We start from the raw sequence: 200,761 nt of genomic DNA on the forward strand, positions 1-200,761 counted from the left end.
ATCGAAGGCTTGCTCGGCGACGATCCGCAACACAACCTTGAATTGATCCGCGACCGCCTGCGTAAGGCGTTGGCGCGGCAGACCGCAGGCACTCAACTGCAATCCCAAAGGCTGACCCTGCAACGACTGGCCTGCGATGCAGACATGGTGCTGGACCTGCATTGCGATTTCGAAGCCGTGGCGCACCTTTACACCACGCCCGAGGCCTGGCCGCAGGTCGAGCCGCTGGCGCGCTACATCGGTTCCGAAGCCAGCCTGCTGGCCACCGACTCTGGCGGCCAGTCGTTCGATGAATGTTTCACCCTGCTCTGGTGGCAGCTGAAAGAGCGCTTCGGCGAGCAGTTCGAGATTCCGCTGGGCAGTTTTTCAGTCACCGTCGAATTGCGCGGCCAGGGTGACGTCAATCACCCGCTGGCCAGCCTCGATTGCCAGGCGCTGATCGATTATCTGATTCATTTCGGCGCGATTGCCGGTGAGCCGGCGTCATTACCGGAACTGCCCTACCCGGCCACACCGCTGGCCGGCGTCGAACCGGTGGCGACGCCGGTGGGCGGGCTGCTGGTGTTCACGGCCCTGCCTGGGGAATACCTGGAGGCCGGGCAACTGATCGCCGAAATCATCGACCCGATCAATGATCGCGTCACCCCTGTTCATTGCACCGCCGCCGGGCTGATGTACGCCCGTTCGCTGCGGCGCATGGCCACTGCCGGCATGGTGATCGCCCACGTCGCGGGCACCGAAGCCTATCGCAGCGGCTACCTACTTTCGCCTTGAGGATGCATGCCCCATGTACAAATTGACCATTGAAGGCCTGCATAAAAGCTATGGCGATCATCAGGTGCTCAAAGGCGTTTCGCTCAAGGCCAAAACCGGCGACGTCATCAGCCTGATTGGCGCCAGCGGCTCAGGCAAAAGCACCTTTTTGCGCTGCATCAACTTTCTCGAACAACCCAACGACGGCGCCATGAGCCTGGACGGCCAGTCGATCCGCATGATCAAGGATCGCCATGGCATGCACGTGGCCGATGCAGATGAACTGCAGCGGATCCGCACCCGCCTGGCCATGGTGTTCCAGCACTTCAACCTGTGGAGCCACATGACGGTGCTGGAAAACATCACCATGGCCCCGCGCCGGGTACTGGGTTGCAGCAAGCAAGAGGCCGAAGACCGCGCCCGGCGTTACCTCGACAAGGTTGGCCTGGCGGCCCGCGTCGCGGATCAGTACCCAGCATTCCTTTCGGGCGGCCAGCAACAACGGGTAGCCATTGCCCGCGCACTGGCCATGGAACCGGAAGTCATGCTGTTCGACGAACCGACCTCGGCGCTCGACCCGGAATTGGTCGGCGAAGTGCTCAAGGTGATCCAGGGCCTGGCCGAAGAAGGCCGGACCATGATCATGGTCACCCACGAAATGAGCTTCGCCCGCAAGGTATCGAGCCAGGTGCTGTTCCTGCACCAGGGTCTGGTAGAAGAAGAAGGTGCGCCAGAGGATGTGCTGGGTAATCCGAAGAGTGAGCGACTGAAGCAATTCCTCAGCGGCAACCTGAAATAAGCACAGGTTTCGCCCACTGCTACGGATCACCGTAGGAGCTGGCGAAGCCTGCGATCTTTTGATGTTGATTTTTTAAGATCAAAAGATCGCAGCCTTCGGCAGCTCCTACAGAATCTTAGGCAACAGGCGCAGGAGGCGGCTCATCCGGCAGCGTGGGCTCTCCGGGCTCTGTCGGCTGTTCGTTGGGGGTGTCGGGATCAGGCTGACCGGGGATGCCCCCTGCCATGCTGACTGGCGGATGTGCCAATAAGGACCAGGCCAGCACGCCAACCTGATTGGGCTCAAGCCTTGCCAGTTCGGCACTTATTCGCGGATCGATCTTCATGAAGCACTCCTGAGCGATGGCCCGATCCGCCTTGCGCGAATCGGAGCAGTACATTCCATAGAGTGTACGCCCGCCCAGGAATTCCAACGGTTTGTCAGACGGCTGACTCAGGTACGCGGCAGGGTCACGCCACGCTGGCCCTGATACTTGCCGCCACGGTCCTTGTAGGAGACTTCGCACTCTTCGTCCGACTCAAGGAACAACATCTGCGCCACGCCTTCGTTCGCGTAGATTTTCGCCGGCAGGTTGGTGGTGTTGGAGAACTCCAGTGTCACGTGACCTTCCCACTCAGGCTCGAGCGGCGTGACGTTGACGATGATGCCGCAACGCGCGTAGGTGCTTTTACCCAGGCAAATGGTCAATACGTTACGCGGGATGCGGAAGTATTCGACGGTGCTGGCCAGAGCGAAGGAGTTCGGCGGAATGATGCACACGTCGCTGTGGATGTCGACGAAGCTGCCAGCATCGAAGTTTTTCGGGTCGACGATCGCCGAATTGATGTTGGTAAACACCTTGAAATGATTGGTGCAACGCACATCGTAGCCGTAGCTGGACACGCCGTAGGAGATCACACGGCTATCGTCGCTGCCGCGCACCTGGCGCTCGACGAAAGGCTCGATCATGCCGTGTTCCTGCGCCATGCGGCGAATCCACTTGTCCGATTTGATGCTCATGGCGGGTGTCCTGAATAGCGAGGTGGAAAAATTCTGTCCGGCATCTTACCGGGCAGGCGCTCCGGGTTCAAAGTCCGGGAGACAATTCTCGACGATCCCCCGTGAATTCCGGGCCTTCACCGCTATTCGATGCACCGTCAGTCATGAAAACAGAGAAACCTTCGCAAGAACCATTGGCACGTTCCGGAAAAAGGGTTAAGGTGGCGCCACTGTGCTGCTTGTGTCACTGAGAATCTCTACACGATATGTTGAATTTCGATCCAACCATCTACAAGAATTTTTCCTGCTCTTTGCACTCAGTCTCGGCCAGGGTTCTTCCTGCGTCGCAGTTATCTTTGTTCAAGGAGTTACACCATGTCTAATCGCCAAACCGGTACCGTTAAGTGGTTCAACGATGAAAAAGGCTTCGGCTTCATCACTCCACAATCCGGTGACGACCTGTTCGTTCACTTCAAAGCTATCCAATCCGACGGCTTCAAAAGCCTGAAAGAAGGCCAACAGGTTTCTTTCATCGCTACCCGCGGTCAGAAAGGCATGCAAGCTGAAGAAGTTCAAGTTATCTAACTTGTAACTGCTTTAGTAAAAAGCCCCGCCCTTAAAAGCGGGGCTTTTTTGTGCCTGTGTGTTTTGCATGGCCAAAAAAGATCGCAGCCTTCGACAGCTCCTACAGGGTGTACCTCAATCCTGTGTAAGAGCTGCCGAAGGCTGCGATCTTTTGATCTTTCAGTGTTACCAGGTCACGCCAAACCCTGCGGTATATCGAGTCTTGCTCAGGTCAGCCTCATCGCTACCGCTGATGATGTCTTTCTCGGCTTTCAGGTTCAGCGACGCCCAATCGGTGACTTTGTAGCGCAGGCCGACCTCGGCATCGAGGGCGTAATCCGCCACGCCCGACAGCGGCTTGCCGACCTCGCCATTGGTGAAGAACTCAACCTTCTTGCCGACCAGATAGCGGTTGTAGTCCCACTTCATCGCCAGGGAGTAGAAGTTTTCCTTCTTGCCGTTGGAATACTCATAGTCCGTGTTGTTCAGGAGCGAGCCCAAGGAGAAGGCGCCCAGTTCGTTATCCCAGAACTGATAACCGGGGCCGGTACCGATGGTGCGCTGGCGGGCGAGCTCTTCGATCTGGTCACGCTTGTAATTCAAACGGCCTTGCCAGAACCACTTCTCGGTGATGAATCGGTCGAGAGAATATTCGGCACGCCAGTTATCAGTGGTTACGACGTCATCCTGGAACTCTCGGTTGTACTCACCTTCCGCCGTATGACGCCACCGACCATGACGCGCGGTGGTTTTGAAACCAACGTCATAATCATCAGTATCTTTTTCGGCACGCTGATAATCCAGCGCCATGTCGACATTACCTTTCCACACCAAATCCTCAACCACCGGTTTGGGCTTGAGCATCTGCTGGATACTGGCCAGTTCCACGGTCTTGGGGCCATCGCCGTTGGCCAGGGTGACTTTGCCGTCCTCTGCCGCGTGCAGCGACTTGGCCTTCTCGCCGGTGTAGGCATCCTGTTTGACCAGCAGTTGCTGATCGCTTTCCAGGGTTTTGACCTGTTTCCAGTCGATCGGGACCGCGCCCGCGTACTCGGTCTGAATCAGCAGTTTGCCACCATCAAAGACGGTGATTTTGCCGCTCAACTTGTCACCGTTCTTCAACCAGACGGTATCGGCAAGCAAGGGAGTGGAAGCACTGACGACAGCGAGGCACAGCAAGGTTCTGGACAACATAAGCGAATCGAAGGCTCAACTTTGCGAAAAAAAGTCGGCATTATCCTTACGAATAAGGCCATGACAAGGACTGACCCGACTATTTCTATTGAGTTCATTTCTCAATAGGCAATTCAGGATTTACTCTACAGACGGTCAATTGCGCATTTTTCAGGAAACCCGGGACGTGACCGACTCAACCGCTGAAACCGAAAGCGCGGCGCAAATCCGACGCACGGCGCTCTACCTGACCCTGGCACAAGTGCCCGAGGGAAAGGTCGTGAGTTATGGTCAGCTCGCCGAGCTGGCGGGATTGGGTCGTGCTGCCCGTTGGGTCGGGCGCACACTGAGCCAATTGCCCGGCGACACCAAATTGCCCTGGCACCGTGTGCTGGGTGCCGGCGGTCGGATCAGCCTGCCCGTGGGCAGCCCTTCGGGGGATGAACAACGGGCCCGATTGCGCATGGAAGGCATCAGTATCCTGAACAATCGTGTTGATATTCAGCGCCATGGGTGGCGCCCGGTAGAGCACAGCGGTTAGAGTGCGCGCTTTGTTTCCGTAATCCTTGAGGCAGACTCCAGCCCATGCCCCGTAAAACCTGGCGCGCCGCGCTCGCCGCCTATGCCAGCCCCTCGACACTCGTGCTGTTGCTGCTTGGTTTCGCCGCCGGCCTGCCCTACATGCTGGTCTTTTCGACGCTTTCAGTCTGGCTGCGCGAGGCCGGTGTTGCCCGCGAAACCATCGGCTATGCAAGCCTGATCGGCTTGGCCTATGCCTTTAAGTGGGTCTGGTCCCCGCTGCTCGACCAATGGCGCCTGCCATTGCTCGGCAAGCTCGGCCGACGACGCTCCTGGCTGGTACTGGCCCAGGCACTGGTGATTCTCGGCCTGATCGGCATGGGCTTCTGCGACCCGCAAAAACACCTGTCCTGGCTGATCGCCATCGCCGTGGTCGTCGCCTTCGCCTCGGCGACGCAAGACATCGCCGTCGACGCTTATCGCCTGGAAATCGCCGACGAAACTCGCCAAGCCGCGTTGGCAGCCAGCTACATGGCCGGTTATCGGGTCGCGGCCCTGCTGGCGACGGCCGGCGCACTGTTCTTCGCCGAAGGCTTCGGTTCCACCGGCTTCAACTATAAGCATGCGGCGTGGACCGGCACCTACGTGCTGTTCGGCGTCTTGATGATCCCGGCACTGCTGACCACCCTGTTCATGCGCGAACCGCCGGTGCCTCTGCGTACTCAATTGCAGGCCGGACGCTATAGCTTTGTGCACCAATTGGCATCGGTGTTCGTGCTGATCGTGCTGCTGGTGTCCGTACCGGCCATGTTCACTCAGCTCTACAACACTGACTTCGCCAGCGTACTGTTCGAAGGCGCCAGCGTGCTCGACCTGCTGCTCGAAGACCGCGCGTTCCTGCGGGCGATCCTCTATATCACGCTTACCGGCCTGTGCTTGTCGGCCATGGGTCGCCGTGGCCTGGCTCCGGTGCTGACTCCGGTCAACGACTTTATCCTGCGTTACCGCTGGCAAGCCCTGCTACTGCTCGGGCTCATCGCCACCTATCGGATGTCCGATACGGTCATGGGCGTGATGGCCAACGTGTTCTACATCGACCAGGGGTTCACCAAGGATCAGATTGCCAGTGTCAGCAAGATTTTCGGCCTGATCATGACGCTGGTCGGCGCCGGCATGGGTGGCCTGCTGATCGTGCGCTTCGGCATCCTGCCTATCCTGTTCATTGGCGGCGTTGCATCGGCCGGTACCAACCTGCTGTTCCTGATGCTCACGGATATGGGTGCCGATCTGCAGATGCTGATCGCCACCATCTCACTGGATAACTTCAGCTCGGGCCTGGCGACTTCGGCATTTGTCGCTTACCTGTCAAGCCTGACCAATCTCAAGTTCTCCGCTACCCAGTACGCCCTGCTCAGCTCGATCATGCTTCTGCTGCCTCGCCTGATCGGCGGCTATTCAGGGGTCATGGTGGAGAAATTCGGTTATCACAACTTCTTCCTGATCACTGCCCTGCTGGGCGTTCCGACCCTGCTGTTGATCGCCTTGCACTGGTTCCAGGAAAACCGCCGCGCAGGTCCTACACCTTCGCAGGAACCGGCTCAGACCCAGGTCGCGGAAGAGTCGTAGGCTCTTTACGCAGGAAGCATCGCAGAGGGCGAGCAGATTCGCCCTCTGCGACACAGCCGGCCGCACTCCTGTACGCCAGCAGATCTCGCCCGTACAATGTTCCGTCATTTCTCGTCATCAGCAACCGACAACGGCCAACCATGCGCACCAGTCAATTTTTGCTCGCCACACAGAAAGAAACGCCTTCCGACGCGGTCGTCATCAGCCATCAGCTGATGCTGCGCGCCGGCATGATCCGCAAACTCGCCTCGGGCCTGTACACCTGGCTGCCCATGGGCTTGCGAGTGATGCGCAAGGTCGAAGCCATCGTGCGTGAAGAAATGAACGCCGCCGGCTCTCTCGAAGTGTTGATGCCGAGCACGCAACCGGCTGAGCTGTGGCAGGAATCCGGTCGCTGGGAAGAATACGGCCCGGAATTGCTGCGCTTCAAGGATCGCCATGGTCGCGACTTCTGTGCCGGCCCGACTCACGAAGAAGTCATCACCGACCTGATGCGCAACGAGCTGAGCAGCTACAAACAGCTGCCGATCAACCTGTATCAGATCCAGACCAAATTCCGTGACGAAATCCGCCCACGCTTCGGTTTGATGCGCGGCCGCGAATTCATCATGAAGGACGCCTATTCGTTCCACGCTGATCAGCCTTCGCTGCAGATCACCTACGACCGTATGCACCAGGCGTACTGCAACGTGTTCACTCGCTTGGGCCTGAAATTCCGTCCGGTTGAAGCCGACAACGGTTCGATCGGTGGTGCCGGCTCCCACGAGTTCCACGTACTGGCCGAATCCGGCGAAGACGATATCGTCTTCAGCAACGGTTCCGACTACGCCGCGAACATCGAAAAGGCCGAAGCCGTACCGCGCGAAACCTCTCGTGCCGCGCCTACCGAAGAGCTGCGCCTGGTCGACACGCCGAACGCCAAGACCATTGCGCAACTGGTCGAAGGCTTCAATCTGCCGATCGAAAAGACCATCAAGACCCTGGTGGTGCACGCTGAAGAGCAAGGCAAACTGATTGCCCTGATCATCCGTGGCGACCACGAGCTGAACGAAATCAAGGCCGCCAACCAGCCTGGCGTTGCCAGCCCGCTGGTCATGGCTTCCGAAGCTGAACTGCGCGACGCCATTGGCGCCGGCGCCGGTTCTCTTGGCCCGTTGAACCTGCCACTGCCGATCATCATCGACCGTTCCGTCGAGCTGATGAGCGACTTCGGCATTGGTGCCAACATCGATGACAAGCACTACTTCGGCGTGAACTGGGAGCGTGATCTGCCGGTTCCGACCGCTGCCGACCTGCGCAATGTCGTGGCCGGTGATCCGAGCCCTGACGGCAAAGGCACCCTGGAAATCAAGCGCGGCATCGAAGTCGGGCACATCTTCCAGCTGGGCAACAAGTACAGCAAAGCGATGAAGTGCGAAGTGCTGGGCGAGAACGGCAAGCCAGTCACCCTGGAAATGGGCTGCTATGGCATTGGCGTGTCCCGCGTGGTGGCTGCTGCCATCGAACAGAACAACGACGAGAACGGGATTATCTGGAGCGACGCTCTGGCTCCGTTCCAGGTTGCTCTGGTACCGCTGCGCTACGAAACCGAACAGGTTCGCGAAGCCACCGACAAGCTCTACGCAGAACTGACTGCCGCCGGCTTCGAAGTGCTGCTGGACGACCGCGACAAGAAAACCAGCCCGGGCATCAAGTTCGCGGACATGGAGCTGATCGGCATTCCACACCGGATCGTGGTCAGTGACCGCGGCCTCGCCGACGGCAACCTGGAATACAAGAGCCGCACAGAGGCCGAGGCGCAAGCGCTGCCGGTCGCTGACGTGTTGTCTTTCCTCCAGGCCCGTATCCGCCGCTGACACCAAATAGAGACGTCATGTTCAAGCGAAACACCTTAGGCCTCGGTAGCGCCGCCTTGTGCGGCGCGCTGCTGGTCAGCGGCTGTGCCAATCAGATGTCACAACGTAGCGAGCACGAGGAACGGGTCGAGCGCAAATTGCTCGATCACAGCCTGCAGATCGATGTCGGCGAGCCCAAGGTGCTTGAGCTGCCGCAACGTCGGGTGAAAATCCACGAGCAGAAGACCTTCGAAGTCACCGAGTTCGAAGTCACGCGTCGCTACGATCGCTATACGCCTTACCAACCCTGGAGGGAGGTCTACGAGATCCCGCTGGGCGCGGTGGCCGTGGTGGCTGGTGTCGGTGCGAACGTGGTCAACGTGTTCGCCCTCGGCAATCTGCCAGACAGCGTGACGAAAGACTGGCTCGGCTATGGCTTCGCCGGGCTCAACCCGTTCATGAACGCGCAGTCTCATGGTCGGGCGCAACAGAACCTGGCGGGCATCGACGAAGTCCAGCGTGACAAGCGCACGGAATACTCGAGCCTGCCGTGGAGCGAGCGCCCGGTGCAGGTCAAGGCTGGCAAGAACACCTTCGAGCTGAGCACTGACCGTAACGGCGTGTTGCGCCTGAACCTGCTGGACAGCCCGTTCGCCGAACATGACCTCAATCATCTGGGCAAGCTGCAGATCAGTGTCGAGGACAACAAGGACGATGTGCACACCGACTCATCTTTGGCGATCAGCAACAACTTGCGCGGTAAGCTGCTCGAAGCGCATGGGCTGATTTACGACGACCTCGAAGACGACGAAGTGAGCCAGTGGGTACACCGGGTCAAACGTCTGTCGGAACTGGGTCTGGAAGAAGAAGCCAGCGAGCTGGAACAGAGCCTGATCGAACTGACGCGCAACGATCCCGAGTTGCAGACCGAATTCCTCAAGTCGCTGACCAAGGATGCCGGGCGACTGGTGGCGGATCCGGGACCCAATTAAACGCTTAAAAGCATCGCGGGCAAGCCCGCTCCCACAAGGACGATGCAGTACCTGTGGGAGCGGGCTTGCCCGCGATGACGCCATTACATTCACTGCAAAACTACCGCTCAAACAACTCCATCTGCTCAAACCCGCCCCGCAAATCCTCCAGCCTCACCCCAATCCCCAACAACCGCACCGGTTTCCCGCCACGGTTAAAGGCCTGGGTCAGCAGCAACTGATAACTCCCCAGATCCCGCCCTGCCCCGGCCTGCTCCAAAGTCGTCTGGGTAAAATCATGAAATTTCACTTTGACGAACGGCTTGCCCGGACGATAGCTGCTGTCGATCCGCGCCATGCGGCCATTCAGGGATTCCAGCAACTCAGGCAATTTATCCAGACAACTCACCAAATCCGGCAAGTCCACGTCGTAAGTGTTTTCGACGCTGATCGACTGCCGTCGACTGTCGTTGTGCACCAACCGCTCATCGATCCCACGGGCCAGGCTCCAGAGTCGCTCGCCGAAACTGCCGAATTCGCGCACCAGTGCCAACTTGTCCCACTCACGTAAATGCGAGCAATCGACGATGCCCAGCCTGCCGAGTTTGTCGGCGGTCACTTTGCCAACCCCGTGCAGCTTGCTCACCGGCAAACCACTGACGAAGTCTTCCACCTGATCCGGCGTGATCACGAACAGGCCGTTAGGCTTCTTCCAGTCGCTGGCGATTTTGGCGAGAAACTTGTTCGGCGCCACGCCGGCCGACACGGTGATGTGCAACTGATTGGAGACCCTGCGGCGAATGTCCTGGGCGATTCGCGTGGCGCTGCCGCCGAAATGCGCGCTGTCTGACACGTCGAGGTAGGCCTCATCCAGGGAAAGCGGCTCGATCAGGTCAGTGTAATCGCGAAAGATCGTATGAATTTCCTTCGATGCTTCTCGATAGGCATCCATGCGCGGCTTGACGATGGTCAGGTCCGGACAGAGTTTCAAGGCATGTCCGGAAGACATGGCCGAGCGTACGCCATAAGCCCGCGCTTCATAGTTACAGGTGGCAATCACCCCACGCCGATCCGCCGAGCCGCCCACCGCCAATGGCTTACCGGCCAGGCGCGGGTCGTCACGCATCTCGATGGCGGCGTAAAAGCAGTCACAATCGACGTGGATGATTTTTCGCTGCGTCATATAAAAGCAGTGTTCATGGCGAAGAAATGAGGTGTTGTTGAGTCATACCGGCAGTATCTCACTGACACCTGTATATAGCACCAGTACTCTGAATGTTCTTTTTCCCTTGTAGGAAAAGCACCGGAGGAATTTATTTTCTCAATCGAAAGAGCCCTCTCGATAGAGCCACAAGCCTTGCCCTGCCTGCGTTTCAGACCGGTCAGCCGTTGCTTTTTTCACCTAAGCGCTTGAACAGGAACAGGTTTTACCGAGATTGAAGGTTGACAGCCCTGCGATCCTCTGTAGAATGCCGACACACAGACGCGGGATGGAGCAGTCTGGTAGCTCGTCGGGCTCATAACCCGAAGGTCGTCGGTTCAAATCCGGCTCCCGCAACCAAACATCAAAAAAGGCTACTCGAAAGAGTGGCCTTTTTTGTGCGCGCCTGTTTTATAAAAATCAGCGGTCCATGCCTTTCGGCACAGAAACAAGAAATCGTTCTGATTCCGAAACTTAGGTCTCCCCTGCGATCGTTCACCGTCGTTTTACACTTATTTGAGCCATACTGGGATTAACGGTTGACACTCCGGCGTTCGCCTGTAGAATGCCGCCACACAGACGCGGGATGGAGCAGTCTGGTAGCTCGTCGGGCTCATAACCCGAAGGTCGTCGGTTCAAATCCGGCTCCCGCAACCAAACATCAAAAAAGGCTACTCGAAAGAGTGGCCTTTTTTGTATCTGTTGAAAAAGTCCTTTCGCAACAAAGACCTGTCACTGTGCAGTGAGCCGTTCGGGGTCGTCAGACTGTGCGTTCAGAGCAGACTGAACCGCAGACGAAACCCTCTACGACTGATGACGCGCCATCGCCCACATCCGGTGAGAGGCGTTAATATTTGTGATTATTTTTTTCTACAGGGATTGGTAACTTGGCTGGATACCTCCATCCTGTCGCGCACAATCCAAGAGGTGATTGATGCGCGCCAACTCGTCTGATCCACAAGACACTGTCACAGCGACACAACCGATCAAAGCCGAGCGTCTGCGCTTGCTGGATCGAATCAGCAAATATCGCCAACCCATCGGTCTGGCGGTCACTTTGCTGTTGTTCGCCGTTGCGCTGATTGCCTGTCGTCACCTGCTGAGCGAACTCGATCTGTATGCGCTGCACGACTCGATTCTGGAAGTGCCGAAACCGGCCTTGCTGGGTGCGCTCGGCGCGACCGTCATCGGCTTCATCATTCTGCTGGGTTACGAATGGTCGGCCAGCCGTTATGCCGGCGTGACGCTGGCGCCGCGGATATTGGCATTGGGCGGCTTCACCGCATTTGCCATTGGCAATGCCATCGGCCTTTCGCTGCTGTCAGGCGGCTCGGTTCGCTACCGTTTATATGCACGTCATGGTGTGGGGGCTTCGGAAGTCGCGCACATGACCTTGTTTGCCAGCCTCTCGCTCGGCTGCGCCCTTCCGCCCCTGGCCGCCCTCGCCACCCTCAGCAACCTGCCCGCCGCCTCCGCAGCCCTGGGTTTCTCCGAGACGTTGCTGGGCGCGATTGCAGTGGCCGTGCTGGTGCTCTCCACCGTACTGGCCATCGGCATCTACCGCCGTCGCTTGCCGGAACAGCCTTACCCGGACAACCTGCTGGTCAAGGTCGGTCGCCGCACCTTGCGCCTGCCGGGTCGCCGCCTGACGTTCCTGCAACTGGTCATCACCGCTCTGGACGTGGCCGCCGCCGCGACCGTGCTTTATCTGTTGCTGCCGGAAGCACCGCCCTTTGGTGCGTTCCTGCTGGTCTATCTATTGGCCCTGGCCGCTGGCGTACTCAGCCATGTGCCGGGCGGTGTCGGGGTATTCGAAGCGATTTTGCTCGCGGCCTTCGCCGACAAGCTCGGTGCTGCGCCACTGGCCGCCGCGCTGCTGCTTTACCGCCTGATCTACGTGGTGTTGCCGCTGCTGGTGGCTTGCGTACTGCTGCTGATCAATGAAGGCCAGCGCCTGTTTCAATCGCGCCAGTCCTTGCGTGCTGCATCTGGCATGGCCGCGCCGATTCTGGCGGTGCTGGTGTTCCTGTCCGGCGTGGTGTTGCTGTTTTCCGGCGTGACGCCGGAGATCGATACACGCCTTGAACACATCGGTTTTCTGATCCCGCATCGATTGGTCGACGCCTCGCACTTCGGCGCCAGCCTGGTGGGCGTGCTCTGCCTGCTGCTGGCTCAAGGGCTGCGTCGCCGCCTGTCAGCCGCGTGGATGCTGACCACCATTTTGTTGTTGGTCGGCGCCCTGCTCTCGCTGCTTAAAGGGTTTGACTGGGAAGAGGCTTGCCTGATGACGCTGACGGCGAGTTTGCTGGGGGTTTTCCGGCGCTCGTTCTATCGCCCCAGTCGCCTGACCGAAGTACCGTTTTCGCCGCTGTACCTGGTGGCCAGCCTCTGCGTACTCGGCGCATCGATCTGGTTGCTGCTGTTCGCCTATCAGGACGTTCCCTACAGTCATCAACTCTGGTGGCAGTTCACCCTCGATGCCGATGCCCCGCGTGGCCTGCGCTCGCTGCTCGGCGCCGCGGTCCTGCTGGTGGTGGTGTCCCTGACCTGGCTGCTGCGCACCGCGCGCCCGGTGATCCACCTGCCAACGCCCGATGAGCTGGAGCGCGCGGTAAAGATTCTCATGGCCTCGTCCCAACCGGATGGCGGCCTGGCCCTGACCGGTGACAAGGCGCTGCTGTTTCACCCCAACGACGAGGCGTTTCTGATGTACGCCCGCCGTGGTCGCAGCCTGGTGGCGTTGTATGACCCGATCGGCCCGACCCAGCAACGGGCAGAAATGATCTGGCAGTTCCGCGACCTCTGCGATATCCATCACGCCCGCCCCGTGTTCTATCAAGTACGCGCCGAGAATCTGCCGTACTACATGGACATCGGCCTGACCGCGATCAAGCTCGGCGAAGAAGCCCGGGTCGATCTGCACCGCTTTGATCTCGAAGCCAAGGGCAAAGAGATGAAGGACCTGCGCTACACCTGGAACCGCGGCACTCGTGACGGTCTGTCGCTGGAAATCCATGAGCCAGGGAAAGCGCCGATGGACGAGCTCAAGGCTATTTCGGACGCCTGGCTGACCGGCAAGAATGTGCGCGAGAAAGGCTTCTCGCTCGGGCGTTTCAGTGATGACTACCTCAAGCACTTCCGTGTCGCGGTGATTCGTTTCGAAGGGCGCCCGGTGGCGTTCGCCAACCTGCTCGAGACCTACGGCCATGAACTGGCCAGCCTCGACCTGATGCGCGCGCACCCCGACGCCCCCAAGCTGACCATGGAGTTCATGATGGTCGGCCTGATTCAACATTATAAAAATCATGGATACGCGCGCTTCAGCCTGGGCATGGTGCCGTTGTCGGGGTTGCAACCCCGGCGCGGCGCACCACTGACCCAGCGCCTGGGCTCGATGGTATTCCGCCGTGGTGAGCAGCTGTACAACTTCCAAGGTTTGCGCCGCTTCAAAGACAAGTTCCAGCCCGACTGGGAACCCCGTTATATGGCCGTGCCCGCCGGACTCGATCCGCTGGTTGCCCTGGCCGACACTGCCGCCCTGATTGCGGGCGGCTTGACTGGATTGGTGAAACGCTGATGATTCAACGCTCCCTGCGGTACGTACTGGCCACACTGGTAGTGCTGGCCCTGATTGTCGGTGGCGGTTACTGGTACCTGAAACGCCCGGCACCGGAACCGACCCTCGAACTGCTGACGCCGGCCGATGGTGCCGCGATGACCCGCGTCATCCCCGGCAACACGCCGCGCGCCCAGGTGCTGGTGGCGGTCAATGAAGAGCAGAAGCTCAGCGACAAACAATTGCTGACCCTGAGCCGCAGCGGCTCGGCACAGATCGTCCAGGTGATCCTGCCCAAGGACTGCATCCTGCAAGGTCGCGCCCTGCAAGCAGGTCTCAGGCAACTCAAAGGCCCGGCAACCCTTGTCAGCGGCATCGGCCCTGGCGCCGTGCTGGCGTGGCGCTGGCTGGCCGAACAGAAGGACCAAAAGGCCCAGGCGATTTCGGTCGACCTGGCCCTGGAAAAACCCGGCTGCACTCATCTGCTGCCGAAAAGCGCTGCCCATGGTCACTGGCTGGTGGCCTGGAACGACAACCCGGACGACACCAGCGCCGGTTTCGTGCGTGACCAGGCCAATGCCGAAACCAGCATCAGCGACTACGACATCAACCTGCCGCAAGTGCTGAACAACGAACTGCGCAAGATCCTCGTCGGTGGCGATAAAGCCGCTGGCGGCCTGCAGATCCCGGTGGTCGAAGTGCCGGCCGGTCAGGCCAAGGACACCGTCACCCTGTTCCTCTCCGGCGACGGCGGCTGGCGCGACCTGGACCGCGACGTAGCGGGCGAGATGGCGAAGATCGGCTACCCGGTGGTCGGCATCGACACCCTGCGCTACTACTGGCAGCACAAGAGCCCGGAACAAAGCGCTCTGGACCTGACCGAACTGATGCAGCACTACCGGCAAAAATGGGGCACCAAGCGCTTTATCCTGACCGGTTATTCGTTTGGCGCGGATGTATTGCCCGCCATCTACAACCGCCTGCCGGAAGCGGAGCAGCAGCGCGTAGACGCAATCATCCTGCTGGCCTTCGCCCGCACCGGCAGCTTCGAAATCGAAGTCGAAGGCTGGCTCGGCAACGCCGGCAAAGAAGCCGCCACCGGCCCCGAAATGGCCAAGCTGCCGCCGGAAAAAGTGGTGTGCATCTACGGCGAAGAAGAAGTCGACGAGAGCGGCTGCACCGACAAGACTGCCGTGGGCGAAGCGATGAAACTGCCTGGCGGCCATCACTTCGACGAGAACTATCCTGCATTGGCACAGCGTTTGGTGGATGTGATCGAGAAGCGTCAAGGGAAGGAGACGGCGGCTCAGGAGTGATCTGATCCGCGCTCACAAAAAAGCCCCCGACACCTCACGGTGCGGGGGCTTTTTCATTTGTACAAAGATCATCTAGACGCCGCAAATTCCTGTGGGAGCGGGCTTGCCCGCGATGGCGGTATGCCTGCCACATCAATGTCGGATCTGCCGCCGTCATCGCGGGCAAGCCCGCTCCCACAGGATCTGCGTGTCGCCTGTGCGAATGCGTCTACCGCCCGCAAGACTGGCTCTTAGTCTTTCCTGGAGTACCGTGCCCGCATATCGTCGTGACTAACTGCGTTGGCCTGATCAAACCCTATCAATCGCTCCCCGGCTGCTGCTTCAACGCGAAGATCCTTAAGCTCGTCGAGCATTTCCTGATACCCATCGACATTGATAATGACCGCTGCTGGCCGATTATCTTTGAAAATGACCAGGCGCTCGGTGGCACGGCTGGAGATCTCCTCGAGTCTCGCACTGAAGCCCCTGACCATTGCAGGCATCGATGTCGCTTGGTCAGCACGCTCTAATGATGCCGTCATACCTATCTCTCCTCACAATCATGCAAATTTGAACACACAGCTTCACGCAGAGCATTGCGTCGAACTCGACATACAGAAAGCTGCAAAAAACGCGAATTTACCAAGCTGCGTTTTTCAAGCTCACTGGGCATGTTTAGTTTCGTTTACTAAAAGATCTCGCAATATCGGATGACGCCCGCAGACCTTGTAGGCAAACTCCTAATCTTGCCAATTGGGTACGTTTGGGCACTTTGCTGCCTTGTTGGGCTTTTCTTCGACGGGATACTCTCCGGACGTCGCTGACCATTCAGCGATCGGGCTTGGAAACCCGTCGAGCGAATAGTAACAACGTGCCCAACATGACCGCAGACCTTTACGGCTGCAATCTTGTGTCATGGCGGTTGTGCGCGGGACGTCTTCGGACGTGCCGGTTTCCTAGGCTCCCGGTTTTCCAACCTGCGCACAGCTGCCACCCATTCGCTTGGAAACGAACGTGGCAGTTCCTCAAGCTTAGGGAATAGACATGTCCAAAATAGATCCGTCCGCGATTTCAGAACTAAAAACCATCGGCCTCACCCCCCTCATCTACTGCTCGGATCAGGCGTTGTTCAACGTCCGCGCCGGCGTTCCCATTGTTGATGCCTTGTCACAAGCCTCCGACCTACTGTTCCTCGCCAAATCCTTTACCGAGGATGCAGCCTACATAAAAGACACCGACCGCCACGCCTGGGCCGCGCATTATTTGACGGCTATGTCCAAGGCAGTGATTGATGATGTGGTGAAGGTGCTTACACCTCGACCTGCTCGGACAAAGACCGAATCTGAAGAAGAGCTGCCTGAAAGCAAGTAAAGGCTTTTCCATTCCAGCAGACACTCAAATACCTGTGGGAGCGGGCTTGCCCGCGATGACGGCCGCAGATCCAACATTGATGTGGCAGACATACCGCTATCGCGGGCAAGCCCGCTCCCACAGGGTTCTTCGTTGGAGGGGGATCAAATGCCAGTCAATAAAAAGCCCCCGCTACCTTCATGGCAACGGGGGCTTTTTCATATGGCTTACATTTCGACTTGCGTACCCAGCTCAATCACCCGATTCAACGGCAGATTAAAGAAACGCAAATTACCGTTGGCATTCTTCAACATGAAGGCGAACAACGCCTCGCGCCAGCGGGCCATGCCTTCGAGTTTGGAGGCGATGACCGTTTCACGACTGAGGAAGTAGGTTGTGCGCATCGGGCTGAAATTCAGGTCATCCAGATGGCACAGTTTCAAGGCCTCAGGCACATCCGGCTCGTCGGTGAAGCCGAAGTGCAGGATCACCCGGAAGAAGCCTTCGCCGTAGGAATCGACATCGAAACGCCGTTGTGGCGGGACGCGCGGGATGTCTTCGTACACCACTGTCAGCAGCACTACTTGCTCGTGCAGCACCTGGTTATGCAGCAGGTTGTGCAACAGCGCGTGAGGCACGGCATCCGGGCGGGCGGTAAGGAACACAGCGGTGCCCTGGACCCGATGCGGCGGTTGCACGCGGATACTGCTGATGAAGATCGGCAGCGGTAATCCGCCTTCGTCGAGACGCTCCACCAGCAGTTGCTTGCCGCGTTTCCAGGTGGTCATCAATACGAACAACGCGATACCGGCGATCACCGGGAACGCACCGCCCTGAATGATTTTCGGCACGTTGGCGGCGAAGTAAAGACCGTCCACCAACAGGAAACCCAGCAGCACTGGAACTGCGAGGATCGGTGGCCACTTCCATAACAGCAACATCACCGCCGACACCAGGATGGTAGTCATCAGCATCGTGCCAGTCACCGCCACGCCGTAGGCCGAAGCCAACGCGCCGGAGGACTCGAAGCCCAGTACCAACAGGATCACACCAACCATCAATGACCAGTTCACCGCGCCGATGTAGATCTGGCCTTGCTCGGCACTGGACGTGTGCTGAATGTGCATGCGCGGAATGTAGCCGAGCTGGATAGCCTGACGAGTCAGGGAGAACGCACCGGAGATGACCGCTTGCGAGGCAATCACCGTGGCCATCGTCGACAATCCCACCAACGGAATCAGCGCCCAGCTTGGCGCCAGCAGATAGAACGGGTTACGGGCGGCTTCCGGATCACCGAGCAGCAACGCGCCCTGCCCGAAGTAATTCAATACCAGGGCCGGCAGAACCAGAATGAACCAGGCCCGGGCGATCGGCTTGCGACCGAAGTGGCCCATGTCGGCGTACAACGCCTCGGCACCGGTCAATGCCAGCACCACAGCGCCAAGAATCGCGATCCCCATGCCCGGATGGACAATGAAGAAGCGCACGCCCCACACCGGATTCATCGCCTGCAACACTTCCGGGTGCTGACTGATGCCATAGACGCCCAGCGCGCCCAGCACCAGAAACCAGGTGACCATGATCGGCCCGAACAGAATGCCGATCCGCGCCGTACCGTGACGCTGAATCAGGAACAACGCCACCAGCACGATCAACGACAGCGGCACCACCCAATGGTCGATACCCTCGAATGCCAAGCCCAGGCCTTCAATCGCCGACAGCACGGAAATCGCCGGGGTGATCATGCTGTCGCCGTAAAACAGCGCCGCGCCGATCAGCCCGCAGACCACCAGCAAGGTACGCAACTTCGCATGCCCTGCCGCTGCCCGCCGAGCCAGTGCGGTCAAGGCCATGATCCCACCTTCGCCCTGGTTGTCGGCACGCAGTACGAACAGCATGTATTTGATTGAGACGACCCAGATCAGCGACCAGAAGATCAGCGCCAGAATGCCCAGCACGCCGTCATGGTTGACGGGCACGCCATAGCCACCGGAGAACACTTCTTTGAGGGTGTACAGCGGGCTCGTGCCGATATCGCCATAAACCACCCCGACCGCCGCGACCAGCATGCTGATCGGCTTCGCCGCCGAATGCCCGTTGGCGACCGCCTGACTACTTGCCTGCCCCATCCAAAACTCCTACTACTCAGACTCGGACTTCTTATAAGAAGCACTATGCTTTGCCGTGCAGCATGCGCTGTTTTACATCACGTTACAGACGTTTTGTTGACTGTAAAAATTCGGTAAAGCGCAACGGCGCGAAGCATAGCGCAGCACTCGTCGTATTTCCCTGCATAAAGCTGGTCAAGTGCGCCTCTCACCGCTAGAATTGCGCACTTTTTGACCAGAGGCGCAACATAGCGCCCGTCTGTCGCCTTGCCGTCTTCGGCTGGAGGCGTCACAAATACCGAGGTTAGACATGTCCACCACTCCTGCGCCGGCCAATCCAAAGGTTGGCTTCGTATCCCTGGGTTGCCCGAAAGCACTGGTCGACTCCGAGCGCATCCTTACCCAGCTGCGCATGGAAGGCTATGACGTTGTGTCCACTTATCAGGACGCCGACGTCGTGGTGGTCAACACCTGCGGCTTCATCGACTCGGCCAAGGCTGAGTCCCTGGAAGTGATCGGCGAAGCTATCAAGGAAAACGGCAAGGTCATCGTGACCGGCTGCATGGGCGTCGAAGAAGGCAACATCCGCAACGTGCACCCAAGCGTATTGGCCGTGACCGGTCCGCAGCAGTACGAGCAAGTGGTCAACGCCGTGCACGACGCCGTGCCGCCGCGCCAGGATCACAACCCGCTGATCGACCTGGTGCCGCCGCAAGGGATCAAACTGACCCCGCGCCACTACGCCTACCTGAAGATTTCCGAAGGCTGCAACCACAGCTGCAGCTTCTGCATCATCCCGTCGATGCGCGGCAAACTGGTCAGCCGCCCGGTCGGTGACGTGCTCGACGAGGCCCAGCGCCTGGTCAAGGCCGGCGTCAAAGAGCTGTTGGTGATTTCCCAGGACACCAGCGCCTACGGCGTCGACGTGAAATACCGCACCGGCTTCTGGAACGGCGCGCCGGTGAAAACCCGCATGACCGAACTCTGCGAAGCCCTCAGCACTCTCGGTGTCTGGGTGCGTCTGCACTACGTTTACCCATACCCACACGTCGACGAGCTGATCCCGCTGATGGCCGCCGGGAAAATCCTGCCGTACCTGGACATCCCGTTCCAGCACGCCAGCCCGAAAGTCCTGAAAGCGATGAAACGCCCGGCCTTCGAAGACAAGACCCTGGCACGGATCAAGAACTGGCGCGAGATCTGCCCGGACCTGATCATCCGTTCGACCTTCATCGTCGGCTTCCCTGGCGAAACCGAAGAAGACTTCCAGTACCTGCTGAACTGGCTGACCGAAGCGCAGCTGGACCGCGTTGGCTGCTTCCAGTACTCGCCGGTCGAAGGCGCACCGGCCAACCTGCTGGACGCGGCCATCGTTCCGGACGACGTCAAGCAAGACCGTTGGGACCGCTTCATGGCGCACCAACAGGCCATCAGCTCGGCGCGCCTGCAAATGCGCGTTGGCCGTGAAATCGAAGTGCTGGTCGATGAAGTCGACGAGCAAGGCGCGGTTGGCCGTTGCTTCTTCGATGCCCCGGAAATCGACGGCAACGTGTTCATCGACAACGGCAGCAACTTGAAGCCAGGCGACAAAGTCTGGTGCAAAGTGACCGACGCCGACGAATACGACCTGTGGGCTGAACAGATCTAAACGCAAAAAATACAAAAAGCCCTGCTCTCTTGACGAGATGCGGGGCTTTTTTACGTCTATCGTTTTGTGAGAGAAAGAACTCGCGTCATCCACGCAAGAGAGGCCAGCGGGCATGCGCCAACACTCGGTCATTCACACACCGAAACAGAGCGACTACGAAGAACTCACCCAAGTGTGGGAAGCCTCGGTGCGCGCCACCCATGACTTTCTGCCCGACAGCTACATCGACCTGCTAAAGAATCTGGTGCTGACCCGCTACCTCGACGCGGTGATGCTGATCTGCACCAAAGACTCGCGCCAGCGCATCACCGGGTTCGCCGGCGTCGCGGCGGGCAAAATCGAAATGCTTTTCATCGACCCGGCGCATCGCGGCAAGGGCCTGGGCAAGCAATTGCTGCGCTACGCCCTGGAACACCTGAACGCCGATGAACTGGACGTCAACGAACAGAACCCGCAGGCCTTGGGGTTTTACTTCAAACAGGGCTTCGAGGTGATCGGCCGCTCGGAAGTCGATGGCATGGGGCAGCCCTATCCGTTGCTGCACATGCGTTTGCGCCAGTCTCAACAACTGACGCGTAATGGTTAATGGCTGACCCAACATAGAACAATGTGGGAGCTGGCTTGCCTGCGATGCAGACGACGCGGTCTGTCTGTCAGGTCGCAGCGATGCTATCTCAGGCAAGCCAGCTCCCACAAAAAAGCCACACGGCGCAAATGGAGCCGGGATTAACCGGCGCCAGGCAGGTACAATGCCCACCCCTTTTTTGTTACGGCCCTGTCATGACTGACCCGATTCGTCTCTCCAAACGCCTCATCGAACTCGTCGGCTGTTCCCGTCGGGAGGCTGAGCTGTTCATCGAGGGCGGCTGGGTCACCGTGGACGGCGAAGTCATCGACGAGCCGCAGTTCAAGGTCGACACCCAAAAAGTCGAGCTCGATCCCGAAGCCAAGGCCACCGCGCCGGAGCCGGTGACCATCCTGTTCAACGTTCCAGCAGGCATGGACGCGGACACAGCCATGGCGACCATCAGCGCCGAGACCCTGAGCGAGGAACACCGCTACGGCAAACGCCCGCTCAAGGGCCACTTCCTGCGCCTGACCGCCAGCACCGATCTGCAGGCCAATGCCAGCGGTCTGCTGGTGTTCACCCAGGACTGGAAGATCCTGCGCAAACTCACCGCAGACTCCGCCAAGATCGAGCAAGAGTATGTGGTCGAAGTTGAAGGCGACATGGTGGCTCACGGCCTCAACCGCCTGAATCACGGCCTGACTTACAAGGGTAAGGAACTGCCGCCGGTCAAAGCCAGCTGGCAGAACGAAAACCGCCTGCGTTTTGCGATGAAGAACCCACAACCGGGCGTGATCGCCCTGTTTTGCCAGGCTGTAGGCCTGAAGGTCCTCGCCATCCGCCGCATCCGCATCGGCGGCGTGTCCATCGGCAAAGTGCCGCTGGGACAATGGCGCTACCTGTCCGGCAAAGAGAAGTTCTAAGACTTTTCACGCCGCCATACATTTCGGCGCCGCTGTTTATGCGGCGCCCACTGCTGAATATCAGGACTGCACACCATGATTCATAACGACGTACTGCGCAGCGTGCGCTACATGCTCGACATCAGCGACAAGAAAGTCATCGAAATCATCAAGATCGGCGGCATGGACGTGTCCCTGGAAGACCTGCTGACGTACCTCGACAAGAAAGAGGAAGACGAGGAAGGCTTCGTACGCTGCCCGGACGAGGTCATGGCGCATTTCCTCGATGGCCTGGTGATCTTCAAGCGTGGCAAGGACGAAAGCCGTCCGCCGCAGCCAATCGAAGTGCCGGTGACCAACAACATCATCCTGAAGAAGCTGCGTGTGGCCTTCGAACTGAAAGAGGACGACATGCACGCGATCCTCAAGGCTGCCGAGTTCCCGGTGTCCAAGCCTGAGCTGAGCGCGCTGTTCCGCAAGTTCGGTCACACCAACTACCGCACCTGCGGCGACCAGTTGCTGCGCAATTTCCTCAAGGGCCTGACCCTGCGCGTTCGCCCGCAGTAACGTGCGAAGCTGATCTTCTGTAGGAGCTGTCGAGTGCAACGAGGCTGCGATCTTTTGATCTTTCGCTTGGAACTCAAGTGGACAAGAAAAGATCGCAGCCTCGTTTCACTCGACAGCTCCTACACAGCTCCTACACAGCTCCTACAAGGCCGTATAAGCCCTCATTCCTCGCAAAAATAGTGGCTCCGCTTCTGGCGGCTGACGACTAGGGTGTATTGACCCTCAGCTCTCAGGATTCGCCATGCATCCCTACTTTTCCCTGCAAGGCCGCACCGCTCTGGTGACCGGCGGCACCCGTGGTATCGGCAAAATGATCGCCAAGGCTTATGTCGAGGCTGGCGCCACTGTGTACGTGTGTGCCCGCGATGCCGACGCCTGTCAGCAAACTGCCAAGGAACTGAGTGCCTTCGGGGTTTGTCACGCGGTAGCTGCCAACCTGGCCCATGAAGAAGGCGTCGAGCAATTGGCTGCGCACCTGACTGAACAGATCGGTCAGCTGGATATTCTGGTGAACAACGCTGGCACCACGTGGGGCGCGCCGCTGGAGAGTTACCCGGTCAAGGGCTGGGAAAAGGTCATGCAGCTCAACGTGACCTCGGTGTTCAACTGCATTCAGCAATTTCTGCCGCTGCTGCGCAAGGCTGGTTCGGCGGCGAACCCGGCGCGGATCATCAACATTGGTTCGGTGGCCGGGATTTCGTCCTTTGGCGAACAGGCGTATGCCTACGGCCCGAGTAAAGCCGCCCTACATCAACTGTCGCGGATTCTGGCGCGGGAGCTGGTGAGCCAGCACATCAACGTCAACGTGATTGCACCGGGGCGTTTTCCGAGCAAGATGACTCAGCATATTGGCAATGATGAGCAGGCGCTGGCCGAGGACACGGCGTTGATTCCGATAAAGCGCTGGGGGCGGGAGGAGGAAATGGCTGCCTTGGCGATCAGTCTGGCGAGTACGGCCGGGGCGTATATGACTGGGAATATTATTCCTTTGGATGGTGGGTTCAGTCTCTGAGATTGGTGGTGCGGCTATCGCGGGCAAGCCACGCTCCCACAGGTTTTATGCCGTACACAACATCTGTGTTCGCTCGAGAACCCTGTGGGAGCGCGGCTTGCCCGCGATGAGGCCGGCTCTGCCACCACCAGACTTGAGGCCCGTCGGGTTATCATGCCCGCCTCAACTCCGCCTCGACCCCAAACCATGACCTACAGCGTTTCCCCCATCGGCTTCGTGCGCTCCTGTTTCAAGGAGAAATTCGCCATTCCGCGCCAGCCGCAACTGGCCCCGGCCGCTCGAGGCGTGCTGGAGTTGGTGGCGCCGTTCGATCAGGGTGATGCGGTGCAGGGACTGGAGCAGGTCAGCCATGTCTGGCTGTTGTTCCTGTTCCATCAGGCCCTGGAAGAAAAGCCACGCCTGAAAGTCCGCCCTCCACGTCTGGGCGGCAACAAATCCATGGGCGTATTCGCCACTCGGGCGACGCATCGACCCAATGGCATCGGTCAATCAGTGGTCAAACTGGACAAGGTCGAAGCCAATCGACTGTGGATCTCCGGCATCGACCTACTCGACGGCACGCCGATTCTCGACATCAAACCTTACGTGCCCTACGCCGACATTATCGACACGGCGTCCAACAGCATCGCCAGCGCCCCGCCACAGTTGATTCCCGTGCAGTGGACAGACTCAGCGCTGCAACAGGCTCATGGCCACGCTCAGCGGCTTGATGAGCCCTTGGTCGAGCTGATCGAGCAATGCCTGGCACAAGACCCACGCCCGGCGTATCAGATTCCTGCACCGGAAAGGGAATACGGCGCGCAGTTCTGGGATGTGGATGTGCGCTGGCATTACCCCACGCCCGACCTGATCCGCGTCCTCGAAGTCATTCCCGCAAACGTCTGAACGCCAGAAACGAAAAAGCCCGCGCTACCTCTGAAGGCAACGCGGGCTTTTTTATGGTCACCACCAAACCAATGTGGGAGCGAGCCTGCTCGCGATGGCGGCGTAACATTCAACGATGACGTTGACTGACAGTCCGCTATCGCGAGCAGGCTCGCTCCCACAGGTAGAGCAGTGCAGCGGTTTCTTACTTCTCGACGAACGCACGCTCGATCAGGTAATCACCCGGCTCGCGCATCCGCGGCGAAACTTTCAGGCCGAAGCTGTTCAACACTTCGCTGGTCTCGTCGAGCATGCTCGGGCTGCCGCACAGCATGGCGCGGTCGTCCTGCGGGTTGATCGGTGGCAGACCGATATCGCTGAACAGCTTGCCGCTGCGCATCAGGTCGGTCAGGCGGCCTTCGTTCTCGAACGGCTCGCGGGTCACGGTCGGGTAGTAGATCAACTTGTCACGCAACGCCTCGCCGAAGAACTCGTTCTGCGGCAAGTGCTCGGTGATGAACTCGCGGTAAGCGACTTCATTGACGTAACGCACGCCGTGGCACAGGATCACTTTTTCGAAACGCTCGTAGGTTTCCGGGTCCTGGATGACGCTCATGAATGGCGCCAGACCGGTACCGGTGCTGAGCAGGTACAAATGTTTGCCAGGCTTCAAGTCATCCAGCACCAGGGTGCCGGTAGGCTTTTTGCTGATGATGATCTCGTCGCCTTCCTTCAGATGCTGCAGCTGGGAAGTCAACGGGCCATCAGGCACCTTGATGCTGAAGAACTCGAGATGCTCTTCCCAGTTCGGGCTGGCAATCGAGTAAGCACGCATAAGCGGGCGGCCGTTGGGCTGTTGCAGGCCGATCATCACGAACTGACCGTTCTCGAAGCGCAGGCCCGGATCGCGGGTGCACTTGAAGCTGAACAGAGTGTCGTTCCAGTGGTGAACACTGAGGACACGCTCGTGGTTCATGTTGCTCATGTACGTGGGACTCCTGGAGATTTGCCTGCGCCGATGATGTGCGCAATTGCAGCGCATTCTAATGGCAGCGACAATATCTGTTAACTGGATTATTAAGATAAGGGTTATCGGTTATATCGATATGCGATTTACTCTCCGTCAACTTCAAGTATTCGTCGCCGTCGCCCAGCAGGAAAGCGTATCCCGTGCTGCATTGACGCTCAACCTCTCACAATCGGCGGCGAGCACCTCAATCACCGAGCTAGAGCGTCAGTGCAGCTGTCAGCTGTTCGATCGCGCCGGCAAACGGCTGAGCCTCAACGCCCTCGGCAAACAGCTGTTGCCGCAGGCGGTGGCCCTTCTCGATCAGGCCAAGGAGATCGAAGACTTGCTCAACGGCAAGTCCGGTTTCGGCTCCCTGGCGGTCGGCGCGACCCTGACCATCGGCAATTACCTCGCCACCCTGCTGATCGGCAGCTTCATGCAGCGTCATCCGGAAAGCCAGGTGAAGCTGCATGTGCAGAACACCGCCAACATCGTGCAACAGGTCGCGCACTATGAAATTGATCTGGGTCTAATCGAAGGCGACTGCAGCCATCCGGACATCGAAGTGCAGAGTTGGGTCGAGGATGAGCTGGTGGTGTTCTGTGCGCCCCAACATCCGCTGGCCAAACGCGGTATAGCTACCGTGGAGGAGCTGAGTCATGAGGCGTGGATTCTCCGCGAGCAAGGCTCGGGCACACGGCTGACGTTCGACCAGGCCATGCGACACCATCGCAGCGCGCTGAACATTCGCCTGGAGCTGGAACACACCGAAGCGATCAAGCGCGCGGTGGAATCAGGTTTGGGGATAGGCTGCATTTCGCGCCTGGCGCTGCGCGATGCGTTCCGCCGCGGCAGCCTGGTGCCAGTGGAAACACCGGATCTGGACCTGGCGCGGCAGTTCTATTTCATCTGGCACAAGCAGAAATATCAGACATCGGCGATGCGCGAATTCCTCGAACTGTGCCGCGCGTTCACCGCCGGGGTTCAGCGCAGCGACGAGATCGTCCTGCCCACCATCGCTTAAAGCAGAATCACCGCCCACACCAGCGCAATCATGCTCAATGCCACCAATTGAGCGGCGCTGCCCATGTCCTTGGCGTTCTTGGACAGGGGATGCAACTCAAGGGAAATGCGGTCGATGGCCGCTTCCACCGCCGAATTGAGCAACTCGACGATCAAGGCCAACAGGCAGACCGCAATCAGCAGCGCCTGCTCGACGCGGCTGACGTTCAGGAAGAACGACAGCGGAATCAGGATGGCGTTGAGCAATACCAATTGCCGGAAGGCCGCTTCGCCGGTGAAGGCCGCGCGCAGGCCGTCCAGGGAGTAACCAGAGGCGTTGAGGATGCGTTTGAGGCCGGTCTGGCCTTTGAAAGGTGACATAAAGTAGGCAACTGACCAAAAAGGAGTGGGAAAGCTAGATTAAGCAAAGTCAAAAAAGCGTGAACACGCAGCACCTTAGTGGCTCGAAATTGACTCAAGTTGTTGCAAGAGCAGCGCTGCCTGAGTCCGGGTTCGCACATTCAGCTTACGGAAAATTGCCGTAACGTGGGCCTTGATCGTCGCCTCGGAAACGCTCAACTCGTAAGCAATCTGCTTGTTCAGCAAACCTTCACAGACCATGGTCAACACACGGAACTGCTGAGGTGTCAGGCTGGCAAGGCCTTCGCTGGCAGCCTTGGCTTCGGCGGAAACGCTGACCGCTTCGAAGGCCTGGGGTGGCCAGAAAACGTCGCCATCGAGCACCGCGCGTACGGCTTTCTGAATGACGCTCAAATCACTGGACTTGGGAATGAAACCACTGGCGCCGAATTCACGGGATTTCACCATGATCGACGCTTCTTCCTGAGCCGACACCATCACCACCGGAATCTGCGGGTACTGCCCACGCAACAGCACCAACCCGGAAAAACCGTAAGCCCCCGGCATGTTCAGGTCCAGCAATACCAGATCCCAGTCGGCCTTTTCGTCCAGACGGGTTTCCAGCTCGGCAATGCTCGCCACTTCCACCAGACGGACATCCGGGCCCAGGCCCAGGGTCAACGCTTGATGCAGGGCGCTACGAAAAAGAGGGTGGTCATCGGCAATCAGGATTTCGTATGTGGCCATTTTTCAAATGATCCTGTTTTTTTATGGGACGCCTGATGCATTTCAGGCCTCGCCAAAACAACTCGAGGTGCAGCCACGCAGCAGCACCAACAGGGCACGTTCAACGCCAATTACGTAAAAAAAAGCAGCGTTTCAAACCTTGGCCGCGCCCTAATCGGCGCCAAGCATGCCCAGCGAAGCCGGGGTGGTCAAGTTGCGTGGCCCCCGCTAGCGAGCCTGGTACTTTGCAGTATGGGCGATGCTCAGCAGATGACGGGCGCCGCGTGCTGCACAAAGGGCATCAGCTCGGCGTGGGCCGGTGTTGCAACATTCATATCCAGCTGATGTTTAGCGTCCAGGTAATGCTGGCTGAACACATCAAAATAAGCGTCCAGTGCCGAGGCAGCGTCTGTATCACCGGCAAGATCGAGGCACAGCGCCGCTACTTCGGCCGTGCACAGGTGCTCGCTGCGACTGGACCTGCGCAATCGGTACCGTGAAAGCTTCTCAGGAAGCAGGCTCAGAATCGGGAACCCATCAAAATAGGGGCTTTTACGGAAAATCTTCCGGGCTTCGGTCCAGGTGGCGTCCAGCAGAATGAACAGTGGGCGCTTGGTGCCATCGACCTCGACACTGTGGGTAACTCGCTCGGGCTCGACGTATTCGCCCGGAAACACCAGGTAGGGTTGCCATTGTGGGTCGGCCAACAGCGCCAGCAGTTGTTCATCGACTTCCGTGCGCGACCAGATGAATGCATGGTTGTCGCGCACCACATCGGCAATCAGCCAACCGGTGTTGCTTGGTTTGAACACTTCTTTATTGGTCATGATCAGGCACACGCCGCTACGGGTGTCGACCTGCGGGCGCCAGGCGCATAAGCAGTGGCTCTCGATCACACGGCAGGCACGGCAACGGGTTGCTCGCCAGCCACGGGCCTGAATCGGCTTGATACCCTCTTCCTCTCGCTGATCACGCAAGCGGGCTACGGCGTTGGGAGCGTGGTTCATCGTGGGCAACACCCGCAGACAGGAAAACTCGACACAAACGGCACTCGGCAGGGCAATAAAGGCCAGCAGTTTACCAGAGCGGGCGGCGCAAGCCTGTACCGACCAAGCCACCTCCCCTATAATTCGCCGCCACTGAACGCACAGTCACGTGACTGGTCGAACCACCAGTCACTGAACCAGGAGAGTTTCATGCTGCGCCTTATCGTTCCCACCGCTGCCGTTTTGCTGGCGTCGTGCTTCAACGCTCAGGCTGCGTCCTTGAGTGAGCAGAATCTGAACAGAGAGCTGCGAAACGTCGCCGTACAAAGCAGTGTCGGCACGCCACGGGCGATCAACGAAGACATTCAGGATCAGGGTTACACCGTCGAAGGCAATCAGCTGATCAACCACCTGAGTGTTCAGAGCAGCCACGCCGACAAGATGCGCGCCGATCCGAAAGCCGTGTACTTCCAGCTTGGCGCCTCCGTCTGCAGAAACGAGGGGTTCCGCAAGCTGATGGCCAAGGGCGCGATCATGCGTTACGACTTCACCGAAGTGAAATCCAACCGCCCGGTCGGCTCCGCAAGCTTCCAGGAATCGGATTGCCCGAAAGCCACACCGGCCAAGAAAAAGTAATCAACGGGAATTGGCGCGCCGCTGTTCATCCTCGGCGCGCAGTTCTGCCAACAGCGCCTGCAAGTAGCGCGAACGTCGCTCCCCGCCCTCCAGACGTCGGCAGCACTCCTCTTCGAGACTCAAATGATTAGTCTCGGCTGATAATTTCAGCAATCGATACAGTTGCGCATCGATTTCCAGAGTGACTCTGGGCATGGTTTACCGCCTCCCTGCACGCAGTGATCGTCGTTGATCACGCAATAAATCCCTGAATTGCTAAAACGTTGCGTCCTGCCATTGACGCAAAGTTGTCGTGTCACGCCTGTAACTTAGTAAATCAGAGCGCAGGACATACGGCTTGCGTTCAGACGAGCGGTGAAAGCACCTTGCAAATCGTCAATAAGCGGTTGCCAGGAAAGACTTTGCGGCGCAATGATCAAGCAGCAAAAATCGTTGCGAGGGTCTAAATTCAAAGTGTTCACGTTGATTTTTTTCAGGGCAGAAAAGGGGCTGCCCATTGCGTGCCTTATTGTGCGAACGTTTCTTTCATTCAAGGGATAAGCAGAGCCCGTATGGATGGCTCGATTGCAACCGAGTCAGGTGGAGCGCCCAGGCAAGGGCTTGGGCAGACAGCGACACAAGGGGTGTCGCGGCGCCGACGATTGTTTTGTCGGGCCAAGGGTTCTGTGCAGAAGGAGAAGTTGAATGCCTTACCAACCGAATGACCTCCTGAGCCGTCATTTTCAAGAAAGCGGCCACGACCTCACCAGCAAGGTCGAAGAACAACTCAACCTGGTTTCACCCAACAGCCCCAACATCCCGATTTACCGCGACATGATCCTGACTGTGCTGCGCATGGCCCAGGAAGATCACAACCGCTGGAATGCCAAGATCACCCTGCAAGCCTTGCGCGAACTCGAGCATGCCTTCCGTGTGATGGAGCAGTTCAAGGGACGACGCAAAGTCACTGTTTTCGGCTCGGCCCGCACGCCGATAGAACACCCACTGTATGGTTTGGCCCGAGAACTTGGCGCCGCTCTGGCGCGCTCGGACATGATGGTCATCACCGGTGCCGGTGGCGGCATCATGGCGGCGGCCCATGAAGGTGCCGGCCTGGAACACAGCTTGGGATTCAACATCACCCTGCCCTTCGAGCAGCATGCCAATCCCACGGTCAATGGCACCGGGAATCTACTGCCCTTCCACTTTTTCTTTACCCGCAAGCTGTTCTTCGTCAAGGAAGCCGATGCGCTGGTCCTGTGCCCAGGCGGTTTCGGTACGCTGGATGAAGCGCTGGAAGTGCTGACCCTGATCCAGACCGGCAAAAGCCCATTGGTGCCCGTGGTGCTACTGGATGCGCCGGGCGGCAAGTTCTGGCAAGGCGCGCTGGACTTCATTCATCATCAACTGGAGGAGAATCGCTACATCCTGCCGACCGACATGAAGCTGTTGAGTCTGGTCTACAGCGCCGAAGAGGCAGTGGAGCAGATCAACCAGTTCTACAGCAACTTCCACTCCAGCCGCTGGCTCAAGCATCAGTTCGTGATTCGCATGAACCACAAACTCAGCGATCGGGCACTCGAACACATGCAGGAGGCATTCGCCGACCTGTGCCTGAGCGACCATTTCCATCAGCACGCCTACAGCGGTGAGGAGCACGACGAAGCACAGTTCAGCCATCTGGCGCGACTGGCCTTCACCTTCAACGCCCGTGATCATGGCCGTCTGCGGGAGCTAGTGGATTACATCAACCTGCCGGAAAACTGGGCCCAGTCCAAACCCCAGGCGCAACAACGCACACGGGAACCGTCCAAGGTAACGTGAGGCAAAAAAAACGGCCCGCTATCGAAATAGCGAGCCGTTCATTCAATCGTCCATCCCTCGGCCGCTGAACAAGCGGCTGATCATTTCCATGGAATATCCCCGATAACTCAGGAACCTGCCCTGTTTGGCACGTTCCCGGGTGTCTATCGGTAAATGCCCAGCAAACTTGCGCCGCCAGGTGTCTTCCAGTTGTTCCTGCCAGTTGATACCGCTCTCGCGCAAGGCGAGTTCGATGTCAGTACGTTGCAGGCCGCGCTGGCTCAACTCTTCGCGAATTCGCAAAGGGCCATAACCGGAACGGGCACGGTAGGAAACAAAGCTCTCGAGGTAACGGGACTCGGACAACAGGCCCTCTTCCGTCAAGCGGTCGAGTGCTGTGTCGATCATTTCAGGGAGGGCGCCGCGCTGACGCAGTTTACGCGTCAGCTCGACTCGACCGTGCTCGCGTCGCGCGAGCAGGTCCATTGCGGTTCGCCGCACCGCGACGAGTGTATCGAGTACGGCGGTCATCGGATCAATCAGATATCAGCGTCAGCCAGGTCATCAGCCGTCTCTTTGACTGGCGATGCTTTGACGTCCGGCGCTGGAGTCAACAGCTTGTCGCGCAGTTGCTTCTCAAGTTTCGCGGCGATCTCCGGGTTGTCCGCCAGGAACTTGGCCGAGTTGGCCTTGCCCTGACCGATCTTGGTGCCTTCGTAGGCATACCAGGCACCGGACTTCTCGACGAAACCGTGCAGAACACCCAGGTCGATCATCTCACCGTTGAGGTAGATGCCCTTGCCGTAAAGAATCTGGAACTCGGCCTGACGGAACGGCGAAGCCACCTTGTTCTTCACGACTTTGACGCGGGTTTCGCTACCGACGACTTCATCACCTTCTTTCACCGCGCCAGTACGACGGATGTCCAGACGAACCGATGCGTAGAACTTCAGCGCGTTACCACCAGTAGTGGTTTCCGGGCTGCCGAACATCACGCCGATTTTCATACGGATCTGGTTGATGAAGATCACCAGGCAGTTGGCGTTCTTGATGTTACCGGTGATTTTACGCAGCGCCTGGGACATCAGACGGGCTTGCAGGCCCACGTGCATGTCGCCCATTTCGCCTTCGATTTCAGCCTTTGGCACCAGAGCGGCCACGGAGTCGACGATGATCACGTCAACCGCGTTGGAACGCACCAGCATGTCGGTGATTTCCAGGGCCTGCTCACCAGTGTCCGGCTGGGAGACCAGCAGGTCGTCGACGTTGACGCCCAGTTTGCCGGCGTACTCAGGGTCGAGGGCGTGTTCGGCGTCGACGAATGCGCAGGTCGCGCCGGCTTTTTGAGCCTGGGCGATCACCGACAGCGTCAGGGTGGTTTTACCGGAGGATTCAGGACCGTAGATCTCAACGATACGGCCTTTTGGCAGACCGCCAATGCCGAGCGCGATGTCCAGACCCAGAGAGCCAGTGGAAATAGCCGGGATCGCCTGACGGTCCTGATCGCCCATACGCATTACGGCACCCTTGCCGAATTGACGTTCGATCTGACCCAGGGCCGCAGCCAAGGCTTTCTTCTTGTTGTCGTCCATTAAAGTCCTCACGTAATCAATAAGGCCTGACGGCCAACACCTGTATAAGTAGCCAGTATTATTCCACAGCGTTTCAGGATCGCCTACCCCTGATTTGAGATTTCTCCAGAGGTATACCGCAACAGCCCCTCTAGCGCGGCCTTCACCGTTTGTCGGCGGACCTCGTCACGGTTACCGGGAAAGTACTGCACCTCGCTGAACACCTGCTCACCGACGCCCCAGGCCAGCCACACCGTGCCCACAGGCTTGCTCGGCGAACCGCCATCCGGCCCTGCCACACCGCTGACCGCCACGGCAAAACGCGCCCGGCTTTTTTCCTGCGCGCCGCGGACCATGGCCTCGACCACCTCGCGACTGACCGCCCCGACGGTTGGAAACAACTCGGCCGGGACATCCAGTTGCTGGGTTTTCTGGCGGTTGGAGTACGTGACATAACCGGCCTCGAACCACGCCGAACTCCCCGGAATACGGGTGATCGCCTCGGCAATCCCGCCACCGGTACAGGATTCGGCGGTGGTGACGTGGGCATTGAGAACCTGCAAGCGTCTGCCAAGTTCAGCGGCCAGCTGGGTGATATCTTTCACGGCTCTCTCCTGATCGAGCGGAATGAGGCCTACCGTACACGAGCCGATCACGCTTGCAAGGTTCAGGATCGATCAAAATGTTAGCGAACGAGGGCTCTGACATAGGCCTGACACGCCTGCAGGGCAATCAGTCCGCTATCGCCTGCGTTGGTGATGGCGATAATTCGTTGAGCATGCGCCGGGTCAAGTCGGGCTCGCGGGGCGCCATGATCCACCCCGCCGGTGCCGGAGGCGGCTGGCACTGCACCGGTTGAGGCAGCGTCATTGGTATCGAGGAGGACTGACAAGCGCACATCAGCAGTGGCAAGACGATCGCGCAGGCGACCTTGATCACGTTCGGCATCGCTAAGCGCTCGATAATGGGTTTGTTCACTGGCCGACAGCCGTTGCCCCAGGGCCTGGCGTTTGTCCTGCTCGGCCTGCTGCTGGGTGGCGGCGGCCAGAGTCAGTTGATTAAGGATCTCGGCGTGCAGCCTGGCCTGCTCCGCCAGTTGCCGGCCGTAGCGCCAATCCTGAAACTGCCAGGCCAATGCCGCCGAACAACCGGCCAGCACCAGCAGACCGATCAGTCGCCAGCCGATCAGACCGAAGGCTGGCATAGCACCGCCCTCGCCCGCGCCCAGAGTTCCAGACGATCCTGCAAGCCGTTCAACCCACCGTTGATACGGCGGGTGATGCTGTTGAACTGGTCGCGGTCGGCCAATTCATTCAAGCCGTTCTGTTCCCAGAACCATGCCGCTGATTCAGCCGCCCATTGGGGCTGCTCCAGCAGTTCAGGCAGGGTCAGCAGACGCTCATCGCCAAACAAGCCGAGGCTGCATTGACGGTAGTTGTTGCGGCCGGTGATCTGGATCAGGCCACGTCCACGGTATTTTTGACCGTCGCCGTCGAGTTCTGGAGTGTTGCCCAAACGGGTGGCCAGGGTGCCGGTGTCGTATTGGCTCAGATATTGAGTACTGCCCAGTTCACGTACGTACTGCAACTGCCCCGATTCGTGACCGACTTGCGCGAGGAAGGCGGCGATGCGTTTGGGGGTGTTGATGTTGCGGTGAGACATGGCAGTGTTCAGGGCGGAAATGAAAACGCCCGCTTGGGAGCGGGCGTTGGGCATGATTTCTTTGAGCTGAAAATCTGAGATGCGCATCCTTTGATCTCTAATGAACTATCATGGACCCTAATGAAGCGCCTCAATGGACTTGCGACACAAGCCAGGCAGGAACTACCGGACGATGCTGTGAAATCGGAAATAATTCCGACTGAGGCCAATCCCGTAGAGACTGTATGTAAGTAAGCAGTTCAATAAAGTCACTGGAGTCCAGCGTGTGCACCCTCCCCATTCCACTCTCATCACGATGGCGTTCAAGTAACCACTGAACACGTCTAACCTCAGCATTACGCCATGCCCTCTCAGCCTTGCAAAGCCCAGCTAACTCGAAAGCATCGTTTTTAACCCATTCCTTACCACTCCAGATATGAAACTCTGTCGGTCGAGGCTCAAGGGTAAACTCGGAAGGCAACTCACCCAGCAGATCAAGCTCGACAGCTTCTCCATCTTCAGTTCGATACGCAATGCAGTGATGCTCAGGAACAATTTTCCATTGACCATTCTCTCGCATAGCGCATTCACCTACTCTGACAGCAGGCGGAGGGTCAAGATAGGCATCTGCAGGAATCAGCCAGACACCCTCTTCCATGGGAGAGGGGTCAGCCTGACTTGAGAATAAGAACTTCCCTGTGACCGGATCGCAATTATAAATAATTCTCATAAATACTCCTTAATACTTAATACAAGCGAGCAGAGCTATGTTACGCGGACGGGTTTCCGTACCTCCCACACTGGATGTCGAAAAAGTATAGGGCCCACTATAAAAATCATCCGTTGACGTAATTCCGCCTCCCGCATTGAAATCGTTTGCCTGGTAACCCACAACAGTGTGCGCATGGCTTTGAATGGCATAACTTTGAGAACTCCCAAATAGCCGACCACTGTCTACAGCACGACCATCGTCCCAGCAGCGTAGAAATTCACCACGTAAATCCGGAAGTTTGAAGGTACTTGTTCCGTCCCCCGCCCCATGAGTTGTACCAATAGCAGCAAACAAGGAGGGGTAGGCGACTCGACTGACCAGTGCACCATTCGCTTTTAACCAGCCACTAGGTGGCCCAGGCATTGCAAAATAGGCAACCATGCCCGGCGGAGCCAGTATGGTTGCCTGACTGGACTCAAGCGCGTCAGTTATTCCATAACCATTTAATGTGGTTGGCCTGTTTTTCATTTTGGTGAAATCAACAAGTACACCAACAGCCGAAACCAATTGATCTTCTTTCGTCTCGTCAGGTGTTAATCCTGCCGCTTTGACTACGTTCAAAATCTCCTGCGTAACCGCATTCCCCCAACTGGCCGGGATCAATGATCCCGGGGTGCCGACTTCCGGGTTTTCATCCACAAACCGACCATTAACCAATCCGAGACTGGGCACATTTCTTGGGTAATCCATACTTTCCCCTACAGGTCGCTAACTAACTTTCGAACAGCCGCAATGGCCTCATCCGTAAACTCTTTAGCCAAGTCCATCTTGCCCTTGCCTATATGAGCCTTGATTTTCTCTTTTGACTTCAATCGAATAATACGAAGCGTCAATAAACTTTCGTTGAACTGCGCGGCCTTTTCGAGAATCTCGTCGGCAGCTTGTTTAGCGGTTCGGCCTTTGATAACCCAGGCGGACACGGCCAGCGGTACGTCTTTTTTCGGGTAGCCCGCGTCCTTATAGGCTTGGGCGTCGACGGCGGCCTGGGCGTACTCCATGGCTTTGAGTGGATCACCGGCCAGAGCAGTGCGTGCTTTGTCTGCCGCGGCATCGACTTTGGCGCACAGGCGTTCGGTTTCCTGTTGTTCCAGCTGGGCGACTTTCGCGGCGTCCAGCACCCATTTTTCACCGTCCCAATAATGGGCGGCAGAAGGCTGTGCGGGACGTAGACCGTCCTCGAACTGATGAAGCTCTTGAATAACGTTCATCGAATCAACTCCCAAGAAAGACTGACATTGACTGCCGCCGAGAAGTTGACTGCGATTCCAGTGGCGTAATCAGACACGGGGTGGTTTTTGATCCCCATACTGAACAGCAATTCATCGCTGACGGCGCTGGTCGAACCGAGCATGTGTTCGGCCTGGTAGGACTGCCACAACGAGCGCAATTGCGAATGGTCGAAACTGGCGGTCAGAGTCGTGACCGTGGCGTCGTTGACAAAGTTATTGGTAAAGATCACGCACGGCATCGGGTTCGCCCAACCACCATCGTGATTGGAGCTGGTGGTCAGCGCCGGAGAGAGAAAGCAATAGTTACCGCCAACCCAACCTGTTGGCGCAAACGACACGCCGGAGATCTCAGTCGCCGAAGGCGTCGGGTTCCCCACCACCAGACGTGCCGCCCGGGCATGAGGATCCAGAGGCAGGTAAACCACACCGTTGCCGTTGACGGTTTGCGTCCACGCCAACCGGTTACGGTTGTAGATCGGCCTGATGACCGGCACGGAACCCGGCGCAGCCGTCATCACCCAGGCAATGCAGATGTCCAGCGGCGTGGACTGAAAACCACCTCCCGCCCCGCCATTGACAGTGCCCTTCAAACCTTCGGGCGCGACGTCATAGATTGTTCCTCGTTGCATGTAGAACGTCAGCGCACCACCAATCACCTGCGCCCGCAGAAAGTAACTGGAGGTCGACAACAAATCACTGCTCCACGCTTGGGTGGTAAACGTCCGCGCCCTGCCCAACTGCCCCGCGACGACTTCCTGGCCAATACTGACCAATACCCCCGCCGGAATCGACACCCGGCCGCCGCTGGTCGAAACTGCCGCCGGGGTCACCGACAAACGCCCGTCCGCCGTTGCCACCGTAGCCGTCGGCAGCGAGCCGATTGGCAATGCCGAATCCAGATTCCAGCCCTTGGCGGACACGCTCTGAATTGCTTGCAGCAACTGATCGTACTTCGTCTCATCCGGGGTCAGATCCCCAGCCTTGATGACGTTCACAATCTCCTGAGTCACCCCATTCCCCCAATCCGCCGGAATCAGCGATCCCGGCGTCCCGGTCAGCGGGTTCTCATCCACAAACTTCCCATTCACCAACCCGGCGCTGGGCACACTTTTCGGATAATCCATCCCTCTACTCCCTAGTCATAATTGATGTGCACCTTGGTATGCGCCGGTGCGCTGCGGTGGATCAGGCATTCCAGTGCGGAGCCCGGGTTCACGCCAAACCGCTCGCCCCAGTAACTGGCGCCAAAACGTCGTCCCAGCAGCAATCGCCCGCCTGTATTGAGCGTCCACATGAACTGCGCTTCCCACGTGCCCCAGTGCGTAGCACCGAAACGCGAGCGCCCCATGCGCGGGGCTTCCAGTTCGGTGATGGTGGCGTTCGGGTAGCCCTGGCTTTTGGCGATTTCGAGGTAGTAGCCGACGGCCTGGCTGCCGACCGCGAGCAAGCGACGACGTACCGCGAGGCGGCGGTCATCGAACAGTGGCGTAGCTCCGAGGCACGGGTCGGGCAGGTTCATCACCCGCTCCCAGTCCGGCACCAGTTCACTGACGCCGGCAGGGTCCATTTCGTTGAGCAGGTCGGCGGCGCGGGCGTCGAGGCGGGCCAGTTCCTGGGCGACGCCTTCGAGGACTTCTTCGAGTTCCGGCACCCGTTCAGGGTCCCAGGCCGGGCCGGTGGGCAGCAGGCTGCGCAGTTGGGCATGGTATTGCGCGGCGGTTCTTATGCCCCCCATACGCAACCTCCGAAGGTCAACAGCTCATTGCGCTCGGTTTCGACATCAGCGACAGGCGAGGTAAGTACATGGTCGTTTTCGCCGCTGGTGCTGCTGATCGCTTCACGGATGTGACTGATCAACAACTTCTGGCCGAGGTCGGCTTCACGGTTATGCAGGTCTCGCAGCTGCGCTTCAACGGCGGCGCGTATGGCGGTGGTGTCGGGGGTCAGCGTCAGGTGATAGACCACCGGCACCTGAACCGGCCGCTGCACATGCACCTCGGCGGTGACTGGGCGCAGGGGCTCGATGTAGGCCTGGACTTCGGCCAGTTGTTCGTCGTTCGGCACCGGTTGCGGGTCGTCGTCACGCATGATGAACAGGCTGACCGTGCCCGGCCCCAACAAACCGCCACGACACCAGGCGCGGGTCACGCCGGGGCACTCCAGGGCCCAGGTTTCATAGTCTTGCGCCGAACCGCCGTGGGGGATGATGCGGTAGGAGCGGATCACCCGCGCACGCAGCGACTCCAGGCTTTCCCGCGCTACACCGCCGCTGAGCCCTGGCGTCAACACGGTAAAGCTATTGCCGACGATACCCGCAATCGGTTGCACTGGAATCAGCGCCAGACCGGCCTCGGCATTGCCCAGGCTGCCGGCCTCGAGCGCGGCGATGGTGGTGGTGTTGAGGCCATTGCTGGTGGTGCGTGCGGCGGTCACTTTGTAGGCGCGACCGTCGCTCGATTGCAGCAAAGTGTCGAGGTCCAGCACGGCACCGGCGCTGGCGGTAAAGCTGACGCTGCCGCTGGCCGCCTGTGCGGGTTTGCGCGGCTGGTTCAGACGCAGTGCGGCGATCCGTTCCAGGGTCGACTCATCGGCCTTGTCCGGGAGGATCTGCTCGGCGATCCAGTCCAGGTAGCCATACAAGCCATAGGCGGCGCCACCGAGGGTGCGGGCGAGCACTTGCGCATCGGACTGGCGCAGCGAATCGCTGGCCAGGTCGCTTTGGGTGCGCTTGATCAGCACCGGCAGCGAAGGGGTTTCAAACGGCATAGATCACCTGCCAACTGTTATCAGGGTTGATGTCCAGGCGCTCGCCATCGGCCAGGGTCAGGACCGTGCGCAGGTTCAGGCGCTGGGCGTCGAGGCGTTCGCTGATGATGTCGATGGCGCTGCAATGGCCGTCGTCGATCAGCCATTGCAGGGCTTCGCGGGCATAGAATTCGGCGTCCATCTGGGTTTGTCGGGTCAACTTGACCCGACGCAGCAGCCACAGTCGCGAACCGATGCGGTCGTCAGCGACGGTGGGAAACGTGTCGCCCCACCAGCCGAAACGTTCTTCGTCATCGAGGGCATCGTCATCGGCGGCGCGGCGCCAGGTGAACAGGCTGATCAGCACTGAGCGGGTCAGTGCGGCATGCAGGTTTTGGCTGATCAACATCATTGCCCTCCTGCCGGTACGCCGGTCTGGCCATTGCCTGCTTGAACGCCGACATGCACGTGTTTGATCTGGCTGATGCCGCCGGCAATCTGATCGCCTTGGGAGACGATCTTGCCGGTCTGGGTCAGGGTCGGTGTGTCGATGTTCACGGCGCTGCTGGCGCGGATGTTCAGGGTGGCGGTTTCGATGTCGATGATCCGCCCGCGCTTGAAGTGAATTTTGTCGCCTTCGTCGGTGTAGATCGCCACTTCGCCAGCGGCCAGGGACTGGAGGCGATAGCGACGGTCGGCGACCACCAGCACGATGGCGTGGGAGCGATCACCGCCCAGAAAGGTGGCGATACCTTCGGCGCCGGCCAGCGGATTGCTGGTGAAACCGTAGGGTTCGAAGTGCTCCATGTCGTCGTTCACTTCGCCAGCGGTGAGGCGCATTTGCAGCGATTGAAGCTTGGTGGCCGAGTTGGCGAGCACGACAGTGCCGCGCGCCAGGAGGCGTGTCAGTAGGCTCATGGGTTGTTCTCAAGAGTCGGCGAAACACAGACAAACCTGTGGGAGCGGGCTTGCCCGCGATGGCGGTATGTCAGGCAAAGGAGCGTTGCAGCGAACACCGCTTTCGCGGGCAAGCCCGCTCCCACAGGGTTCGGCGTTGTTCACAGCATTGGCATTCCAGATGCCATTTAGGGTAAGTGTCGAGCTCAGGTTTTCTTCGGGGGCTCGGGATTGGCGTCAAAGGTATGCGGCGGTGCAACTTGCAGGGTGGTGACCGAACCTTGCGCCGACAGCGAGTAGGTCACCTTCGAGATCAGCATGTCGTCATCAAACCCCAGCACCGGATCCTTGACCCGCACCAGCGTGTTATGACGCCACAGATCGCCGTTGGATTGTCGCCAGCCCTGCACCTGATAGGTGGTGGCTTTGGCCTTGCCCACTCGGGTGGCGCTTTCCCAGTTGGCCCGTTGCAAGGCGAGATCGGGATTGATCTGCATGCCTTCGTTGATCACCGTGACCCGTCGACGTTTGTAGCTCAGGTCGGCGGACACCGATTCAACCTCGCTGACCGCTGCCCCGCTCTTCTTGTCCGTGCCCTTGTGCTGACCGATTACCCGGTATTCGGAGAACACCTGGCTGTAATCCATTGGCGCGTTGGCCGACAGAATGTTCTTGCCCAACTCCAGCGCATCGCTGGCCCGACCACCACTTCCGGGCCGGGCCAACACCAGCCGACCCTGGGCATCATCGGTAGAAAACACCCGGAACAAGGTCAGCAAGCGGTCGATGGATTGAAACACCGTTTCCCCCGGCACGATGGTGTGACTGCTGAGCCGGGCGGTCTCGGGAATTTCGCTGACCACAAAAACCTTGTAGGTGATCGCCAACGCTTCGACGATGCTCAACAGCGATTGCTCATGCCATTGGTTCGGGCGGTTGGTCGCGGCGCAATCCACCAGATCCTGGGTGCAGGAACTGCCTTCGATGTTCAGGCTGATCTGCCGCCCGTCATAACTGATCGGGGCTTTGAACACATACCCGGTCAGCACCAGATCCTGGCCGATGCGCACTTCACAGGCGTCACCGGGCTGGATCCGTTTATCCACGGTCTGCCCCGGCCATTGCCAGGTGATGTTGAGTTTAAAGGTGCGGAACTGACGCTCCAGATCCGCAGTGATTTCCACGCTTTTCCAGCCACCGTATTCCAGGCCGCCGACGGTCAGGGTGACCCGGTTATCCATGTCGTTCATGGTTCACTTCCCGGAAACTTTCACATCGTTCGGCGGCAGGAACAACGGATGGGCAACGCCGTTGCGTTGAGTCACTTCCGTGACCCGCGTGGCATCGGCAAATTGCCGATAGGCCACGACGACGGCAGGCAAGCTCTCTTGAAAAGATTTGCTGACCAGCCGCACGCCGGACGACGCCACCGCTTTGAGGTGCGCATTCAAGTTCTGCTTCAGGTCGTTGATGGCCTGATAATGCGCGGGGCTGGCCTTGTTCAGTGCCAGTTGGATTGCGTCGTTCAACTCCTTTTGCAACAACTGCAAATCGTCGGTGACCGGCACTTCCTGACGGGTGATCGGCTGCAGCGTCTGATGATCCAGCGACGGCTGCGAGGTCAGTTTCACCGGCGTCGACGCCACAGGCATCGAAGCGACCCATTGCGCCACCTTCACCAGCAGCGTGTCCTGCACCAGATCGGCCATGGCTTGCGCCGCCGCCGTGGTGTCCTTGCCGGTGGTGAGCTTCGGTGCATCGGCCTTGCGGATGGCTTCGATCTGCTGGGAAACGTTGGCAATCACGCCACGATAGCCCTCCTTCGCGAAGTCCTTGAGTTCCTTGATGTCGCCGAGCAAGCCTTTGAATTCCGCCACCACTTCCTTGGGCAATTCCTTGATCGCCTTGACCAGCTCGCTGATTTGCCGGTACTCCTCGATCAACGGTTTGAGCTGTTCCTGGATCACTTCATAAACCCCAGTCAGGCTGTTGCGCAGATTGGCGATGCCGATCCGCGCCGCCTTAATTAGGGTCATGGCCTGTTCGAAACGCGCCACCGCAGAGCCCAACAGCGTGTCCGCCGATGACAGCAGCACCTTTTGCGTGCTGACCGTGGCCGTCGGAAATTGCAGCGGCTGATCGGGGTAGAACTTCAGGGCAAAGGTCACCAGCCCGCCGTCCTGGCGGGTCTGGGTCATGTCGCATTCACCGACCTTGACTTGCATCCGCCCCAACCACGGGTGGACCAGTTCACCACTGCCCTGCTCCAACGCCTTGAGCAATTTGTCGCGCTGCTCCAGGCAATCGGCGCCGACAATGAATGCCGTCAGATCATGGATCTTCGCCTGCTGGCCAAGGCCCTCGAAAAACGGCTGGTCGCGTTGTGGATACTCGTGCAACTGGCCCTTATGGCCGACCGGGGTTTTCGCCTGATCGACCCAGAAACCGACACCGCGAAAGGATGCCGGCAACAAACGGTCACGCCAGTTCATTGGAACCTCCCAGAGACAGCGAGCGATAGCCGATGCGCGAATTGAGCGACAGCCCCGGTTGATTGGTTTGCGGTTGATCGGTGCGCAGCCCGGCCGGCGCGTTTTCGAAGCGCACGGTCAGGCCGCCTTCGAGTTGCGTGCGGTTATTGGCGGCAGTTTGCTGGATCAAGGTGTTCGAGCCTTGGACCAGGTTGTTCGGCAGCAGCGCCGCGTCATTGCTGGCACCAAAGAACGCCGGTGCGATTTCACTCTTGCCTTCGGCGTTGGTTTTTTGTTGTGCCGCGGTCAGGCCTTCGACCTTGCCGGTAACACTGGCAATGAAACCGCCAAAGCCACCGTTGAACATTTCCTTGATCGGCGCGAGCAGGTCTTGCAACTTGGCCCACCAAGTGGAAAACCACTCGGTGACCGGCTCCCAACCTGCCTTAAACATGTCCAGGGGTGACCAATCAAATAGTCCCTTGAAGTAATCCACTGTCGGTTGCGCCTGCACTTGCAGGTTCTGCCACATCCCCGAGAAGTAATTGCTCACCGGGTCCCAGGCTGCACGAAACACCTCAGACGGCGACCAGTCGAACAGGCCTTTGAAGAAACTCACCATCGGTTGCGCCTGCAATTGCAGGTTCTGCCACATCCCCGAGAAGTAATTGCTCACCGGGTCCCAGGCTGCATGAAACATCTCCGTCGGCGACCAGTCGAACAGGCCTTTGAGAGAATCGATCGCCAACGCGGCCAGCGCACGAAGCACATCCCAGGTCGCCGAAAAGAACGCAACCACCGGTTGCCAGGCACGGGCGGCCTTGTCCAGCACGTTCCAGTCAAAGAGCTTCTTGAAAAAGCTCATCACCGGCACTGCCAAGGCCCTGAGCAAATCCCAGAGCGCGGAAAACAACCCCACCAGCGGCTGCCAATTGCTGGCAACGATGACGAACGGATGCCAGGAAAACAGCGTCTTGAAAAAGTCGCCGATCGGTGCGGACAGGTTTTTTATTTCCTGCCAGAGCGAACCGAAAAAACCACTGATGGGTGCCCAACCCGCCTTCAGCGCCTCGAGCGGCTTCCAGTTGAACAGGCTCTGGAACGCTGCAAACGTCGACTCCGCCGCCCCTTGCATCGCTTGCCAGATACCCTTGAAAAATCCCGATATCGGCTTCCAGTAAGCCACAATCAAACCCGCTGTCAGGGCAATCACTGCCGCGACGATGCCAATGGGGGAAGTCAGCAGTCCCATAACAGCAACGAGCCCCATGGCCCCTGCGGTGACCACCGTGAAGGCCACGGCGGCGGCCGCCAAGCCTTCGACCAGTGAAGGGTTATTGGCGACAAATTCGCCAACGGCAGTGATCAACGGCATCAGGCCGGTGACCACACTGTTGACGGCCGGCAGCAGCGCCTGCCCCATTTTCAAGGAAATACCGTCTACCGCATCGTTGAACTGCTTGAGGTTGGTCGCTGTATTACCGAGCGACACCTCAGGCGCTTTCAGCGTCGTGGTTTTATTGGATTTGTCCTCGAGTTCATCTTCTGCCTTGATTGCCTTTTTGATGCCGCTGATGAAGGGTTCCAGCAGCCCGCCCCCACTAATGAAAGCGCCCGCATCGAGAGTGCCAAGACTGTCCTCGATGCTTTTCTTGAACTCGCCGATCCTGGCCTTGATGCCCTTGAGCTGGGTGTCCAGCTTCTGGGCATTAATCACGACCACGGACATGTTCACCGTGGTCTGAATATTCGTCAGACTCATGCTTTGTTGTATGTTCGCCATCACTGCACCTGCTGCATCGCATTGATCCGTTGCGCGTGCTCCAGCGATTCGCGGAGCACATCCAGTGGCCTGGCCATCATCTGTTCGGGGTCAACCTTCCAGAACCAGGCCAGGTCATAGGCGACTGCGATCAGGTCGGTGATGGCTCCGACGCCGCACTCATGAAAAAACTCGCGACGGCCCAACTCAGCGCGTTGAGGTCAGCCAGATCCAGCTGGTTGACCGACGACGGCGGGATGCCGGCGCACACGGCGATGTATTTGGCCGCGACGTCCATGTCGAGGCTGACCTCTTCGCTCTTGTCGATCTTGTACGGCAGCGCCTTGATCGCCCGCACTTCCTGTACCGTCGGACGGCGCAGGTTGAGTTCGGTCAAGGGCTCGCCGTGGGCTTCGATCGCAACTTGAAGCTTCACGGCGTTGCTCATTGCCAGGTCCCCTTGATGCCTTCGAATTTCAGTTCGATGGTGGCGTCATCGCCTTTCGATACCGGCTCTTCCACCAGGTAGGCGCCGGCCAGTACGTAGACTTTGCCGTTACTGAATTCGCAGGTGACGGTCATGTCAGTGCCTGCGATCAGTTGCTTGAGCGGGAAGTCCGCAGTGTGCAGCGCCGTCACTTTGAACGACGGCGCAATGTCGGTTTCCTTGTAGAAGCCCGGTACGACGGTTTCCCGTTTAACGGCCATCAATGGCGCTTCGCAGCCGCCGTTGATGGTCAATTGAGCGCCGTCCACTTTGACGTAGCAGGTGCCCGCAATCAGTTGACCCATGGTGTTTCTCCCTTCAAATAAAAAGCCCACGCGAGGTGGGCTGAAATCACACAGTCAAAGGCAGCGATCAGGCTGCGTCGTCGTACTGCAGACGGAATTGGTTGAGCAGCGCGAACACACGCAGACCGTTGATGTAATCCGGCGGGAACAGCACGTTGACCCGGCTCGGGTCCTGAACATCGCGCTCGACAATCAGGTGCTCGGCGAACAGCTCGGCGTTTTCCACGTGGCCTTCCAGTTCGAGCTTGGCGTACTGGGCGATCAGCTCACCGCGAATGGTGCTTGGGGTGACGATGGGCTGGCCGGCGCCGAAACGGGTGCCATCGGAGGCCAGTTTGTGGCGACCGTATTTGCTGGTAATCACATTTTGCAGACGACGCACGATGAACGCCGACTGGTGCATGGTTTCGCTGTCCAGGTAGGAGTTATCTGCCTGGCCGTAGGCGTTCTTCTGATAGGTGGTGATCGAACGCTGAATGCGCACGTAGCCGCCTTCGTAGTACGCGGTAGCGATGCCGTAGTTGAGCAACGACTGACGCTCGGTCAGAGTGAAACGCCCGCTTGCCGGTGCCGGGTCGAGACCTGGCAGGCTGCCGCTTTGGGTCGGACGGCTGGCGTCGGCAGAGATAAACACCGAGGTGCGCGCAGCCAGTGCAGCGGCCTGCACCCAGAACGGTTGCGGTACGCCCGGTTCCAGCGCCTGGATAGTCATATGCTGGTCGTTACGCGCCTGACCGGCCGCCACCAGAGTACCGATGGTGCCGCGCTTGGCGCTGTAGACGTGACCGAACAATTGCTTGGCCCAGGACCAACGACCGGTGCTGTCATCCATGACGGCTTGCCAGGTGTTGAGGGTCGACAGATCCGACCACGGCATGCAGATGAACTCGAACGGTTCATCGCCCAGCGCCGCCACGGCGGCCACTTGATCCGGCACACCGGCGCCGCCGGTCATGGCAGTGATTGCCAAGGTCAGGCCTGCCGGCGTTTCTTCGCCGTTGCTCTTGCCCAGGCGATTGAATTGCAGGCTGATGTCGTTGCCGCTGTCGCCAGTCCATTTGGCGCTCAGGGTGACCACTCCTTCGACCGCTGCAGCGCTGACCGGCAGATCGGCGGAGGCATTGATTTTCAGCGCCAGGGCCGTGGCCGCTTGCGCCGCAGTGGCACCGTTGACGATGGCCGCCTGAACACGAACGCCGCCGACGTACAGGTTGAGCACACCGCTCTGAGTCGCCGCACCGGTCAGGGTCAGCACACCTTTGGCAATGCTGCCTTCAGTGTTGTGCAGCGGCAGGCACCAGATCTCGCCGATCGGGTCGGTCTTGCGCCAGGTTTCGTACATCGAGGCGAGCATCGAGCCTTGGCCGCCAATGCTTTTGGCCAGCGCCACGCTGGACACCAGCACCAGTTTGCCGACGTCGGCCGGCGCGATGTTGTCGTTGACCTGAGCAACGATCAGGCGGCGCATGGCCGACGACGCGCTATTGGCGGCCGAGTTGTCCATTTCGGCATAGAACAGCGGAACACGAATGTCCGCGGGGATGTTGCTGAATCCGATCGCCATTATTTGGCTCCCTGTGGTTTCGCCGCTTTCACGGCTTTGGTAGTGATATCGCCATCGGCCAGACGTCGACGCCACCAGGCGTTGTCCGGCACTTCACGGCCCTCGAGGGGCAACAGATCGCCCGCTTCCGGGTCCGGCACGACACGGCCCGGGGCCGGCAGCACGGTGATGCGTTTGCTCATGGGGTTACGTCTCCAGAGAAAGTCAGTTCCAGGCGCCCGTCGGGGCCTGGGCGTTTCAGATTGGGGTCCGCCGGATCGATCGCATCGACCCGCACGGTGACCCCGGTAAAGGACGACAAGCCGTCCAGTTCACGCTCGTGCCAGCTCTCCGCCGGCTGACCCGGCAGATTGCGGCCGAGCTGGAATTCGGCAAAAAAACGCAGGCGATACAGCACACGGCTGCTGTTGATGGAAACCAGTTCGCCGCCGTCGTACTCGATGGCGTCGTAGTCGCTGCCGGGCTTGAAACCCACCAGTGCGCGCCAGAGTTCGGCGCGTAGGTCATGCAACAGATCCAGCGCTTTTGTAGCGTCCGTGGTGTCGAGTACCAGCGTCACTTCGAAGCGGTCGCGGATCGGTTGCAGCATCAGGTTTTGCGCGAGGCTCTTGCTTGCCAGATCGGCGATCGGCACCACATAAGCGCAGGGGGTTTGCAGCGGAGTGTTGGCTTGCAGCGTGGCGAGGTCGATGCCGGCGGCCACTCGATTGGCCAAGGTTGGGCATTGATCGCGCAGCTGTGTGATCAGGGTTGTGATCTTCATAGTTCTTAACCGGGCAATAAAAAAACCCGCCGCGGCGGGTTTGAGTGAACGGTACTGGCCGTGGGAAACCCGCGTCCTTGCGGGTCAGTGCGCTATGCACTGTGGATGACGCTCCTTCAGGTTGGGGTCTCAATGATCCTGAGGCGAATCACGCGGCGGCACTTCGCAAACGCCAATCCGCTTGGCCGCCCAGCGTTCATAAAGCCCGATGGCCACGTCCGCACCGGCCATCGCCGTCAGGCAGCCAAACGCACCTGCGGCCCAGATCGACACGCCGGCGGCGTACAGCAGCATGATTGCCGAGACCCCGCAGATCATGCAGGCCCCGGACCGCAGCGCCAGACGCCGCAGCAGCGACCAGCCACGAGCGCCCTCCTTGTCGGCGCGCCACATTTCGCCAGACACCCCGCCCACCAGGGCGAGAACGATGACCAGCCAGATCGGCATGTCCAGCAACGCTTGTTGCTCGTTTGTCATGTCACGCCTCCTGGGGGTGATTGATGAGTGATGTGTGTTGAGTTCAAACGATGTCTCTTGAGGTAGGCATTCCAAAAAGCCCGGCATTGGCCGGGCTTTTCAGTAATGCGGTCCTGCTGACTTTTCGGCGCTACTGGCGCGGTACGAGTCCATTCAAATTGTTTTTCCGACCGCGGTCCCTGCCCGTCGGATAACTGCTTCTGGTGCTTTACGCTGCACACCCGGGTCAGTTGCCAACCCTCTGAACCGTTGAGGCCGGTTCATCGCTGCCTTTGTGGTGGAACTAAAGAGCTTCGTTTCGAGCCGCTTTGTTGAGTGGCTTGAGACAAAGAATATGCATGGATGCATATACAGTCAATGCATAAATGCATTTATTTATGCATTGCAAATGCGCTGATGCATGAGAGCCCCGCAGACAAAGGCGTTGGCGGTTTTTGGCAGGCGAAAAAAACCCGCCGGGCAGCGGGTTTTATCTGACAGCGGTGAGGTTAACGGGCGTACATGCCCCACCAGAAGACGTGACCGAGGATGACAATTTGCTCTTCCTGGATTTCCTGGAAGGTGTAGTCCTCGTCAGGATGCTCATCGCGATTGAAGCTGCGCAGGCGAATCCCTGTTGGCAGGCGATAAAGCTGTTTCACCCGTAACTGGCCGTTGTGGTTGATGGCGTAAAGGTCGCCATCGACGATGTCGCCAATCCCGCATTTGCCAGCATTCACGCCAACGGTGGCGCCATCGCGCAGCACCGGCAACATGCTATTGCCGCGCACAGTCACGCATTTGGCCTGGTCGAACTGCACGCCGTTGTGGCGCAGACTGCGCTTGCCGAAGCGCAGGCTAGAGCGCTCGCTTTCTTCGATGACGAATCTTCCTGATCCAGCAGCCAATTCAACCTCGCGAAGAAAGGGAACCGACACCTCGTCATCATCGACTGGCGTATCGTCGTCCCACAGGCTTATGTCCTTGAGTTCCGAATGCGACTCATCGCGCCCAGCGCTGGCGGCGTGCGCGACATCTGCGCGGCCACGCAACTGATCGGTGCTCACGGCGAAGTATTCGGCAATCTTCGAAATATGTTTATCCGAAGGATCGACGATCTTCCCGCTGAGGATCCGCGAGAGAGTGGATTGAGGCACGCCGGTGCGACGGTGAAGCTCCGTGGGGGAGATCCCGTGCTGATCGAGCAGCGCTCTTAAGACGGTAGAAACATTGCGTTTTTGCATAACGTGCATAGTGCTTGATCTTTTTTCGGAAGACAAATGCTGATTTGCATAGACCGTGCATAGCCAGCAGAAATGTGCCTTGGAGCTTTCATGCCTGCGTAGGTCGGACCGCCCATGTTAACCTTGCGCCCATCGCGGAAAAGCCGGGCCGATGCCCCTCCTTTGCCCTACACCTTTCAACGAGTTTTCCTGAATTTCCGATGAATAAAGCCCTCTCCGATCTGTCCTCCCACACGCCAATGATGCAGCAGTACTGGCGCCTGAAGAACCAGCACCCTGATCAGCTGATGTTCTACCGCATGGGCGACTTCTACGAGATCTTCTATGAAGACGCGAAGAAGGCCGCCAAGTTGCTGGACATCACCCTGACGGCTCGTGGGCAATCGGCGGGTCAGGCGATTCCGATGTGTGGGATTCCTTACCACGCCGCGGAAGGTTACCTGGCGAAACTGGTTAAGCTCGGCGAATCTGTGGTGATTTGTGAGCAGGTCGGCGACCCGGCCACCAGCAAAGGGCCGGTGGATCGTCAGGTGGTGCGGATCATCACCCCCGGCACAGTCAGCGATGAAGCGCTGCTGGATGAGCGTCGGGACAACCTGATTGCGGCGGTGCTGGGTGACGAACGTCTGTTCGGTCTGGCGGTGCTGGACATCACCAGCGGCAACTTCACTGTGCTGGAGATCAAAGGCTGGGAAAACCTGCTGGCGGAACTGGAGCGGGTCAATCCGGTAGAACTGATGATCCCGGACGACTGGCCGAAAGACCTGCCGGCGGAGAAACGTCGTGGGGTTCGTCGCCGTGCGCCGTGGGATTTCGAGCGCGACTCGGCGCTGAAAAGTCTTTGCCAGCAGTTTTCCACCCAGGACCTGAAAGGTTTCGGCTGCGAGAACTTGACCCTCGCGATCGGCGCTGCTGGCTGCCTGCTCAGCTACGCCAAAGAAACCCAGCGCACCGCCCTGCCCCACTTGCGCAGCCTGCGTCATGAACGCCTGGACGACACCGTGGTGCTGGACGGCGCGAGCCGTCGCAACCTGGAACTGGACACCAACCTGGCCGGCGGTCGCGACAACACCTTGCAATCGGTGGTCGATCGCTGCCAGACCGCCATGGGCAGCCGACTGCTGACCCGCTGGCTGAACCGTCCGCTGCGGGATTTGACCGTATTGCTCGCGCGTCAGAGCTCGATCACTTGCCTGCTCGACGGTTACCGCTTCGAAAAACTGCAACCGCAGCTCAAGGAAATCGGTGACATCGAACGGATTCTGGCGCGCATCGGCCTGCGCAATGCCCGTCCTCGTGACTTGGCGCGTCTGCGCGATGCCCTCGGTGCCCTGCCGGAATTGCAGATAGCGATGGCCGAGCTTGAAGCCCCGCACATCATTCAATTGGCGACGACTACCAGCACCTATCCGGAACTGGCGGCGCTGCTGGAAAAAGCCATTATCGACAACCCGCCCGCCGTCATCCGTGACGGCGGTGTGTTGAAAACCGGTTACGACAGCGAACTCGACGAACTGCAATCGCTCAGCGAAAACGCCGGACAGTTCCTGATCGATCTCGAAGCGCGTGAGAAGGCCCGCACCGGCCTGTCGCACTTGAAGGTCGGCTACAACCGGATTCACGGTTACTTCATCGAGTTGCCGAGCAAGCAGGCCGAATCGGCGCCTGCGGACTATATTCGCCGTCAGACCCTCAAAGGTGCCGAGCGCTTCATCACGCCGGAACTGAAGGCGTTCGAAGACAAAGCGCTGTCAGCCAAAAGCCGCGCCCTGGCTCGCGAGAAGATGCTCTACGAAGCGCTGCTCGAAGACCTGATCGCGCAGTTGCCGCCCTTGCAAGACACCGCCGCGGCACTGGCCGAGCTGGACGTGCTGAGCAACCTCGCCGAGCGCGCACTGAATCTGGACCTGAACTGCCCGCGCTTCGTCAGCGAGCCGTGCATGCGCATCACCCAGGGTCGTCACCCGGTGGTCGAGCAAGTACTCACCACGCCGTTTGTGGCCAACGACCTGAGCCTTGACGACAACACCCGCATGCTGGTGATCACCGGTCCGAACATGGGCGGTAAATCCACCTACATGCGTCAGACCGCATTGATCGTACTGCTGGCGCATATCGGCAGTTTCGTGCCGGCGGCCAGTTGTGAATTGTCCTTGGTAGACCGGATCTTCACCCGGATCGGTTCCAGCGATGACTTGGCGGGCGGTCGTTCGACCTTCATGGTTGAAATGAGCGAAACCGCGAACATCCTGCACAACGCCACCGAACGCAGCCTGGTGCTGATGGACGAAGTCGGTCGCGGCACCAGCACATTCGACGGCCTGTCCCTGGCCTGGGCCGCGGCTGAGCGTTTGGCGCACCTGCGGGCCTACACCCTGTTCGCTACCCACTATTTCGAGCTGACAGTGCTGCCGGAAGCCCAGCCACTGGTGGCCAACGTGCACCTCAACGCCACTGAGCACAACGAACGCATCGTGTTCCTGCACCACGTGTTGCCTGGGCCTGCAAGCCAGAGCTATGGCTTGGCGGTTGCGCAGTTGGCCGGTGTGCCGAGCGAAGTGATCGTGCGTGCTCGCGAACATCTGAGCCGACTGGAATCCACAGCGCTGCCTCATGAAGTTCCGAAGCCGGCGAAAGGCAAACCGGCTACGCCGCAGCAGAGCGACATGTTCGCCAGCCTGCCGCATCCGGTACTGGATGAGCTGGCCAAACTTGATCTGGACGACATGACACCGCGTCGTGCGCTCGAAATGCTCTATACATTAAAGACACGGATCTAACGCACTTGCCTGCAAGCTGTTAGAATCTCGCGCGGTTTGGGATGCTGCAGGCTAATAGCCTGGCCTGCAGACTATCGCTCCCGAACCTGGCGACCCCGTCCTGAAGGGGCTCCGCTGCCGCCGCCTGAGGAGAGAATTAGAAATGACCTTCGTCGTCACCGACAACTGCATCAAGTGCAAGTACACCGACTGCGTAGAAGTCTGTCCGGTGGACTGCTTTTACGAAGGCCCGAACTTCCTGGTGATTCACCCGGATGAGTGCATCGACTGCGCACTGTGCGAACCAGAATGCCCTGCCGTGGCCATCTTCTCCGAAGATGAAGTTCCGGAAGATATGCAGGAGTTCATTCAGCTGAACGTTGAGCTGGCGGAAATCTGGCCCAACATTACCGAGAAGAAAGAATCGTTGCCCGATGCCGAAGAGTGGGATGGCGTCAAAGGCAAGATCAAAGACCTCGAACGCTGATTACCCCGTGTTCTCGAAAAGGCCCCTTGTGGGCCTTTTTGCTTTTCTGCAGGCAAAAAAAAGGGGCGGTATGACCCGCCCACATTTTTTCCCTATTCCTTGTGTTCCTTTTCATCGTCCTGATGAACCGCTTCCTGCGATGTCCGTTCCCCTCTTCCTTGAAGGGCGTGTCTATCCGTCGACACAGTTCAGATACTAGAGAATTCCCCACTAAGAGCAATCGGCCTCAGTCGCTAAAATCGCCTGTCACACGTTGTTAATCTAAAAAAATAACCATATACATCAATAAGATAAACGAGCACTGCAAGTTAGATAGACAACTGCCAGGGTGTAAAAATAACGAACACTTACGAAAGAGTAAGCAAAGACTTACAACACGAGACTACAAATTTGAGGTGATGTCGGCGACAACTCACTTCCCATATTCCAGGCAACAAAAAGCCCCATACCAGTTGGGGCTATTTGTTACCGGTTGAGCGAATTGCTTATTGGAACAGCGACTCACTCGACAGGCCGTTTTTCTCGAGAATCTCCCGAAGACGCTTGAGACCTTCAACCTGGATTTGCCTGACCCGCTCCCGGGTCAGGCCGATTTCCAGACCTACATCTTCAAGCGTGCTGCTCTCGTGACCTCGCAAGCCGAAGCGGCGAATGACCACCTCGCGTTGCTTGTCGGTCAGTTCCGAGAGCCACTGATCGATGCTCTGTGACAGGTCGTCGTCCTGCAACAGTTCGCATGGATCGGTCGGGCGGTCGTCGGTAAGGGTGTCCAGCAGGGTTTTATCCGAATCCGGACCCAGCGAGACGTCGACCGAAGAAACCCGCTCGTTCAGGCCGAGCATGCGCTTGACCTCGCCTACCGGTTTCTCCAGCAGGTTGGCGATTTCTTCGGGTGAGGGTTCGTGATCGAGTTTTTGAGTCAGCTCCCGTGCGGCTCGCAAGTACACGTTGAGCTCTTTGACCACATGGATCGGCAACCGGATGGTCCGGGTCTGATTCATGATCGCACGCTCGATGGTCTGACGAATCCACCAGGTGGCGTAGGTCGAAAAGCGGAATCCACGTTCGGGATCGAACTTTTCTACTGCCCGGATCAGGCCGAGGTTGCCCTCTTCGATCAGGTCCAGCAGCGACAGCCCACGATTGACGTAACGTCGGGCGATTTTCACCACCAGCCGCAGGTTGCTTTCAATCATGCGCTTGCGCCCGGCCGGATCGCCACTTTGCGACAAGCGCGCAAAATGAACTTCTTCTTCCGGGGAGAGCAATGGGGAAAAGCCGATTTCGTTGAGGTACAGCTGCGTGGCATCGAGTGCCCGTGTGTAGTCGATGTACTTGTGTTGCTTAAGCGAAGCGGAGTGTTTGGATTTGGCACGAACGGAAGGTGGTGTATCCCCTTCATCATTCGACATCGAATCCGTGGCGATGCCGGTCTCCATCAGGAGAACCTCATCGTCGATGTCAAACTCCGGCACTTCTTTACTGAGAGCCATTGTTATAGTCCTTTGGTGAGTTCGACCTCAAGCTCAAGCGGCGCCTTTATCCTTGGCAACGCTGGAGCCTGTTCCCTCTACGTGACGGAACAGGCTGGCTAACAAATCAACGACGTGGCAGGAATTGCAGCGGATCTACAGGTTTACCTTGTCGGCGAATCTCAAAATGCAGTTTCACCCGGTCTGTACCCGTTGACCCCATTTCGGCAATTGTCTGTCCGACTTTGACCTGCTGCCCCTCCCGAACCAACAGCCTGCGGTTATGTCCGTAGGCACTGACGTAGGTATCGCTGTGTTTGATGATGACTAATTCGCCGTAGCCCCTTAAGCCACTCCCGGCGTATACCACCGTCCCATCAGACGCAGCTAAAACAGGCTGTCCCAAATCTCCGGCGATATCAATTCCTTTATTCAAACTACCGTTTGAAGAGAATTTACCAATCAGAATGCCACTAGAAGGCCACCCCCAGCCTGCCGGGGCCGGACCGACAGGAGGCAATGGAGCGGGTGTCGGCTTATTGGCGACGGACGGTACAGGCACTGTTGTACTGGTTGTCGCGCCATTTGCCTGGCGCCGAATGACTGTGGTTTTACTCGACGACGAAGGCGAGGAACTGGACGAACTCACTACCGCCGTCGGTGTTGAACCGTTGCGACCATCGAAGCGAATCGTCTGACCCGGATGGATCGTGTAAGGCGTAGGAATGTTGTTCCGTGCCGCGAGGGCTTTGTAGTCCCAACCGTAGCGAAAAGCGATGGAGAACAAAGTGTCCTTGGGGCGGACAACGTACTGCCCGGTGGTCACGGCCGGACGCTGAGCGGCCGCGTTGTTGCGATCGACGACGCTCGCACTACCTGATTTGGTGCTGGAACATCCGACCAGCAAGGTACTCAAGACAAGGCCAGTCACCAGACGCTGAAAGCTCGTTATACCCATTCGCTGCGCAATGACTGTGAGACTCACCCGCCGCTCCCTTTGTGGTGGCTGAAAATATGGATTGCCGTGCTCCGGCACAAAATGTCGCAAGTATAACGGGCCGAACAGGCTTTAACTTTAATGAAGCGGATTCGCTTCGCGCACACGTTTGCTGTCTGACGATGAATTCCGTTTAACCAATCGATGCCGCTGTAAGACCCGGGCAATCGAAGAGAATTCAGCGTGCTTAAACAAATGCTCAGGCCAACGGCCCGTTGAGCAATGGCACAAAGCGCACAGCCCCCAGAACACGCCTGGAAAAGCCCTGTTCTTCACGGATGATCAACATCAATTGTTGAACTTCACCAGAGCCGACCGGAATCACCAGTCGCCCGCCCGGTGCCAACTGATCGAGCAGTGCCTGAGGCACGTCGGTGGCCACGGCGGTGACGATGATGCCGTTGTAAGGCGCCAGTGCCGGCCAGCCTTCCCAGCCATCGCCCCAGCGAAATACCACGTTGCGCAGGTTCAGCTCCACCAGGCGCTCCTTGGCCCGGTCTTGCAGCACCTTGATGCGCTCCACGGAAAAAACCCGCTCGACCAATTGCGACAGCACCGCCGTCTGGTAACCCGAACCGGTGCCGATTTCCATCACCTTGTCCAACGGACCGGCTTCCAGCAGCAGCTCGCTCATGCGAGCCACCATATAAGGCTGGGAAATGGTCTGGTTATGCCCGATCGGCAGCGCCGTATCTTCATAGGCGCGATGAGACAGCGCCTCATCGACGAACAGATGACGCGGGGTGCGGCGGATGACTTCCAGCACCTTGGCGTTGGATATTCCCTCTTCATAGAGCCGCTGAATCAGACGCTCACGGGTCCGTTGAGAGGTCATCCCGATACCGCGATGCAGAATATGGTCTTGTTCACGAGCCATTAACGCAGACCCTCCAGCCAGCCATCGAGACTTCTGAAGGCATCATTAAAGGTGCGATCCAGTTGCAGTGGCGTGATTGAAACATAGCCTTGCATCACCGCATGGAAATCGGTACCCGGGCCGCCATCTTCAGCGTCCCCCGCCGCGGCGATCCAGTAACCGGATTTACCGCGCGGGTCGACCACTTTCATCGGCGCCGCGGCGCGGGCGCGATGGCCGAGGCGGGTCAGCTGAATACCGCGGATGTGCTCCAGCGGCAAGTTGGGAATGTTCACGTTCAATACCGTGCGCGGCGGCAGATCGAGGTCCGCGTGAGCCTCTACCAGTTTGCGCGCAAAATAAGCGGCTGTGGGAAGGTTCTCTACTTGCCGTGAGACGAACGAAAAGGCAAACGAAGGACGCCCAAGGAAACGTCCTTCAAGGGCCGCCGCCACAGTGCCGGAATACAGCACGTCATCCCCCAGGTTGGCCCCCAGGTTGATGCCGGAAACCACCATGTCCGGCTCGAGCTCCAGCAAGCCGTTAAGGCCCAGGTGCACGCAGTCGGTGGGTGTGCCGTTGAGGCTGATAAAGCCGTTGGCCAAGGTTTGCGGGTGCAACGGACGGTCGAGCGTCAGCGAGCTGCTGGCGCCGCTTTTGTCCTGGTCCGGGGCGATAACCACGCATTCGGTGTAATCCGCCAGCGCAGCATAAAGCGCGGCAAGACCGGGTGCGGTTACCCCATCGTCGTTAGAAATCAGAATACGCATGGGCTGTCCGTCTGCCCCACCGGCACCAGATCGACGAGTTCACGCACCAATACGGTGGCGAAGCATCCGGCCGGCAGGACGAATTCCAGTTGCAGAATGTCAGGCTCGGGATAATGCCACGTCAACCCACCAATGGGCAGCCGCAGGATGCGACGTTCGTGGCTCATTCCGGCGTTAATCAACCAATCGCGCAGATCCGCTTCGCGCGCGGCGATTGCCTGCTCCAATTCATGGACAGCGCCTGACGTCGGCGAGTCACCTTCGCCCCACTGCGGGCCGGTCGGGTGCAGGTCGAGAATCGCCAAGCGCGGGTCGTTGCATTCGGCTTCACCGGCCGGGAAAAAACTGCGGCTGTCGGTGAACGCCAGCAGATCGCCCACTTGAGCGCGCTGCCAGGTGCCATCGGCGACACGCGCCGCCAACACTTGATTGAACAGAAAACTGCGCGCAGTGGAAAGCAGCCGCGAACGCACGTTGCGTTGTTCTGGCAGGGCCTTGCGCGCCGCCCAGGCACGAGCGTCGACGACGTTGCCGCCATCAAAGCCGAAACGCTGGGCGCCGAAATAATTGGGAATACCTTGCTTGGCGATCAGTTGCAGACGCTCTTCGATCGCAGCCTTGTCACCGGCGAACTGGGTCAAGCGCAAGGTGAAGCCGTTGGCCGAGTGGGCACCGCGTTGCAGTTTGCGTTTATGCCGACCGGTCTTGAGGATTTTCAGCGTGTCGTTTTCCGCCGCCGACAGATCAGGATCGGCCTTGCCCGGCAGTTGCACGCTGAACCACTGGCGAGTCAACGCCTGACGGTCCTTGAGGCCGGCATAGCTGACGGTGCGCAATGGCACACCCGCCGCCTTGGCGATGCGCCGTGCCGCTTCTTCGGTATTCAGACCGCGCTTTTCCACCCAGATCCACAGGTGTTCGCCGTCGCCGCTCAGGGGAATATCAAGGACTTCGTCGACCTGGAAATCTTCCGCCGTGGCTTTCAGTACAGCGGTACCGAGAGACTCACCATAGGCCCGAGGGCCGAGCAATTGCAGTTCGTTCATGCGCGCAGCAACAGAGCAACGGAGTGCACGGCAATGCCTTCTTCGCGACCGACAAAGCCGAGCTTTTCGGTGGTGGTAGCTTTCACGTTCACTTGATCCAACTCAACTTGAAGATCCGCGGCAATCAGCGCGCGCATCGATTCGATATGCGGGGCCATTTTCGGGGCCTGGGCAACAATGGTGTTATCGACGTTGCCGACTTTCCAGCCTTTGGCATGGATCAGTGCGACGACGTGACGCAACAGCACACGGCTGTCGGCGCCCTTGAATTGCGGGTCGGTGTCTGGAAAATGCTTGCCGATATCACCCAGCGCGGCAGCGCCGAGCAAGGCATCGCTCAAGGCGTGCAGCAGGACATCACCGTCGGAATGGGCGAGCAGCCCGAAGCTGTGTGCAATCCGCACGCCGCCCAGTGTGATGAAATCGCCTTCAGCGAAACGGTGCACATCGTAGCCGTGGCCAATACGCATAAAAAAACGCCCCGATTTTTGTCAGGGCGTGATTCTACCTGCATTAAGCGCCTAGAGCGCGCGCGTGATGCTGCAAGTGGTCGTCGATGAAGCTGGCGATGAAGAAATAGCTGTGGTCGTAGCCGGGTTGCAAGCGCAACGTCAACGGATGACCTGCCAGTTTGGCGGCCTGCTGCAAGGTTTCAGGCTTGAGCTGGGTGGCCAGGAAATCATCGCGATCACCCTGGTCGACCAGCAGCGGCAGCTTCTCGTCAGCCTCGGCGATCAACGCACAGGCATCCCATTCCCGCCACTTCGAACGGTCCTCTCCCAAGTAACGGGAAAAGGCTTTCTGGCCCCAAGGGCAATCCATCGGATTGTTGATCGGCGAGAACGCCGACACCGACAGATAACGCCCCGGATTGCGCAACGCACAGACCAACGCGCCGTGGCCACCCATGGAGTGACCGCTGATGCCACGCTTGTCCGATGTCGGGAAATGCGCTTCGACCAATGCCGGCAATTCGTGCACGACATAGTCATGCATCCGATAGTGCCGGGACCAGGGTTCCTGCGTGGCATTCAGATAAAACCCGGCACCGAGACCGAAGTCCCAGGCGCCGTCCGGATCACCCGGCACATCAAGACCGCGAGGGCTGGTGTCCGGTGCGACGATGATTAGCCCAAGCTCGGCGGCCATGCGCATGGCGCCGGCCTTTTGCATGAAGTTCTCGTCGGTGCAGGTCAGGCCGGACAACCAGTACATCACCGGCAGTTTACCGCCCTGCTCCGCTTGCGGTGGCAGGTATACGGCAAAGACCATGTCGCAACCGAGCACGTCGGAGCGGTGTCGGTAGCGCTTGTGCCAGCCGCCGAAGCTTTTCTGACAGGAGATATTTTCCAGGCTCATGACCGACCTCAGAAATGGATGACGCTACGGATGCTTTTGCCTTCATGCATCAGGTCAAACGCCTTGTTGATATCTTCCAGGCCCATCGTGTGGGTGATGAAGGTATCCAGCGGGATCTCGCCGGTCTGGGCCATTTCGACATAGCTCGGCAACTCGGTACGCCCGCGCACACCACCGAACGCCGAACCGCGCCAGACGCGACCGGTCACCAACTGGAACGGACGAGTGGAGATTTCCTGACCGGCGCCGGCCACGCCGATGATCACCGACTCACCCCAACCTTTGTGGCAGCACTCAAGTGCAGCACGCATCAACTGGACGTTGCCGATGCATTCGAAGGAAAAGTCGACGCCGCCATCGGTCATGTCAACGATCACTTCCTGAATCGGACGATCGAAGTCTTTCGGGTTTACACAATCGGTCGCGCCCAATTGCTTGGCGATCTCGAACTTGGCCGGGTTGATGTCGATGGCGATGATCCGCCCTGCCTTGGCTTTGACCGCGCCAATCACCGCCGACAGACCGATACCGCCCAGACCGAAGATAGCGACGGTGTCACCTGGTTTGACCTTGGCAGTGTTGATGACCGCGCCGATGCCAGTGGTGACGCCACAACCTAGCAGGCAGACTTTTTCCAACGGTGCTTCTTTAGGAATTTTGGCGACGGAGATTTCCGGCAGCACGGTGTACTCGGAGAAGGTCGAGGTGCCCATGTAGTGGAAAATCGTTTCGCCCTTGTAGGAAAAACGCGAAGTGCCATCCGGCATCAGGCCTTTACCCTGAGTCGCACGAATCGCCTGACAGAGGTTGGTTTTGCCCGACAGACAGAATTTGCACTTGCCGCATTCCGGGGTGTACAGCGGGATCACATGGTCGCCGACCGCGACCGAAGTCACGCCCTCGCCGATCGCTTCGACCACCGCGCCACCTTCGTGACCCAGGATCGACGGGAAAATACCTTCCGGGTCCGCGCCCGAGAGGGTGTAGGCATCGGTATGGCAAACACCGGAGGCAACTACACGCAGCAGGACTTCACCAGCCTTGGGCATGGCGACATCGACTTCAACGATCTCGAGGGGTTTCTTGGCCTCGAAGGCAACGGCGGCGCGCGACTTGATCATGCTGGCTCTCCAGTGAATAAAAACAAGACAAGGAGTGTAATACAGCGGCTTACGATGAATAATCAGGACAAAAGCAAAACATTATTGCCATACAGGGATAATCCTGATGTCCGAAAATCGCTGGGAAGGCATCGATGAGTTCGTTGCCGTGGCCGAGTGCAGCCAATTCACCGCTGCGGCTGAACGCCTCGGGGTGTCTTCCTCTCACATCAGTCGCCAAATCGTACGACTGGAAGAGCGCCTGCAAACCCGTTTGCTCTATCGCAGCACCCGCCGTGTCACGCTGACCGAGGCCGGGCAAACCTTCCTGCAACATTGCCAGCGTTTGCAGGACGGTCGCGAAGAAGCACTGCGCGCGGTCGGCGACCTGACCAGCGAACCCAAGGGCATGCTGCGCATGACCTGTGCCGTGGCCTACGGCGAACGATTCATCGTGCCACTGGTGACTCGCTTCATAGGGTTGTATCCGCAACTGCGCGTCGACATCGAACTGAGCAACCGCCCGCTCGACCTTGTGCATGAAGGGTTGGACCTGGCCATCCGCCTCGGCCGTCTGCAGGATTCAAGATTGGTCGCCACACGTCTGGCACCACGGCGCATGTACCTGTGCGCCTCACCGTCCTACCTGGAAAGGTATGGTCGCCCACACAGCTTGTCGGAATTGAGTCGCCATAACTGCCTCATCGGTAGCTCGGACATCTGGCAACTGGAACAGAACGGGCGGGAATTTTCCCAGCGAGTGCAGGGAAACTGGCGCTGCAACAGTGGGCAGGCAGTGCTGGATGCTGCGCTACAAGGGGTTGGGTTGTGTCAGTTACCGGATTACTACGTGCTGGAATACCTGAAAAACGGCGAATTGATCTCGCTGCTGGAAGCCCATCAACCGCCAAACACAGCGGTTTGGGCGCTTTACCCACAGCAACGGCATCTGTCACCGAAGGTGCGCAAGTTAGTGGATTACTTGAAGGAAGGGTTGGCCGAACGGTTGGAGTATCGAACTTAAGATCAAAAGATCGCAGCCTTCGGCAGCTCCTACAAGGTTATGTGTACACCCGTAGGAGCTGCCGAAGGCTGCGATCTTTTAGCGGCGGTTAGCCCAACGCTGCCGCAACCACTCCAGGTCTTCGGGGCGAGTGACTTTGATGTTATCGGATCGCCCTTCAATCAGACGCGGCGCCTGGCCCGACCATTCCATGGCCGAGGCTTCATCGGTGACGACAACGTCCGCCACCAGACTGTCCGCCAACGCCCGATGCAACGCGCCAAGGCGAAACATTTGCGGCGTATAGGCCTGCCAGATCACACTGCGATCCACCGTTTCCAGCACACGCCCATGCTGGTCGACCCGCTTGAGAGTATCGCGTGCAGGCACGGCCAACAGACCGCCCACCGGATCGTCGGCCAGCTCACTGAGCAATTTATCGAGATCATCACGTGCCAGATTCGGTCGTGCGGCATCGTGAACCAACACCCAATCCTCATCGTCAGCGCCTTGGGCATGCAGATGCAGCAAGGCATTGAGCACTGACCCGGAACGCTCGGCGCCACCTTCGACCCGTTGAATACGCGGATCGGCAGCACATGCCAGGTTCGGCCAGTAAGGATCGTCGATTGCAAGACTGACCACCAACCCCTTCAGGGCAGGATGATCGAGGAAACAGCCGAGGCTGTGTTCGAGAATAGTGCGCCCGCCCAGTTGCAAGTATTGCTTGGGACGGTCTGCGGCCATACGGGCACCGACGCCCGCGGCAGGAATCACGGCCCAGAAGGCCGGTAACGAATTAATCATTGGGCCAACTGGTAAAGGGTTTCACCGTCCTTGACCATGCCCAACTCATGACGAGCCCGTTCTTCAACGGTCTCCATGCCCTTTTTCAATTCGCTGACTTCGGCGTCCATCACCCGATTGCGCTCCAGCAACGCCTCGTTCTCGGCGTGTTGATCCGCAATCTGCTGCTTCAGCTCGGCCACTTGCGCCAGACTGCCATTACCCACCCACAGGCGGTACTGCAGGCCAGCCAGCAGCAAGAGCAAGACGAGGAACAACCAATTGGGACTGCGCATCGAATATCAGGTATCCAGTGAAAAAAGACAGCCATGCCAAAACTTGAAGCTTCTGATAGCACGAAGCCTGGAAGAACCAGGCTTGTGCTCTTAAGGCATCAGATTAGTGGCAAATCCATCGCTGCTGCGATTTTTTCGACACAATCCGGTGTCTTTTTACCAGTTAACGATTAACCGCGAAATTCGCTGCGACCGTTGTACTTGGCTTTGCCATTCAACTGCTCTTCGATACGCAGCAGTTGGTTGTACTTGGAAACACGGTCGGAACGGCACAGGGAGCCGGTCTTGATCTGGCCAGCCGCAGTGCCCACAGCCAGGTCGGCAATGGTCGAATCTTCGGTTTCGCCGGAGCGGTGCGAGATTACGGCGGTGTAACCAGCAGCCTTGGCCATCTGGATCGCTTCCAGAGTTTCGGTCAGGGTGCCGATCTGGTTGAACTTGATCAGGATCGAGTTGGCGATCTTTTTATCGATGCCTTCTTTCAGGATCTTGGTGTTGGTCACGAACAGGTCGTCGCCCACCAGCTGAGTCTTCTCGCCGATTTTGTCGGTGAGGATTTTCCAGCCAGCCCAGTCGGACTCGTCCAGACCGTCTTCGATGGAGATGATCGGGTAACGCTCGGTCAGACCTTTCAGGTAATCGGCGAAACCTTCAGCGGTGAACACCTGGCCTTCGCCGGACAGGTTGTACTTGCCGTCTTCGTAGAATTCGCTGGCTGCGCAGTCCAGAGCCAGGGTCACGTCGGTGCCCAGCTTGTAACCGGCGTTGGCCACGGCTTCGGAGATCACTTTCAAAGCGTCTTCGTTGGAGGCCAGGTTCGGCGCGAAACCACCCTCATCACCAACCGCAGTGCTCAGGCCACGAGCCTTCAGAACGGCTTTGAGGTGATGGAAAATCTCGGTGCCCATGCGCAGACCTTCCGAGAAAGACTTGGCGCCTACTGGCTGAACCATGAATTCCTGGATGTCGACGTTGTTATCGGCGTGCTCGCCACCGTTGATGATGTTCATCATCGGAACCGGCATCGAGTAAACACCCGGGGTGCCGTTCAGGTTAGCGATGTGTGCGTACAGCGGCAGGTCCTGGTCCTGTGCTGCTGCCTTGGCCGCGGCCAGGGAAACGGCGAGGATCGCGTTGGCGCCCAGGGTCGCTTTGTTTTCGGTGCCATCCAGCTTGATCATCGCGTGATCCAGCGCTTTCTGGTCGCTTGGGTCTGCACCCAGCAACAGGTCGCGGATTGGACCGTTGATGTTGGCGACGGCTTTCAGAACGCCTTTGCCCAGGTAACGGCTCTTGTCGCCATCACGCAGCTCGAGTGCTTCACGCGAGCCAGTGGAAGCACCGGATGGCGCGCAAGCGCTGCCGATGATGCCGTTATCGAGAAGCACGTCTGCTTCCACAGTGGGATTGCCACGGGAGTCGAGAACTTCACGACCTTTGATGTCGACGATTTTTGCCATTGTTGTAAACACTCCAAAGTTGACGAAAACGACGCAGCTGAAGGAAATCTTTTATCGTCGGCAAGTGACAGACAGCGGGCAGGCTTGCGGACGATAAGGCTCAAGCCCGAGGGCTTGAGCATTAAATCGTGCGGTACTTTACCGGAGAATTGAGGTTTACGCGGTTTCTACCGTCGGAAAACTCTTCACCAGTTCGTCCAGTGCTTTGAGCTGGGCCAGGAAGGGTTCCAGTTTGTCCAGACGCAAGGCGCAAGGGCCGTCGCATTTGGCGTTATCAGGGTCCGGGTGCGCTTCAAGGAACAAACCGGCCAGCGACTGGCTCATGCCGGCCTTGGCCAGGTCGGTAACCTGGGCGCGACGACCGCCAGCGGAATCGGAGCGACCGCCGGGCATTTGCAGCGCGTGGGTCACGTCGAAGAACACCGGGTATTCGAACTGCTTCATGATGCCGAAGCCAAGCATGTCGACGACCAGGTTGTTGTAGCCGAAGCTCGAACCACGTTCGCAGAGGATCAACTGATCGTTACCGGCTTCTACGCATTTGTTCAGGATGTGTTTCATTTCCTGAGGCGCAAGGAACTGGGCTTTCTTGATGTTGATCACCGCGCCAGTCTTGGCCATCGCGACCACGAGGTCGGTCTGGCGCGACAGGAAGGCCGGCAACTGGATGATGTCGCAGACTTCAGCGACAACCGCGGCCTGATCAGGCTCGTGGACGTCGGTGATGACTGGCACGCCGAAGGCTTGCTTGATGTCCTGGAAAATCCGCATGCCCTCTTCCAGGCCGGGGCCACGGTAAGAGGTCACAGAAGAACGGTTCGCCTTGTCGAAACTGGCCTTGAACACGTAAGGGATACCGAGTTTTTCGGTGACCTTTACGTACTCTTCGCAGACCTGCATCGCCATGTCGCGGCTTTCCAGCACGTTCATGCCACCGAACAGCACCATTGGCTTGTCGTTGGCAATCTCGATGTTGCCTACGCGGATGATCTTCTGCGCCATCAGGTTTATGCCTTCTTCTGGTGTTGGGTCAAAGCGGCTTTAACGAAGCCGCTGAACAATGGGTGACCGTCACGTGGCGTCGAGGTGAACTCAGGGTGGAACTGGCAAGCGACGAACCATGGATGGTCCGGCACTTCGACCACTTCAACCAGTGCGCCATCACCGGAACGACCGGAGATTTTCAGACCGGCCTCGATGATTTGCGGCAGCAGGTTGTTGTTCACTTCGTAGCGATGACGGTGACGCTCGACGATCACGTCCTTGGCGTAGCAATCGTGCACCAGGGAACCTGGCTCAAGCAGGCAATCCTGAGCGCCAAGGCGCATGGTGCCGCCCAGATCAGAGGTTTCGGTGCGGGTTTCGACTGCGCCGGTGGCATCTTCCCACTCGGTGATCAGACCCACGACCGGATGACCGCTGGTGCGATCGAACTCGGTGGAGTTGGCGTCTTTCCAGCCCATGACGTTACGAGCGAACTCGATAACGGCCACTTGCATGCCCAGGCAGATACCCAGGTATGGAACCTTGTTTTCGCGAGCGTATTGAACGGCAGTGATCTTGCCTTCAACGCCACGCAGACCAAAGCCGCCCGGTACCAGAATCGCGTCGACGCCTTCCAGCAGCGCGGTGCCCTGGTTTTCGATGTCTTCGGAATCGATGTAGCGCAGGTTGACCTTGGTGCGGTTGCTGATGCCGGCGTGACTCATCGCTTCGATCAGCGACTTGTAGGCGTCCAGCAGTTCCATGTACTTGCCGACCATCGCGATGGTGACTTCGTGTTCCGGGTTCAGCTTGGCATCAACCACCGCTTCCCACTCGGACAGATCGGCGCTGTCGCATTGCAGGCCGAAACGCTCGACAACGAAATCATCCAGGCCCTGGGAGTGCAGAATGCCCGGGATCTTGTAGATGGTGTCGGCGTCTTCCAGCGCGATCACCGCACGTTCTTCAACGTTGGTGAACTGGGCGATCTTGCGACGCGAAGAGATGTCGATCGGGTGATCGGAACGGCACACCAGCACGTCTGGCTGCAGGCCAATGGAACGCAGTTCCTTGACCGAGTGCTGAGTCGGCTTGGTTTTGGTTTCGCCTGCAGTGGCGATGTACGGCACCAGCGTCAGGTGCATCAGCATCGCGCGCTTGGCGCCGACTTCGAAACGCAATTGACGGATCGCTTCGAGGAACGGTTGCGACTCGATGTCACCCACGGTGCCACCGATCTCGACCATGGCCACGTCGGCATCGCCGGCGCCCTTGATGATCCGGCGCTTGATTTCGTCGGTGATGTGCGGGATCACCTGAATGGTTGCGCCCAGGTAATCACCACGGCGCTCTTTGCGCAGGACGTGTTCATAGACACGGCCGGTGGTGAAGTTGTTGTTCTGGGTCATGGTCGTGCGGATGAACCGCTCGTAGTGGCCCAGGTCCAGGTCGGTCTCGGCGCCGTCGTGGGTGACGAACACTTCACCGTGCTGGAACGGGCTCATCGTGCCCGGGTCAACGTTGATGTACGGGTCCAGCTTCAGCATGGTGACCTTAAGTCCCCGCGCCTCCAGGATGGCCGCCAATGAAGCCGAGGCAATGCCTTTCCCCAATGAAGAAACAACACCGCCCGTGACGAATATGTAGCGCGTCATGAAAAACCCTAGAAGTCTGCGTTAAAGCGGTCCGAGCCGCCGGGGAAAGCGAAGGAAGGCCGAAGCCCCCGATCACCTGCATTAATCACAGTGCACCTTTCAAAAAAACCGCCGCGTTGGGACAGACCGGTAGATGAAACACCGGTAGGTTGCTCGCTACACATTTTTTGGAATCGCCCAGCAAAGACTGCTTGGTAATCGGCAACTCCTGCGATTCAGGCGAATCCACAGAAGTTGTATCAAGAAGGGAGCGTAGTCTACCGGAAAGCCCCTTTCAGCTCAAACCTTGATCTTCGATCAGCGGCTGCCAATGCAAATACCAGCCACCTTGCTCACCGCCATTTAGCCCCCGCAGGTTCGCCACCGCCAGCAATTGCTGGCCTCTGTAGACCAGCGGCAATCTGCCACGGGCAAAGCCCGGCACACCGCTTTCGTTGAGCAAACGCTTCAAGTCACGGTGGCCGCGATCGGGCAGATTCATGACCTCGCCACCTTCACGATAGCGGATCTGCAGCGGGCCAACGGGGATCTGACCGGTGAACTTAAGGACACCGTTATCCGGCAACGCCAGTGATACCGTGGGATCAGCCCAAGACACTGGGGGTGGCGGAATGTGCAGCCAGCCACCAGACAACCACCAGAGACGCCCGCCTGCGCGATGCAATTCACCCGCCGCGAGTCGCCAGACCGGATGCGCATCGCCGGTCGCATCACGCAAACTTTCCCAACCCGACCAATGGTCACTGTCAGGCAAAGTCGTCAACGGTTTGAGCCAGTGACTTAGCGCGTTGCGCTGGCGCGCATCAGACAGTTTTTCCAGTGGTGCCAGCGCCAGCGACGGCAAGCCCAGCCAATCGAAATCGCTGACCGTGGTGGCATGGGCCAGATCGATTTGCGCCAATTCGTCGAGCAGTCCCTGAGCTTCGCTCAGATGCGCTGCGCTGCGGGCCATGGTCGCCACCGCTTGCGGCCAGCGCGCGGTCAACACCGGGAACACCTGATGTCGCAGATAATTGCGCGAGAACTGGCGGTCCTGGTTCGACGGATCCTCGATCCAGCTCAACCGATATTCCGTCGCGTAGGCCTCAAGCTCGGCGCGAGTGACGTCGAGCAACGGTCGCAGCAGATGCCCCCCGCCCAAAGGACGCTCGTTCGGCATCCCCGACAAGCCTCTCACCCCTGCCCCACGCATCAGCCGAAACAACAGGGTTTCCGCCTGATCGTCACGGTGTTGGCCTGTGAGCAGCACTTCACCAGCATGAGTCGCCGCATTGAAGGCGCCATAACGCGCATCCCGCGCCGCACGCTCAAGGCTGGCGCGGGGTTCAACCTGAACACGCACGACCTCTAGCGGCACTCCCAGCGCATCACAGACCGACTGACAATGTTCCGGCCACGCATCAGCCGCGGCCTGGAGGCCGTGGTGGACATGGATGGCGCTCAGCGCCGGCAGGGGTTGGGTTTTCGCAAGGTGCGCGAGAAGGTGCAGCAGGACGGTGGAGTCGAGACCACCGGAGAACGCGATGCGCCAGGTTGTGGCGGTGCGCCAAGGTGCAAGATTCAGCAGGAGCCTGGTAGGCAAATCAATCTTCGAAGGATTCATAGACGTCGGCACTTCACATAGACCCAATGTGGGAGCGAGCCTGCTCGCGAAGGCTGCTTAACATTCAACAAATTCGCTGTCTGTTATACCGCTATCGCGAGCAGGCTCGCTCCCACATTGGTTTTGCGTCGCTTGCCGAAGCAGCGTCAGATCAGAGACCGTAGCTCATCAGACGCTCATAACGACGGGCCAACAGCGCCTCGTTGTCGAACTTCTTCAGCATCGCCAGTTGCGAGCTCAGCTCGGCGCGGATCGAGGCAGCCGCAGCGGCCGGATCACGATGAGCGCCGCCCAATGGCTCGCCGATCACTTTATCGACAATGCCCAGGCCCTTCAGACGCTCGGCAGTAATACCCATGGCTTCAGCAGCATCCGGGGCTTTCTCGGAAGTTTTCCACAGAATCGAAGCGCAACCTTCCGGCGAAATCACCGCGTAGGTCGAGTACTGCAGCATGTTCAGCTGATCGCAGACACCGATCGCCAGTGCACCACCGGAACCACCCTCACCGATCACGGTGGCGATGATTGGGGTTTTCAGGCGAGCCATGACGCGCAGGTTCCAGGCAATTGCTTCGCTCTGGTTGCGCTCTTCGGCGTCGATGCCTGGGTAAGCACCCGGGGTGTCGATGAAGGTCAGGATCGGCATTTTGAAACGCTCGGCCATTTCCATCAGACGGCACGCCTTGCGGTAGCCTTCCGGACGCGGCATGCCGAAGTTGCGGCGAACCTTCTCGCGCACTTCGCGGCCTTTCTGGTGACCGATGATCATCACCGGCTGGTCGTCCAGACGGGCAATGCCGCCAACGATCGCAGCGTCGTCGGAGAAGTGACGGTCGCCGTGCAGTTCGTCGAACTCGGTGAAGATGTGTTCGATGTAGTCCAGGGTATACGGACGTTTCGGGTGACGCGCCAGACGAGCGATCTGCCAGCTGGTCAGCTTGCCGAAGATGTCTTCGGTCAGCGTGCTGCTCTTGTCCTGCAGGCGGGAGATCTCATCGCCGATATTCAGCGAATTGTCATTACCGACCAAGCGCAACTCTTCGATCTTGGCTTGCAGGTCGGCGATCGGCTGTTCGAAATCTAGAAAATTCGGGTTCATAGGCGTCCGTCTTGGGTCGACCTTCCAAGAGAGCTTGGGCCGGCCGGTTGTCTATTCGCGCCCTACCTTAAGGGACAGGCGCGTTCAGGTCGAGATTAAAAATTTGGGTCGGGATCAGGCGCGCTCTAATGGTAAAGAATGGCACCTGACCGTCAACGGTATTGGAGGAAGACGTTGTCTCGCCCGAACTGGTCACGCAAGGCTTGAATCAAGGCATCCGCCGGGTCGATCCGCCAAGTCTCGCCGAACTGCAACAAGGCCTTCGCATCGGGACTGGTGTACTCCATGGTGATCGGGCACGCGCCGCGGTGGCGCTTGAACAGCTCACCCAGCCAGCGTAGCTGATCGCCCTTCAAATCCTTGGTGTGCAATTTCAGGCGCAGGCTTTCGGCCAGGTTGGTGCGCGCGTCTTCCATGCTCATCACACGCTTGACCCGCAACCGCAGGCCACCAGAGAAGTCGTCGTTGCTGACTTCGCCTTCGACCACCACCATCGCGTCGGTCTGCAACAGCGACTGCGCGGAGTGGAAGGCGTCGGCGAACAGCGAGGCTTCGATCCGCCCGGAGCGGTCGTCGAGGGTGATGAAACCCATCTTGTCGCCCTTTTTGTTCTTCATCACTCGCAGGGCGATGATCATGCCCGCGACCGTCTGCGTATCGCGAGCCGGCTTCAGATCGATGATGCGCTGACGGGCGAAACGACGGATTTCGCCTTCGTATTCGTCGATCGGGTGACCGGTCAGGTACAGGCCGAGGGTGTCTTTCTCCCCTTTCAGGCGTTCCTTGAGGGTCAGTTCCTTGGCCTTGCGATGATTGGCGTAGACGTCGGCGTCTTCCTCGACGAACAGGCCGCCAAACAGGTCGGCGTGACCACTGTCATGGGTGCGAGCAGTTTGTTCGGCAGCCTTGATCGCCCCTTCCATCGCGTTCAACAAGACCGCGCGGTTCTGGTCGATGCTGGCTTGATAGGCTTTTGGTTCGTCATGGAAATACGGACCCAGGCGATCCAGCGCGCCGCTGCGGATCAAACCGTCCAGGGTGCGCTTGTTGATCCGTTTGAGATCGACACGAGCGCAGAAATCGAACAGATCCTTGAACGGTCCGTCCTGACGCGCCTCGGTGATCGCTTCCACCGGCCCTTCGCCCACACCCTTGATTGCGCCGAGGCCATAAATAATGCGGCCTTCGTCATTCACCGTGAACTTGAATTCCGAAGTATTCACATCCGGCGCGTCGAGACGCAGCTTCATGGTGCGAATTTCTTCGATCAAGGTCACGACCTTGTCGGTGTTGTGCATATCCGCCGACAGTACCGCGGCCATGAACGGCGCCGGGTAGTGGGTTTTCAGCCATGCGGTCTGGTACGACACCAGGCCGTAAGCGGCGGAGTGGGATTTGTTGAAGCCGTAACCGGCGAACTTTTCTACCAGGTCAAAGATGTTACCGGCCAGGTCGGCGTCGATATTGTTGGTGGCGCAACCCTCAATGAAACCGCCGCGTTGTTTGGCCATTTCTTCGGGTTTTTTCTTACCCATGGCTCGACGCAGCATGTCTGCACCGCCAAGGGTGTAACCGGCCATGACCTGGGCAATCTGCATCACCTGTTCCTGATACAGGATGATGCCGTAAGTCGGCGCCAGGACTGGCTTGAGGCCTTCGTACTGGTAATCCGAGTGCGGGTACGCGAGCTCCGCGCGACCGTGCTTACGGTTGATAAAGTCGTCAACCATGCCTGATTGCAACGGGCCCGGACGGAACAGGGCCACCAGTGCGATCAAGTCTTCCAGGCAGTCGGGCTTGAGCTTTTTGATCAGCTCTTTCATGCCGCGCGACTCGAGCTGGAACACCGCAGTGGTTTCAGCTTTTTGCAGCAGCGTGTAAGTCGGTTTGTCGTCCAGCGGAATGAACGCGATGTCCAGCGGCGGTTCGTTGACCTTGGCGCGATCGCGGTTGATGGTTTTCAGCGCCCAGTCGATGACCGTCAGGGTCCGCAGTCCCAGGAAGTCGAACTTCACCAGACCGGCAGCCTCGACGTCATCCTTGTCGAACTGGGTAACCAGGCCATCGCCCGCTTCGTCGCAATAAATCGGCGAGAAGTCGGTCAGCTTGGTCGGCGCGATTACCACACCACCGGCGTGCTTGCCGACGTTACGCACAACGCCTTCAAGCTTGCGCGCCATCTCCCAGATTTCCGCAGCCTCTTCATCGACCTTGATGAAGTCGCGCAGGATTTCTTCCTGCTCGTAGGCCTTTTCCAGGGTCATGCCGACTTCGAACGGAATCATCTTCGACAGACGATCCGCCAAGCCGTAGGACTTGCCCTGCACCCGCGCCACGTCACGGACCACCGCTTTCGCCGCCATGGAACCGAAGGTGATGATCTGGCTAACCGCGTTACGGCCATATTTCTCGGCCACGTAATCGATCACCCGGTCACGGCCGTCCATGCAGAAGTCGACGTCGAAGTCGGGCATGGAAACCCGTTCCGGGTTAAGGAAACGTTCGAACAGCAGGTCATATTCCAGCGGGTCGAGGTCGGTGATCTTCTGCACATAGGCCACCAGCGACCCGGCACCCGACCCACGACCCGGACCTACCGGCACGCCGTTGCTCTTGGCCCACTGGATAAAGTCCATAACGATCAGGAAGTAACCGGGGAAGCCCATCTGGATGATGATATCCAGCTCGAAATTCAGCCGGTCGACATAGACCTGGCGCTTGGCTTCGTAGTCTTCAGTGGTGTCCTTGGGCAGCAGAACGCTGAGGCGCTCTTCCAGACCGTCGAAGGAAACCTTGCGGAAGTACTCGTCGATGGTCATGCCGTCGGGAATCGGGAAGTTGGGCAGGAAGTGTTTGCCCAGTTTCACGTCAATGTTGCAGCGCTTGGCGATCTCGACGGTATTTTCCAGCGCCTCGGGCAAGTCGCTGAACAGCTCGGCCATTTCCTCGGCGCTTTTGAGGTATTGCTGATCGCTGTAATTCTTCGAACGCCGCGGATCGTCGAGGGCGCGGCCCTCACCGATGCACACGCGGGTTTCGTGGGCTTCGAAATCTTCCTGCTTGATGAAGCGCACATCGTTGGTCGCCACCAGCGGCGCGCCGATTTTCGCCGCCAGGGCCACGGCGCCGTGCAGTTGCTCTTCGTCATTGGGGCGGCTGGTGCGCTGGACTTCCAGATAGAAACGATCCGGGAACACCGCCATCCATTCGCGAGCCAGGGTTTCGGCTTCGTCCGGGTTGCCGCTGAGCATGGCCAGACCGATCTCGCCCTCTTTCGCCGCCGACAGCATGATCAAGCCTTCGCTGGCTTCGGCCACCCACTCGCGCTCGATGATGACCGAGCCATTGCGCTGGCCGTCGATGAAACCGCGGGAGATCAGTTCGGTGAGGTTGCGATAACCCACGGCGTTCATCGCCAGCAGGCTGATCCGGCTCAAGGAGTTGTCCGGATCCTTGTTCGACAGCCACAGGTCGGCGCCGCAGATCGGCTTGATCCCCGCACCCATGGCAGCTTTATAGAATTTGACCAGGGAACACATGTTGTTCTGGTCGGTGACCGCCACGGCAGGCATGTTCATGCCGACCAGGGTCTTGACCAGCGGTTTGATCCGCACCAGACCGTCGACCAGGGAATATTCAGTGTGCAGGCGTAGATGAACGAATGAAGCCGGCATAGTGATCCTGTCTAGAAACTAGAAACGTAAAGACAACAAGGCCCGGATTGTACCGGGCCTTGAGTAAAACATCAGCCTGCGACTAACTACCGATCAGGTTTTCCCGCGCTTCATACGCCAAGCGGACCGGGGCAAACGAGCGGCGATGAATCGGGGTCGGCCCCAAGCGAGCCAGCGCTTCCAGATGAACGGGCGTCGGGTAGCCTTTATGGCCTCCGATCCCGTAACCCGGATAAATCAATTCGAACGCCGCCATTTCTCGATCACGGCTGACCTTGGCCAGAATCGATGCCGCGGCAATGGCGGGCACCTTGCCGTCGCCCTGAATTACCGCTTCGGCGCGCATAGAGAGTTTCGGGCAACGGTTGCCGTCGATCATCGCCAGTTTCGGCTGAATGTGCAGCCCCTCGACGGCACGCTGCATGGCCAGCATGGTGGCGTGAAGAATGTTCAGTTCGTCGATTTCTTCTACTTCAGCCCGAGCGACATACCAGCTCAGGGCCTTTTCGCAGATTTCGTCGTAAAGCGCATCACGGCGAGCTTCGGTGAGCTTCTTCGAGTCGTTGAGGCCCTGGATGGGGCGGCTCGGATCGAGGATCACTGCCGCCGTCACCACTGCGCCACACAGCGGGCCGCGACCGACTTCATCGACACCCGCCACCAGATCTTCAAGTTCATCGACTAGCATAAAATCCAGGCCCAGCTGCTTACTTGCTTTGCTCATTATGCTCTGCCAATCAGGTTCAGTACCGCGTCCGCTGCCTGATTGGAGGCGTCCAAGCGCAGGGTTCGGTGGATTTCGTCAAAGCCTCGGGTCTGCTCCTGGCCACCTTCGATCAGTGGCGACAGGGTTTGGGCCAAGGCCTCTACCGTCGCATCGTCCTGCAACAACTCCGGCACCAGCAGGCGCTGGGCCAGCAAATTCGGCAAGGAGACGTAGGGACTTTTCACCATCCGTTTGAGAATCCAGAACGTCAGCGGCGCCAAGCGATAAGCGACCACCATCGGCCGCTTGTACAACAATGCTTCCAGCGTAGCCGTGCCCGAAGCGATCAACACCGCGTCGCAAGCAGCCAGGGCCAGATGGGATTTGCCGTCGAGCAAGGTCAGCGGCAGATCACGACCGGCCAGCAGCTCTTCAAGCTGGGCCCGGCGCTGCGGGCTCGCGCATGGCATGACGAACCGCACGCCCGGGCGCATGGCGCGCAAGCGCTGGGCGGTGTCGAGGAACAGCGCACCAAGGCGCCCAACCTCACCACCGCGGCTACCCGGCATCAGGGCGACCAGCGGCCCATCCGGCAAGCCAAGTTCCGCCCGCGCTGCGGCGCGATCAGCCTCAAGCGGAATCGCATCGGCCAAGGAATGGCCGACAAACCGCACCGGCACGCCCTTCTCTTCATAAAATTTAGCTTCGAACGGGAACAGCGTCAGCATCAGGTCGCAACCTTCGCGAATCTTCAGCACCCGCTTCTGCCGCCAGGCCCAGACCGACGGACTGACGTAATGCACGGTCTTGATCCCGGCCTGACGCAGCTTGAGTTCGATATTGAGGTTGAAGTCCGGGGCATCGATACCGATGAACACGTCCGGCTTCTCGGCGATCAGGTCCGCGACCAGTTTCTTGCGACGCGCCAACAGCTCGCGCAAACGGCCCAGCACTTCCACCAAGCCCATGACAGAAAGGCGCTCCATGGGGAAATACGACGTCAGGCCTTCGGCCTGCATCAGCGGACCGCCGACACCGATGAACTCGACTGCCGGATGCCGAGCCTTGAGCGCGCGCATGAGGCCCGCACCCAGAATGTCACCGGAAGCCTCTCCCGCCACCAGCGCAATACGCAAATTGGCCATGGTTAACGGGTGATGCCGCGAGTCGAAGACTGGATGGAGTCACGGAATACCGCGACTTCCGGGAACTGAAGCGAGGGTTCGGCCAGCTCGGCAAGCGCCTGTTCGACCGTCAGGCCCTGGCGGTAAACCACCTTGTAGGCACGACGTAGCGCGTGGATCGCATCTTCGCTGAAACCACGACGGCGCAGGCCTTCGAAGTTCATGCTGCGGGCTTCGGCAGGGTTGCCAAATACCGTGACGTAGGCTGGAACGTCCTTGCCAATGGCAGTGCCCATGCCCGAAAAGCTGTGGGCGCCAATGTGGCAATACTGGTGAACCAGGGTAAAACCGGACAGGATCGCCCAGTCTTCAACGTGCACATGGCCCGCCAACGCGGTGTTGTTGACCAGAATGCAGTGGTTGCCGATAACGCTGTCGTGACCGATATGGGCATAGGCCATGATCAGGTTGTGATCGCCCAGGGTCGTTTCCGAACGATCCTGAATGGTCCCGCGGTGAATCGTCACGCCTTCGCGAATGACGTTATGGTCACCGATGACCAGACGCGTTTCTTCGCCCTTGTATTTCAAATCGGGCGTGTCCTCGCCTACCGAAGAAAACTGGTAGATGCGGTTGTGCTTACCGATTCGGGTCGGGCCCTTGAGAATCACATGCGGCCCGATCACTGTCCCCTCGCCGATTTCCACACCTGCGCCGATGATCGACCAAGGGCCGACTTCGACGTCGTCGGCCAGAATGGCCGTCGGATCGATGATTGCGCGAGGGTCAATCAAACTCATAGTTTGCGTTCCGCGCAGATGATTTCAGCGGAGCAGACTGGTTTGCCATCGACCGACGCCTGGCATTCGAACTTCCAGATCTGACGCTTGCAGCTCAGGAACTTGGCTTCCAGGATCAGCTGATCGCCTGGCAGCACGGGCTGACGGAAGCGCAGCTTGTCGGAGCCGACGAAGTAATAAAGCGTGCCGTCGGCAGGCTTCACGTCGAGCATTTTGAAACCAAGGATCCCGGCAGCCTGAGCCATCGCTTCGATGATCAATACGCCCGGCATGATTGGATGCGCAGGGAAGTGACCATTGAAGAACGGTTCGTTGATGCTGACATTCTTGTAGGCGCGAATGCGCTTGCCTTCCACATCCAGATCCACGACCCGATCCACCAGCAGGAACGGGTAACGGTGAGGCAGGTATTCGCGAATCTCGTTGATGTCCATCATTTCGGGGGGAAGCCTATGTAAAGATTGGGAGCGCGCGACTGACGCGCACTCCTCTAGCAAATCAAGGAGGCAGTCTAGCGGCTGTGCACACTTGATATGGAAATGGTATCAGCCATCTGATGAAGCATTACCGTCAGGGGTCACGTCCCCTACACGCTTTTCCAGCTGTCGCAGTCGTCGCGCGATGTCATCGAGCTGACGGATACGTGCCGCGCTTTTGCGCCATTCGGCTGCCGGTTGCATCGCCGTACCGGAAGAATAGGAACCCGGCTCGGTAATCGAGTGGGTCACCATGGTCATCCCGGTCAGGAAAACGTTGTCGCAAATCTCGATATGCCCCACCAGCCCTACACCACCGGCGAGCATGCAATGCTTGCCGATTTTGGTGCTGCCGGAGATCCCCACACACGCGGCCATGGCGGTGTGGTCACCGACCTGGACGTTGTGAGCAATCTGAATCTGGTTGTCGAGCTTCACACCATTGCCGATAACCGTATCGGCCAGTGCGCCGCGATCGATAGCGGTATTTACGCCTATTTCCACGTCATCGCCGATCGAGACACCACCGATCTGCGCGATTTTCTGCCAGACACCTTTCTCGTTGGCAAAACCGAAGCCTTCACCGCCGAGCACGGCACCGGATTGAATCACCACCCGTTTGCCGATGCGCACGTCGTGATATAGCGTGACCCGCGGGGCCAACCAGCCGCCCTCGCCGATTTCGCAGCGCGCACCGATGAAGCAATGAGCCCCTACGGTCACACCTGCGCCAATACGCGCTGCACTTTCGATCACCGCAAAAGCACCGATGCTCGCCGCCGGGTCGACCACTGCATCCGCTGCCACCACCGCTGTCGGATGAATACCGGCAGGCGCTTTGGGCTTGGGATCGAACAGATGGGAAACGCGCGCGTAGGCCAGATACGGATCCGGCACCACCAATGCATCACCGGCAAAACCTTCAGCGTCAGCGGCCTTCAGCAATACAGCTGCGGCCTGACTGTCAGCCAGGTATTTACGGTATTGAGGATTTGCCAGAAAGCTCAACTGAGCTGGGCCAGCCTCTTGCAAAGTGGCTAGCCCAGTAATTTCTTTCTTCGGGTCGCCACGTAAAGTGGCGCCGAGGAACTCGGCCAACTGGCCGAGCTTTATAGTCGCTGTCATGGGTTACTTCAGCTGATTCATGCGCTCGATAACCTGGCGAGTGATGTCGTACTGAGGCTTGACATCAATCACTGCGCCACGCTCGAAGACCAGGTCAAAAGCACCTTTCTTGATAACTTCTTCCACAGCGCTGTCCAGTTTCGGCTTGAGCTGTTTCAGCATTTCACGGTCGGCAACGGCCTTGGCTTCGTTCAGTTCCTTGGACTGGAACTGGAAATCACGGGCCTTTTGCTTGAACTCGAGTTCCAGACGCTCACGCTCGCCTTGTTGCATTTTATCGCCGCCAGCCATCAGACGGTCCTGGATACCTTTGGCGCTGCTTTCCAGGCTTTTGAGCTTGGTCAGTTGCGGGCCGAACTTCTTCTCGGCATCCACGGCGTATTTTTTCGCCGCGTCGGATTCCAGCAATGCCATTTGATAATTCAGCACGGCGATTTTCATGTCGGCAAAAGCCGGACCTGCTACCAGTACGGTCGCCAGGAGAACCAATTGAGTCAACTTACGCACGATGCACTCCTACAAAATCCATTGTCGTTATCTTGGGTCAGACGCTTAGAACGTCTGGCCGAGGGAGAATTGGAACACTTGAGTCTCAGCGTCATCCGGTTTCTTGACCGGCATCGCCAGCGCAAAGCTCAAAGGACCGAGCGCGGTAACCCATGTCACGCCGATACCAACGGAACTGGCCATGTTGCTCAGGCTAATGTCGTTGCACTGCGTATTGGACTTCGAACCGTCAGCGTTCCTGGTTTCTTTGCACGTCGAGTCGAACACGTTACCCACGTCCCAGAATACCGAAGTACGCAGGGAGCGCTGATCCTTGACGAACGGCAGAGGGAACAGAACCTCAACACCACCCTGGATCAGGACATTACCACCGAATGGCAGTGGATCCTGATCAGGATCTCGAGACGTACCCGGGTTAGTGCCCTGGCTTGGTGTACTGCGAGGACCAAGGGTACTGTCCTTGAAGCCACGAACCGAGTTGAAACCACCAGCATAGTAGTTCTCATAGAACGGCAGGCCGTCGGTAGAACCGTAACCATCGCCGTAACCCAGTTCAGTGTGCAGGCGCATGGTGTAGTTTTCAGACAACGGCTGGAACAACTGGCCACGGTAATCGAGTTTGAAGAACGACAAGTCACTGCCAGGGGTGGTGGCTTCCAGGGTCAGGCTCTGGGAACGACCACGGGTCGCCAATACACCTTTGTTCAGCGTGGACTCGGACCAACCGGCCGAGGCCTTGAAGTTCAGATAGTTATCGCCTTCCTGGTTAACGAAGTCGAAAATCTCATCAACGGTGTAGCGACCCGTCTTGATCTTGTCCTGTTGCGCGGTCAGGCCGAAGGTCAGACGCGAAGTCTCGCTGATAGGGTAGCCGACGCTCACGCCCGCACCCAGGCTGTCTACGGCATAGCTGGCCACGTCGACGTCGAGGTCGTCGTAGTCGGTGGTGCGATAGAACGCGTTGTAACCCAGGCTCACACCGTCAGCAGTCCAGTAGGGGTCGACATAACCGAAGTTATAGCGGCTCTGGTATTCACTGCGGGTCAAGCCGACGCTGACTCGGTTACCGGTACCGAGGAAGTTGTTCTGGGTGATCGAACCACCGAGGATCAGACCGGCGCTCTGGGCGAAACCGACGCTGGCGGTAATCGAGCCGGACGCCTGTTCTTCAACGCTGTAGTTCACATCAACCTGGTCATCGACACCGGGAACGGCCGGCGTTTCAACGTTGACTTCCTTGAAGAAGCCCAGACGTTCCAGGCGCGTCTTGGATTGATCGATCAGGTAGGTCGAAGCCCAGCCGCCTTCCATCTGACGCATTTCACGGCGCAGCACTTCGTCTTCGGACTTGGTGTTGCCACGGAAGTTGATGCGGTTCACGTAAGCACGCTTGCCCGGATCGACAGCGAACGTGATGTCGACCGTGTGGTCTTCATCGTGAGGCTGAGGCACGCCGTTGACGTTGGCGAAGGTGTAACCCTCGTTACCCAGGCGACGGGTGATCAGTTCGGACGTGGTGGTCATCAGCTTGCGCGAGAACACCTGGCCTTTCTGAACCAGCAGCAGGGACTTGACCTGGTCTTCAGGCACTTTCAGGTCGCCGCTGAGCTTGACGTCACGAACGGTGTACTTCTCGCCTTCGTTGACGTTGACGGTGATGTAGACGTGTTTCTTGTCCGGGGTGATGGACACCTGGGTCGAAGCGATATCCATATTGATATAGCCGCGATCCAGATAGTAGGAACGCAGACGCTCCAGGTCACCGGAGAGTTTTTCACGAGCGTACTTGTCATCGTTCTTGAAGAACGACAGCCAGTTGCTGGTTTTGAGTTCGAACAGGTCGATCAGGTCTTCATCAGGAAAAACCGTGTTACCCACCACGTTGATGTGCTGGATAGCTGCAACGGTGCCTTCGTTGATGTTGACCTTCAGGCCCACGCGGTTACGCGGTTGCGGCACCACTTCGGTATCGACGGTGGCCGAGTAACGGCCCTGAGCGACATATTGACGCTGCAGTTCGTTACGCACACCTTCAAGGGTGGCGCGCTGGAAGATCTCGCCTTCGGCCAGACCGGATTGTTTGAGGCCCTTCATCAGGTCTTCAGTGGAGATCGCCTTGTTGCCCTCGATCTCGATACTGGCGACCGACGGACGCTCGACTACAGTGATGACGAGGACGTTGCCATCGCGACCCAGCTGGATATCTTGAAAGAACCCGGTTTTGAACAGCGCACGAGTGGATTCCACCAGGCGACGATCATCCGCCTGTTCGCCGACGTTCAACGGCAAGGCACCAAAGACGCTACCCGCGGAGACCCGCTGGAGGCCATTGACGCGAATATCAGAGATAGTGAAGGACTCGGCGTGAACTTCGGCGATCATCAATACGGTGAGAACCGCAGTTAGCAGCAGACGTTTCATGAAGTCCTTTCTTATTCCAACTGGCAATAAAAACTGCCGCAAAATGCGGCAGATTCGCAATTCAGCGAAGCGTTACAGTCGACCCAGATCATTGACCAGAGCAAGTAACATCACCCCGACCACCAAACTGATACCGATCTGTATCCCCCAACCTTGCACCCGATCCGACAAGGGACGACCACGCGCCCACTCGATCAGATAAAACAACAAATGTCCCCCATCCAGTACAGGAATGGGCAACAAATTCAGAACCCCCAAGCTAATACTCAGATAAGCAAGGAAATTCAGGAAATCAGCGACGCCCGACTGGGCAGAAGCGCCCGCCACTTTAGCAATGGTTATCGGTCCACTCAAGTTTTTTACCGAGAGCTCACCGAACAACATTTTCTTGAGCGAATCGAGGGTCAGTACACTCATGGTCCAGGTACGTCGGGCACCCTCGCCAATCGCAGCGACCGGACCGTAACTGACTTCGCGAATCATCTCTGGTGGCCAATCGACCGCTTTCACCCCGGCGCCCAGATAACCACTGGGTGACTTGCTCTCGCCGCGAGCGGCCAACGTCACAGGGACGTCAATTTGAGCACTATCGCGCTCGACACGCAGCATGATTTTGGTATCCGGATGCATACGGACGATGTCGACTACCTGCTGCCAGTCGTCCAGCGCCTTACCATCAAGGGCCAACAAGCGGTCACCCGGCTTCAGGCCCGCAGCCTTCGCCGGCCCTTTCGGATCAAATTCGGCCAGGACTGGAGGCAACGCCGGACGCCAAGGACGAATACCCAGCGAGCGAATCGGATCTGGCTCCTCAGCACCCTTGAGCCACTTGTCCAGCACCAGCTCACGGGGTGAGTCCACCGTGGAGCCCTGTTCGCGGACCAGCAATTGAAGGGAGCCGCTCTCACCCAGACGACGGATCAGCTGCAGGTTCACCGCGGCCCAACCGGAGGTTGGCTCGCCATCGATGGCCATAATTTCCTGGCCCGGGCTCAAACCTGCCTTGGAGGCAATACTGCCGGACTCGACCGCACCGATAACCGGCCGCACCTGCTCGCTGCCCAGCATTGCCAATGCCCAGAAAAACACCATTGCCAATAGAAAGTTGGCGATCGGGCCGGCGGCGACGATGGCGATGCGCTGACGGACAGATTTGCGATTGAAGGATTGATCGACCTGATCGGCCGGGACCTCGCCTTCGCGCTCGTCGAGCATTTTCACGTAGCCACCCAACGGGATGGCGGCGATCACGAATTCAGTGCCTTTGCTGTCGTGCCAGCGCAGCAGCGGCATGCCGAAGCCCACGGAGAAACGCAGCACTTTGACCCCACAGCGACGCGCGACCCAGAAATGGCCGAACTCGTGGAAGGTAACCAGCACACCCAGCGCTACCAGGGTGCCGACAATCATATAGAGCGCGCTCATGTATTTTCTCCGCAACTATCGGTGCTGCATGGGGCAACGTATTGCAGCACTTATCGCCCGTGACGGCTCAGCCATTGCCCGGCCAGTACCCGTGCTTTCGCATCAGCCGTAAACACTGCCTCGAGATCATCTACCGCAACCACAGGCTCGAGGTTCAACACTTCCTCGATAATACTCGCGATTTCCAGGTAGCGAACCCGTCCGTCGAGAAAGGCCGCCACAGCCACTTCATTCGCGGCATTGAGCATGGCCGGCGCGCTGTTGCCAGCCTCGGCGGCTTGACGCGCAAGGCGCAGGCAAGGGAAACGCTCTTCATCCGGCGCCTGGAAATCCAGGCGAGCGATGGCAAACAGGTCCAGCGGCGCAACACCCGAGTCGATTCGCTCTGGCCAGGCCAGGGCATTGGCAATCGGTGTGCGCATGTCCGGATTGCCCAACTGCGCCAATACCGAGCCATCGACGTAGTCGACCAGCGAATGAATCACGCTCTGCGGGTGAATCACCACTTCGACCTGGGAAGGCGTGGCGTCGAACAGCCAGCAGGCCTCGATCAGCTCGAGCCCTTTGTTCATCATGCTGGCCGAATCCACCGAAATCTTGCGCCCCATGGACCAATTCGGGTGCGCACACGCTTGTTCGGGGGAAACATGCGCCAACTCGGCCATGGGTGTCTGCCGGAACGGGCCACCAGAGGCTGTCAGTAAAATCCGACGCACACCGACCGCGCCAAGCCCACGAGCGAAATCCTGTGGCATGCACTGGAAAATCGCGTTGTGCTCGCTGTCGATCGGCAGCAGCACCGAACCGCTTTTACGCACGGCCTGCATGAACAGCGCACCGGACATCACCAGTGCTTCTTTATTGGCCAGAAGAATCTTCTTGCCGGCCTCGACCGCCGCCAGGGTCGGACGCAAGCCCGCCGCACCGACAATAGCCGCCATCACCGCATCGACTTCCGGATCGGAGGCGACCTGACACAGGCCCTCTTCCCCCACCAGAACGCGGGTCGACAGACCGGCCGCGCGCAAATCGTCCTGCAAGCCCCGGGCAGCGCCAGATTCCGGCACGACCGCGAAGCGCGGCGAATGACGCACACACAGCGCCAGCAACTCACTCAAACGAGTGAAACCGCTCAAGGCGAAAACCTGATAACGCTCGGGATGACGGGCAATGACGTCGAGAGTACTCAGACCAATCGAACCGGTCGCTCCCAGCACGGTAATCTGTTGTGGGCGGTTCATACTGCCATCCACAGCAGCACGGCAAATACCGGAATCGCCGCCGTCAGGCTATCGATGCGGTCCAGCACGCCGCCGTGACCGGGCAGCAGATTACTGCTGTCCTTGATCCCCGACTGGCGCTTGAACATGCTTTCGGTGAGGTCGCCCACCACTGAAATGAATACGATAATTGCGGCACCGAACAGGCCCATCAGCATCTGAGCGAAACTCCAGTCCCGCACAAAACCGACGATTGCTGTAATCACCAGGCTCAGCAGCAAGCCACCGTAAACGCCTTCCCAACTCTTGCCAGGGCTGACCTGCGGCGCCAGCTTGCGCTTGCCGAAAGCCCGACCGGAAAAGTACGCACCGATATCGGCCCCCCAGACCAGCACCATCACCGCCATGATCAGCCAATTGCCCAAGGGCTCCTGCTTGATCAACACCAGACCTTGCCAGGCCGGTAACAGAATCAACAAACCAATCACCAGTTTGCAGGCTGCGCTAGCCCAGTGTTCGCTGGACTGTGGATAGGTCAATACCAGATAGGTAGCCGCGCCCCACCAGAGCACTGAAGCGCCCAACACCCAAGGCGCGAGCCCCGGCACGATATGCATGACAAACAGCACCAACGCGACCACAGCCGCATAGGCCACGCGAATCGACTGAGCAGCGAAACCTGCCAGGCGCGCCCACTCCCACGCCCCGAGCGTCACCACCAGCCCGATGAACAGCGCAAAACCGGACCCTTCGAGCAGGAAAAACCCGCACAGGGCAATCGGCAGCAAGATCAGCGCCGTGATGATTCGTTGTTTAAGCATTAAACCCGGGCTCCAGCCTCGACCTGCTCGCTCGTTTTACCGAAGCGACGCTGGCGAGAAGCGAAATCAGCTAGCGCATTGCGCATGGCGTCGTGTTTGAAGTCCGGCCAGAACAGGTCGGAGAAGTACAACTCGGCGTAAGCCAGTTGCCACAGCAGGAAGTTGCTGATGCGATGCTCGCCACCGGTACGGATGCACAAGTCCGGTAACGGCAGGTCACCGGTCGCCAGACAGGTTTGCAACAGCTCAGGGGTAATGTCTTCCGGACGCAGATGCCCGGCCTGAACCTCTCGGGCCAGACGCTGCGCGGCTTGCGCGATATCCCACTGACCGCCGTAGTTGGCGGCGATCTGCAGGACAAAGCGGTTGGCACCGACAGTCATCGCCTCGGCTTCGCGCATGGCGGCCTGAAGCTCCGGGTGAAAACGCGAACGATCGCCAATGATGCGCAAACTGATGTTGTTGTCGTTGAGGCGCTTGGCCTCGCGACGCAACGCCTTGAAGAACAAATCCATCAAGGCGCTGACCTCATCGGCCGGGCGCTGCCAGTTCTCGCTGGAGAAGGCGAACAAGGTCAGTACTTCGACCTTGGCCTCGGCACACACCTCGATTACCGCACGCACTGCATCCACACCCGCTTTATGCCCGGCGACACCCGGCATAAAGCGTTTTTTCGCCCAGCGATTATTACCATCCATGATGATCGCGACATGGCGCGGCACCGCGGACGGCGCAGTCTGCTTTGTCTTATCCATTAAAACGTGACCCTTATACGGCCATCAGGTCTTTTTCTTTCTGCGCCAAATTCGCGTCGATTTCAGCCACGTACTTTTTGGTCAGATCATCAATTTCGCCAGTAGCGCGACGTTCTTCGTCTTCGCTGATTTCCTTTTCCTTGACCAGATCCTTGAGCTGGCTGTTCGCGTCACGACGGATGTTGCGCACCGCAACACGGGCATCTTCAGCGACATCGCGAGCCTGCTTGGTGAAGCCCTTGCGGGTTTCTTCGGTCAGGGCCGGCATGGAGATCAGCAGCAACTCACCCAGGTTGGTCGGGTTGAGGTTCAGACCCGCGCTACCGATGGCTTTGTCGACGGCACCCAGCATGTTGCGCTCAAAGGCAACTACTTGCAGGGTACGGGCGTCTTTAACGGTGATATTCGCCACTTGCTTGATCGGAGTGTCGGAGCCGTAGTACGGAACCATCACACCTTCCAGAATGCTTGGGTGCGCCTGGCCCGTACGAATACGACCGAAGTTATGCGCCAGCGATTCCACGGATTTTTTCATGCGCTCTTGAGCGTCTTTCTTGATTTCGTTGATCATTGTTGGCCTTCCTCGATCAGGGTCCCTTCAGCGCCGCCATGTACGATGTTCAGCAGGGCGCCGGGCTTGTTCATGTTAAATACGCGCAACGGCATCTTGTGGTCGCGGCACAAGCAAATAGCCGTCAGATCCATTACACCCAGCTTGCGATCCAGCACTTCATCATAAGTCAGATGATCGAACTTCTCGGCATGCGGGTCTTTGAATGGATCAGCCGTGTAAACGCCATCGACCTTGGTTGCCTTGAGCACGACGTCAGCGTCGATTTCGATTGCACGCAAGCAGGCTGCCGAATCCGTGGTGAAGAACGGATTACCAGTACCGGCCGCAAAAATCACGACTTCCTTGGCGTTCAGGTGGCGCATGGCTTTGCGGCGATCGTAGTGATCGGTCACACCAACCATGGAAATGGCCGACATCACGATGGCCGAGATATTGGCACGTTCCAGCGCATCGCGCATCGCCAAGGCGTTCATCACAGTGGCCAGCATGCCCATGTGGTCGCCAGTAACCCGATCCATGCCCGCCGCGCTGAGCGCCGCGCCGCGGAACAGGTTGCCACCACCGATCACCAGACCGACCTGAACACCGATGCCGACCAGTTGGCCAACTTCCAGTGCCATGCGATCCAGAACTTTGGGGTCGATCCCGAACTCTTCCGAGCCCATCAGGGCCTCGCCGCTAAGCTTGAGTAGAATGCGTTTATAGCGAGCCTGATAACCACTGCCCTGCTGAGCCATTGCGAATCTCTCCTGCGGCGTATTTTAAAAATTCTTTGCGAGCTGTTTACAGCTGGCGTTCACTCTAGCTTGGCACTGCTTCAGCGCCATCGGAACATGGCTTTGTAAGCCAGTTCCAAAAGGAAACCAATTAAAATTGGCAACCCCATCTGAAAAGAGGCTGCGCGCGTGAGCGGGCAGCCTCTTCAGGGCGACAGTTAAAAAACCGTCTTATTGCTTGGCGGCAGCCAGCTGGGCAGCAACTTCTTCAGCGAAGTTGTCGACCGGCTTCTCGATGCCTTCGCCTACTTTGAAGTAGGTGAAAGAAACGATTTCTGCACCGGCTTTCTTGGCCAGTTCGCCAACCTTGATTTCAGGGTTCTTGACGAACGCCTGCTCAACCAGGCTCGCTTCAGCCAGGAACTTGCTGATACGACCTTTGACCATGTTTTCAACGATGTTTTCTGGCTTGCCAGCGATCTTGTCAGCGTTGAGGGTCAGGAACACGCCTTTCTCGCGCTCGACCGCTTCAGCGGAAACTTCCGATGGCAGCAGGAATTCAGGGTTGGTGGCCGCTACGTGCATAGCGATGTCCTTGGCCAGCTCAACGTTGCCGCCTTTAAGAACAACCGCGACACCGATCTTGTTGCCGTGCAGGTAACCACCAACAACATCACCTTCAACGCGAGCCAGGCGACGGATGTTGACGTTTTCGCCAACCTTGCCGACCAGAACCAGACGATCGGCTTCTTGGGATTCGATCAGCGGAGCGACGTCAGTCAGCTTGTCAGCGAACGCTTTTTCTACGCTGGAAGCAACAAATGCCTTGAAGTCGTCTTGCAGGGCCAGGAAGTCGGTCTGCGAGTTCACTTCCAGCAGAACGGCGGATTTACCGTCTTCTTTAAGAGCGATCGCGCCTTCAGCGGCAACGTTGCCAGCTTTTTTGGCAGCCTTGATGGCGCCCGAAGCACGCATGTCATCAATGGCTTTTTCGATGTCGCCGCCAGCCTTGGTCAAGGCCTTTTTGCAGTCCATCATGCCTTCGCCGGTACGCTCGCGCAGTTCTTTGACCAACGCTGCAGTAATCTCTGCCATTTTAAAATTCCTCTTGGATAGGTTTTCAACCATTCCACCCGATCGAACGGGCGTTCAATTCTTCCCGAACCACCCTTGTTAGCCGCTGCACGTTACAAATGCTGTAGCTGCGCTGCTCACAAATGGTTTTCGAGGTGGCAAAAAGGGGGCCAAGCCCCCTTTTTGCTTACTGAGTCAACGCCAGGGCGTCAATTACTCAGCTGCAGCTGCCGGAGCTTCTTCAACGAACTGCTCGGTGCCGCCAGCAACGTGGTTGCGACCGCGGATTACAGCGTCAGCCATCGAACCCATGTACAGCTGGATAGCGCGGATTGCGTCATCGTTGCCTGGGATGATGTAGTCAACGCCTTCCGGGCTGCTGTTGGTATCGACTACGCCGATAACCGGGATGCCCAGCTTGTTGGCTTCGGTGATCGCGATGCGCTCGTGATCAACGTCGATAACGAACAGAGCGTCTGGCAGACCGCCCATGTCCTTGATACCACCCAGGGAACGATCCAGCTTCTCAAGATCGCGAGTGCGCATCAGCGCTTCTTTCTTGGTCAGCTTGGCGAAAGTACCGTCTTCGGCTTGCACTTCAAGGTCACGCAGACGCTTGATGGAAGCACGGATGGTTTTGAAGTTGGTCAGCATGCCGCCCAACCAGCGGTGATCGACGTACGGCGAACCGCAACGTGCTGCTTCTTCAGCAACGATCTTGCCAGCGGAACGCTTGGTGCCGACGAACAGAATCTTGTTTTTGCCCTGGGCCAGACGCTCTACGAAAGTCAGAGCTTCGTTGAACATTGGCAGGGTTTTTTCAAGGTTGATAATGTGGATCTTGTTACGCGCGCCGAAAATGTATTTACCCATTTTCGGGTTCCAGTAACGGGTCTGGTGACCGAAGTGCACACCGGCCTTCAGCATATCGCGCATGTTGACTTGGGACATGATAGTTCCTTAATAAGTCGGGTTTGGCCTCCACGTATCCCAATGACCAACCAGCAGCATCAGCTGAAGGCACCCAGGTCATCGTGTCGACACGTGTGTGGATTTAAGCGTTCTAGGGTATCCCCGGAAAGCGGCGCATTTTATATCACAAGGCAGAAAAAAACGGAACCCGGATTCTGAAAACCAGGGGAATGCTTTTGGCCCCCACCTTGGAATCCCCCCAGAATGCGCCATCCTATAGAGAGAAGCGATGCACAGAGGCTCAGATTTGCGCTGATCGTCTGATAGAATCGTGTTTTTCAGGGCCGCGACAATTATTCGCACAATGCCCATTTCGTTTTAGAAAGCGCCATTGAGCGCAGAGAGAGCCTGTATGACCGTCACCCTCAAAACCCCAGAGGACATCGCAAAAATGCGGATCGCCGGCAAATTGGCCGCCGATGTGCTGGAAATGATTGCCGATTATGTCAAACCGGGTGTCACCACCGAAGAGCTGGACCGGATCTGCCACGACTACATCGTCAATGAGCAGAAAGCCATCCCGGCCCCGCTCAACTACAAGGGCTTTCCTAAGTCGATCTGCACCTCGATCAACCACGTGGTCTGCCACGGCATCCCGAACGAGAAACCGTTGAAGGATGGCGACACGCTGAACATCGACGTCACCGTGATCAAAGACGGCTACCACGGCGACACCAGCCGCATGTTCCACGTCGGTTCCGTGCCGGTCTGGGCCGAGCGCCTGTCCCAGGTGACTCAGGAATGCATGTACAAGGCCATCGAGCTGGTCAAACCCGGCTGCCGCCTGGGCGATATCGGTGAAGTGATCCAGAAGCACGCGGAAAAGAACGGCTTCTCGGTGGTTCGCGAGTTCTGCGGTCACGGCATCGGCAAGGTGTTCCACGAAGAACCACAGATCCTGCATTACGGCCGCGCCGGCACCGGCATGGAACTGAAAGCCGGCATGACCTTCACCATCGAGCCGATGATCAACCAGGGCAAGGCCGACACCAAGGTGTTGGGCGACGGCTGGACCGCCATTACCAAGGACCGCAAGCTGTCGGCTCAATGGGAACACACCCTGCTGGTGACCGATACCGGTTACGAGATCTTCACTTTGCGCAGCGACGATACCATCCCGCGCGTTTCGGCCTGATCCCGCCCGCTCCGTTCCCAGCCTTATAGAAAGGAAAGCCAATCGATGCCGCAGGTGGATCCCGAACTCTTCGACCGCGGCCAGTTCCAGGCTGAACTGGCCCTGAAGGCAAGCCCTATCGCTGCTTTCAAGAAGGCGATCCGTCAGGCCCGCGAGGTGCTCGACGAGCGGTTCCGCAGTGGCCGGGACATTCGCCGGCTGATCGAGGATCGCGCCTGGTTTATCGACAACATCCTGCAACAAGCCTGGGAACAGTTTAACTGGAGCGAAGATGCCGATATCGCCCTGGTGGCGGTCGGCGGCTACGGTCGCGGCGAGTTGCACCCCTACTCCGACATCGATCTGCTGATTTTGCTGGACAGCGCCGATCACGAAATTTTTCGGGATTCCATCGAACGCTTTCTGACGTTGCTGTGGGACATCGGCCTGGAAGTCGGCCAGAGCGTTCGTTCGGTGGACGAATGCGCCGTCGAGGCCCGTGCCGACCTGACGGTCGTTACCAATCTGATGGAAAGCCGCACCATTTGCGGCCCCGAGCGGCTGCGCCAGCGCATGCTGGATGTCACCAGCACCGCGCACATGTGGCCGAGCAAGGACTTCTTCCTGGCCAAGCGCGCCGAGCAAAAGGCCCGTCACCACAAATACAACGACACTGAATACAACCTGGAACCCAACGTCAAAGGCTCGCCCGGTGGCCTTCGGGATATTCAGACGATTCTGTGGGTGGCCCGTCGCGAATACGGCACTCTGAACCTGCGGGCCCTGGCGGGTGAAGGTTTCCTGGTGGAGAGCGAAAACGCCCTGCTGGCCTCGTCCCAGGAGTTTCTGTGGAAGGTACGTTACGCCCTGCATATGCTCGCCGGCCGCTCCGAAGACCGCCTGCTGTTCGATCACCAGCGCTCGATTGCGGGGCTGCTGGGTTTCGAAGGCAATGACGCCAAGCAAGCCATCGAAAACTTCATGCAGCAGTACTACCGGGTGGTCATGAGCATTGCCCAGCTCAGCGACCTGATCATCCAGCACTTCGAAGAAGTGATCCTGGCCCCCGAAGACGAAGCACCACCACAACCGATCAATTCGCGGTTCCAGCTGCATGACGGCTACATCGAAGCGCGTAACGACAACGTGTTCCGCCGTACGCCATTCGCCATGCTCGAGATCTTTGTGCTGATGGCCCAGCAACCGGAGATCAAAGGCGTACGCGCCGATACCATCCGCCTGCTGCGCGAGAATCGTCATTTGATCGATGACGATTTCCGCAACGATATTCGTAATACCAGCCTGTTCATCGAACTGTTCAAGTGCAAGATCGGCATCCACCGCAATCTGCGGCGGATGAACCGTTACGGCATCCTTGGGCGCTATCTGCCGGAGTTCGGTTTCATTGTCGGGCAGATGCAGCATGACCTGTTTCACATCTATACGGTCGACGCGCATACCCTGAACCTGATCAAGCACCTGCGTAAGTTGCAGTACACCCAGGTGTCGGAAAAATTCCCGCTGGCCAGCAAGCTCATGGCCAAACTGCCCAAACCCGAACTGATTTACCTGGCCGGTCTGTACCACGACATCGGCAAGGGCCGGCACGGCGATCACTCGGAAATCGGCGCCGTGGATGCCGAAGCCTTTTGCCAGCGCCACCAGTTGCCGATCTGGGACAGCCGCCTGATCGTCTGGCTGGTGCAGAATCACCTGATGATGTCGACCACGGCCCAGCGCAAGGACCTGTCCGACCCGCACGTGATCCACGATTTCGCGCAGACGGTCGGCGATGAAACCCGTCTCGATTATCTGTATGTGCTGACCGTTGCGGACATCAACGCAACCAACCCGACGCTGTGGAACTCCTGGCGCGCGAGCCTGTTGCGCCAGCTCTACACCGAGACCAAGCGCGCCTTGCGTCGTGGCCTGGAAAACCCTGTGGATCGCGAAGAGCAGATCCGCCAGACCCAGAGCGCTGCGCTGGACATCCTGGTACGCGGCGGCAACGATCCGGACGATGTCGAGCAGTTGTGGGCGCAATTGGGCGATGACTACTTCCTGCGCCACACCGCCGGCGACGTGGCCTGGCACACTGATGCGATCCTGCAGCAGCCGGCCGATGGCGGCCCGCTGGTACTGATCAAGGAAACCACCCAGCGCGAGTTCGAGGGCGGTACGCAGATTTTCATCTATGCACCGGACCAGCACGACTTCTTCGCCGTGACCGTGGCGGCGATGGACCAGCTCAATCTGAACATTCACGACGCCCGGGTCATCACCTCCAGCAGCCAGTTCACCCTCGATACTTACATCGTGCTCGACACCGATGGCGACTCGATCGGTGACAACCCGGCACGGGTCAAGCAGATCCGCGAAGGCCTGACCGAAGCCCTGCGCAACCCGGACAACTACCCGACCATCATCCAGCGTCGGGTGCCGCGCCAGCTCAAGCATTTCGCGTTTGCGCCCCAGGTGACGATCCACAATGACGCCCAGCGTCCGGTGACGGTGCTGGAGCTTAGCGCCCCGGATCGCCCCGGCCTGTTGGCGCGGATCGGCACGATCTTCCTTGAGTTCGACCTGTCGCTGCAGAACGCCAAGATCGCCACTCTGGGCGAGCGCGTGGAAGACGTGTTCTTCATCACCGACGCCAACAATCAGCCGCTGTCCGACCCGTTGCTGTGCAGCCGTTTGCAGGATGCAATCGTCGAGCAGCTGAGCGTCAGCCAGGAACCCGATATCAAACTGTCACGCATCAGCATCTGAATTAATAACTTTCCCTGTGGGAGCGCCTGTGGCGAGGGGGCTTGCCCCCGTTTGAGTGCGTAGCACTCACAAGATCTTTGGTGCATCAGAGAATTTGGGGCTGCTTTGCAGCCCAACGGGGGCAAGCCCCCTCACCACAAGCTCGCCCCCACATTGAACGAGGCCTCCATGAACAACGCTCTGAACCAGTTGCAGCCCTACCCGTTCGAAAAGCTCCGCGCCCTGCTCGGCAGCGTCACGCCAAACCCGGACAAACGCGCCATTGCGCTGTCCATCGGCGAGCCGAAACACCGTTCGCCGAGCTTCGTCGCCGAAGCATTGGCGAGCAATCTGGATCAGATGGCCGTATACCCGACCACCCTCGGCATCCCGGCCCTGCGTGAAGCCATTGCCGCCTGGTGCGAACGTCGCTTTAGCGTCCCGAACGGCTGGCTCGACCCTGCGCGCAACGTGTTGCCAGTCAACGGCACCCGTGAAGCGCTGTTCGCCTTCACCCAGACCGTGGTCAATCGTGGCGACGACGCGCTGGTGGTCAGCCCGAACCCGTTCTATCAGATCTACGAAGGCGCCGCGTTCCTGGCCGGGGCCAAGCCGCATTACCTGCCATGCCTGGACGAAAACGGCTTCAACCCGGACTTTGACGCCGTTTCACCAGACATCTGGAAACGCTGCCAGATCCTGTTCCTGTGCTCGCCGGGTAACCCGACCGGTGCACTGATTCCGGTCGAAACGCTGAAGAAGCTGATCGCTCTGGCCGACGAATACGACTTCGTGATCGCCGCCGACGAGTGCTACAGCGAGCTGTATTTCGACGAACAAACCCCACCGCCAGGCCTGCTCAGCGCGTGCGTGGAACTGGGCCGCAAGGACTTCAAGCGTTGTGTGGTGTTCCACAGCCTGTCCAAGCGCTCCAACCTGCCGGGACTGCGTTCCGGTTTTGTCGCCGGTGACGCAGACATTCTCAAAGGCTTTCTGCTGTATCGCACCTACCACGGCTGCGCGATGCCGGTTCAGACCCAACTGGCCAGCGTTGCCGCATGGAATGATGAAGTGCATGTGCGCGCCAACCGTGCGCTGTATCGCGAGAAATACGATGCGGTGCTGGAGATTCTCAGCCCGGTGATGGATGTGCAGCGTCCGGACGGTGGTTTCTACCTGTGGCCTAATGTGAATGGCGATGATGCGGCGTTCTGCCGGGATCTGTTCGAGCAAGAACACGTGACTGTCGTGCCGGGCTCCTATCTGTCCCGCGACGTGGATGGCGTCAATCCGGGTGCCGGGCGTGTGCGTTTGGCGCTGGTGGCACCGCTGGCCGAGTGCGTGGAAGCCGCCGAACGCATTCGTGCGTTTATTACCCGCCAGCGTTAATAACGTTCAAACCCCGCATAGCGCAATGCCGTGCGGGGCATTCAAACATCAAGCAATATAATCAACTTAATTTAATATTCACCCCGCCTCTCGTTTGGGCTTACCCTGCTCGCTCGCAACATATCAACTTCCAACTTATGCCACCCGCAAAGAATGTTGCGATCGCAGACTGAAAACAACCTTAAATCAGACTCAACTTAATTAATAAACAAGGATGCTTATTCATGGATGACACATTCCCATGCTTCGTTAAAATCCCGGAAGACATTAATGCTTCTTACGAGGCGGCCATTACCGAAAATCCGGCAAATCGCGGTACATCTTCTTCTGGTCGTCAAAAGAGAGCGGTAGCCAGTCACACCAAGTTCTGGTCACCGGGCCGAACCTTGCGGATCGCCTTTCTGGATGGCGAGCAAGACTTCAAGGACGCCGTGAAGGCCGCAGCACAGGCCTGGCTCCCCCACATCAATCTGAAGTTCGACTTCGTCGAGGGCACGGAAGGCGATATCCGCATCACCACTAAGCGCGGTAATTGGTCTTACATCGGTACCAACGCATTGTTGGAGAAAGAAAATCCAACCATGAGCCTCGAGCCCTATCTGTGGTGGCCACGTTTCACCGCCAATGTGATTCACGAGTTCGGGCATTTACTGGGTGCTGAACATGAACATCTGCACCCTACTGGAAACATCCCCTGGGACAAGGAAGCGGTATACGCACACCATCATGCGGCGGATGAGGAAGATGAAAGTTATTATTATAAAAGGGGCATTGTCGATGAACGCTACTTTAATCTTCTTGATGCCAGCGAAGTCAACTACTCACCATACGACCCGCTATCCATCATGCACTATGAAATTCGTCCGGAATGGACCGTAGGTGATTTCAAAGTTGACTTCAACTTAACCCTCAGCGAAGCGGATAAAGCTTTCATGGCCAAGGCTTATCCTTATCCCGATCCCGATCCCGAAACAGAAACAGAAACAGAAACAGAAACCGAGTGACTCAAGAGGGCGGTCGCTTGACCTGCCCCGGGTTGGCTTCACCCAAGTCCAGTTCCCGACACTTCTCCCAGCACGTCATCACCCATCTGGTGATGACGGCTCAGGCCGTACAAACTCCAGGCACTACGCTCGTAGCGCTTTCACGTAGCTGCTTAGACAGCGGATAACCACAACAAAAAGACAAACCCGACCACAGCCGACGCGAAACCGTCCGGTCATGGCATAATCCGTCACCTTTTATTTTCAGCACCTGCAAAGGGGGCAATTCCTTGACCGCTTCAAGCAAAACGTTGCACCTTTTCGGCATCAAAGCCTGCGACACCATGAAAAAGGCGCGCACCTGGCTCGATGAACACGCTGTCAGCTATGACTTCCATGATTACAAAACGGTCGGTATCGACCGTGAACACCTGAGCCAATGGTGCGACGAGCACGGCTGGCAAGTGGTTTTGAACCGTGCAGGCACGACCTTTCGCAAGCTCGACGACGAACGCAAAGCCGATCTCGACCAGCCGAAAGCCATCGAACTGATGCTCGCGCAACCCTCGATGATCAAGCGCCCGGTGCTCGATCTCGGTGACCGAACCCTGATTGGCTTCAAGCCAGATATCTACGCGGCAGCGCTCAAGTAAGGCAGCCCGTTCCATTTTGTTAGAGGTATCAACATGTCCACTACCCTGTTCAGCCTGGCCTTTGGTGTCGGCACTCAAAACCGTCAAGGCGCATGGCTGGAAGTGTTTTACGCGCAGCCACTGCTCAACCCGTCGGCCGAACTGGTCGCTGCCATTGCGCCGGTTCTGGGCTACACCGAAGGCAATCAGGCCATCGCCTTCAGCACCGCTCAGGCGTCGCAACTGGCCGAAGCGCTGAAAAGCGTCGACGCTGCACAAGCTGCACTGCTGACCCGTCTGGCCGAGAGCCACAAGCCGCTGGTCGCCACGCTGCTGGCCGAAGACGCGCAGTTGAGCTCCACGCCTGAGGCTTACCTCAAGCTGCACTTGCTGTCCCATCGTCTGGTCAAGCCACATGGCTTGAACCTGGCCGGGATCTTCCCGTTGCTACCGAACGTGGCCTGGACCAGCCAGGGCGCGATCGACCTGGCCGAACTGGCCGAGCATCAACTGGAAGCCCGCCTGCGCGGCGAGCTGCTGGAAGTGTTCTCGGTGGACAAGTTCCCGAAAATGACCGACTACGTGGTACCGGCCGGCGTGCGTATCGCTGACGCGGCGCGTATTCGTCTGGGCGCTTACGTGGGCGAAGGCACCACCGTGATGCACGAAGGTTTCGTCAACTTCAACGCCGGCACCGAAGGCCCGGGCATGATCGAAGGTCGTGTGTCGGCGGGCGTATTCGTTGGCAAGGGCTCGGACCTGGGCGGCGGTTGCTCGACCATGGGCACCCTGTCGGGTGGCGGCAACATCGTGATCAAGGTCGGCGAAGGCTGCCTGATCGGCGCCAACGCTGGTATCGGCATCCCGTTGGGCGATCGCAACACTGTTGAGTCGGGCCTGTATGTGACGGCCGGCACCAAGGTTGCGCTGCTGGACGAGCACAACAAACTGGTCAAAGTCGTTAAAGCCCGTGAACTGGCCGGTCAGCCTGACCTGCTGTTCCGCCGCAATTCGGAGACCGGTGCCGTGGAGTGCAAAACCCACAAATCGGCCATCGAACTGAACGAAGCGCTGCACGCTCACAACTAAGCAGAGCGTTACACGATCACCTGATCTTGTAGGAGCGAGGCTTGCCCGCGAAGCTTTTGGCGACCTCAAGGGCCCCTTCGCGAGCAAGCTCTGCTCCTACACAGGTCAGGCGTTCCACCCGCCCATGTTCAGCAGGGCCCGATAGCATGATGATTCCCTCTCCCTGGCGCGCCGATTTTCCGGCCATCGCCGCATTGCAACGGCAAGACCAGACTTATCTGGACAACGCCGCCACCACGCAAAAACCTCAAGCCCTGCTGGATGCCCTGGCGCATTACTACGCCAACGGCGCGGCCAACGTGCATCGGGCGCAACACTTGCCCGGCGCCCATGCCACCCAGGCGTTCGAGGACAGCCGCAGCAAAGTTGCGCAATGGCTCAATACCGGCGATTGCGGACAGATCATCTTTACCCACGGCGCGACGTCCGCGCTGAACCTCCTGGCCTATGGCCTGGAACACGTATTCAATCCGGGCGATGAAATTGTCATCAGCGCTCTGGAACACCACGCCAACCTGTTGCCGTGGCAGCAACTGGCCCACCGTCGCGACTTGAAGCTGGTGATCCTGCCGCTGGATGCCGACGGTTTGATTGACCTTGAAGCCGCCGCTCGCCTGATCGGCCCGCGTACTCGTTTGCTGGCGGTCAGCCAGCTGTCCAACGTGCTCGGCGCCTGGCAACCGCTGCCCGCGTTACTGGCGATGGCCAAAGTGCACAACGCGCTGACCGTAGTCGACGGCGCTCAAGGCGTGGTCCATGGTCGGCATGACGTACAGGCACTGGGCTGCGACTTCTATGTGTTTTCCAGCCACAAGCTCTATGGCCCGGATGGCCTGGGTGCGCTGTTCGGTCGTCATGAAGCGCTCGAGCAGCTGCGTCCGTGGCAGTTCGGCGGCGAAATGGTGCTGGATGCCAACTACCACGACGCACGCTTTCGTCCTGCGCCACTGGGGTTCGAGGCGGGTACGCCACCGATTTCCAGCGTGATTGGCCTGGGGGCGACCCTGGATTATCTGGCCGGGCTGGATCAGGACGCCGTGTCCGCCCACGAAGCCGCGCTGCATGACTATTTGCTCAAAGGCCTTGAGGCGCGCAACGGCATTCGTCTGCTGGGCAAGCCGCAACTGGCGCTGGCCAGTTTTGTCGTCGAAGGTGTGCATAACTCTGATCTGGCGCATTTGCTGACCGAACAGGGAATCGCCGTACGCGCCGGTCATCATTGCGCCATGCCGTTGCTCAAAAGCTTTGAGCTGGCCGGGGCGATTCGGGTGTCGTTGGCGTTGTACAACGATTCAGAAGACCTTGAGCGCTTTTTTGAAGCGCTGGATCAGGCCCTGGAGTTGTTGCGATGACCTTGCCCGCCGATGCCATCATGGCGCTGGATACTTTTCAGAATACTGCGAGTTGGGAACAGCGGGCGCGGTTGCTGATGCAATGGGGCGACCGCCTGCCTGCGTTGAGCGATGTGGATAAAGTCGAGGCCAACCGCGTGCATGGCTGTGAAAGCCAGGTGTGGCTGGTCGGTGCGCTGCAGGACGGTCATTGGCAGTTCAACGCCAGCAGCGATGCGCGCTTGATTCGCGGGTTGGTGGCGCTGCTGCTGGCACGGGTCAATGGGTTGTCCGTTGCCGAGTTGCAGCAGGTGGATTTGCCGGACTGGTTTAATCAGTTGGGCCTGTCGCGGCAGTTGTCGTCGTCGCGCAGCAATGGCCTCAATGCCGTGCTACAGCGGATGCGAGAACTCGCCGCCTGAATGATCGTTCCCACGCTCTGCGTGGGAATGATCCGGTTAGGCCGGTTTGACCCGATCCGCCGGGCGCCGAACCCCGGCCACAATCTTATCCACAGCCTTGGTCGCCGCGACCATGCCGAACGTCGCCGTCACCATCATCACCGCGCCAAAGCCCCCGGCGCAGTCGAGCTTCACGCCGTCACCGACAAAACTCTTCTGCAAGCAAATGCTGCCATCCGGTTTCGGGTAGCGCAGTTGCTCGGTGGAAAACACGCAGGGCACGCTGTAGTGACGGGTCACGGTGCGGGAGAAGCCGTAGTCGCGGCGTAGCGTGGAGCGCACTTTCGACGCCAGCGGATCGTTGAACGTGCGGTTCAGGTCGCAGACCTGGATCAGTGTCGGGTCGATCTGCCCGCCCGCGCCGCCGGTGGTGATGATCTGGATTTTGCGTCGCTTGCACCAGGCGATCAGCGCCGCTTTGGCGTTGACGCTGTCGATGCAGTCAATCACGCAGTCGATGTTCGGCGTGATGTACTCGGCCATGGTTTCGCGGGTGACGAAGTCCGCCACCGCATGCACCGTGCAGTCCGGGTTGATCCCGCGCAGGCGCTCGGCCATCACCTCGACCTTGGGCTTGCCGACGGTGCTGTCCAGCGCATGCAGTTGACGGTTGACGTTGCTGACGCAGACGTCGTCCAGGTCGAACAGCGAAATCTCGCCCACGCCACACCGGGCAACGGCTTCCGCCGCCCAGGAACCGACGCCACCGACGCCGACGATCGCCACATGGGCCGCGCGCAGGCGCTCAAGGCCTTCGATGCCATACAAGCGGGCGATGCCAGCAAACCGCGGATCTTCTGTACTCATGACCATTACCCCAAAAACCGGCGCGCATTATAGGGCCGTCGGCGGTCAAGAGCACCTTTGGGCTATGGATGGCAGTCTTGACGGCTTCAAATGACTACAAATTATTGGAATTGAGCTACAGCGTCCCCGGTCAAAGAACTTAAGTCGACCTGGATTGCCCAATGTCGGGCGTTTCCCTGTTCGCTGTACGGTCAGAGAACCTCCAGTGTAGGATGCGCGCCCCTGCCACCTGGCAGCCGGCCGCCAACCGTTCCTTCGTTCCACAGCCTTTGGAACCCGAAAAAGCTATGTCATCGCGTAAATTTGGACTCAACCTGGTCGTGGTGCTCGCCATCGCAGCCTTGTTTACCGGCTTCTGGGCGCTGGTCAATCGCCCGGTCACCGCCCCCAACTGGCCTGAACAGATCTCCGGCTTTTCGTACTCGCCGTTTCAACAAGGCCAGTATCCGCAAAAAGCCCAGTACCCGACCGACGATGAAATGCGTCGCGATCTGGAGATCATGAGCAAGCTGACGGACAACATCCGGACCTACTCGGTCGACGGCACCCTGGAGAACATTCCCAAACTGGCGGAAGAATTCGGCCTGCGGGTGACCCTGGGGATCTGGATCAGCCCTGACGAAGAGCGCAACGAGCGCGAGATCACCCGCGCCATCGAAATCGCCAACTCCTCGCGCAGCGTGGTTCGCGTGATTGTCGGTAACGAGGCAATCTTCCGTAAGGAAATTACCGCGGCAGAGCTGAGCCTGATCCTGGATCGCGTCCGCGCGGCCGTAAAGGTTCCGGTCACTACCTCTGAGCAATGGCACGTCTGGGAAGAAAACCCGAGCCTGGCCAAGCACGTTGACCTGATCGCGGCTCACGTTCTGCCCTACTGGGAGTTCGTTCCGGTGGACAAGGCTGGTCAGTTCGTTCTCGACCGCGCCCGTGACCTGAAAAAGATGTTCCCGAAAAAACCGCTGCTGCTCTCCGAAGTCGGCTGGCCGAGCAACGGCCGCATGCGTGGTGGCGCCGATGCGTCGCCGGCGGACCAGGCGATTTACCTGCGCACGTTGGTCAACAAGCTCAACCGCCAGGGCTTCAACTACTTCGTGATCGAAGCGTTCGACCAACCATGGAAAGCCAGTGACGAAGGTTCGGTGGGCGCGTATTGGGGTGTGTTCAACGCCGCGCGTCAGCAGAAATTCAACTTCGAAGGCCCGGTCGTCGCGATCCCGCAATGGCGCGTGCTGGCTATCGGCTCGGTAGTGCTGGCATTGCTGTCGCTGACCCTGCTGATGATCGACGGCTCAGCCCTGCGTCAACGTGGCCGCACCTTCCTGACCTTTATCGCGTTCCTGTGCGGTTCGGTGCTGGTGTGGATCGGTTATGACTACAGCCAGCAATACAGCACCTGGTTCAGCCTGACGGTGGGCTTCCTGCTCGCCCTCGGTGCACTCGGGGTGTTTATCGTTCTGCTGACCGAGGCCCATGAACTCGCCGAAGCGGTCTGGACCCACAAACGCCGGCGTGAATTCCTGCCGGTCGTGGGCGAATCGGACTACCGACCGAAGGTGTCGATTCACGTACCTTGCTACAACGAGCCACCGGAGATGGTCAAACAGACCCTCAACGCCTTGGCCAATCTCGACTATCCGGACTTCGAAGTCCTGATCATCGACAACAACACCAAAGACCCGGCGGTCTGGGAACCGGTGCGCGATTATTGCGAAACCCTCGGCCCACGCTTCAAGTTCTTCCACGTGGCACCGCTGGCTGGCTTCAAGGGCGGCGCGCTGAACTATCTGATTCCGCACACCGCCAAAGATGCCGAAGTGATTGCGGTGATCGACTCGGATTACTGTGTCGACCCGAACTGGCTCAAGCACATGGTGCCGCACTTCGCCGATCCGAAAATCGCCGTGGTGCAGTCGCCACAGGATTACCGCGACCAGAACGAAAGCACTTTCAAGAAGCTCTGCTACGCGGAATACAAAGGCTTCTTCCACATCGGCATGGTCACCCGTAACGACCGTGACGCGATCATCCAGCACGGCACCATGACCATGACCCGACGCTCGGTGCTCGAGGAACTGGGCTGGGCCGACTGGTGCATCTGTGAAGACGCCGAGTTGGGTCTGCGCGTGTTCGAAAAAGGTCTGTCGGCGGCGTATTACCACACCAGCTACGGCAAAGGCCTGATGCCCGATACCTTTATCGACTTCAAGAAACAGCGTTTCCGCTGGGCCTACGGGGCGATTCAGATCATCAAGCGTCACACCGCCAGCCTGCTGCGCGGCAAGGACACAGAACTGACCCGTGGCCAGCGTTACCACTTCCTCGCGGGCTGGTTGCCGTGGGTGGCGGACGGCATGAACATCTTCTTCACCGTCGGCGCGTTGTTGTGGTCGGCGGCGATGATCATCGTGCCGCAACGGGTCGATCCACCGCTGCTGATTTTCGCAATCCCGCCGTTGGCACTGTTCGTGTTCAAGGTCGGCAAGATCATCTTCCTGTACCGCCGTGCGGTCGGGGTCAACCTCAAGGATGCGTTCTGCGCAGCATTGGCAGGGCTGGCGTTGTCCCACACCATCGCCAAAGCGGTGCTGTACGGTTTCTTCACCAGCAGCATTCCGTTCTTCCGCACCCCGAAAAACGCCGATAACCACGGCTTCTGGGTAGCCATTTCGGAAGCACGCGAAGAGGTGTTCATCATGCTGCTGTTGTGGGGTGCGGCGCTGGGGATCTTCCTGGTACAGGGCCTGCCGAGCAACGACATGCGCTTCTGGGTGGCCATGTTGCTGGTGCAATCGCTGCCGTACCTGGCGGCGCTGATCATGGCGTTCCTGTCGTCGCTGCCAAAACCGGTGGCCGAAGCCACGACCGCACCGGCTGTCTAAATCAGTACAGATGCACTAAACGGCGGCCAATGGTCGCCGTTTTGCTTTAAGATAACCGCCATTTTGCAGGCCTTGGCCTTTATGGCCTGACCCAATACCTGTGGGAGCGAGCCTGCTCGCGATTGCGGTCTGTCAATCAACATCAATGTTGAATGTACCGACCTCATCGCGAGCAGGCTCGCTCCCACATTTACAGTTTTCGGAGCTTTCCATGACGGCCCACGCCGACCTTTCGCCGACCCTTCAACTCGCCATCGACCTGATCCGCCGTCCGTCCGTGACGCCGGTTGACGCCGATTGCCAGAAGCAGATGATGCAGCGCCTGGGCGATGCCGGTTTCAAACTGGAACCGATGCGCATCGAAGATGTGGATAACTTCTGGGCGACCCACGGTAAACACGAAGGCCCGGTGCTGTGTTTCGCTGGTCACACCGACGTGGTCCCGACCGGTCCGGTAGCCGCCTGGCAGATCGATCCGTTCAACGCCGTGATCGATGAGCATGGCATGCTCTGCGGCCGTGGCGCGGCGGACATGAAAGGCAGCCTCGCGGCCATGACCGTAGCCGCTGAGCGCTTCGTCGCCGACTACCCGGACCACAAGGGCAAGGTCGCTTTCCTGATCACCAGCGACGAAGAAGGCCCGGCACATCACGGCACCAAGGCTGTGATCGAACGCCTCGCCGCCCGTAAGGAACGTCTGGACTGGTGCATCGTCGGCGAACCGTCGAGCACTACCCTGGTGGGTGACGTGGTCAAGAATGGTCGTCGCGGTTCCCTCGGCGCCAAATTGACCGTACACGGTGTGCAAGGTCACGTGGCGTATCCGCACCTGGCTAAGAACCCGATCCACCTCGCTGCCCCGGCGCTGGCCGAACTGGCCGCCGAGCACTGGGACCATGGCAACGACTTCTTCCCGCCGACCAGTTTCCAAATCTCCAATGTCAATTCCGGCACCGGCGCGACCAACGTGATCCCGGGTGATCTGGTGGCGGTGTTCAACTTCCGCTTCTCCACCGAGTCCACTGTCGAAGGCCTGCAAAAGCGTGTCGCCGATATTCTCGACAAGCATGGTCTGGACTGGCACATCGACTGGGCGCTGTCCGGCCTGCCGTTCCTCACCGAACCGGGCGCCCTGCTCGACGCGGTATCGGCGAGTATCAAGGACATCACCGGTCGCGAGACCAAGGCGTCCACCAGCGGCGGCACCTCCGACGGGCGTTTCATCGCGACCATGGGTACTCAGGTTGTCGAACTGGGCCCGGTCAACGCGACGATCCACCAGGTCAACGAGCGCGTGCTGGCGGCCGATCTCGACGTGCTGACCGAAATCTACTACCAGACCCTGATCAAGTTGCTCGCCTGATGCTTGCGTGTCCGATCTGCAGCGAACCGCTGAACGCGGTGGACAACGGCGTGGCTTGCCCCGCCGGGCATCGTTTCGACCGTGCGCGGCAGGGTTACTTGAACCTGTTGCCGGTGCAGCATAAAAACAGCCGCGACCCTGGGGATAACTTGGCGATGGTCGAAGCCCGTCGCGACTTTTTGAACGCCGGCCATTACGCGCCGGTGGCCAAGCGTCTGGCGGAACTGGCGGCGCAGTACGCGCCCCAGCGCTGGCTGGACATCGGTTGTGGCGAGGGTTACTACACCGCGCAAATCGCCGAAGCCTTGCCCAACGCCGACGGCTATGCGCTGGACATTTCCCGGGAAGCGGTCAAACGCGCCTGCAAACGCAACCCTGCGCTGACCTGGTTGATCGCCAGCATGGCGCGGGTGCCGTTGGCCTCCGGCAGTTGCCAGTTTCTCGCCAGTGTTTTCAGCCCGCTGGACTGGGAAGAAGCCAAACGCCTGCTCAGCCCCGGCGGCGGTTTGATGAAAGTCGGGCCGACCAGCGGCCATCTGATGGAATTGCGCGAGCGGCTGTACGATGAAGTGCGTGAGTACACCGACGACAAGCACCTGGCTCTGGTGCCGGAAGGCATGGCGCTGCAACACAGCGAAACCCTGGAGTTCAAACTGACGCTGGTTAACGATCAGGATCGCGCGAACCTGTTGGCCATGACACCCCACGGCTGGCGCGCCAGTGCCGAACGCCGGGCAGCGGTCATCGAACAGGTTGAGCCGTTCGAGGTCACCGTGTCGATGCGCTACGATTATTTTGTTCTTCAATAAACTCTTAAATTTTGGTCTTGAGCAAACGGCTTGAGGCCGGCTAAATCCGCGAATGGATTTTTCAGACCCGCAGTGAGGACATCCATGCGCCAACCCGATATCGAGATTTACCTGAAAGACGCCGACGTCGACTACAAGGCCATCGCTGCCTGGCTCGGCGCGGCTTTAGGCCCATGCACCGATTGGGTTCAGAAAGGCCAGACTTACAAGTGCAAGGCCGGCAATGTGCCGGTTACCTGGCTGCCGAAAGCTGTCGGCAAATGGAACAGCCTGTACCTGGAAAGCGACCAGACCCCATGGGAAGACGACATTGCCTGCGCCCGCGCAGCCTTTGCCGCGCTGAACGTCGAAGTGCGTTGCGCGCCGGGCAGTTGGGTCGAGGAAGAAGGTGAAGAGACGGCGGATCGCTGGATGCGGATCAGCGTTGATGGTGAAGAAGAAATCACCTGGAAAACCGCGTAAAAATCCGTACGACGAACCTGTGGGAGCGGGCTTGCCCGCGATTGCGATTTGTCAGTCACATCATTGTTGGATGTGCCGCCGTCATCGCGGGCAAGCCTCGCTCCCACAGGGGTTTTGTGTGATCTGAGGAGTGGGGTTACAAGCCCACCACATCCTCAGCCTGCAAGCCCTTCTCCCCGGTCACCACTGCATACTCAACCTGCTGACCTTCAGTCAGCGAGCGATGCCCTTCGCCGCGGATCGCGCGGTAGTGCACGAACACGTCCACCCCGTCCTCGCGCTGAATGAAGCCATAGCCCTTGGCGTCGTTGAACCACTTCACATTGCCGGTTTCGCGCGTAGCCATATCTAATACCCCTTGTTTTTATTTTGAACGGCCGAGTATATGACAGCCGCGAAAACTCTCAACTCAAGTTTACTTAGGCGCTTTTTTGCCGATTTTCGGCGAATACGGCACACTATCGACCGCCCAAGCGATTGCTTGGTTTTATCCACTCACGCAGAAGCCGTATGACCCGTTCCCCGTTCCGCCGTCTTGTGTTTGGCACCTTGCGCCGACTGCTGTACCTCTGGGTTCGCTCGGAGACGATCAATCAGTCGTCGTTCACCCTTAACCTCGACCGCAGCCGACCGGTGTTCTACGTCCTGCAAAATCCTTCATTGACCGACCTCGCCGTGGTCGATACCGAATGCAGCAAGGCCGGCCTGCCCCGCCCGGTGTTGCCGGTATCGGTGGGTGCGTTGGTGGAGCCCGCCGCGTTCTTTTACCTGACGCCAGAGCCCGACTGGCTCGGCCGTCAGGACAAGCGCGGTGCGCCACCGACCCTGACCCGTCTGGTCAACGCCCTGAGCCAGAACGCCGCCGAAGACGCGCAGATCATTCCGGTCAGCGTGTTCTGGGGACAGTCGCCGGACAGCGAGTCGAGCCCGTGGAAACTGTTGTTCGCCGACAGTTGGGCGGTCACCGGGCGTTTGCGTCGGCTGCTAAGCATCATGATTCTGGGGCGCAAGACCCGGGTGCAGTTCTCGGCGCCGATTCATTTGCGTGAACTGATCGATCACAACAAAGGCCACGAGCGCACCGTGCGCATGGCCCAGCGGATTCTGCGGGTGCACTTTCGCAACCTGAAAGCCGCGGTGATCGGCCCGGACATTTCCCACCGCCGCAACCTGGTCAAAGGCCTGCTCAATCAGCCCTCGGTCAAACAGGCGATCCTCGACGAAGCCGAGCGCGAGAACATCTCGCCGGAAAAAGCCAAGGCCCAAGCCTTGCGCTATGGCAACGAGATCGCCTCGGACTACACCTACACCGCGATCCGCTTTCTGGAAGTGGTGCTGAGCTGGTTCTGGAACAAGATCTACGACGGGATCAAGGTCAACCACATCGAAGGTGTGCAGAAAGTCGCCCAGGGTCACGAAGTGATCTACGTGCCGTGCCACCGCAGCCACATCGACTATTTGCTGCTCTCTTATCTGCTGTTCCGCAACGGCCTGACCCCGCCGCACATCGCCGCCGGGATCAACCTCAACATGCCGGTGATCGGTAGCTTGCTGCGTCGCGGCGGCGCGTTTTTCATGCGCCGCACCTTCAAGGGCAACCCGCTCTACACCTCGGTGTTCAACGAATACCTGCACACCCTGTTCACCAAAGGCTTCCCGGTCGAATACTTCGTCGAGGGCGGCCGTTCGCGCACCGGGCGCATGTTGCAACCGAAAACCGGGATGCTCGCGATCACCCTGCGCAGCTTCCTGCGTTCGTCGCGCATGCCGATCGTCTTCGTGCCGGTGTACATCGGCTACGAGCGCGTGCTGGAAGGCCGCACCTATCTCGGCGAATTGCGTGGCGCGAGCAAGAAGAAAGAATCGATCTTCGACATTTTCAAAGTCATCGGCGCGCTCAAACAGCGCTTCGGTCAGGTTGCGGTCAACTTCGGAGAGCCGATCAAACTGGCGGAATTCCTCGACAGCGAGCAGCCAGACTGGCGCCAACAGGAGCTCGGCCCGCAGTTCAAACCGGCCTGGCTCAACGAAACCACCAACCGCCTCGGCGAGAAAGTCGCACAACATTTGAATGAAGCGGCGGCGATCAACCCGGTGAATCTGGTGGCCCTGGCGTTGCTGTCCACCAGCCGCCTGGCCCTGGACGATCGCGCCATGGCACGGGTGCTTGATCTGTATCTGGCGCTGTTGCGCAAGGTTCCCTACTCCTCGCACACCACCCTGCCGGAGGGCGACGGTCGGGCGCTGATCGAGCACGTGAAGGATATGGACCTGCTGTCCGAGCAAAGCGATGCGCTGGGCAAGATTCTGTACCTGGACGAACAAAACGCCGTCCTGATGACCTACTACCGCAACAACGTGCTGCACATCTTCGCGTTGCCGTCGTTGCTGGCGAGTTTCTTCCAGAGCACCTCGCGCATGAGCCGCGAGCAGATCCTGCGCTACACCCGCGCACTGTATCCGTACTTGCAATCGGAGCTGTTCATTCGCTGGTCGCTGGACGAACTCGATGGCGTGGTCGATCAATGGCTCGAAGCCTTCGTCGAGCAAGGCCTGCTGCGTTTCGAGAAAGACGTGTACCTGCGTCCGGCGCCGAGCTCGCGGCATTTCGTGCTGCTGACACTGCTGTCGAAAAGCATCGCCCAGACCTTGCAGCGCTTCTACATGACCGTTTCCTTGCTGCTCAACAGCGGCCAGAACAGCATCAGCGCCGAAGAACTCGAAGACCTGTGCACGGTCATGGCCCAGCGCCTGTCGATCCTCCACGGCCTGAACGCCCCGGAGTTCTTCGACAAGAGCCTGTTCCGTCACTTCATCCAGACAATGCTGGACCTCGACGTGCTGCGCCGCGACGAGGCCGGGAAGTTGAGCTACCACGAATTGTTAGGCGAACTGGCCGAAGGCGCCGCCAAACGGGTGTTACCGGCGGAGATTCGTTTGTCGATCCGTCAGGTGGCGCTGCATCGCAGTGAAGATGCGGCAGAAACCGGTGCACTTACCGAAGTCTGAAACTTGCAGATAACTAACCGGAAGGCACGGATGTTTTCCGGTTACTTGATTCATGAATTAATAGGCTTTTTTAACCGATCACGATAAGGACATCGCGATGAGCCTCTTAAATGATACGAACCCTCACGTCACTGTAACTTTCAGCCTGCCTCCAGACTTTGTCGCTGCCGATGATGGCGAGCGCGAAACCGTTATCAGCGTCCAGACTGCCAATTCAACGCCGCCGATAAAAGTGCTGGACTGGCACCATCCTTCAATTGCCGATGGCCAATGGAATTTTTCATTCCCGCACCTCTACAGCAACATCGGCGTCAAGTATCAGATCAACATCCAGATGTTCCACGATCGACGGGCGTTACTGCTGGAACAGGATTACTTCGTTATCGTGAATCGCACGCCCCATCGCCAGACCTTGCACTTGAGCCCGATCGGGCTGTTGTATATCGAAGCTCAAGAGCCTGCGGCCTTCGCGACAGAACAGGCAGTGACTATCAGTCTGCATGAAAGCGAGCAACCTGAAGTTCAACTGGTTTGCGTCAGCCACAACGAACAAACCGCCACTTCGTTTTACCTGAAGTACGATCCGGATAGCGTATTACCCGGCAAACGTTACGCACTGACCGGCATCGAAAACCGTTATCACCAACGTATTAACGTGTCTCCAAGTCAGGTCGAACTTGCACCGGCATCGCACTTGTCACGCTCAAGTCGGTTACAGACATTTAACCAGTGGCTGACCCGGTCATTACGTTTGTTCACGGACGCTCCTGGCAAAATCCGCTAAATTCCTTTGAGCGCCGGGCTTCTTCCGGCGCTTATGTCATAGAGGCTCTCAATGAAAAAACTCTCACTCGTCCTGCTGACTACCCTGCTCGGTGCCTGCCAGTCGACACAACCGACCGCCAACGCCAGCCTCGACGGCGAAGTGTTCTACCTGCAACGCATTGCTCTGCCACCGAGCGCGACTTTGAGCGTCAGCTTGCAAGATGTGTCTCTGGCCGACGCTCCGGCGGTAGTGCTCGACGAACAGAAAGGCCCGGTCAAAGGCCAGGTGCCGTTGCCGTTCCATTTGAGCTACGATCCGGCGCAGGTCAAACCCGGCCATCGCTATTCGGTTAGCGCTCGCATCGAAGTGGACGGCAAGCTGATGTTCATCACCACTGAAAATCACGCCGTGCAACTGGACGGCAAAGACCCGCAGCCACTGAAAATCCGCGTCGACGCCGCCCGCTAATTCTATTTTTTGAACAAGGAAGCCGCCATGCTCCGCCCTACCCTTCGCTTCGCCGGCCTGTGCGCAGGCTTGATGATCTGCGCCAACGCCCTGGCAGGGGCTCTCAGCGACCTGTCGCAACAAGACGCCACCGGCGGTCTCAAGGACGCTCTGACCCAAGGCGCGCAACTGGCCGTTAAACAACTCGGCACACCCGGCGGCTTCAGCAACAACCCGGACGTGAAGATCGAACTGCCGGGCAAGCTGGGTAAAGTCGCCAAGAAAATGAAACAGTTCGGCATGGGTGATCAGGTCGATCAACTGGAAACCAGTATGAACAAAGCGGCTGAAACGGCCGTGACGCAAGCCCAGCCGATCCTGGTGGATGCGGTGAAGAAAATGACCGTGGAAGATGCCAAGGGGATCCTCAGCGGCGGCAAGGACTCGGCGACTCAGTACCTGAGCAAAACCAGCCGCGAACAGATCCGCACCAAGTTCCTGCCGATCGTCAAACAAGCCACCGACCAGGTCGGCTTGGCCCAGCAGTACAACGCATTCGCCGGACAAGCCGCAACCCTGGGCGCGCTGGATGCGAAAAATGCCAACATCGAAAGCTACGTGACCGAGCAGGCGCTGAACGGTTTGTTCGAGATGATCGGCAAGCAGGAAGAAACCATTCGCCAGAACCCTGCTGCGGCGGCGACCAGTTTGGCGAAGAAGGTGTTTGGTACGTTGTAATTTTCCAAGTGCAACTCATCACGAAAAGCCCGCTGACCTTTAAAGGTTCAGCGGGCTTTTTCTTTTTCGCTACTGTTGCGGATCCAGATTATCCAGCACGCGATTCACTGACAACTCCGCCAGTGAAATCATCTGTTGAATCCCCAGCACCAAGTTGCACGTGGGGCCGGTCAGGTCGAAGGCTAACTCACTGGCCATGACATTGGCCGTGGCAAGGGTTTCACAGGCATGAGCCAGGAGAGTTTCGGAATCGACGTTTGGACCGATGACGAAAATCGTACTGGGACGACGATCGGCTTTGGCCCTTTTTTCGGCCGCAGGGGTGAGGTAGTGATCGAGCGCGCGGATTGCCGCGTCGTGGAGTTTCCTGGAATTGAGGAAAGCGTAGGGAGAAACGGGATCAGTTTCTGTTTCTGGTTCTGGTTCTGCTTCGGGGGGATTTGGACTGTCTTTGATCATTGTGTAGCTCCTGAAGTAATGGAGCTGCCACCGATCGCTGCGAAACGAATTTAAGGTGGCAGCTGTACGCAGGTTCGCAGACCGGGACTTCAGGAACCCGGCATACCCGAAGGTATCCCGCGCACAACCGCCATAACACAGGCATAAAAAGCGCCCGCTTTCGGATGGTGGACGCTGTGCGTCTGAAGTTTAACCGGGCTGCGAAACCCGGTCGCTGCTTTTTGCAGCGACGGTCCAAGGCTAGAGGTCGCGCTTCCGACAGACAACCTGAAAAACTTGTCGGATGTTTCCTTTATCTTTGATTGTTTATAAACAATGCCTGGAGCGATGAACTATCAGGTGCATCCGCAAGAAACTGGTTGGCTGTCAGGCCGCCATCGCGAGCAAGCCCGCTCCCACAGTGGAGCGGCGTACACCCGCCCCTCACCACTCAACAGGCCGAGCGTTAGCTCGCCTGCCGCTTTTGATCTGGCTTTTGATTTTGATCCACCCGCCCCTTCGGGAGGCTGAGCGGAGGTGTTCATCTGGGGATTGGCGCGCAGCGCCGTTCGACGCAGTCGAACCCATCGCATGTAGGTCGTAGCGAAGCAGACCGTAGGGCGATGCCCCCAGATGGATACCGGAGCGAAGGAACGCCGAGCCTTAGCGAGGGGCCGTACGCTTGGGGCGAGACCTTTTGGTTCCTTTTGGGGCGTTTGCCAAAAGGGACTCGCCGTAAGGGCGAAACCATAAGCCGCCATCACCGCAGCAACGGATATGTACCCCACCAACCAAGAGCATGGTCGGCCCGAAGGCCGCCAAGATTAAACAATCACACAACCTCTCGCTTGACCCTGAACCAAGCCGCATACAACGCCGGCAAAAACAGCAACGTCAACGCCGTCGCCACAATCAGCCCGCCCATGATCGCCACCGCCATCGGCCCGAAAAACACACTGCGCGACAATGGAATCATCGCCAATACCGCCGCCAACGCCGTCAGCACAATCGGTCGGAACCGCCGCACCGTCGCCTCGATAATCGCCTGCCAAGGCTTAAGCCCGGCCGCGATATCCTGCTCAATCTGATCCACCAGAATCACCGAGTTGCGCATGATCATCCCGGACAAGGCGATCGTCCCGAGCATCGCCACAAAACCGAACGGCTGGCGGAACACCATCAGAAACAGCGTCACACCAATCAGCCCCAGTGGCGCCGTCAGAAACACCATCACCGTGCGTGAGAAACTGCGCAGTTGCAGCATCAGCAACGTCAGCACCACCACGATAAACAGCGGCACACCGGCCTTCACCGAATTCTGCCCACGGGTCGAGTCTTCCACCGTACCGCCGACGTCCAGCAGATAGCCGTCTGGCAGCTCGGCGCGAATCGGATCGAGGGTCGGCATGATTTGCTGCACCAGCGTTGCCGGTTGTTCTTTGCCATAGATGTCGGCGCGAACCGTCACGTTGGGCAGGCGGTTACGGTGCCAGATGATGCCCTCTTCGAAACCGTATTCCAGCGTTGCAATCTGCGACAGCGCCACGCTGCGACCATTGTCGGTCGGCACGGCCAGGCTTGGCAGCAACGCCAGTTCGGTGCGCTCATGCACCGTGCCGCGCAGCAGGATCTCGATCAACTCGTTGTCTTCGCGGTACTGGCTGACGCTGGCACCGGTCAGCGAGCTTCGCAGGAAACCCGAGAGGTTTGCCGTGCTCACACCCAGCGCCCGCGCGCGGTCCTGATCGACGTTCAGGTAAACGACTTTGCTCGGCTCTTCCCAATCCAGATGCACGTTGGCAACGTGTGGGTTCTCGCGAACCTTGGCCGCTACTTTACGGGCCAATGTGCGGACTTCCTCGATGTGCTCACCGGTCACCCGGAACTGCACCGGGTAGCCAACCGGCGGGCCGTTCTCCAGCCGCGTGACCCGCGAGCGCAAGGCCGGGAATTGTTCGTTGAGGGTTTCGATCAGCCAGGTACGCAGGGTTTCGCGATCCTCGATGGTTTTGGCCAGCACGACAAACTGCGCAAAGCTCGCTGCCGACAGTTGCTGATCCAGCGGCAGGTAGAAGCGCGGCGAGCCGGTACCGACGTAAGCCACGTAATTGTCGATCCCGGCGTGATCCTTGAGCAGGCCCTCGAGGCGTTTGACCTCCTCGGCAGTATTGCTCAGAGACGCACCTTCGGTCAGTTTCAAATCGACCAACAATTCCAGTCGCCCCGAAGCCGGGAAGAACTGCTGTGGCACGAAACGGAACAGCACCACTGACGCGACGAACATCACGATGGTCAGGACGATCACCGTTTTGCGCCGACGCACGCACCATTCCACCAACCGTCTGACGCGCTGATAGAACGGCGTGCCATAAGGGTCGGGTTGGCCGTCGCCGATGCCATGCTTGGTGGCGTGAATTTTCGCCAGATCCGGTAGGAGTTTTTCCCCCAGATAAGGCACAAAGACTACGGCGGCAATCCACGATGCCAGCAGCGCGATGGTCACCACCTGGAAGATCGAACGGGTGTATTCGCCGGTGCCCGATTGCGCGGTGGCAATCGGCAGGAAACCGGCAGCAGTGATCAACGTACCGGTGAGCATCGGGAACGCGGTGCTGGTCCAGGCATAACTGGCGGCTTTGACCCGGTCGAAGCCCTGCTCCATTTTGATCGCCATCATTTCCACAGCGATGATCGCGTCGTCCACCAGCAACCCCAGAGCCAGTACCAGCGCGCCGAGGGAAATCTTGTGCAGGCCGATGCCGAGGTAATACATGCAGGCGAAGGTCATCGCCAACACCAGCGGAATCGCCAGCGCCACGACCATGCCGGTGCGCACACCGAGGGAGAAGAAGCTCACCAACAGAACGATTGCCAGAGCCTCCACCAGCACCTGAACAAACTCGCCGACACCGGTTTTCACCGCAGCGGGTTGATCGGACACCTTGCGCAGTTGCATGCCGGCCGGGAGGTTTTTCTGGATCCGGGCGAATTCGGTTTCCAGTGCCTTGCCCAGAATCAGAATGTCGCCACCGCCCTTCATGGCCACGGCCAGACCGATGGCGTCTTCACCCATGAAGCGCATGCGCGGTGCCGGTGGATCATTGAAACCGCGACGAACGTTCGCCACATCGGCGATGCGGAACGTGCGATCACCGACGCGGATAGGGAAGTTCTTGATCTCATCGACCGTCTGAAAATTCCCCGAAACCCGTAGCTGCAGTCGCTCACTGGTGGTTTCAAAGAAGCCGGCGGTAGACATCGCGTTCTGTTCTTCAAGGGCCTGCTGCACCGCCGCTAAAGGCAAACCAAGGGTGGCGAGTTTGACATTGGAGAGTTCGATCCAGATCTTCTCGTCCTGTAAGCCGATCAGGTCGACCTTGCCCACATCCTTGACTCGTTGCAGCTGAATCTGGACGCGGTCGGCGTAGTCCTTGAGCACCGCGTAATCAAAACCTTCGCCGGTCAGGGCGTAGATGTTGCCGAAGGTGGTGCCAAACTCATCGTTGAAGAATGGCCCCTGGATGCCCGGTGGCAGGGTGTGGCGAATGTCGCTGATCTTCTTGCGGACTTGATACCAGAGCTCCGGGATTTCCACCGAATGCATCGAATCCCGAGCGATGAACGTGACCTGAGACTCACCCGGGCGGGAGAATGAAGCGATCCGGTCGTACTCGCCGGTTTCCATCAGTTTCTTTTCAATACGCTCGGTAACCTGGCGCGACACTTCCTCGGCCGTGGCCCCCGGCCAGGTGGTGCGAATCACCATGGCCTTGAAGGTGAACGGCGGGTCTTCGCTTTGGCCGAGCTTGGTGTAGGACAACGCGCCTACGACGGCCAGCAAAAGCATCAGGAACAGGACGATCTGACGGTTACGCAGCGCCCATTCGGAAAGATTGAAACCCATCGGGGATTACTCCTTGTGCGCCAGATTGACCACGCGGTTGGAGCGATCCACCGGGCGCACTTGCTGCCCGTCGTGAAGCACATGAACACCGGCCGCCACCACCCAATCGCTGGCGTTCAGGCCTTCGAGCACCGGCACGGTTTTCTCACCGAATGCACCGACCCGCACCGGGGCTTTTTTCAAGGTATTGTTGGCGCCGACCACCCACACATAAGTGGCACCGTTTTCCGCGGTGACCGCCGACAGCGGCACCGACAACGACACCACATCGGCGGTCTGGATGAACACCCGGGCGCTCTGGCCGAGTTCGGCGGGAACCTTGCCGGCGGTAAAGGCGATACGGGCGGCGAAGGTGCGGGATTTCGGATCGGCCGCAGGCGACAGTTCACGGATGCGTCCGGGGAAACGTTGATCGGGCTGGGTCCAGAGTTCCACCGAGACCGGTTGGCCGACCTTGAAACGACCGAAGCTCTGCTCCGGCAGGCTGATCAACACTTCACGCTCGCCATCGGTGGCGAGGGTAAACACGGTTTGCCCGGCCGCGACCACTTGCCCGACTTCTACCGCACGTTTGGCCACCACGCCATCCTGGGGCGCGCGCAGCACCGCGTAACTGGCCTGATTGGTCGATACGTTGAATTCGGCTTTGATTTGCTTGAGGCGTGCTTCACCGGAGCGGTAGAGGTTTTCCGCGTTGTCGTACTGCGAACGGCTGACCATTTGCCGCTCCATCAGGGTCTTATAACGATCGCGCTCGGCGCGCACCAGGCTCAGGTTGGCCTCGGCGGCGGCGACCTGGGCACGGGTGGCTTCCAGTTGCAGGCGCACGTCCTGAGGATCGAGTTCCGCCAGAGGCTGGTCAGCCTTGACCCGCTGACCTTCCTCGACCAGTCGTCGGCTGACTTTGCCGCCAATGCGGAAGGCCAGATCTGGCTCATAGCGCGCACGGACTTCACCGGGATAACTTTCCATGGCCTGAGCCGAGGGCTCTGGCTGTACGACCATGGCCGGGCGGACGGTGACTTGAGGCGCCTCTTCATGGCCACACGCAGACAATAAAAAAGCCAGACTGACCGGCAATGCGAGGGGCAAGGCATAGCGGAACATGGAGAAGGACCTTTCGCTAATGGTGCTTGGAATAATTATACTGACCAGTATGTTATTAATAGCAAACTCACCAGTCCAGTATTAAAGCGAAGAATGTCGAACAATCTTTCAACACCCAGCGGTCCGGGCCGTCCCAAGGATCTGGCCAAGCGCCAGGCAATCCTCGACTCGGCGAAAATCCTGTTTCTGAGTAAGGGATACGCCAACACCAGCATGGATGCCGTGGCGGCCGAGGCCGGCGTGTCGAAGCTGACGGTCTACAGCCATTTCAATGACAAAGAGACGCTGTTTGCCGCCGCGGTGATGGCCAAGTGCGAGGAGCAACTGCCAACGCTGTTTTTTGAGTTGCCGGACGGCATTGCGGTGGAAACCGTGCTGCTGAACATCGCGCGCGGTTTTCATCAGCTGATCAACAGCGACGAATCGGTGAACCTGCACCGGTTGATGGCGACGCTGGGCAGCCAGGACCCGAAACTTTCGCTGATTTTCTTCGAGGCCGGGCCAGAACGCATGCTGCACGGCATGGAGCGGTTGTTGACCAAGGTCAATCAGAGCAGCGCGTTGAGCATCGATAAACCGCGCAATGCGGCAGAGCATTTCTTCTGCCTGCTCAAGGGCGCGGGGAATTTCCGCTTGCTGTATGGCTGCGGCGAGCCGGTGACCGGGGATGCGGCTGAAGCCCATGTGCGGGAAGTGGTGGGGTTGTTTATGCGGGCTTATCGGCCGGAGTCGGTCTGATGATCGTTCCCACGCTCTGCGTGGGAATGCAGCCCGGGACGCTCCGCGCCCCTTTCGAAGCGGACGCAGAGCGTCCATTGAGGCATTCCCACGCAGAGCGTGGGAACGATCAGTATCGAATCAGGGCTTGAGCGCTTTCTTCGGATAAATGTCGTATCGACTGGACTTGCCATCCAGCGCATGACTCGGCTTCGGCCCGTCGATGCACGGCGCCTTGCGTGGGCGTTTGACCACTACCCGGTGACTGGCCAGGGCCAACGCCGCTTCGAGCAATGCCGGCGCATCCGGGTCATCGCCTACCAGCGGCCGGAACAGGCGCATTTCCTTCTTCACCAACGCGGTTTTCTCACGATGGGGAAACATCGGGTCGAGGTAGATCACCTGCGGCGGCTCGCCTTCCCAGTTGCGCATCACCTCGATCGAATTGCCCTTGAGCAAACGCATCCGCGCCACGATCGGCGCCACGTCGAAATCTTCCGCGCCGCGCGCCAGGCCATCTTCCAGCAACGCGCCGATCAGCGGCTGGCGCTCGATCAGGCTCATCTCGCAGCCCAGGCTGGCCAGCACGAACGCGTCCTTGCCCAACCCCGCCGTGGCGTCCAGCACGCGCGGGCGCACGCCTTGGGCGACGCCGACCGCTTTGGCGATCATCTGACCGCTACCGCCGCCGTACAACCGACGATGGGCCGCGCCACCTTCAACGAAATCCACCCGCACCGGTCCCGGTGCGTCCGGCCCGAGTTGCTGCAGCTGCAACCCCTGCTCGCCCACCTGCAAGGCAAACTCGCCGTCATCCACCTGCAACGGCAACCCCAGGCGCTCGGCCCATTGCTCGGCCTGTGGCTGAAAGGTCGTGCCCAAGGCCTCGACATGGATGCGGCAGGCCGCAGGTTGCTCAATCATGGGAAAACACGCTCAAAAAATTAATGATCGGCAAAAACGGCCGATAACCAAACTATCGAGCATTTTGCCAGAGCTGAGCGTCGACCGAGAGAAATGTCAGACATTCAACGCACATCGATAGGTTACATCTCGCCCCACGGCGATTTTGGCCTGCGAAATTCCCAAGCACTGAGCGGCGTCAGTCACCTGTGGCAGGATTTTTTTGCCCAGGCCCTGGCCGATCAGTCGGGCGATGTCGTGCCCGTGTCTGGCACCTTCCCGCCGGTTGATCTCGACAGCCCGGTCGAACCGACCGTTGGCAGCGAGCTGCTGGCGCACATCATTTCCCAGCGCGAATGTGATGTGATGGAAACACCAGTCCGCCCACCCGAACCACTGTTCCTGCCGATTGCCGAGTTCGAAATGGACCTGGCCGATAAACCTTTCCCGCCGTTCCCGCCGGAAGAAATCGTCGCGCAACAGAAACAACAGGACTTCGACAGCGGCTGGGTACGCCCGATTGTGCTCACCGCCGGTCAACCACTGCCGGAGCCTGGCACCGCACCGCAACCACGACCGCTGCACTTGCCGATCGCCGAGTTCGAGCTCGACCTGCTGGACAAACCATTCCCGCCGTTCTCGCCCGAAGAGCTGGTGGAGCAACAAAAACAATTCGATTTCGATAACGGCTGGGCACGCCCGATCGTTCTGCAGAACCTGCGCATCGCCGCGTAACCCTCAGCGACACCGCCACCACGGCCCGACATCCACATGAAAGTGATTGCGATGGGCGGCGTTGTAGTCCGGGCTCAATACCACACTGAACATGTCGCAGGCGCCGTCGCGAACCTGATGGAGAAATCTCGCGTCCTGGTTATCCTTCGGCCAATCCTTGAGCACACTGATGAATCGACCGTCCGCCAGCCGGAATCCGCTGATATCCAGCGCATCGGCCGTGGCATGCTGGCTGCGTCTGCCGTTTTCGCGGTTGTAAACGTTGCGACAGGCGAAGCTGCCGAGATGGTCGACCCGTTTCACAGCCTGCCCGTAGACAGCCTGAGCCGCCGGTTGCAGGGCGTGGCGCTCGAACAAGGCAAACGCTACCGCCAGACTGCAACTGGCGAGGAAACTGCTGCTCAGCGCCGCCTCGCCGCCTTGCACACGCAAGGTGTTGGTCAACGGGCAGGCCGCGTCCGGGCTGTCGGCCTGATGGCTTACACGTAACCCGGAGCTGCTCAGGGCGTGGTCGCATAACTGCGGATCATCGCGCAGACGCATCAGTTTGTAGCGGGTCAGCAGGTTCGGTTCGGCCTTTACGTCCAGCGGCGCCCATGGGTTCCATTGCGGGGGAATGGAAACCCAGCCGCGCCAGACGCTCAACCCGGCAGCGCCGATGATCAACAGCACCAGCAACAGCCCCCACCGAAACCGCATCGTCAGCCCTTGAACAATTGATTAGCCTTCTGGAACGGCATCGACCGAGAGGTAAAGCCGAAGGTCCCGTGTTGCTGGATTTCCTCGGCGGCGCGGAAGAACTCGCCATACGCCGCCAGGGCCAGGGCCGAACCGACGCTGATGCGTTTGACGCCCATTTCACTCAACTGCTCTACCGTCAGTTTGAGCCCGCCGGACATCAGCACATTGACCGGTTTCGGCGCCACGGCGCGGACCACCGCCAAGACCTCTTCAGCGCTGCGCAGACCCGGCGCGTAAAGCACGTCGGCCCCCGCCTCGGCGAATGCCTGCAAGCGGCGAATGGTATCGTCGAGGTCAGGATTGCCGTGCAGAAAGTTCTCGGCACGCGCCGTCAGTACGAAGGGAAAAGGCAAGTTGCGAGCTGCCGCGACGGCCGCTTCGATACGCGCCACGGCATGCTCGAAGCAGTAGATCGGACCGTCCTCACGCCCGGTGGCATCTTCGATCGAACCGCCGACCGCACCGACCTTTGCCGCACGCACAATACTTTGAGCGCAGTCGGCGGGGGCGTCGGCAAAACCGTTTTCGAGATCCACCGCTACCGGCAGATTGGTGGCCGCGACAATCGCCTCAACGTTCGCCAGGGTCTCGTCGAGCGTCAACCCACCATCGGGACGGCCCCGGGAAAAGGCGTAACCGGCACTGGTGGTCGCCAGCGCCTCGAAGCCAAGGCTGGCGAGCATTTTCGCCGAGCCGGCGTCCCAAGGGTTGGGAATGACAAAAGCGCCCTCGCGTTCGTGCAGTGCTTTGAACGCCTGGGCTCGAAGGGTTTGCGCATCCATTGGCAGGCTCCTGAAAAGAGGAAAACCCGCTTCAGAGCAAGCCAAGTTGCTCGGCGGCGGGCTCTCTGTATAGCTCAGGCAGCGGCGGCAAGCCAGGCAAACGCAGCATCAGTTGTGCGTGAAAACGTTGTGCGAGTTTTGCCGCCAGCAGGTTATCGGCGGTGTGCAGGAAGATATAGGGCGTGCGGCCCTCTTCGATCCAGACTGCGATTTTTTCGACCCACGGCACCAGGAATGGATCGTTGGCTTCCAACTGCGGATGGCCGATGAAACGCACCTGTGGAAACTGAGTAAACGCAGCAGGACGAGGCGGCACCCGGGGCTTTTTCGATTGGGCGTGAAGCACTGAAGGATCGGTCGATGTGCAGCTGAACAGCGCTCGCGGATCGAGACAGATGCGCTCGACACCGCGGTCCAGCAACAGGCGATTGAGCATTCGCTCGGCATCGCCCTTGGCAAAGAACTCATCGTGCCGCACTTCGACCGCCAAGGGCCGGTCCACCGCATCGATAAAACCGGCCAGCTCGGACAAGCGTTGAGGGGTGAAGCTTTTGGACAATTGCAGCCAGAGGGGAGAAACCCGCTCACCCAGAGGGCTGAGCAATTGCAGGAAGGTTTCGGCGGCGGTCAGTTGTTCGCGCAGGTCACCGCTATGGCTGATGTCGCCGGGGAACTTGGCGGTGAAGCGAAAGTGTTCAGGCATGGTTTCGGCCCAACGCTGCACTGTGGCGGCAGAGGGGCTCGCGTAGAAGGTCGTATTGCCTTCCACGGCGTTGAACACTTGAGAATAAAGATTGAGAAACTCGGCGGGCCTGGCGTCTTGTGGATACAAGTAATCGCGCCAGGCGTTTTCACTCCAGGACGGGCAGCCGAGGTAGTAAGGCTGCAACATCAGATGTACAGGTCGAGACCCAGTACATCCGCATCCCAATCGACAAAAGTGGCGGTGCTCAGGTAACTGGCCAGTGCCATCGCCACGCTTTTGCTCATGGCGCGGTGATAAATCATGTCTTGTTGACGAGCGGGGAGATTGCTCAGACGTTGCGCGGAAGCTTTGGCGGCGCGGGCGGCCAATTGCTCTTCGGTAGGGAATTCCAGCTCGCCGTCGATATCGACGTAGTCGTCATCCGCCACAGGGCCTTTGCGGGGCTTGCGCTTGATGGGGTAGGACTGGGAGGAAACGCCGTCTATACGCATGAGTACATGTCCGGTATCAGTGATGGCAGCTTAGTGGCACATAGCCCACTTCGCAAACTGCCGAGTGATAACTAGAACACAGAAAAGCGAAAAGGTTTAAAAGTGGCGGATAGAAAACTGACGATTGGCTAAATCCGACAACATTCATTGTGGCGAGGGGGCTTGCCCCCGTTCGGCTGCGAAGCAGTCGCAAGTCAGCCGATGCGGTGTGTCAGGGGAATGTGGTTGTCATGTCTGGGGCCGCTTCGCGACCCAACGGGGGCAAGCCCCCTCGCCACAGAAAGCCCTGTAGCCACAAGGACGGCGTGGATTAACGCGCTTTCGGGGTCGCAACTTTATCGCGCAAATACACCGGCTGCGCCTCATCGGCCACGATTGCTTCGCCGCGTTCCCAGGCAAAACGCGCCAGGGTCAGCAGGTCTTCGGCGTGGGGCAGCATGCCCGCGTCCTGCCCGCTCAGGTTGACGGCAATGCGCTCGGCATACCCCCAACCGGTGCCCGCGCCGAACCACTCGCCGCTGGCATCGGCCGGCAATGCGGCGACTTCGGGTGGCAATACCGCTTCGTTGCCCACCAACCGCATCTCCCCCGCCGTTTCGCGGTAGCACCCCCAATACACCTCATCCATGCGCGCATCGATGGCCGCCGCGACCTGGCTGACGCCATGTTCGCGATAGGCCCGTTGGGCAAGTACGGCGAGGTTGGAGACCGGCAACACCGGGCGATCCAGCGCAAATGCCAGACCTTGCACCACGCCGATAGCGATCCGCACACCGGTGAACGCGCCCGGTCCACGGCCGAACGCAATGGCATCGACCGCTTGCAGCGTGGTGCCGGCATCGGCCAGCAGTTGCTGGATCATCGGCAGTAGCTTCTGCGCATGCAGGCGCGGGATCACCTCGTAATGACTCGTGACTTTGCCGTCATGCAGCAAAGCAACGGAGCAAGCTTCAGTCGCGGTGTCCAGGGCCAGCAAGGTGCTCATCGATGTTTCCGTAAGAGAGGTCAGAAAAAGTGCGCCAGTATAAACAACTACGGCCCGCAAGCGGGCCGTAGAAGATGAAGCCGATCAGACTTTTCAGCTCAGTGCTTCAAGCACCTTGCCGGTGATCGCTTCTACCGAGCCAACACCTGGGATATGGCTGTACTTCGGCTTGCCCTTATCAGCGGCCAGCCCTTGGTAGAACTCCACCAGTGGTTTGGTCTGGGAGTGGTAGACCGACAGGCGATGGCGCACGGTTTCTTCGGTGTCGTCCTTGCGCTGCACCAGCTCTTCACCGGTGATGTCGTCTTTGCCGGCGATTTTCGGCGGGTTGTAGACGGTGTGATACACGCGGCCGCTGGCCTCGTGAACGCGACGACCAGCGATACGCTGAACGATTTCTTCGTCATCGACGGCGATTTCGACCACGTTGTCCAGCTCCACGCCAGCTTCTACCAGCGCTTCAGCTTGCGGAATGGTGCGCGGGAAACCGTCGAACAGGAAACCGTTGGCACAGTCAGGCTGCGCGATACGGTCCTTGACCAGTGCGATGATCAGATCGTCAGAGACCAGACCACCGGCATCCATGATGCCTTTGGCTTTAACACCCAGCTCGGTACCGGCTTTTACAGCAGCACGCAGCATGTCGCCGGTGGAGATTTGCGGAATGCCGAATTTCTCGGTGATGAACTTAGCCTGAGTACCTTTACCGGCCCCGGGAGCTCCCAGCAGAATGACGCGCATCGATGTGCTCCTCAATTTTTTATATAGATAACGTCAGATTCGCCTCTTGGGGCCAATCTCAAAAATAGGATCGCGACCGCCCAAACGGCCAAAGGCTGATCAAGATACACAGCAGGCCCTGCCCACACAAGCCGCCGAAAGTCGGAGAAACCCGCGCCTGATGAGACCCCGCGAAGGGGTAACCCAAGTCGCAACCCCATCATTAACTGTCGCGTGACAGACCTTTTCGACCGCTCGCCAGCAGGCACTCGACGCTCGCGCCGGGTGCCTGTCCCCCACGATGAAAACCTTAGCCGGTATTTCGCAAACCGGCGGCAATCCCCGCCACAGACACCAGTAACGCCTGTTCTACCGGGCTGCCTTGGGCCATATCCTGTTGCCGCGAACGTGCCAACAGTTCGGCCTGCAATAGATGCAGCGGGTCGAGGTAAGTGTTGCGCAGGCGGATGAATTCAAGGGTGGCTGGGCTATGTGCCAGTAGCTGCGACTGACCGGTCAACCCCAGGACCACCGCACAGGCCTGCGACAATAGGTCGCGTAAATGCGCCCCCAAAGGGAGCAGATCCGGCTCGACCAGGCGCTCATCGTAAGATTGGGCGATATCGGCGTCGGCCTTGGCCAGCACCATTTCCAGCATATCGATGCGGGTACGGAAGAACGGCCACTGCTCGCGCATCTGCCCCAGCAACTCACCTTCGCCACGCTCCAGCGCCTTGCTCAATGCCGCTTCCCAGCCAAGCCAGGCCGGCAACATCAGGCGCGTCTGGGTCCAGCCGAAGATCCACGGAATGGCGCGCAGGCTTTCAATCCCGCCAGCGCGGCGCTTGGCCGGGCGGCTGCCCAAAGGCAAACGCCCCAACTCCTGTTCCGGGGTCGACTGGCGGAAATACTCGACGAACTGCGGATTTTCCCGCACCACGGCGCGGTAAGCCTTGACGCCATCGGCGGCCAATTCGTCCATCAAATGGCGCCAGGCAGGCTCAGGGGGTGGCGGTGGCAACAAGGTCGCCTCCAGCACCGCCGCCAAGTACAGATTGAGGTTTTGCTCGGCGATGTCCGGCAGGCCAAATTTGAAACGAATCATTTCCCCCTGCTCGGTGGTGCGGAAACGCCCCGCCACCGACCCCGGCGGCTGCGACAGAATCGCCGCGTGCGCCGGGCCACCACCACGGCCCACGGTGCCACCGCGACCGTGAAACAACAGCAGCTCCACTTGCTGCTCGCGACAGATGTCGACCAAACGCTCCTGCGCCCGATACTGGGCCCAGGCCGCCGCTGTAGTGCCAGCGTCCTTGGCCGAGTCGGAATAACCGATCATCACTTCCTGCGGCCCTTGCAGGCGCGAGCGATAACCCGGCAGCAGCAAAAGTTTTTCGATCACAGGGCCGGCGTTATCGAGGTCGGCGAGGGTTTCGAACAGCGGCACCACGCGCATCGGCCGCAATACGCCGGACTCTTTGAGCAGCAATTGCACGGCCAGCACGTCGGAAGCGGCACCCGCCATGGAAATCACATACGAACCGAGGGAAGCCCCCGGTGCCGCGGCGATTTCCCGGCACGTCGCCAGCACTTCGGCGGTGTCGGCAGACGCCTTGAAGTACGCCGGCAGCAACGGCCGGCGATTGTTCAGTTCGCGCATCAGGAAGGCGATGCGCTCTTCTTCGCTCCAGTCCTCATAACGGCCCAGGCCGAGGTAATCGGTGATTTCGGTCATGGCCGCCGTGTGGCGAGACGAGTCCTGGCGCACATCGAGGCGCACCAGAAACAGCCCGAAGGTCACCGCACGGCGCAGGCAATCGAGCAACGGGCCATCGGCGATGACGCCCATGCCGCATTCATGCAGCGAGTGGTAGCACAGCTCCAGCGGGTCCAGCAGGTCGCGGTTGTTTTGCAGCACATCGGCCGACGCTGGCGTGGTTGCCGCCAGGGATGCGTGGGCCCAATTACGGGTCGCGCGCAGGCGTTCACGCAATTGTTTGAGCACTGCGCGGTAAGGCTCGGCACTGTCGCCGGCCTTGGCTTTCAACTCGTCACTGGCCTGCTGCATCGACAACTCGGCGGCGAGGTGATCCACATCGCGCAGATACAAATCGGCGGCCATCCAGCGCGCCAGCAGCAACACTTCGCGGGTCACGGCGGCGGTAACGTTGGGGTTGCCGTCGCGGTCGCCGCCCATCCACGAGGCAAAGCGAATCGGCGCGGCCTCCAGTGGCAGGTGCAGGCCGGTGGCGGCATGCAGAGCCCGATCGGCCTTGCGTAAATAATTGGGAATCGCCTGCCATAGCGAATGCTCGATCACCGCAAAGCCCCACTTGGCTTCGTCCACCGGGGTCGGGCGGGTACGGCGGATTTCTTCGGTGTGCCAGGCTTCGGCGATCAGGCGCTGCAACTTCGTCTTGATCTGCTCGCGTTCGGCGGTGGTCAGGTCACGGTGGTCTTGCGCGGCCAGTTGCGCGGCGATCGCGTCGTACTTCTGGATCAGCGTGCGACGCGTCACTTCGGTAGGGTGCGCGGTCAATACCAGCTCGATTTCCAGCCGCCCCAATTGCCGCGCCAGAGACTCGGCGTCATGGCCCGCAGTCAGCAGGCGAGCGAGCAGTTCCGGCAACACCCGGGCCTCGAACGGCTCGGGCTGCGATTCTTCGCGGCGGTGAATCAGTTGATATTGCTCGGCGATATTGGCCAGGTTGAGGAACTGGTTGAACGCCCGCGCTACCGGCAGCAACTCGTCTTCGCTCAACTGGTTGAGGCTGGCGCTGAGTTCAGCGTCCATCGAACCGCGACGGTCGGCTTTGGCGCCTTTGCGGATCTGCTCGATCTTGTCGAGAAAGTCGTCCCCGTACTGTTCACGAATGGTGTTGCCCAACAGCTCACCCAACAGGTGAACGTCCTCGCGCAAGCGTGCATCAATATCGGTCATCAGCAGTTCTCCAGCGAAAATCCGGGCGGCTATGCTTGGTTATTAGAGGCTCTGATAGAGAGTGCCGTCGTAAAGCGCTTCTTACAAGCGGACGACTAAGGGACTTCAACTGACGCTAGTCTCAATAATAAGCCGTACAACGGCTTGCCGCCGGCCACCGCCGGAGACTCACCCGGCCTGCCACGAGCAGGTGCGCAATGAGGTTATTATGAAAATCCGCGAGCTCGCAAAGCATTGGGAAGAAAACGCCAAGGGTCGCCTGACCGACTCGGGCTACACGATTCGTCTGGACGTGGAAGCCGCCGCACGGCTGGCGGCGATTATCGAGATGTACCCCAAACGGCATCCTGAAGAACTGCTCGGCGAGTTGATCGGCGCCGCCCTGGAAGAGCTCGAAGCGAGTTTTCCGTACGTGCAAGGGTCAACGGTGGTGGCCACTGACGAAGAAGGGGATCCGCTGTACGAAGACGTTGGAGCGACGCCGCGCTTTCTAGCCTTGTCCCGTCGTCATTTACACGATTTGTCGGACGATAACGACAAGCAAAAACACTAGAACCTGTGGGAGCGAGCCTGCTCGCGAAAGCGGTGGATCAGCCATCCTCAATGCTGGATTTACTGACGCTTTCGCGAGCAGGCTCGCTCCCACAGTTTGATCGCATTCATCCTTCAATATGAGTGTTCCCGGGCCATGAAATGCTCGGGCATACCGCTACACATCGCTAAAATTACCGGTTTAGAGCCTTGTCTGCTCGATCAGGTTTTTTCGGGCGATAGGCCATCTTCTGTGAACTTTTGAAAAACACTTTGGGTCAACCCAATAACCACGCCTGGGACGGCCGTTTAAGAATGCTCTGGAAATTGAAGGTTGCGGCTCCTTGCCCAGGATGGATTCAGATGTTTTTCAGGAGTTATCCAATGGAGTTGAAGACCATGAAGACCAGCACTGCCCCATCCTCGTTCACCCACCTGCGCGGTCTCAAACTGGCGGCCCTGGCCATCGGCAGCAGCTTCGTTCTGGCCGGTTGCGCCGGTAACCCGCCGAGCGAGCAATACGCCGTGACCCAATCCGCCGTGAACAGTGCCGTCAGCGCCGGCGGTACCGAATTCGCCGCCGTGGAAATGAAGGCCGCTCAGGACAAGCTCAAACAAGCCGAAATCGCCATGCACGACAAGAAGTATGACGAAGCCAGAATCCTGGCCGAGCAAGCCGAGTGGGATGCCCGTGTCGCCGAGCGCAAGGCCCAGGCGATGAAAGCCGAACAAGCTGTGAAGGACTCCCAGAAAGGTGTTCAGGAACTGCGTCAGGAAAGTCAGCGCCCCGTGCAGTAAGCGCGCATCCCGATTTCCAGACCTGAAACTCTTATCGATAGAAAGGACGAACCATTATGCGCAAACAATTGATGATCCCCGCTCTCCTGGCCGCAAGCGTCGCACTGGCTGCCTGCTCCACACCGCCCAACGCGAACCTGGAACAAGCCCGTACCAACTACACCGGCCTGCAAGCCGACCCGCAAGCGAGCAAAGTTGCGGCACTGGAAACCAAAGACGCCAGCGAATACCTGGACAAGGCCGACAAGGCTTACCTGGACAAGGAAGACCAGGCCAAGGTCGACCAACTGGCTTACCTGACCAATCAGCGTGTTGAAGTGGCCAAGCAGACCATCGCCCTGCGCACCGCTGAGAACAACCTGAAAAATGCCGCGGCACAAAGGGCCCAGGCTCGTCTGGATGCCCGCGACCAGCAGATCAAACAGCTGCAAGACAGCCTGAACGCCAAACAGACCGATCGCGGCACGCTGGTGACGTTTGGTGATGTGCTGTTCGCCACCAACAAGGCGGACCTGAAGTCCAACGGTTTGGTGAATATCAACAAACTGGCGCAGTTCCTTCAGGAAAACCCGGACCGCAAAGTGATTGTCGAAGGCTACACCGACAGCACCGGCTCAGCGCCGTACAACCAGTCGCTGTCCGAGCGTCGTGCGACCTCGGTGCAAGTGGCCCTGATCAAGATGGGTGTCGACCCGGCGCGTATCGTGGCCCAGGGTTATGGCAAGGAATACCCGGTTGCGGAGAACTCCAGTGTTTCGGGCCGCGCAATGAACCGTCGGGTGGAAGTGACCATTTCCAACGACAACCAGCCGGTCGTCCCGCGCTCGGCGATCAGCGCCAAGTAAGCTGACCACGCTGATACTTAAAAGCCCCGCCTGAATTGATCAGACGGGGCTTTCGTTTTTAAGATCAAAAGATCGCAGCCTTCGGCAACTCCTACAAAGTTGCATATGCCGCGATGTCGCGGGTGTACTCGGTCAATGTAGGAGCTGCCGAAGGCTGCGATCTTTTCGGGCGGGTTACGGTTGCAGTTTTTGCGGGGTTTCCTGGCCCATGCAGCGCACGGCTTTTTTCTTGCTGTTGATCAGCACGCCGGTCAGGCCTTTCTGGTCGGTGTCGAACAGCACCAGCACGCCATCGATGCACTGGGCCACTTGCGGGGCCGGTTCCAGGGAGACTTTATAGTCTTCGCCTGGCACGGTCTTGAGCATGGTGAAGTCGCTGAGCAGCAGCGCATCTTCGGGTTTGGCGAAGTGCAGGTAGCCGTACCACCACAGGGCGCCAACGGTGCCGAGGATGCTGCAAATACCGGTGATGATCAGCGGGATAGCGTTACGTTCTTCACTCATTGCGGACTCTCTGGTGGTTCATCTTCAGAATTCGGGGGTGCCGGGTAATTCGGGACTTCACCCAGGCGGCGCAGGCCGTTGAAATGCTGCGGGTCTTCGAGGTAGCGCAGCATGACTTTTCGCCAGACCGGGTCGGCGAAGGTTTGCACATGACCGCCCCGGGTCAGTTGCAGCACTCGCGGCGGCGGCGCAGCTTGATACAGTCGGATGCCATTGGAAAGGGGCACCAGTTGATCATCGATACTGTGATAGATCAGCTTCGGTACGCCGTTGAGCTGCATCATGGAATGGATCGCGCTGTCGCCATCCGGCACCAACCAGGACAACGGCACCTGGAACGGCCATGTCATCCATGACGTGCTCAGGGCGAAACGCCCGACATCGCGGTAGCTGGCAGGCACGCCATCGAGCACAAAAGCCTTGAGTTGCCGCTGGCGCTCGGGATGCTGGGCCAGGAAATGCACGGCCATCGAACCGCCAAGGCTCTGACCGAGAAGGATCAGCGGCTTGCCCTTGACCTCCGGGGCCTGGTCAAGCCATTTGAACGCGGCATCGATGTCCTGATAGATCGCTGGCAACGCCGGTTTACCTTCGGACCAGCCGTACCCGCGATAGTCCACCAACAACACTTGATAGCCCTGCTCCGGCAACCACCAGCTCCCACCCAAATGCCACGCCAGGTTGCCGCCGTTGCCGTGCAAATGCAGCACCGTGCCTTTGACCTCGACACCTTTTTTCGCCGGCAACCACCAGCCATGCAGCTTGAGGCCGTCAGCGGTGGTCAGGGTGACGTCGCGAAATTCGAGCTTGGCTTTTGCCGGGGTGAACGGCTGGCCGGGCTCGGGATAGAACAGCAGAGAGTCGCAACCGCCGAGGGCCAGGAGCAGACAAAAGATGCCGAGGATTCTCATCCGGTGAAGCCTCGCGAAAATAGGGTTGAAACACGATCCTGTGATAAATGACTTACCTGTGGGAGCGGGCTTGCCCGCGATGGCGGCTTAGCATTCAACATTAATGTTGACTGTGACATCGCTATCGCGGGCAAGCCCGCTCCCACAGGGGGATTTATTGCTCACAAGATATTGGAATAATCCGCTTCGATCCGGTCCAGGCTCAGGTGGTTGAGGAAGTTGGAGAAACACATCCAGGCCGACAGCGCGTTCATGTCGCGGAATTGGTCGGGCAGGTACTTGGGCGGTACCACCAGGCCTTCGTCCACCAATTGGCGCAAGGTCCGCATGTCTTCCAGCGTGGTCTTGCCGCAAAACAATAGCGGTATCTGCTCCAATTTGCCTTTACGCACGGCCAACTGAATGTAGTTGTAAACCATGATAAAGCCCTTGAGGTAGGACAAGTCTTTGGTAAATGGCAGACCGGTCGGCACCGAGCCGCGGAAAACCCGGCTGGCGTTGCCGTAGCTTTCGGCCATTTCGAAGCCTTGCTCACAGAAGAAATCGTAGATCTGCAAGAAGTCCGCGCCCTCCTCCACCATATGAATGGCACGGGTGCGGTTGGTCAGTTTGCGCAGGCGGCTCGGATAAGAGGCAAAGGTGATGATTTCCATCAGGATCGCCAGGCCTTCCTGGGTCACGGTGGACGACGGCGGGCCTTTGGACAGGAAGGTGCAGATCGGCTGATTCAGGCCGTTGAGCGTGGTGCCCACATGCACGAGCCCTTCGTGGACTTCCAGCGCACGCACGTCACGGTCGTTGAACATCGCGTCGGCGCGGATCTTGATGTAGTCGGCGCCGGCCGCCGCATCGGCGACGATCCCGTCGGACTCGAATACCCGAATGGTTTCCTCGGCCTCGCCAAATACCTTGTTCAACCGATGCTGCAGCAGGTCGACGGCTTCCTTGGCGGTGAGAAGTTTCGGTTCGTCCTTGAGGTCGCCACGGCCATCGATGTTGTTCAGGTAATCGGAGAGCATCAGGCCCAGGTCGGCCAGGGTCGGGTCGCCGGCGTGAAACGCATCGGACGCCGCGCCATACAATTCCTGGGAAATCAGCCCGAAATCCTCGGTGCCGCGCGCTTCGAGCATGCGCACCACCATCCGGTATTCCTTGCACATGCGGCGCATGATCTGGCCGACCGGGTTGAACTGGCCGAGCTGGCGGGTGATGTCGCGCTCGATGTTCTGGAATTCCAGCTTCACTTTGCTGGAATCAAATGCCAGCGGTCGATTGAGGTAATAGTCGCGGTCCACGGCCGGCATTTCCTTGCCCTTGCCTTTGAAGAACCCCTTGCGAATGCTGTCGTCCCACTTGACCGCATCCAGAACGCGAATCGGCGTCTGCGCCAGCACTATGCGATCGGACAAAATGCGTATCGTCTGCTGGTATTCGTCCACCCGAAACTCCTGTAGTAAAACCGTTACGTGCTGGGTTTATTTGGTTTTGGCCAGGCGCTGGTAACGCACCGCTTCGACGAAAACATCGGAATTGGCCGGATCATCGAGGTAGGCGAACACCTGATCCAGGCTGTTGTTGATCAACACCCCGTCGCCGTCATCGGTCCGGAAGCCTTGGCCACTGAGGGCTTCTTGGCCCATGGCCTGTTTGATCTGCTCGAGGTCGAGGTTGTAGACCACCAGTTCGTGCTTATCGTTGAGCTCGAAACCGGTGATGGTGAAATTCCCGCCGAACTGCGCCGGCACCTTCGCCGACAGGTACCAGCGATTGCCATGGCGCGACACGGTGAAGGGATAGGCTTCACGCTCATGGGGCTTGGCCTTGAAGTAGCTGACCGCCTGATAGCGATTGTCGCCGATGCGCGTCAGTTCCAGGTTCATCGGCTCGCCCCAGGCGTTGGTGCTGGTCCATTTGCCGAGCAGCCCTTTGGGCGCGGGCTCGCTGGCGGGCAGCGGCTCCTTGAAAGTCACCAGACAGCCACTGAGCAGCAGGATCGACAAGGCGATCACAACGACGCGCCAGGCTTTCATTCAACACTCCCTATGAACACAACACCAACCTCAAGTGAACGCCGGCCCCTGTGGGAGCGAGCCTGCTCGCGATGGCGGTGTGTCAGGCAACAGAGATGTTGAATGTCAGACCGTCATCGCGAGCAGGCTCGCTCCCACAGGGGTTAGCTTCCACTCAGGGGTTACACCGACGCCAACACCAAATGCATGTAGCGGTTGAGGATGCCGAGCATTTCCTCTTCGGCAACAGGCTCGGCGTCGTTGAGCAGGCCCTGATATTCCATCCGTCCGATAATCGCAGTCAACACTTTGGCATCCTGTTGTGGTTCACGGGAACCCAATACTTCGAAAAGTTGGCAGGTGCCCTGCAGGAGAATTTGCTGATGGGAGCGCACCAACAACGCCAGGCGCGGGTTGAGCAACGCTTCCTGGCGGAAGGCTTGCTCGGCCATCAAGTGCTCGCGGCGATTGATCAATTGCCGATGAACATAATCAGCCATCAGCCGTGCGATATCGTCCGCCAGCTGTGAACGGGACTCGGGGGTGCCATCGCCGCTGACAACCATCTCGCGCAACAGGCCTTCGTTGCTGGCCCACAACCGGGCCATGAATGCCGCGCTACGTTCCACGTATTGGGCGAAGGTATCGGTGAGCAGGTCATCGATGTCCTTGAAATAGTACGTAGTGGCCGACAGCGGCACACCCGCTTCAGCGGCCACTGCACGGTGTCGCACGGCCCGCACGCCATCGCGCACGACAATGCGCATCGCCGCGTCAAGAATGTCCTGTCGACGCTGTTCACTGCCCTGTCGGCTGGCTTTGCGGCCTTGGTACTGAACACTTTCAGCGACCGCAGTGGCGATACCCGCTGCACCTTCTTGAGCAATTGCACGATTCACGACAGGTATTCCTCTCTAAACGTCAAAAGTAACCAATTGATACGTTTGTACCAGACAGGCAATAAAAAGCCGCCTGTTATAGGCGGCTTTTTAATTGAAACACTTACGCTTGTGGCCGCATGTGCGGGAACAGGATCACGTCGCGGATCGACGGTGAGTTGGTCAGCAACATCACCAGACGGTCGATGCCGATCCCTTCACCGGCAGTCGGCGGCATGCCGTACTCCAACGCGCGAACGAAGTCGGCGTCGTAGTGCATGGCTTCGTCGTCGCCGGCGTCCTTGTCGGCCACCTGCGCCATGAAACGCTCAGCCTGGTCTTCCGCGTCGTTCAACTCGGAGTAGGCGTTGGCGATTTCACGGCCGCCGATAAACAGTTCGAAACGGTCGGTGACGTTCGGGTTTTCGTCGTTACGACGAGCCAGCGGCGACACTTCGAACGGGTACTGGGTGATGAAGTGCGGCTGTTCCAGCTTGTGCTCGACCAGCTCTTCGAAAATCATCACCTGCAGCTTGCCCAGACCTTCAAAGCCGAGCACCTTGGCGCCGGCCTTCTTGGCGATGGTGCGGGCCTTGTCGATGTCAGTCAGGTCGTCAGCGGTCAGCTCAGGGTTGTACTTGAGGATCGAGTCAAACACCGACAGACGCACGAACGGCTCGCCGAAGTGGAACACCTTGTCGCCGTAAGGCACGTCGGTGCTGCCCAGAACCAGCTGAGCCAGTTCGCGGAACAGCTCTTCGGTCAGGTCCATGTTGTCTTCGTAGTCGGCGTAAGCCTGGTAGAACTCCAGCATGGTGAATTCAGGGTTGTGACGAGTCGAAACGCCTTCGTTACGGAAGTTGCGGTTGATCTCGAAGACTTTCTCGAAACCGCCGACTACCAAGCGCTTGAGGTACAGCTCAGGCGCGATACGCAGGAACATTTCCATGTCCAGCGCGTTGTGGTGAGTCTCGAACGGCTTGGCCGCCGCGCCGCCTGGAATGGTTTGCAGCATCGGCGTTTCCACTTCCAGGAAGTCACGCTTCATCAGGAAGCTGCGGATGTGTGCAATCACTTGCGAGCGAACGCGGAAGGTCTGGCGCACATCTTCGTTGACGATCAGGTCAACGTAACGCTGACGGTAGCGCTGTTCGGTGTCGGTCAGGCCGTGGTGCTTGTCCGGCAGCGGGCGCAGGGATTTGGTCAGCAGACGCACGCTGGTCATTTCGACGTACAGGTCGCCTTTGCCGGAACGCGCCAGGGTGCCTTCGGCGGCAATGATGTCGCCCATGTCCCAGGTTTTCACCGCGGCCAGGGTGTCTTCGGACAGGGTTTTACGGTTGACGTAAACCTGAATCCGCCCGGTCATGTCCTGAATCACCATGAACGAGCCACGGTTGAGCATGATGCGACCCGCCACCTTGACCGGGATCGCAGCCTCTGCCAGCTCTTCCTTGGTCTTGTCCGCGTACTGTTTCTGCAAATCTTCGCAGTAATTGTCGCGGCGGAAGTCGTTGGGGAAGGCATTGCCCTTGGCGCGCTCGGCAGCAAGCTTTTCCTTGCGCAGGGCGATCAGGGAGTTTTCTTCCTGTTGCAGGGCTTGCGGGTCGAGTTGTAGGTCGCTCATGTCTTTAAATATTCCATCAGGTTCGTTGCCCCCGGCATTCGCCGGGGTTCGCGGGCAAGCCTCGCTCCTACAGGGTCGTATTGACCCCCGCAGGGCGTGCGTTAAAGCCCTTGTTTCAAGCTGGCCACCAGGTATTCGTCGATATCGCCGTCGAGCACCTTGTCGCAGTCGCTGCGTTCGATGTTGGTGCGCAGATCCTTGATCCGCGAGGCATCGAGCACATACGAACGGATCTGGTGACCCCAGCCGATATCCGACTTGGTGTCTTCCAGGGCCTGGGAAGCGGCGTTGCGCTTCTGCACTTCCTGCTCATACAAACGCGCCCGCAACATTTTCATCGCGGTGTCTTTGTTCGCATGCTGGGAACGTTCGTTCTGGCAGCTGACCACGGTGTTGGTCGGTACGTGAGTAATCCGTACGGCCGAGTCGGTGGTGTTAACGTGCTGACCACCGGCACCGGAGGAGCGGTAGGTGTCGATGCGCAGGTCCGACGGGTTGATGTCGATTTCGATGTTGTCATCGATTTCCGGCGACACGAACACGGCCGAGAACGAGGTGTGACGACGGTTGCCGGAGTCGAACGGGCTCTTGCGCACCAGACGGTGCACGCCGATTTCGGTACGCAGCCAGCCAAAGGCGTATTCGCCCTTGATGTGAACGGTAGCGCCTTTGATACCGGCGACTTCACCGGCCGACAGCTCCATGATGGTCGCGTCGAAACCGCGTTTATCAGCCCAACGCAGGTACATGCGCAGCAGGATGTTGGCCCAGTCCTGAGCCTCGGTACCGCCGGAGCCGGCCTGGATGTCCAGGTAGGCGTTGTTGGCGTCCATCTCACCGCTGAACATGCGACGGAATTCAAGTTTTTCCAGGGACTCGCGCAGGCGCTCGACTTCGGCAGCGACGTCATCGACGGCGGCCTGATCTTCTTCTTCGGCGGACATCAGCAGCAGGTCTTTGGCATCGGCCAGACCACTGTGCATTTCGTCGAGGGTTTCGACGATCTGAGCCAGCAGCGACCGCTCGCGGCCCAGCTCCTGAGCGTACGACGGGTTGTTCCAGACACTCGGATCTTCAAGCTCGCGATTGACTTCAGTCAGACGCTCATGCTTTTGATCGTAGTCAAAGATACCCCCGAATAGTTTCGGAGCGCTCGGACAGGTCCTTGATACTGTTAAGGATCGGGTTGATTTCCATGGCGGGCAGCACTCGTTGGCGAACTTTTGAAAGCCGGCGAGTATAACGTAATCAAGCTGTCAAGGCAGCCCGCCTGGCGGCTTTAGCGGCGAATGGTTTTGGGCTGATTGCAGGATTAACGCGGGTGCCTGTAGCAGCTGCCGAGCTCGCGAGGCTGCGTTCGGCGGCGCAGCCGTCGTGAAATCAGGCGGCGCGGTCATTCAGGTAAACCGCGTGCGCAGAATTGGCGAGGACTTCGTCCTCGAACGCAGCCTCGCGGGCTCGGCAGCTGCTACAGCACTACGGGGCGCGCTTTACTCAATCCCCACCTGATTGCGCCCATTGTTCTTCGCCAGGTACAGCCCCTTGTCCGCCGCCGAGATCAATTGCCGGCAATCGCTGCCCGGCTGGGGGATCAAGGTCGACAGGCCGATGCTGATGGTCAGGCTCGAACCTTCGGTCGGGAAAATGTGCGGGATCTTCAACCCGGCCACGGTCTGGCGCAGTTTTTCCGCCACCAGCCGCGCACCGCCCGGCGAGGTGTTGGGCAGGACCAGCACGAACTCTTCGCCGCCGTAACGGGCCGGCAAGTCCGAAGGTCTGGAGCTGGCGTCGCGAATCGCCGTGGCGACTTTGCGCAGCGCCTCATCGCCTTCGAGGTGGCCAAAGCTGTCGTTGTAGGACTTGAAGTAATCGACGTCGATCATCAGCAACGACAGTTGGGTCTGATCCCGCAGCGAGCGCCGCCACTCCAGCTCCAGGTACTCGTCGAAATGCCGGCGATTCGACAGCCCGGTCAGGCCGTCGGAGTTCATCAAGCGTTGCAGCACCAGGTTGGTGTCGAGCAACTGCTGCTGGCTGACCCGCAGCGCGCGATACGCCGCGTCACGCTGTAGCAGGGTCATGTAGGAGCGCGAGTGATAGCGGATGCGCGCCACCAGTTCGATATTGTCCGGCAGTTTGACCAGGTAATCATTGGCGCCGGCGGCAAACGCCGCACTCTTGATCAGCGGGTCTTCCTTGGTCGACAGGACAATGATCGGAATGTCCTTGGTCGCCGGATGGTTACGGTATTCGCGCACCAGGCTCAGGCCGTCGAGGCCGGGCATGACCAGATCCTGAAGGATTACCGTCGGCTTGATGCGGATCGCCTGGGCGATGGCCTGGTGCGGGTCGGCACAGAAATGGAAGTCGATGTTTTCTTCGTTCGACAAACCACGCCGCACTGCCTCGCCGATCATCGCCTGATCGTCCACCAACAACACCATGGCGGCGTTTTCGTCGGTTTTGAAGTCGTCGAGCTGTAAATCATTCATGTGCGGTCACCTGAGTACTGCCTTGGCCACGATTGCTGCTAATAATAGTCATTTTGAGAAGATCTCCAGCAATCGTGGCGCTATCTTGTCCAGTGGGCGAACTTCCACAGCCGCGTTAATGGCCGCGGCCGCCTTCGGCATGCCATACACCGCACTGCTTTGTTGGTCCTGAGCGATGGTCAGGTAGCCCTGTTGGCGCATGAGTTTAAGCCCCTGCGCGCCGTCGCGCCCCATACCGGTCAGCAGAACGCCCACGGCATCACCACTCCAGTAACTGGCCACACTCTCGAAAAACACATCGATCGAAGGCCGATAGATCTCATTGACCGGTTCGGCGGTGTAGGCCAGCGTGCCGTTTTTCAGCAAGCGAATATGATGGTTGGTCCCGGCCAGCAGGACCGTGCCACTTTGCGGCGGTTCGCCTTCCTGGGCCAGGCGAACGTTCAGGCCACTGGCGCTGGCAAGCCATTCGGCCATACCGGTGGCGAACACCTGATCCACATGCTGGACCAGCACGATGGCCGCCGAAAAATCTCGTGGCAGGCCCTTGAGCAGCACTTCCAGCGCCGCCGGCCCACCAGCGGATGAACCGATCGCCACCAAATGCTGGCGCGAGGACGAGTGGCGGTGCGAGCTCGGTGCCGATCGCACCCGATTGCTATGGTCGCCGATCAGCCAGCCAATGTTCATGATCTTGCGCAACAGCGGTGCGGCGGCTTCCTGAGGATTGCCGCCCCCGATAGCCGGGGTATCGACCACGTCCAGCGCGCCGTAACCCATGGCTTCGAACACCCGGTGCACGTTCTGCTCGCGGTCGACCGTGACAATGACAATCGCGCACGGAGTCTCGGCCATGATTCGCCGGGTCGCTTCCACACCGTCCATCAACGGCATGATCAAATCCATCAGGATCAGATCCGGGGTGTATTCGGCGCAACGTTGCACCGCCTCGGCCCCATTGCCGGCGACCCAGACCACTTCGTGCGCCGGTTCGAACGCCAAAGCGCGGCGCAAAGCCTCTACCGCCATGGGCATATCATTGACGATAGCGATTTTCATGCCCGCGCGCCTCCAATGAGCTCAACTACTGCATCCAGCAAAGCGTCATCATGAAAACTCGCTTTGGCTAGATAATAGTCGGCTCCGGCGTCCAGTCCACGGCGGCGGTCTTCTTCGCGGTCCTTGTAGGACACCACCATCACCGGCAGGGATTGCAGGCGATTATCGCGACGCAATAAAGACACCAGCTCGATGCCATCCATGCGCGGCATGTCGATGTCGGTGATCAGCAGATCGAAATCCTCCGAACGCAGGGCGTTCCAGCCATCCATACCGTCCACCGCCACGGCGACGTCATAGCCGCGATTGAGCAGCAATTTGCGCTGCAACTCACGAACGGTCAGCGAGTCGTCCACCACCAGAATCCGTTTGCGCGCCGCTTCGACGGCCTGATTGGCATGCCGGGCAATGCGCTCCAGACGCCCGGTATTGAGCAGTTTGTCCACCGAACGCAGCATGTCTTCGACGTCGACGATCAACACTACCGAGCCGTCGTCGAGCAAGGCTCCGGCAGAAATGTCCTGCACCTTGCCCAGGCGCTCGTCCAGCGGCAGCACCACCAGCGTCCGCTCGCCGATAAACCGCTCGACCGCCACCCCGTAAATCGCCTCGCGCTCGCGGATGACCACGACTTTGAGGGTCTGCGCGTTGTTCTGGCTCGTCGGTCGCTGCAACAGCTGACTGGCGGCGACCAGCCCGACATGCCGGCCTTCGTGCCAGAAGTGCTGCCGGCCTTCGACCTGCACGATATCCTCCGGCGCCAGGTCGCACATGCGCTCGATGTGCGCCAGCGGGAAGGCATACGCCTCGTCACCGACTTCCACCACCAGGCTGCGCACCACCGACAGCGTCAGCGGCACTTGCAGATGAAAACGACTGCCCTCACCCGCCGTCTGCTCCAGCACCACGGCACCGCGCAATTGGCGAACCATGTGCTGAACCGCATCCAGCCCGACGCCGCGCCCGGAGACTTCGGTGACCGTGTCGCGCAAGCTGAAACCCGGCAGAAACAGGAACGTCAGCAGCTCTTCTTCGCTCAACTGGGCGGCGGTCTCGGCTGGGGATAACTGCCGCTCGACGATGTTGCGACGGAGTTTTTCCAGATCGACGCCATTGCCGTCATCGCTGAGTTCCAACACCAGCAGACCGGCTTGATGGGATGCGCGCAGACGAATCAGGCCCTCCTCCGGTTTACCGGCCAATAGCCGTTGTTCCCGGGTTTCGATGCCGTGATCCACCGCATTGCGCAGCAAGTGCGTCAGCGGCGCTTCGAGTTTCTCCAGTACGTCGCGGTCGACCTGAGTCTTATCGCCCTCGATCTCCAGTCGCACCTGTTTCCCAAGGTCACGGCCGAGATCGCGGACCATGCGCACTTGCCCGCTCAGCACGTCGGCGAATGGCCGCATGCGACAGGCCAGCGCCGTGTCATACAACACCTGTGCGCGCTGGCTGGCGTGCCAGGCGAACTCATCCAGTTCGGCGTTCTTTTCCACCAGCAATTGCTGGGACTCGGCCAATAGTCGTCGGGCATCGCCCAAGGCCTCTTGGGCTTCGAGACTCAAGGCATGGTCCTTGAGATGGACGTTGAGGTTTTCCAGTGCCCGCAGGCCGTTGCTCTGCATGCGTTTGAGGCGCTGCATAGTGGCCAGGTGCGGCTTGAGCCGCTGGGTTTCCACCAGGGATTTACTCGACAGATCGAGCAGGCTGTTCAAGCGCTCGGCCGTGACGCGCAATACGCGTTCGCCACTTTCGGTGGTGCGTTTAGTCGTGGGCCCTGGCTCGACGGGCGCTGCCGGGGGGGCTTCGGTGGCGGCCGGCATGGGCGGCTCAACCTTGGGCGTCGGCGGCTCCAGCTGAAGTTCTGCCATCGGCGGCGCGATAGGGGCAGTGGCCGCCATGTGATCAAGCAGCCGTCCCATCAAGACCACGTAAGCGTCGATATCCGCAGGCGCCGGAGCGTTGCTCGGCGTCGCAATCCGCATCAGCAGATCGGTGCCTTGCAACAGTGCATCAATGTGTTCGGGCCGCAGGTACAGCCGCCCTTCCTGGGCGCTGACCAGGTAATCTTCCATCACATGGGCAACGCTGACCCCGGCATCGACACCGACAATCCGCGCCGCGCCCTTGAGCGAATGGGCCGCGCGCATGCACGACTCAAGGTAATCGGCCTGGGTCGGATCGCGCTCAAGCGCCAAAAGGCCTGCGCTCAGCACCAGGGTCTGGGCCTCGGCTTCGAGGCTGAACAGTTCCAGCAAAGAGGCGTCACGCATTTGCTCGGGGGTCATGTGAGGCTCCGGGTCACGGCGGACAGCAGCTGTTCTTCATCCAGCCAACGCAGGCTGCGACCTTTGAATTGCAAAACGCCACGGGTGTATTTGGCGCTGGCCTGGGTACCGGACTGAGACGCCGCATCGAGAATGCGCTCGTCGATGGCATGAATCCCGTCGACCTCGTCCACCGGCACCACCACTGGCCCACCGTGAGCGGCAATGATCAGCATCCGCGGCATCACCCGTGCGCCGGATGCCACGCTACTGGTGGCGTCGAGCCCCAACAGCTCCACCAGCGACAGGCACGCCACCAAGGCACCGCGCACATTCACCACGCCGAGCAACGCCCGGGAGCGCTGATGCGGCAAGGAGTGAATCGCCTGCAGCGGCGCCACTTCGACCAGGCTGCGAGTGGCCAGGCCCAGCCATTCTTCGCCGAGGCGAAACATCAGCAGCGAGCGGGTTTTTACATCGCTCCCGGCCACTGTGGAAACTTGCTCGCGGTCGTCCTGCTGCAACGCATAGCGGTCGAGCAAGCGTGTGGCGGCAGCCGAATACACCGCACAGTTGCGGCAATGAATGTGCTCGCTCAGCAATGGGCAGGACTTGTCGCCGTGGATACCGATGCGGTTCCAGCAGTCATCGATGGCCTGGGCATCTTCACGGGTGACGCTCAAGGTGTCGGCGGCGTTCATCGTTTACGCTCACTGTCAGCGGCGCGCTCGCTGCGGGCGGCGCGGGCCTGTAATCGTCTGGCACCGGCCGTGTCGCCCTGGGACTGCAGCAGGGCGGCCAGGTGCATCAACGCGTCGGGGTGTTGCGGTTCGAGGTACAACGCCTTGCGATAAAAACCCTGGGCCTCGAGAGCGCTGCCGGCGACATCGCTGAGCAGGCCCAACCAATAGAACACCTGCGCCACCGGCTCGTGACTGCGCAAATAACTGTCGCACGCGGCGCGGGCCTCAGCGCTTTTGCCTTCATTGGCCAGCGCGGCGATGTTCGCCAGCAGCTTGGCGGCGTCCGAGGGGATGGTTTTCGGAAGGTTGGCGGCGACCTGAGGCATCGGCACCACCGTCGCGAAAGGCCGACTCCGCACTGGCGGCGGTGTCACGCTGCGCACCGCTTGTTGCACCGGAAGCGGAAGCGGCGTCGGCACGAAGGTCGCGAGCGGTTCGGGCGCACTTTGACGACTGAAGGCAAACGACTGCGGGATGCCGATCGAGCGCATGCCGAAACGTCCCAGCAGACTGCCCTCCGCCGGGCCGATAAACAGCACGCCGTCGACGTGGGTCAGGCGCTTGAGCACTTCGAACACTTGCTGCTGGGTCGGCTGATCGAAATAGATCAGCAAATTGCGGCAGAACACGAAGTCATAAGGTGGCTCACTGGCCAGCAAGGTCGGATCCAGCAGATTTCCGACCTGCAAACGCACCTGCTCAAGCACGCGCCCGCTAAGACGATAGTTGTCGTTTTCAACCGTGAAATGCCGCTCGCGAAAGTCGATGTCCTGACCACGAAACGAATTCTTGCCATACAGCGCGTGCCTGGCCTTTTCCACCGACAGCGGGCTGACATCCATGCCGTCGACCTTGAACTGGTGCGGCGCCAGCCCGGCATCAAGCAATGCCATGGCGATGGAGTACGGTTCTTCGCCGGTGGAACACGGCAGGCTGAGAATCCGCAGGGCGCGCATGTTATTGATAGCCGCCAGCCGCTTGGCCGCCAGTTTCGCCAGCGTGGCGAAGGATTCCGGGTAACGGAAAAACCAGGTCTCGGGGACGATTACCGCTTCGATCAGCGCCTGTTGTTCGTCGCGCGAGCCCAGCAAGGTGTGCCAGTACTCATCGGGCGTCAGTGCCCGAGCCGCCGTGCAGCGCTGGCGCACCGCGCGTTCGATGATCGCCGGGCCGACCGAGCCCACATCGAGGCCTATACGTTCTTTGAGGAAATCGAAAAACCTTTGATCGCTGCTCATCCCTGCTCCTCAAACTGCGCCAAGTCCAACGGCGGCGAGGGAAACAACAAGGCGCGGACCTGTTCGTCCAGCAAATCGGCAACCCGCACCCATTGCAGTAAACCCTGGGCATCTTCGCGCACCGGCCCGAGGTACGGCGCCTGGCGATTGTCCAGGCCATAAGGCTGAAAGTCCGCCGGGTTGCAGCGCAACGTGTCGGTGGCCTGTTCCAGAATCAGCCCGAGCAATTGCGCAGGCGTCGCCTCATCCGGCCGATAATGCACCAGCACCAGCCGCGTGCTGGTGCGAGCCTGGGCCGGTTGACCGAACGTCAGGGCGCTGAGGTCGATCACCGGCACCACCGCGCCGCGATAGGCGAATACCCCCGCCACCCAGTCCGGCGCCCGGGGAATGGGTTTCAACGGCAGTTGCGGCAGCACTTCGGCCACCTCGATGGCCTGCAAGGCATAACGCTCGTTGCCGATGCGGAACACCAGAAACAACGACTGTTTCACTGGCATCACCGCGCCGCGTTTGACCGCGAGCTCGCTCATCAGACTTTGAATCGCGAGACGCCGCCACGCAGCCCCACGGCCACCTGGCTCAGTTCATCGATGGCGAAACTGGCCTGACGCAGGGACTCGACGGTCTGGCTGCTGGCATCGCCCAGCTGCACCAACGCGTGGTTGATCTGCTCGGCGCCGGTGGCCTGGGCCTGCATGCCTTCATTGACCATCAACACCCGTGGTGCCAGCGCTTGAACCTGATGGATGATCTGCGACAGCTGCTCGCCCACCGACTGCACCTCGGACATGCCACGACGCACTTCTTCGGAAAACTTGTCCATGCCCATCACCCCGGCCGACACCGCCGACTGGATCTCGCGCACCATCTGCTCGATGTCGTAGGTGGCCACCGCGGTCTGGTCCGCCAGACGCCGCACTTCGGTGGCGACCACGGCAAACCCGCGACCATATTCACCGGCCTTCTCGGCTTCGATCGCGGCGTTCAGGGACAACAGGTTGGTCTGGTCGGCGACTTTGACGATGGTCACCACCACTTGATTGATGTTGCCGGCCTTCTCATTGAGGATCGCCAGTTTGGCGTTCACCAGATCTGCCGCGCCCATCACCGAGTGCATGGTGTCTTCCATGCGCGCCAGGCCTTGCTGCCCGGAACCGGCCAGCACCGAGGCCTGATCGGCGGCAGTGGAGACTTCGGTCATGGTGCGCACCAGATCCCGCGAAGTGGCGGCGATCTCACGCGAGGTCGCACCAATTTCGGTAGTGGTGGCTGCGGTTTCGGTGGCGGTGGCCTGCTGCTGCTTGGACGTCGCGGCGATTTCCGTGACCGACGTGGTGACCTGCACCGAAGAACGCTGGGCTTGGGACACCAGCGAGGTGAGCTCTGTCATCATGTCGTTGAAGCCGGTTTGCACCGCGCCGAACTCGTCTTTGCGATCAAGATCCAGGCGACTGCTAAGATCGCCGGTGCGCATGATTTCGAGGATCTGCACAATGCGGTTCATCGGCGCCATGATCGCGCGCATCAACAAAAGACCACACAAGCCGGCACTAAGGACTGCGACCAGCAGCGAAATGCCCATGATCAGCTTCGCCACCTCTACCGATGAAATGATCGAGTCAGTGGCCGCCTCAGCCGCCGCCCTGTTGAATTCAATGAGTTCATCCAGCTGTTTGCGGCCGGCAGCCCATGCCGGGGTCAACTGTTCGGCGAGGATGCGACGGGCCTGCTCGAAGTCCTTTTGCTGGTAGAGATCGAGTACCTCTTCGAGCTGCTTGTCATATTGGTCGTGCAGCTTTTCAAATTCCTCGAACCTTGCCTGATCATCTTTCTCGAAGATGGTACTCCGGTAGCTGGCCATCGAGCGTTGCAGCCTTTCCTCAAGACCCTGGTACATATCCTTGTCAGCCTGGGTCATGTCTCGACCGCCACCCAGCCCGATCAGTTGCTGGGTCAGCACGTAATCATCGACCCAGGCACCGCGAATCAGGGAGCTGTAGTGAATCCCGGGAACACTGTCCGAGCGCACAACGCTCTCACTGGACTCAATCGACAGTAAACGGGAATACGACACGACGACCATCAGCAACATGATCGCGATAATCACCGCAAAGCTCGCCAAAATGCGTAGGCGCAACGTCCAGTTCTTCACAGTCAGTCCTCGGTGCGGTTCAAATTGCGGGGGAGTATAGCCGAGGGCCTGTGGGAGCGGGCTTGCTCGCGAAGAACGATAACGCCGTGTTCCTGACGAACCAAAAATCTGTTGCCTGACACACCGCTTTCGCGGGCAAGCCTCGCTCCTACGGTTAATGGTCGTCCGCACGCTTATCGTTCGACACGATCCAGTAGGAGCGAGGCTTGCCCGCGAAGGCGGCCTGAAGACTTACACCGAAGCCTGACGCACCTGCTTCTCCAACTCTGCCTTCAACCCCGGTTCCAGCTTCAACTGCCGCGCCAACTCATCGAGGTAGGACTTCTCCATGAAGTTCTCCTCATCCACCAGCATCACACTGGCGATGTACATTTCAGCCGCCATTTCCGGTGTGCTGGCGGCGCGGGCGACGTCGGTCGGGTCCAGCGGTTTGTTGAGTTCGGCGTGCAGCCAGTGTTGCAGCTCCTGATCATTGTCGAGCTTGGTGAACTCGCCTTCGATCAATTGACGCTCACGTTCATCGACATGACCGTCAGCCTTGGCCGCGGCGACCAACGCCTTGAGGATCGCCTGGCTGTGTTGCTCGACCTGGGCCGCCGGCAAGCGGTCGATAGTTTGCGGTTCGGTTGTGGCTGCGGTGCCCTGCTGGGCCTGCCAGTTGCCGTACGCCTTGTAGGCAATCACGCCCAATGCGGCGAGGCCGCCGTAGATCGCCACTTTGCCGCCGACCTTGCGCACCTTCTTGTTGCCGAGCAACAGACCCATGGCGCCAGCCGCCAGAGCACCGCCGCCGGCGCCGGATAGCACACTGCCGAGGCCGCCCGAACCACTGGAGCCTCCGAGCAAACCGCCCAAACCACCACTGGACGCCTTGTTCTGGGTACCACCAGCCTTGTTCTGCAACAGATCCTGACCGGATTTGAGTAGTTGATCGAGCAATCCACGAGTGTTCATTTTGCTGCCTCCACGAATTCGGGTTAACCGGATCTTTAAGGCCACCAGCCTAGATCGAAAGTGCCCGCCGTCTCTCGATGAGAGTGCTTCCGGATGTTGCTCATGTTTAGGCAAACAGGCTGGAACGCCCCCATGCCAGCTATTTCATCGAATGCAGCCTTTGAGATTTGTCGACCGTGAAACCGCGCACTAGGCTGGATAAATCCATAAGACAGCCCGGCCTCAATCTGCCTCTCACAAAGCGCACTAAGCTAATAACAAGCCACTCACGGCGCATCACCCCGTTCAACCACTGCCCCGACCATAATTTAAAGAAGAGGGTTCACCATGCTTGTGCACAAGACCGCACTGCTCAGTGCAATCACCACGGCGCTACTGGCCAGCACCAGCCTGCAGGCCGCCGAGCCGCTGAAAGCTGTCGGCGCCGGCGAAGGTCAGCTGGATATCGTCGCTTGGCCTGGCTATATCGAACGGGGCGAAACCGACAAGGCCTACGACTGGGTCAGCGCTTTCGAGAAGGAAACCGGCTGCAAGGTCAACGTCAAGACCGCAGGCACGTCCGATGAAATGGTCAGCCTGATGGCCAAGGGCGGTTACGACCTGGTGACGGCGTCTGGAGACGCCTCCCTGCGCCTGATCGCCGGCAAACGTGTGCAGCCGATCAACACCGCACTGATTCCCAACTGGAAGAATCTCGACCCGCGCCTGAACGATGCGCCGTGGTACGTGGTCAACAAGCAGACTTACGGCACCCCGTACCAATGGGGTCCGAACGTGCTGATGTACAACACCAACGTATTCAAGCAACCGCCAACCAGCTGGAGCGTGATATTCGATGCGCAAAACCTGCCTGACGGCAAACCCAACAAAGGCCGGGTGCAAGCCTACGACGGTCCGATCTACATCGCCGACGCGGCGCTGTACCTCAAGACCACCAAGCCGGAACTGGGTATCCAGAACCCCTACGAACTGACCGAAGCCCAGTACAAGGCTGTGCTTGATCTACTGCGCGCCCAGCAAAAATTGATCCATCGCTACTGGCACGACACCACCGTGCAGATGAGTGACTTCAAGAACGAAGGCGTGGTGGCCTCTAGCTCCTGGCCCTATCAGGTCAACGGCCTGATGAACGAGAAACAGCCGATCGCCTCGACCATCCCGAAAGAAGGTGCCACCGGGTGGGCCGACACCACCATGTTGCACGCCGAGGCCAAGCACCCGAACTGCGCTTACAAGTGGATGGACTGGTCGCTGCAACCGAAAGTCCAGGGTGATGTGTCTGCCTGGTTCGGCTCGCTGCCGGCGGTCCCGGCGGCGTGTAAGGCAAGCGAACTGCTAGGGGCCGAGGGTTGCAAGACCAACGGTTTCGACCAGTTCGAGAAGATCGCCTTCTGGAAAACCCCGCAGGCTGAGGGCGGCAAGTTCGTGCCTTATAGCCGCTGGACCCAGGATTACATTGCGATTATGGGCGGTCGTTAAGCCCTCTTCGCGAGCAGGCTCGCTCCCACATTTGATTGCGTTCCCCTGTGGGAGCGAGCCTGCTCGCGATGCTTTTAAAGATTCAGATTTTTGGAGCTCCGCACCATGACGCTTGCAGTCCAGTTCACCAACGTTTCCCGTCAGTTCGGCGAAGTGAAGGCCGTTGACCGGGTTTCTATCGATATCCAGGACGGTGAGTTCTTTTCCCTGCTGGGCCCTTCCGGCTCGGGCAAAACCACCTGCCTGCGCCTGATCGCCGGTTTCGAACAACCGAGCACTGGCTCCATCCGTATTCATGGCGCCGAAGCCGCCGGGCTGCCGCCGTATCAGCGCGATGTGAACACCGTGTTCCAGGATTACGCGCTGTTCCCGCACATGAACGTACTCGACAACGTCGCCTACGGTTTGAAAGTCAAAGGCGTCGGCAAGTCCGAACGCCAAAAACGCGCAGAAGAAGCCCTCGACATGGTCGCTCTCGGCGGCTACGGCGAACGCAAACCGGTGCAACTCTCCGGCGGCCAGCGTCAGCGTGTGGCCCTGGCCCGCGCGTTGGTCAATCGCCCTCGCGTGTTGCTGCTCGACGAGCCCTTGGGCGCCCTCGATTTGAAACTGCGCGAGCAAATGCAAGGCGAGCTGAAGAAGCTGCAACGCCAGCTCGGCATTACCTTTATCTTCGTCACCCACGATCAGACTGAAGCGCTGTCGATGTCCGACCGCGTGGCGGTGTTCAATAAGGGCCGCATCGAACAGGTCGACACGCCGCGCCATCTCTACATGAAACCGGCAACCACGTTCGTCGCCGAATTCGTCGGCACGTCCAACGTGATTCGCGGCGATCTGGCCCGGCAGTTGAGCGGCAATCCACAGCCGTTTTCGATCCGCCCGGAACACGTGCGTTTCGCCGAAGGCCCGCTGGCCAGCCATGAAATCGAAGTCAGCGGCCTGCTGCATGACATCCAGTACCAGGGCAGCGCCACCCGCTATGAACTGAAACTGGAAAACGGCCAGACCTTGAACATCAGCCAGGCCAACGTCCAGTGGCTGGACGCCAGCGCGCAACATCAGACCGGACAACGCATCAGCGCTCGTTGGGCGCGTGAAGCGATGATCCCGCTGCACGACAATGTTGTGGGTGGGGTGTGAGATGAACAGCGTGGCCGCGCCTCAAACCCCCGCCAGCGGCTCGCCACTGCGCCGGTTTTCCAACCTGCTGTACCGCCGACCGAACCTTTATCTGTCGCTGTTGCTGGTGCCGCCGTTACTGTGGTTCGGTGCGATCTACCTCGGCTCGCTGTTGACGTTGTTGTGGCAAGGCTTCTACACCTTCGATGACTTTACCATGGCGGTCACGCCCGACCTGACCCTGGCGAATTTCACCGCACTGTTCCAGCCGTCGAACTTCGACATCATCCTGCGCACCCTGAGCATGGCCATCATCGTGTCCATCGCCAGTGCAATCGTGGCGTTCCCGATCGCCTACTACATGGCGCGCTACACCAGCGGCAAGACCAAGGCGTTTTTCTACATCGCGGTGATGATGCCAATGTGGGCCAGTTACATCGTCAAGGCCTATGCCTGGACCTTGCTGCTGGCCAAGGGCGGCGTGGCCCAGTGGTTCGTTCAGCACTTGGGGCTGGAACCGGTGTTGCAATTCGTGCTCGGGATTCCGGGCGTCGGCGGCAGCACCTTGTCGACCTCGCATCTGGGACGGTTCATGGTGTTCGTCTACATCTGGCTGCCGTTCATGATCCTGCCGATCCAGGCGTCACTGGAACGCCTGCCGCCGTCCTTGCTGCAAGCCTCGGCGGACCTCGGCGCCAAGCCGCGTCAGACCTTCATGCAAGTGATTCTGCCGCTGTCGATTCCGGGCATCGCCGCCGGTTCGATCTTCACCTTTTCGTTGACCCTGGGCGACTTCATCGTGCCGCAACTGGTGGGCCCGCCGGGCTACTTCATCGGCAGCATGGTCTACGCCCAACAAGGAGCGATCGGCAATATGCCAATGGCAGCGGCCTTCACACTGGTGCCGATCGTGCTGATCGCCATTTACCTGTCCATCGTCAAACGTCTGGGGGCTTTCGATGCGCTCTGATGCTTCATCTCAAGATCGGGCATCCCTGGGCCTGCGCATCGCCGCCTGGGGCGGGTTGATGTTCTTGCACTTCCCGATCCTGATCATCTTCCTCTACGCCTTCAATACCGAAGACGCGGCGTTCAGCTTTCCGCCCAAGGGCTTCACCCTGAAGTGGATAGGCGTGGCGTTCTCCCGGCCCGACGTGCTGGAAGCGATCAAGCTGTCGTTGCAAATCGCGGCCGTCGCGACACTGATTGCGATGGTCCTCGGCACCCTCGCGTCGGCGGCGTTGTACCGACGGGACTTTTTTGGCAAGCAAGGCATCTCGCTGATGCTGATCCTGCCGATTGCCCTGCCCGGAATCATCACCGGGATCGCGTTGCTGGCGACTTTCAAAACGCTGGGGATCGAACCGGGGATGTTCACCATCATCGTCGGCCACGCGACCTTCTGCGTGGTGATCGTCTACAACAACGTCATCGCCCGCTTGCGCCGCACGTCATACAGTTTGATCGAAGCGTCGATGGACCTCGGTGCCGACGGCTGGCAGACCTTCCGCTACATCGTCCTGCCAAACCTCGGCTCGGCGTTGCTCGCTGGCGGCATGCTGGCGTTCGCCCTGTCGTTCGACGAAATCATCGTCACCACCTTCACCGCCGGCCATGAACGCACCTTGCCGCTGTGGCTGCTCAACCAGCTCAGCCGCCCACGGGACGTGCCGGTGACCAACGTCGTCGCGATGCTGGTGATGATGGTGACCATGCTGCCGATTCTCGGCGCCTATTACCTGACCCGGGGTGGCGAAAGCGTTGCGGGCAGTGGCGGGAAATAACGGACAACTCATTCCCAAGGTGGAAACTGGATCCTGTGGGAGCGGGCTTGCCCGCGATAGCGGTCTTACAGTCGACATCTCTGTTGAATGTCAGTCAGTCATCGCGGGCAAGCCCGGTCCCACAGGGGCCCGGTTTCAGCAGGAAAACAAAAGCAGCTTCGATGAGGACATAGCCATGCAAACCAAACTCTTGATCAACGGCCAACTCGTCAATGGCGATGGCCCTGCCCAAGCCGTGTTCAACCCGGCGCTCGGCCGTGTGCTGGTAGAAATCAACGAAGCCAGCGAAGCTCAGGTCGACGCCGCCGTGCGGGCCGCCGACAACGCCTTCCAATCCTGGTCGCAAACCACGCCGAAAGAACGCTCGTTACTGCTGCTCAAACTTGCCGACATCATCGAAGCCCATGGCGAAGAGCTGGCCAAACTGGAGTCGGACAACTGCGGCAAACCCTACAGCGCCGCGCTGAACGATGAGATCCCGGCGATTGCCGACGTGTTCCGTTTCTTCGCCGGCGCCAACCGTTGCATGAGCGGCGCGCTGGGAGGGGAATACCTGCCCGGCCACACCTCAATGATCCGCCGCGATCCGGTGGGCGTGATTGCCTCCATCGCGCCGTGGAACTACCCGCTGATGATGGTCGCCTGGAAAATCGCCCCGGCCCTGGCCGCCGGTAATACCGTGGTGCTCAAGCCGTCAGAACAAACCCCACTGACCGCCCTGCGCCTGGCAGAACTGGCGTCGGAAATCTTCCCGGCTGGCGTGCTTAACCTGGTGTTCGGTCGTGGTCCTACGGTCGGCAGCCCACTGGTCACTCACCCGAAAGTGCGCATGGTGTCGCTGACCGGCTCCATCGCCACCGGCTCGAACATCATTTCCAGCACCGCCGGCAACGTCAAACGCATGCACATGGAACTGGGTGGCAAGGCGCCGGTGATCATCTTCGACGATGCCGACATCGACGCCGCCGTGGAAGGCATTCGCACCTTCGGTTTCTACAACGCTGGTCAGGATTGCACCGCCGCCTGCCGTATTTACGCGCAAGCAGGCATCTACGACCAGTTCGTCGAGAAGCTCGGTGTGGCCGTCAGCAGTATCAAGTACGGCTTGCAGGACGATCCATCGACGGAGCTTGGCCCGTTGATCAGCGCACAACATCGCGATCGAGTGACCGCGTTGGTCGAACGTGCCATGGCGCAACCGCACATTCGTTTGATCACTGGTGGCAAAGCGGTGGAAGGCAACGGCTTCTTCTTTGAGCCGACGGTGCTGGCCGACGTGCAACAGGACGACGAGATCGTGCGCCGCGAAGTGTTCGGACCGGTAGTGTCGGTCACCAAATTCACCGATGAAGCGCAAGCACTGGCCTGGGCCAACGATTCAGACTACGGCTTGGCGTCATCGGTCTGGACCGCGGACGTCGGCCGCGCGCATCGGCTGTCTGCACGCCTGCAGTACGGCTGCACATGGGTGAACACCCACTTCATGCTGGTCAGCGAAATGCCTCACGGCGGTCAGAAACTGTCCGGTTACGGGAAAGACATGTCGATGTATGGGCTAGAGGATTACACCGTTGTGCGGCATGTGATGTTCAAGCATTAAAAGCTTCGCGGGCAAGTCTCGCGCCTACAGGGATCGCGTCGTTTGATCGACACAAAACCTGTAGGAGCGAGCGGTGCGGCGATCCGACTTGCCCGCGAATGCCTCACCGCACAATCAAGGCAGACGCCGGCGGTTTAACTCCGTAAAAGCCAAATGGCTCTCACGGAAACCTCCTCGGCTCAAAACCGCGAAACACTGCGCATCGCATCCACCAGATACCGCATCGCAATCCGGTCACTCTCCGACAGCTCGCGATACCGCTCCACCAACTTCAACTCCTCCGAACTGAGCCGACGCCTTCGCCGACCAATGGCCAGGCAGGGGAAGATTCCTAATATTTCAGTGATGCCTTGTACTTTCGACATGGACGATGTCCTTCTATACGTCAGAGAAAACTTCAAAACCGCATCGCCCTATCACTTTCAGCGGTCACCTTGTGTCTGCCGAACCGACCGGCCTGAAGGGCCGAAACCGGTCATGCCTCATAGAATAGAAATTAAATCGGCGCTGAAAAGCGTTTTTAGAGTAATTAGTCGAAAAAAGCAGATATGCCCTATAAATCAGAAAATGCTGTGAGAAACGTTACCTGAAATGTCTTGTTTCATTGCCGAGCTGTCGCGGTGCCATCAATCATTTTTGCTCTGCAACCGAACGGTTTAAAGTATTTGGCATCTCTTTAGGGGGCGTTCTCAATTAATTTCCCCGCCGCGTTGTCGCCTTAAAGCGGGCCAGGCAAGGCGCAGGCCGCTGGGAATGGTTGTTCCCTTTCCAAGGCCTGCAACGCAGCCTGGCCCGCTTTAAGGCACAACCCGAAGGGCCGGGCCTGCTGTTGTGCAGGGCTGCGTTGCTCGAAGCTTATTTGGAATGACCAAACCACGCTTCTCGCGCCTTGCCCTGCACAACAGCAGACCCGGCGCGGCGGGGAAATTAACTGAGAACGCCCCCCTAGTCCGTTGCGTTTGGCCAAGGCATGTCCGAACCGATATTTCTGATCCAGCACGTGCCAGGATCGGCGCGGGATTGTTCACGACAGGTTGTACTTATGCACCGCAGGAATTTGCTCAAAGCCTCCATGGCCATCGCGGCTTACACCGGTCTCTCGGCCACCGGCCTATTGGCGGCACGCGCCTGGGCTGGCAGCAGCACCGCTGATGGCGACGCTGTGGCGTTCGACTTCGAAGCGCTGAAGAGCCAGGCCAAGCAGCTCGCCGGCAAGCCCTATCAGGACACCAAGCAGGTGCTGCCGCCGACGCTGGCGACCATGACGCCGCAGAACTTCAACGCGATCCGCTACGACGGCAATCACTCGCTGTGGAAGGACTTGAAAGGTCAACTGGACGTGCAGTTTTTCCACGTCGGCATGGGTTTCAAGCAACCGGTGCGCATGTACAGCGTCGATCCCAAGACTCGACTGGCGCGCGAGGTGCATTTCCGTCCGTCGCTGTTCAACTATGAAAAAACCACCGTCGACACTAAACAGCTCAAGGCCGATCTGGGCTTTTCCGGATTCAAGCTGTTCAAGGCCCCGGAGCTGGATCAGCACGACGTGTTGTCGTTCCTCGGCGCCAGCTATTTCCGCGCGGTAGATGCCACCGGTCAGTACGGTTTGTCGGCCCGCGGCCTGGCGATCGATACCTACGCCAAGAAGCGCGAAGAATTCCCGGATTTCACCAAGTTCTGGTTCGAAACACCGGACAAGGACAGCACCCGCTTCGTGGTTTATGCCCTGCTCGATTCGCCGAGCGCCACCGGCGCCTACCGTTTTGATATCGATTGCCAGGCCGAGCGTGTGGTGATGGAAGTCGATGCCCACGTCAATGCCCGCACCGCCATCGAGCAACTGGGTATCGCGCCGATGACCAGCATGTTCAGCTGCGGCACCCATGAGCGGCGTATGTGCGACACGATTCACCCACAAATCCACGACTCCGATCGCCTGGCCATGTGGCGCGGCAATGGCGAGTGGATCTGCCGCCCGCTGAATAACCCGGCCACCCTGCAATTCAATGCCTTCGCCGACACCGATCCGAAAGGCTTTGGCTTGGTGCAGACCGATCACGAGTTCGCCAATTATCAGGACACCGTCGACTGGTACAGCAAGCGCCCGAGCTTGTGGGTAGAACCTACAACCGCATGGGGCGAAGGCTCTATCGATTTGCTGGAAATTCCTACAACCGGCGAAACCCTGGATAACATCGTCGCGTTCTGGACGCCGAAAAAACCGGTCGCGGCCGGGGACTCCCTCAACTACGGCTACAAACTCTATTGGAGCTCCCTGCCACCGGTGAGCACGCCGCTGGCACGGGTCCACGCGACCCGTTCGGGCATGGGCGGTTTCATCGAAGGCTGGGCGCCGGGCGAGCATTACCCGGAGGTCTGGGCGCGACGCTTTGCCGTGGACTTCACCGGCGGCGGTCTGGACCGCTTGCCTGAAGGCGCGGGGATCGAGCCGGTGGTGACCTGCTCGAACGGCGAAGTGAAGGACTTCAATGTGTTGGTGCTCGATGACATCAAGGGCTACCGCATTACCTTCGACTGGTACCCGACCAATGACAGCGTGGCCCCCGTGGAGCTGCGGTTGTTCATTCGCACCAATGACCGGACGTTGAGTGAAACCTGGTTGTACCAGTATTTCCCGCCGGCACCGGAGAAGCGTAAGTACACCTGACAGTAAGTGGGCGCCTGAACCGGCCCCTTCGCGGGCAAGCCCGCTCCCACAGTGATGGGGGTGTTCACAAAATTTGTGTACGCCGCCGCCCCTTGTGGGAGCGGGCTTGCCCGCGAAGGCGGCAGGACAGACGACAAACCTCTCGGCATAAAAAATTCAAAAGCCCCGGTCAACACGACCGGGGCTTTTTGGTGTTACAGCGGTATTCAGTCGCGCAAATCCGATTCATGAATCGGCTGGTCACGATGGGTGGCCCGCTGGTATTGCGCCGGCCAGATAGCCTTGTTCCCGCCCAGATCGTCATCGGCATGCAGCGGCCAATACGGATCACGCAACAACTCCCGGGCGAGGAAGATGATGTCAGCCTGACAGGTACGCAGAATGTGCTCTGCCTGGGCCGGTTCGGTGATCATTCCTACGGTGCCGGTGGCAATGCCTGACTCCTTGCGTACCCTCTCGGCGAAACGGGTCTGGTAACCGGGGCCAGTAGGAATCTCGGCGTTTACCGCCGTACCACCCGATGAGACGTCGATCAGGTCCACGCCCAGATCTTTGAGGCGTCGCGCCAGCTCCACGGTTTCATCAGGGTTCCAGCCGTCTTCCACCCAATCGGTGGCCGACACCCGCACAAACACCGGTAACTCTTCAGGCCACACGGCCCGTACCGCTTCGGTGACTTGCAGTACCAGCCGAATACGATTCTCGAACGAACCGCCATACTGATCGCGCCGCTGATTGCTCAAGGGCGAAAGAAATTGGTGCAACAGGTAACCGTGGGCGGCGTGTACTTCGACCACTTTGAAACCAGCAGTCAGCGCCCGTTTGGCCGAATCGACGAAAGCTTGAATGATGTCCGCAATCTCACCGTCATCGAGTTGCTTGGGTGGTGTGTGCTGGGGGTCGAAAGCGATCGGCGACGGGCCGACCGGGATCCAGCCACCGTCTTCCGGCTTGACGCTGCCATGCTTGCCGAGCCACGGCCGATGCGTGCTGGCCTTGCGCCCGGCATGAGCCAACTGGATGCCAGCAACGGCGCCTTGGGCGGAGATGAAGCGCGTAATACGCTGTAAGGATTCGATCTGTTGATCATTCCAGAGGCCGAGGTCCTGGGCGGTAATGCGCCCATCGGCGGTCACCGCCGTGGCTTCGGTGAATACCAGACCAGCGCCGCCGATAGCACGGCTGCCGAGGTGGACCAGATGCCAGTCATTGGCCAGCCCATCGACGCTGGAGTATTGGCACATCGGTGACACCGCAATGCGGTTAAGCAGGGTCAATTGACGAAGGGTATAGGGTTCAAGCAGCAGACTCATGGGGCACCTCTCGAATCAGTGGGCAGGCTCCAGGGTTCTGTTTGAATAGTCGACGAGTGACAGGAAAAAGATGCAGCACCCGCCCCCGCGGGCAAAAAATTCGACAAAACGTCACAAGGATAATCAAGCAGTGCTTAGAGCCTAGTCGACATCGGGGGATGAGGGAGGGTTCAAGAAATGAAACACCCAAATTTGAGGTCTGGGCGATACCTGTGGCGAGGGGGCTTGCTCCCGCTGGGCTGCGCAGCAGTCGTAAATCCGGTTACTGCGGTGTGCCTGACAGAAATGAGTTGCCTGGGTCTGGGGCCGCTTCGCAGCCCAACGGGGGCAAGCCCCCTCGCCACAGTTATCGCGGTTCGATATGGGCAATCATCAACTGAACGGTCTCGTTCCCACGGAACTCATTGAGGTCGAGCTTGTAAGCCAATTCAACCCACTTGATGGTCGGATTTGGCCAGATATCACGGTCGATACCGAAGGCAATGCCGTCCAGCTTCACCGAACCGCATTCACTCTTCAGCACCACTTTGAGGTGCCGCTCACCCACAACACGCTGCTCGACCAACTGAAACACCCCGTGAAACAGCGGCTCCGGGAAGTGTTGCCCCCAAGGTCCGGCGTGGCGCAGGGCGCGGGCCAGTTCCAGGTGAAACTCTTCGACCGCCAAAGTGCCGTCCGACAGCAGGCGCCCGGTCAGGTCTTCTTCACGCAATTGCCTACGCACTTCAGCGTCAAAGGCCTCGGCAAACAACGGAAAATTCGCTTCCGGCAAGGTCAGGCCGGCCGCCATGGCGTGGCCGCCGTATTTGCTGATCAGGTTCGGATGCTGCGCCGCGACCACGCTCAAGGCATCGCGAATGTGAAAGCCCTGAACCGAACGCCCCGAGCCCTTGAGCAGGCCATCGCCGGCATCGGCAAAGGCAATGGTCGGACGGAAATAGCGCTCTTTCATACGCGACGCGAGGATACCGATGACGCCCTGATGCCACTCGGGATCGAACAGGCACAGGCCGAACGGCATCGATTCCACTGGCAAATCCTTGAGCTGGGCCAGCGCCTCACGCTGCATGCCCTGCTCGATGGATTTGCGGTCCTGGTTCATGCCATCCAGTTGAGCGGCCATTTCACGGGCAGCGCCCGCGTCTTCAGTGAGCAGGCATTCAATGCCCAGGCTCATGTCGTCCAGACGCCCCGCCGCGTTCAGACGCGGGCCGAGGATGAAGCCCAGGTCGGTGGAGGTAATGCGCGAATGGTCGCGCTTGGCCACTTCAAGGATCGCCTTGATTCCTGGCCGTGCGCGCCCGGCGCGAATCCGTTCCAGGCCCTGATGCACCAGAATCCGGTTGTTGGCATCCAGCGGCACCACGTCGGCGACGCTGCCCAGCGCCACCAGGTCCAGCAGTTCGCCAATGTTCGGCTGCGGCTTGCTTTCGTACCAACCCAGGCTGCGCAAGCGCGCACGCAGGGCCATCAGCACATAGAAGATTACCCCGACGCCGGCCAGGGCTTTGCTCGGAAACTCGCAACCCGGCTGGTTCGGATTGACGATGGCATCGGCCAACGGCAGTTCGTCGCCGGGCAAGTGGTGATCGGTGACCAGCACCTTGAGCCCGGCCTTTTTCGCCGCCGCCACGCCTTCGACGCTGGAGATGCCGTTGTCCACGGTGATCAGCAGCTGCGGCTCGCGGGTCAGCGCCACTTCGACGATCTCCGGCGTCAGACCATAGCCGTACTCGAACCGGTTCGGCACCAGATAATCGACATGCGCCGCGCCCAACAGGCGCAACCCCAGCATGCCCACGGTACTGGCCGTCGCACCATCGGCGTCGAAGTCGCCGACGATCAGAATCCGCTGACGTTGCTCAAGGGCCGTCACCAGCAAATCCACCGCCGCATCGATGCCTTTGAGCTGCTGATACGGAATCAGCCGCGCCAGGCTCTTGTCCAGTTCAGCCTCGGATTGCACGCCCCGCGCCGCGTAAAGGCGGGTCAGCAGCGGTGGGATATCACCGAGGAATGGCAGGGTGTCGGGCAACAGGCGAGGTTCGATGCGCATGGGGTGACAGGTGCTTCTCTTGAATACGTAGGATAAAACCGGGTAACGCGGTTCAGCGGCGAATAATCAGCCGCGTTCGCCGCTCAGCCATTGCAACTGGACTTCGTGCTGACCACGGTCGTCGGTGACGAAAATCGTTCCTTCGCTGATCATCACATCCCACTTGATAACGCGCGGCATGTCCTTGGCCAGGGTTTCCAGCACTTCCTGAGGCACAGCGGCGATGTGAACGTTTTTCAGGTTTTTGATCGCCGGGATCACTTTGGTTTCCCAGACACGCAGGCTGCCGTAAGCCAGCAGGCTGGTGCGCTCGGTGCGGCGCGAGCACCAGGTCAGGCGATCGGCGTCTGGCTGGCCGACTTCGATCCAGTGCAGGACACGATCATCCAGGCTCTTTTCCCACAGCGCAGGCTCATCCACGTCTGACAGACCGCGACCGAAAGACAACTGCTCGTTGTACCAGAAGGCGTAGGCCAGCAGCCGCACAGTCATGCGCTCTTCGGTTTCCGAAGGGTGACGGGCGATGGTCTGCTTCACGCTCTCGTAGACGCTGCGGTCGAGGTCGGTGAGGTTCAGTTCAAACTTGTAGGTCGTGGACGGCTGGGCCATGAACGGGCTTCTTGATACGAGGAAAGGCGGCAAGTCTAACCGATGCAACAGGCAATCAACGAATTGAAGGCGATCAACCTTGGGCGACTGACGGTCGGCTATGTTAAAACTCTGCATCCGCTCAGCCTTTGTCCTACAGGATTCAGCATGCCGTTCTCCAAGAAACCGCTCTCCGGTCTGAAAGTCATCGAATTGGGTACGTTGATTGCCGGGCCGTTTGCCTCGCGTATTTGCGGCGAGTTCGGCGCCGAAGTGATCAAGATCGAGTCCCCGGACGGCGGCGATCCGTTGCGCAAATGGCGCAAGTTGTATGAAGGCACTTCGCTGTGGTGGTTTGTTCAGGCGCGGAACAAGAAGTCTTTGACCCTGAACCTGAAACACCCGGACGGCCTGGCGATTCTGAAACAGCTGCTCAGCGAAGCGGACATTTTGATCGAGAATTTTCGCCCCGGCGTGTTGGAAAAGCTCGGCCTGGGCTGGGAAGTCTTGCACGCACTGAACCCGAAACTGGTGATGGTGCGGCTCTCGGGCTTTGGCCAGACCGGGCCAATGAAAGATCAGCCGGGCTTCGGTGCGGTCGGTGAATCGATGGGCGGCCTGCGCTACATCACCGGGTTCGAGGACCGACCACCGGTGCGCACCGGGATTTCCATCGGAGATTCGATTGCCGCGCTCTGGGGCGTGATCGGCGCACTGATGGCCTTGCGTCATCGCGAGGTCAACGGCGGCTTGGGCCAAGTGGTGGACGTGGCGCTGTACGAAGCGATCTTCGCCATGATGGAAAGCATGGTCCCGGAGTTCGATGTGTTCGGTTTCATCCGCGAACGCACCGGCAACATCATGCCGGGCATCACGCCCTCCTCCATTCACACCAGCGCCGACGGCAAACACGTGCAGATCGGCGCCAATGGCGATGCGATCTTCAAGCGTTTCATGCTGATCATCGGTCGCGAAGACCTGGCCAACGATCCTGTGCTGGCCAGCAACGACGGACGCGATAGCCGTCGCGACGAGATTTACGGGGTGATCGATCGCTGGGTCAACTCACTGCCGCTGGACGCGGTGATCGAGCAACTGAACCAGGCTGATGTTCCCGTCAGCCGAATCTTCAGTGCCGAAGACATGTTCAGCGATCCGCAGTACCTGGCCCGGGAAATGTTCCTGCAAGCCAAGCTGCCCGACGGCAAGGACTTCAAGATGCCCGGCATTGTGCCAAAACTATCTGACACACCCGGCAGCTCCGAATGGGTCGGGCCGCAGCTGGGTGAACATAATGCGCAAGTACTCCACGACCTTGGCTACGACTCGGCACAGATCACACGGTTGCGTGAAGACGGGGCCATCTAAGCTGAAGCGCCTGCTTTCATACGCAATCGATTACGCCAGCATCGGACGTGTGCTGGCGGTGCTCGGGCTGTTGGCGGGGCTGATGTCCCCTGCCCTGGCGCAACCTAAAGAGCATTTGCTCTGGCTACTGCGCGATCTGCCGCCCGTGACGATCTTCGAAGGCCCGAAAAAAGGCCAGGGGGTTATCGATCAACTGATGCCGCTGTTGATCGCCGGCATGCCGCAATACGAACACACCCTGATGCGGGTCAATCGCGCCCGTGGCATGCAAATGCTCCATGAAAAATCCTTTACCTGCGACCCTTCGCTGATCTGGAGCGAGGAGCGCGAACACTGGATCGCCTTTTCCATTCCGGCTTTCCGGGCGGTCAGCAATGGGCTGGTGATTCGACGTGAAGATCGGTCGGTGCTGGAGCCCTTTCTCATTGGCGATGAAGTCGATTTGGCAGCACTGTTGGCCAGCCGTCGAGAGAAAGTCGGTGTAGTGGCCGAGCGCCGTTACGGTCAGTTCCTCGACACGCTGCTGCAACAGGCGCCGTCCGGCGTGCTGGCGCCTCACTACGGCAACAACGCCCTCGGCAGTCTGTTGCAGATGCAGCGCCTGGGTCGTTTGCAGGTGGTCTTGGGTTACTGGCCGGAAATCCGCTATCAGGCTCGTCAGGAACATATTGCCGACGATCAGTTAGAGTTTTATCCGGTCAAAGGCACGGGCAAATACTTGTCCGGGTACATCGGTTGCTCGAATACGCCCCAGGGGCGACAGGCAATCAGTGAAATCAATAAGCTATTGCGCGCCCTGCCCCGCGAGCGCCTGGACCCGCTGTACGCCGACTGGCTCGATCCGCAAAGACGCAAGGACTATCTGGAAGAAACCAGAGCCTTTTTCGAGCGTCAGGCCGCACAGTGACAAATCGCAGGCAAAAAGAAACCCCGAGAAGTGGGGAGACGACTCGGGGTTAAACGTGGCCTACATAAAGACCAGTGGCAACAAGCTACAAGCACCGGAGCACAATGCTTGATCCTGCTGTTACATGGTCTGACTGACCTTGGCGCAGGAAGGTTCCCACAAAAAACAATTCAATTTCGGCTGGCCAGGATCTTGTCCTGAGCAGCATTGCGCAACGCAGCGATGACACAGGGCTCCAGACGTCCTTCAGCGATCAGCACGTCGCGGTGCAGCCCGTCGACGACATCCGTCAGCAGACGTTTATCGGTTAACTGGGCCTGATTGAACGCCCGTTCGACCACGATAGCGCCGCTCGTACTCTTCAGTGTCACCAGGCATTCGCCATGGGCACCCGATGGGGTCAACTTGACCAGATACGGGCTCAGAGCCTCACCGAGCAATAGACTGATACTTTCCATCTCGATCACCACTCAATAGTCCGAAAACAAAGTGCCTGGGGCGTGTCCACAGTAAATGACCACAGGCCCGAGAAGAAAGTTCTGGATTCCAACGGCAGGCGCACCGGCGCCTCTGGTAGTTAGAGCATGCACGGTAAAGATGACAGTAAAAAAACAGCTGATTCACACCTGCCTTGTACGCTTGCCGATGTCGCTCCATCCGCCCAGCAGTCCTCGCAATTGACCGTCCGCACTGTAGAACGGCACCGTCCACTGGTAGATGTCCCTGACGCCATCCTTGAACGTCAACTGACGTTCGCTGAAGCGGGTCTTGTGAGTACCGAGCTGGGCCATGAATTCAGCGTGCAGCTGCTCGGCGGTCTCTTTGGGCAAGACATCGAGTTCGATCAGTTGTCGCCCCTGAACCTGGTCGAAACGGGTCGACAAGCGCTCCTCATAACTTTTGTTGCACATGATCAAACGCCCTTCCAGATCACGCACGAACATCGGATCGGGCATGGCGTCTATCAACGCGTGCTGGAATGCGAGCTGGTCATTGAGGTCTTTCTCGGCGTCCCGACGTTGCTTGATCAGTGCTGCGAGCCGACGGTTCCAAAGCAATGAGAGCAAGCCGAACAGGCTAACGATGAACATGCTCCAGCAACCCCACTGGGTTATCCGCTGCCAGGCCGAGGGCGCGTGTACCGGCGCAACTCCGTTCAGCCATTGCAGCCGTATGGCGCGTAATTCGGCGGGTGGAAATGCCTCCAGCGCCTTGTTGAGGATGCTCAATAACTGCGGCTGTCCTTTGCGGACTGCCAAATGATCAGCCTCCCATTTGCCTTCCACTGCATGCCCTACCTTGAGCCGGCCCAAGGGGTAGAGCTGCGCTCCGATTTCGTTTTCAATGGTGGCGTAGGCCTCGCCACTTTCCACCAGTGCCCGGGCTTCAGCGTAGGTTTTGACCGAGCGCAGCTCGATCGCCGGGTAGTCACGACGAATCACACCTTCCAGGGCGTGCCGGGTCGGCAGCACCAGGACTCTTTTCGAAAGCTGCTCCAGGGACTGTAACGCTGGCGTACCTGCCAGCCCCACGAGCACCCAGCCCGCCCCGCCGAATGCATGGCTGAAATCCAGAAACACCTTGCGCTCGTCATTCATTGCCAGCGTCGTACTCATGTCCGCCGCGCCGCTTTCCAGCCGCTCCAGCAGTTGGTCGGTGGAAAACGACTCTTCATGGACGAACCGCAACCCTGTCATGGCGCTGATGCGGTTGAGCACATCGTTGTTCAAACCGCTCCAGTGACCGTGCTCATCCTTGAACAGATACAGCGGGTACTGCGCCGACGCCACGATAACCATCGGATGTTCAGCGATCCATTGCCGCTCCTGAGTATCCAGCTCAATGCGTGCGACGGTGGCTGACTCCCGAGATTCATGTGCCGCCAATTGTGCGGCCTTTACCCATTGCCCAAAACCCAGGGCGCCCAGCAAAAACATCCAGCATACGGCTGGTTTAAACCCTCTGAAAAACAGCATTGCCACTTCCTTGGTGATCGTCTCGCCCGTCCTTCATGGGCGGCTCTTCTTTTACGAAACCCGACAAGTGTGGCATGCAGAAATGAGAAAGCCCGTCAGGAGACGGGCTTCAAAATGTGACAGCTTTTACCGGTTACAGCGGCTTGCCGCGGTTGCCATGCTTACTGACAAAGGCCTGCACGGCTTTCAGATCGTTCGGCAACACGGTGCAACGCTCATCTCGCTCAAACAAATCAGAAAGATGTGCAGGTAGTTCGAGCGCTTTTCCTACACCGGCTTTTTCCACTGCGTCCGGGAATTTGACCGGATGGGCCGTGCCGAGGATCACCATCGGGATATCCAGGCTGCGACGGCATTCGCGCGCGGCCTTCACGCCGATGGCGGTGTGCGGGTCCAACAGTTCGCCGGTTTGCTCAAAGACTTCGGCAATGGTTTCGCACGTTTGAGCGTCGTCCACGGCCAGCGAATCGAACAGTTTGCGTGCCTCGGTCCAGCGTTCCTCTTCGACGCTGAAACCGCCACCCTGCTTGAAGGTGTCCATCAAACCGGCAATCGCCGCGCCGTTACGACCGTGCAGGTCGAACAGCAGGCGTTCGAAGTTCGACGAGACCATGATGTCCATGGACGGCGACAACGTGGCGTGCAGGGTTTCCTTGACGTACTGATTGCCGCTCATGAAGCGGTGCAGGATGTCGTTGCGGTTGGTGGCGACGATCAACTGGTTGATCGGCAAGCCCATGTTGCGCGCCAGGTAACCGGCGAAGATATCGCCGAAGTTGCCGGTCGGCACCGAGAACGACACCGAACGCGCCGGGCCGCCCAGTTGCAGGGCTGCGTGGAAGTAGTAAACGATCTGGGCCATGATCCGTGCCCAGTTGATCGAGTTCACCGCCACCAGGCGCGTGCCCTTGAGGAAGCTCTGGTCGGCGAAGCTGGCCTTGACCATTTCCTGGCAGTCATCGAAGTTGCCTTCGATGGCGATGTTATGGATGTTCTCGCCGAAGATGGTAGTCATCTGGCGACGCTGCACTTCGGACACACGGTTGTGCGGGTGCAGGATGAAAATGTCGACGTTTTCGCAGTGCTTGCAACCTTCGATCGCCGCCGAACCGGTGTCGCCGGAGGTAGCACCAACAATCACCACGCGCTCGCCGCGCTTTTCCAGCACGTAGTCGAGCAGACGACCCAGCAGTTGCAGGGCGAAGTCTTTGAACGCCAGGGTCGGTCCGTGGAACAGTTCCAGCACCCATTCATTGCCATTCAGCTGACGCAACGGCGCCACGGCGTTGTGGGAAAACACGCCATACGTTTCTTCAAGAATCTTTTTGAAATCGGCATCGGGGATGCTGCCGGTCACGAACGGGCGCATCACCCGGAAGGCCAGCTCGTGATACGGCAGGCCGGCCCAGGAAGCGATTTCTTCCTGGGTGAAACGTGGCAGGTTTTCCGGGACGTACAGACCGCCGTCGGTGGCGAGACCGGCCAGCAGGACATCTTCGAAATTCAGGGCCGGTGCCTGGCCGCGGGTACTGATATAACGCATGACTGGCTCCAATAGACAGTGTTCGCAATGCCGGGCCCGCGTGCGAGCCCGGTGAACGATAACGGCTTAGTTCAGGTGCTCGACGCGGATCCGTACGACCGGGCCGACCACGCCTTCCAAGGCTTCCAGGGCGGTGATCGCGTCGTTCATGTGCTGTTCCAGCACACGGTGCGTCAGCAGGATCATTGGCACCAGACCGTCATGCTCTTCGACTTCTTTCTGCATGATCGATTCGATGTTGATGCCGCGCTCCGACAGGATGCTCGCCACCTGAGCCAACACGCCCGGATGGTCCTTGGCCTGAATGCGCAGGTAGTACGCACTTTCGCAGGCTTCGATCGGCAGGATCGGATGAGCCGACAGCGAATCCGGCTGGAAAGCCAGGTGCGGCACGCGGTTTTCCGGGTCGGAAGTCATGGCGCGAACCACGTCCACCAAGTCGGCGATCACCGACGAAGCCGTCGGCTCCATGCCGGCGCCGGCGCCGTAGAACAGGGTCGAACCGGCGGCGTCACCATTGACCATCACTGCGTTCATCACGCCGTTGACGTTGGCGATCAAGCGATCGGCCGGGATCAGCGTCGGGTGCACACGCAGCTCAATACCGGCCGCAGTGCTGCGCGCCACGCCCAGGTGCTTGATGCGATAGCCCAGCGCTTCGGCGTAATTCACGTCAGCGGTGGTCAGCTTGGTGATGCCTTCGGTGTAAGCCTTATCGAATTGCAGCGGAATGCCGAACGCGATGGACGCCAGGATCGTCAGCTTGTGGGCTGCGTCGATGCCTTCGACGTCGAAGGTCGGATCGGCTTCGGCGTAACCCAGGGCTTGGGCCTCGGCGAGTACGTCTTCGAAGGTGCGACCCTTCTCACGCATTTCGGTGAGGATGAAGTTGCCGGTGCCGTTGATGATCCCGGCCACCCAGTTGATGCGGTTGGCAGACAAACCTTCACGGATCGCTTTGATCACCGGGATGCCGCCGGCCACGGCCGCTTCGAACGCCACAATGACGCCCTTCTCGCGAGCCTTGGCGAAAATTTCATTACCGTGAACGGCGATCAGTGCCTTGTTCGCGGTGACCACATGCTTGCCATTCTCGATGGCCTTGAGTACCAGCTCGCGGGCAACGGTGTAGCCGCCCATCAGCTCTATAACGATGTCGATCTCTGGGTTCGTGGCCACTTCGAACACATCGTTGGTAATCGCAATACCGGTCGTCTGGAACTGAGGCTTTGGCGTGCGCATGGCAATTTGTGCCACTTCGATTCCACGCCCGGCACGACGAGCAATTTCCTCGGCGTTGCGCTGAAGTACGTTGAAGGTACCGCCACCGACGGTCCCTAACCCACAGATGCCTACTTTGACCGGTTTCACTGTGAACTCCCCATAAAACGGCCGACTCAAGGCCGGCCGTGAAAACAACCGCATACTCGCGGCTCTCTATTAATGGCCCGACAATGTTGCCGCCAGACCATGATCGTCAAGGCTGACCGTGACGATGCGAAACTATTTCGCGCCCAGTGCCAGTTTGGCGACTTGTGGCGCAGGCTGGTAGCCCGGAATGACCTGTCCGTCGGCCAAAACGATGGCCGGCGTACCGTTCACGCCGATCGACTGACCGAGGGCGAACTGTTTGGAAACCGGGTTCTCGCACTTGGCGGCCTTGATTTCCTTGCCATCGACCATTTTGTCCATGGCCGCTTTCTTGTCCTTGGAGCACCACACCGCTTGCAGTTGTTCGTCACCCGGCGAGCCCAGGCCCTGGCGCGGGAATGCAACATAACGCACTTCGATACCCAGCTTGTTCAACTCCGGCACTTCGGCGTGGAGCTTGTGGCAGTACGGGCAGGTGGTGTCGGTGAAGACAGTGATGTGCGACTTGGTTTCGCCGATAGCCGGGTAGACCACCGTTTCAGCCACTGGAATGTTGTTGATCAGCTTGGAAATGCCCAGGCGCTCGGTCTTCTCGGTCAGGTTGACCGGTTTGCCGTCCTTTAGCTGGAACATGTAGCCCTGAACAACGTACTGGCCGTCAGCGCTGGCGTAAAGCACGCGACTGCCCTTGAGTTTGACTTCGTACAGACCTGGCAGCGGGCTGGCGGTGATGGTTTCGACCGGCACGTCGAGATTGAGGTTTTCCAGGCTTTTACGAATGGCTTTGTCGGCCGCGTCATCGGCGACGGCAAAGGTGCTGACCAACGCAATGGCTGCGGCGGCGAAAATCTGGGTCAGACGCATGAGAACTCCTGAAGGCGGACAAATGGGACGATCAGAACACCCGTGCCGAAACACCGGGTCATAACCGCCCATCGTACAAACCGGCAAAGCCTACCACATAAGGCCCCCGTGGCGAGGGGGCTTGCCCCCGTTGGGTTGCGCAGCAGCCCCAAAATCTGTCACCCGATTTCATCAGATCGACCGCGAAACCCGGTTTACGACTGCTGCGCAGACGAACGGGGGCAAGCCCCCTCACCACAGGTCAGCATTTCCATTCCAGGAACTGCATTAACCGCGCGGGTGATGCTTGGCGTGCAAATCCTGCAAGCGTGCACGAGCGACGTGAGTATAGATCTGGGTGGTCGAGAGATCGCTGTGGCCGAGCAGCATTTGCACGACTCGAAGGTCGGCACCGTGGTTGAGCAAGTGCGTGGCGAAGGCATGACGCAGGGTGTGCGGCGACAACGACTTGCCGATTCCGGCGACCTTGGCCTGATGCTTGATGCGATGCCAGAAGGTCTGGCGGGTCATCTGTTCGCCGCGAAGGCTGGGGAACAGCACATCGCTGGGACGCCCGCCCAGCAGCTCGCCACGGGCATCGCGCATGTAGCGCTCGACCCAGACAATCGCCTCCTCGCCCATCGGTACCAGCCGCTCCTTGCTGCCCTTGCCCATCACCCGCAGCACGCCCTGGCGCAGGTTGACCTGCTCCAGCGTCAAGCTGATGAGCTCCGTGACCCGCAAACCACAGGCATAAAGCACCTCAAGCATGGCGCGGTCACGCTGACCGATGGCTTCGCTCAGGTCTGGCGCGGCCAGTAGCGCTTCCACATCGGCTTCCGACAAGGATTTAGGCAACGGCCTACCCAGTTGCGGCATATCGACGCGCAAGGTCGGATCGACCGCGATCAGCTTTTCCCGCAGCAAATAGCGATAAAAGCCACGCACACCGGAGAGAAATCGCGCAGTAGAACGGGGTTTGTAGTTTTGCTCCAGGCGCCAGGCCAAGTGATCGAGGATCAACTCGCGACCAGCGTTGATCAACTCCAGGCCCTTTTCCTGCAACCAGCCGTTGAACAAGGCCAGGTCGCTGCGATAGGCATCGCGGGTATTATCGGAAAGGCCCTTTTCCAGCCACAGGGCGTCGAGGAACTGGTCTATCAGGGGATGATCGATGGCAGGCATGGAGTCTCAGACAGGCAGGCGTAAGGCCGCGAAAAATGAAGAGTCTTTCATAGCACGTTGGCGGTGAACATAAAATTCAGGCACAAAAAAAGCATCCCTCTCGGGATGCTTCTTTTTGCTTGAGGCGCTCAGCTTATTGTTGAGCCGGTTCGTTTTGCCCCAGGATCAACTTGCCGTCCTTGTCGACCGGAATCTGGTTGCCCGGATCGCGATCCATCCGCACTTTGCCTTCCTTGCCATCCAGCGAATAACGAACGTCGTAGCCTACAACCTTGTCGCTGATGTCATTCACGGTGTTACAGCGGGTTTGAGTGGTGGTGTAGGTATCACGCTCCTGCATGCCTTCCTGCACCTTGTTACCCGCATAACCACCGCCGACCGCACCGGCCACTGTGGCGATTTTCTTGCCTGTACCGCCGCCGATCTGGTTGCCCAACAGGCCACCAGCCAGCGCGCCGACCACCGTACCGGCGATCTGGTGTTGATCTTTTACCGGCGCTTGCCGGGTTACTGCAACGTCCTTGCACACTTCACGTGGAGTCTTGATTTGTGTCTTGACCGGTTCAACGGCTAGAACTTGCGCATACTCAGGGCCGCTTTTTTTGACCAGGCTGTAGGTGGCAACAGCACCCCCGGCCGTCACACCAACAGCACCCAATACTGCACCAACCAGCATCGACTTGTTCACATGAACCTCCTGACCATCACATGCGGGACATGCCCGCGCTTCTCCTAGCCTTGGAGCATAAAAAAAGGCGCGAGTTCAATACTCGCGCCTTCTCGGCCTACAGCTGGAAAAGCGATAACCGTTATGGACGGTCGTCGACTTCCGTCTCGACCGCCGCAGCAGGAATCAGGTCCTCGCTGCTCAGGTTCAGCCAGATCAGCACCACGTTCGCGATGTAGATCGACGAGTAAGTACCCGCCAGAACACCGATGAACAGGGCAATGGAGAAGCCGAACAGGTTGTCGCCACCGAAGAACAACAGAGCCGCGATCGCCAGCAAGGTGGAGATCGACGTTGCCATGGTCCGCAGCAGGGTCTGCGTGGTCGAGATGTTGATGTTCTCGATCAGGCTGGCCTTGCGCAGTACCCGGAAGTTCTCACGAACCCGGTCGAATACCACGATGGTGTCGTTGAGCGAGTAACCGATGATCGCCAGCACCGCCGCCAGTACCGTCAGGTCGAAGGTGATCTGGAAGAACGACAGGATGCCGATGGTCACGATCACGTCGTGGATCAAGGACACGATCGCACCGACCGCAAACTTCCACTGAAAGCGGAAAGCCAGGTAGATCAAAATGCCGCCCAGCGCCATCAGCATGCCGAGGCCACCCTGGTCGCGCAGCTCTTCACCGACCTGAGGGCCGACGAACTCGACGCGCTTGACCACCGCAGGGTTGTCGCCACCGACCTTCTGCAAGGCCTCGGCCACCTGGTGACCCAGCTGCGGGTCTTCACCCGGCATACGCACCAGCAAATCGGTAGTCGCACCGAAGCTCTGTACGATCGCTTCGTGATAACCCGATGTAACCAGCTGTTCACGCACCTTGGTGACATCGGCCGGACGCTCGTAGGTCAGCTCGATGAGCGTACCGCCGGTGAAGTCCAGGCCCCAGTTCATGCCCTTGGTGGCGACACTGAACAAAGCCAATGCCGTGAGGAACAATGTGACGCCGAACGCAACGTTGCGAACGCCCATGAAGTTGATTGTACGTAACATGGCAGCCCCTTAAATCCACAACTTCTTGAAGTCACGACCGCCGAAGATCAGGTTGACCATCGCGCGGGTCACCATGATGGCCGTGAACATCGAGGTAAAGATCCCGAGGGACATGGTCACTGCGAAGCCTTTGACCGGGCCGGTGCCCATGGCAAAGAGAATCCCGCCGACCAACAAGGTTGTCAGGTTGGCGTCGAGAATCGCGGTGAATGCCCGTCCGAAGCCTTCGTTGATTGCCCGCTGCACAGTCATGCCAGCCGCGATCTCTTCACGTATCCGCGAGAAAATCAGTACGTTGGCGTCGACCGCCATACCCATGGTCAACACGATACCGGCGATACCCGGCAGGGTCAGCGTTGCACCCAGCAGCGACATCAAGGCTAGCAGCATCACCATGTTCACCGTCAGCGCGACGGTGGCGATGAGGCCGAAGAAGCGGTAGATGGCCATGATGAACAGCGAGACAAACAGCATGCCCCACAGCGATGCATCGATACCTTTGGTGATGTTGTCAGCACCCAGGCTTGGGCCGATGGTACGTTCTTCAGCGAAGTACATCGGTGCCGCCAGACCACCGGCACGCAGCAGCAGCGCCAGTTCGGACGATTCGCCCTGGCCGTTCAGGCCAGTGATGCGGAACTGGGCACCCAGCGGCGACTGAATGGTCGCCAGGCTGATGATCTTCTTCTCTTCTTTAAACGTCTGAACCGGCACGTCTTTCTCGACGCCGTTGATCACTTGCTTGGTGTAAGTGGTGACCGGACGTTGTTCGATGAAGATAACCGCCATGCTGCGACCGACGTTGCTGCGAGTCGCACGACTCATCAGCTCGCCACCGTGGCCATCCAGACGGATGTTCACTTCTGGCGTGCCTTGCTCGCCGAAGCCAGCCTTGGCGTCAGTCACCTGGTCACCGGTGATGATCAGGCCACGCTCGATCAGCGCCGCAGGACGATTGCCTTCACGGAACTCGAACGACTCGGAAGTGGCTTTCGAAGCGCCAGGCTCAGCTGCCAGACGGAACTCAAGGTTGGCCGTCTTGCCGAGGATACGCTTGGCTTCTGCGGTGTCTTGCACGCCCGGCAGCTCAACCACAATGCGGTTGGCGCCTTGGCGCTGAACGATAGGTTCGGCAACACCCAGCTCGTTGACGCGGTTACGTACCGTGGTCAAGTTCTGCTTGATGGAGTATTCGCGGATTTCCGCCAGCTTGGCTGGGGTCATCGCCAGACGCAGTACCGGTTGGCCATTGAGGTCGGCCGGAACAATGTCGAAATCGTTGAAGTTCTTGCGAATCAGCGCACGCGCTTCTTCACGGGCTGCTTCATCAGTGAAGCCCAGCTGAATGGCACCGCCCAGTTGCGGCAGGCTGCGATAGCGCAGACGCTCTTTACGCAACAGGCTCTTGACGTCGCCTTCGTAGACTTTCAGGCGTGCATCGAGGGCTTTGTCCATGTCCACTTCCAGCAGGAAGTGCACACCACCGGACAAGTCCAGACCCAGCTTCATCGGGTGCGCGCCAAGGCTGCGCAGCCATTGCGGGGTGGTTTGTGCCAGGTTCAGTGCAACGACGTAGTCATCACCCAATGCCTTGCGCACGACGTCTTTGGCTGGCAGCTGATCTTCAGCCTTGGTCAGACGGATCAGACCGCCCTTGCCGCCCGCAGCCAGTGTGGCCGCCTTGACGTTGATCCCGGAGTCCTTGAGCGCGGTGCTCACACGATCCAGATCAGCCTGATTAACCTGCAGTGCAGTGCTTGCACCGCTGACCTGAATGGCCGGGTCATCAGGGTATAGATTGGGAGCGGAATAAATCAGACCGATCGCCAGCACCGCCAGGATCAGAATGTATTTCCACAGAGGGTATTTGTTCAGCATCACGCCGCCCGCTTATGACGCGGGGCGCCTTGCGCGCCCCGTCGATTGAGTAGAAGTTGAAACTTAGATCGCTTTGAGCGTGCCTTTTGGCAGCGTGGCGGCGATGGCGCCTTTCTGGAATTTCATTTCGACGGTGTCGGAGACTTCCAGAACTACGAAGTCGTCGGACACTTTGGTGATCTTGCCGGCGATACCACCGGTGGTCACAACTTCGTCACCTTTTTGCAGGCTGCCCAGCAGGGTTTTCTGCTCTTTGGCGCGCTTGGCCTGTGGACGCCAGATCATCAGGTAGAAGATGACCAGGAAACCGACCAGGAAAATCCACTCAAAGCCGCCGCCCATTGGGCCAGCAGCAGGTGGAGCGGCGTCAGCCATGGCATTAGAGATAAAAAAGCTCATTTAGCACTCCAGTTGCAAATGTTGAATCTTGGGGTCAGAAAACTCAGTCCAAAGGCGGAACAGGTAACCCGCGTTTGGCGTAGAAGGCATCGACAAAGGCGGCCAATGTACCCTGTTGAATAGACTCGCGCAAACCAGCCATAAGCACCTGGTAATGGCGCAAATTGTGGATGGTATTCAACATGCTACCCAGCATTTCGCCGCACTTGTCCAGATGGTGCAGATAAGCACGGGAGAAGTTCTGGCAGGTGTAGCAATCGCAGGTTGGATCCAGCGGCGAATCATCATGGCGATGGAACGCGTTACGGATCTTCAGCACGCCTGTATCGATGAACAGATGCCCATTGCGGGCATTACGGGTTGGCATCACGCAATCGAACATGTCCACACCGCGGCGCACACCCTCAACCAGATCTTCCGGTTTGCCAACGCCCATAAGGTAACGAGGTTTGTCAGCCGGCATCTGGCCCGGCAGGTAATCGAGCACCTTGATCATCTCGTGCTTGGGCTCGCCCACCGACAGACCGCCGATGGCCAGGCCGTCGAAGCCGATTTTGTCGAGGCCTTCCAGGGAGCGCATGCGCAAATCCTGATGCATACCGCCCTGCACGATGCCGAACAGCGCCGCCGTATTATCGCCATGGGCTTCTTTCGAACGCTTGGCCCAACGCAACGACAGCTCCATCGAGACACGAGCGACGTCTTCATCGGCCGGGTACGGGGTGCATTCGTCAAAAATCATCACGATGTCCGAGCCCAGATCGCGCTGGACCTGCATCGACTCTTCCGGGCCCATGAACACTTTGGCGCCGTCGACCGGAGAAGCGAAGGTCACGCCCTCCTCCTTGATCTTGCGCATTGCGCCCAGGCTGAACACCTGAAAACCGCCGGAGTCGGTCAGAATCGGGCCTTTCCACTGCATGAAATCGTGCAGGTCGCCGTGCTTCTTGATCACTTCGGTGCCAGGACGTAGCCACAAGTGGAAGGTGTTGCCCAAAATGATTTCCGCGCCAGTGGCGACGATATCCCGCGGCAGCATGCCCTTGACCGTGCCGTACGTGCCCACCGGCATGAAGGCCGGGGTCTCGACGGTACCGCGCGGGAAGGTCAAACGACCGCGACGAGCCTTGCCGTCGGTGGCAAGAAGCTCAAAAGACATGCGACTGGTGCGACTCATTCTGTTTCCTCAGGGCCTGTTTCTTTAGGGGCGGTAGGCGCGGGATTACGGGTGATAAACATCGCATCACCGTAGCTGAAAAAGCGGTATTCGTTGTCGACGGCGGCTTTATAGGCGGCCATGGTCTCGGGATAACCGGCGAATGCCGAAACCAGCATCAACAACGTGGATTCAGGCAAATGGAAGTTGGTGACCAGGGCATCGACGACATGAAACGGCCGACCCGGGTAGATAAAGATGTCGGTGTCGCCACTGAACGGCTTGAGCACGCCATCGCGCGCGGCACTTTCCAGGGAACGCACGCTGGTGGTCCCCACCGCCACCACGCGACCACCGCGAGCGCGGCAGGCTTCGACGGCATCGACCACGTCCTGACCGACTTCCAGCCACTCGCTGTGCATGTGGTGGTCTTCGATCTTCTCGACGCGCACCGGCTGGAACGTGCCAGCGCCGACGTGCAAGGTCACGAACGCAGTCTCGACGCCCTTGGCGGCAATCGCCTCCATCAGCGGCTGATCGAAATGCAGCCCCGCCGTCGGCGCTGCCACCGCGCCCAAACGCTCGGCGTAGACCGTCTGATAACGCTCGCGGTCCGAGCCTTCATCCGGGCGGTCTATATAAGGAGGCAGCGGCATGTGCCCGACGCGGTCGAGCAGCGGCAACACCTCTTCGGCAAACCCCAGCTCGAACAACGCATCGTGACGCGCCAGCATCTCGGCCTCGCCACCGCCGTCGATCAGGATCTTCGAACCCGGTTTCGGCGACTTGCTGGAACGCACATGCGCCAGCACGCGATGACTGTCGAGCACCCGCTCCACCAGAATTTCCAGCTTGCCGCCGGAAGCCTTCTGGCCAAACAGCCGCGCCGGAATCACCCGGGTATTGTTGAACACCATCAAATCGCCCGGGCGCAAATGCTCAAGCAAATCAGTGAATTGACGGTGTGCCAGGGCGCCGCTGACCCCATCAAGGGTCAACAGGCGACTGTTGCGACGCTCGGCCAAAGGATGGCGGGCGATCAGCGAATCAGGGAGTTCGAATGTAAAGTCAGCAACGCGCATGATGGGGTTCGTCTAGCAGGGGCCGGAAGTCTAGCCGAAATAGTGAAAATTCTCTATGTACCTGATTGACCGACGGTAATCTCATCTCTATACTTCGCCGCCATTGAGCCCTGATGGCGGAATTGGTAGACGCGGCGGATTCAAAATCCGTTTTCGCAAGAAGTGGGAGTTCGAGTCTCCCTCGGGGCACCATATAGCAGTATCTGAAAGTCTCTACCAGACTCTCAGACCCAGAGAAACCGGCCACTTGGCCGGTTTTTTTGTGCCTATCTGTTTATCCCTGTCTCCCCCTATCCGTTGTATCCCTGTATCCCTGCTTGTATCCTGAGAAAAATACCGAACTTTGGGATACAAGGATGAAGCGCGCAGACATCAAGCGCCGCCCTCTCGCTGACACGACACTTGCGGGACTGGAGCCGGAATCAAAGGAATACCGTGAGCTCGACGGAAATGGCCTCTACTTCAGGGTCAAACCTGACGGAGGTAAATCTTGGCAACTCCGCTACAAACGTCCGGCTGGCAATTGGGCTTGGATGGGGCTTGGGGGTTATCCAGAAGTAAGTGGCGCATTTGCACGCGACAAAGCTGCTGATCTACGCAAAGTAGTGAGCAGTGGCGCCGATCCACTCGAACAAAAGCGATCTGCAAAAGCTGCAATCGATACGGCTAAAGCTCGAACCTTCCGGGCGGCCGCCGATGCTTGGCTCAAGGCGAAAGAAGAAAAGGGTCTTGCCCCTTCTACCCTAAATAAGATCCGCACGTACCTCGACAAGGACATCCTTCCTGCGCTTGGTGACAAACCCCTCGACGAGATTACCCGCACAGATTGCGCAGAACTCCAAGCATCGATAGAAGCTAGAGATGCTCACAACGTAGCGGAGAAGTGCCGCACCTGGATCAATCAGATCTTCGGTCGAGCCATTGGATTGGGCTTGACCGAAAACGATCCGGGTAGCCGTCTTCGCGATATCGCCGCCCAAGCACCAAAGACTCAACAGCATCCACATCTGCTTGAACCTGAACTCGGCGACTTCCTAACCGCGTTGAAAAACACACCCAGCAGACTGACAGCCCGAACTGCAGCATGGCTTTGCATATGGACGGCATCGAGACCGGGAATGGTTCGCTTAGCTGAATGGAAAGAGTTCGACCTTGATAAAGCGATTTGGACGACACCTGCCGCCAAGATGAAGATGCGCAGGGATTTTGTGTGCCCACTCCCTAAGCAAGCGCTTTCCGCTCTTAGAGAACTCCATTGCCTCACTGGGCGCAGTCGATGGCTGTTCCCCGGAGTCGGCGCTAAGAATCCGACGATTAGTGAAAACACCATCAACAAAGTCTTTGCGACGGTTGGTTACAAAGGTCGCTTGGTTGGCCATGGTACTCGTCATACCGCTAGCACTCTGCTCAGAGAACACGGCTGGCCGAAAGAGCATGTAGAAGCGCAGCTTGCTCACAAAGAGGAGGGAATCTCTGGGGTGTACAACAAGGCTCAATACCTTGAGCACAGAGTGAAAATGATGCAGTGGTATGCAGATCACCTTGATGCGTTAGCAAGTGGAAAAGTGATCAACGGACAGTTTGGAAAAGCGGTATGAGTAATCCTATCCCGCCCCCCTCCAAAAGACGTGTTACGGGTGTTACTCGTGTAACGAACACGACCAAACGCCCGAATTCATTGGCGTTCTCTCTCGTTACACGCATCAACAGTTTTCCGTACACCGCACGTAACGCAGGTGAAACGTGTAACAGAAGAAGCAACCTTCGCTCCCTGCTGGCAATTACTTCGACGGCGTACCGCGCTGGTCTGGCTCTCCGTCTTCGGGGCGTGGGGCAGCCTGATGGATGACGATTTGAATAGAGAGGATCTGGGATTACTGATCGCCGGCATGGACGTGAATTGTCTGCTGCGCGACATGGACGAGATCGAACTAGGAGTGAGCGAACTGGCGCTCTATGGCCACTTTTACGACCATTTCAAGGAAGGCTTCGGCCTCATCCATCATGCACAGGCTTTTTGGCTTGAGGATGGCGATTACGCTCAATGCGCAGATTCGATCATTCAGACAATGTTTCGCAAACGCGATGACATTGAACAACATTACAGCTTTAACGAGGCCTCCTCGCTGCCCGAAGCCGCTCGCCAATTCGTCGGCTTTGATCATCAAGCCTCTGACTCAAAACTGGTAGCGACCTACGCGCTGATCAAGGCAGTACAAGCAGTTGAAGTTCTTGCGAACTGGCTGTTCGATTTGGAGCTGAGCGTCTATGACTCGGAGGCTGATTTGGTGGAGTCAATACGCCAGACAGATCCCAAACAATACTTAAAGCTTATCGATAGAGCGCGAGACCGAACCAGCGGTTTCGAAATACGAAGCAGGGAAGACTTCGCGATATTCAAAGGAGAAGCGGAAAAGGCGCTGATGCTGTCCTCTCTTTACAGCCAGATTGAGAGCATCGATGTATCAACACCAGGCTTTGATGCGCACGGTTTTTTGCGCGCGGCCCTTGGCAACGTTACTGCCGCTCAAGCATCGCTACGTGGAAAAACAGCCGGTAGGGGCAACAGCAATCCAGAATCCGACAAGCAACAGGCAGCAGCAAAACGGCGCGAACGCATCTGCAAAGCAGCCGATCGCCATATCGCAGCTGACCCCAAAATATCTGAAACTGATTTGGTGAAGGCGCTCGTTGAAAAAGACAAGATAGCGTCGATACCTACCGTCAGAAAGTATCTCCGCGAACGCCGCTACTTACCCCGGTAACCCGCAAAAAAAGCAAACCATGTTTGCTTTTTTTTTGCTCCCTAGTCTGTGCCTGTCTCTCACCATACAGGCACGACTATGACTAGCTCTATCGCTACTGATATCAACTCCCGCCCTCATCGCGACCCAGACACGACCCTAATCAGAATATCTGAAGTAATGGGCATTGTTGGCTTAGCTCGCCCCACCATTTACAAGCTAATGCAGTGCACTGAAAGCGGCTTTCCGCGTCCCGTGAAACTGAGCATCAGCAACGCACGTGGCGCCCCTGTCGCATGGGTACTCGCAGAAGTCCAGGCTTGGGCACGCAGCCGCATTGAAGCACGTGATCAGGTGGCCGCATGAAGCGCAGCTACCGCCCATTCAAAGGGCCATTTCTCGACTCCTACAGCATTGGATTCCGTCTTTATCAACCAGGCGCAATCAACTGGCGTCATCGCACCATCGCGGGCGTGAGCTGGAACGGCGAAGAGCAGGAAGCGTTCTTTTTCAGCCCTGACGGCCTTGTTCTTCCGCTCAAAGCCAATCCATGGGAACTGCCCGAACTGATCCGCAAAAACGCGGTGCGCAGAGAGTTTTCGAGCGTCTATGGAACCGGCTACTTCGCGATGAGCGAAAGCCGCCTCGCCTCGCTCAAGTCGCGCGGTATGACCGACTGGGTCACCTACTGGCTGGTGGATCAATCGGCGGGGTATGCGAATGATCCGGCGGTATGGCAACGCATCACGGATGAGGATCTCGCCGTGGAGAAAAGCGCAACCGAGCGCCTTCACCACGACATGCGCCTGACCTCGGATCTGACCGAGTATTTGGATGAATGCCTCGCACAACACCGCGATTTTCTGGCAGTCGCATACCGCCGACGTTGCGCCGAGGACAGAAAGATTCTGACTTGGCTCAAAGGCGAAACACCACCGCCGCTATTTGCCTTTGTGCAGGAGGCAGCATGAGCCGAAAGATCGCAGACAACGTTTTCATGCACCCATTTTCGGTATTGCGCCGAATTGGCTTTTCGCCCCGCCTCATGCAGTGCCTTGAGCGATACCGCAGCCAGCAGGACAAGCAAGGGCGCGTGGTCAGCGTGCTCAGTTGGGCCGACGGCACCTGGTGCGCCCTGTCCCTCCACTGCGAAAAGACCGGAGCCGTGATCGTCGATGAAGGCCAGCAAACACAAGCCTACGAAGATGCACGATCCATGCTCAGCGATGGCTTCCTGCCCCTCCTTTCCCTGCGCTGGGAAACCCACGCCTGAAACGAAAACGCCTCCGGGGGCGATCCGGAGGCGTTGAGGTAAATCTACATGCACGAACAATTTATGCTGCACCTGAAAATTCCGCAAGTCATCAACGCAGTTGCACTTTCGAAAAACGGACGTTACTCTCTGGCCGTCGCTGCAAACTCAGCGACCGGGCTTGGTAACCCGTTGAACAATAGGCGCAACAGCGCCCATATCTCTTTTGCAGGCGCTTTTTTTGCGCCCGCAATTCCGTTTTATGGCGGCTGTGCGTGGGAGACCTTCGGGTCTGCCGGGTTCCTATTGTCCCGGTTTACCAACCTGCGCACAGCTGCCACCCATTCGCTTGGTAACGAACGTGGCAGCTCCTCAACAATAGGAGCTTCGCCAGATGCACGCCCTCAATCCGTCAAAAATTCGCGCCGCTGCACACCGTGCAATGGCTCTCGCCGCTTTACACGCCAATTCCAGCCTCGCTACACGCCTCTCCCGCTACAACAACCACATGGCCAAAGCCCGCGCACTCGAAACCGCAGGCGGTGCCCAATGAACAACGTCCTGAGTTTTGCCCTGCCAGAAGATCTGTTGTGCGTAAGCACTCACGCCGAAGCCGGCGTGCCCATCGACGCTATCACCTGCGCCATTGATCGCGCCGACTCGGTGCTGACGCTGCTTGAAGATCACTTCGAAAGCGAATCCTCGCGCCTCGCCAATCATGTGATCGCAGCCGTCCTTTGGGACGTACGCGGCACTCTCGGCCTGATCAAAACACTCGCCTTGCACGGTGACACCACCTCGATTCCTGCGGCGAAGAAAGGCGGTGCGCTATGAGCACTTCCACCACTCTTGGCCACGCCACATTTTCCCGCGTCAACGCCACCGACCTAAAGCTGTTTCGGGTCAATGCCGGTGTCCCGGTCGAGGATGCACTGGAGATGGTTTCGCAGCTTCAGCATCACGCGAACCAACTCAACCTCGACGCCGCCATGAGCGATCACGGCGAGCGCTTCAGTTGGCCTGCTCTGTACCTCGGCGAGATGGCCAAAGCCTTAATCGATGACATCAACGACGCACTGTTTTTGGCGAGGGCTGACGCATGAGCCGACGCCAAAACAGCACCGCCAAACGCCCAAGCTTTGCCGACGTGAAAGCCGCTGCACTGAAAGACATCGATCGTGTCCTATCGCACTGGCTGCCCAACGGCAAGCGCGTGGACAGCGGCAAGGAATATACCGCTCCAAATCCGACCCGCAGCGATAAACGCGCCGGATCGCTCAAGATCAATTTGAGCAAGGGCACGTGGGCCGACTTCGCCACCGGCGACAAGGGCGGTGACCTGATCGATCTGGTGCGCTATCTGGACGGCGGAACTGACGTCGATGCCTGCAAAAAACTGGCAAACCTGCTCAACGTAGCGCCCGGTGCCGCCGAGACGAAGGCAGCGCCCAGCAAGACAAAAGCGCCTGAGTGGATTGCCATTCAGCCGATCCCGGCCGAGGCCATGAACAAGTGCCCGGCCAAGCATCGGCAGCATGGCGCACCATCCACAATATGGATCTATCGTGATGCTCGGGGCCAGTCACTCATGGCGCTCTACCGCTTCGACCTCGGCCCCGATGAAGACGGTAAGCCGAAGAAGGTCTTTGCACCACTGACGTGGTGTCAGCGCGCCGATGGCCAAACCAAGCAATGGCGCTGGCAGGGCCTACCCGATCCGCGCCCGTTGCTGCGCCTTGATGAACTGGTCCAGCGCGCTGATGCGCCGGTTGCCCTGTGCGAAGGCGAGAAAGCTGCCGACGCCGCCGCTGAACTGCTGCCGGGTCACGTGGCCACCTGTTGGCCGAACGGCTCCAACTCCTGGCACAAAGCCGATCTGACACCACTCAAAGGTCGCGACGTGCTGTTGTGGCCGGACAATGACGACAGCGGCAAAGCCTGCATGGAAGCTATTGCCGATAAGCTGCGTGAAATCGGCGCCGCCTCGGTTCGAGTCATCGCGTTGGAAATGCTCAAACGCAAGCCCACGCTGAAGAACGAACGCGCCGCCTTCGCCAAAGGTGGTCAATGGGATGACGGCGACGATGCCGCCGATGCGCTCGCTAAGGGCTGGACAGCCGCCCATTTCGCCGAACTGGAAAGCAGCGGTGAATTGTTTGGATTGCCTGTGGAGAAGTCGGCGACGGAACCGACTGAAGCCAAGCCGGAACCCAAGACGAAAGCACCGGCCAAGCGTCCTGCGAAATCGAAAAACGACCTAATGCCCGGTGGCTTTCGTCTCACGTCCGAAGGTGTGTTTTATGCGGGCGATGACGGCGAATCGCGCCCAGTGTGTTCGCCTCTGGAAATACTCGCCCGTACCCGCGATGACAAAGGCCAGAACTGGGGCCTATTGGTCGAGTTCGACGACCCCGACGGCGCCAAAAAACGCTGGAACATCCCGGCGCGCACCATGACCGGCGACTTCGGCAAAGACGTACTTGGCCCGTTGGTGGATATGGGTCTGCGTCTCGCCGGTAGTCGCTCCGGACGCAATGCACGCAACGACCTACAAAGTTACCTCGGCGGCTTCGACAGCGCGCAAAGGGCACGACTGGTTACCCGCCTGGGTTGGCACGACAACGCTTTTCTGCTGCCCGAGCAGCAGGTCGGAGCGCACAGCGAACATCTGCACTTCTACGAGGCCGGCTCTCAGCTTCCGCCGATCAGCGAAGCAGGCTCGCTTAAGCAGTGGCAGGAGCAGATCGGCGCACTGTGCGTCGGCAATCATCGATTGGCGTTCGTCGTCGGCGTGGCCTTTGCTGGCCCGCTGCTGCACATGCTTGGCCATGAGTCAGGAGGCTTCCACCTGTATGGCGACAGCTCTGGCGGCAAGACCACTCACCTGCAAGTCGCCGCCTCGATCTACGGCGGGCCGCGTCTGGTGCGTTCGTGGCGCTCCACCGACAACGCGCTCGAATCCATCGCCGCCGCGCACTCAGATGGCCTTCTGGTGCTCGATGAAATCGGTATGTGCGATCCACGCATCATTGGCGAAACGGTGTACATGCTGGGCAACGGCACCGGCAAGGCACGAGCCAATGATCGAGGGCAAGCAGGCCGACAGGTACAGGAGTGGCGCTTGCTGTTTCTCTCCACCGGCGAGAAGACGCTGGCCCAGCACATGGCCGAGGCCAACAAGGTGCTGAAAGCGGGCATGGAGGTGCGCATGCTCGCAGTCCCGGCTGATGCGAGCAAAGGACTCGGCATGTTCGACGCCCTCAACGGCTTTGAGGATGCGGCGACCCTTGCCGATGCGCTGAAGGCTCGGGTAGCGAAGTACTACGGCACACCGCTTACGGCGTTTCTAACGGCTCTGTGTGAACCCGGCAAACGTCACGGTTGGTCCGCCATTCTGCGCCGCATGCTGGAAGGATTTATCGCCCAGTCGCTACCGGCCTCGGCCAGCGGACAGGCACGCCGTGCAGCAGCTCGCTTCGGCCTCGCAGCCGCAGCCGGTGAACTGGCCACCGCGATGGGTATCACCGGCTGGCCGGATGGGACTGCCACCACCGCTGCTCGCGTGTGCCTCAACGCATGGATGAACGAGCGTGGCGGCACCGGGAACTTCGAAGGTGATGCGATCTTGGCGCGCCTGCGCCAGGTCATCGAGCGCTTCGGCGAAAGCCGTTTTACCCGCTGGGAATCGGCGGCGGCGAAGATCGACGAACACGGCCCGCGCACCATCGATCGCCTCGGCTTTCGCAAGACGCTCGAGCACGGCATGGGCGACACCATGCACACCACCAACACCTATTACGTGCTGACCGAGGCATGGCGCTCCGAGATCTTCCGGGGCATGAACCTCACCGCAGTGAACAAGGAACTGCTGCAACGCGGTGTGCTGGAGCCGGGTAGCGACGGCAAGGCGTCGAGTCTGGTCCGCCTGCCCGGCCTTGGTCCACAACGCTGCTACATCGTGAAGACGATCCCGGGAACGGATGACAGCGAGGCTAGGGCTGCCTGAGGGCATCTCCGCAGATCGAGGTAGCGCCGGCTCACTCCCGGCCTCGCCAGCCGCTCATTCAACCCAAACCCAAATTTGAAGGAACATGACAGATGAACGAATTTCAAGCATCCACAGAGCAACGCGAACTACTGACCAATGAGCTGGAAAGCCGTGAAGCTACAGTGCTCGCACAGCGTGTTTCGGACAGCAGTGAAGCGACCGGAAATTGCGACAAGAAACAGCTGCTGCTGGGCGAGATCGAAAAACTGAAAGTCGAGAGGGATAAATACCTGAGTGAAGTCGAACAGATGTATATCGAGATCGCTCCGCTAGAGGCGCTGCTGGAGGATGAGGAGACGCTGGATACTGATCGGCTTTACGAAATTCGCAAACAGTACAACACCCTGAAAATCCCTTACGACTCTCGAAAGCATCAGGCCAGCATTGTTACTGATCGGATTACCCGACGTGAAAAGCTCGTTAATCACGAGACATTGATGGCGGGCTACACCGAATCGATGGCGAACTGGAAAGCCGACGAGCAGGAGCTCAACGAAAAGCGGAACAGTCTCAGTACCCGTTTGGAGCAGATCCAGAAGCAAGCGACTGAGGACATGGCAAAAGCCCGGCAGGCCGAAACCGATGCAGCAACAGCCTATGCTCAAGCTGTGGCGTGGGGCGACACCGAGGGCGAAAAGAACGCCAATGCTGAAGCGCAAAAGGCTGCGAAAAACCTCACGACTGCAACCGAGCACAATCGTCGCCAGCACTTGATCATCGCAGCGCTGGAACAGGAAATGGTCATCGTCGACCAGCACATAGTTGAGGCTCAAAAAGAACACAATGCCATCGAACGAACAGCCATGTTCCTGGCGCAGACGGTATTGGAAGAACAGTGGAACGAAAAAGCGCAAGCGCTGATGGATGCAGGAGGCAAGCTGTGGGCTGTTGAAAGGATGCTGGGCGGCGACCAACTCAGTCTGAGGAGATTGGTGCTTCCAAAAGAAGGTGAAGGCTTCGACACATGGAGCAGCCGTGAATTGTCGGAGCGCTCTCATAAGCACACCGTGCAAGACGTTCTCTCGTTGTAACGCGCTAAGCCACCTGAAACAGCCTGCGCACGCGGGCTGTTTAGAACCCCGCCAGGATAAAGATCATGAACACTCAAATACAGAGCAGCGCGAGCTGGACCGATACACTCAAGGCCCGCAAAAACCATCTGACCGCATTGCTGAAAATCGTGGACATAAAAACCGGAAAAGCCACTACGGTTCAGAAACTCACTGTCGACTTGATAAAGGCTGAAATAAACCACGTCGATAGCAAGTTATACGGCCGAAAATAATGCTGAGCTTGTATGCTGCAATACTATTCAGATAGATATCTTCAAAACAAACATCAGGAAACGCTCATGTCCAAACTTGCCGAATACCGTCAGCTTGAAAAACACTTGGCCGAACAGCTCCAGGCGCTGGAAGCACTGAAGGGCGATGCCGCATTGAAGAAAGAAATCGAGTTCGAGACCAAGCTGCGAGGACTGCTGGATCAGTACGGCTTTAGCCTGAAGCACATCATCAATTTGCTAGATCCACAAAGCGGCAAGCGCGGTCCAACTTTGGCCGCCACGACCGGCACCCGCAAGCCTCGCGAACTGAAGACTTACAAGAACCCGCACACCGGCGAAGTCGTAGAAACTAAAGGCGGTAATCACAAGACGCTGAAAGAGTGGAAAGCCAAGCATGGTTCGGATTTAGTTGAAAGCTGGCTGAGAAAATAAGTTCCGGATTTAGTAAAAAGGTCTCTATGAGGCCTTTTTTTAACCTAGCCCTACTTCTTCCTACAGTGCAATATTAAAATCGAGACTAACCGTCTCAAAACCTTTTAAAAATAAATACCTGACAGAAATGCCTAGTAGAATCGTACAAAACAAGTAAAAAACAAGTAAAAAACAAGTAAAAAACAAACTCAATATCATGCTAAAACAAAGTTTTCTCCAGATAAAACTCCATTCCAGGCGTACAGTAAATTGACCCCGCCGCCGAGACATCCAAGATCTCCAGCTCAAAATTCATCCTGGCAGAAATCATTATTTTTTCTAGCTTTACTGCAGGAGAGTTATATTCTTTCTGCAATTCCAGTAGCGCATTTGTTATAGATGCAACCTCAATACGAGCGGTAGCCCTATCTCCCACAGGGACTTGGCTAGCTGTGACTTTCGTCACGACGAGACGATCAATGGCAGGCTCCCCCTGGATAAGGCTGTAGACTTCCGCCAAATTAAAAGAGGCTTTCTTTAATGCCCCTTCATATGCAAAAGCTTCCATCAATTTTTTTGAAAAGCTTTTTATAGAAACAGGCGGCCTAAGAATTTTTATTAAGGACAACCCCTCACCAACTTTGATTACAGTGAAATCTATAACAACATATCGAACGATATGAATTTTTTGTACATCACCAAATGGCGTATCGACCTCCTCGAAAATCTCTAGCCGTTCGAAAAATTTCGCATGCACCCTATCCGGAGATACTTCAATCAATTCAAACCCTGATGGATTATCAACACTAAACGTATGCTTCTGCAGCGCATCCGCTACCCGCTTACCATGAGTCAATATGAGCCAGAGCTGTTTAATTGGTTTCATCTTTACCTCCTGAAAACTCTTCAGCCACTTCATCAAGTGTTTTCATGGCTGCTGCCTCCAATAGACGCAGCATTCGCTTTTCTGCCAGAGACTCACATGAGGTTTTGTTTTTATTATGATGACCACTATCTCCCAGCTTATATCTACCTTTTACTGCGTATGAGAACTTCTCACAGTGTTCCGGTTCTGTAAACTGGGCCTCCAACTCATAAAGATCGGACTTCTCAGATGCCGAATGAGTAGTCCAAACTATCTTACAAACATAAAATCCGGTTTTCAGCAACCCGTCCAACTCTTGGGAAAACAACAAACCCTCGCCCTTTAGCGATGCTTTTGTAATATGAATCCCTAGATCTCCCTCGGCTGAATCAGCTTTTATTTTCGGATTATATACATAGACGTCCGTAACATCCTTCAACACATATCCATTTAGATTTGCTAGCAAACTCCTAAAAAACTTTGTCCTTAACTTATTGTCGTGGATCGAACTCATCTCTATTTCTTTCAAGCCTAGGCTTCCACCCTCGCTGTTCTTAGCAAGCAAATCTATCAAAATGCCCTTTGAGTTATCCATAAAATTATTCTGGGGCCCCCTGACATTCAAACCAGACTCTGTTACTTCTATTTCAAAAACACCTTCCCTTTCAACAGTCTGTTTAAACTCAGATTTATTACTATTGTAATCATCATATAAAACCGTTATCTCCATTTTCTTCTGAACCCATTTTACGCTGACCTTAGCCCCCTTGCTTTCAAGCTCCTCTTTAAACGCTTGAGCCGCCACCTCAAGTTTACTATCTCCAATATTCCCCTGAAGGCTTGATATCGCAACTCGCTCCTTGCGGCTATTACCACCAAATATCCCAGCGATTCTTTGGTGATCGTAGTAGTCATGATTCATGCGACTAAAATACAAAGCTAAGACTTTCCTCTCTGTATCTTGTGAAATCAATATCCCCCTACTTAAGAGAAGCTCACGTATATCTGCATTTTTAAAATTGTATTGGACGAGCGCATCATATACTGCTTTATCAGACGCATAATATAAATGACCGCTTTTCATGAGTATCTCCATGCCAGAACCCCGGGCATATATCTCGGAGCGGACAAATTTACAACCTCAAACTCAATCCGCTCAAGCTCTGTTTTCTTATAAGAGTCCATCCCCCAACCCGCCAAGTATATGTTTTTTGCCGTCTCAAAGTTACTCTTAATTAGTTTGTGCGGATTGCTATGAGCCACTCTAATTTTGATGGTGCATTTCTGACGAAGAATTTGAAACCTTGACAACGAGTCTAACAAGTAGCGGAACTCATATTCTGTCGAACCATCTTGGTTATAATAGATCACATACCCCTCGTTACCGCGCTCATCAAGCTCTTTACCACTCATTGGATCCCCGTGCTTTATTATCATGTAAGGAGCACAGAGTAACTCCACAGTGGCGGGCAACGAGTCTGGATCTCCATGGGATTTGTGCAAGTACAGATCAGGATAAAAAAAGGAATAATCTTTTATTGGAAACTCATCTTCCGCGTGCAGACTTTTCATATCTGTCACTACGGTAAAAAGATAACGAATTCGCTCTGAGTCCAGGACATGTAGCATTTGCCCCTCTTGAATACCGAGCTTATCAGTATTTATAGGCTCGACGAGCTTTAGAAAATCCTTATGGTATTCACCATCATGATTATATATAAAAAGCATGCCCCTGATTTCATAAAGCACTTCATCAAGAATATATTTTCTTTGCCACTCAGAACTTGATCTAGCACAATCGATTGTTTTAGCCAGCGACTCTAGTGCTGCGATTATATTTGGCGTAGAAATGCTGCCTTTTGCGTAACTTTTTAAATCTGTATTTAGCATAACAACCCTATTTGTATAAGGATCGAAATACTTGAACACCACATCTACGGGATGGCTGTGCTTGGGCTCCGATAAAACTTTACTCTTTTTCTTTGGGGGGGCTTTATGCTTATCAACTTTGTGACAATCAAAGTTTTCATCCATAATGGGAACAGCATCCCACTTAAACCATTTAAATATATCCTTAGTTACCTTCACCGCAACCTCGGTGATATTTGCAACTTCCCCAGCCATAACACCCCCTCAATAGACCTATATAATCTTTATACTATAACCTCACACCACCTACCATTTTTATCAGCACCTATTTCCTGAAATAGCTTAATAGACTGACCTTTCTAGAAACGCATTCTACCCCTGTGAGTAAAGCCTCAGTTTATCCAGCAGCCCTCACTGGCCGAATCATAAAAATGTATGTGCCGAATACCTATACTACGCAGAGCCTCTTCTGCCCTCTGCATATATCCTGCATCTTCATTCCAAACTGATACCGCTACGCGAGTAATGTTTGATCGCCGCAACTGATCAATTATATGCTGATCTTGCACCGATATATTCCAACCATATATCACCAGTGAGTCATTCAGAGAAGGAACTACCTCTCTATAGACACGCTGCAGATACGATGCGCTTTCAATAGCAGACTTCTTATGCTCGGCGGTCCCTTCACATACAAATAATGGAATTGCGCCTCTCCCTTCCCAGCTATCTAGAATCACATCGAGTAATCTTTCGTCGCCACCTGCCAACTTTACTTCTGCGCCAGTTTCAGAACGGGCAAGAACCAAATTCCCGTGCGGATAAAAAACCAATGTGGATCTTTCCGCGCCGTATGGCTCCCTCAATGATTCCCAATCATCACGAAAACTCCGAGGCATAAATCCATCTTTAAACCAACGCCCTAAAGTTCTATTACCAAACATTATTGCCCAATACACAATAAGATCGTAATTCAGGGAAACGACGGTATCGAATCTTTTTAAAAATCTATATATATTGGGCAAATGCTCTTCGGCATCCGCATAGGTGACATGTGTCTCACGCACTGTTTGAATCAATGCGGTTCGGACCTGCTGATATGCTTGTTCAACTGCGCCAGGCTGGTTACCAAACGCTTCATTGACTAGAGAGGTATACCAGAGACGCCTAAGAACGAGTTCAAAGTCGAAAGTATTGAATCGCTGAAAGACCGTCCGAACAGGTCCGTCGAGAAACCCCATCTGGTTCGCTGCCTCATACAACGATCCATACCCGAAATCAGGATGGACGGCCATGCTGGCTCCATTTCCTAATAAAACCGTGTGGTTAAAATTATCGCGAATTTCTCGCCAATCAACGATGTTGGGCATCACCTTTCCTTGGTAGATTTATGGAATCAGAACGCTATCAGTCCTCTCGAACCCTGTCTATCGCCCTTAAGCCCACTTGCAAGAATTCGTTTACGCACCGAACTTTGCTCGGCCGCGCTTGAAACGGTCCTGTTTGTAGTTATCTAGACCAGCTCGGCAAAGCGCTGTCAGGCAACGAGGGCCTGGCTTGAGCGGTTCATTGGGGGTGGATTCAAATATGCGTCCCTAGTAATAGCCTCTCTTTGGTAGTCAACACTCTCCACTCTGGACGCTGCCATCCTTTGCCGGAGATGCGTTACACCCACCTGCCCCGTAACACCGCCCCAAAATAGAACCCCACACGGTGTGACTGAATAAATCTCCTTTTGATACAAGTAGTTAGCTCGCTCGTAACACCAGTAACACTAGTAACACGGGATTGAGAGCGGCATCTCCCCGCTCCCCCGTTAATCACAATTCCTTCAGCGCCAAAAGCAGCCTGCCGGAAACATCTAGTGGAGGCTGGGGCCCTATTTAAAGCAGATCCTTATTCGATCGTATCCGCGTCGCGGCTAACAGCAGTCAGGCGTAAGAACACGAGCCATTCATTTCCATGACGCCTCTCCATCCGGCAGATCATCAACAGATACTAGTAGGCCTGGCTGAATCTTCGGCCCCGACCTTAAAAAAACGCTGGGGCCCCTGGGTCCTTTCGATGGACACGGGGTCGGAAACCCGTCGGACCTTGTTAGCGGGAGTACTCCCAGCTTAGTGAACAGGTGAACCGGGTAAACTGCTGGTTCACCAGTGCATTTGCCCTACGACACGGCCGATCCCAGGCCACCTTTACCTATACGGTAACGATGCCCTTTTTTCTTCAAGATCCTTTCAATTTCAACGCTGAAATTTCAGTAACCTGTGGCGCCTGCGGCTAACGAGATGCCGCGGGTTTCCGACCCCGTGCGAAGAAGAAAACCTCAGGGGCCCCGGCATAAAAAGCGCAGACTGCCCCAGATCTCAACCTCCGTTGCACTACTCTACTTGAGATAGACATTGGCTCCTGCCGAGCCGCCCACCGCTGACCGGTATACACGAATGGAATCCTCAAACCAGAAACGCGCCTTTCGTACTCCTGAAAGTATCCAGGCCGAAAAGGAAACGCGGGAAATGCCCAAACCTTTTCTGGAGGGTAGGATTCACCGGGGTTAATGACGTCCGTAAAGGACAATCTCAATTGCTTTCTGCGACCAGCCCTGAAGGCGTTACATTCAGTGCTCGAGTTCGTTTGTGCTGGCGTTGGGAGGATCATCCAGAGAAATTCTCAGCAGCCCAGTTACGTGCACGGTTAAGCCAGGGAGACTGGGATAGAACAATCACTGAGATCGTCGATCGCGAAGCACCACAAGGCATTACACATGCACTTCTAATGCAACGCTACAAAAGTGATATCAAGTTCGCTGCCTTAATTCCCGTGACAGCCATGACCGGCATCATCAACGGGCAGAAACGAGTGGGCGCAAAACTCATAGCTGCGGGGAGACTAGGGCGCCTCAAAAAAAATCATGTGGTCAACGGAGACAGCCCGACCATGTGGCTAATGGATAGCCGCTCTGAGGAGGCGCACAAAGTTGCCGATGTCAGCTACAACTTGCAAAGGTAAGTGCTGCTTTTAATAGATAAACATTGTCATAGTGACTCCCATTTAACCCGCTATTCTCGGGAGCCTATGCAACCATCGTCGGACCACCAAATTTCCGATCGTTAATCTCCTGCTTCTCAATTACTTGTTCAAGTTTCTCGCGATATTCTTTTACGCGAGCTTCTTTGTCACTTTTCTCTGTAGAAGATTTATTGCTATATGAACTTGCGATGATAACAGGGACAGCCACTGCTGTCGTAGCTTTAATAGTTTTGATAGCGCTAGCTCCAATTATCTGCGTGACCCATGGACCAATTACCATTGGTATTAATCCCAAGGCAATACCGCTTGGTAATCCAAGCCACATTTGAAGTTCGATTGCTTGGTCAACCGTGTGTGTGTTGCCATCGGATGGGATTAACTGGGGAATATCCGCCGGGGTCTTCCCTGAGGGATTCGACGGCGTACACTCGCCAATTCTGACGGGTGGAGGTGAATGAAATTTAGTATCTGCGCCAACGAATTCAATCATTTCGGATACTCCAGTGTTGTCGCATAGCTTTATCAACCAACAGTGCCAATGAAGTTTGTAGTCGTGGTGCGAAAAAACATAACCACATCTAAGATCGGCCATGTCTCTCTATTAATTTGTCTGCTGTCCGCGGTATCTTCTTTCATTGCACTAATAAATTCAATTGCCCATTTTCCATTGACAGGGCGATTTTTTAAAGATGTTGATGAGATCCAATTAAGTGGTTCCTGTCCGGTGCAGGCGTTTATGATTACACTGTCGAATGAATCAGGAGCGAAAATCTCAACTTGGAAACGCCAGCGAAAACGATCATTATCATTCGGAATGACAACTCTGACGGATAACTCATCAATAGTTGCGTGCCCTGAGGTGGGAAGGTCTATTGTAAACCCGTCACCCAGATCAGGTGGTGCAAATGGGTCGTTAATTGCAAATCCAATCCTGTGCCCCGCCTTAATTTTATCAATAAGTTTCTCGGTCAGTGTTTTTGCTTTTTCTGGGCGTTTCATGCGAATTGCGTCTCTAAGGACATGAACGCCATGGTCAATTGGAGCAACGAAGCCATATAAAAATGGAGTGCCAAGTGGAATTGCGAATTCATGCTTAATTTGGGTTGCTACAACTGCCTCTAAGGCACGTGATAATTTACGGTGCCATGCAACCCAATCATCTAGATGCGCGGCGCCTTCGAACGTTGCATACTTCAACTCTCCAGGGAGAGGGCGCTCAATTATATGAGTAACACCAAAGCATGCACTAATTCCTTCAACGACGGCATTTGATCGGACATAGCACGATTCAATATCCTGTTTGAAAATATTTCGAATCTTTGCCATTCGTTCTGAGAAGTTTAGTGAGCTCCCCGGTTCGCCGTGAAGTGATTCTAATTCACCGACCATCTGCTTAGTTTCGGATAACTTAGTAAGTGAGGCCTCGGTAATCGCATCAACTTTTCCGTCAGGTGCCTGCGCTATGTTAAGTGCGTGCTCGGTTTCTCCTTGTTTTATTGCACTTTTATAGCTGATTGTAGTTCGTATTCGTGTCGCATCTATTTCCCAGAGCTCTCGCCGGATTTCGAGCAGTCGGTCAAGCAGCATGCCTACGTCTGCAATATTTTGAATAACGCAGTACTTATCGACTGCAAATGAGGCTTCCTGCGTAGAGAGCGCTTGGACTACGCTAGTTAACTCCTGATCCGCGCTATATGTTGGATCAAACTGATTGAGAACGTTCGGGAAATTGTCTTTCTCAGCGGAAAGTTGAACGCGCAAATTCATAATCCACTCCATTAATGAGTAAATTTATATTGTGATCTGGTGTTCTGCGAAGACAAAAAAGCGTTTTGCGATGAATCATTTGATATCAGTTGATCACAGAAATAATCTGATTAAAAAAAGCATAGAGCACCGTTGCTAAACGTCAAGGCTAATGAATTTATTGGTAATCGATGAATAAATATTTGTAGAGTATCCGTTTAGAGCGCAAAAAACGCTCAAGAAGGGTGCTTCAACGCACAAATATGGGCTGGGCAGTCTCCGGCTTGCGCTTGAACCGCCGCGGCCCACTGGGCATGAAGCGTGATTATTTGTCGGCCAGCCTTCAATGATCTACCTAGCCTTGATTTATCGCGCTTGGGTCGTGACGAAGAGTCACGTCTTCAATCGACGGTATCTAGGGTAGCTAGAGATCCGAACGTCCGAAAAGCGGTGATTGAGCGTTGCAATGGACGCTGTGAGCGTCCTGAATGTGGAGCGAGCCGTTCTTATGCTGGCTTTCTCGATGTGCACCACATCTTGGGTGTCGAGGTCAGTTATCGCGTTTTTAATTGCGTTACCCTTTGCCCAAATTGCCATAGAGATGCACACTTCTCGGCGGATCGGGAGAAGTTGAATGGCTCATTGTTACTGATAGCTGATCGTCAGCAGGACTAGCGCTGTATCCCTGCGTGTATCCCATTACCGAAAAATGCTCTGAAGACCACAGATTATATGGCGCAGTCGAGTCCCCCTCGGGCACCAAAATTAAGAAAGGTCTTGCTTTGCAAGGCCTTTTTTTTCGTCTGTAGAAAAGTGATCCCGCCCCGCCGCCCCGTAGGAGCTGCCGAAGGCTGCGATCTTTTGATCTTGCTTTTCAGCGCCACAACCCGAAACTGCTCGGCTAACGAATCAAGGACTCACACAATGGAATTGCCACTGGAAACCGTTGCCCTTTTCGCCTTCAAGCTGGCTTATGAGATGGAAGGTGAAAGTCCGATTCTGCGGGATGATCCGATCATGAGTGATTATGAACGGGAGGTGTTTGGGTTGCTGGTGCGTCGGGGGGATGTTGAGGGGATTCAGTTTAGAGTGGCGCGTTGCGTGGGTTTGGCGCTGGACGCTATAGGCGGCATAGATACGCCGCTAGGGCGCGAGCTACATAGATTGTCGGCTGATTTACGCGGTGCTCAAACCTTGGAGCAACTTGATGCACCGCTTATCGCGCTCAAGGACTACTTGAAAGATATTCAGTGAGGGGAGCCCAAACCCACGCTGGATAACAATGTCCTTCAGCAGAAAAAGGGGACACCCATTAGCAGGTCTCAAGTCAAGGCTAAAAGCCCACTCGGCGCACCAACGCGGGCCGTTTCCGCGGCATCATCCATAGACTTACGCCGAAGCCAGCTAGATCCCGAACAGTTTCCGAGGGAACCCGGTTTCGTCGGGGAACCCCATCGCTTTGAAGGTGCAGCCCGGCAGAGCAGGCTTGCTGTCGACCAGATCCGCAACTTCGCGGATCCAGGTCGAAGCTGGTGCAATTCTCTGCAGCAGAAACCATATGACCGCGACCAACCCGTACAGCCGTTTGAGCGCGTACTGGTCCAGCCCCAACGTCTGAAAATACGATTCAACGGGGACCGCTAACGGGTTAGGCGAAGCCTGATTCCAGATGCGGGTATGGTGTGCACAGCGGTTGCGCAGATGGCTGGTCTGTTGCATCCATCGGCTGAGCATCTTGGCGTTGTTCAAGCCGAGACGTGCGAGTATGAGATTTTGATACTTGCTGTTGAGCAGCTCGAAGAATTCCGAGAGATCCCCGAAATCCCATGCCTCCACCGCGACCCAAACAGGAATGGACTTGCCGGCTCGGAAATGCCATTGAATGCAGTCCTCTTTGCTCCGCGCAATGTGCGACTGCTGCTTCTGGCTCCACTCTGTCCACTTGTTCCGCGTATTACCGCGGCGGTCCGTGTACGGTTGAGTCCATTTATTCAGAATGAATTTCGCGTTGGTGTAGGCCATCGGGTCGTGGTACCCGACCTCGTGAGCCATTACGGTCTTGAGGTGAACCTCCGAGCGCTCGACGGCGTCCAGCATGAGCATTCGCAATTGTTTATCGAACTTGTAAAGGTCTACGGCCGAGTCGAAAGAGGTGGCTGCCTGGAAAGTGTCCAGACGCAGAGGCTTGCCCGTGACCGGGCAGACGTCTTGCTGCAGGCCGTTCATTTTGAACTCTCGCGCCGGGTACCAGTAACCGCTGAGGCGGTAATACCCTAACTGCGCGAGCTTGCGTTCTGCACGAGACGGGTCATGGATTTGCATACCCCTGCTGGCCAGCAACGCAACCAAATCAGGGTATGTACGGAACGGCTTCGGAGGGGCTGGGCTAGACAACTTCCATGTTCCAGAAACAAGAAGGCCCGAACGTAATGCCGGACTAAGCCAGCACCAGAGGATCGGGCGCGATTGGAATTAATGCTGCCGTAGCCTGATGACCCTGTCAATGTGTACGTCACAGAAAACGCGGCAAACACTAGGGTTTATGCGGGTTTTCGACGATCTGTTGCAGACGATGGCGCGCGCTTGTGAGCAGCCTAAAACAGAGCGCTGTGGATTGTTGTCAGGCCACTCCGAGATAGAGGTAGGAATATTCTCTGCTGCGCCTGATGCTCGATATTGTTAGAGAGAGCGCTGGGCAAAGGGCTTTCGAAAGTTGCAGTAATGAGGTCTGCACGCTACCCTTCCGCCGTCGCTGCCAATTCAGCGACCGGGTGTGGTAACCCGAGTTATTCAAGGCGCTACAGCGCCCCCATCACGATTGCCGGCGCTTTTTTTATGCCAGCAAGCGTGAGTTATGGCGGCTGTGCGTGGGACGCCCTCGGGCGTGCCGGTTTCCTTGATTCCCGGTTTACCACCCTGCGCACAGCTGTCACCCATTCGTGTGGTAACGAACGTGGCAGCTCCTCATATCAAGGAGTCTGATAATGCGCAGCATCAATCCGTACAAATGTTGGCTGTTCCCTCAAAGCAGTTCCCAATCGCGTAACGCCCCATCATCCACCCTCTCCAACCGCCTCTCCGTCATCGGAGGTGGCAAATGACCGAACAATCAGAACTGAAAACTATCGGCCTAACACCCGCAATCTACTGCGCGGATCAAGCCCTATTCCATGTCACTAGCGGCGTTCCCCTCGGTGATGCGTTAGCCATGGCTTCTGATTTTCTGTTTCTCGCCAAGAAGCTGACCGAAGATGCTGCCTACGACAGAGACTCCGATCGCCACGCTTGGGCCGCGCATTATTTGACGGCGATGAGTAAGGCGGTGGTTGATGATGCAGTGAAGGTACTGACGCGTGACCGTACTCCCACTCCCACTCCCACACCTAACCGGACAGCGGCGAAGTCTGAAGGGTAGTGGCTGATAAATGGGGGATGATTCTCACGCCCAGTAAGGTATGAAGCCTGTGGGAGCCAACTGCTTGCGATGACCGCAGTGCATTCAGCATTGATGTTGGCTGACCTGGCGCTTTCGCGGGCAAGCCCGCTCCCACAGGGATTGCGCTTAACGGACAGGCATTACTGGCCCCGAGATTGTCGGGGCTTTCGATCACTCAGCTCACAGCAAATGCTGAGAAATCCGCGTCGAAATCTCCACCCTCGAAGTCCTGCCGGTGAATTCAAACTTCACCTTCCCCTCGATGAAAAACAAATCTCCAACTCGGAATCCAACCCACATCAAACAACAACGCCCTTCAGCACAGAGCTATCAGTTTGATATCGTGCCTCCAACGCTTCATCTCATCAAAGATGACCAATGGCAGTTTCAGGGGCATTGTTAACAAGGAAAAGGATTGAATGCAGCTAATCGGCGTGTTGGTGTTCTTCGCTGCGACAGTGGGGATGTGGATTGGGGTGGTGAGGAACCGTGGCACCCTGAATCTGTGGCTCGCTAATCTGGCGGGTGCCGTGGGTAGTTTTATTGTCGGAATTGCGGTGCTGATTCTGTTCAACAGATGGTTTGTCCCCGGAGGAAACTCGGCATGGGGCGTTGTATTCATGTTCTATACATTGATGGCGGTTTTAGGGGCCTTTGTCGGAACCTGGCTTCTGGTGATCGCCAGATTCAATCAGTCTGAATCCCCCATCGTCCGTCATTTGATCGCCGGAGCGTGCAGTGTGTTGGCGGCACTGACCACGGTGGTGTTGTGGGTGATGATCCTTCCCGCCAAGTGAGTGTTTTGGCACCCCACTCATCGCGCTCAAGGATTACCTGAAGATACTCAGTGAGCGAACACCTTTGGCCGCACTCTTCTAGACTTAATAGGTAGTCGTAGACAGAATCGAACACGTCGCTTTGGTGCAGATGAATCAAAGGCAGCATGGCAAGCTGCCTGTTATGCCCTGAAGAGGTGCGGCAAAGACCGCACCGGGCCCAACAAGATGCCCGCTCAGGGTGCCTGGCCAACGGCCTGAAAATGCCACGATACCGTGACGTGGTGTGACTGCCGCAGCCGACACTTTCGGACAACTGACAACCGCCTGGTTTGTCCGTGATCGTGAGGAATGCTGTATGCCTGATGAGATGTTGCACCTGCCTATGGTCAACAGCCTGCTGGAGCGCCACAAACGCTCCCCCGGCGCACTGTTGCCCATCCTTCATGAGATTCAGGAGGGCATCGGTTACATCCCCGATGCCGCCATCCCCGAGATTGCCCACGCGCTCAACCTGAGTCAGGCCGAGGTTCGCGGGGTGATCAGCTTCTACCATGACTTCCGCACCGCGCCGCCCGCCCGGCATATTCTGCGTCTGTGTCGGGCCGAGTCCTGCCAGAGCCGCGGCGCCGAGCAGCTCGCAGCGCAATTGCGCGAACGTCTGCAACTTGATGACCACGGCAGCAGCGCCGACGGCAACATCAGTCTGCGTCCGGTGTATTGCCTCGGCGCCTGCGCCTGTTCGCCAGCCCTGGAGCTGGATGGTCAGCTGCATGCGCGGCTCAGCCCCGAGCGTCTGGATGCCCTGCTCGATGCTTGCCGGGAGGACGCATGATGCCGGCTTTCTATCTGCCCCGTGATTCGCTGGCCCGTGCCGTGGGTGCCGAAGAGGTGGCCGTAACCCTTGCCTCTCAGGCCCGGGAACGCAATCTGCCGCTGGACCTGCAACGCACCAGTTCTCGCGGCCTGTACTGGCTGGAACCGCTGCTGGAAGTGGACAGCCCGCAAGGCCGTATCGGCTTCGGTCCGCTGACGGCTGCTGATGTGCCGTCGGTGCTCGATGCGCTGCAAGGCGAGTCGTCCGACCATCCGCTGGCCTTGGGGCTGGTGGAAGAGTTGCCTTATCTGAAGACTCAACAACGCCTGCTGTTTGCCCGCGCCGGCATTACCCAGCCGCTGTCCCTGGAGGATTACCGGGCTCACGGCGGCTTCGAGGGCCTGACCCAGGCCATCGCCCAGGGCGGCGAGCAGACCGCGACCGCTGTGTTCGATTCGGGGTTGCGTGGCCGTGGTGGCGCAGCCTTTCCGGCCGGGATCAAATGGCGCACGGTGCGCGGCACCCAGGCTGCGCAGAAATACATTGTGTGCAACGCCGACGAAGGCGACTCCGGCACCTTTGCTGACCGCATGCTGATGGAAGGCGACCCGTTCCTGCTGATCGAAGGCATGGCGATTGCCGGTCTGTGCGTTGGAGCGACTTACGGCTACATCTATGTGCGCTCGGAATACCCGGCTGCCGTGGCGACACTGCGGGCGGCACTGGACATCGCCCGGTCCGCCGGTTACCTCGGCGCCAATGTTGGCGGCAGCGGTCTGGCCTTCGATATGGAAGTGCGAGTCGGTGCCGGCGCGTACATCTGCGGTGAAGAAACCGCGCTGCTGGACTCTCTCGAAGGCAAGCGCGGGATCGTTCGCGCCAAGCCACCGATCCCCGCCTTGCAGGGTCTGTTCGGCCTGCCGACCCTGGTGCACAACGTGCTGACCCTGGCCTCGGTGCCGCTGATTCTGGCCAAGGGCGCGCAGTTCTATCGCGATTACGGCATGGGCCGCTCCCTGGGCACCATGCCCTTTCAGCTGGCGGGCAATATTCGTCACGGCGGTCTGGTGGAACGGGCCTTTGGCCTGACCCTGCGGGAACTGGTGGAAGACTACGGCGGTGGGACCGCCAGTGGCCGGCCGCTGAAAGCCGCCCAGGTTGGCGGCCCCCTCGGCGCCTGGGTGCCGCCATCGCAATTCGACACACCGCTGGATTACGAAGCCTTCGCCGCCATCGGCGCCATGCTCGGTCACGGTGGTGTGGTGGTGGCTGATGACAGCCTGGACATGGCCCGCATGGCGCGCTTCGCGATGCAGTTCTGCGCCGAGGAATCCTGTGGCAAATGCACCCCATGCCGCATCGGCTCGACCCGGGGCGTGGAGGTGATCGATCGTCTGCTGGCCGCACCTGACCAGAACAGTCGTGATGAGCAGGTGATCATCCTCAAGGACCTGTGCGACACCCTGCAATACGGTTCGCTGTGCGCGTTGGGCGGCATGACCTCCTATCCGGTGGCCAGCGCCCTCAAGTACTTCCCCGCCGACTTCGGTCTGCAGTCCTCGGAGGCCGACCAATGATCACTCTCTTCGACCCGAATACAGATATCGACCTCGGAACCCCTGCCCGCGAAAGTCAGGTGCAGGTCACCGTGAACATCGACGGCCGCAGCATCAGCGTGCCCGAAGGAACCTCGGTGATGCGCGCCGCAGCGCTGCTGGGTACCACCATTCCCAAACTGTGTGCCACCGACAGCCTGGAAGCCTTCGGCTCCTGCCGCATGTGCCTGGTGGAGATCGATGGCATGCGCGGCTACCCGGCGTCCTGCACCACGCCGGTCAGCGAAGGCATGAGCGTGCACACCCAGACGCCGAAGCTCGCCACGCTGCGCCGCAACGTCATGGAGTTGTACATCTCCGATCACCCGCTGGACTGCCTGACCTGCTCGGCCAACGGCAATTGCGAGCTGCAAACTGTCGCCGGTCAGGTTGGCCTGCGGGAAGTGCGTTACGGCTATGAAGGTGAAAATCATCTGGCCGACGTGAAGGACACTTCCAACCCCTACTTCGATTACGACCCGAGCAAATGCATCGTCTGCAACCGCTGCGTGCGCGCCTGTGAAGAAACCCAGGGCACTTTTGCCCTGACCATTACCGGGCGCGGTTTCGAATCCCGGGTCGCGGCCGCCGGTGGCGATAACTTCCTCGAGTCCGAATGCGTGTCCTGCGGCGCCTGTGTGCAAGCCTGCCCCACCGCGACCCTGATGGAAAAAAGCGTGGTCGAACTGGGTCAACCCGAACGCAGCGTGATCACCACTTGTGCCTATTGCGGCGTGGGCTGCTCGTTCCGCGCCGAGATGAAAGGCGACCAACTGGTACGCATGGTTCCAGACAAGAACGGCCAAGCCAACCACGGCCACTCCTGCGTCAAAGGGCGCTTTGCCTGGGGCTACGCCACCCACCCGGATCGCATCACCAAGCCGATGATCCGCAAGCACATCAACGATCCTTGGCAGGAAGTCAGCTGGGATGAAGCGGTGACCTACGCCGCCAGCGAATTCCGCCGACTGCAGCAAAAATACGGTCGCGACTCCATTGGTGGCATCACCTCCAGCCGCTGCACCAACGAAGAAACCTACCTGGTGCAAAAACTGGTGCGCGCCGCCTTCGGCAACAACAACGTCGACACTTGTGCGCGGGTCTGCCACTCGCCGACCGGCTATGGCCTGAAACAAACCCTGGGCGAGTCCGCCGGCACCCAGAGTTTCGACTCGGTGATGCAGGCTGACGTGATCCTGGTGATGGGCGCCAACCCGAGCGATGCCCACCCGGTGTTCGCCTCCCAGCTCAAACGCCGCCTGCGTGAAGGCGCGCGGCTGATCGTCATCGATCCACGACGCATTGATCTGGTGGACTCGGTGCATGCCCGCGCCGAACTGCACCTGGCCCTGCGCCCGGGCACCAACGTCGCCATGCTCAACGCCCTGGCCCATGTCATCGTCACCGAAGGCTTGCTCAACCAGGCCTTTATCGACGCCCGTTGCGAGGGCAGCGATTTCGCCCGCTGGAGCGAGTTTGTCAGCCGTGCGGAAAACTCGCCGGAAATTCTTGGCCCCATCTGCGGCGTCGCCGCTGCCGACATCCGTGCGGCCGCTCGCCTGTATGCCACCGGTGGCAATGCGGCGATCTACTATGGCCTGGGCGTCACCGAACACAGCCAGGGCAGCACCGCGGTCATGGGCATCGCCAACCTGGCCATGGCCACTGGCAACATCGGCCGCGAAGGCGTGGGCGTGAACCCGCTGCGTGGACAGAACAACGTGCAGGGCTCCTGCGACATGGGCTCCTTCCCCCACGAGTTGCCCGGCTACCGGCACATTTCCAACGAAGTGGTACGGGCGCAGTTCGAACAGGCCTGGAACGTCACCCTGCAACCCGACCCGGGCCTGCGCATTCCCAACATGTTCGAGGCAGCTTTGGGCGGCAGCTTTAAGGGCCTGTATTGCCAGGGCGAAGACATCGCCCAGAGCGACCCCAATACCCAACACGTCACCGCGGCCCTGTCGGCCATGGAATGCATCGTGGTGCAGGACATTTTCCTCAACGAAACCGCCAAGTTCGCCCACGTGTTCCTGCCGGGCAGCTCGTTCCTGGAAAAAGACGGCACCTTCACCAACGCCGAACGGCGCATCTCTCGGGTGCGCAAAGTCATGGAACCGCTGGGCGGCAAGGCCGACTGGGAAGGCACAGTGGCACTGGCCAATGCGCTGGGTTACCCGATGAACTACCAACATCCGTCAGAAATCATGGATGAAATCGCCAGCCTGACGCCGACCTTCACCAACGTCAGCTACACCGAACTGGATCGCCACGGCAGCCTGCAATGGCCGTGCAACGCCGCGGCACCAGACGGCACGCCGACCATGCATATCGAGGAATTCGTGCGCGGCAAGGGGCGCTTCATGCTCACCGGTTACGTGCCCACCGAGGAAAAGGTCAACAGTCGCTATCCTCTTCTGCTGACCACCGGGCGCATCCTCAGCCAGTACAACGTCGGCGCGCAGACGCGGCGGACAGACAACGTCGCCTGGCACCACGAAGACCGCCTGGAAATCCACCCGACCGACGCCGAAAGCCGTGGTATCAACGAAGATGATTGGGTCGGCATTGGCAGCCGCGCCGGACAGACCGTACTGCGTGCGCGGATCACCGAACGGGTAGCCCCAGGCGTGGTGTACACCACCTTCCACTTCCCTGAATCGGGGGCCAACGTCATCACCACCGACAACTCCGATTGGGCCACCAACTGTCCGGAGTACAAGGTTACCGCCGTGGAAGTCAGCCGCGTCTACCACCCTTCCGAGTGGCAAAAACGCTATCAGGAATTCAGCGACGAACAACAACGTCTGCTCGACGAACGCCGCCAGGCACGCACTGCTGGAGCAAAAGCCGAGGTGCGCCGATGAGCACTGACAACCTGATCAAGATGGCCAACCAGATCGCCCAGTACTTCGCCAGCGAACCGGACCAGCAACAGGCCGTGCTCGGCGTGCGTAATCACCTGCAGATGTACTGGACGCCCGGCATGCGCAAGGAATTGCTGGCCTGGCAGACGGCGCATCAGGGGGCAGACTTGCACCCACTGGCGCAGGCTGCGGTCAGTGGGGCGGGCTGGGAGGCTTAGGTTTACACGATCCCTTGGGGAGGATTTTGCCTGTTGACTCAAAACCTGTGGCGAGGGAGCTTGCTCCCTCGCCACATGTGAACAGTATTGCGAGTCTTTCGGGACTAATGCACCGGCAACACCACCAACGCTTCCAACCCGCTCTTCGACCGATTTCGCAGTGTCAGCTCGCCTCCGTGCTCCAGCACAATCGCCCGCGCCGCCGATAACCCCAAACCAACACCCCCAGTGCTTTTGTTCCGCGAGCCTTCCATCCGGAAGAACGGCACAAACACTTGCTCAAGGCAGGTATCTGGAATGCCCGGCCCACGATCCAGTACTTTGATCCGCACTTGGCCAGCGCTCGGGATCAGTTCAATCCCCGGCTCACTGCCGTACTTGATAGCGTTGTCGAGCAAGTTGGTAATCACCCGTTTAAGCCCCAACGGACGCCCGAAATACACCAACCGCAGCGGCCCGCTGAACGTAATGTCGACTCCCTGATCTCGATAATCATCAAGCAACGTTTGCAGCAGTTCCGCCAGATCAAACTGGGTCGCCGGTTCAAGCCGCGCATCATCACGAAAGAACTCCAGCGCCGAGTTGATCATTGCCTGCATTTCATCCACGTCACGAAACAGCCGCTGCTGTTGCTCGCTGTCTTCGATGAATTCGCCACGCAAGCGCATCCGCGTCAGAGGAGCGCGCAGGTCGTGGGAGATGGCGGCGAGCATTTGCGTGCGATCGCGGATGAAGTGTTGCAGCTGCGCCTGCATGGCGTTGAACGCGAGAATGGCCTGGCGGATTTCGTGGGGGCCGAGCGGTTCGATCGGCGGTGCGCGGAAATCCACACCGAAGCGACGGGCGCCTTCGGCGAAGCGCTGCAAAGGGGTGGCGAGGCGTCGGGTGGCGATCAGCGCGACCAGTGCGGTGGAGAACAGCACTAGCAGGATCACGATCAGGTAGCGTGGCGCTTCGTCGAGCCCCCAACTGCGCGAGGGCGCGGAGAACATCAGCCACGATGAATCCGATAGCTCGATCAGCAGCGCGTAATGCGCGTCCGCCGTGTGCTCCGTCCAGTCGGCCGGTTCATAGGCTTCAATGCGCCGGTCAGGGGCTCTGAGCATCGGCTGCAGGATAGTCGAGCCGATGTCAGACTTCGGATCGTCCACTGTCGGCAGGTTGAGATCGTGCCGGTCAGGGTGCCAAGTGACAGTGAAGCCGTTCTCGTTGGCGGCTTGCGCCAATGGGTTGCGCAGTGGCGCCGGGGCGGCCTCGATGATCCGGGCGATGGCGGCGGCTTTTTCCAGCAAGCCGATTTCGGTCAGTGGCGGGCGCGCCCATACGCCGGCCAATTGGATAAACAGCCCGTTGAGCGCCAGTGAAATGAGCATGGCCAGGATGATCGTCAACGCGATCCAGCGCGCAACCGTATCTTGCGGCCAGTCTCGGGCGCGAATCCGCTTCAGCCAGCTCATCGCCGCGTCACGCTGGGGGTGAACAGGTAACCGCCGTTGCGCACGGTGCGAATCATTGCCGGGCGCTTGGTGTCGGACTCGAGTTTGCGTCGCAGGCGGCTGACCTGGACGTCGATGCTGCGATCGAACGCCTCATGGCAATGCCCGCGGGCCAGGTCCAGCAATTGCTCGCGGGTGAGAATGCGCTGCGGGTGTTCGACGAAGACCAGCAGCAGGTCAAACTCACCGGCCGACAGCGGGATCATCACGTTGTCCGGCGAGCGCAACTCACGGCGAGTGACGTCCAGGTGCCAATCAGCGAAATCAATCAGCGGCCGTGGCCGTTCCTGCGATACCGGACGGCGCTCGTCCACTCGGCGCTGCACGGCACGCACTCGGGCCAGCAGTTCACGGGCGTCGAAGGGTTTGGTCAGATAATCATCAGCGCCCAGCTCCAGGCCGACCACCCGATCACTGAGTTCACCCATGGCGGTCAGCATGATCACCGGTATTGCGTGTCGAATCCGCAGTTGCTGACACAGGACCAGCCCGCTGTCGCCGGGCAACATCACGTCCAGAATGATCAGGTCCGGCGCCTGGCGCTCTATGGCCACCCACAGCGACGCACCGTCCGTGGCGACCTCTACGCTGTAGCCGTGCTGCACGAAGAATTTTTTCAGTAGATCAAGGACTTCAAGGTCGTCGTCCACAATTAAAAGGCTGTTCACCGAAGGTCACTTAAGGGGCGAATGGAACCGCCATCTAAAACCATTCACGGCCGCGCGTCATATATTTCAACTCTGCAATAAAGCGTCAGCACCGCAATAAACCAGACATCTTGACGCAAGGATTGGAGCTCAGCATCACGGCGAATTCCTCCTGAGACTTGCATCCATGTTGCCTTTCAAGTGTGCTCCCTGGTTGGCCCGCAACACCTCAATTGCCGTGTTGGCCGCAGGGCTGACGGGTTGCAGCAGCCAGCAGCCGTCTACCACAGACGTGGCCTGCGCTGACATTGCCTATTCGGTGTACGACCCGGCAGAACCGCTCAATCGCGGCGTCTTCGCGTTTAACCGGGTGGTTGATGATTACGCCTTGGCACCGGTCGCGCGCGGTTACCGCTACACGCCGGACTTTTTCCAGACCGGTGTGCATAACTTTGTGGCGAACTTCGGTGAGCCCAAGGTCTTTATCAATGACCTGCTGCAAGGCAACCCGATGCGCTCGGTCAATACCCTGGGACGTTTCGCGCTCAACACCACGGTAGGTGTGGTGGGCTTGATCGACGTCTCCGGCATGGCCGGTATCCCGCGCCACGACTCGGACTTCGGCCAGACCTTCGGCGTGTGGGGCATCGGCAACGGTCCGATCGTCGAGCTGCCATTGCTCGGGACCTCCAACAGTCGCGACGCCGCCGGTCGCGTGCTCGGTTTTGTGGTCGATCCGTTCGGCAGCAATAGCGATACCGTGGAGACGCTGTCCACTATCAGCACTGTCGGTGGCATCGTCGATGGTCGGGCAGAAGCCTTACCGCTGACCGACAGCCTGCAAAAACTTCCGGACTATTACAGCGCGTTGCGTAATGTGGTGGCCGAGCATCGTGCTGCTTACGTGGCCGATGGCAAACAAGGCTCGCCAGAGAACACCACCCCAAAATGCACAGGAGCACCGGCCGATGGGTTCTGAAAGCAATAGCCTGACTCTGCAGCAGCGGGTGATCCGAGACGATCCCGCCAATCTGCATTGTCGGGAAATCACCCTGCGCCTGTCACCAGACTGTCGCCAACTGGTGCTCACCCGCTACACCGAACACTACGGCCCGGCGTTGGTACGCTGGATAGAGCGCAGCCATACGGTGTCGGTGGCCGAGCTGTTTCGTTGGCTTGTGGCCAATGGTGAGGCAGGGGTCATGAGAGCGAGCAGCCAGTCGCAGCCTTGATTTCAGGGTGATGATACGGAGGATGGAAGTCTTCCGGTCATCATCCCGCCCGAAGCCTACAGCGAAACTGAGGCAAAGCTATTCCCCCCCCCCCGCACAGTGGCTGCAGCCCTTACCAACAATCAGGCTCGTACATAGACCCAGGCGCTGATGCCGGACTTGAGGGTCACACTGACGCGTTTGTAGTCCGCCACCTCGTATTTGTCGGCAGCGACTAGCTCTTGGGCCGTGATCTCGAAAACCCTGCATCACCTTCGTGCCCTTGACAGGCTGCGCCCATGTCGATGAAGAAAATGCTCATCGACATGACGCCTGAGCGAGACTGTGACAGCCGTGGACGGTCCGATAATGCTGTACGAAC

Annotated in this window: 192 protein-coding genes, 3 tRNA genes and 2 pseudogenes (1 of these 197 only partly in view); 76 read left to right on the top strand and 121 right to left on the bottom strand. The window is 58.5% G+C overall.

Going from position 1 to position 200,761, the window contains the following annotated elements:
* Both JFU11_RS04070 and JFU11_RS04075 read left to right on the top strand, forming a co-directional pair.
* Nucleotides 1–774: the 3' portion of a succinylglutamate desuccinylase/aspartoacylase family protein gene (locus JFU11_RS04070; protein ID WP_123719799.1), read on the top strand. 345 nt of this gene lie to the left of the window's left edge; the window shows 774 of its 1,119 coding nt (coding positions 346–1,119); its start codon lies beyond the left edge, outside the window; it ends in the stop codon at nt 772–774.
* Nucleotides 775–787: 13 nt separating this feature from the next.
* A complete protein-coding gene (locus JFU11_RS04075) occupies nt 788–1,552 on the top strand; it encodes an ATP-binding cassette domain-containing protein (RefSeq protein WP_052966407.1) in 765 nt (254 codons plus the stop codon).
* Nucleotides 1,553–1,667: 115 nt separating this feature from the next.
* Here the strand turns inward: JFU11_RS04075 and JFU11_RS04080 are convergent, their stop codons facing one another.
* Nucleotides 1,668–1,877, bottom strand: coding sequence for a hypothetical protein (locus JFU11_RS04080; protein WP_008060697.1), 210 nt, complete (start codon nt 1,875–1,877; stop codon nt 1,668–1,670).
* A 107-nt stretch (nt 1,878–1,984) separates the two neighbouring features.
* Complete coding sequence (dcd, locus tag JFU11_RS04085; protein ID WP_007904652.1) at nt 1,985–2,551, bottom strand: dCTP deaminase; 567 nt, start codon at nt 2,549–2,551, stop codon at nt 1,985–1,987.
* 354 nt (nt 2,552–2,905) lie between these two features.
* Here dcd and JFU11_RS04090 point away from each other — a divergent pair, with 354 nt between their 5' ends.
* Complete coding sequence (locus JFU11_RS04090) at nt 2,906–3,115, top strand: cold-shock protein (RefSeq protein ID WP_002554837.1); 210 nt, start codon at nt 2,906–2,908, stop codon at nt 3,113–3,115.
* A gap of 165 nt (nt 3,116–3,280) precedes the next feature.
* Here JFU11_RS04090 and JFU11_RS04095 read toward each other — a convergent pair whose 3' ends face one another.
* Nucleotides 3,281–4,288 (bottom strand): DUF481 domain-containing protein, encoded by a 1,008-nt coding sequence (locus JFU11_RS04095; RefSeq protein ID WP_201059865.1) that lies wholly within the window; start codon nt 4,286–4,288, stop codon nt 3,281–3,283.
* A 166-nt stretch (nt 4,289–4,454) separates the two neighbouring features.
* On the opposite strand from JFU11_RS04095, the gene JFU11_RS04100 reads away from it, so the two are divergent.
* From JFU11_RS04100 to JFU11_RS04115, 4 genes are all read left to right on the top strand, one after another.
* On the top strand, nt 4,455–4,808 hold the full coding sequence (locus JFU11_RS04100) for an MGMT family protein (RefSeq protein ID WP_007904640.1): 354 nt from the start codon (nt 4,455–4,457) through the stop codon (nt 4,806–4,808).
* A gap of 44 nt (nt 4,809–4,852) precedes the next feature.
* Nucleotides 4,853–6,412, top strand: a complete 1,560-nt coding sequence (locus tag JFU11_RS04105; protein WP_123719801.1) for an AmpG family muropeptide MFS transporter — start codon at nt 4,853–4,855, stop codon at nt 6,410–6,412.
* A 140-nt stretch (nt 6,413–6,552) separates the two neighbouring features.
* A complete protein-coding gene (locus tag JFU11_RS04110; RefSeq protein ID WP_201059866.1) occupies nt 6,553–8,268 on the top strand; it encodes a proline--tRNA ligase in 1,716 nt (571 codons plus the stop codon).
* Between the two features lie 17 nt (nt 8,269–8,285).
* Complete coding sequence (locus tag JFU11_RS04115) at nt 8,286–9,239, top strand: hypothetical protein (protein WP_123719803.1); 954 nt, start codon at nt 8,286–8,288, stop codon at nt 9,237–9,239.
* 100 nt (nt 9,240–9,339) lie between these two features.
* Here the strand turns inward: JFU11_RS04115 and dinB are convergent, their stop codons facing one another.
* The gene (dinB, locus tag JFU11_RS04120) at nt 9,340–10,401 is read right to left on the bottom strand and encodes a DNA polymerase IV (protein WP_201059867.1); all 1,062 of its coding nucleotides are present in this window, start codon (nt 10,399–10,401) and stop codon (nt 9,340–9,342) included.
* Between the two features lie 301 nt (nt 10,402–10,702).
* Between dinB and JFU11_RS04125 the strand changes: the two genes are divergently transcribed.
* From JFU11_RS04125 to JFU11_RS04140, 4 genes are all read left to right on the top strand, one after another.
* Nucleotides 10,703–10,779: transfer RNA gene (locus JFU11_RS04125), tRNA-Met, on the top strand.
* 220 nt (nt 10,780–10,999) lie between these two features.
* A tRNA-Met gene (locus JFU11_RS04130) sits at nt 11,000–11,076 on the top strand.
* A 277-nt stretch (nt 11,077–11,353) separates the two neighbouring features.
* Nucleotides 11,354–13,996 (top strand): bifunctional lysylphosphatidylglycerol flippase/synthetase MprF, encoded by a 2,643-nt coding sequence (gene mprF / locus JFU11_RS04135; protein ID WP_123719805.1) that lies wholly within the window; start codon nt 11,354–11,356, stop codon nt 13,994–13,996.
* Nucleotides 13,996–15,291 (top strand): virulence factor family protein, encoded by a 1,296-nt coding sequence (locus tag JFU11_RS04140; protein ID WP_201059868.1) that lies wholly within the window; start codon nt 13,996–13,998, stop codon nt 15,289–15,291. The genes mprF and JFU11_RS04140 overlap by 1 nt, the downstream gene beginning before the upstream one ends.
* A 230-nt stretch (nt 15,292–15,521) precedes the next feature.
* Here JFU11_RS04140 and JFU11_RS04145 read toward each other — a convergent pair whose 3' ends face one another.
* Entirely contained in the window at nt 15,522–15,812 is a 291-nt protein-coding gene (locus JFU11_RS04145; RefSeq protein ID WP_201059869.1) for a hypothetical protein, read from the bottom strand.
* Nucleotides 15,813–16,314: 502 nt separating this feature from the next.
* On the opposite strand from JFU11_RS04145, the gene JFU11_RS04150 reads away from it, so the two are divergent.
* Entirely contained in the window at nt 16,315–16,641 is a 327-nt protein-coding gene (locus tag JFU11_RS04150; RefSeq protein ID WP_201059870.1) for a DUF3077 domain-containing protein, read from the top strand.
* A 206-nt stretch (nt 16,642–16,847) separates the two neighbouring features.
* On the opposite strand, the gene JFU11_RS04155 is transcribed toward JFU11_RS04150, so the two are convergent.
* Entirely contained in the window at nt 16,848–18,749 is a 1,902-nt protein-coding gene (locus JFU11_RS04155; RefSeq protein WP_123719808.1) for a potassium transporter Kup, read from the bottom strand.
* A 289-nt stretch (nt 18,750–19,038) separates the two neighbouring features.
* Here JFU11_RS04155 and rimO point away from each other — a divergent pair, with 289 nt between their 5' ends.
* The 6 genes from rimO to tsaA all read left to right on the top strand — a co-directional run bounded on the left by rimO (nt 19,039) and on the right by tsaA (nt 24,310).
* A complete protein-coding gene (gene rimO, locus JFU11_RS04160; RefSeq protein ID WP_048393845.1) occupies nt 19,039–20,376 on the top strand; it encodes a 30S ribosomal protein S12 methylthiotransferase RimO in 1,338 nt (445 codons plus the stop codon).
* A 112-nt stretch (nt 20,377–20,488) separates the two neighbouring features.
* The gene (locus tag JFU11_RS04165; RefSeq protein ID WP_123719809.1) at nt 20,489–20,962 is read left to right on the top strand and encodes an acetyltransferase; all 474 of its coding nucleotides are present in this window, start codon (nt 20,489–20,491) and stop codon (nt 20,960–20,962) included.
* 194 nt (nt 20,963–21,156) lie between these two features.
* Nucleotides 21,157–21,867, top strand: a complete 711-nt coding sequence (locus JFU11_RS04170; protein ID WP_201059871.1) for an rRNA pseudouridine synthase — start codon at nt 21,157–21,159, stop codon at nt 21,865–21,867.
* A gap of 75 nt (nt 21,868–21,942) precedes the next feature.
* Complete coding sequence (locus JFU11_RS04175) at nt 21,943–22,413, top strand: DUF1456 family protein (RefSeq protein ID WP_123719811.1); 471 nt, start codon at nt 21,943–21,945, stop codon at nt 22,411–22,413.
* 241 nt (nt 22,414–22,654) lie between these two features.
* The gene (locus JFU11_RS04180) at nt 22,655–23,425 is read left to right on the top strand and encodes an SDR family oxidoreductase (RefSeq protein ID WP_201059872.1); all 771 of its coding nucleotides are present in this window, start codon (nt 22,655–22,657) and stop codon (nt 23,423–23,425) included.
* 186 nt (nt 23,426–23,611) lie between these two features.
* Nucleotides 23,612–24,310 carry a tRNA (N6-threonylcarbamoyladenosine(37)-N6)-methyltransferase TrmO gene (gene tsaA, locus JFU11_RS04185; protein WP_123719813.1) on the top strand — a complete coding sequence of 233 codons (699 nt, stop codon included), beginning with the start codon at nt 23,612–23,614 and terminating at the stop codon, nt 24,308–24,310.
* Between the two features lie 184 nt (nt 24,311–24,494).
* Here the strand turns inward: tsaA and fpr are convergent, their stop codons facing one another.
* Nucleotides 24,495–25,274, bottom strand: a complete 780-nt coding sequence (gene fpr, locus JFU11_RS04190; protein ID WP_003443014.1) for a ferredoxin-NADP reductase — start codon at nt 25,272–25,274, stop codon at nt 24,495–24,497.
* 121 nt (nt 25,275–25,395) lie between these two features.
* On the opposite strand from fpr, the gene JFU11_RS04195 reads away from it, so the two are divergent.
* A complete protein-coding gene (locus JFU11_RS04195; RefSeq protein ID WP_052966392.1) occupies nt 25,396–26,322 on the top strand; it encodes a LysR family transcriptional regulator in 927 nt (308 codons plus the stop codon).
* On the opposite strand, the gene JFU11_RS04200 is transcribed toward JFU11_RS04195, so the two are convergent.
* The 3 genes from JFU11_RS04200 to JFU11_RS04210 form a co-directional block, all read right to left on the bottom strand.
* Nucleotides 26,319–26,681 carry a diacylglycerol kinase gene (locus JFU11_RS04200; protein ID WP_019580981.1) on the bottom strand — a complete coding sequence of 121 codons (363 nt, stop codon included), beginning with the start codon at nt 26,679–26,681 and terminating at the stop codon, nt 26,319–26,321. The genes JFU11_RS04195 and JFU11_RS04200 overlap by 4 nt on opposite strands.
* 75 nt (nt 26,682–26,756) lie before the next feature.
* Nucleotides 26,757–27,407: a response regulator transcription factor ErdR gene (gene erdR / locus JFU11_RS04205; RefSeq protein WP_052966391.1), complete on the bottom strand. Its 651-nt coding sequence runs from the start codon at nt 27,405–27,407 to the stop codon at nt 26,757–26,759.
* 242 nt (nt 27,408–27,649) lie between these two features.
* Complete coding sequence (locus JFU11_RS04210) at nt 27,650–28,393, bottom strand: tRNA-uridine aminocarboxypropyltransferase (protein ID WP_201059873.1); 744 nt, start codon at nt 28,391–28,393, stop codon at nt 27,650–27,652.
* A 189-nt stretch (nt 28,394–28,582) separates the two neighbouring features.
* Here JFU11_RS04210 and JFU11_RS04215 point away from each other — a divergent pair, with 189 nt between their 5' ends.
* On the top strand, nt 28,583–29,008 hold the full coding sequence (locus JFU11_RS04215; protein ID WP_123719816.1) for a PA3611 family quorum-sensing-regulated virulence factor: 426 nt from the start codon (nt 28,583–28,585) through the stop codon (nt 29,006–29,008).
* On the opposite strand, the gene JFU11_RS04220 is transcribed toward JFU11_RS04215, so the two are convergent.
* Nucleotides 29,009–29,203, bottom strand: a complete 195-nt coding sequence (locus tag JFU11_RS04220; protein ID WP_007907277.1) for a hypothetical protein — start codon at nt 29,201–29,203, stop codon at nt 29,009–29,011.
* A gap of 489 nt (nt 29,204–29,692) precedes the next feature.
* Here JFU11_RS04220 and JFU11_RS04225 point away from each other — a divergent pair, with 489 nt between their 5' ends.
* Nucleotides 29,693–30,811, top strand: a complete 1,119-nt coding sequence (locus JFU11_RS04225) for a TIGR00730 family Rossman fold protein (protein WP_123719818.1) — start codon at nt 29,693–29,695, stop codon at nt 30,809–30,811.
* A gap of 42 nt (nt 30,812–30,853) precedes the next feature.
* Here JFU11_RS04225 and recX read toward each other — a convergent pair whose 3' ends face one another.
* The 24 genes from recX to JFU11_RS04345 form a co-directional block, all read right to left on the bottom strand.
* On the bottom strand, nt 30,854–31,321 hold the full coding sequence (gene recX / locus JFU11_RS04230) for a recombination regulator RecX (protein ID WP_201059874.1): 468 nt from the start codon (nt 31,319–31,321) through the stop codon (nt 30,854–30,856).
* An 8-nt stretch (nt 31,322–31,329) separates the two neighbouring features.
* A complete protein-coding gene (recA, locus tag JFU11_RS04235; RefSeq protein ID WP_007907270.1) occupies nt 31,330–32,382 on the bottom strand; it encodes a recombinase RecA in 1,053 nt (350 codons plus the stop codon).
* A gap of 83 nt (nt 32,383–32,465) precedes the next feature.
* Entirely contained in the window at nt 32,466–32,966 is a 501-nt protein-coding gene (locus JFU11_RS04240; protein WP_201059875.1) for a CinA family protein, read from the bottom strand.
* Nucleotides 32,967–33,046: 80 nt separating this feature from the next.
* Nucleotides 33,047–33,565, bottom strand: coding sequence for a lysis system i-spanin subunit Rz (locus JFU11_RS04245; RefSeq protein ID WP_123719819.1), 519 nt, complete (start codon nt 33,563–33,565; stop codon nt 33,047–33,049).
* Complete coding sequence (locus JFU11_RS04250; protein ID WP_201059876.1) at nt 33,547–34,110, bottom strand: glycoside hydrolase family 19 protein; 564 nt, start codon at nt 34,108–34,110, stop codon at nt 33,547–33,549. The genes JFU11_RS04245 and JFU11_RS04250 overlap by 19 nt, the downstream gene beginning before the upstream one ends.
* Nucleotides 34,111–34,153: 43 nt before the next feature.
* Nucleotides 34,154–34,732 carry a phage tail assembly chaperone gene (locus JFU11_RS04255; RefSeq protein WP_201059877.1) on the bottom strand — a complete coding sequence of 193 codons (579 nt, stop codon included), beginning with the start codon at nt 34,730–34,732 and terminating at the stop codon, nt 34,154–34,156.
* A gap of 9 nt (nt 34,733–34,741) precedes the next feature.
* The gene (locus JFU11_RS04260) at nt 34,742–35,464 is read right to left on the bottom strand and encodes a phage tail protein (protein WP_201087338.1); all 723 of its coding nucleotides are present in this window, start codon (nt 35,462–35,464) and stop codon (nt 34,742–34,744) included.
* An 8-nt stretch (nt 35,465–35,472) separates the two neighbouring features.
* A complete protein-coding gene (locus JFU11_RS04265; RefSeq protein ID WP_201059878.1) occupies nt 35,473–35,982 on the bottom strand; it encodes a hypothetical protein in 510 nt (169 codons plus the stop codon).
* Nucleotides 35,979–37,127, bottom strand: a complete 1,149-nt coding sequence (locus JFU11_RS04270; RefSeq protein WP_201059879.1) for a hypothetical protein — start codon at nt 37,125–37,127, stop codon at nt 35,979–35,981. The genes JFU11_RS04265 and JFU11_RS04270 overlap by 4 nt, the downstream gene beginning before the upstream one ends.
* 11 nt (nt 37,128–37,138) lie before the next feature.
* Nucleotides 37,139–37,738, bottom strand: coding sequence for a putative phage tail protein (locus JFU11_RS04275; RefSeq protein ID WP_201059880.1), 600 nt, complete (start codon nt 37,736–37,738; stop codon nt 37,139–37,141).
* Complete coding sequence (locus tag JFU11_RS04280) at nt 37,726–38,769, bottom strand: baseplate J/gp47 family protein (protein ID WP_123719828.1); 1,044 nt, start codon at nt 38,767–38,769, stop codon at nt 37,726–37,728. Before JFU11_RS04280 ends, JFU11_RS04275 begins: the two co-directional genes overlap by 13 nt.
* On the bottom strand, nt 38,759–39,157 hold the full coding sequence (locus tag JFU11_RS04285; protein WP_123719829.1) for a phage GP46 family protein: 399 nt from the start codon (nt 39,155–39,157) through the stop codon (nt 38,759–38,761). Before JFU11_RS04285 ends, JFU11_RS04280 begins: the two co-directional genes overlap by 11 nt.
* Nucleotides 39,157–39,666, bottom strand: coding sequence for a phage baseplate assembly protein (locus tag JFU11_RS04290; protein ID WP_038979176.1), 510 nt, complete (start codon nt 39,664–39,666; stop codon nt 39,157–39,159). The genes JFU11_RS04285 and JFU11_RS04290 overlap by 1 nt, the downstream gene beginning before the upstream one ends.
* A 185-nt stretch (nt 39,667–39,851) precedes the next feature.
* Nucleotides 39,852–40,895: a phage baseplate assembly protein gene (locus JFU11_RS04295; RefSeq protein WP_123719830.1), complete on the bottom strand. Its 1,044-nt coding sequence runs from the start codon at nt 40,893–40,895 to the stop codon at nt 39,852–39,854.
* 3 nt (nt 40,896–40,898) lie between these two features.
* A complete protein-coding gene (locus tag JFU11_RS04300; RefSeq protein WP_201059881.1) occupies nt 40,899–42,137 on the bottom strand; it encodes a DNA circularization N-terminal domain-containing protein in 1,239 nt (412 codons plus the stop codon).
* On the bottom strand, nt 42,124–43,899 hold the full coding sequence (locus tag JFU11_RS04305) for a hypothetical protein (protein ID WP_201059882.1): 1,776 nt from the start codon (nt 43,897–43,899) through the stop codon (nt 42,124–42,126). Before JFU11_RS04305 ends, JFU11_RS04300 begins: the two co-directional genes overlap by 14 nt.
* A complete protein-coding gene (locus JFU11_RS04310) occupies nt 43,899–44,084 on the bottom strand; it encodes a hypothetical protein (protein ID WP_105340307.1) in 186 nt (61 codons plus the stop codon). Before JFU11_RS04310 ends, JFU11_RS04305 begins: the two co-directional genes overlap by 1 nt.
* Nucleotides 44,030–44,326: a phage tail assembly protein gene (locus tag JFU11_RS04315; RefSeq protein ID WP_123719832.1), complete on the bottom strand. Its 297-nt coding sequence runs from the start codon at nt 44,324–44,326 to the stop codon at nt 44,030–44,032. The genes JFU11_RS04310 and JFU11_RS04315 overlap by 55 nt, the downstream gene beginning before the upstream one ends.
* Nucleotides 44,323–44,670 carry a phage tail tube protein gene (locus JFU11_RS04320; protein ID WP_007907215.1) on the bottom strand — a complete coding sequence of 116 codons (348 nt, stop codon included), beginning with the start codon at nt 44,668–44,670 and terminating at the stop codon, nt 44,323–44,325. Before JFU11_RS04320 ends, JFU11_RS04315 begins: the two co-directional genes overlap by 4 nt.
* A gap of 67 nt (nt 44,671–44,737) precedes the next feature.
* Nucleotides 44,738–46,234: a phage tail sheath subtilisin-like domain-containing protein gene (locus tag JFU11_RS04325; protein WP_201059884.1), complete on the bottom strand. Its 1,497-nt coding sequence runs from the start codon at nt 46,232–46,234 to the stop codon at nt 44,738–44,740.
* Entirely contained in the window at nt 46,234–46,416 is a 183-nt protein-coding gene (locus JFU11_RS04330; protein WP_007907211.1) for a DUF2635 domain-containing protein, read from the bottom strand. Before JFU11_RS04330 ends, JFU11_RS04325 begins: the two co-directional genes overlap by 1 nt.
* Nucleotides 46,413–46,997: a hypothetical protein gene (locus JFU11_RS04335; protein ID WP_123719834.1), complete on the bottom strand. Its 585-nt coding sequence runs from the start codon at nt 46,995–46,997 to the stop codon at nt 46,413–46,415. Before JFU11_RS04335 ends, JFU11_RS04330 begins: the two co-directional genes overlap by 4 nt.
* 129 nt (nt 46,998–47,126) lie before the next feature.
* A complete protein-coding gene (locus tag JFU11_RS04340; protein ID WP_123719835.1) occupies nt 47,127–47,474 on the bottom strand; it encodes a phage holin family protein in 348 nt (115 codons plus the stop codon).
* 488 nt (nt 47,475–47,962) lie between these two features.
* Nucleotides 47,963–48,697, bottom strand: coding sequence for an XRE family transcriptional regulator (locus tag JFU11_RS04345; protein ID WP_201059885.1), 735 nt, complete (start codon nt 48,695–48,697; stop codon nt 47,963–47,965).
* A 200-nt stretch (nt 48,698–48,897) separates the two neighbouring features.
* Between JFU11_RS04345 and mutS the strand changes: the two genes are divergently transcribed.
* A complete protein-coding gene (gene mutS / locus JFU11_RS04350; RefSeq protein ID WP_123719836.1) occupies nt 48,898–51,477 on the top strand; it encodes a DNA mismatch repair protein MutS in 2,580 nt (859 codons plus the stop codon).
* A gap of 142 nt (nt 51,478–51,619) precedes the next feature.
* On the top strand, nt 51,620–51,943 hold the full coding sequence (gene fdxA / locus JFU11_RS04355; protein ID WP_003222178.1) for a ferredoxin FdxA: 324 nt from the start codon (nt 51,620–51,622) through the stop codon (nt 51,941–51,943).
* Between the two features lie 485 nt (nt 51,944–52,428).
* Here fdxA and rpoS read toward each other — a convergent pair whose 3' ends face one another.
* The 8 genes from rpoS to JFU11_RS04395 all read right to left on the bottom strand — a co-directional run bounded on the left by rpoS (nt 52,429) and on the right by JFU11_RS04395 (nt 59,564).
* Nucleotides 52,429–53,436 carry an RNA polymerase sigma factor RpoS gene (rpoS, locus tag JFU11_RS04360; protein WP_123719837.1) on the bottom strand — a complete coding sequence of 336 codons (1,008 nt, stop codon included), beginning with the start codon at nt 53,434–53,436 and terminating at the stop codon, nt 52,429–52,431.
* A 106-nt stretch (nt 53,437–53,542) separates the two neighbouring features.
* The gene (locus JFU11_RS04365) at nt 53,543–54,400 is read right to left on the bottom strand and encodes a peptidoglycan DD-metalloendopeptidase family protein (RefSeq protein WP_201059886.1); all 858 of its coding nucleotides are present in this window, start codon (nt 54,398–54,400) and stop codon (nt 53,543–53,545) included.
* Nucleotides 54,401–54,611: 211 nt separating this feature from the next.
* Complete coding sequence (locus JFU11_RS04370) at nt 54,612–55,247, bottom strand: protein-L-isoaspartate(D-aspartate) O-methyltransferase (RefSeq protein WP_173667553.1); 636 nt, start codon at nt 55,245–55,247, stop codon at nt 54,612–54,614.
* Between the two features lie 41 nt (nt 55,248–55,288).
* The gene (gene surE, locus JFU11_RS04375; protein ID WP_123501180.1) at nt 55,289–56,038 is read right to left on the bottom strand and encodes a 5'/3'-nucleotidase SurE; all 750 of its coding nucleotides are present in this window, start codon (nt 56,036–56,038) and stop codon (nt 55,289–55,291) included.
* Nucleotides 56,026–57,084, bottom strand: a complete 1,059-nt coding sequence (truD, locus tag JFU11_RS04380; RefSeq protein ID WP_201059887.1) for a tRNA pseudouridine(13) synthase TruD — start codon at nt 57,082–57,084, stop codon at nt 56,026–56,028. The genes surE and truD overlap by 13 nt, the downstream gene beginning before the upstream one ends.
* Entirely contained in the window at nt 57,081–57,554 is a 474-nt protein-coding gene (gene ispF, locus JFU11_RS04385; RefSeq protein ID WP_038979164.1) for a 2-C-methyl-D-erythritol 2,4-cyclodiphosphate synthase, read from the bottom strand. Before ispF ends, truD begins: the two co-directional genes overlap by 4 nt.
* Nucleotides 57,555–57,597: 43 nt before the next feature.
* On the bottom strand, nt 57,598–58,443 hold the full coding sequence (fghA, locus tag JFU11_RS04390) for an S-formylglutathione hydrolase (protein WP_201059888.1): 846 nt from the start codon (nt 58,441–58,443) through the stop codon (nt 57,598–57,600).
* Between the two features lie 8 nt (nt 58,444–58,451).
* Nucleotides 58,452–59,564 (bottom strand): S-(hydroxymethyl)glutathione dehydrogenase/class III alcohol dehydrogenase, encoded by a 1,113-nt coding sequence (locus tag JFU11_RS04395; RefSeq protein WP_007907184.1) that lies wholly within the window; start codon nt 59,562–59,564, stop codon nt 58,452–58,454.
* A gap of 106 nt (nt 59,565–59,670) precedes the next feature.
* Between JFU11_RS04395 and JFU11_RS04400 the strand changes: the two genes are divergently transcribed.
* Nucleotides 59,671–60,567, top strand: coding sequence for a LysR substrate-binding domain-containing protein (locus JFU11_RS04400; RefSeq protein ID WP_201059889.1), 897 nt, complete (start codon nt 59,671–59,673; stop codon nt 60,565–60,567).
* A 78-nt stretch (nt 60,568–60,645) separates the two neighbouring features.
* On the opposite strand, the gene ispD is transcribed toward JFU11_RS04400, so the two are convergent.
* The 23 genes from ispD to rpsB all read right to left on the bottom strand — a co-directional run bounded on the left by ispD (nt 60,646) and on the right by rpsB (nt 86,798).
* The gene (gene ispD / locus JFU11_RS04405; RefSeq protein ID WP_201059890.1) at nt 60,646–61,353 is read right to left on the bottom strand and encodes a 2-C-methyl-D-erythritol 4-phosphate cytidylyltransferase; all 708 of its coding nucleotides are present in this window, start codon (nt 61,351–61,353) and stop codon (nt 60,646–60,648) included.
* On the bottom strand, nt 61,350–61,628 hold the full coding sequence (gene ftsB / locus JFU11_RS04410) for a cell division protein FtsB (RefSeq protein ID WP_007907178.1): 279 nt from the start codon (nt 61,626–61,628) through the stop codon (nt 61,350–61,352). The genes ispD and ftsB overlap by 4 nt, the downstream gene beginning before the upstream one ends.
* Before the next feature lie 170 nt (nt 61,629–61,798).
* Entirely contained in the window at nt 61,799–63,088 is a 1,290-nt protein-coding gene (gene eno, locus JFU11_RS04415) for a phosphopyruvate hydratase (protein WP_007907175.1), read from the bottom strand.
* 156 nt (nt 63,089–63,244) lie between these two features.
* Nucleotides 63,245–64,090 (bottom strand): 3-deoxy-8-phosphooctulonate synthase, encoded by an 846-nt coding sequence (gene kdsA, locus JFU11_RS04420; protein ID WP_008072675.1) that lies wholly within the window; start codon nt 64,088–64,090, stop codon nt 63,245–63,247.
* 5 nt (nt 64,091–64,095) lie between these two features.
* Nucleotides 64,096–65,727 carry a CTP synthase gene (locus tag JFU11_RS04425; RefSeq protein ID WP_201059891.1) on the bottom strand — a complete coding sequence of 544 codons (1,632 nt, stop codon included), beginning with the start codon at nt 65,725–65,727 and terminating at the stop codon, nt 64,096–64,098.
* Nucleotides 65,728–66,001: 274 nt separating this feature from the next.
* Nucleotides 66,002–67,330: a tRNA lysidine(34) synthetase TilS gene (gene tilS / locus JFU11_RS04430; RefSeq protein ID WP_201121225.1), complete on the bottom strand. Its 1,329-nt coding sequence runs from the start codon at nt 67,328–67,330 to the stop codon at nt 66,002–66,004.
* Nucleotides 67,331–67,481: 151 nt separating this feature from the next.
* Nucleotides 67,482–68,429, bottom strand: a complete 948-nt coding sequence (locus JFU11_RS04435; RefSeq protein WP_030127981.1) for an acetyl-CoA carboxylase carboxyltransferase subunit alpha — start codon at nt 68,427–68,429, stop codon at nt 67,482–67,484.
* A gap of 152 nt (nt 68,430–68,581) precedes the next feature.
* Nucleotides 68,582–72,103, bottom strand: coding sequence for a DNA polymerase III subunit alpha (dnaE, locus tag JFU11_RS04440; protein ID WP_201059893.1), 3,522 nt, complete (start codon nt 72,101–72,103; stop codon nt 68,582–68,584).
* Nucleotides 72,104–72,185: 82 nt separating this feature from the next.
* Complete coding sequence (gene rnhB, locus JFU11_RS04445; protein ID WP_201121226.1) at nt 72,186–72,827, bottom strand: ribonuclease HII; 642 nt, start codon at nt 72,825–72,827, stop codon at nt 72,186–72,188.
* Nucleotides 72,827–73,954, bottom strand: a complete 1,128-nt coding sequence (gene lpxB / locus JFU11_RS04450; RefSeq protein WP_007907162.1) for a lipid-A-disaccharide synthase — start codon at nt 73,952–73,954, stop codon at nt 72,827–72,829. The genes rnhB and lpxB overlap by 1 nt, the downstream gene beginning before the upstream one ends.
* A gap of 2 nt (nt 73,955–73,956) precedes the next feature.
* Nucleotides 73,957–74,733, bottom strand: a complete 777-nt coding sequence (gene lpxA, locus JFU11_RS04455) for an acyl-ACP--UDP-N-acetylglucosamine O-acyltransferase (RefSeq protein ID WP_008010226.1) — start codon at nt 74,731–74,733, stop codon at nt 73,957–73,959.
* Entirely contained in the window at nt 74,730–75,170 is a 441-nt protein-coding gene (gene fabZ, locus JFU11_RS04460) for a 3-hydroxyacyl-ACP dehydratase FabZ (RefSeq protein ID WP_007907157.1), read from the bottom strand. The genes lpxA and fabZ overlap by 4 nt, the downstream gene beginning before the upstream one ends.
* A gap of 108 nt (nt 75,171–75,278) precedes the next feature.
* Nucleotides 75,279–76,334, bottom strand: coding sequence for a UDP-3-O-(3-hydroxymyristoyl)glucosamine N-acyltransferase (gene lpxD, locus JFU11_RS04465; RefSeq protein ID WP_201059894.1), 1,056 nt, complete (start codon nt 76,332–76,334; stop codon nt 75,279–75,281).
* 3 nt (nt 76,335–76,337) lie between these two features.
* Nucleotides 76,338–76,841, bottom strand: coding sequence for an OmpH family outer membrane protein (locus JFU11_RS04470; protein WP_007907155.1), 504 nt, complete (start codon nt 76,839–76,841; stop codon nt 76,338–76,340).
* 45 nt (nt 76,842–76,886) lie between these two features.
* Nucleotides 76,887–79,262: an outer membrane protein assembly factor BamA gene (bamA, locus tag JFU11_RS04475; RefSeq protein ID WP_123719845.1), complete on the bottom strand. Its 2,376-nt coding sequence runs from the start codon at nt 79,260–79,262 to the stop codon at nt 76,887–76,889.
* Nucleotides 79,263–79,334: 72 nt separating this feature from the next.
* Nucleotides 79,335–80,687, bottom strand: a complete 1,353-nt coding sequence (gene rseP / locus JFU11_RS04480; RefSeq protein ID WP_123719846.1) for an RIP metalloprotease RseP — start codon at nt 80,685–80,687, stop codon at nt 79,335–79,337.
* Between the two features lie 50 nt (nt 80,688–80,737).
* Complete coding sequence (gene ispC, locus JFU11_RS04485; RefSeq protein ID WP_123719847.1) at nt 80,738–81,928, bottom strand: 1-deoxy-D-xylulose-5-phosphate reductoisomerase; 1,191 nt, start codon at nt 81,926–81,928, stop codon at nt 80,738–80,740.
* Nucleotides 81,925–82,728 carry a phosphatidate cytidylyltransferase gene (locus tag JFU11_RS04490; protein WP_123719848.1) on the bottom strand — a complete coding sequence of 268 codons (804 nt, stop codon included), beginning with the start codon at nt 82,726–82,728 and terminating at the stop codon, nt 81,925–81,927. The genes ispC and JFU11_RS04490 overlap by 4 nt, the downstream gene beginning before the upstream one ends.
* Nucleotides 82,728–83,483, bottom strand: coding sequence for a polyprenyl diphosphate synthase (gene uppS / locus JFU11_RS04495; RefSeq protein WP_008015050.1), 756 nt, complete (start codon nt 83,481–83,483; stop codon nt 82,728–82,730). Before uppS ends, JFU11_RS04490 begins: the two co-directional genes overlap by 1 nt.
* Nucleotides 83,484–83,496: 13 nt before the next feature.
* A complete protein-coding gene (frr, locus tag JFU11_RS04500) occupies nt 83,497–84,054 on the bottom strand; it encodes a ribosome recycling factor (protein ID WP_007907979.1) in 558 nt (185 codons plus the stop codon).
* Nucleotides 84,051–84,794, bottom strand: coding sequence for a UMP kinase (gene pyrH, locus JFU11_RS04505; protein ID WP_003172271.1), 744 nt, complete (start codon nt 84,792–84,794; stop codon nt 84,051–84,053). Before pyrH ends, frr begins: the two co-directional genes overlap by 4 nt.
* Before the next feature lie 210 nt (nt 84,795–85,004).
* Nucleotides 85,005–85,868, bottom strand: coding sequence for a translation elongation factor Ts (tsf, locus tag JFU11_RS04510; protein WP_123719849.1), 864 nt, complete (start codon nt 85,866–85,868; stop codon nt 85,005–85,007).
* Nucleotides 85,869–86,060: 192 nt separating this feature from the next.
* Nucleotides 86,061–86,798 carry a 30S ribosomal protein S2 gene (rpsB, locus tag JFU11_RS04515; protein ID WP_007907989.1) on the bottom strand — a complete coding sequence of 246 codons (738 nt, stop codon included), beginning with the start codon at nt 86,796–86,798 and terminating at the stop codon, nt 86,061–86,063.
* Nucleotides 86,799–87,171: 373 nt separating this feature from the next.
* Here rpsB and map point away from each other — a divergent pair, with 373 nt between their 5' ends.
* From map to JFU11_RS04555, 8 genes are all read left to right on the top strand, one after another.
* Nucleotides 87,172–87,954, top strand: a complete 783-nt coding sequence (gene map / locus JFU11_RS04520; RefSeq protein ID WP_123719850.1) for a type I methionyl aminopeptidase — start codon at nt 87,172–87,174, stop codon at nt 87,952–87,954.
* Nucleotides 87,955–87,999: 45 nt separating this feature from the next.
* Nucleotides 88,000–90,702 (top strand): [protein-PII] uridylyltransferase, encoded by a 2,703-nt coding sequence (locus JFU11_RS04525; protein ID WP_201059895.1) that lies wholly within the window; start codon nt 88,000–88,002, stop codon nt 90,700–90,702.
* A 168-nt stretch (nt 90,703–90,870) separates the two neighbouring features.
* Nucleotides 90,871–92,070, top strand: a complete 1,200-nt coding sequence (dapC, locus tag JFU11_RS04530; protein WP_201059896.1) for a succinyldiaminopimelate transaminase — start codon at nt 90,871–90,873, stop codon at nt 92,068–92,070.
* A gap of 224 nt (nt 92,071–92,294) precedes the next feature.
* Nucleotides 92,295–93,074, top strand: a complete 780-nt coding sequence (locus JFU11_RS04535; RefSeq protein ID WP_201059897.1) for a hypothetical protein — start codon at nt 92,295–92,297, stop codon at nt 93,072–93,074.
* 269 nt (nt 93,075–93,343) lie between these two features.
* Nucleotides 93,344–93,706 (top strand): ArsC family reductase, encoded by a 363-nt coding sequence (locus JFU11_RS04540; RefSeq protein WP_201059898.1) that lies wholly within the window; start codon nt 93,344–93,346, stop codon nt 93,704–93,706.
* 33 nt (nt 93,707–93,739) lie between these two features.
* Nucleotides 93,740–94,774: a 2,3,4,5-tetrahydropyridine-2,6-dicarboxylate N-succinyltransferase gene (gene dapD, locus JFU11_RS04545; RefSeq protein ID WP_123719855.1), complete on the top strand. Its 1,035-nt coding sequence runs from the start codon at nt 93,740–93,742 to the stop codon at nt 94,772–94,774.
* 146 nt (nt 94,775–94,920) lie between these two features.
* On the top strand, nt 94,921–96,126 hold the full coding sequence (locus JFU11_RS04550) for a cysteine desulfurase (protein ID WP_123719856.1): 1,206 nt from the start codon (nt 94,921–94,923) through the stop codon (nt 96,124–96,126).
* Nucleotides 96,123–96,527 (top strand): SufE family protein, encoded by a 405-nt coding sequence (locus tag JFU11_RS04555; protein WP_123719857.1) that lies wholly within the window; start codon nt 96,123–96,125, stop codon nt 96,525–96,527. The genes JFU11_RS04550 and JFU11_RS04555 overlap by 4 nt, the downstream gene beginning before the upstream one ends.
* Before the next feature lie 36 nt (nt 96,528–96,563).
* Here JFU11_RS04555 and tcdA read toward each other — a convergent pair whose 3' ends face one another.
* The gene (tcdA, locus tag JFU11_RS04560; RefSeq protein ID WP_187326390.1) at nt 96,564–97,373 is read right to left on the bottom strand and encodes a tRNA cyclic N6-threonylcarbamoyladenosine(37) synthase TcdA; all 810 of its coding nucleotides are present in this window, start codon (nt 97,371–97,373) and stop codon (nt 96,564–96,566) included.
* Between the two features lie 287 nt (nt 97,374–97,660).
* Here tcdA and JFU11_RS04565 point away from each other — a divergent pair, with 287 nt between their 5' ends.
* The 4 genes from JFU11_RS04565 (at nt 97,661) to JFU11_RS04580 (ending at nt 102,886) form a co-directional block, all read left to right on the top strand.
* Entirely contained in the window at nt 97,661–100,252 is a 2,592-nt protein-coding gene (locus JFU11_RS04565) for a glycosyltransferase (RefSeq protein WP_201059899.1), read from the top strand.
* A gap of 211 nt (nt 100,253–100,463) precedes the next feature.
* Complete coding sequence (dapE, locus tag JFU11_RS04570) at nt 100,464–101,615, top strand: succinyl-diaminopimelate desuccinylase (RefSeq protein ID WP_123719859.1); 1,152 nt, start codon at nt 100,464–100,466, stop codon at nt 101,613–101,615.
* Nucleotides 101,615–102,424 (top strand): putative RNA methyltransferase, encoded by an 810-nt coding sequence (locus JFU11_RS04575; protein WP_201059900.1) that lies wholly within the window; start codon nt 101,615–101,617, stop codon nt 102,422–102,424. Before dapE ends, JFU11_RS04575 begins: the two co-directional genes overlap by 1 nt.
* An 84-nt stretch (nt 102,425–102,508) precedes the next feature.
* Nucleotides 102,509–102,886, top strand: a complete 378-nt coding sequence (locus JFU11_RS04580) for a hypothetical protein (RefSeq protein ID WP_038979139.1) — start codon at nt 102,509–102,511, stop codon at nt 102,884–102,886.
* 136 nt (nt 102,887–103,022) lie between these two features.
* Here JFU11_RS04580 and JFU11_RS04585 read toward each other — a convergent pair whose 3' ends face one another.
* Nucleotides 103,023–103,232, bottom strand: coding sequence for a cold-shock protein (locus JFU11_RS04585; RefSeq protein ID WP_007964248.1), 210 nt, complete (start codon nt 103,230–103,232; stop codon nt 103,023–103,025).
* Nucleotides 103,233–103,396: 164 nt separating this feature from the next.
* Between JFU11_RS04585 and plsB the strand changes: the two genes are divergently transcribed.
* The 4 genes from plsB (at nt 103,397) to JFU11_RS04605 (ending at nt 107,846) form a co-directional block, all read left to right on the top strand.
* Nucleotides 103,397–105,895, top strand: coding sequence for a glycerol-3-phosphate 1-O-acyltransferase PlsB (plsB, locus tag JFU11_RS04590; RefSeq protein ID WP_201059901.1), 2,499 nt, complete (start codon nt 103,397–103,399; stop codon nt 105,893–105,895).
* 97 nt (nt 105,896–105,992) lie between these two features.
* A complete protein-coding gene (locus JFU11_RS04595; protein ID WP_123719862.1) occupies nt 105,993–106,679 on the top strand; it encodes a hypothetical protein in 687 nt (228 codons plus the stop codon).
* Between the two features lie 51 nt (nt 106,680–106,730).
* Nucleotides 106,731–107,129 (top strand): YbaY family lipoprotein, encoded by a 399-nt coding sequence (locus JFU11_RS04600; RefSeq protein ID WP_123719863.1) that lies wholly within the window; start codon nt 106,731–106,733, stop codon nt 107,127–107,129.
* A 27-nt stretch (nt 107,130–107,156) separates the two neighbouring features.
* Nucleotides 107,157–107,846, top strand: a complete 690-nt coding sequence (locus JFU11_RS04605; RefSeq protein WP_123719864.1) for a DUF4197 domain-containing protein — start codon at nt 107,157–107,159, stop codon at nt 107,844–107,846.
* Between the two features lie 69 nt (nt 107,847–107,915).
* Here JFU11_RS04605 and JFU11_RS04610 read toward each other — a convergent pair whose 3' ends face one another.
* From JFU11_RS04610 to JFU11_RS04620, 3 genes are all read right to left on the bottom strand, one after another.
* Nucleotides 107,916–108,305: a DUF6124 family protein gene (locus JFU11_RS04610; protein WP_201059902.1), complete on the bottom strand. Its 390-nt coding sequence runs from the start codon at nt 108,303–108,305 to the stop codon at nt 107,916–107,918.
* A gap of 811 nt (nt 108,306–109,116) precedes the next feature.
* Nucleotides 109,117–112,188, bottom strand: coding sequence for an efflux RND transporter permease subunit (locus tag JFU11_RS04615; RefSeq protein ID WP_201059903.1), 3,072 nt, complete (start codon nt 112,186–112,188; stop codon nt 109,117–109,119).
* 6 nt (nt 112,189–112,194) lie between these two features.
* Nucleotides 112,195–113,295, bottom strand: coding sequence for an efflux RND transporter periplasmic adaptor subunit (locus JFU11_RS04620; RefSeq protein ID WP_052967484.1), 1,101 nt, complete (start codon nt 113,293–113,295; stop codon nt 112,195–112,197).
* Nucleotides 113,296–113,388: 93 nt separating this feature from the next.
* Here JFU11_RS04620 and JFU11_RS04625 point away from each other — a divergent pair, with 93 nt between their 5' ends.
* Nucleotides 113,389–114,033 carry a TetR/AcrR family transcriptional regulator gene (locus tag JFU11_RS04625; RefSeq protein WP_123719867.1) on the top strand — a complete coding sequence of 215 codons (645 nt, stop codon included), beginning with the start codon at nt 113,389–113,391 and terminating at the stop codon, nt 114,031–114,033.
* Nucleotides 114,034–114,153: 120 nt separating this feature from the next.
* Here JFU11_RS04625 and JFU11_RS04630 read toward each other — a convergent pair whose 3' ends face one another.
* Entirely contained in the window at nt 114,154–114,933 is a 780-nt protein-coding gene (locus tag JFU11_RS04630; protein WP_177318854.1) for a class I SAM-dependent methyltransferase, read from the bottom strand.
* 96 nt (nt 114,934–115,029) lie between these two features.
* Here JFU11_RS04630 and JFU11_RS04635 point away from each other — a divergent pair, with 96 nt between their 5' ends.
* Complete coding sequence (locus JFU11_RS04635) at nt 115,030–115,650, top strand: hypothetical protein (protein ID WP_201059904.1); 621 nt, start codon at nt 115,030–115,032, stop codon at nt 115,648–115,650.
* Between the two features lie 3 nt (nt 115,651–115,653).
* Here the strand turns inward: JFU11_RS04635 and JFU11_RS04640 are convergent, their stop codons facing one another.
* From JFU11_RS04640 to ppc, 7 genes are all read right to left on the bottom strand, one after another.
* Complete coding sequence (locus JFU11_RS04640) at nt 115,654–116,349, bottom strand: extensin family protein (RefSeq protein WP_201059905.1); 696 nt, start codon at nt 116,347–116,349, stop codon at nt 115,654–115,656.
* A gap of 2 nt (nt 116,350–116,351) precedes the next feature.
* Complete coding sequence (locus JFU11_RS04645) at nt 116,352–117,173, bottom strand: isocitrate lyase/phosphoenolpyruvate mutase family protein (protein ID WP_201059906.1); 822 nt, start codon at nt 117,171–117,173, stop codon at nt 116,352–116,354.
* A gap of 31 nt (nt 117,174–117,204) precedes the next feature.
* Nucleotides 117,205–118,065 carry a DUF72 domain-containing protein gene (locus JFU11_RS04650; protein ID WP_123719872.1) on the bottom strand — a complete coding sequence of 287 codons (861 nt, stop codon included), beginning with the start codon at nt 118,063–118,065 and terminating at the stop codon, nt 117,205–117,207.
* Nucleotides 118,065–118,370: a hypothetical protein gene (locus JFU11_RS04655; RefSeq protein WP_123719873.1), complete on the bottom strand. Its 306-nt coding sequence runs from the start codon at nt 118,368–118,370 to the stop codon at nt 118,065–118,067. Before JFU11_RS04655 ends, JFU11_RS04650 begins: the two co-directional genes overlap by 1 nt.
* 310 nt (nt 118,371–118,680) lie before the next feature.
* The gene (gene tsaB / locus JFU11_RS04660) at nt 118,681–119,355 is read right to left on the bottom strand and encodes a tRNA (adenosine(37)-N6)-threonylcarbamoyltransferase complex dimerization subunit type 1 TsaB (protein WP_123719874.1); all 675 of its coding nucleotides are present in this window, start codon (nt 119,353–119,355) and stop codon (nt 118,681–118,683) included.
* 93 nt (nt 119,356–119,448) lie between these two features.
* Nucleotides 119,449–120,096 carry an adenylate kinase gene (gene adk, locus JFU11_RS04665; protein ID WP_038979124.1) on the bottom strand — a complete coding sequence of 216 codons (648 nt, stop codon included), beginning with the start codon at nt 120,094–120,096 and terminating at the stop codon, nt 119,449–119,451.
* 289 nt (nt 120,097–120,385) lie between these two features.
* On the bottom strand, nt 120,386–123,016 hold the full coding sequence (ppc, locus tag JFU11_RS04670) for a phosphoenolpyruvate carboxylase (protein ID WP_201059907.1): 2,631 nt from the start codon (nt 123,014–123,016) through the stop codon (nt 120,386–120,388).
* A 208-nt stretch (nt 123,017–123,224) separates the two neighbouring features.
* On the opposite strand from ppc, the gene JFU11_RS04675 reads away from it, so the two are divergent.
* The 3 genes from JFU11_RS04675 to JFU11_RS04685 all read left to right on the top strand — a co-directional run bounded on the left by JFU11_RS04675 (nt 123,225) and on the right by JFU11_RS04685 (nt 125,190).
* The gene (locus JFU11_RS04675; protein ID WP_123360651.1) at nt 123,225–123,569 is read left to right on the top strand and encodes a pilin assembly protein; all 345 of its coding nucleotides are present in this window, start codon (nt 123,225–123,227) and stop codon (nt 123,567–123,569) included.
* Nucleotides 123,570–123,931: 362 nt separating this feature from the next.
* Nucleotides 123,932–124,345: a DUF4398 domain-containing protein gene (locus tag JFU11_RS04680; RefSeq protein WP_123719876.1), complete on the top strand. Its 414-nt coding sequence runs from the start codon at nt 123,932–123,934 to the stop codon at nt 124,343–124,345.
* A gap of 56 nt (nt 124,346–124,401) precedes the next feature.
* Nucleotides 124,402–125,190: an OmpA family protein gene (locus JFU11_RS04685; RefSeq protein ID WP_123719877.1), complete on the top strand. Its 789-nt coding sequence runs from the start codon at nt 124,402–124,404 to the stop codon at nt 125,188–125,190.
* Between the two features lie 174 nt (nt 125,191–125,364).
* Here the strand turns inward: JFU11_RS04685 and JFU11_RS04690 are convergent, their stop codons facing one another.
* The 15 genes from JFU11_RS04690 to JFU11_RS04760 all read right to left on the bottom strand — a co-directional run bounded on the left by JFU11_RS04690 (nt 125,365) and on the right by JFU11_RS04760 (nt 142,024).
* Nucleotides 125,365–125,694 (bottom strand): hypothetical protein, encoded by a 330-nt coding sequence (locus tag JFU11_RS04690; RefSeq protein WP_123719878.1) that lies wholly within the window; start codon nt 125,692–125,694, stop codon nt 125,365–125,367.
* A complete protein-coding gene (locus JFU11_RS04695; RefSeq protein WP_123719879.1) occupies nt 125,691–126,605 on the bottom strand; it encodes an alpha/beta hydrolase in 915 nt (304 codons plus the stop codon). Before JFU11_RS04695 ends, JFU11_RS04690 begins: the two co-directional genes overlap by 4 nt.
* Nucleotides 126,606–126,766: 161 nt before the next feature.
* Entirely contained in the window at nt 126,767–128,044 is a 1,278-nt protein-coding gene (locus tag JFU11_RS04700) for a flavohemoglobin expression-modulating QEGLA motif protein (protein WP_123360656.1), read from the bottom strand.
* A gap of 36 nt (nt 128,045–128,080) precedes the next feature.
* A complete protein-coding gene (locus JFU11_RS04705; protein ID WP_123498103.1) occupies nt 128,081–128,635 on the bottom strand; it encodes a hypothetical protein in 555 nt (184 codons plus the stop codon).
* Nucleotides 128,636–128,796: 161 nt separating this feature from the next.
* Nucleotides 128,797–129,513: a TetR family transcriptional regulator gene (locus JFU11_RS04710; protein WP_007897654.1), complete on the bottom strand. Its 717-nt coding sequence runs from the start codon at nt 129,511–129,513 to the stop codon at nt 128,797–128,799.
* 103 nt (nt 129,514–129,616) lie between these two features.
* Entirely contained in the window at nt 129,617–131,119 is a 1,503-nt protein-coding gene (gene lysS, locus JFU11_RS04715) for a lysine--tRNA ligase (protein ID WP_123719880.1), read from the bottom strand.
* 101 nt (nt 131,120–131,220) lie between these two features.
* Nucleotides 131,221–132,316 (bottom strand): peptide chain release factor 2 gene (gene prfB / locus JFU11_RS04720; RefSeq protein WP_095920368.1). Its coding sequence is split into 2 segments (ribosomal slippage): nt 131,221–132,243 and nt 132,245–132,316, totalling 1,095 coding nucleotides; the frame shifts between segments, so codons are not numbered across the junction.
* A 293-nt stretch (nt 132,317–132,609) separates the two neighbouring features.
* Nucleotides 132,610–133,611 (bottom strand): PleD family two-component system response regulator, encoded by a 1,002-nt coding sequence (locus tag JFU11_RS04725; protein ID WP_201059908.1) that lies wholly within the window; start codon nt 133,609–133,611, stop codon nt 132,610–132,612.
* Nucleotides 133,612–133,659: 48 nt separating this feature from the next.
* Nucleotides 133,660–134,670 (bottom strand): chemotaxis response regulator protein-glutamate methylesterase, encoded by a 1,011-nt coding sequence (locus tag JFU11_RS04730; RefSeq protein WP_123719882.1) that lies wholly within the window; start codon nt 134,668–134,670, stop codon nt 133,660–133,662.
* Nucleotides 134,667–136,955 (bottom strand): hybrid sensor histidine kinase/response regulator, encoded by a 2,289-nt coding sequence (locus tag JFU11_RS04735; RefSeq protein WP_123719883.1) that lies wholly within the window; start codon nt 136,953–136,955, stop codon nt 134,667–134,669. The genes JFU11_RS04730 and JFU11_RS04735 overlap by 4 nt, the downstream gene beginning before the upstream one ends.
* On the bottom strand, nt 136,952–137,635 hold the full coding sequence (locus JFU11_RS04740; protein WP_201059909.1) for a chemotaxis protein CheW: 684 nt from the start codon (nt 137,633–137,635) through the stop codon (nt 136,952–136,954). Before JFU11_RS04740 ends, JFU11_RS04735 begins: the two co-directional genes overlap by 4 nt.
* Nucleotides 137,632–138,915: a protein-glutamate O-methyltransferase CheR gene (locus JFU11_RS04745; RefSeq protein WP_201059910.1), complete on the bottom strand. Its 1,284-nt coding sequence runs from the start codon at nt 138,913–138,915 to the stop codon at nt 137,632–137,634. The genes JFU11_RS04740 and JFU11_RS04745 overlap by 4 nt, the downstream gene beginning before the upstream one ends.
* Nucleotides 138,912–139,448 (bottom strand): chemotaxis protein CheW, encoded by a 537-nt coding sequence (locus JFU11_RS04750; RefSeq protein WP_123360665.1) that lies wholly within the window; start codon nt 139,446–139,448, stop codon nt 138,912–138,914. Before JFU11_RS04750 ends, JFU11_RS04745 begins: the two co-directional genes overlap by 4 nt.
* Nucleotides 139,448–141,070: a methyl-accepting chemotaxis protein gene (locus JFU11_RS04755; protein WP_201059911.1), complete on the bottom strand. Its 1,623-nt coding sequence runs from the start codon at nt 141,068–141,070 to the stop codon at nt 139,448–139,450. The genes JFU11_RS04750 and JFU11_RS04755 overlap by 1 nt, the downstream gene beginning before the upstream one ends.
* 231 nt (nt 141,071–141,301) lie before the next feature.
* Nucleotides 141,302–142,024: a tellurite resistance TerB family protein gene (locus tag JFU11_RS04760; RefSeq protein WP_123719887.1), complete on the bottom strand. Its 723-nt coding sequence runs from the start codon at nt 142,022–142,024 to the stop codon at nt 141,302–141,304.
* 327 nt (nt 142,025–142,351) lie between these two features.
* On the opposite strand from JFU11_RS04760, the gene ydcS reads away from it, so the two are divergent.
* The 5 genes from ydcS to JFU11_RS04785 all read left to right on the top strand — a co-directional run bounded on the left by ydcS (nt 142,352) and on the right by JFU11_RS04785 (nt 148,009).
* The gene (ydcS, locus tag JFU11_RS04765; protein ID WP_201059912.1) at nt 142,352–143,503 is read left to right on the top strand and encodes a putative ABC transporter substrate-binding protein YdcS; all 1,152 of its coding nucleotides are present in this window, start codon (nt 142,352–142,354) and stop codon (nt 143,501–143,503) included.
* 105 nt (nt 143,504–143,608) lie between these two features.
* The gene (locus tag JFU11_RS04770; protein ID WP_201059913.1) at nt 143,609–144,646 is read left to right on the top strand and encodes an ABC transporter ATP-binding protein; all 1,038 of its coding nucleotides are present in this window, start codon (nt 143,609–143,611) and stop codon (nt 144,644–144,646) included.
* Between the two features lies 1 nt (nt 144,647).
* Nucleotides 144,648–145,595 (top strand): ABC transporter permease, encoded by a 948-nt coding sequence (locus JFU11_RS04775; RefSeq protein ID WP_201059914.1) that lies wholly within the window; start codon nt 144,648–144,650, stop codon nt 145,593–145,595.
* A complete protein-coding gene (locus JFU11_RS04780; protein ID WP_048393715.1) occupies nt 145,585–146,409 on the top strand; it encodes an ABC transporter permease in 825 nt (274 codons plus the stop codon). Before JFU11_RS04775 ends, JFU11_RS04780 begins: the two co-directional genes overlap by 11 nt.
* A gap of 175 nt (nt 146,410–146,584) precedes the next feature.
* Nucleotides 146,585–148,009, top strand: a complete 1,425-nt coding sequence (locus JFU11_RS04785) for a gamma-aminobutyraldehyde dehydrogenase (protein WP_201059915.1) — start codon at nt 146,585–146,587, stop codon at nt 148,007–148,009.
* Nucleotides 148,010–148,188: 179 nt separating this feature from the next.
* Here JFU11_RS04785 and JFU11_RS04790 read toward each other — a convergent pair whose 3' ends face one another.
* A complete protein-coding gene (locus JFU11_RS04790; protein WP_123360676.1) occupies nt 148,189–148,374 on the bottom strand; it encodes a hypothetical protein in 186 nt (61 codons plus the stop codon).
* Nucleotides 148,375–149,051: 677 nt separating this feature from the next.
* Between JFU11_RS04790 and JFU11_RS04795 the strand changes: the two genes are divergently transcribed.
* The gene (locus JFU11_RS04795; RefSeq protein ID WP_201059916.1) at nt 149,052–150,677 is read left to right on the top strand and encodes a glucan biosynthesis protein D; all 1,626 of its coding nucleotides are present in this window, start codon (nt 149,052–149,054) and stop codon (nt 150,675–150,677) included.
* 206 nt (nt 150,678–150,883) lie between these two features.
* Here JFU11_RS04795 and JFU11_RS04800 read toward each other — a convergent pair whose 3' ends face one another.
* The 3 genes from JFU11_RS04800 to JFU11_RS04810 form a co-directional block, all read right to left on the bottom strand.
* Entirely contained in the window at nt 150,884–151,990 is a 1,107-nt protein-coding gene (locus JFU11_RS04800) for an NADH:flavin oxidoreductase/NADH oxidase (protein ID WP_123719893.1), read from the bottom strand.
* A gap of 346 nt (nt 151,991–152,336) precedes the next feature.
* On the bottom strand, nt 152,337–154,046 hold the full coding sequence (gene recJ, locus JFU11_RS04805) for a single-stranded-DNA-specific exonuclease RecJ (RefSeq protein ID WP_123360679.1): 1,710 nt from the start codon (nt 154,044–154,046) through the stop codon (nt 152,337–152,339).
* A 66-nt stretch (nt 154,047–154,112) separates the two neighbouring features.
* Nucleotides 154,113–154,655: a YaeQ family protein gene (locus JFU11_RS04810; protein ID WP_007897614.1), complete on the bottom strand. Its 543-nt coding sequence runs from the start codon at nt 154,653–154,655 to the stop codon at nt 154,113–154,115.
* 147 nt (nt 154,656–154,802) lie between these two features.
* Between JFU11_RS04810 and JFU11_RS04815 the strand changes: the two genes are divergently transcribed.
* Both JFU11_RS04815 and JFU11_RS04820 read left to right on the top strand, forming a co-directional pair.
* Nucleotides 154,803–156,002 (top strand): CaiB/BaiF CoA-transferase family protein, encoded by a 1,200-nt coding sequence (locus JFU11_RS04815; RefSeq protein WP_201059917.1) that lies wholly within the window; start codon nt 154,803–154,805, stop codon nt 156,000–156,002.
* Nucleotides 155,983–156,909 (top strand): TIGR02285 family protein, encoded by a 927-nt coding sequence (locus JFU11_RS04820; protein ID WP_201121227.1) that lies wholly within the window; start codon nt 155,983–155,985, stop codon nt 156,907–156,909. Before JFU11_RS04815 ends, JFU11_RS04820 begins: the two co-directional genes overlap by 20 nt.
* A gap of 170 nt (nt 156,910–157,079) precedes the next feature.
* Here JFU11_RS04820 and JFU11_RS04825 read toward each other — a convergent pair whose 3' ends face one another.
* From JFU11_RS04825 to queA, 12 genes are all read right to left on the bottom strand, one after another.
* A complete protein-coding gene (locus JFU11_RS04825; RefSeq protein ID WP_008014014.1) occupies nt 157,080–157,367 on the bottom strand; it encodes a DUF3509 domain-containing protein in 288 nt (95 codons plus the stop codon).
* Nucleotides 157,368–157,529: 162 nt separating this feature from the next.
* Complete coding sequence (locus tag JFU11_RS04830) at nt 157,530–158,885, bottom strand: transporter substrate-binding domain-containing protein (protein ID WP_123719895.1); 1,356 nt, start codon at nt 158,883–158,885, stop codon at nt 157,530–157,532.
* Nucleotides 158,886–159,018: 133 nt separating this feature from the next.
* The gene (gene thrC / locus JFU11_RS04835; protein WP_201059919.1) at nt 159,019–160,428 is read right to left on the bottom strand and encodes a threonine synthase; all 1,410 of its coding nucleotides are present in this window, start codon (nt 160,426–160,428) and stop codon (nt 159,019–159,021) included.
* Between the two features lie 66 nt (nt 160,429–160,494).
* A complete protein-coding gene (locus tag JFU11_RS04840) occupies nt 160,495–161,799 on the bottom strand; it encodes a homoserine dehydrogenase (protein ID WP_052964768.1) in 1,305 nt (434 codons plus the stop codon).
* 132 nt (nt 161,800–161,931) lie between these two features.
* On the bottom strand, nt 161,932–162,663 hold the full coding sequence (gene dsbC, locus JFU11_RS04845; RefSeq protein ID WP_123719896.1) for a bifunctional protein-disulfide isomerase/oxidoreductase DsbC: 732 nt from the start codon (nt 162,661–162,663) through the stop codon (nt 161,932–161,934).
* Nucleotides 162,664–162,930: 267 nt separating this feature from the next.
* Entirely contained in the window at nt 162,931–163,827 is an 897-nt protein-coding gene (gene xerD, locus JFU11_RS04850; RefSeq protein WP_019651849.1) for a site-specific tyrosine recombinase XerD, read from the bottom strand.
* 133 nt (nt 163,828–163,960) lie between these two features.
* Entirely contained in the window at nt 163,961–164,515 is a 555-nt protein-coding gene (locus JFU11_RS04855; protein WP_123719897.1) for a glycine zipper 2TM domain-containing protein, read from the bottom strand.
* A 121-nt stretch (nt 164,516–164,636) separates the two neighbouring features.
* Nucleotides 164,637–165,551, bottom strand: a complete 915-nt coding sequence (gene secF / locus JFU11_RS04860) for a protein translocase subunit SecF (RefSeq protein ID WP_123719898.1) — start codon at nt 165,549–165,551, stop codon at nt 164,637–164,639.
* Between the two features lie 9 nt (nt 165,552–165,560).
* Nucleotides 165,561–167,429, bottom strand: coding sequence for a protein translocase subunit SecD (gene secD, locus JFU11_RS04865; RefSeq protein ID WP_201059920.1), 1,869 nt, complete (start codon nt 167,427–167,429; stop codon nt 165,561–165,563).
* A 63-nt stretch (nt 167,430–167,492) separates the two neighbouring features.
* Nucleotides 167,493–167,828 carry a preprotein translocase subunit YajC gene (gene yajC / locus JFU11_RS04870; RefSeq protein ID WP_201059921.1) on the bottom strand — a complete coding sequence of 112 codons (336 nt, stop codon included), beginning with the start codon at nt 167,826–167,828 and terminating at the stop codon, nt 167,493–167,495.
* A 43-nt stretch (nt 167,829–167,871) separates the two neighbouring features.
* Nucleotides 167,872–168,987, bottom strand: a complete 1,116-nt coding sequence (tgt, locus tag JFU11_RS04875; protein ID WP_187326394.1) for a tRNA guanosine(34) transglycosylase Tgt — start codon at nt 168,985–168,987, stop codon at nt 167,872–167,874.
* Between the two features lie 14 nt (nt 168,988–169,001).
* The gene (gene queA / locus JFU11_RS04880) at nt 169,002–170,066 is read right to left on the bottom strand and encodes a tRNA preQ1(34) S-adenosylmethionine ribosyltransferase-isomerase QueA (RefSeq protein ID WP_123719901.1); all 1,065 of its coding nucleotides are present in this window, start codon (nt 170,064–170,066) and stop codon (nt 169,002–169,004) included.
* 107 nt (nt 170,067–170,173) lie between these two features.
* Here queA and JFU11_RS04885 point away from each other — a divergent pair.
* The 13 genes from JFU11_RS04885 to JFU11_RS04945 all read left to right on the top strand — a co-directional run bounded on the left by JFU11_RS04885 (nt 170,174) and on the right by JFU11_RS04945 (nt 179,827).
* A tRNA-Leu gene (locus JFU11_RS04885) sits at nt 170,174–170,258 on the top strand.
* Between the two features lie 164 nt (nt 170,259–170,422).
* Nucleotides 170,423–171,664, top strand: coding sequence for a tyrosine-type recombinase/integrase (locus JFU11_RS04890; RefSeq protein WP_201059922.1), 1,242 nt, complete (start codon nt 170,423–170,425; stop codon nt 171,662–171,664).
* 138 nt (nt 171,665–171,802) lie between these two features.
* Complete coding sequence (locus JFU11_RS04895; RefSeq protein ID WP_201059923.1) at nt 171,803–172,831, top strand: hypothetical protein; 1,029 nt, start codon at nt 171,803–171,805, stop codon at nt 172,829–172,831.
* Nucleotides 172,832–172,909: 78 nt separating this feature from the next.
* Nucleotides 172,910–173,176 carry an AlpA family phage regulatory protein gene (locus JFU11_RS04900; protein WP_201059924.1) on the top strand — a complete coding sequence of 89 codons (267 nt, stop codon included), beginning with the start codon at nt 172,910–172,912 and terminating at the stop codon, nt 173,174–173,176.
* A complete protein-coding gene (locus JFU11_RS04905) occupies nt 173,173–173,781 on the top strand; it encodes a hypothetical protein (RefSeq protein ID WP_201059925.1) in 609 nt (202 codons plus the stop codon). Before JFU11_RS04900 ends, JFU11_RS04905 begins: the two co-directional genes overlap by 4 nt.
* Nucleotides 173,778–174,083, top strand: coding sequence for a hypothetical protein (locus tag JFU11_RS04910; protein WP_201059926.1), 306 nt, complete (start codon nt 173,778–173,780; stop codon nt 174,081–174,083). Before JFU11_RS04905 ends, JFU11_RS04910 begins: the two co-directional genes overlap by 4 nt.
* A 373-nt stretch (nt 174,084–174,456) precedes the next feature.
* A complete protein-coding gene (locus JFU11_RS04915) occupies nt 174,457–174,615 on the top strand; it encodes a hypothetical protein (RefSeq protein WP_192230143.1) in 159 nt (52 codons plus the stop codon).
* Complete coding sequence (locus JFU11_RS04920) at nt 174,612–174,896, top strand: hypothetical protein (protein ID WP_201059927.1); 285 nt, start codon at nt 174,612–174,614, stop codon at nt 174,894–174,896. Before JFU11_RS04915 ends, JFU11_RS04920 begins: the two co-directional genes overlap by 4 nt.
* Complete coding sequence (locus JFU11_RS04925; RefSeq protein WP_201059928.1) at nt 174,893–175,165, top strand: DUF3077 domain-containing protein; 273 nt, start codon at nt 174,893–174,895, stop codon at nt 175,163–175,165. The genes JFU11_RS04920 and JFU11_RS04925 overlap by 4 nt, the downstream gene beginning before the upstream one ends.
* A complete protein-coding gene (locus JFU11_RS04930) occupies nt 175,162–178,068 on the top strand; it encodes a DUF927 domain-containing protein (RefSeq protein WP_201059929.1) in 2,907 nt (968 codons plus the stop codon). The genes JFU11_RS04925 and JFU11_RS04930 overlap by 4 nt, the downstream gene beginning before the upstream one ends.
* A 92-nt stretch (nt 178,069–178,160) precedes the next feature.
* The gene (locus JFU11_RS04935; protein WP_201059930.1) at nt 178,161–179,141 is read left to right on the top strand and encodes a hypothetical protein; all 981 of its coding nucleotides are present in this window, start codon (nt 178,161–178,163) and stop codon (nt 179,139–179,141) included.
* 65 nt (nt 179,142–179,206) lie between these two features.
* On the top strand, nt 179,207–179,395 hold the full coding sequence (locus JFU11_RS04940) for a hypothetical protein (RefSeq protein WP_201059931.1): 189 nt from the start codon (nt 179,207–179,209) through the stop codon (nt 179,393–179,395).
* Nucleotides 179,396–179,461: 66 nt separating this feature from the next.
* Nucleotides 179,462–179,827, top strand: a complete 366-nt coding sequence (locus JFU11_RS04945; RefSeq protein WP_201059932.1) for a histone-like nucleoid-structuring protein, MvaT/MvaU family — start codon at nt 179,462–179,464, stop codon at nt 179,825–179,827.
* 199 nt (nt 179,828–180,026) lie between these two features.
* Here JFU11_RS04945 and JFU11_RS04950 read toward each other — a convergent pair whose 3' ends face one another.
* The 4 genes from JFU11_RS04950 to JFU11_RS04965 form a co-directional block, all read right to left on the bottom strand.
* The gene (locus tag JFU11_RS04950) at nt 180,027–180,692 is read right to left on the bottom strand and encodes a hypothetical protein (protein ID WP_201059933.1); all 666 of its coding nucleotides are present in this window, start codon (nt 180,690–180,692) and stop codon (nt 180,027–180,029) included.
* Nucleotides 180,679–181,755: a hypothetical protein gene (locus JFU11_RS04955; protein ID WP_201059934.1), complete on the bottom strand. Its 1,077-nt coding sequence runs from the start codon at nt 181,753–181,755 to the stop codon at nt 180,679–180,681. Before JFU11_RS04955 ends, JFU11_RS04950 begins: the two co-directional genes overlap by 14 nt.
* The gene (locus JFU11_RS04960) at nt 181,752–182,795 is read right to left on the bottom strand and encodes a hypothetical protein (RefSeq protein ID WP_201059935.1); all 1,044 of its coding nucleotides are present in this window, start codon (nt 182,793–182,795) and stop codon (nt 181,752–181,754) included. The genes JFU11_RS04955 and JFU11_RS04960 overlap by 4 nt, the downstream gene beginning before the upstream one ends.
* A 137-nt stretch (nt 182,796–182,932) precedes the next feature.
* Nucleotides 182,933–183,910, bottom strand: a complete 978-nt coding sequence (locus JFU11_RS04965; RefSeq protein WP_124337184.1) for a DUF4917 family protein — start codon at nt 183,908–183,910, stop codon at nt 182,933–182,935.
* A 1,213-nt stretch (nt 183,911–185,123) separates the two neighbouring features.
* Here JFU11_RS04965 and JFU11_RS04970 point away from each other — a divergent pair.
* Entirely contained in the window at nt 185,124–185,549 is a 426-nt protein-coding gene (locus JFU11_RS04970; protein WP_201059936.1) for a hypothetical protein, read from the top strand.
* A 64-nt stretch (nt 185,550–185,613) separates the two neighbouring features.
* Here the strand turns inward: JFU11_RS04970 and JFU11_RS04975 are convergent, their stop codons facing one another.
* Together JFU11_RS04975 and JFU11_RS04980 are read right to left on the bottom strand one after the other, a co-directional pair.
* On the bottom strand, nt 185,614–186,060 hold the full coding sequence (locus JFU11_RS04975; protein WP_201059937.1) for a hypothetical protein: 447 nt from the start codon (nt 186,058–186,060) through the stop codon (nt 185,614–185,616).
* 32 nt (nt 186,061–186,092) lie between these two features.
* The gene (locus JFU11_RS04980; RefSeq protein ID WP_201059938.1) at nt 186,093–187,337 is read right to left on the bottom strand and encodes a hypothetical protein; all 1,245 of its coding nucleotides are present in this window, start codon (nt 187,335–187,337) and stop codon (nt 186,093–186,095) included.
* 903 nt (nt 187,338–188,240) lie between these two features.
* Between JFU11_RS04980 and JFU11_RS04985 the strand changes: the two genes are divergently transcribed.
* A complete protein-coding gene (locus JFU11_RS04985) occupies nt 188,241–188,570 on the top strand; it encodes a hypothetical protein (RefSeq protein WP_201059939.1) in 330 nt (109 codons plus the stop codon).
* 150 nt (nt 188,571–188,720) lie between these two features.
* Here the strand turns inward: JFU11_RS04985 and JFU11_RS04990 are convergent, their stop codons facing one another.
* Nucleotides 188,721–189,638, bottom strand: a complete 918-nt coding sequence (locus JFU11_RS04990) for an Abi family protein (RefSeq protein WP_201059940.1) — start codon at nt 189,636–189,638, stop codon at nt 188,721–188,723.
* A 775-nt stretch (nt 189,639–190,413) separates the two neighbouring features.
* On the opposite strand from JFU11_RS04990, the gene JFU11_RS04995 reads away from it, so the two are divergent.
* Nucleotides 190,414–190,731: a DUF3077 domain-containing protein gene (locus JFU11_RS04995; protein ID WP_201059941.1), complete on the top strand. Its 318-nt coding sequence runs from the start codon at nt 190,414–190,416 to the stop codon at nt 190,729–190,731.
* A 201-nt stretch (nt 190,732–190,932) separates the two neighbouring features.
* On the opposite strand, the pseudogene JFU11_RS05000 reads toward JFU11_RS04995, so the two are convergent.
* Nucleotides 190,933–191,045 (bottom strand): annotated as a pseudogene (locus JFU11_RS05000) (PH domain-containing protein); the annotation flags it as partial.
* Nucleotides 191,046–191,171: 126 nt separating this feature from the next.
* On the opposite strand from JFU11_RS05000, the gene JFU11_RS05005 reads away from it, so the two are divergent.
* The 5 genes from JFU11_RS05005 to JFU11_RS05025 all read left to right on the top strand — a co-directional run bounded on the left by JFU11_RS05005 (nt 191,172) and on the right by JFU11_RS05025 (nt 197,025).
* Nucleotides 191,172–191,549, top strand: coding sequence for a hypothetical protein (locus JFU11_RS05005; protein WP_201059942.1), 378 nt, complete (start codon nt 191,172–191,174; stop codon nt 191,547–191,549).
* Between the two features lie 337 nt (nt 191,550–191,886).
* A complete protein-coding gene (locus JFU11_RS05010) occupies nt 191,887–192,363 on the top strand; it encodes a formate dehydrogenase subunit gamma (protein WP_052964752.1) in 477 nt (158 codons plus the stop codon).
* Complete coding sequence (locus JFU11_RS05015) at nt 192,360–193,922, top strand: formate dehydrogenase beta subunit (protein WP_201121228.1); 1,563 nt, start codon at nt 192,360–192,362, stop codon at nt 193,920–193,922. Before JFU11_RS05010 ends, JFU11_RS05015 begins: the two co-directional genes overlap by 4 nt.
* Complete coding sequence (gene fdhF / locus JFU11_RS05020) at nt 193,919–196,807, top strand: formate dehydrogenase subunit alpha (protein WP_201059944.1); 2,889 nt, start codon at nt 193,919–193,921, stop codon at nt 196,805–196,807. The genes JFU11_RS05015 and fdhF overlap by 4 nt, the downstream gene beginning before the upstream one ends.
* Complete coding sequence (locus JFU11_RS05025) at nt 196,804–197,025, top strand: formate dehydrogenase subunit delta (RefSeq protein ID WP_095054230.1); 222 nt, start codon at nt 196,804–196,806, stop codon at nt 197,023–197,025. The genes fdhF and JFU11_RS05025 overlap by 4 nt, the downstream gene beginning before the upstream one ends.
* A gap of 104 nt (nt 197,026–197,129) precedes the next feature.
* Here JFU11_RS05025 and JFU11_RS05030 read toward each other — a convergent pair whose 3' ends face one another.
* Complete coding sequence (locus JFU11_RS05030) at nt 197,130–198,482, bottom strand: ATP-binding protein (protein WP_201059945.1); 1,353 nt, start codon at nt 198,480–198,482, stop codon at nt 197,130–197,132.
* Complete coding sequence (locus JFU11_RS05035; RefSeq protein WP_123719912.1) at nt 198,479–199,189, bottom strand: response regulator; 711 nt, start codon at nt 199,187–199,189, stop codon at nt 198,479–198,481. Before JFU11_RS05035 ends, JFU11_RS05030 begins: the two co-directional genes overlap by 4 nt.
* 166 nt (nt 199,190–199,355) lie before the next feature.
* Between JFU11_RS05035 and JFU11_RS05040 the strand changes: the two genes are divergently transcribed.
* Together JFU11_RS05040 and JFU11_RS05045 are read left to right on the top strand one after the other, a co-directional pair.
* A complete protein-coding gene (locus JFU11_RS05040; protein ID WP_052964746.1) occupies nt 199,356–200,147 on the top strand; it encodes a VacJ family lipoprotein in 792 nt (263 codons plus the stop codon).
* Entirely contained in the window at nt 200,137–200,400 is a 264-nt protein-coding gene (locus tag JFU11_RS05045) for a hypothetical protein (RefSeq protein WP_123719913.1), read from the top strand. The genes JFU11_RS05040 and JFU11_RS05045 overlap by 11 nt, the downstream gene beginning before the upstream one ends.
* A 122-nt stretch (nt 200,401–200,522) precedes the next feature.
* Here the strand turns inward: JFU11_RS05045 and JFU11_RS05050 are convergent.
* Nucleotides 200,523–200,642, bottom strand: a pseudogene (locus JFU11_RS05050) (gamma-glutamylcyclotransferase); the annotation flags it as partial.
* Nucleotides 200,643–200,761: the final 119 nt, after the last annotated feature.

The sequence above is a fragment of the Pseudomonas sp. TH37 genome (assembly GCF_016650735.1).
GTDB classification, from domain to species: Bacteria; Pseudomonadota; Gammaproteobacteria; order Pseudomonadales; family Pseudomonadaceae; genus Aquipseudomonas; species Aquipseudomonas farris.

Coding starts and splice junctions, on each gene's coding strand:
- recX (WP_201059874.1), bottom strand. CDS start 31,321: ATGACCGCCGTACTCGATACACTCGTCGCGGTGCGGCGAACCGCAATG.
- JFU11_RS04095 (WP_201059865.1), bottom strand. CDS start 4,288: ATGTTGTCCAGAACCTTGCTGTGCCTCGCTGTCGTCAGTGCTTCCACT.
- JFU11_RS04955 (WP_201059934.1), bottom strand. CDS start 181,755: ATGAAAAGCGGTCATTTATATTATGCGTCTGATAAAGCAGTATATGAT.
- JFU11_RS04145 (WP_201059869.1), bottom strand. CDS start 15,812: ATGACGGCATCATTAGAGCGTGCTGACCAAGCGACATCGATGCCTGCA.
- JFU11_RS04810 (WP_007897614.1), bottom strand. CDS start 154,655: ATGGCCCAGCCGTCCACGACCTACAAGTTTGAACTGAACCTCACCGAC.
- fghA (WP_201059888.1), bottom strand. CDS start 58,443: ATGAGCCTGGAAAATATCTCCTGTCAGAAAAGCTTCGGCGGCTGGCAC.
- JFU11_RS04695 (WP_123719879.1), bottom strand. CDS start 126,605: ATGAGAATCCTCGGCATCTTTTGTCTGCTCCTGGCCCTCGGCGGTTGC.
- JFU11_RS04370 (WP_173667553.1), bottom strand. CDS start 55,247: ATGACCTCTCAACGGACCCGTGAGCGTCTGATTCAGCGGCTCTATGAA.
- lpxA (WP_008010226.1), bottom strand. CDS start 74,733: ATGAGTTTGATTGACCCTCGCGCAATCATCGATCCGACGGCCATTCTG.
- JFU11_RS04220 (WP_007907277.1), bottom strand. CDS start 29,203: ATGCCCAGAGTCACTCTGGAAATCGATGCGCAACTGTATCGATTGCTG.
- surE (WP_123501180.1), bottom strand. CDS start 56,038: ATGCGTATTCTGATTTCTAACGACGATGGGGTAACCGCACCCGGTCTT.
- JFU11_RS04635 (WP_201059904.1), top strand. CDS start 115,030: ATGTCAGACATTCAACGCACATCGATAGGTTACATCTCGCCCCACGGC.
- JFU11_RS04175 (WP_123719811.1), top strand. CDS start 21,943: ATGATTCATAACGACGTACTGCGCAGCGTGCGCTACATGCTCGACATC.
- recJ (WP_123360679.1), bottom strand. CDS start 154,046: ATGCGCATCGAACCTCGCCTGTTGCCCGACACCCTGCCATTCCTCGGT.
- yajC (WP_201059921.1), bottom strand. CDS start 167,828: ATGAGCTTTTTTATCTCTAATGCCATGGCTGACGCCGCTCCACCTGCT.
- JFU11_RS04285 (WP_123719829.1), bottom strand. CDS start 39,157: ATGTTGATCAGCCAAAACCTGCATGCCGCACTGACCCGCTCAGTGCTG.
- JFU11_RS04960 (WP_201059935.1), bottom strand. CDS start 182,795: ATGGCTGGGGAAGTTGCAAATATCACCGAGGTTGCGGTGAAGGTAACT.
- JFU11_RS04535 (WP_201059897.1), top strand. CDS start 92,295: ATGGATGACACATTCCCATGCTTCGTTAAAATCCCGGAAGACATTAAT.
- tsaB (WP_123719874.1), bottom strand. CDS start 119,355: ATGAGCACCTTGCTGGCCCTGGACACCGCGACTGAAGCTTGCTCCGTT.
- recA (WP_007907270.1), bottom strand. CDS start 32,382: ATGGACGACAACAAGAAGAAAGCCTTGGCTGCGGCCCTGGGTCAGATC.
- JFU11_RS04260 (WP_201087338.1), bottom strand. CDS start 35,464: ATGGATTACCCAAGAAATGTGCCCAGTCTCGGATTGGTTAATGGTCGG.
- JFU11_RS04340 (WP_123719835.1), bottom strand. CDS start 47,474: ATGACAAACGAGCAACAAGCGTTGCTGGACATGCCGATCTGGCTGGTC.
- ispD (WP_201059890.1), bottom strand. CDS start 61,353: ATGATTAATTCGTTACCGGCCTTCTGGGCCGTGATTCCTGCCGCGGGC.
- JFU11_RS04265 (WP_201059878.1), bottom strand. CDS start 35,982: ATGAACGTTATTCAAGAGCTTCATCAGTTCGAGGACGGTCTACGTCCC.
- JFU11_RS04295 (WP_123719830.1), bottom strand. CDS start 40,895: ATGAACGACATGGATAACCGGGTCACCCTGACCGTCGGCGGCCTGGAA.
- JFU11_RS04915 (WP_192230143.1), top strand. CDS start 174,457: ATGCACGCCCTCAATCCGTCAAAAATTCGCGCCGCTGCACACCGTGCA.
- JFU11_RS04595 (WP_123719862.1), top strand. CDS start 105,993: ATGAGCCTCTTAAATGATACGAACCCTCACGTCACTGTAACTTTCAGC.
- JFU11_RS04225 (WP_123719818.1), top strand. CDS start 29,693: ATGCCTTACCAACCGAATGACCTCCTGAGCCGTCATTTTCAAGAAAGC.
- JFU11_RS04215 (WP_123719816.1), top strand. CDS start 28,583: ATGCTGCGCCTTATCGTTCCCACCGCTGCCGTTTTGCTGGCGTCGTGC.
- JFU11_RS04680 (WP_123719876.1), top strand. CDS start 123,932: ATGGAGTTGAAGACCATGAAGACCAGCACTGCCCCATCCTCGTTCACC.
- JFU11_RS04990 (WP_201059940.1), bottom strand. CDS start 189,638: ATGCAAATCCATGACCCGTCTCGTGCAGAACGCAAGCTCGCGCAGTTA.
- xerD (WP_019651849.1), bottom strand. CDS start 163,827: ATGCCTGCCATCGATCATCCCCTGATAGACCAGTTCCTCGACGCCCTG.
- JFU11_RS04620 (WP_052967484.1), bottom strand. CDS start 113,295: ATGTTCCGCTATGCCTTGCCCCTCGCATTGCCGGTCAGTCTGGCTTTT.
- dapE (WP_123719859.1), top strand. CDS start 100,464: ATGACGGCCCACGCCGACCTTTCGCCGACCCTTCAACTCGCCATCGAC.
- JFU11_RS04965 (WP_124337184.1), bottom strand. CDS start 183,910: ATGCCCAACATCGTTGATTGGCGAGAAATTCGCGATAATTTTAACCAC.
- JFU11_RS04685 (WP_123719877.1), top strand. CDS start 124,402: ATGCGCAAACAATTGATGATCCCCGCTCTCCTGGCCGCAAGCGTCGCA.
- JFU11_RS04585 (WP_007964248.1), bottom strand. CDS start 103,232: ATGGCTACGCGCGAAACCGGCAATGTGAAGTGGTTCAACGACGCCAAG.
- dapC (WP_201059896.1), top strand. CDS start 90,871: ATGAACAACGCTCTGAACCAGTTGCAGCCCTACCCGTTCGAAAAGCTC.
- tgt (WP_187326394.1), bottom strand. CDS start 168,987: ATGTCTTTTGAGCTTCTTGCCACCGACGGCAAGGCTCGTCGCGGTCGT.
- JFU11_RS04725 (WP_201059908.1), bottom strand. CDS start 133,611: ATGAATGATTTACAGCTCGACGACTTCAAAACCGACGAAAACGCCGCC.
- JFU11_RS04605 (WP_123719864.1), top strand. CDS start 107,157: ATGCTCCGCCCTACCCTTCGCTTCGCCGGCCTGTGCGCAGGCTTGATG.
- JFU11_RS04995 (WP_201059941.1), top strand. CDS start 190,414: ATGACCGAACAATCAGAACTGAAAACTATCGGCCTAACACCCGCAATC.
- JFU11_RS04105 (WP_123719801.1), top strand. CDS start 4,853: ATGCCCCGTAAAACCTGGCGCGCCGCGCTCGCCGCCTATGCCAGCCCC.
- JFU11_RS04525 (WP_201059895.1), top strand. CDS start 88,000: ATGCCGCAGGTGGATCCCGAACTCTTCGACCGCGGCCAGTTCCAGGCT.
- JFU11_RS04925 (WP_201059928.1), top strand. CDS start 174,893: ATGAGCACTTCCACCACTCTTGGCCACGCCACATTTTCCCGCGTCAAC.
- lpxD (WP_201059894.1), bottom strand. CDS start 76,334: ATGACAGCGACTATAAAGCTCGGCCAGTTGGCCGAGTTCCTCGGCGCC.
- JFU11_RS04110 (WP_201059866.1), top strand. CDS start 6,553: ATGCGCACCAGTCAATTTTTGCTCGCCACACAGAAAGAAACGCCTTCC.
- JFU11_RS04825 (WP_008014014.1), bottom strand. CDS start 157,367: ATGGAAAGTATCAGTCTATTGCTCGGTGAGGCTCTGAGCCCGTATCTG.
- JFU11_RS04155 (WP_123719808.1), bottom strand. CDS start 18,749: ATGGGGCAGGCAAGTAGTCAGGCGGTCGCCAACGGGCATTCGGCGGCG.
- dapD (WP_123719855.1), top strand. CDS start 93,740: ATGTCCACTACCCTGTTCAGCCTGGCCTTTGGTGTCGGCACTCAAAAC.
- erdR (WP_052966391.1), bottom strand. CDS start 27,407: ATGGCCACATACGAAATCCTGATTGCCGATGACCACCCTCTTTTTCGT.
- JFU11_RS04345 (WP_201059885.1), bottom strand. CDS start 48,697: ATGCAAAAACGCAATGTTTCTACCGTCTTAAGAGCGCTGCTCGATCAG.
- JFU11_RS04980 (WP_201059938.1), bottom strand. CDS start 187,337: ATGAATTTGCGCGTTCAACTTTCCGCTGAGAAAGACAATTTCCCGAAC.
- fpr (WP_003443014.1), bottom strand. CDS start 25,274: ATGAGCAACATGAACCACGAGCGTGTCCTCAGTGTTCACCACTGGAAC.
- JFU11_RS04075 (WP_052966407.1), top strand. CDS start 788: ATGTACAAATTGACCATTGAAGGCCTGCATAAAAGCTATGGCGATCAT.
- JFU11_RS05010 (WP_052964752.1), top strand. CDS start 191,887: ATGCCTGATGAGATGTTGCACCTGCCTATGGTCAACAGCCTGCTGGAG.
- rpoS (WP_123719837.1), bottom strand. CDS start 53,436: ATGGCTCTCAGTAAAGAAGTGCCGGAGTTTGACATCGACGATGAGGTT.
- JFU11_RS04770 (WP_201059913.1), top strand. CDS start 143,609: ATGACGCTTGCAGTCCAGTTCACCAACGTTTCCCGTCAGTTCGGCGAA.
- mprF (WP_123719805.1), top strand. CDS start 11,354: ATGCGCGCCAACTCGTCTGATCCACAAGACACTGTCACAGCGACACAA.
- JFU11_RS05025 (WP_095054230.1), top strand. CDS start 196,804: ATGAGCACTGACAACCTGATCAAGATGGCCAACCAGATCGCCCAGTAC.
- JFU11_RS04280 (WP_123719828.1), bottom strand. CDS start 38,769: ATGCCGTTTGAAACCCCTTCGCTGCCGGTGCTGATCAAGCGCACCCAA.
- JFU11_RS05030 (WP_201059945.1), bottom strand. CDS start 198,482: ATGAGCTGGCTGAAGCGGATTCGCGCCCGAGACTGGCCGCAAGATACG.
- ppc (WP_201059907.1), bottom strand. CDS start 123,016: ATGACCGATATTGATGCACGCTTGCGCGAGGACGTTCACCTGTTGGGT.
- JFU11_RS04195 (WP_052966392.1), top strand. CDS start 25,396: ATGCGATTTACTCTCCGTCAACTTCAAGTATTCGTCGCCGTCGCCCAG.
- dcd (WP_007904652.1), bottom strand. CDS start 2,551: ATGAGCATCAAATCGGACAAGTGGATTCGCCGCATGGCGCAGGAACAC.
- JFU11_RS04275 (WP_201059880.1), bottom strand. CDS start 37,738: ATGGGGGGCATAAGAACCGCCGCGCAATACCATGCCCAACTGCGCAGC.
- JFU11_RS04745 (WP_201059910.1), bottom strand. CDS start 138,915: ATGAGCAGCGATCAAAGGTTTTTCGATTTCCTCAAAGAACGTATAGGC.
- JFU11_RS04650 (WP_123719872.1), bottom strand. CDS start 118,065: ATGTTGCAGCCTTACTACCTCGGCTGCCCGTCCTGGAGTGAAAACGCC.
- JFU11_RS04905 (WP_201059925.1), top strand. CDS start 173,173: ATGAAGCGCAGCTACCGCCCATTCAAAGGGCCATTTCTCGACTCCTAC.
- JFU11_RS05045 (WP_123719913.1), top strand. CDS start 200,137: ATGGGTTCTGAAAGCAATAGCCTGACTCTGCAGCAGCGGGTGATCCGA.
- JFU11_RS04975 (WP_201059937.1), bottom strand. CDS start 186,060: ATGATTGAATTCGTTGGCGCAGATACTAAATTTCATTCACCTCCACCC.
- JFU11_RS04600 (WP_123719863.1), top strand. CDS start 106,731: ATGAAAAAACTCTCACTCGTCCTGCTGACTACCCTGCTCGGTGCCTGC.
- JFU11_RS04425 (WP_201059891.1), bottom strand. CDS start 65,727: ATGACGCGCTACATATTCGTCACGGGCGGTGTTGTTTCTTCATTGGGG.
- JFU11_RS04435 (WP_030127981.1), bottom strand. CDS start 68,429: ATGAACCCGAATTTTCTAGATTTCGAACAGCCGATCGCCGACCTGCAA.
- rseP (WP_123719846.1), bottom strand. CDS start 80,687: ATGAGCGCGCTCTATATGATTGTCGGCACCCTGGTAGCGCTGGGTGTG.
- JFU11_RS04795 (WP_201059916.1), top strand. CDS start 149,052: ATGCACCGCAGGAATTTGCTCAAAGCCTCCATGGCCATCGCGGCTTAC.
- pyrH (WP_003172271.1), bottom strand. CDS start 84,794: ATGGCTCAGCAGGGCAGTGGTTATCAGGCTCGCTATAAACGCATTCTA.
- JFU11_RS04730 (WP_123719882.1), bottom strand. CDS start 134,670: ATGAAAATCGCTATCGTCAATGATATGCCCATGGCGGTAGAGGCTTTG.
- JFU11_RS04940 (WP_201059931.1), top strand. CDS start 179,207: ATGAACACTCAAATACAGAGCAGCGCGAGCTGGACCGATACACTCAAG.
- JFU11_RS04300 (WP_201059881.1), bottom strand. CDS start 42,137: ATGAACTGGCGTGACCGTTTGTTGCCGGCATCCTTTCGCGGTGTCGGT.
- JFU11_RS04555 (WP_123719857.1), top strand. CDS start 96,123: ATGACCTTGCCCGCCGATGCCATCATGGCGCTGGATACTTTTCAGAAT.
- JFU11_RS04985 (WP_201059939.1), top strand. CDS start 188,241: ATGGAATTGCCACTGGAAACCGTTGCCCTTTTCGCCTTCAAGCTGGCT.
- plsB (WP_201059901.1), top strand. CDS start 103,397: ATGACCCGTTCCCCGTTCCGCCGTCTTGTGTTTGGCACCTTGCGCCGA.
- JFU11_RS04550 (WP_123719856.1), top strand. CDS start 94,921: ATGATGATTCCCTCTCCCTGGCGCGCCGATTTTCCGGCCATCGCCGCA.
- truD (WP_201059887.1), bottom strand. CDS start 57,084: ATGAACGAACTGCAATTGCTCGGCCCTCGGGCCTATGGTGAGTCTCTC.
- JFU11_RS04400 (WP_201059889.1), top strand. CDS start 59,671: ATGTCCGAAAATCGCTGGGAAGGCATCGATGAGTTCGTTGCCGTGGCC.
- JFU11_RS04580 (WP_038979139.1), top strand. CDS start 102,509: ATGCGCCAACCCGATATCGAGATTTACCTGAAAGACGCCGACGTCGAC.
- fdhF (WP_201059944.1), top strand. CDS start 193,919: ATGATCACTCTCTTCGACCCGAATACAGATATCGACCTCGGAACCCCT.
- JFU11_RS04250 (WP_201059876.1), bottom strand. CDS start 34,110: ATGCGCATCTCAGATTTTCAGCTCAAAGAAATCATGCCCAACGCCCGC.
- ydcS (WP_201059912.1), top strand. CDS start 142,352: ATGCTTGTGCACAAGACCGCACTGCTCAGTGCAATCACCACGGCGCTA.
- adk (WP_038979124.1), bottom strand. CDS start 120,096: ATGCGCGTCATTCTGCTGGGAGCTCCCGGGGCCGGTAAAGGTACTCAG.
- secD (WP_201059920.1), bottom strand. CDS start 167,429: ATGCTGAACAAATACCCTCTGTGGAAATACATTCTGATCCTGGCGGTG.
- tsaA (WP_123719813.1), top strand. CDS start 23,612: ATGACCTACAGCGTTTCCCCCATCGGCTTCGTGCGCTCCTGTTTCAAG.
- dinB (WP_201059867.1), bottom strand. CDS start 10,401: ATGACGCAGCGAAAAATCATCCACGTCGATTGTGACTGCTTTTACGCC.
- JFU11_RS04170 (WP_201059871.1), top strand. CDS start 21,157: ATGACTGACCCGATTCGTCTCTCCAAACGCCTCATCGAACTCGTCGGC.
- JFU11_RS04290 (WP_038979176.1), bottom strand. CDS start 39,666: ATGAGCCTACTGACACGCCTCCTGGCGCGCGGCACTGTCGTGCTCGCC.
- JFU11_RS04165 (WP_123719809.1), top strand. CDS start 20,489: ATGCGCCAACACTCGGTCATTCACACACCGAAACAGAGCGACTACGAA.
- JFU11_RS04395 (WP_007907184.1), bottom strand. CDS start 59,564: ATGATCAAGTCGCGCGCCGCCGTTGCCTTCGAGGCCAAGAAACCCCTC.
- JFU11_RS04490 (WP_123719848.1), bottom strand. CDS start 82,728: ATGCTTAAACAACGAATCATCACGGCGCTGATCTTGCTGCCGATTGCC.
- JFU11_RS04150 (WP_201059870.1), top strand. CDS start 16,315: ATGTCCAAAATAGATCCGTCCGCGATTTCAGAACTAAAAACCATCGGC.
- JFU11_RS04890 (WP_201059922.1), top strand. CDS start 170,423: ATGAAGCGCGCAGACATCAAGCGCCGCCCTCTCGCTGACACGACACTT.
- JFU11_RS04325 (WP_201059884.1), bottom strand. CDS start 46,234: ATGGCGATCGGATTCAGCAACATCCCCGCGGACATTCGTGTTCCGCTG.
- JFU11_RS05040 (WP_052964746.1), top strand. CDS start 199,356: ATGTTGCCTTTCAAGTGTGCTCCCTGGTTGGCCCGCAACACCTCAATT.
- JFU11_RS04790 (WP_123360676.1), bottom strand. CDS start 148,374: ATGTCGAAAGTACAAGGCATCACTGAAATATTAGGAATCTTCCCCTGC.
- JFU11_RS04775 (WP_201059914.1), top strand. CDS start 144,648: ATGAACAGCGTGGCCGCGCCTCAAACCCCCGCCAGCGGCTCGCCACTG.
- JFU11_RS04245 (WP_123719819.1), bottom strand. CDS start 33,565: ATGCCAGCCTTCGGTCTGATCGGCTGGCGACTGATCGGTCTGCTGGTG.
- rnhB (WP_201121226.1), bottom strand. CDS start 72,827: ATGAGCAAAGCAAGTAAGCAGCTGGGCCTGGATTTTATGCTAGTCGAT.
- JFU11_RS04305 (WP_201059882.1), bottom strand. CDS start 43,899: ATGGCGAACATACAACAAAGCATGAGTCTGACGAATATTCAGACCACG.
- mutS (WP_123719836.1), top strand. CDS start 48,898: ATGAATAAAGCCCTCTCCGATCTGTCCTCCCACACGCCAATGATGCAG.
- JFU11_RS04255 (WP_201059877.1), bottom strand. CDS start 34,732: ATGAGAATTATTTATAATTGCGATCCGGTCACAGGGAAGTTCTTATTC.
- JFU11_RS04705 (WP_123498103.1), bottom strand. CDS start 128,635: ATGAAAGCCTGGCGCGTCGTTGTGATCGCCTTGTCGATCCTGCTGCTC.
- JFU11_RS04900 (WP_201059924.1), top strand. CDS start 172,910: ATGACTAGCTCTATCGCTACTGATATCAACTCCCGCCCTCATCGCGAC.
- dnaE (WP_201059893.1), bottom strand. CDS start 72,103: ATGCCGGCTTCATTCGTTCATCTACGCCTGCACACTGAATATTCCCTG.
- JFU11_RS04690 (WP_123719878.1), bottom strand. CDS start 125,694: ATGAGTGAAGAACGTAACGCTATCCCGCTGATCATCACCGGTATTTGC.
- JFU11_RS04330 (WP_007907211.1), bottom strand. CDS start 46,416: ATGAGCAAACGCATCACCGTGCTGCCGGCCCCGGGCCGTGTCGTGCCG.
- JFU11_RS04735 (WP_123719883.1), bottom strand. CDS start 136,955: ATGACCCCCGAGCAAATGCGTGACGCCTCTTTGCTGGAACTGTTCAGC.
- JFU11_RS04645 (WP_201059906.1), bottom strand. CDS start 117,173: ATGGATGCGCAAACCCTTCGAGCCCAGGCGTTCAAAGCACTGCACGAA.
- JFU11_RS04750 (WP_123360665.1), bottom strand. CDS start 139,448: ATGAGCGAGCTCGCGGTCAAACGCGGCGCGGTGATGCCAGTGAAACAG.
- rpsB (WP_007907989.1), bottom strand. CDS start 86,798: ATGTCCCAAGTCAACATGCGCGATATGCTGAAGGCCGGTGTGCACTTC.
- rimO (WP_048393845.1), top strand. CDS start 19,039: ATGTCCACCACTCCTGCGCCGGCCAATCCAAAGGTTGGCTTCGTATCC.
- JFU11_RS04270 (WP_201059879.1), bottom strand. CDS start 37,127: ATGGATTATCCGAAAAGTGTGCCCAGCGCCGGGTTGGTGAATGGGAAG.
- JFU11_RS04115 (WP_123719803.1), top strand. CDS start 8,286: ATGTTCAAGCGAAACACCTTAGGCCTCGGTAGCGCCGCCTTGTGCGGC.
- JFU11_RS04210 (WP_201059873.1), bottom strand. CDS start 28,393: ATGAACCACGCTCCCAACGCCGTAGCCCGCTTGCGTGATCAGCGAGAG.
- lpxB (WP_007907162.1), bottom strand. CDS start 73,954: ATGGCCAATTTGCGTATTGCGCTGGTGGCGGGAGAGGCTTCCGGTGAC.
- JFU11_RS04610 (WP_201059902.1), bottom strand. CDS start 108,305: ATGATCAAAGACAGTCCAAATCCCCCCGAAGCAGAACCAGAACCAGAA.
- JFU11_RS04090 (WP_002554837.1), top strand. CDS start 2,906: ATGTCTAATCGCCAAACCGGTACCGTTAAGTGGTTCAACGATGAAAAA.
- JFU11_RS04945 (WP_201059932.1), top strand. CDS start 179,462: ATGTCCAAACTTGCCGAATACCGTCAGCTTGAAAAACACTTGGCCGAA.
- secF (WP_123719898.1), bottom strand. CDS start 165,551: ATGTTACGTACAATCAACTTCATGGGCGTTCGCAACGTTGCGTTCGGC.
- JFU11_RS04320 (WP_007907215.1), bottom strand. CDS start 44,670: ATGGGTCAACTGATTGCGGGCACCTGCTACGTCAAAGTGGACGGCGCT.
- eno (WP_007907175.1), bottom strand. CDS start 63,088: ATGGCAAAAATCGTCGACATCAAAGGTCGTGAAGTTCTCGACTCCCGT.
- tcdA (WP_187326390.1), bottom strand. CDS start 97,373: ATGAGTACAGAAGATCCGCGGTTTGCTGGCATCGCCCGCTTGTATGGC.
- JFU11_RS04800 (WP_123719893.1), bottom strand. CDS start 151,990: ATGAGTCTGCTGCTTGAACCCTATACCCTTCGTCAATTGACCCTGCTT.
- JFU11_RS04655 (WP_123719873.1), bottom strand. CDS start 118,370: ATGCGTATAGACGGCGTTTCCTCCCAGTCCTACCCCATCAAGCGCAAG.
- queA (WP_123719901.1), bottom strand. CDS start 170,066: ATGCGCGTTGCTGACTTTACATTCGAACTCCCTGATTCGCTGATCGCC.
- map (WP_123719850.1), top strand. CDS start 87,172: ATGACCGTCACCCTCAAAACCCCAGAGGACATCGCAAAAATGCGGATC.
- JFU11_RS05015 (WP_201121228.1), top strand. CDS start 192,360: ATGATGCCGGCTTTCTATCTGCCCCGTGATTCGCTGGCCCGTGCCGTG.
- fdxA (WP_003222178.1), top strand. CDS start 51,620: ATGACCTTCGTCGTCACCGACAACTGCATCAAGTGCAAGTACACCGAC.
- tilS (WP_201121225.1), bottom strand. CDS start 67,330: ATGAATCCTTCGAAGATTGATTTGCCTACCAGGCTCCTGCTGAATCTT.
- JFU11_RS04785 (WP_201059915.1), top strand. CDS start 146,585: ATGCAAACCAAACTCTTGATCAACGGCCAACTCGTCAATGGCGATGGC.
- JFU11_RS04740 (WP_201059909.1), bottom strand. CDS start 137,635: ATGAACGCCGCCGACACCTTGAGCGTCACCCGTGAAGATGCCCAGGCC.
- ftsB (WP_007907178.1), bottom strand. CDS start 61,628: ATGCGCAGTCCCAATTGGTTGTTCCTCGTCTTGCTCTTGCTGCTGGCT.
- kdsA (WP_008072675.1), bottom strand. CDS start 64,090: ATGGCGCAGAAGATCATCCGCGTAGGCAACATCGAGATTGCCAACGAC.
- JFU11_RS04575 (WP_201059900.1), top strand. CDS start 101,615: ATGCTTGCGTGTCCGATCTGCAGCGAACCGCTGAACGCGGTGGACAAC.
- JFU11_RS04625 (WP_123719867.1), top strand. CDS start 113,389: ATGTCGAACAATCTTTCAACACCCAGCGGTCCGGGCCGTCCCAAGGAT.
- JFU11_RS04930 (WP_201059929.1), top strand. CDS start 175,162: ATGAGCCGACGCCAAAACAGCACCGCCAAACGCCCAAGCTTTGCCGAC.
- ispF (WP_038979164.1), bottom strand. CDS start 57,554: ATGCGTATTGGCCACGGCTACGATGTGCACCGTTTCGCTGAAGGCGAT.
- JFU11_RS04760 (WP_123719887.1), bottom strand. CDS start 142,024: ATGAACACTCGTGGATTGCTCGATCAACTACTCAAATCCGGTCAGGAT.
- JFU11_RS04335 (WP_123719834.1), bottom strand. CDS start 46,997: ATGAAGATCACAACCCTGATCACACAGCTGCGCGATCAATGCCCAACC.
- JFU11_RS04640 (WP_201059905.1), bottom strand. CDS start 116,349: ATGCGGTTTCGGTGGGGGCTGTTGCTGGTGCTGTTGATCATCGGCGCT.
- JFU11_RS04140 (WP_201059868.1), top strand. CDS start 13,996: ATGATTCAACGCTCCCTGCGGTACGTACTGGCCACACTGGTAGTGCTG.
- thrC (WP_201059919.1), bottom strand. CDS start 160,428: ATGCGTTATATCAGTACCCGCGGCCAGGCACCGGCCCTGAATTTCGAA.
- ispC (WP_123719847.1), bottom strand. CDS start 81,928: ATGAACCGCCCACAACAGATTACCGTGCTGGGAGCGACCGGTTCGATT.
- dsbC (WP_123719896.1), bottom strand. CDS start 162,663: ATGCGTCTGACCCAGATTTTCGCCGCCGCAGCCATTGCGTTGGTCAGC.
- JFU11_RS04935 (WP_201059930.1), top strand. CDS start 178,161: ATGAACGAATTTCAAGCATCCACAGAGCAACGCGAACTACTGACCAAT.
- JFU11_RS04080 (WP_008060697.1), bottom strand. CDS start 1,877: ATGAAGATCGATCCGCGAATAAGTGCCGAACTGGCAAGGCTTGAGCCC.
- JFU11_RS04950 (WP_201059933.1), bottom strand. CDS start 180,692: ATGAAACCAATTAAACAGCTCTGGCTCATATTGACTCATGGTAAGCGG.
- JFU11_RS04565 (WP_201059899.1), top strand. CDS start 97,661: ATGTCATCGCGTAAATTTGGACTCAACCTGGTCGTGGTGCTCGCCATC.
- JFU11_RS04910 (WP_201059926.1), top strand. CDS start 173,778: ATGAGCCGAAAGATCGCAGACAACGTTTTCATGCACCCATTTTCGGTA.
- frr (WP_007907979.1), bottom strand. CDS start 84,054: ATGATCAACGAAATCAAGAAAGACGCTCAAGAGCGCATGAAAAAATCC.
- uppS (WP_008015050.1), bottom strand. CDS start 83,483: ATGGATAAGACAAAGCAGACTGCGCCGTCCGCGGTGCCGCGCCATGTC.
- bamA (WP_123719845.1), bottom strand. CDS start 79,262: ATGAAACGTCTGCTGCTAACTGCGGTTCTCACCGTATTGATGATCGCC.
- JFU11_RS04180 (WP_201059872.1), top strand. CDS start 22,655: ATGCATCCCTACTTTTCCCTGCAAGGCCGCACCGCTCTGGTGACCGGC.
- JFU11_RS04615 (WP_201059903.1), bottom strand. CDS start 112,188: ATGGGTTTCAATCTTTCCGAATGGGCGCTGCGTAACCGTCAGATCGTC.
- JFU11_RS04200 (WP_019580981.1), bottom strand. CDS start 26,681: ATGTCACCTTTCAAAGGCCAGACCGGCCTCAAACGCATCCTCAACGCC.
- JFU11_RS04315 (WP_123719832.1), bottom strand. CDS start 44,326: ATGAGCAACGCCGTGAAGCTTCAAGTTGCGATCGAAGCCCACGGCGAG.
- fabZ (WP_007907157.1), bottom strand. CDS start 75,170: ATGATGGACATCAACGAGATTCGCGAATACCTGCCTCACCGTTACCCG.
- lysS (WP_123719880.1), bottom strand. CDS start 131,119: ATGAGCGACCTACAACTCGACCCGCAAGCCCTGCAACAGGAAGAAAAC.
- JFU11_RS04675 (WP_123360651.1), top strand. CDS start 123,225: ATGAAAATCCGCGAGCTCGCAAAGCATTGGGAAGAAAACGCCAAGGGT.
- JFU11_RS04815 (WP_201059917.1), top strand. CDS start 154,803: ATGCCGTTCTCCAAGAAACCGCTCTCCGGTCTGAAAGTCATCGAATTG.
- JFU11_RS04920 (WP_201059927.1), top strand. CDS start 174,612: ATGAACAACGTCCTGAGTTTTGCCCTGCCAGAAGATCTGTTGTGCGTA.
- tsf (WP_123719849.1), bottom strand. CDS start 85,868: ATGGCAGAGATTACTGCAGCGTTGGTCAAAGAACTGCGCGAGCGTACC.
- JFU11_RS04780 (WP_048393715.1), top strand. CDS start 145,585: ATGCGCTCTGATGCTTCATCTCAAGATCGGGCATCCCTGGGCCTGCGC.
- JFU11_RS04830 (WP_123719895.1), bottom strand. CDS start 158,885: ATGCTGTTTTTCAGAGGGTTTAAACCAGCCGTATGCTGGATGTTTTTG.
- JFU11_RS05005 (WP_201059942.1), top strand. CDS start 191,172: ATGCAGCTAATCGGCGTGTTGGTGTTCTTCGCTGCGACAGTGGGGATG.